The sequence below is a fragment of the Flavisolibacter nicotianae genome, assembly GCF_003628535.1.
GTDB lineage: Bacteria > Bacteroidota > Bacteroidia > Chitinophagales > Chitinophagaceae > Flavisolibacter > Flavisolibacter nicotianae.
In genome coordinates, this window is the sequence record NZ_RBCI01000005.1 from 1 (window position 1) to 230,686 (window position 230,686).

General features: G+C 49.3%; 212 protein-coding genes and 1 tRNA gene. 131 read left to right on the forward strand and 82 right to left on the reverse strand.

Annotated features, from left to right (window positions below; all coding sequences use genetic code 11):
• Positions 1–159: 159 nt before the first annotated feature.
• The 5 genes from D6024_RS14635 to kdsA form a co-directional block, all read right to left on the reverse strand.
• Positions 160–792, reverse strand: a complete 633-nt coding sequence (locus D6024_RS14635) for a Type 1 glutamine amidotransferase-like domain-containing protein (RefSeq protein WP_121355395.1) — start codon at positions 790–792, stop codon at positions 160–162.
• A gap of 157 nt (positions 793–949) precedes the next feature.
• Positions 950–1,618, reverse strand: coding sequence for a DUF4145 domain-containing protein (locus D6024_RS14640; protein WP_162944777.1), 669 nt, complete (start codon positions 1,616–1,618; stop codon positions 950–952).
• A 166-nt stretch (positions 1,619–1,784) separates the two neighbouring features.
• Positions 1,785–2,141 (reverse strand): helix-turn-helix domain-containing protein, encoded by a 357-nt coding sequence (locus D6024_RS14645; RefSeq protein WP_121355397.1) that lies wholly within the window; start codon positions 2,139–2,141, stop codon positions 1,785–1,787.
• Between the two features lie 5 nt (positions 2,142–2,146).
• Entirely contained in the window at positions 2,147–2,440 is a 294-nt protein-coding gene (locus D6024_RS14650) for a type II toxin-antitoxin system HigB family toxin (protein WP_121355676.1), read from the reverse strand.
• 187 nt (positions 2,441–2,627) lie between these two features.
• Positions 2,628–3,452: a 3-deoxy-8-phosphooctulonate synthase gene (gene kdsA / locus D6024_RS14655; protein ID WP_121355398.1), complete on the reverse strand. Its 825-nt coding sequence runs from the start codon at positions 3,450–3,452 to the stop codon at positions 2,628–2,630.
• A gap of 142 nt (positions 3,453–3,594) precedes the next feature.
• Here kdsA and D6024_RS14660 point away from each other — a divergent pair, with 142 nt between their 5' ends.
• Positions 3,595–4,560 (forward strand): NAD-dependent epimerase/dehydratase family protein, encoded by a 966-nt coding sequence (locus D6024_RS14660; protein WP_121355399.1) that lies wholly within the window; start codon positions 3,595–3,597, stop codon positions 4,558–4,560.
• Between the two features lie 216 nt (positions 4,561–4,776).
• Here the strand turns inward: D6024_RS14660 and D6024_RS14665 are convergent, their stop codons facing one another.
• Positions 4,777–6,447 carry a beta-N-acetylhexosaminidase gene (locus D6024_RS14665; RefSeq protein ID WP_121355400.1) on the reverse strand — a complete coding sequence of 557 codons (1,671 nt, stop codon included), beginning with the start codon at positions 6,445–6,447 and terminating at the stop codon, positions 4,777–4,779.
• A 5-nt stretch (positions 6,448–6,452) separates the two neighbouring features.
• A complete protein-coding gene (locus D6024_RS14670; RefSeq protein WP_121355401.1) occupies positions 6,453–8,342 on the reverse strand; it encodes a CocE/NonD family hydrolase in 1,890 nt (629 codons plus the stop codon).
• Between D6024_RS14670 and D6024_RS14675 the strand changes: the two genes are divergently transcribed.
• The 12 genes from D6024_RS14675 (at position 8,341) to D6024_RS14730 (ending at position 19,871) form a co-directional block, all read left to right on the forward strand.
• Positions 8,341–8,733 carry a hypothetical protein gene (locus tag D6024_RS14675; RefSeq protein ID WP_121355402.1) on the forward strand — a complete coding sequence of 131 codons (393 nt, stop codon included), beginning with the start codon at positions 8,341–8,343 and terminating at the stop codon, positions 8,731–8,733. The genes D6024_RS14670 and D6024_RS14675 overlap by 2 nt on opposite strands.
• A 274-nt stretch (positions 8,734–9,007) precedes the next feature.
• On the forward strand, positions 9,008–9,724 hold the full coding sequence (locus D6024_RS14680; protein ID WP_121355403.1) for a GNAT family N-acetyltransferase: 717 nt from the start codon (positions 9,008–9,010) through the stop codon (positions 9,722–9,724).
• A gap of 17 nt (positions 9,725–9,741) precedes the next feature.
• On the forward strand, positions 9,742–10,941 hold the full coding sequence (gene argG, locus D6024_RS14685) for an argininosuccinate synthase (protein WP_121355404.1): 1,200 nt from the start codon (positions 9,742–9,744) through the stop codon (positions 10,939–10,941).
• A 23-nt stretch (positions 10,942–10,964) separates the two neighbouring features.
• Positions 10,965–11,282 (forward strand): cupin domain-containing protein, encoded by a 318-nt coding sequence (locus D6024_RS14690; protein ID WP_240410045.1) that lies wholly within the window; start codon positions 10,965–10,967, stop codon positions 11,280–11,282.
• 2 nt (positions 11,283–11,284) lie between these two features.
• Entirely contained in the window at positions 11,285–12,262 is a 978-nt protein-coding gene (argC, locus tag D6024_RS14695; protein WP_121355406.1) for an N-acetyl-gamma-glutamyl-phosphate reductase, read from the forward strand.
• A 4-nt stretch (positions 12,263–12,266) separates the two neighbouring features.
• Positions 12,267–13,070, forward strand: coding sequence for a pyrroline-5-carboxylate reductase (gene proC, locus D6024_RS14700; RefSeq protein WP_121355407.1), 804 nt, complete (start codon positions 12,267–12,269; stop codon positions 13,068–13,070).
• Positions 13,071–13,360: 290 nt separating this feature from the next.
• Positions 13,361–14,530, forward strand: a complete 1,170-nt coding sequence (locus D6024_RS14705) for an aspartate aminotransferase family protein (RefSeq protein WP_121355408.1) — start codon at positions 13,361–13,363, stop codon at positions 14,528–14,530.
• Between the two features lie 83 nt (positions 14,531–14,613).
• Positions 14,614–15,570 (forward strand): N-acetylornithine carbamoyltransferase, encoded by a 957-nt coding sequence (locus D6024_RS14710; protein WP_121355409.1) that lies wholly within the window; start codon positions 14,614–14,616, stop codon positions 15,568–15,570.
• Between the two features lie 53 nt (positions 15,571–15,623).
• Entirely contained in the window at positions 15,624–16,793 is a 1,170-nt protein-coding gene (gene argB / locus D6024_RS14715) for an acetylglutamate kinase (protein WP_121355410.1), read from the forward strand.
• Positions 16,765–17,859, forward strand: a complete 1,095-nt coding sequence (locus tag D6024_RS14720) for a M20 family metallo-hydrolase (RefSeq protein WP_121355411.1) — start codon at positions 16,765–16,767, stop codon at positions 17,857–17,859. The genes argB and D6024_RS14720 overlap by 29 nt, the downstream gene beginning before the upstream one ends.
• Positions 17,856–19,160, forward strand: a complete 1,305-nt coding sequence (argH, locus tag D6024_RS14725) for an argininosuccinate lyase (protein ID WP_121355412.1) — start codon at positions 17,856–17,858, stop codon at positions 19,158–19,160. The genes D6024_RS14720 and argH overlap by 4 nt, the downstream gene beginning before the upstream one ends.
• A 12-nt stretch (positions 19,161–19,172) precedes the next feature.
• Positions 19,173–19,871 (forward strand): DUF92 domain-containing protein, encoded by a 699-nt coding sequence (locus D6024_RS14730; protein WP_121355413.1) that lies wholly within the window; start codon positions 19,173–19,175, stop codon positions 19,869–19,871.
• Between the two features lie 4 nt (positions 19,872–19,875).
• Here the strand turns inward: D6024_RS14730 and D6024_RS27440 are convergent, their stop codons facing one another.
• A complete protein-coding gene (locus tag D6024_RS27440; protein ID WP_262670722.1) occupies positions 19,876–20,004 on the reverse strand; it encodes a hypothetical protein in 129 nt (42 codons plus the stop codon).
• A 146-nt stretch (positions 20,005–20,150) separates the two neighbouring features.
• On the opposite strand from D6024_RS27440, the gene D6024_RS14740 reads away from it, so the two are divergent.
• The gene (locus D6024_RS14740; RefSeq protein WP_121355415.1) at positions 20,151–21,479 is read left to right on the forward strand and encodes an MATE family efflux transporter; all 1,329 of its coding nucleotides are present in this window, start codon (positions 20,151–20,153) and stop codon (positions 21,477–21,479) included.
• Here the strand turns inward: D6024_RS14740 and D6024_RS14745 are convergent.
• Entirely contained in the window at positions 21,451–21,951 is a 501-nt protein-coding gene (locus D6024_RS14745) for a GNAT family N-acetyltransferase (RefSeq protein WP_121355416.1), read from the reverse strand. The two genes, D6024_RS14740 and D6024_RS14745, sit on opposite strands and share 29 nt — an antisense overlap.
• A gap of 157 nt (positions 21,952–22,108) precedes the next feature.
• Between D6024_RS14745 and D6024_RS14750 the strand changes: the two genes are divergently transcribed.
• From D6024_RS14750 to D6024_RS14785, 8 genes are all read left to right on the forward strand, one after another.
• The gene (locus D6024_RS14750; RefSeq protein WP_121355677.1) at positions 22,109–22,522 is read left to right on the forward strand and encodes a VOC family protein; all 414 of its coding nucleotides are present in this window, start codon (positions 22,109–22,111) and stop codon (positions 22,520–22,522) included.
• A gap of 119 nt (positions 22,523–22,641) precedes the next feature.
• Positions 22,642–23,850 (forward strand): hypothetical protein, encoded by a 1,209-nt coding sequence (locus D6024_RS14755; protein ID WP_162944778.1) that lies wholly within the window; start codon positions 22,642–22,644, stop codon positions 23,848–23,850.
• A 189-nt stretch (positions 23,851–24,039) separates the two neighbouring features.
• Positions 24,040–24,858 (forward strand): purine-nucleoside phosphorylase, encoded by an 819-nt coding sequence (locus D6024_RS14760; protein WP_121355418.1) that lies wholly within the window; start codon positions 24,040–24,042, stop codon positions 24,856–24,858.
• A 9-nt stretch (positions 24,859–24,867) separates the two neighbouring features.
• Positions 24,868–26,943, forward strand: coding sequence for a putative porin (locus D6024_RS14765; RefSeq protein ID WP_121355419.1), 2,076 nt, complete (start codon positions 24,868–24,870; stop codon positions 26,941–26,943).
• A gap of 59 nt (positions 26,944–27,002) precedes the next feature.
• Entirely contained in the window at positions 27,003–27,389 is a 387-nt protein-coding gene (locus D6024_RS14770) for an HYC_CC_PP family protein (protein WP_162944779.1), read from the forward strand.
• A gap of 84 nt (positions 27,390–27,473) precedes the next feature.
• On the forward strand, positions 27,474–27,935 hold the full coding sequence (locus D6024_RS14775) for a heavy-metal-associated domain-containing protein (protein ID WP_205573290.1): 462 nt from the start codon (positions 27,474–27,476) through the stop codon (positions 27,933–27,935).
• Between the two features lie 18 nt (positions 27,936–27,953).
• Positions 27,954–28,496: a heavy-metal-associated domain-containing protein gene (locus D6024_RS14780; RefSeq protein ID WP_121355421.1), complete on the forward strand. Its 543-nt coding sequence runs from the start codon at positions 27,954–27,956 to the stop codon at positions 28,494–28,496.
• A gap of 77 nt (positions 28,497–28,573) precedes the next feature.
• Positions 28,574–29,422 carry a hypothetical protein gene (locus D6024_RS14785; protein WP_162944780.1) on the forward strand — a complete coding sequence of 283 codons (849 nt, stop codon included), beginning with the start codon at positions 28,574–28,576 and terminating at the stop codon, positions 29,420–29,422.
• Here the strand turns inward: D6024_RS14785 and D6024_RS14790 are convergent.
• A complete protein-coding gene (locus D6024_RS14790) occupies positions 29,408–30,166 on the reverse strand; it encodes a transporter (RefSeq protein WP_121355423.1) in 759 nt (252 codons plus the stop codon). The genes D6024_RS14785 and D6024_RS14790 overlap by 15 nt on opposite strands.
• 80 nt (positions 30,167–30,246) lie before the next feature.
• Positions 30,247–31,443, reverse strand: a complete 1,197-nt coding sequence (locus D6024_RS14795; RefSeq protein WP_121355424.1) for a hypothetical protein — start codon at positions 31,441–31,443, stop codon at positions 30,247–30,249.
• A 288-nt stretch (positions 31,444–31,731) separates the two neighbouring features.
• Here D6024_RS14795 and D6024_RS14800 point away from each other — a divergent pair, with 288 nt between their 5' ends.
• The gene (locus D6024_RS14800; RefSeq protein WP_121355425.1) at positions 31,732–32,715 is read left to right on the forward strand and encodes an MBL fold metallo-hydrolase; all 984 of its coding nucleotides are present in this window, start codon (positions 31,732–31,734) and stop codon (positions 32,713–32,715) included.
• A 56-nt stretch (positions 32,716–32,771) separates the two neighbouring features.
• On the opposite strand, the gene D6024_RS14805 is transcribed toward D6024_RS14800, so the two are convergent.
• The 3 genes from D6024_RS14805 to D6024_RS26750 form a co-directional block, all read right to left on the reverse strand.
• A complete protein-coding gene (locus D6024_RS14805) occupies positions 32,772–33,497 on the reverse strand; it encodes a pyridoxine 5'-phosphate synthase (protein ID WP_121355426.1) in 726 nt (241 codons plus the stop codon).
• A 173-nt stretch (positions 33,498–33,670) separates the two neighbouring features.
• On the reverse strand, positions 33,671–34,363 hold the full coding sequence (locus tag D6024_RS14810; protein ID WP_121355427.1) for a hypothetical protein: 693 nt from the start codon (positions 34,361–34,363) through the stop codon (positions 33,671–33,673).
• Between the two features lie 240 nt (positions 34,364–34,603).
• A complete protein-coding gene (locus tag D6024_RS26750; RefSeq protein WP_162944781.1) occupies positions 34,604–34,744 on the reverse strand; it encodes a hypothetical protein in 141 nt (46 codons plus the stop codon).
• A 204-nt stretch (positions 34,745–34,948) separates the two neighbouring features.
• Between D6024_RS26750 and D6024_RS14815 the strand changes: the two genes are divergently transcribed.
• The 12 genes from D6024_RS14815 to D6024_RS14870 all read left to right on the forward strand — a co-directional run bounded on the left by D6024_RS14815 (position 34,949) and on the right by D6024_RS14870 (position 48,890).
• On the forward strand, positions 34,949–35,410 hold the full coding sequence (locus D6024_RS14815) for a DUF4268 domain-containing protein (protein ID WP_121355428.1): 462 nt from the start codon (positions 34,949–34,951) through the stop codon (positions 35,408–35,410).
• A gap of 65 nt (positions 35,411–35,475) precedes the next feature.
• Positions 35,476–35,982, forward strand: a complete 507-nt coding sequence (locus tag D6024_RS14820; RefSeq protein ID WP_121355429.1) for a hypothetical protein — start codon at positions 35,476–35,478, stop codon at positions 35,980–35,982.
• 142 nt (positions 35,983–36,124) lie between these two features.
• Entirely contained in the window at positions 36,125–38,575 is a 2,451-nt protein-coding gene (locus D6024_RS14825) for a penicillin acylase family protein (protein WP_121355430.1), read from the forward strand.
• Positions 38,576–38,578: 3 nt separating this feature from the next.
• Positions 38,579–38,938 (forward strand): hypothetical protein, encoded by a 360-nt coding sequence (locus D6024_RS14830; protein WP_121355431.1) that lies wholly within the window; start codon positions 38,579–38,581, stop codon positions 38,936–38,938.
• A gap of 55 nt (positions 38,939–38,993) precedes the next feature.
• On the forward strand, positions 38,994–41,510 hold the full coding sequence (locus tag D6024_RS14835) for a DUF5686 and carboxypeptidase regulatory-like domain-containing protein (RefSeq protein WP_121355432.1): 2,517 nt from the start codon (positions 38,994–38,996) through the stop codon (positions 41,508–41,510).
• Positions 41,511–41,577: 67 nt separating this feature from the next.
• Positions 41,578–41,919, forward strand: a complete 342-nt coding sequence (locus tag D6024_RS14840) for a hypothetical protein (protein WP_121355433.1) — start codon at positions 41,578–41,580, stop codon at positions 41,917–41,919.
• Between the two features lie 110 nt (positions 41,920–42,029).
• Complete coding sequence (trhO, locus tag D6024_RS14845; protein ID WP_121355434.1) at positions 42,030–43,079, forward strand: oxygen-dependent tRNA uridine(34) hydroxylase TrhO; 1,050 nt, start codon at positions 42,030–42,032, stop codon at positions 43,077–43,079.
• 37 nt (positions 43,080–43,116) lie between these two features.
• The gene (locus D6024_RS14850; RefSeq protein ID WP_162944782.1) at positions 43,117–43,635 is read left to right on the forward strand and encodes a hypothetical protein; all 519 of its coding nucleotides are present in this window, start codon (positions 43,117–43,119) and stop codon (positions 43,633–43,635) included.
• 36 nt (positions 43,636–43,671) lie between these two features.
• A complete protein-coding gene (locus D6024_RS14855; RefSeq protein ID WP_121355436.1) occupies positions 43,672–46,035 on the forward strand; it encodes a TonB-dependent receptor in 2,364 nt (787 codons plus the stop codon).
• 43 nt (positions 46,036–46,078) lie between these two features.
• A complete protein-coding gene (locus tag D6024_RS14860; RefSeq protein WP_121355437.1) occupies positions 46,079–46,930 on the forward strand; it encodes a heme/hemin ABC transporter substrate-binding protein in 852 nt (283 codons plus the stop codon).
• 120 nt (positions 46,931–47,050) lie between these two features.
• A complete protein-coding gene (locus D6024_RS14865; RefSeq protein WP_121355438.1) occupies positions 47,051–48,121 on the forward strand; it encodes a FecCD family ABC transporter permease in 1,071 nt (356 codons plus the stop codon).
• Positions 48,114–48,890, forward strand: a complete 777-nt coding sequence (locus tag D6024_RS14870; protein ID WP_121355439.1) for a heme ABC transporter ATP-binding protein — start codon at positions 48,114–48,116, stop codon at positions 48,888–48,890. Before D6024_RS14865 ends, D6024_RS14870 begins: the two co-directional genes overlap by 8 nt.
• Here D6024_RS14870 and D6024_RS14875 read toward each other — a convergent pair.
• The 6 genes from D6024_RS14875 to D6024_RS14900 form a co-directional block, all read right to left on the reverse strand.
• Complete coding sequence (locus tag D6024_RS14875) at positions 48,887–49,150, reverse strand: hypothetical protein (protein ID WP_121355440.1); 264 nt, start codon at positions 49,148–49,150, stop codon at positions 48,887–48,889. The two genes, D6024_RS14870 and D6024_RS14875, sit on opposite strands and share 4 nt — an antisense overlap.
• Positions 49,151–49,398: 248 nt before the next feature.
• Positions 49,399–50,625 (reverse strand): ABC transporter permease, encoded by a 1,227-nt coding sequence (locus tag D6024_RS14880; protein WP_121355441.1) that lies wholly within the window; start codon positions 50,623–50,625, stop codon positions 49,399–49,401.
• Positions 50,622–51,383 (reverse strand): ABC transporter ATP-binding protein, encoded by a 762-nt coding sequence (locus D6024_RS14885; RefSeq protein ID WP_121355442.1) that lies wholly within the window; start codon positions 51,381–51,383, stop codon positions 50,622–50,624. The genes D6024_RS14880 and D6024_RS14885 overlap by 4 nt, the downstream gene beginning before the upstream one ends.
• A gap of 44 nt (positions 51,384–51,427) precedes the next feature.
• Complete coding sequence (locus D6024_RS14890) at positions 51,428–52,660, reverse strand: efflux RND transporter periplasmic adaptor subunit (protein WP_121355443.1); 1,233 nt, start codon at positions 52,658–52,660, stop codon at positions 51,428–51,430.
• Between the two features lie 15 nt (positions 52,661–52,675).
• Positions 52,676–54,010: a TolC family protein gene (locus D6024_RS14895; protein ID WP_121355444.1), complete on the reverse strand. Its 1,335-nt coding sequence runs from the start codon at positions 54,008–54,010 to the stop codon at positions 52,676–52,678.
• A 319-nt stretch (positions 54,011–54,329) separates the two neighbouring features.
• A complete protein-coding gene (locus D6024_RS14900) occupies positions 54,330–55,268 on the reverse strand; it encodes a phosphoribosylaminoimidazolesuccinocarboxamide synthase (protein ID WP_121355445.1) in 939 nt (312 codons plus the stop codon).
• A gap of 182 nt (positions 55,269–55,450) precedes the next feature.
• Here D6024_RS14900 and D6024_RS14905 point away from each other — a divergent pair, with 182 nt between their 5' ends.
• Both D6024_RS14905 and D6024_RS14910 read left to right on the forward strand, forming a co-directional pair.
• Complete coding sequence (locus tag D6024_RS14905; RefSeq protein WP_121355446.1) at positions 55,451–58,156, forward strand: TonB-dependent receptor; 2,706 nt, start codon at positions 55,451–55,453, stop codon at positions 58,154–58,156.
• 28 nt (positions 58,157–58,184) lie between these two features.
• Positions 58,185–59,450, forward strand: coding sequence for a fasciclin domain-containing protein (locus tag D6024_RS14910; RefSeq protein ID WP_162944783.1), 1,266 nt, complete (start codon positions 58,185–58,187; stop codon positions 59,448–59,450).
• A 70-nt stretch (positions 59,451–59,520) separates the two neighbouring features.
• Here the strand turns inward: D6024_RS14910 and D6024_RS14915 are convergent, their stop codons facing one another.
• From D6024_RS14915 to panC, 6 genes are all read right to left on the reverse strand, one after another.
• Positions 59,521–60,411 (reverse strand): Ppx/GppA phosphatase family protein, encoded by an 891-nt coding sequence (locus D6024_RS14915; RefSeq protein ID WP_121355448.1) that lies wholly within the window; start codon positions 60,409–60,411, stop codon positions 59,521–59,523.
• Positions 60,392–62,500: a polyphosphate kinase 1 gene (ppk1, locus tag D6024_RS14920; RefSeq protein WP_240410046.1), complete on the reverse strand. Its 2,109-nt coding sequence runs from the start codon at positions 62,498–62,500 to the stop codon at positions 60,392–60,394. The genes D6024_RS14915 and ppk1 overlap by 20 nt, the downstream gene beginning before the upstream one ends.
• Positions 62,501–62,614: 114 nt before the next feature.
• On the reverse strand, positions 62,615–63,091 hold the full coding sequence (rfaE2, locus tag D6024_RS14925; RefSeq protein ID WP_240410047.1) for a D-glycero-beta-D-manno-heptose 1-phosphate adenylyltransferase: 477 nt from the start codon (positions 63,089–63,091) through the stop codon (positions 62,615–62,617).
• On the reverse strand, positions 63,078–64,130 hold the full coding sequence (locus tag D6024_RS27285; protein WP_121355450.1) for a lysylphosphatidylglycerol synthase transmembrane domain-containing protein: 1,053 nt from the start codon (positions 64,128–64,130) through the stop codon (positions 63,078–63,080). The genes rfaE2 and D6024_RS27285 overlap by 14 nt, the downstream gene beginning before the upstream one ends.
• A 174-nt stretch (positions 64,131–64,304) precedes the next feature.
• Positions 64,305–64,649 carry an aspartate 1-decarboxylase gene (panD, locus tag D6024_RS14935; RefSeq protein WP_121355451.1) on the reverse strand — a complete coding sequence of 115 codons (345 nt, stop codon included), beginning with the start codon at positions 64,647–64,649 and terminating at the stop codon, positions 64,305–64,307.
• Between the two features lie 38 nt (positions 64,650–64,687).
• Entirely contained in the window at positions 64,688–65,530 is an 843-nt protein-coding gene (gene panC, locus D6024_RS14940) for a pantoate--beta-alanine ligase (protein WP_121355452.1), read from the reverse strand.
• Between the two features lie 87 nt (positions 65,531–65,617).
• Here panC and D6024_RS14945 point away from each other — a divergent pair, with 87 nt between their 5' ends.
• The 8 genes from D6024_RS14945 (at position 65,618) to D6024_RS14980 (ending at position 72,877) form a co-directional block, all read left to right on the forward strand.
• Positions 65,618–66,433, forward strand: a complete 816-nt coding sequence (locus tag D6024_RS14945; protein ID WP_121355453.1) for a glycogen/starch synthase — start codon at positions 65,618–65,620, stop codon at positions 66,431–66,433.
• A 30-nt stretch (positions 66,434–66,463) separates the two neighbouring features.
• A complete protein-coding gene (locus tag D6024_RS14950; RefSeq protein ID WP_121355454.1) occupies positions 66,464–67,876 on the forward strand; it encodes a DUF4270 family protein in 1,413 nt (470 codons plus the stop codon).
• Between the two features lie 82 nt (positions 67,877–67,958).
• Positions 67,959–69,212, forward strand: coding sequence for a methionine adenosyltransferase (metK, locus tag D6024_RS14955; protein ID WP_121355455.1), 1,254 nt, complete (start codon positions 67,959–67,961; stop codon positions 69,210–69,212).
• A gap of 86 nt (positions 69,213–69,298) precedes the next feature.
• A complete protein-coding gene (parS, locus tag D6024_RS14960; protein ID WP_121355456.1) occupies positions 69,299–69,763 on the forward strand; it encodes a type II RES/Xre toxin-antitoxin system antitoxin in 465 nt (154 codons plus the stop codon).
• A gap of 6 nt (positions 69,764–69,769) precedes the next feature.
• Positions 69,770–70,219: an RES family NAD+ phosphorylase gene (locus D6024_RS14965; protein WP_121355457.1), complete on the forward strand. Its 450-nt coding sequence runs from the start codon at positions 69,770–69,772 to the stop codon at positions 70,217–70,219.
• Between the two features lie 7 nt (positions 70,220–70,226).
• Positions 70,227–71,000: a 23S rRNA (guanosine(2251)-2'-O)-methyltransferase RlmB gene (gene rlmB / locus D6024_RS14970; RefSeq protein ID WP_121355679.1), complete on the forward strand. Its 774-nt coding sequence runs from the start codon at positions 70,227–70,229 to the stop codon at positions 70,998–71,000.
• Between the two features lie 9 nt (positions 71,001–71,009).
• Positions 71,010–71,870 carry a hydroxymethylglutaryl-CoA lyase gene (locus tag D6024_RS14975; RefSeq protein ID WP_121355458.1) on the forward strand — a complete coding sequence of 287 codons (861 nt, stop codon included), beginning with the start codon at positions 71,010–71,012 and terminating at the stop codon, positions 71,868–71,870.
• 8 nt (positions 71,871–71,878) lie between these two features.
• On the forward strand, positions 71,879–72,877 hold the full coding sequence (locus D6024_RS14980) for a GSCFA domain-containing protein (RefSeq protein WP_121355459.1): 999 nt from the start codon (positions 71,879–71,881) through the stop codon (positions 72,875–72,877).
• 50 nt (positions 72,878–72,927) lie between these two features.
• Here D6024_RS14980 and miaE read toward each other — a convergent pair whose 3' ends face one another.
• Entirely contained in the window at positions 72,928–73,551 is a 624-nt protein-coding gene (gene miaE / locus D6024_RS14985; RefSeq protein WP_205573291.1) for a tRNA-(ms[2]io[6]A)-hydroxylase, read from the reverse strand.
• Positions 73,552–73,700: 149 nt separating this feature from the next.
• On the opposite strand from miaE, the gene D6024_RS14990 reads away from it, so the two are divergent.
• Complete coding sequence (locus D6024_RS14990) at positions 73,701–74,879, forward strand: thiolase family protein (RefSeq protein WP_121355460.1); 1,179 nt, start codon at positions 73,701–73,703, stop codon at positions 74,877–74,879.
• Positions 74,880–75,033: 154 nt separating this feature from the next.
• Here D6024_RS14990 and D6024_RS14995 read toward each other — a convergent pair whose 3' ends face one another.
• Positions 75,034–75,300, reverse strand: coding sequence for a SemiSWEET family sugar transporter (locus tag D6024_RS14995; protein WP_121355461.1), 267 nt, complete (start codon positions 75,298–75,300; stop codon positions 75,034–75,036).
• A gap of 87 nt (positions 75,301–75,387) precedes the next feature.
• Here D6024_RS14995 and D6024_RS15000 point away from each other — a divergent pair, with 87 nt between their 5' ends.
• The 3 genes from D6024_RS15000 to D6024_RS15010 all read left to right on the forward strand — a co-directional run bounded on the left by D6024_RS15000 (position 75,388) and on the right by D6024_RS15010 (position 78,456).
• A complete protein-coding gene (locus D6024_RS15000; protein WP_121355462.1) occupies positions 75,388–75,795 on the forward strand; it encodes a lipoprotein in 408 nt (135 codons plus the stop codon).
• A 104-nt stretch (positions 75,796–75,899) separates the two neighbouring features.
• Positions 75,900–76,886 carry a pyruvate dehydrogenase complex E1 component subunit beta gene (locus tag D6024_RS15005; RefSeq protein WP_121355463.1) on the forward strand — a complete coding sequence of 329 codons (987 nt, stop codon included), beginning with the start codon at positions 75,900–75,902 and terminating at the stop codon, positions 76,884–76,886.
• 406 nt (positions 76,887–77,292) lie between these two features.
• Positions 77,293–78,456 carry a sigma-54-dependent transcriptional regulator gene (locus D6024_RS15010; protein WP_121355464.1) on the forward strand — a complete coding sequence of 388 codons (1,164 nt, stop codon included), beginning with the start codon at positions 77,293–77,295 and terminating at the stop codon, positions 78,454–78,456.
• Between the two features lie 94 nt (positions 78,457–78,550).
• Here the strand turns inward: D6024_RS15010 and D6024_RS15015 are convergent, their stop codons facing one another.
• Positions 78,551–79,432, reverse strand: coding sequence for a MerR family transcriptional regulator (locus D6024_RS15015; RefSeq protein WP_121355465.1), 882 nt, complete (start codon positions 79,430–79,432; stop codon positions 78,551–78,553).
• A gap of 107 nt (positions 79,433–79,539) precedes the next feature.
• Between D6024_RS15015 and lepB the strand changes: the two genes are divergently transcribed.
• The 3 genes from lepB (at position 79,540) to D6024_RS15030 (ending at position 82,182) form a co-directional block, all read left to right on the forward strand.
• Positions 79,540–81,069, forward strand: a complete 1,530-nt coding sequence (gene lepB / locus D6024_RS15020) for a signal peptidase I (RefSeq protein WP_121355466.1) — start codon at positions 79,540–79,542, stop codon at positions 81,067–81,069.
• Between the two features lie 54 nt (positions 81,070–81,123).
• Positions 81,124–81,609 (forward strand): cytidine deaminase, encoded by a 486-nt coding sequence (locus D6024_RS15025; RefSeq protein WP_121355467.1) that lies wholly within the window; start codon positions 81,124–81,126, stop codon positions 81,607–81,609.
• 132 nt (positions 81,610–81,741) lie between these two features.
• Positions 81,742–82,182, forward strand: a complete 441-nt coding sequence (locus D6024_RS15030; RefSeq protein WP_121355468.1) for a nuclear transport factor 2 family protein — start codon at positions 81,742–81,744, stop codon at positions 82,180–82,182.
• Between the two features lie 3 nt (positions 82,183–82,185).
• On the opposite strand, the gene purB is transcribed toward D6024_RS15030, so the two are convergent.
• Complete coding sequence (purB, locus tag D6024_RS15035; RefSeq protein WP_121355469.1) at positions 82,186–83,532, reverse strand: adenylosuccinate lyase; 1,347 nt, start codon at positions 83,530–83,532, stop codon at positions 82,186–82,188.
• Between the two features lie 88 nt (positions 83,533–83,620).
• Between purB and D6024_RS15040 the strand changes: the two genes are divergently transcribed.
• Positions 83,621–84,367: a menaquinone biosynthetic enzyme MqnA/MqnD family protein gene (locus tag D6024_RS15040; protein ID WP_240410048.1), complete on the forward strand. Its 747-nt coding sequence runs from the start codon at positions 83,621–83,623 to the stop codon at positions 84,365–84,367.
• Here the strand turns inward: D6024_RS15040 and D6024_RS15045 are convergent.
• Both D6024_RS15045 and D6024_RS15050 read right to left on the reverse strand, forming a co-directional pair.
• Positions 84,364–85,218 (reverse strand): alpha-1,2-fucosyltransferase, encoded by an 855-nt coding sequence (locus tag D6024_RS15045; protein ID WP_162944784.1) that lies wholly within the window; start codon positions 85,216–85,218, stop codon positions 84,364–84,366. The two genes, D6024_RS15040 and D6024_RS15045, sit on opposite strands and share 4 nt — an antisense overlap.
• A complete protein-coding gene (locus D6024_RS15050) occupies positions 85,215–85,991 on the reverse strand; it encodes an FkbM family methyltransferase (protein WP_162944785.1) in 777 nt (258 codons plus the stop codon). The genes D6024_RS15045 and D6024_RS15050 overlap by 4 nt, the downstream gene beginning before the upstream one ends.
• Positions 85,992–86,043: 52 nt before the next feature.
• On the opposite strand from D6024_RS15050, the gene D6024_RS15055 reads away from it, so the two are divergent.
• The 3 genes from D6024_RS15055 to fcl are packed head-to-tail and all read left to right on the forward strand — an operon-like array spanning position 86,044 to position 89,072.
• Positions 86,044–86,988 (forward strand): glycosyltransferase family 2 protein, encoded by a 945-nt coding sequence (locus tag D6024_RS15055; RefSeq protein WP_121355472.1) that lies wholly within the window; start codon positions 86,044–86,046, stop codon positions 86,986–86,988.
• Positions 86,989–87,021: 33 nt separating this feature from the next.
• Positions 87,022–88,137, forward strand: a complete 1,116-nt coding sequence (gene gmd, locus D6024_RS15060) for a GDP-mannose 4,6-dehydratase (RefSeq protein ID WP_121355473.1) — start codon at positions 87,022–87,024, stop codon at positions 88,135–88,137.
• Positions 88,137–89,072, forward strand: coding sequence for a GDP-L-fucose synthase (gene fcl, locus D6024_RS15065; RefSeq protein WP_121355474.1), 936 nt, complete (start codon positions 88,137–88,139; stop codon positions 89,070–89,072). The genes gmd and fcl overlap by 1 nt, the downstream gene beginning before the upstream one ends.
• On the opposite strand, the gene D6024_RS15070 is transcribed toward fcl, so the two are convergent.
• From D6024_RS15070 to D6024_RS15090, 5 genes are read right to left on the reverse strand one after another with little or no spacing between them, the layout of a single operon-like run.
• Positions 89,069–89,983 carry a glycosyltransferase family 2 protein gene (locus tag D6024_RS15070; RefSeq protein ID WP_121355475.1) on the reverse strand — a complete coding sequence of 305 codons (915 nt, stop codon included), beginning with the start codon at positions 89,981–89,983 and terminating at the stop codon, positions 89,069–89,071. The genes fcl and D6024_RS15070 overlap by 4 nt on opposite strands.
• Positions 89,980–91,170 carry a glycosyltransferase family 4 protein gene (locus D6024_RS15075; RefSeq protein WP_162944786.1) on the reverse strand — a complete coding sequence of 397 codons (1,191 nt, stop codon included), beginning with the start codon at positions 91,168–91,170 and terminating at the stop codon, positions 89,980–89,982. Before D6024_RS15075 ends, D6024_RS15070 begins: the two co-directional genes overlap by 4 nt.
• Positions 91,167–91,970 carry a glycosyltransferase family 2 protein gene (locus D6024_RS15080; RefSeq protein ID WP_121355477.1) on the reverse strand — a complete coding sequence of 268 codons (804 nt, stop codon included), beginning with the start codon at positions 91,968–91,970 and terminating at the stop codon, positions 91,167–91,169. Before D6024_RS15080 ends, D6024_RS15075 begins: the two co-directional genes overlap by 4 nt.
• Positions 91,970–93,100 carry a glycosyltransferase gene (locus tag D6024_RS15085; protein WP_121355478.1) on the reverse strand — a complete coding sequence of 377 codons (1,131 nt, stop codon included), beginning with the start codon at positions 93,098–93,100 and terminating at the stop codon, positions 91,970–91,972. Before D6024_RS15085 ends, D6024_RS15080 begins: the two co-directional genes overlap by 1 nt.
• Positions 93,067–95,586, reverse strand: coding sequence for a YfhO family protein (locus tag D6024_RS15090; protein WP_121355479.1), 2,520 nt, complete (start codon positions 95,584–95,586; stop codon positions 93,067–93,069). Before D6024_RS15090 ends, D6024_RS15085 begins: the two co-directional genes overlap by 34 nt.
• A gap of 51 nt (positions 95,587–95,637) precedes the next feature.
• Here D6024_RS15090 and D6024_RS15095 point away from each other — a divergent pair, with 51 nt between their 5' ends.
• Together D6024_RS15095 and D6024_RS15100 are read left to right on the forward strand one after the other, a co-directional pair.
• Positions 95,638–95,940: a hypothetical protein gene (locus tag D6024_RS15095; protein ID WP_121355480.1), complete on the forward strand. Its 303-nt coding sequence runs from the start codon at positions 95,638–95,640 to the stop codon at positions 95,938–95,940.
• Complete coding sequence (locus tag D6024_RS15100; protein ID WP_121355481.1) at positions 95,921–96,724, forward strand: queuosine precursor transporter; 804 nt, start codon at positions 95,921–95,923, stop codon at positions 96,722–96,724. Before D6024_RS15095 ends, D6024_RS15100 begins: the two co-directional genes overlap by 20 nt.
• A gap of 61 nt (positions 96,725–96,785) precedes the next feature.
• On the opposite strand, the gene D6024_RS15105 is transcribed toward D6024_RS15100, so the two are convergent.
• From D6024_RS15105 to D6024_RS15115, 3 genes are read right to left on the reverse strand one after another with little or no spacing between them, the layout of a single operon-like run.
• Positions 96,786–97,274, reverse strand: coding sequence for an NUDIX domain-containing protein (locus tag D6024_RS15105; RefSeq protein WP_121355482.1), 489 nt, complete (start codon positions 97,272–97,274; stop codon positions 96,786–96,788).
• 23 nt (positions 97,275–97,297) lie between these two features.
• Complete coding sequence (gene dapF / locus D6024_RS15110; protein ID WP_121355483.1) at positions 97,298–98,086, reverse strand: diaminopimelate epimerase; 789 nt, start codon at positions 98,084–98,086, stop codon at positions 97,298–97,300.
• A gap of 1 nt (position 98,087) precedes the next feature.
• Complete coding sequence (locus D6024_RS15115; protein WP_121355484.1) at positions 98,088–98,963, reverse strand: nucleoside phosphorylase; 876 nt, start codon at positions 98,961–98,963, stop codon at positions 98,088–98,090.
• Between the two features lie 177 nt (positions 98,964–99,140).
• Between D6024_RS15115 and D6024_RS15120 the strand changes: the two genes are divergently transcribed.
• The 3 genes from D6024_RS15120 (at position 99,141) to D6024_RS15130 (ending at position 100,093) form a co-directional block, all read left to right on the forward strand.
• Positions 99,141–99,211: transfer RNA gene (locus D6024_RS15120), tRNA-Cys, on the forward strand.
• A gap of 37 nt (positions 99,212–99,248) precedes the next feature.
• Positions 99,249–99,572, forward strand: coding sequence for a hypothetical protein (locus tag D6024_RS15125; protein WP_121355485.1), 324 nt, complete (start codon positions 99,249–99,251; stop codon positions 99,570–99,572).
• Positions 99,573–99,607: 35 nt separating this feature from the next.
• Positions 99,608–100,093, forward strand: coding sequence for an FKBP-type peptidyl-prolyl cis-trans isomerase (locus tag D6024_RS15130; protein ID WP_121355486.1), 486 nt, complete (start codon positions 99,608–99,610; stop codon positions 100,091–100,093).
• 303 nt (positions 100,094–100,396) lie between these two features.
• Here the strand turns inward: D6024_RS15130 and D6024_RS15135 are convergent, their stop codons facing one another.
• The 4 genes from D6024_RS15135 to D6024_RS15150 all read right to left on the reverse strand — a co-directional run bounded on the left by D6024_RS15135 (position 100,397) and on the right by D6024_RS15150 (position 103,220).
• Positions 100,397–100,783 (reverse strand): hypothetical protein, encoded by a 387-nt coding sequence (locus tag D6024_RS15135; RefSeq protein ID WP_121355487.1) that lies wholly within the window; start codon positions 100,781–100,783, stop codon positions 100,397–100,399.
• Between the two features lie 240 nt (positions 100,784–101,023).
• Positions 101,024–101,734, reverse strand: coding sequence for a pirin family protein (locus tag D6024_RS15140; protein WP_121355488.1), 711 nt, complete (start codon positions 101,732–101,734; stop codon positions 101,024–101,026).
• An 83-nt stretch (positions 101,735–101,817) separates the two neighbouring features.
• Positions 101,818–102,375, reverse strand: coding sequence for an NADPH-dependent FMN reductase (locus D6024_RS15145; RefSeq protein WP_121355489.1), 558 nt, complete (start codon positions 102,373–102,375; stop codon positions 101,818–101,820).
• A 68-nt stretch (positions 102,376–102,443) separates the two neighbouring features.
• Positions 102,444–103,220 (reverse strand): TerC family protein, encoded by a 777-nt coding sequence (locus tag D6024_RS15150; RefSeq protein WP_121355490.1) that lies wholly within the window; start codon positions 103,218–103,220, stop codon positions 102,444–102,446.
• 329 nt (positions 103,221–103,549) lie between these two features.
• Between D6024_RS15150 and fbp the strand changes: the two genes are divergently transcribed.
• The 5 genes from fbp (at position 103,550) to D6024_RS15175 (ending at position 106,948) form a co-directional block, all read left to right on the forward strand.
• Complete coding sequence (fbp, locus tag D6024_RS15155; RefSeq protein WP_121355491.1) at positions 103,550–104,578, forward strand: class 1 fructose-bisphosphatase; 1,029 nt, start codon at positions 103,550–103,552, stop codon at positions 104,576–104,578.
• A 65-nt stretch (positions 104,579–104,643) separates the two neighbouring features.
• Positions 104,644–105,411, forward strand: coding sequence for an ABC transporter ATP-binding protein (locus D6024_RS15160; RefSeq protein ID WP_121355492.1), 768 nt, complete (start codon positions 104,644–104,646; stop codon positions 105,409–105,411).
• A 4-nt stretch (positions 105,412–105,415) separates the two neighbouring features.
• The gene (locus tag D6024_RS15165; protein ID WP_121355493.1) at positions 105,416–105,853 is read left to right on the forward strand and encodes an FKBP-type peptidyl-prolyl cis-trans isomerase; all 438 of its coding nucleotides are present in this window, start codon (positions 105,416–105,418) and stop codon (positions 105,851–105,853) included.
• Positions 105,854–105,862: 9 nt separating this feature from the next.
• Positions 105,863–106,393 carry a YfiT family bacillithiol transferase gene (locus tag D6024_RS15170; RefSeq protein ID WP_121355494.1) on the forward strand — a complete coding sequence of 177 codons (531 nt, stop codon included), beginning with the start codon at positions 105,863–105,865 and terminating at the stop codon, positions 106,391–106,393.
• Between the two features lie 9 nt (positions 106,394–106,402).
• The gene (locus D6024_RS15175) at positions 106,403–106,948 is read left to right on the forward strand and encodes an NUDIX hydrolase (RefSeq protein ID WP_121355495.1); all 546 of its coding nucleotides are present in this window, start codon (positions 106,403–106,405) and stop codon (positions 106,946–106,948) included.
• On the opposite strand, the gene D6024_RS15180 is transcribed toward D6024_RS15175, so the two are convergent.
• The 7 genes from D6024_RS15180 to D6024_RS15210 all read right to left on the reverse strand — a co-directional run bounded on the left by D6024_RS15180 (position 106,912) and on the right by D6024_RS15210 (position 113,861).
• Positions 106,912–108,234 carry a bifunctional folylpolyglutamate synthase/dihydrofolate synthase gene (locus tag D6024_RS15180; protein WP_121355496.1) on the reverse strand — a complete coding sequence of 441 codons (1,323 nt, stop codon included), beginning with the start codon at positions 108,232–108,234 and terminating at the stop codon, positions 106,912–106,914. The genes D6024_RS15175 and D6024_RS15180 overlap by 37 nt on opposite strands.
• A gap of 28 nt (positions 108,235–108,262) precedes the next feature.
• Positions 108,263–109,123 carry a hypothetical protein gene (locus D6024_RS15185; RefSeq protein WP_121355497.1) on the reverse strand — a complete coding sequence of 287 codons (861 nt, stop codon included), beginning with the start codon at positions 109,121–109,123 and terminating at the stop codon, positions 108,263–108,265.
• Positions 109,124–109,327: 204 nt separating this feature from the next.
• Positions 109,328–110,479, reverse strand: coding sequence for an MFS transporter (locus D6024_RS15190; RefSeq protein WP_121355498.1), 1,152 nt, complete (start codon positions 110,477–110,479; stop codon positions 109,328–109,330).
• Positions 110,480–110,572: 93 nt separating this feature from the next.
• Positions 110,573–111,859: a radical SAM protein gene (locus tag D6024_RS15195; RefSeq protein ID WP_121355499.1), complete on the reverse strand. Its 1,287-nt coding sequence runs from the start codon at positions 111,857–111,859 to the stop codon at positions 110,573–110,575.
• Between the two features lie 65 nt (positions 111,860–111,924).
• Positions 111,925–112,569 carry a hypothetical protein gene (locus D6024_RS15200; protein ID WP_121355500.1) on the reverse strand — a complete coding sequence of 215 codons (645 nt, stop codon included), beginning with the start codon at positions 112,567–112,569 and terminating at the stop codon, positions 111,925–111,927.
• Position 112,570: 1 nt separating this feature from the next.
• Positions 112,571–113,617: an arginase family protein gene (locus D6024_RS15205; protein ID WP_121355501.1), complete on the reverse strand. Its 1,047-nt coding sequence runs from the start codon at positions 113,615–113,617 to the stop codon at positions 112,571–112,573.
• Positions 113,610–113,861 (reverse strand): hypothetical protein, encoded by a 252-nt coding sequence (locus tag D6024_RS15210; RefSeq protein WP_121355502.1) that lies wholly within the window; start codon positions 113,859–113,861, stop codon positions 113,610–113,612. Before D6024_RS15210 ends, D6024_RS15205 begins: the two co-directional genes overlap by 8 nt.
• 14 nt (positions 113,862–113,875) lie before the next feature.
• Between D6024_RS15210 and D6024_RS15215 the strand changes: the two genes are divergently transcribed.
• From D6024_RS15215 to D6024_RS15225, 3 genes are all read left to right on the forward strand, one after another.
• Positions 113,876–114,292 (forward strand): cytochrome c maturation protein CcmE domain-containing protein, encoded by a 417-nt coding sequence (locus D6024_RS15215; RefSeq protein WP_121355503.1) that lies wholly within the window; start codon positions 113,876–113,878, stop codon positions 114,290–114,292.
• A gap of 6 nt (positions 114,293–114,298) precedes the next feature.
• The gene (ccsA, locus tag D6024_RS15220) at positions 114,299–116,842 is read left to right on the forward strand and encodes a cytochrome c biogenesis protein CcsA (RefSeq protein ID WP_121355504.1); all 2,544 of its coding nucleotides are present in this window, start codon (positions 114,299–114,301) and stop codon (positions 116,840–116,842) included.
• A gap of 120 nt (positions 116,843–116,962) precedes the next feature.
• Positions 116,963–117,622 (forward strand): DUF4294 domain-containing protein, encoded by a 660-nt coding sequence (locus D6024_RS15225; protein ID WP_121355505.1) that lies wholly within the window; start codon positions 116,963–116,965, stop codon positions 117,620–117,622.
• Here the strand turns inward: D6024_RS15225 and D6024_RS15230 are convergent.
• The 7 genes from D6024_RS15230 to D6024_RS15260 all read right to left on the reverse strand — a co-directional run bounded on the left by D6024_RS15230 (position 117,619) and on the right by D6024_RS15260 (position 124,231).
• On the reverse strand, positions 117,619–118,131 hold the full coding sequence (locus D6024_RS15230) for a 5' nucleotidase, NT5C type (RefSeq protein WP_121355506.1): 513 nt from the start codon (positions 118,129–118,131) through the stop codon (positions 117,619–117,621). The two genes, D6024_RS15225 and D6024_RS15230, sit on opposite strands and share 4 nt — an antisense overlap.
• A 52-nt stretch (positions 118,132–118,183) precedes the next feature.
• Entirely contained in the window at positions 118,184–118,675 is a 492-nt protein-coding gene (locus D6024_RS15235; protein ID WP_121355507.1) for a methylated-DNA--[protein]-cysteine S-methyltransferase, read from the reverse strand.
• Positions 118,672–119,010: a tRNA-binding protein gene (locus D6024_RS15240; RefSeq protein ID WP_121355508.1), complete on the reverse strand. Its 339-nt coding sequence runs from the start codon at positions 119,008–119,010 to the stop codon at positions 118,672–118,674. The genes D6024_RS15235 and D6024_RS15240 overlap by 4 nt, the downstream gene beginning before the upstream one ends.
• A gap of 34 nt (positions 119,011–119,044) precedes the next feature.
• Entirely contained in the window at positions 119,045–119,911 is an 867-nt protein-coding gene (locus tag D6024_RS15245) for a transglutaminase family protein (RefSeq protein ID WP_121355509.1), read from the reverse strand.
• A 17-nt stretch (positions 119,912–119,928) separates the two neighbouring features.
• The gene (topA, locus tag D6024_RS15250; RefSeq protein WP_121355510.1) at positions 119,929–122,535 is read right to left on the reverse strand and encodes a type I DNA topoisomerase; all 2,607 of its coding nucleotides are present in this window, start codon (positions 122,533–122,535) and stop codon (positions 119,929–119,931) included.
• A gap of 202 nt (positions 122,536–122,737) precedes the next feature.
• A complete protein-coding gene (locus tag D6024_RS15255; protein WP_121355511.1) occupies positions 122,738–123,349 on the reverse strand; it encodes an SGNH/GDSL hydrolase family protein in 612 nt (203 codons plus the stop codon).
• Between the two features lie 39 nt (positions 123,350–123,388).
• A complete protein-coding gene (locus D6024_RS15260) occupies positions 123,389–124,231 on the reverse strand; it encodes an alpha/beta hydrolase (protein WP_162944787.1) in 843 nt (280 codons plus the stop codon).
• Positions 124,232–124,380: 149 nt separating this feature from the next.
• Between D6024_RS15260 and D6024_RS15265 the strand changes: the two genes are divergently transcribed.
• From D6024_RS15265 to D6024_RS15305, 9 genes are all read left to right on the forward strand, one after another.
• Positions 124,381–125,139, forward strand: coding sequence for a Rossmann-like and DUF2520 domain-containing protein (locus D6024_RS15265; protein WP_121355682.1), 759 nt, complete (start codon positions 124,381–124,383; stop codon positions 125,137–125,139).
• Between the two features lie 168 nt (positions 125,140–125,307).
• Complete coding sequence (locus tag D6024_RS15270; RefSeq protein ID WP_121355683.1) at positions 125,308–125,829, forward strand: KdsC family phosphatase; 522 nt, start codon at positions 125,308–125,310, stop codon at positions 125,827–125,829.
• 9 nt (positions 125,830–125,838) lie between these two features.
• Positions 125,839–126,756, forward strand: a complete 918-nt coding sequence (locus D6024_RS15275; RefSeq protein WP_121355513.1) for a geranylgeranylglycerol-phosphate geranylgeranyltransferase — start codon at positions 125,839–125,841, stop codon at positions 126,754–126,756.
• Positions 126,757–126,759: 3 nt separating this feature from the next.
• Positions 126,760–127,314 carry a Maf family nucleotide pyrophosphatase gene (locus tag D6024_RS15280; RefSeq protein WP_121355514.1) on the forward strand — a complete coding sequence of 185 codons (555 nt, stop codon included), beginning with the start codon at positions 126,760–126,762 and terminating at the stop codon, positions 127,312–127,314.
• 77 nt (positions 127,315–127,391) lie between these two features.
• A complete protein-coding gene (locus tag D6024_RS15285) occupies positions 127,392–128,747 on the forward strand; it encodes a DUF2851 family protein (RefSeq protein ID WP_240410050.1) in 1,356 nt (451 codons plus the stop codon).
• A gap of 142 nt (positions 128,748–128,889) precedes the next feature.
• Complete coding sequence (gene pdhA, locus D6024_RS15290; protein WP_121355515.1) at positions 128,890–129,885, forward strand: pyruvate dehydrogenase (acetyl-transferring) E1 component subunit alpha; 996 nt, start codon at positions 128,890–128,892, stop codon at positions 129,883–129,885.
• 24 nt (positions 129,886–129,909) lie between these two features.
• A complete protein-coding gene (locus D6024_RS15295) occupies positions 129,910–130,602 on the forward strand; it encodes a tetratricopeptide repeat protein (RefSeq protein WP_121355516.1) in 693 nt (230 codons plus the stop codon).
• Between the two features lie 92 nt (positions 130,603–130,694).
• Entirely contained in the window at positions 130,695–131,192 is a 498-nt protein-coding gene (gene ribH, locus D6024_RS15300) for a 6,7-dimethyl-8-ribityllumazine synthase (protein ID WP_121355517.1), read from the forward strand.
• The gene (locus tag D6024_RS15305; protein ID WP_121355518.1) at positions 131,192–131,908 is read left to right on the forward strand and encodes a (Fe-S)-binding protein; all 717 of its coding nucleotides are present in this window, start codon (positions 131,192–131,194) and stop codon (positions 131,906–131,908) included. Before ribH ends, D6024_RS15305 begins: the two co-directional genes overlap by 1 nt.
• An 84-nt stretch (positions 131,909–131,992) precedes the next feature.
• Here the strand turns inward: D6024_RS15305 and D6024_RS15310 are convergent, their stop codons facing one another.
• Positions 131,993–134,422 carry a bifunctional YncE family protein/alkaline phosphatase family protein gene (locus tag D6024_RS15310; RefSeq protein WP_121355519.1) on the reverse strand — a complete coding sequence of 810 codons (2,430 nt, stop codon included), beginning with the start codon at positions 134,420–134,422 and terminating at the stop codon, positions 131,993–131,995.
• A 169-nt stretch (positions 134,423–134,591) separates the two neighbouring features.
• Positions 134,592–135,851, reverse strand: a complete 1,260-nt coding sequence (locus D6024_RS15315) for an aspartate kinase (RefSeq protein WP_121355520.1) — start codon at positions 135,849–135,851, stop codon at positions 134,592–134,594.
• A gap of 252 nt (positions 135,852–136,103) precedes the next feature.
• On the opposite strand from D6024_RS15315, the gene D6024_RS15320 reads away from it, so the two are divergent.
• The 8 genes from D6024_RS15320 to D6024_RS15360 all read left to right on the forward strand — a co-directional run bounded on the left by D6024_RS15320 (position 136,104) and on the right by D6024_RS15360 (position 146,066).
• Complete coding sequence (locus D6024_RS15320; RefSeq protein WP_121355521.1) at positions 136,104–136,529, forward strand: single-stranded DNA-binding protein; 426 nt, start codon at positions 136,104–136,106, stop codon at positions 136,527–136,529.
• 981 nt (positions 136,530–137,510) lie between these two features.
• Positions 137,511–137,798 carry a hypothetical protein gene (locus tag D6024_RS15330; RefSeq protein WP_121355523.1) on the forward strand — a complete coding sequence of 96 codons (288 nt, stop codon included), beginning with the start codon at positions 137,511–137,513 and terminating at the stop codon, positions 137,796–137,798.
• 30 nt (positions 137,799–137,828) lie between these two features.
• Positions 137,829–138,140, forward strand: a complete 312-nt coding sequence (locus tag D6024_RS15335; protein WP_121355524.1) for a hypothetical protein — start codon at positions 137,829–137,831, stop codon at positions 138,138–138,140.
• 365 nt (positions 138,141–138,505) lie between these two features.
• Positions 138,506–139,912 (forward strand): Gfo/Idh/MocA family protein, encoded by a 1,407-nt coding sequence (locus tag D6024_RS15340; protein WP_121355525.1) that lies wholly within the window; start codon positions 138,506–138,508, stop codon positions 139,910–139,912.
• A gap of 182 nt (positions 139,913–140,094) precedes the next feature.
• Positions 140,095–141,405: an ethanolamine permease gene (gene eat / locus D6024_RS15345; RefSeq protein WP_240410051.1), complete on the forward strand. Its 1,311-nt coding sequence runs from the start codon at positions 140,095–140,097 to the stop codon at positions 141,403–141,405.
• Positions 141,406–141,443: 38 nt separating this feature from the next.
• Complete coding sequence (locus tag D6024_RS15350; protein WP_121355527.1) at positions 141,444–142,796, forward strand: glutamine synthetase family protein; 1,353 nt, start codon at positions 141,444–141,446, stop codon at positions 142,794–142,796.
• 11 nt (positions 142,797–142,807) lie between these two features.
• The gene (locus D6024_RS15355) at positions 142,808–143,956 is read left to right on the forward strand and encodes an iron-containing alcohol dehydrogenase (protein WP_121355528.1); all 1,149 of its coding nucleotides are present in this window, start codon (positions 142,808–142,810) and stop codon (positions 143,954–143,956) included.
• A gap of 19 nt (positions 143,957–143,975) precedes the next feature.
• Entirely contained in the window at positions 143,976–146,066 is a 2,091-nt protein-coding gene (locus tag D6024_RS15360; RefSeq protein WP_121355529.1) for an aldehyde dehydrogenase family protein, read from the forward strand.
• Positions 146,067–146,068: 2 nt separating this feature from the next.
• Here the strand turns inward: D6024_RS15360 and D6024_RS15365 are convergent, their stop codons facing one another.
• On the reverse strand, positions 146,069–146,848 hold the full coding sequence (locus D6024_RS15365; protein WP_205573292.1) for an NUDIX hydrolase: 780 nt from the start codon (positions 146,846–146,848) through the stop codon (positions 146,069–146,071).
• An 87-nt stretch (positions 146,849–146,935) separates the two neighbouring features.
• Between D6024_RS15365 and D6024_RS15370 the strand changes: the two genes are divergently transcribed.
• From D6024_RS15370 to D6024_RS15410, 8 genes are all read left to right on the forward strand, one after another.
• Complete coding sequence (locus D6024_RS15370; protein WP_121355686.1) at positions 146,936–149,317, forward strand: glycoside hydrolase family 3 C-terminal domain-containing protein; 2,382 nt, start codon at positions 146,936–146,938, stop codon at positions 149,315–149,317.
• Between the two features lie 90 nt (positions 149,318–149,407).
• Positions 149,408–150,328 carry a sugar phosphate isomerase/epimerase family protein gene (locus D6024_RS15375; RefSeq protein ID WP_121355530.1) on the forward strand — a complete coding sequence of 307 codons (921 nt, stop codon included), beginning with the start codon at positions 149,408–149,410 and terminating at the stop codon, positions 150,326–150,328.
• 177 nt (positions 150,329–150,505) lie between these two features.
• Positions 150,506–151,546, forward strand: coding sequence for a sensor histidine kinase (locus tag D6024_RS15380; protein WP_121355531.1), 1,041 nt, complete (start codon positions 150,506–150,508; stop codon positions 151,544–151,546).
• Positions 151,546–152,262, forward strand: coding sequence for a LytR/AlgR family response regulator transcription factor (locus D6024_RS15385; protein ID WP_121355532.1), 717 nt, complete (start codon positions 151,546–151,548; stop codon positions 152,260–152,262). Before D6024_RS15380 ends, D6024_RS15385 begins: the two co-directional genes overlap by 1 nt.
• 335 nt (positions 152,263–152,597) lie before the next feature.
• Entirely contained in the window at positions 152,598–153,719 is a 1,122-nt protein-coding gene (locus tag D6024_RS15395; protein WP_121355534.1) for a hypothetical protein, read from the forward strand.
• Positions 153,720–153,871: 152 nt separating this feature from the next.
• A complete protein-coding gene (locus D6024_RS15400) occupies positions 153,872–156,520 on the forward strand; it encodes a TonB-dependent receptor (protein WP_121355535.1) in 2,649 nt (882 codons plus the stop codon).
• A gap of 138 nt (positions 156,521–156,658) precedes the next feature.
• On the forward strand, positions 156,659–157,378 hold the full coding sequence (locus tag D6024_RS15405; protein WP_121355536.1) for an outer membrane lipoprotein-sorting protein: 720 nt from the start codon (positions 156,659–156,661) through the stop codon (positions 157,376–157,378).
• Positions 157,379–157,519: 141 nt separating this feature from the next.
• A complete protein-coding gene (locus D6024_RS15410; RefSeq protein ID WP_121355687.1) occupies positions 157,520–159,901 on the forward strand; it encodes a glycoside hydrolase family 3 protein in 2,382 nt (793 codons plus the stop codon).
• 522 nt (positions 159,902–160,423) lie between these two features.
• On the opposite strand, the gene D6024_RS15415 is transcribed toward D6024_RS15410, so the two are convergent.
• Complete coding sequence (locus tag D6024_RS15415; protein ID WP_121355537.1) at positions 160,424–160,669, reverse strand: hypothetical protein; 246 nt, start codon at positions 160,667–160,669, stop codon at positions 160,424–160,426.
• Positions 160,670–160,913: 244 nt separating this feature from the next.
• Between D6024_RS15415 and D6024_RS15420 the strand changes: the two genes are divergently transcribed.
• Positions 160,914–162,287 carry a vanadium-dependent haloperoxidase gene (locus D6024_RS15420; RefSeq protein WP_121355538.1) on the forward strand — a complete coding sequence of 458 codons (1,374 nt, stop codon included), beginning with the start codon at positions 160,914–160,916 and terminating at the stop codon, positions 162,285–162,287.
• Between the two features lie 450 nt (positions 162,288–162,737).
• Complete coding sequence (locus D6024_RS15425; protein ID WP_162944788.1) at positions 162,738–164,270, forward strand: hypothetical protein; 1,533 nt, start codon at positions 162,738–162,740, stop codon at positions 164,268–164,270.
• 198 nt (positions 164,271–164,468) lie between these two features.
• Here the strand turns inward: D6024_RS15425 and D6024_RS15430 are convergent, their stop codons facing one another.
• The 5 genes from D6024_RS15430 to D6024_RS15450 all read right to left on the reverse strand — a co-directional run bounded on the left by D6024_RS15430 (position 164,469) and on the right by D6024_RS15450 (position 169,561).
• Positions 164,469–165,638 (reverse strand): Gfo/Idh/MocA family protein, encoded by a 1,170-nt coding sequence (locus D6024_RS15430; RefSeq protein WP_121355540.1) that lies wholly within the window; start codon positions 165,636–165,638, stop codon positions 164,469–164,471.
• Positions 165,639–165,940: 302 nt separating this feature from the next.
• On the reverse strand, positions 165,941–166,162 hold the full coding sequence (locus D6024_RS15435) for a general stress protein (RefSeq protein WP_121355541.1): 222 nt from the start codon (positions 166,160–166,162) through the stop codon (positions 165,941–165,943).
• 459 nt (positions 166,163–166,621) lie between these two features.
• On the reverse strand, positions 166,622–167,302 hold the full coding sequence (locus D6024_RS15440; protein ID WP_121355542.1) for an ABC transporter ATP-binding protein: 681 nt from the start codon (positions 167,300–167,302) through the stop codon (positions 166,622–166,624).
• Between the two features lies 1 nt (position 167,303).
• On the reverse strand, positions 167,304–168,563 hold the full coding sequence (locus tag D6024_RS15445; RefSeq protein ID WP_121355543.1) for an ABC transporter permease: 1,260 nt from the start codon (positions 168,561–168,563) through the stop codon (positions 167,304–167,306).
• Positions 168,560–169,561, reverse strand: coding sequence for an efflux RND transporter periplasmic adaptor subunit (locus D6024_RS15450; RefSeq protein ID WP_240410052.1), 1,002 nt, complete (start codon positions 169,559–169,561; stop codon positions 168,560–168,562). The genes D6024_RS15445 and D6024_RS15450 overlap by 4 nt, the downstream gene beginning before the upstream one ends.
• 285 nt (positions 169,562–169,846) lie before the next feature.
• Between D6024_RS15450 and D6024_RS15455 the strand changes: the two genes are divergently transcribed.
• From D6024_RS15455 to D6024_RS15500, 11 genes are all read left to right on the forward strand, one after another.
• Complete coding sequence (locus D6024_RS15455) at positions 169,847–172,417, forward strand: cation-translocating P-type ATPase (protein WP_121355545.1); 2,571 nt, start codon at positions 169,847–169,849, stop codon at positions 172,415–172,417.
• A 192-nt stretch (positions 172,418–172,609) separates the two neighbouring features.
• Positions 172,610–173,434, forward strand: a complete 825-nt coding sequence (locus D6024_RS15460) for a universal stress protein (protein ID WP_121355546.1) — start codon at positions 172,610–172,612, stop codon at positions 173,432–173,434.
• Between the two features lie 9 nt (positions 173,435–173,443).
• Entirely contained in the window at positions 173,444–174,289 is an 846-nt protein-coding gene (locus D6024_RS15465; protein WP_121355547.1) for a universal stress protein, read from the forward strand.
• Between the two features lie 4 nt (positions 174,290–174,293).
• A complete protein-coding gene (locus tag D6024_RS15470) occupies positions 174,294–174,671 on the forward strand; it encodes a hypothetical protein (protein WP_121355548.1) in 378 nt (125 codons plus the stop codon).
• A gap of 61 nt (positions 174,672–174,732) precedes the next feature.
• Positions 174,733–175,614 (forward strand): CHAD domain-containing protein, encoded by an 882-nt coding sequence (locus tag D6024_RS15475; RefSeq protein ID WP_162944789.1) that lies wholly within the window; start codon positions 174,733–174,735, stop codon positions 175,612–175,614.
• Positions 175,611–175,748 (forward strand): preprotein translocase subunit YajC, encoded by a 138-nt coding sequence (locus D6024_RS26755; protein WP_162944790.1) that lies wholly within the window; start codon positions 175,611–175,613, stop codon positions 175,746–175,748. Before D6024_RS15475 ends, D6024_RS26755 begins: the two co-directional genes overlap by 4 nt.
• A gap of 135 nt (positions 175,749–175,883) precedes the next feature.
• A complete protein-coding gene (locus D6024_RS15480; protein ID WP_121355550.1) occupies positions 175,884–176,114 on the forward strand; it encodes a YgaP family membrane protein in 231 nt (76 codons plus the stop codon).
• Positions 176,115–176,157: 43 nt separating this feature from the next.
• A complete protein-coding gene (locus D6024_RS15485) occupies positions 176,158–176,553 on the forward strand; it encodes a hypothetical protein (RefSeq protein WP_121355551.1) in 396 nt (131 codons plus the stop codon).
• Positions 176,554–176,610: 57 nt separating this feature from the next.
• Positions 176,611–179,127: a cation-translocating P-type ATPase gene (locus tag D6024_RS15490; RefSeq protein ID WP_162944791.1), complete on the forward strand. Its 2,517-nt coding sequence runs from the start codon at positions 176,611–176,613 to the stop codon at positions 179,125–179,127.
• Positions 179,128–179,210: 83 nt separating this feature from the next.
• The gene (locus D6024_RS15495; protein WP_121355553.1) at positions 179,211–179,654 is read left to right on the forward strand and encodes an Hsp20/alpha crystallin family protein; all 444 of its coding nucleotides are present in this window, start codon (positions 179,211–179,213) and stop codon (positions 179,652–179,654) included.
• A 162-nt stretch (positions 179,655–179,816) separates the two neighbouring features.
• Positions 179,817–180,209, forward strand: coding sequence for a hypothetical protein (locus D6024_RS15500; protein WP_121355554.1), 393 nt, complete (start codon positions 179,817–179,819; stop codon positions 180,207–180,209).
• A 457-nt stretch (positions 180,210–180,666) separates the two neighbouring features.
• Here the strand turns inward: D6024_RS15500 and D6024_RS15505 are convergent, their stop codons facing one another.
• Positions 180,667–182,205 carry a sensor histidine kinase gene (locus D6024_RS15505; RefSeq protein WP_162944792.1) on the reverse strand — a complete coding sequence of 513 codons (1,539 nt, stop codon included), beginning with the start codon at positions 182,203–182,205 and terminating at the stop codon, positions 180,667–180,669.
• Between the two features lie 310 nt (positions 182,206–182,515).
• Here D6024_RS15505 and D6024_RS15510 point away from each other — a divergent pair, with 310 nt between their 5' ends.
• The 4 genes from D6024_RS15510 to D6024_RS15525 all read left to right on the forward strand — a co-directional run bounded on the left by D6024_RS15510 (position 182,516) and on the right by D6024_RS15525 (position 186,548).
• Entirely contained in the window at positions 182,516–183,571 is a 1,056-nt protein-coding gene (locus tag D6024_RS15510) for a response regulator (protein WP_121355688.1), read from the forward strand.
• A 118-nt stretch (positions 183,572–183,689) separates the two neighbouring features.
• Complete coding sequence (locus D6024_RS15515) at positions 183,690–184,517, forward strand: hypothetical protein (RefSeq protein WP_121355556.1); 828 nt, start codon at positions 183,690–183,692, stop codon at positions 184,515–184,517.
• A gap of 19 nt (positions 184,518–184,536) precedes the next feature.
• Complete coding sequence (locus tag D6024_RS15520; protein WP_121355557.1) at positions 184,537–186,135, forward strand: L,D-transpeptidase family protein; 1,599 nt, start codon at positions 184,537–184,539, stop codon at positions 186,133–186,135.
• 44 nt (positions 186,136–186,179) lie between these two features.
• Positions 186,180–186,548 (forward strand): GerW family sporulation protein, encoded by a 369-nt coding sequence (locus tag D6024_RS15525; protein ID WP_121355558.1) that lies wholly within the window; start codon positions 186,180–186,182, stop codon positions 186,546–186,548.
• Between the two features lie 9 nt (positions 186,549–186,557).
• Here the strand turns inward: D6024_RS15525 and D6024_RS15530 are convergent, their stop codons facing one another.
• Entirely contained in the window at positions 186,558–187,028 is a 471-nt protein-coding gene (locus D6024_RS15530) for a pyridoxamine 5'-phosphate oxidase family protein (RefSeq protein WP_121355559.1), read from the reverse strand.
• 469 nt (positions 187,029–187,497) lie between these two features.
• Here D6024_RS15530 and D6024_RS15540 point away from each other — a divergent pair, with 469 nt between their 5' ends.
• From D6024_RS15540 to D6024_RS15580, 9 genes are all read left to right on the forward strand, one after another.
• Positions 187,498–187,902 carry a hypothetical protein gene (locus D6024_RS15540; protein WP_121355561.1) on the forward strand — a complete coding sequence of 135 codons (405 nt, stop codon included), beginning with the start codon at positions 187,498–187,500 and terminating at the stop codon, positions 187,900–187,902.
• A 62-nt stretch (positions 187,903–187,964) separates the two neighbouring features.
• Positions 187,965–188,735: an MlaE family ABC transporter permease gene (locus D6024_RS15545; protein ID WP_121355562.1), complete on the forward strand. Its 771-nt coding sequence runs from the start codon at positions 187,965–187,967 to the stop codon at positions 188,733–188,735.
• Complete coding sequence (locus D6024_RS15550; protein ID WP_121355563.1) at positions 188,735–189,505, forward strand: ABC transporter ATP-binding protein; 771 nt, start codon at positions 188,735–188,737, stop codon at positions 189,503–189,505. The genes D6024_RS15545 and D6024_RS15550 overlap by 1 nt, the downstream gene beginning before the upstream one ends.
• Before the next feature lies 1 nt (position 189,506).
• Positions 189,507–190,508: an MlaD family protein gene (locus tag D6024_RS15555; protein WP_162944794.1), complete on the forward strand. Its 1,002-nt coding sequence runs from the start codon at positions 189,507–189,509 to the stop codon at positions 190,506–190,508.
• A gap of 253 nt (positions 190,509–190,761) precedes the next feature.
• Entirely contained in the window at positions 190,762–192,180 is a 1,419-nt protein-coding gene (locus tag D6024_RS15560) for an MBL fold metallo-hydrolase (protein WP_121355565.1), read from the forward strand.
• A 30-nt stretch (positions 192,181–192,210) separates the two neighbouring features.
• Positions 192,211–192,516: a rhodanese-like domain-containing protein gene (locus D6024_RS15565; RefSeq protein WP_121355566.1), complete on the forward strand. Its 306-nt coding sequence runs from the start codon at positions 192,211–192,213 to the stop codon at positions 192,514–192,516.
• Positions 192,517–192,653: 137 nt separating this feature from the next.
• Complete coding sequence (locus D6024_RS15570) at positions 192,654–193,847, forward strand: NAD(P)/FAD-dependent oxidoreductase (RefSeq protein ID WP_121355567.1); 1,194 nt, start codon at positions 192,654–192,656, stop codon at positions 193,845–193,847.
• Positions 193,848–194,105: 258 nt separating this feature from the next.
• Positions 194,106–194,768 carry an HAD family hydrolase gene (locus tag D6024_RS15575; protein ID WP_121355568.1) on the forward strand — a complete coding sequence of 221 codons (663 nt, stop codon included), beginning with the start codon at positions 194,106–194,108 and terminating at the stop codon, positions 194,766–194,768.
• Between the two features lie 165 nt (positions 194,769–194,933).
• Complete coding sequence (locus D6024_RS15580) at positions 194,934–196,751, forward strand: right-handed parallel beta-helix repeat-containing protein (RefSeq protein ID WP_121355569.1); 1,818 nt, start codon at positions 194,934–194,936, stop codon at positions 196,749–196,751.
• A gap of 1,504 nt (positions 196,752–198,255) precedes the next feature.
• On the opposite strand, the gene D6024_RS15590 is transcribed toward D6024_RS15580, so the two are convergent.
• The 5 genes from D6024_RS15590 to D6024_RS15610 all read right to left on the reverse strand — a co-directional run bounded on the left by D6024_RS15590 (position 198,256) and on the right by D6024_RS15610 (position 208,320).
• Positions 198,256–204,114 carry a S8 family serine peptidase gene (locus D6024_RS15590; protein WP_121355571.1) on the reverse strand — a complete coding sequence of 1,953 codons (5,859 nt, stop codon included), beginning with the start codon at positions 204,112–204,114 and terminating at the stop codon, positions 198,256–198,258.
• Between the two features lie 563 nt (positions 204,115–204,677).
• Positions 204,678–205,385 carry a 3-keto-disaccharide hydrolase gene (locus tag D6024_RS15595; protein ID WP_121355572.1) on the reverse strand — a complete coding sequence of 236 codons (708 nt, stop codon included), beginning with the start codon at positions 205,383–205,385 and terminating at the stop codon, positions 204,678–204,680.
• An 11-nt stretch (positions 205,386–205,396) separates the two neighbouring features.
• A complete protein-coding gene (locus tag D6024_RS15600) occupies positions 205,397–206,782 on the reverse strand; it encodes a Gfo/Idh/MocA family protein (RefSeq protein WP_121355573.1) in 1,386 nt (461 codons plus the stop codon).
• A gap of 54 nt (positions 206,783–206,836) precedes the next feature.
• Positions 206,837–207,970, reverse strand: a complete 1,134-nt coding sequence (locus tag D6024_RS15605; RefSeq protein ID WP_121355574.1) for an acyltransferase family protein — start codon at positions 207,968–207,970, stop codon at positions 206,837–206,839.
• A 2-nt stretch (positions 207,971–207,972) separates the two neighbouring features.
• Positions 207,973–208,320, reverse strand: coding sequence for a hypothetical protein (locus tag D6024_RS15610; protein WP_121355575.1), 348 nt, complete (start codon positions 208,318–208,320; stop codon positions 207,973–207,975).
• Positions 208,321–208,662: 342 nt separating this feature from the next.
• Between D6024_RS15610 and D6024_RS15615 the strand changes: the two genes are divergently transcribed.
• A complete protein-coding gene (locus tag D6024_RS15615) occupies positions 208,663–210,033 on the forward strand; it encodes a S41 family peptidase (RefSeq protein WP_121355576.1) in 1,371 nt (456 codons plus the stop codon).
• Between the two features lie 296 nt (positions 210,034–210,329).
• Here the strand turns inward: D6024_RS15615 and D6024_RS15620 are convergent, their stop codons facing one another.
• From D6024_RS15620 to D6024_RS15640, 5 genes are all read right to left on the reverse strand, one after another.
• Positions 210,330–210,647 (reverse strand): hypothetical protein, encoded by a 318-nt coding sequence (locus D6024_RS15620; RefSeq protein ID WP_121355577.1) that lies wholly within the window; start codon positions 210,645–210,647, stop codon positions 210,330–210,332.
• Positions 210,648–210,788: 141 nt separating this feature from the next.
• Positions 210,789–212,960: a cation:proton antiporter gene (locus D6024_RS15625; protein WP_121355578.1), complete on the reverse strand. Its 2,172-nt coding sequence runs from the start codon at positions 212,958–212,960 to the stop codon at positions 210,789–210,791.
• A 16-nt stretch (positions 212,961–212,976) separates the two neighbouring features.
• Positions 212,977–213,549, reverse strand: a complete 573-nt coding sequence (locus tag D6024_RS15630) for a hypothetical protein (protein ID WP_121355579.1) — start codon at positions 213,547–213,549, stop codon at positions 212,977–212,979.
• 132 nt (positions 213,550–213,681) lie between these two features.
• A complete protein-coding gene (locus D6024_RS15635) occupies positions 213,682–215,073 on the reverse strand; it encodes a HAMP domain-containing sensor histidine kinase (protein WP_121355580.1) in 1,392 nt (463 codons plus the stop codon).
• Between the two features lie 2 nt (positions 215,074–215,075).
• Complete coding sequence (locus tag D6024_RS15640) at positions 215,076–215,771, reverse strand: response regulator transcription factor (protein ID WP_121355689.1); 696 nt, start codon at positions 215,769–215,771, stop codon at positions 215,076–215,078.
• A 126-nt stretch (positions 215,772–215,897) separates the two neighbouring features.
• Here D6024_RS15640 and D6024_RS15645 point away from each other — a divergent pair, with 126 nt between their 5' ends.
• Positions 215,898–216,710, forward strand: coding sequence for a universal stress protein (locus D6024_RS15645; protein ID WP_121355581.1), 813 nt, complete (start codon positions 215,898–215,900; stop codon positions 216,708–216,710).
• A gap of 29 nt (positions 216,711–216,739) precedes the next feature.
• Positions 216,740–218,359 (forward strand): tetratricopeptide repeat protein, encoded by a 1,620-nt coding sequence (locus tag D6024_RS15650; RefSeq protein WP_162944795.1) that lies wholly within the window; start codon positions 216,740–216,742, stop codon positions 218,357–218,359.
• Positions 218,360–218,565: 206 nt separating this feature from the next.
• On the opposite strand, the gene D6024_RS15655 is transcribed toward D6024_RS15650, so the two are convergent.
• Together D6024_RS15655 and D6024_RS15660 are read right to left on the reverse strand one after the other, a co-directional pair.
• On the reverse strand, positions 218,566–219,093 hold the full coding sequence (locus D6024_RS15655; protein WP_121355583.1) for a hypothetical protein: 528 nt from the start codon (positions 219,091–219,093) through the stop codon (positions 218,566–218,568).
• Positions 219,094–219,698: 605 nt separating this feature from the next.
• Positions 219,699–220,235, reverse strand: coding sequence for a Cif family virulence factor (locus tag D6024_RS15660; protein ID WP_121355584.1), 537 nt, complete (start codon positions 220,233–220,235; stop codon positions 219,699–219,701).
• A 627-nt stretch (positions 220,236–220,862) separates the two neighbouring features.
• Between D6024_RS15660 and D6024_RS15670 the strand changes: the two genes are divergently transcribed.
• A complete protein-coding gene (locus tag D6024_RS15670; protein WP_121355586.1) occupies positions 220,863–221,780 on the forward strand; it encodes a glycoside hydrolase family 16 protein in 918 nt (305 codons plus the stop codon).
• A 131-nt stretch (positions 221,781–221,911) separates the two neighbouring features.
• Here D6024_RS15670 and D6024_RS15675 read toward each other — a convergent pair whose 3' ends face one another.
• A complete protein-coding gene (locus tag D6024_RS15675; protein WP_162944796.1) occupies positions 221,912–222,973 on the reverse strand; it encodes a BON domain-containing protein in 1,062 nt (353 codons plus the stop codon).
• Positions 222,974–223,536: 563 nt separating this feature from the next.
• On the opposite strand from D6024_RS15675, the gene D6024_RS15685 reads away from it, so the two are divergent.
• The 7 genes from D6024_RS15685 (at position 223,537) to D6024_RS15715 (ending at position 230,569) form a co-directional block, all read left to right on the forward strand.
• Positions 223,537–224,694, forward strand: coding sequence for a zinc-dependent alcohol dehydrogenase (locus D6024_RS15685; protein WP_121355589.1), 1,158 nt, complete (start codon positions 223,537–223,539; stop codon positions 224,692–224,694).
• A 439-nt stretch (positions 224,695–225,133) separates the two neighbouring features.
• A complete protein-coding gene (locus D6024_RS15690) occupies positions 225,134–225,970 on the forward strand; it encodes a DUF5602 domain-containing protein (protein WP_121355590.1) in 837 nt (278 codons plus the stop codon).
• Positions 225,971–226,252: 282 nt separating this feature from the next.
• Positions 226,253–226,603 carry a cupin domain-containing protein gene (locus D6024_RS15695; protein WP_205573293.1) on the forward strand — a complete coding sequence of 117 codons (351 nt, stop codon included), beginning with the start codon at positions 226,253–226,255 and terminating at the stop codon, positions 226,601–226,603.
• Positions 226,604–226,711: 108 nt separating this feature from the next.
• Positions 226,712–227,686 carry an ROK family protein gene (locus tag D6024_RS15700; RefSeq protein ID WP_121355591.1) on the forward strand — a complete coding sequence of 325 codons (975 nt, stop codon included), beginning with the start codon at positions 226,712–226,714 and terminating at the stop codon, positions 227,684–227,686.
• A gap of 97 nt (positions 227,687–227,783) precedes the next feature.
• Complete coding sequence (locus D6024_RS15705) at positions 227,784–228,821, forward strand: LacI family DNA-binding transcriptional regulator (RefSeq protein WP_121355592.1); 1,038 nt, start codon at positions 227,784–227,786, stop codon at positions 228,819–228,821.
• Positions 228,822–229,018: 197 nt separating this feature from the next.
• Positions 229,019–229,312, forward strand: a complete 294-nt coding sequence (locus tag D6024_RS15710) for a Gfo/Idh/MocA family oxidoreductase (RefSeq protein ID WP_121355593.1) — start codon at positions 229,019–229,021, stop codon at positions 229,310–229,312.
• 93 nt (positions 229,313–229,405) lie between these two features.
• Positions 229,406–230,569 carry an MFS transporter gene (locus D6024_RS15715; RefSeq protein ID WP_121355594.1) on the forward strand — a complete coding sequence of 388 codons (1,164 nt, stop codon included), beginning with the start codon at positions 229,406–229,408 and terminating at the stop codon, positions 230,567–230,569.
• Positions 230,570–230,686 lie beyond the last annotated feature (117 nt).

Below are 230,686 nucleotides of genomic sequence, written 5' to 3' on the forward strand. Positions count from 1 at the left end.
TTACGAGCAAAAGGAAAAACAGGAAAACAGGGACTGATTGCGGTATGCAATAAACTCCTGAAACAGGTCTTTGCCGTCATGAAAAACAACACTCTTTACCAACCCAACTACTGCTCGGCAAAACCCTGAAAATTTATTTGGTTTTTCGCACAGTTCATGTTAGCTGATGTTTTCAATTGCAATGATCTCTCCGTCTCTTAAGGCTTTAAACAATACTTTATTGTCTATGCAATACTGTATGGCTTTACCGGTATCTTCTGACTCAGGGTGGGCTGAATCATAATGCGGCAGAAACTCGTAATCAAAGAAACCAAGCCCTTCCCAGATAGTTTCTTGTATTCCTGGATACGGAAAGTCGGTAGGCGTATCTACTAAACGTGAAGTGCGGATGGATTTGGACAGCACACAGATGCCAGCACTGTAACCTGCATATAAAAAGTTGCTTTTCTGGGAGAGTTCTTTGATAATGACATCAAAGCCACTAAGGCGCATCGCCTGCCGCAGCACAAAGGTGTTGCCACCACTGACCCAAACACCTCCCAACGTGTTAAGTTTACTCCGCAATGCCTCTTCTTGATGAAAATAGTCTTTCAGATCTATTACTTCTGCATCAAAGCCCAACTGGTTTAACCGCTGGATTTCTTCAGTTTGGGTGACCCGCTTCCTTGCAGGATCTGCTGCCGTAAAATCCCGTGCATTAATGATATGCCCGATTTTGCGGTTGACGGGTATCATTGACTGTAACTTATCAATACAATTGCCAAACTTGTAAGATGATAAATAGCATTTCATAGAATGATCGGCTTTAGAGGTGAAATATCAGCTAACGTTGAGGGCTTTGCGTTCGTGTGGGCATTTATAGAACGTCAGCCTTGGATAAAGATATACAGCTCAATTGGAAATATTTGTTCAGCCTATGTTGGTTAGCCCACATGACGCAAAACCAATGTTATGTGGCGTTATTTCCTTTGTCTTTTAACTTCTTAAGTCGTTGTAGAAGATTGTCATACTGGTATACGGCTTTCAATATTTCTTTCGCAAACTCTAATGAGACTTCAATTTCTTCTTTCCCAATTTCGCTAAAAGTCTGAGCTTCTATGTGCGCAGCATCATTCCCTAAAAGCCTTAGTTCATTCATTCCATTCAATAACTCCTGAGGTATTAATATTTTCCCGCCCAAGTCTTGAAGCTTTTTAAAAAGATTGTTTCCAGTAGCCCCACGTTCGATGCATATTTCTTCAAGTGTCTTTCTAATCATGATAGCGGAAGCAATGAAACAAGAGTTTGAATGACATTTAATTGCTTCTTCAAATGCGTTCAAAACTTTTTCTGGAATATTTTCTTTGTCAAATGGTATCGTTTCACTCGGTGAAGTCAGTAAGATATTTCTATTGTCGTCCGAAATGAAGAACAAATGCCCTTGACATTTTTCATTAGGGCATTTTCTTATTCCTAAATAATTGACAGGGTATTCACCACTACTGCCTGCACGTCTCGTCCAAGTGTAGACATCTTGAAGTCCAACCTGTAAGAATGTGCCGTGGTGTCCACAGTGAGGACAACGTGTAGCAATATTTGTCGTTTTGTTACTTCCTATTTTGTCTAACGTTATTTTCATGATTGGTCTCCTTAAAATGCCACATAACGAACAGCGCTTTGTAAAGGTGGGGAACTTGGAAAACTTCAGCTTCACTTTTGCACTGGTGTTGATTATTGTTTTGCTGTTGAAAAGCAGCACGTCTGCCCCACTTCTACAAAGCGACCTGTTGGCTGAAGTGCGGTCGTCAATAGCTCTGAATGAGAACGTCAGTTGGGATGCCCAGTGCCTGATGCAGCTGGCGGATCATCTCCAAAGTTAGCTTCCGCTTTTTGCTGAGAATTTCACTGGCCCTGCTTTTCAGGCCGACCACCTTGGCCAGGTCACTTTGGCTATAACCCAGTTGCTCCATGCGGAATTTGATGGCCTCAATTGGATCAGGATAGCCGATGAGATAATGTTCCTGCTCGTACTTGTCGATCAGAATGCCCAACACCTCCAGTTCGTCTCCTTCCGGTGTGCCGGGCTTTGCATCAAAAATCACTTCCAGACGGTTCATGGCGGCTTGGTAGTCTTTTTTTGTTTTTATGGGTTTAATGTCCATTGTGTTTAGATTTTTGTTGCGTCAACCTTGTCATACTCGGCATGGGTGCCCACAAAACGGATCCACACCATCCCGTAAGAATAATTGATTTTCACGATTAGCCGGTAATGGTTGCCTTTGATATTGAACACGACCCGGTTGTCAGCTAAAAAAGAAGCACTGGGATAATCCCCTTTAATGTCGTTGGGTCCTTTCCAGCCTGCATCTTCTGCTTCCTGGTACCAGGCTTTAAGCTGCTGTTCGCAGTCAGGATGTTTCTCCCAAAAGTCGGGCAGTGTCTTTTTGGCTATTACTCGCAAATCGTCTTTTTGCCAAAGATAAAGAAAAGTTCCCAAAATGGGAAATTCATTTAGAACGGAGTCTCTTTGAGCATTTCAGCCAACAGTAGCATTAACGAATAATCCGAAACTAAACAATTTTCCTAATCAGTTGAGTTCCATCACTTGCCTGTTTCGTTTTATTTTTTTAGCAGTTTCGTTTATCCAACTAGCTTGCTACGGCTCTCCGCAATTTCACCAGTTTTGCCAGCAACTCCTCCAGTAAGTCCAACTTCAGCATATTGGCCCCATCACTCAGTGCGCAGGAAGGGTCGGGGTGGGTTTCAATAAATAAACCGTCAGCCCCCGTTGCAATCGCTGCCGAAGCAATCGTACCAATCATTTGCGGGTTGCCTCCCGTGACACCGGAAGTCTGGTTTGGCTGCTGCAGGCTGTGTGTGCAGTCCATTACCACGGGAACTCCTGTTTCCCGCATAATCGGTATGTTGCGATAATCCACCACCAGGTCCTGGTAGCCAAAGGTGGTGCCTCTTTCAGTCAGCATCACTTGATCGTTGCCCGTATTCCGGATCTTTTCCACGGCAAACTTCATCGAAGCGCCGCTAAGAAATTGCCCTTTCTTCACATTCACGATCTTGCCGGTTTCGCCGGCGGCAAGGAGCAGTTCGGTCTGGCGGCAAAGGAAGGCCGGTATTTGGAGGATATCCACAAAATTCGCGGCCATTGCCGCCTCCTGCTCGGAATGGATATCGGTCGTGCACGGAAGGGAAAAATGGCTGGCCACTTTTTGCAAAATTTCAAGACCTTTCTCGTCACCCACGCCGGTAAACGAGGTGGCGCTGGTGCGGTTGGCTTTCCGGTAGGAGGCCTTCAAAATATACGGAATGTCGTAGGTTTTGCAGAGGGCTGAAACTTTTTCTGCGACTTCAAATACCAGTTCCTCGCTTTCGACCACGCAGGGGCCGGCGATCAGGAAAAACGCATTTTTATCGTACTGCTGCTTGCTGAATAAATTTTCCAAAAACGCTGTCATGCCGCGAAGATATTCCGATGCCGGCAATAAAGAATGCGATCCGTGCCCAACCGTTCGCTGCCTGCGCCCCGCCAGGGCGAATCAACCCTGAGGATATTTGGCCTTTTTGATTACGTTTGCACCCTTTTAAGCAACGCTTGTTATGGTTAAAGAACGAATTCTTGTGATCGGTGCGTCGGGGCAGATCGGTGTGGAACTGACGCTAGCCCTTCGAAAAATTTACGGCGAAGCGAATGTGATCGCATCCGATCTCCGCGAACAAAATCCCCTGCTCCAGGGCACGGGGCCCTATGTGAGCCTCGATGTGATGAATAAGGAAATGCTCCATGTGCAGGTGATCCGGCAGGGAGTGACACAGATCTACCTGCTGGCCGCAATCCTTTCTGCAACCGGGGAGAAAAACCCTGGGCTTGCCTGGCACCTGAACATGCAAGGCCTTTTAAATGTGCTCGACATCGCCCGGGAAGAAAAGCTGCACAGGGTGTACTGGCCCAGCAGCATTGCGGTGTTCGGACCAACATCACCCAAAAGGGATTGCCCGCAAAAAACCATCATTGAACCCACGACCGTATACGGCATCAGCAAATATGCCGGGGAATTCTGGTGCAATTATTATTTCAACAAATTCGGTGTGGACGTGCGCAGCCTGCGCTACCCGGGTTTGATCTCGTATAAATCGGCGCCGGGTGGCGGCACCACGGATTACGCCGTCGAGATTTTTCACGAAGCCCTTGAAGAAAAACACTACAACTGCTTTCTGGAAAAAGATACCTACCTGCCCATGATGTACATGCCGGACGCCATCCGCGCCACCATCGAGCTGATGGAAGCGCCAAGCGAAAACATCAAAGAGCGAACATCGTATAACCTATCCGCCATCTCGTTTTCTCCCGAAGAAATTGCGGCCGAGATCAAAAAACACATACCGGAGTTTGGTATCACCTATGCGCCCGACTACCGGCAAACCATTGCCAACAGTTGGCCGCAAAGCATCGACGATTCGGTAGCACGGCAGGACTGGGGCTGGAAACACGAATACGACCTTGCCGCCATGACCAAAGACATGCTGGCTAACCTGGCCGTTGAGAAAAAAATGGAAGCCAGTTAGCATTGCATTCCCACAAATAAAAAAGGCACCTGTGAGAACAGGTGCCTTTTTTATTGAAAGCCGTTTCCGTCTTAGACCTATCCGCTGGCAACATCTATTGCTGCATCTGTACGACGGGAAAAGTAGAATGTTCGACTGCGTAAGACATCAATTGGAGAGAACCTGCGGTTTGACGTCTGACGTTTCCCGTTTCACAGCAGCGTAAGTGGGATTGTACTACATGATACTTTTCTTTTTGATCTCCGCTGCTTTCGGCTTGTTGAAATAATTCACCTTCCACAGGTCGTAACGCTGGTATTGCGTGGCCATCCGTTTTTGAAAATCTTCCCAGTTCCGGACTTCTTTGGGACTCCACAGCACTTCGGCAAGAGCGCTCATGCGGGGGAAAACCATGTATTCCACTTTGGCAGGGAAGCCAACATACTCCGTCCACAGGTTGGCCTGCGATCCCAGGACATATTTGCCTTCTTCTGCCGTCAATTCTTTCGGCACCGGCTCGTAGTTGTAAACGGCATCCAGCGGGTTGAAACCGCCAATGGTCAGCGAGTCGTCGTTTTTCACCTGTGCATGATCGAAGTAAACCGGGTTGCCGGGAGTCATGATCACATTGTGTTTTTGTTTCGCTGCTTCGATGCCGCCTTTCTCACCGCGCCAGCTCATAACCACTGCGTTCGGCGCCAGCCCGCCCTCGAGGATCTCGTCCCAGCCAATGAGGGTTCTGCCTTTGCTGTTTAAATATTTCTCCATGCGGGTGATGAAATAGGTTTGCAGTTCGTGCTCGTTTTTCAGGCCTTCCTGTTTGATCCTGGCCTGGCACAGCGGGCATTTTTGCCAGTTGGATTTCGGCGCTTCGTCTCCGCCGACGTGGATGTATTTCGACGGGAAAAGTGCCAGCACTTCATCCATCACGTTCTGCAAAAACAGGAAGGTGCTGTCTTTACCGGCGCAGAAAATGTCTTCAAATACGCCCCAGGTTTCCTGTACTTTTTTACCCCGTTTTTGCTTGCTGGCTTCCGAGGGATTTTTTCCCATATCGGTTTCCTTGTCCGGGAAGCAGCTTAGCCAGGGATAGGCGGCAATGGCGGCCGAGGAGTGCCCCGGCATTTCGATTTCCGGAACCACCGTGATATGCCTGTCCGCTGCGTATTGCACAACGTCCTTCACTTCGTTCTGCGTGTAAAAGCCACCGTAGCGCTGGTTGTCGTTGCCGGTACCGGGATGGTGACCAATGATCGTTCCGTCGCGCCAGGCTCCGACAGAAGTCAGTCGCGGGTATTTTTTGATCTCGATGCGCCATCCCTGGTCTTCGGTAAGGTGCCAGTGGAAATAGTTCATCTTGTGCAGGGCAAGGAAATCAATGTAGCGCTTTACGTACGAAGCGGGGAAGAAATGCCGGCCCACGTCGAGGTGCATGCCGCGGTAGGCAAAGCGGGGATAGTCGTTGATGGTGACAAATGGAATGGAAAAGCTTTTTGCCTGGGTTTTGACCGGCGGCAGCAACTGGATCAGAGTCTGGATGCCGGAGAACGTGCCGGCATACGTGTCGCCTTCGATCGTCACGCCGTTTTTCCCAACTGTCAAGGCATAGGCATCTTTTTCCGGTGCCTGGATGAATTTGCGGGTCGTGAGGCGGATGTAATTTTTTGTTTCCTGCCTGTCGACATCGAGCCTGAAACCGTAGGCCTGTTGCAGGTAGTCGTTGAACACCCTGGCCGTTTTACGGTCTTCTTCATCCCTGGCGGCAATGACGGTTTTTTTGGTGAGCATGAATTGTCCTTTCCCAATCTCCATGCTCACCGGCTGTGGAATGATATTGAGGGTTGCTGTTTTTTGCTGTGCAAAAGCCACTTGCGTAAGAGCGGCGAAAATGAAAATCACTTGTTTCATATCGATTATTTCAAAACGGGTAAAACAATGCAGGAAGGATACTGGCTGCTGTGGTAAATTTTAATATCGGCTTTTTGAAAATCCGCGGCCGATGCTTCGTAGATGTTGACGAATTTTTGCGGGTTGCGGTCGACCAGCGGGAACCAGGAGCTTTGTACCTGCACCATGATCCGGTGGCCTTTTTTAAACGTATGTGCCACATCGGGCAGGTAAAATTTCACTTCCTCCACCTTGCCCGGCGTGAAGGGAGAGGGGCTTTCAAAACTCTTCCGGAATTTTCCCCGCATGATCTCGCCACGTACCAGCATATGGTAACCGCTCATGGGGTAGGTCCCATTCGCCATTCCCGAAGATTTGTCTTCACCATATTTAAAATCGTCCGGAAAAACATCAACCAGCTTCACGACAAAATCGGCATCGGTTGTAGACAGGGCGGCAAACAAATCGGCATAGAGCGGACCGGCAAGGGTAACATCGTTGTCCAGCACCGGTGTTTGAAAAACCAGCACATCGGGGCGGCGGGAGGCGAACCGCTGGTCGTCGGTCATGTATTCGCGGGTGCGGCCCATGTGCACGTCTTCCGTGTAAGGCACGGGCTTCGCCGGATCGCTGGTGTATTGCGTGTACGCATTGCCTGCGCCTGGTTTGTTCCAGTTGAGAGCACCATTGGCCTGCAGGTAAAGGTTTTGCGCGGCAGAACCGGCAGGCGGCCATTGCGGCAATTGGTGCCAGTTGTTTTCACCCGTAAAGAACACGGTGGCTTCGGCGATCTTTTTTGCATCGCCTTTGTCTTTGAGGTTGGCGTTGAAAAAAGGTACTTCCACGTTGTTTTGGTACCATTCGGATGTTTTACTGCCGAAACGGACATTGCCCAAAATGCTGCCGTCGCCACGGCCGCCCCACTGCCCGTGAAACCAGGGACCCATGACGATCCGGTTGTTGTTTTTTGCTTTTGAATCGATGGCTTTATAAAGGTTCCAGGCACCAAAAAGATCTTCCGCATCAAAAAGGCCGCCGACCACCAGTGTGCTGGTCGATGCCGGGATGTTTTCAACGAAATTGCGGGTGTTGCGGGCTCGCCACCATTCATCGTATGTCGGATGGGAATAGAGGTCTTTCCAGAACCGGATACTGTCGCCGGCCAGGCGTGCAAAGTCATGCAGTGTGCCGGTGCGCAGATAAAAATCATAATTGTCGGCACCGGGAATGGGATAGCCGTCGGCGCTCCTGGTGGTAGGTGTTCGGCGTGGCTTTCCAAAACCCGAATAAAAAGCAAAAGCGTCCATCAGCATAAAAGCACCGTTGTGATGGAAGTCGTCGCCCTGGAACCAGTCGGTAACCGGTGCCTGCGGGCTTACGGCCTTGAGGGCGGGATGCCCGCTCAGGGCAGCCATCGTTGAATAAAAACCGGGATAGGAAATGCCAAAGACGCCGACACGGTTGTTGTTGCCGGGTACATTTTTTACCAGCCAGTCGATGGCATCGTAGGTGTCGCTGGCCTCGTCGAAATCAGTGCCCTTTTTAGCGGGATTGAACGGACGAACGTCTTCGAACTCGCCTTCGCTCATGTAGCGGCCGCGAACGTCCTGCACCACCATGATATAGTTTTCCCGGAGGTACAGCCGGTAGTAGGTGTTCCAGAACGCATCGGGGAAATTGGTTTCGCCATAAGGAGCCGCAGAGTAGGGCGTCCGGCGCATCAGGATCGGGTGCTTTTCCGTTGTGTCTTTCGGAATGTAGATGGCGGTGAATAATTTTTTACCGTCCCGCATCGGGATCATGCGTTCCCATTTGTAGTAGTTGTCGCGAACCCAGGCGCTGTCCAGGGTGTTGGTTTGTGCAAACGAAGTGAAAAAACTCAGTGAAAAAAGAAAGAGAAGTATTCGAGGTTTCATGGGGGTGAAGTTAAGCGGAATGAAATTAGGAACGATGGCTACCGCAATTGGAAAAAGGTTCATTGACAGGATCGATCTGACCCGTCGACTCAATTCGGTTCATACAAAAGATAGCAAAATCGGCGCCTGCCGGAAATGGGATATCCTGCATTGCTTCGGCGCAGATTCGTTGGTGAATATTTGGGCCGGGAAAGGTCTGCCCGGTTCTGGCGGAAGTGGATTCTTCTTTGCTGTCTTTACCCCACGGAAATCGAATTCCCGGCGCGATTGTATCAGGCCGGAGGGACATTCGTTATTGTTAACAAAAAATTCATGTAAAAGAAAACCGGCACGGTTCGGCTTTTTCGCCGGTTTTTTATCGTTTCCACAAGGAAAATACCCGGTTGGTTAACAATTTTTTTTGCCCTTATTCTGTCAAACCTTATACATTTGTACCTTATTTGTCAGCGGTGAATATTACCTCTCATACAAAACATTACATCTTTCACTCGTTTCATAGCACGGCTATGTTATCGGTATGTTTTGACTTATTCCGCTATCTTTCGAGACGACCCATTGTCTGATAGGACGAGCCCTTTACCATGGCCCCTATCAGTGAACACTCCCCGTAGAATTCTTGGTATAGGATTGGTAACCCAAACACTCAGATCAACTCTTTTACAATAGTGGACAATCAGAATATTATCATTAGGGTTGCGACACCCGACGATAAAGCGTTTGCAAAGACGATTACCGATGAGATGGAAGCGTCGGCCAAAGCCCGCGGAACCGGTATCGCCAAGCGTACCCCCGAATACGTCGCCCAGAAGATCGACGAAGGAAAAGCGGTCATTGCCGTCACGACTGGCGGCGAATGGGTTGGCTTTTGCTATATCGAAACATGGGAAGGCGAGTACGTTGCCAATTCCGGATTGATCGTTGCGCCGGCTTTCCGCAAAAGCGGTGTGGCCAAGTCGATCAAACAGCGCATCTTCCAGTTGAGCCGTGAAAAATATCCCGAGGCGAAAATCTTTGGGTTAACTACCGGCCTGGCTGTCATGAAGATCAACAGTGACCTGGGTTACGAACCGGTAACCTATTCCGAGCTGACACAGGACGAGAAGTTCTGGGCAGGCTGCAAAAGCTGCGTCAACTACGACATCCTGATGAGCAAGGAGCGCAAAAACTGTTTGTGCACGGCCATGCTTTTCGATCCCAAGGACCACTACGAGCCGCAGGAAACCAAGCAGCACTTTGAAGAAAAAAGTCCTGCATACGATCGACTGATGAAGATCAAACAATCCAAATTTTTGAAGCGTTTGAAGGGCACCGAAAAACCCAAACAGGAAGATCGCACGTTTAACCGCAAGCTGAAAATGGTTTTGTTTAACGTCCTTCACTAATCAAGCCAATAGAAAGAATGAAAAAAGTTGTTTTAGGATTCAGCGGTGGGTTGGATACATCCTACTGCGTTAAGTATTTGAGTGAAGAGAAAGGATACGAGGTTCACAGCATCATTGTCAACACCGGCGGCTTTACCGGCGAGGAGTTGAAAAGCATCGAGGCGCACGCCTACAAACTGGGTGTGAAAACGCACACAACGATCGATGCGGTAAAAAGTTACTACGACCGGGTCATCAAATACCTCATTTTTGGAAACGTCCTGAAAAATAACACCTACCCGTTAAGCGTCAGTGCCGAGCGCCTGGTACAGGCCCTGCACATTGCCGAACACGCAAAAGCGTTGAACGCCGATGCCGTAGCACACGGCAGCACGGGGGCGGGTAACGACCAGGTACGCTTCGATATGATCTTTCACATCATGGTTCCCGGCGTGGAGATCATTACGCCGATCCGTGACCTCCGCCTGAGCCGTGAAGAGGAAATTGCCTACCTGCAGCAGAAAGGGGTGGACATGAATTTTGCCAAAGCCATGTACTCCATCAACAAAGGGTTGTGGGGAACAAGCGTCGGCGGACGGGAAACACTCAACAGCAAAGGGCTACTCCCGGAAGAAGCCTGGCCGACACAGGTGACCAAAACAGGCAGTGAAGAAATAAAGTTGACCTTTGAAAAAGGTGAACTGAAAGCCGTCAATGGCAAGACCTTTGACCACCCGGCAGACGCCATTCAACATTTAAGTTCCATTGCCGGTCCATACGGCATCGGCAGGGACATCCATGTTGGCGACACCATCATCGGCATTAAAGGCCGCGTGGGTTTTGAAGCCGCTGCGCCGATGGTCATCATCAAAGCGCACCATGCGCTGGAAAAACACGTTCTTACCAAGTGGCAGCTTTCCTGGAAAGACCAGTTGGCGCAATTCTACGGCAACTGGCTGCACGAAGGACAGATCCTCGATCCTGTTATGCGCGACATGGAAGCGTTTTTCCAAAACTCGCAGGCCAATGTAACCGGCGACGTGTTTGTCCAACTGCATCCTCACTACTTCCAGGTGATCGGCATTGAATCGGGCTTCGATTTAATGAGCAGCAAGTTTGGTAAGTACGGCGAGATGAACACGGGCTGGACCGGCGACGATGTGCGCGGTTTCAGCAAGATTTTCGGCAATCAAACCTCCATTTATCACCAGGTAGCAGAAGCAGCGGGCAAATCATGAAACCGGTTTCCAAATATCACGCATTGAAACAGTATCAGTGGGGCAATGGTTGTGATGGTTGGAATTTGGTGGACGATCCTTCGCTGTCTGTCAAGCAGGAACACATGCCCGCCGGCACGGCGGAGACGCTGCATTATCATACGCAGGCACAACAATTCTTTTTTATTTTAAAAGGCAGGGCTCATTTCGAGATCGGGGAAGAAACGATCGTCGTGGAGCAGGGCCAGGGCCTGCACATTGCGGCCGGCCAAAGGCATCGTATCCTGAATCAAACCCTGGAAGGGCTGGAGTTTCTTCTGTGCTCACAGCCTTCAACACAAAATGACAGGGTAAATTTGTAGTCATGAAAAAAATCAAGGTTGGCATCGTTGGCGGGGCAGGTTATACGGGTGGCGAATTGATCCGTTTACTCATTCACCATCCGGATGTAGCTGTTTCGTTTATTCATAGTCGGAGCAATGCCGGTAACGTGGTTTCAAATGTTCACCAGGATTTAATTGGTGAAACGGAGCTGCAGTTTACCGGCGAATTGTCGCAGGAGATTGATGTCCTTTTTTTGTGTGTCGGGCACGGTGAAGCAAAGAAATTCCTTGCAGAAAATCAGGTTGATGAGAAGATAAAGGTGATCGATCTTTCACAGGATTTTCGATTGTCGCAAAGTTCGCAACATGCAGCGCGGCGCTTTGTTTATGGCCTGCCGGAACTCAACCGCGAGCAGATCAAAACCGCTTCCAACATCGCCAACCCGGGTTGTTTCGCCACCGGCATTCAACTGGGTTTGTTGCCCCTGGCAAAAGTGGGCTTGCTGGATGAGGTACACACCACCGGCATTACAGGCTCCACGGGAGCCGGACAAGGCCTTTCTCCTACGTCGCATTTCAGTTGGCGGGCCAACAATATCCAGGCCTACAAAACGCTTTCGCACCAGCACCTCAAGGAAATAGGCCAGTCGTTGCAAAAGGTAGGGGCGAAGGCTGCAGACATTCATTTCATTCCCTGGCGCGGCGATTTTTCAAGGGGAATCTTCGTGAGTTCCACCCTGACCTGCGAGTGGAAGCTGGAGGAACTGGTTGACCTGTACACCGAATTTTACGCAGGACATCCGTTTACCTTCCTGAGCCAAAAAGAGATTTATTTAAAGCAGGTGGTGAACACCAATAAATGTGTGATCCAGCTTGAAAAAGTGGGGACCAAACTGGTCGTGCACACGGCTATCGATAATTTGTTGAAAGGTGCGTCGGGGCAAGCGGTGCAGAACATGAACCTGCTGTTTGGACTGGAAGAAAAAGCCGGTCTTCATTTAAAATCAATTGCATTTTAATACGATGAAAGCAACGATTATCGGTGGTGGCAATATCGGGATGGCGCTGGCAGAAGGCCTGTTGCAGGCCGGCCGCTGCAAGGCCGGGGATATTACCATCACCAAACGTTCCGCAGCGTCCGCAGACAGCCTCAAAGCGCGGGGGTTTTCCGTCAGCTTCAACAATGCAGAAGCCGTGCAGGGTGCCGACGCGATCTTTATCTGTGTGTTACCGCAGCAACTGGATATTGCACTTTCGCAACTGGCCAGCAGCATTGACCTGGAAAAACAATTGGTGGTGTCGGTAGTGACCGGGGCCCATACACAGGTTTTCCGCGACAAACTGGGCGACCGCCTTCGCATTGTGCGGGCCATGCCCAATACGGCCATGAAAGTGCGGGCCAGCATGACCTGCCTGTCGGCGGTGAACGCAACACAGGACGATAAAAATATGGTGCAGGCGATCTTCGACACCGTTGGCCAGTGCATCTGGATTCCCGAAGACATGATGAGTGCGGCTACAGCGCTCTGCGCCTGCGGCATTGCGTTTTTCCTGCGCACCATCCGTGCGGCTTCGCAAGGCGGCGTGGAAATTGGTTTTCATGCGCATGATGCGCTGCGGATTGCGTCGCAAACCGCTTTTGGCGCTGCCAAACTGCTCATCGAAAACCGAACGCATCCCGAAGAAGAGATCGACAAGGTCACTTCGCCCAAGGGCTGCACCATTGCCGGATTGAACGAGATGGAACACCAAGGCCTGAGTTCTGCCTTTATCAAGGGAATTAAGCTCTCATCGAACATTGCAAACAATCTGTATAAGCAGGAGTAGTCAGTCGTAAGTGATCAGTCGTAAGTAAAAAGTTTTAAGGAAGAAAGCCATGCAGAACAAAAAAGATTTTAAAGGTTGGTTACTGGCGTATCAATCTACTTTTGAAAAAGCGTATTCCTTATTCTTATCAAATGATTTGCACTATCTCAATCCAACTGACTACAACCATTTGTATAGACGAATCAATGAAGGCAAAGCCATCTGGTATCATTGATACGAAAAGTAAAAATGCCAGCTGTTAAGTGAGAAAAATAAACCTTATTACTAAAAACGTACAACGTACAACCTATATGAAATTATTTGACGTTTATCCCATCAACAATATCAACATCGTCCGGGCACAGGGCAACACGGTTTGGGACGAGAAAGGAACGCCTTATCTCGACCTCTATGGCGGTCATGCGGTGATCTCCATCGGCCATACCAACCCGCATTGGGTCAAGCGAATCGAGGACCAGTTGCACAACATTGCTTTCTATTCCAACTCGGTGGAAATCCCCATTCAAAAAGAACTGGCGGAGAAACTGGGCAAGGTGAGTGGCAAAGACGACTACCAGTTGTTCCTCTGCAACAGCGGTGCGGAAGCCAATGAAAATGCGTTGAAACTGGCTTCATTTCATACGGGACGAAAAAAAGTGGTGGCGTTCAAAAAAGCCTTTCACGGACGGACCTCGCTGGCGGTGGCTGCTACCGATAACAAAACCATCGTGGCACCAGTGAACGAAACCGATAACATTGTCTTTCTTCCTTTCAACGACGAAGCGGCACTGACAGACTATTTTGCAACGTCGGGAAACGGCGTTGCTGCAGTGATCATTGAAGCGGTGCAGGGCGTTGGCGGCATTACGGTTGCCAGCAGCAGTTTTTTGCAGACCATCCGAACGCTTTGCGATCAGTATGGTGCTGTTTTCATTGCCGATGAAGTGCAGTGCGGTTATGGACGCAGCGGAAAGTTTTTCGCGGCCGACCAGGCCGGCGTGAATGCTGATGTGTACACCATGGCAAAAGGCATGGGTAATGGCTTCCCGATCGGCGGTATTTTGATTGCGCCGCACATTCAACCCAAACACGGTATGTTGGGTACTACCTTTGGCGGCAATCACCTGGCCTGCGCGGCAGCACTGGGCGTTTTGGAAGTCATCGAACAGGAAAACCTGATGCAGATGGCGGGCGAAAACGGCCGTTACCTGATGGACGAACTCAAAAAGATCGAAGACCTGCAAAATGTGCGGGGTTTCGGATTGATGATCGGATTTGACGTGCCGGAAAAGATCAAAGACCTCCGCAAAAACCTGCTGGCGAAGCAGCACATTTTTACCGGTGAGGCCAAACCGAATGTCATTCGTTTGTTGCCTGCGCTGAATATTACAAGAGAAGCAATCGATACGTTTTTGCAAGCCGTGAAGGACGAGATCCGTGCCTTGAAAGAAAGTCCGGCCGCCGTTACTTTGGCACAGTAGGATAACCGGACGCCGACCTGTGCGATGCAACAAAAGCGGATCAAAGCAATAGAGTTAAGTACCTAAAAAACGATACAATTAAATTGAAGCAGTTTATTTCCGTTCACGATGTGGCCAACATCAATGCCCTGGCAAAAAAGGCGTTGGCCTATAAAGCGGCCCCGTTTAAAGACAAAAATCTTGGTGCCAACAAACGCATCGGCTGCCTGTTCTTAAACCCCAGCATGCGCACCCGCCTGAGCACGCAGATCGCGGCGCAAAACCTCGGTATGGAAGCCATTGTTTTCAATGTGGGCTCGGAAGGATGGTCCTTGGAATTTGAAGAAGGCGCGATCATGAACGGAACAACGGTGGAGCATGTGAAAGATGCCGCGCCGGTCATGGGAAACTATTTCGATATTCTGGCCATTCGCACCTTCCCTTCCTTGAAAAACAGGGAAGAGGATTACAGCGAACAAACCATCAAACAATTTATCAAGTACGCCGGCATCCCGGTGGTGAGCCTCGAAAGCGCCACGCTGCACCCACTGCAAAGCCTGACGGATGTGATCACGATAAAAGAAACCTTCTGGGAAACCCGCAAGCCGAAAATTGTGCTGACCTGGGCGCCGCACGTCAAGCCGCTGCCGCAGTGCGTGGCCAACAGTTTTTCGCAATGGATCACGGCCTGGGGCGAAGCGGATTTCGTGGTGACCCATCCCGAAGGGTACGAATTGGACGAACAGTTTACAACAGGTGCAACGATCACCCATAACCAGGACGAGGCTCTGAAAGACGCCGATTTCGTTTACGTAAAAAACTGGAGCTCCTACAAAGATTATGGCCAGGTCCTCAGTAAAGACACAAGCTGGATGCTGACGAACGCAAAGCTGGCATTGACCAACAAGGCGAAAGTGATGCACTGCCTGCCGGTGCGCCGAAACGTGGAGTTGAGCGACGCAATTCTCGACGGTCCAAACAGCCTTGTCACGCAGGAAGCGTCGAACCGCGTGTGGGCGGCGCAGGCGGTGTTGTCGGAAATTCTTGCCCCCGTCCCCTAAAGGGGAGTCTTGCCAGATTTTCCTGGTGCAACCTACTTATCTAACTTGAGCTTATGGAAAATATGTTTTATGGTGCCAGTCCACTTATTTTTCACAGGGCAGAAGACCTTAGGAAAAATATGACCTCGGCTGAACGGATCATTTGGAAACATGTTCACATCAACGAGTGGAAGCTGAAGTTTAGAAGGCAACATCCAATATCGCATTACGTTGTTGATTTTTATTGTCATCAACTGAAATTGGTGGTCGAGATTGACGGTGGAATTCATGAAGAAGAGGATGTAAAGCGAAAAGATGAAGAAAGGGAGAAAGCATTAAGATCTTTGGGCCTTCGTGTGATACGATTTAAAAACGAAGAAGTTTATAAAAACAGCAAGTCTGTGTTGGAAAAGATTAATTCGGTTATTAGTGAGTTGCAGAGTTCCCCTTTAGGGGATAGGGGCAAATTGTTCGTGATAAAAATTGGCGGCAACATCATCGACGACGAGGAAAAGCTGGCTTCCTTCCTAACCGACTTTGCTCGCATTGATGCGCCTAAAATACTTGTCCACGGCGGTGGCAAGCTGGCTACAAAAATGGCAGCGCAGCTCAACATACCGCAGCAGATGGTAGAAGGACGGCGAATAACCGATTCCGAAACGCTCAAGATCGTCACCATGGTTTATGCCGGGTTGATCAATAAAAACATCGTAGCCCAGCTACAAGCTGCCGGCTGTAATGCGATTGGCCTTTCCGGGGCTGATGGCAACGCCATCCTGGCGCATAAACGCTTTGTGGGGGACCGTGATTATGGTTATGCAGGCGACATCGATGCAGTCAATGGCAACCTGTTGCAGGCCCTGCTGCAACAGGGACTTTCTCCCGTACTCGCACCGATCACCCACGACCAAAAAGGCCAGTTGTTAAACACCAACGCCGATACCATTGCACAGGAGACCGCCAAAACCTTAAGCAGTCTTTACGAGGTTCATTTGGTTTATTCTTTTGAGAAAAGTGGTGTATTACTGAATGCCGAGGACGAAGCCACGGTGATTCCTGTTATCAATCCAGAAAAATATCGCAACCTGAAGGAAAAGGGCCTTGTCTTTGCAGGTATGATCCCGAAGCTCGACAATGCCTTCTCTGCCGTCCAGAGCGGCGTGCGGAAAGTGCTGATTGGGAAAGCCGAAAATATAAACGAACTAATTTCAGGAAATGCCGGAACAAGCATTGTCAGTGATTAAAAGCCAGGAGCCTCTCCACCAGGAAGCAGTAAACGTACTGTCGGAACTGGTCAGGCTGCCTTCGTTCAGCAAGGATGAATGGCAAACGGCAAGTTATCTCACCAAGTTTTTGTTCGACAAAGGAGTGGAGGTAACACGGGTTGGCAACAATGTGCTGGCCCTGAACAAACACTTCGATGCGGCAAAGCCCACCATTCTTTTAAACTCCCACCACGATACGGTCAAGCCCAATTCGGCCTATACCAGAGATCCGTTTAGTCCACAGATTGAAGACGGCAAATTGTACGGGCTGGGTAGCAACGATGCCGGCGGTTGTCTCGTTTCCCTGTTGATGACATTCCTGCATTTTTTTCCCGAAGAAAACATGCCGTACAATCTTGCTTATGCGGCAACGGCCGAAGAGGAAATTTCGGGTGTCAACGGGATCCAAAACGCATTGCAATACTTACCCAAAATTGATTGTGCGATCGTTGGCGAACCGACACTGTTGCAAATGGCAGTGGCCGAACGAGGCTTGCTTGTGTTAGATGCAAAGGCGATCGGCAAAGCCGGTCATGCTGCCCGGAACGAAGGTGTAAATGCCATCTACAAAGCGATGATGGACATCGAATGGTTTTACTGCTACCAGTTTGAAAAGGTTTCGGAGCTGCTGGGACCCGTGAAGATGACCGTGACGTCTATTGAAACCGACAACAAGGCACACAACGTGGTGCCCGCCGAATGCCGGTTTCTAGTCGATGTGCGGGTGAATGAACTGTATTCCCCGGAAGAAGTGATCGGGTTGATTCAGGAAAACGTGCAGAGCGAAGTGAAAGCCCGCAGCACGCGGCTGCGGTCGTCCATGATTGCACTCGACCACCCGCTGGTAAAAGCAGGCCTGGCCATGGGTAAAACCTATTATGGCTCACCAACCAGTTCGGACAAAGCGCTAATGCCTTTCCCCGCTCTGAAGATGGGACCCGGCGACTCCGCACGAAGCCACACAGCCGATGAATTTATTTATGTTGATGAAATCCGTCAAGGCATCAGCGACTATATACAACTGTTAAATCAACTCCTCCGATGAAGCTCTGGCAGAAAGAAAGCACGTCCACTTCCGAACTGATCGAAAAATTTACCGTTGGCCGCGACAAAGAATTTGACCTTCTCCTGGCCAAATACGATGTGCAGGGTTCCATAGCGCATGTAACCATGCTGGGCGAAGTGGGATTGATGACAAAAGAAGAATCGGATACGGCCGTCGCCGCCTTGCAGGACATTGCAAAAGAAATCGACAAGGGACAGTTTTCGATTGCGGAAAACGTGGAGGATGTGCATTCCCAGGTTGAATTCCTGCTGACGGAGCGCATTGGTGACATTGGAAAAAAAATTCACAGTGGCCGGAGCCGCAACGACCAGGTGGCCGTCGACATCAAGCTCTACCTGCGGGCAGAAGCGCTTGCGATAAAAGACGAAGTCAAAGCGTTGTTTGACCTGCTGATCGGGCAAAGCGAAAAATACAAATCCGTGCTGCTGCCGGGCTACACGCATTTGCAGATTGCCATGCCATCCTCGTTTGGCTTATGGTTTGGCGCCTACGCGGAAAGCCTGGTCGATGACCTGGAAATGCTGGCGGCTGCTTACCAGGTTGCCAACAAAAACCCTTTGGGCAGCGGCGCCGGTTATGGATCCTCCTTCCCGCTCAACCGGACACGTACAACCGAAATCCTGGGCTTTGCTTCACCGAATTACAATTCGGTCTATGCACAAATGACCCGTGGAAAAACCGAGAAAGTCGTGGCCATGGGAATCAGTTGCGTAGCCGCCACGCTCAGCAAGCTTGCCATGGATTGCTGCCTGTACATGAACCAGAACTTCGGCTTTATTTCGTTTCCATCCGAACTCACGACCGGGAGCAGCATCATGCCGCACAAAAAAAACCCGGACGTGTTTGAACTGATCCGCGCCAAATGCAACCGCATTCAGGCAACACCGAACGAGCTCACGCTGCTGCTCAACAACCTGCCTTCGGGCTATCACCGCGATCTGCAGTTGACCAAGGAAATCCTGTTCCCGGCGATCGAAGAACTGAAGGCCTGCCTCCAGCTTTGCCGCCTGATGCTTTCCAATATTGAGGTGAAAGACAACATCCTGCAGGACGAGAAGTACAAATACCTTTTTACCGTGGAGGCAGTCAATGAACTGGTGAACCAGGGCATTCCTTTTCGCGAAGCCTATAAGCAGGTCGGGGAGCAGGTAGAGGAAGGCACATTCCGTTTCGATTTGAGCAAACCCTTGGCGCATACCCACGAAGGCAGTATCAGTCGTCTCTGCAACGAGGGAATACAGGCTTTGATGGAAGGTGTTCTCCGTAAATTCAATGCATAAAGAATCGCTGTTTTGCAGTATATCCTTGTTATCATCTTTCTTTTTGCCGGAGTAGTCGAAAGCATCCGTCACCGTAAACTGACGGTTGCCGGTGCCATTGCCGGAGGGGTTCTCGGTTTTGGTATTTTTATCGGTGCGGGTTGGACGGGCCTCGGCATGCTGGGCTTGTTTTTCCTGCTGGGCACCTTGGCCACATCCTGGAAGCGAAAGCAAAAAGCCGGTATCGGCATGATGCAGGAACAGGGTGGGCAGCGCAACGCGGGGCAGGTATTGGCCAACGGCGGCATGGCCGGGCTTCTCGGCTATTGCACGCTTTTCTTTCCGCAACAAAAAGACCTTTTTGCTTTCCTGGTTGCAGGCTGTTTTTCGTCGGCAATGGCCGATACCCTTTCGTCCGAATTGGGCACTCTTTACGGCAAAAAATTTTTCAATATCCTGACCCTGAAAAAAGATCAGCGGGGACTGGACGGCGTGGTTAGCCTCGAAGGTACCGGTCTTGGAATCTTGGGCAGTGTGATCATCGCCGTTGTTTACAGCCTTGGCTTTGGCTGGAGCAACCATTTTTTTTGGATCGTGTTGGCCGGAACGATCGGCAATCTTGCGGACTCCGTGCTCGGCGCTGCGCTGGAACGGAAAGGGCTGATCGGCAACGACGCGGTCAATGCGTTCAACACGCTGATCGCAGCATTGCTTGCTTTTCTTTTTTGGTGAATTGTTAAGCCGGGCTGTTAATCAACACATACAAGGTTAAGGCAAGCAGCGAAAGGAAAAGACAAACAAGAAAAAGCTGGCGAACATAGAATCGTAACCGGGTAGGCAGCGGATTTTTGATGGTTAGTTTCATCGTTGGATTTTTTGGATCTGGCTTTACAAAATACATTCCCCTTTTGTCGCATGCAACAGGAAGCAGGGACATTTTTTCGAAAATGAGGGAAATTACTTAGCCCCGGCTGTGATTCCGGTTGTCTATCTTCGTCCTTTTCTCCGGACATGCGCAAAGAAGCTTTTCAAACCATCCGCCTGGCGTTTCCGATCATCGTTGGCGAACTGGCGCAAATGTCGCTGCACATCATCGATTCGGCCATGGTGGGTGCCATCAGTTACAAGCAACTGGCCGCAACGGCTCTCGTCATCAACGGCATCAACATTCCATTTATTTTCGGGATCGGCATGACCATTGCCGTTTCGCAAATGGTGTCGATGGCCAATGGCAAAAACGATCCGAAAGCTGTTTCTCATTACCTGTTTAACGGCTTTGTATTGTGTGCGGCGACGGCTGTCTTCATTTCTCTTTTGCTGGTCCTCGGCCGCAATTTCCTGCACGACCTGGGACAGGATCCGGAAGTGGTGGCCCTGGCCATTCCGTTTTTAAAACTGATTGGTCTTTCCATAATTCCCATGCTGCTGTTCATGACCCTGAAACAGTTTGCCGACGGGCTGGAATACACCCGTACGGCCATGGTGCTTTCGCTGCTGGCACTGCCCGTCAATGTTTTTCTCAACTGGCTGCTGATCTATGGCAACTGGGGCTTTCCGCGGCTGGAATTGCTGGGGGCGGGTTGGGCCACGCTCATTACCCGTATCCTGCTGTTTTTTTCCATCCTGCTGCTGGTTTTAAAGCACCGCAACTTTCGGCGTTATATCGCAGTTCGCAAAACAGAGTGGGTGTTACGGAAAAAAACATTGCGTGACTTGCTTGGCATTGGTGTGCCGAGCAGCCTGCAGATCGGCATGGAAGCCGGTGCCTTTGCAGTAACCGGCATCTTGATTGGCACACTTGGTGCCGTGGCACAGGCGGCCCACCAGATTGCCCTGAGCTGTGCCTCCTTCACCTTCATGGTTTCGATGGGACTTTCGCAGGCAGGCTCCATCCGCACAAGCAATGCATTTGGACGGTCGGACTGGCCCCGGATCAACGTTATTGGAAAAACAACACTGCTCTCGGCGGTTTTGTACGGCGTGTTTTGCGCCGTTGCCTTTGTCCTTTTCCGCAAGGCACTTCCGGAGGTGTTTACAAAAAACAGTGAGGTGCAGGCAATGGCGGCCGTGCTTTTACTCATGGCCGGCATTTTCCAGATCTCCGACAGTACACAGGCTATCGGCGCCGGGCTGTTGCGGGGAATCAAAGATGTAAAAACGCCAACGGTCCTTATCGGGATCGCCTACTGGGTGGTGGGGATTCCGGCGGGCTATTATTTTGCCCATTTTTTAAAGATGGGTGCCACCGGTATGTGGCTTGGCCTCATCCTCGGGCTGACCTTTGCTTCCCTTTTCCTGCAGACCCGTTTTTTCAAAATGGTGAAGCGACAGGAGCGTTAGGCCGCAAAGAACCTTCCTGCCATTTTGCATGGCTCATCTCGAATTTGATTTCTCCCTTGCCGTGGGTGCCCGCTTCCTTCCAGCCCTGTTTGCGGTAAAAACTTTCGGCCCTCGTGCCGGGTGCGGTGCTCAACCAAACGGTATCGGTTGTTTGGCTGAAATACCAGTCGAGCATGGTGTCGTGCAGGGTTTTGCCTATACCCCTTTTTTCCCATTGCGGATGAATGAACAGGGCCCAGATATTGCGGTCCTGCAGGTCGGCGATGGCAAAACCGACGAGACGGCCGTCTGCTTCGCAAATCCAGCCTTTTCCACGGCGGGTGATATAGTCAAGGCAGTCTTCGTCCGTTACCAGCAAAGGGTTGGAGAGGACATTTTCCTTTACTGCGTTCCGAACGATCTGCATGCCAGCAATATCGGCTGGTACTGCTTCGCGGTAGTGCCATGTGGGAATAATAAGTGTCGTGGTCATGTCGGGTTTGCGAATGAATCATTAAAAATGACGAATGCGTAGTAGAGACGTTTCTCACTTGCCATTCATCACCCAATACTCAACGCCTCCGGCAAAAATGCAAAAAGGCAGCGGGTTTGAAAAGGCCTTCTTTTCTTTGCAGTCAAATTAAATGACGATGAATCAACAACTGGTACAGTTGACCCTCGTAGTGAACGACTACGATGACGCCATCGCTTATTACACGGAGGTACTGGGATTTGACCTCGTGGAAGACACGGCGATGAATGAAACCAAGAGGTGGGTGGTAGTAAAGCCAAAAGGCAAGGGCGGCTGTTCATTGCTGCTGGCCAGGGCCGCCAACGAAGAACAGGGAAAGGCCGTCGGCAACCAGACAGGCGGCCGGGTTTTTTTGTTTTTGCATACCGACAATTTTTTCAGGGATTACAAAACCTTGGTGGAAAAAGGCGTGGAGTTTGTCCGCGATCCGTCCGAAGAGTCCTACGGCACGGTGGCCGTCTTTAAAGACCTGTACGGCAACCTATGGGATTTTATCCAGCCGAAAAAGGCAAAAAGCAAAACCAATAACTAGGGAATTGTCCAAAGACGAAAATCGTTTTTGCCTTTTTCCTTTTGAATTTTGACTTTGCATTGCAACCCTTCCCGAAAAAACGCATCTTACCTTCTTATTCCTTTACCAAATCCTTTTGCATGAGCAACCATCCTCTTTTGCTGAAAGCTTTTCTCGACAAGATCAAAACGCTTTCTTTCTGGAGCCGCCTGTTTCACTGGGGCGATGTACGAAAAGACCTGGTAGATGCCGCCGCCGCACTGGCTTCGCTGCAAAACGACCTCGCCGCATCCGAGCAAAAACTGGCTGCAGCCAACCTGCAGGTGTCGGTTTTCCAGGAAGGTCGCCGCAACGGGGAAGCGCAGCTCCAGTCCATGCAGGCCGAACTGAGCACGCTGCGGGAACGCATCCTGAATGCACAGCACGAACTGCAGGCAACGAGAGAAGACAATATCCGCTTGAAAAAAGAGGACGAGTTTCGCCAGCAGAAATACTCCGAGGAAATTGTGTCGCTGCAGGAGATCCGGCAGCAATTGCTCGACGAAAGGGCGAAGGAGGTGGAAGAGCGGCACCAGGAAGAGCTGGACCGACTTTCGGCGCTAAAAGAAACCTGGGCTGCCCACCAAACCGATGTGCAGGGTAAGATGAAGGTCATTTGCCAGAAGCATACGCTGAACTATGTGGACAAGGCACCGTTCCGCGGGGAACCGGACAATGCTCTGCTGATTTGCGATGAATACGTGGTGTTCGATGCCAAGAGCCCGGCCGGTGAAGACCTGAAGAATTTCCCGCTTTACCTGAAGGCGCAGGCCGAAGCTGCCAAAAAATACGCAAAGCAGGAAGGCGTAAAGAAAGACGTTTTCCTGGTAGTGCCAACGAATACGCTCCCCGTTGTGAGCCAGTTCGTGTACAACATGGCCGATTACGATGTGTACGTCGTGTCGGTGGATGTGCTGGAGCCGCTGATCCTTTCGCTGTGCCGGATCGAAGACTATGAATTTGCGGAACAATTAAGCCCCGAAGAGCGGGACAATATCTGCCGCATCATCGGCAAGTTTGCGCACCTGTCGAAGCGACGAATCCAGATCGATTCGTTTTTTGCCCGCCAGTTTATTGAGCTGGCCTACAAATGCGAGAACAGTCTGCCGGCCGACATCCACGAAAAAGTGCTGGAGTTTGAAAAATCCGAAAAGCTCAATCCGCCGCAGGAAAAACGGTCGAAGTCCATCAGCACAAAAGAACTCGAATCGGAACACAGCAAGATCGAAACCGAAGTGAGTGCCAAAGGAATTGTCTTGCCAAACGACACAATTCCCGGATTACTGAATGGATTGACGTTGTACAAATAAGATCGTTCTTCTTCCTCTGCCTTTCTCCTTTTCCCCGTGCGTCTCCCGCAGCGAAATCTGCTGCCTGAAAAAGTCTTTTTGCGGGGATGCATCGGCAGACGAGTATGCGAACCTGTCTGCCATTTTTTACAATAAGATTGTGTTGCTGATAAAATTTCTGTAAAGCCAGAGGCGGCTATCTTTGCCGCGATGAATACGTACGACAAACTGGTAGAGGCTTCGCAGTTTCTGCAGCCGTTCAATGCCGCAGGTGCAAACATTGGTGTGGTATTGGGCAGCGGCCTGGGAAATTTTGTCCAGGAAATTGCGATCACCAAGGAAATTCCTTACGAAGAGATTCCGCACTTCCCTGTTTCGACGGTGGAAGGCCATCACGGCAAACTGATTTTCGGCACCATCGCCGGCAAGCCGGTGATCGCCATGGCGGGCCGCTTTCACTTCTACGAAGGCTATGCGCCGGAGGACGTCGTTTTCCCGATCCGCGTCATGAAATTTCTTGGCGTACAAACCCTGCTCGTGTCGAATGCTGCCGGTGGCGTGGGAGAAGGCATGCAGGTAGGCGACCTGATGATCATCACTGATCATATTTCCTTCGCCATTAAAAATCCCCTGTTGGGCGCCAACGACAACCGTCTCGGTCCGCGCTTTGCCGACATGAGCGAACCCTATAAAAAAGACCTCATTCAAAAAGCAAAAGACATCGCTCAGCGGCTCGGAATTCGCCTGAAAGAAGGCGTGTATTTTGGTGTGACCGGTCCGACCTTTGAGACAAGGGCTGAATACAAAATGATCCGCCTTCTTGGTGCTCACGCCGTTGGCATGAGCACGGTGCAGGAGGTGATCGCCGCCTCGCATGCCGGCATGAACGTCTTTGCTATGAGCGTGATCACCGATGTGGGTATCCGTGAGGAAGAAAACATCATCACCCACGACGAGGTGTTGCAGGCGGCCAAAGAAGCCGAACCGAAATTTTCTGCCGTTTTCCGCGAAATGATCGCCGCGCTTTAAACACTTGTTTTGAAAGGCACAATCCGTTATAGCTTTTTTGTATGGCTGTTGCTGGTATCAGGAACGCTCCTTGCACAGCGTCCGGCCATTCGCCTGCCCGGCGGTCTGCCCACGGGTGGCTTTCCCCGTTCGGGCAATACCGGTAACCGGAGCAGCGGCGACTCGTCGCAACGCGAAGGAGTGGAGCATCGCGATTACAGCGATGACAGCCTCGTTGTAAAAGTCTATCGTTTCAATACGGTGCGGCCGACCACCTTTGATACGTCGATCCGCGACTATTCCCTGCGGTTCCCGATCCCGGCCACGCATTATTACCTGGGCAACGACGGTTCGGCCACCAAATCTTTGTTGTTCGTCATGCCATCCACCACCGGCTGGGACCCAGGTTTCCATTCGCACGACGTGTACAAATTCAAACTCGAGAATGCCCGCTTTTACAACACGCCGCGGCCCTATACGGAATTAGGCTATATGCTGGCTACGGGCACGGAGCAGATGATTGAAGTGTTGCACACGCAAAACGTCAAACCAAACTGGAATGTCAGCTTCCAGTACCGCCTGCTCACCGCACCGGGCATTTTCCGCAACCAGCGAAACAACCATAGCAATATCCAGTTGGGATCGTGGTACCAGTCGACCAACCGGCGGTACAACAACTATTTTGTGTTTTTGCAAAACAGCATCAATGCCGGCGAAAGCGGTGGCCTTCGCACCGACAAAGACTACCTCGACGATCCGACCTATGCACGTCGCTTCACCATTCCGACCTTTCTTGGCGGAAGCCCGTCCCTGCGTGGCGGTGCATTCAACAACAGTTTTGTAACGGGCCGGCGGGAAAGAGAGAATCATTTCTACCTGCGCCAGCAGTACGATTTCGGACGAAAAGATTCGCTGGTGACCGATTCGACCGTCATCCCGCTTTTTTACCCGCGGGTCCGGTTTGAACACAGTTTCCGTTTTGCCACTTACAATTATTCGTATAAGGACGAACCGTCGTCGTCATCAGAAAATGCACCCGACTCGACCTACTACGACAGTTTGTACCGCATCAGGCTCACGCCAAACGACACCCTGAACCCGGTGGACTCTGTTTTTATCCAGGATCGCTGGCGGGAGATCAGTAATGACTTTTCCATTTACCAGTTTCCCGATGCCAACAACTTGCAGCAGTTTATCAAACTCGGGGCGGAACTGCAGTTGCTGAAAGGCTATTTTGCCAAAGGCGTGAAGTCCTACACCAACGTGATCGGCCACGGCGAGTACCGCAACCGCACCCGCAACCAGAAATGGGATATCAATGCCTTTGGGCGCCTGTACCTCGCCGGTCTCAATTTTGGCGATTACCATGCCTACGTCAGCCTGCAACGGTTGCTGAGCCAGCAACTGGGTTCCTTGCAACTTGGCTTTGAAAACATCAACCGGTCGCCTTCGTTTATCTATAACCAGCAAAGCTCGTTTTACCTCGACACGGCAAAGAATTTTTCGAAAGAAAATACCCTGCACTTTTTTGGCTCGTATTACCTGCCCAAGCTGGATGTGCAACTGCGCGGCGATTATTATGTCGTGAGCAATTTCCTTTACCTGAATGGCTACCGCAGCCTTCAGCAGGAGAATGCCCTGTTCAACGTGTTGCGGGTGAGCGGACTAAAAACATTCCGCATCGGCCGCCACTGGAACCTTTATTCCGAATTGTATGTGCAGCAAAAGGCCGGCGGTGCCGAGGTCAACCTGCCGCTGCTTTACACCCGCAACCAGCTGGCATTTGAAGGGCGGTTCTTTCGCAATCTGAACCTGTCGACCGGGCTCGAGATCCGGTACAACACGCCATACAAAATGGACATGTATTCGCCGGTGCTGGGGCAGTTCTTTTATCAGGATTCAACAACCATTTCCAACCGGCCGGAGATCCATGCCTTCCTGCACATGCGGGTGCGTACGTTCAAGGCATTCATACGCCTGGAAAACCTGAACACCGCCAACCTGAACGGCGGTTTCGCCTTCGACAGGCACAACCTGGCAGCAATTGGCTATCCGACACCAGGGATGGTTTTCCGTTTCGGCATCTATTGGGTATTTGTTAATTAACGTAGCACAGGCCGCACTAGTTTTTGCTTTCGTTCGTATGTCTCTATATTTGTTTTGAAATGAAAAAGCTGTTTGCTTCCATATTGTTGCCAATCTACTTTGTGGTCAGCACAGGTTTTGTCATTTCCTTTCATTATTGCATGGACGAATTGAAATCGTTCCAGCTGGGTGATGTCTCCCGCCACCGTTGCAGTGAATGCGGCATGCCGATCAAAGACAGCAAAGGCTGCTGCAAGGATGAAGTAAAGGTGGTGAAGATGCACGTGGACCAGGTGCTGGCCAAACTGGCCGGCGTGGATTTTTCTCTTCCGCACCTGCCTGTCACGACGTCCATATTTCTACTCATCCCTCCGGTCGGTGAACCACTGAACGCTGAGCCTGTCGCCCATGGGCCACCATTAAGTGAACAGGATACCTACCTGCAGAACCGTGTTTTTAGAATTTAGACGAAGCCCGTTTTGATCGATGCCTGGCAAACTCCTGTTTGCTATTTTCCCATTCGTTTATTTCCCATTCTAAAAACAAACAAAATGAAAATCCTGAATAGTTTCTTCTTCTTCCTTTTTATCCTGATCGCTACAGTTGCTTCTGCCCAGACAAAATCTGCAAGCTTTAAAGTTGCCGGTGAATGTGGTATGTGCAAAAAGAAAATCGAGAAAGCTGCAAAATCTGCCGGCGCTTCTTATGCCGTTTGGAATACCGACACCAAAATGCTAACGGTGAAATATGCCGGCACGGCCAACAAAACAAAAATCGAGGAAGCCATTGCCGGTGCCGGTTACGATACCCCGGATGTAAAAGCAACCGAGGACGCTTACAATAAACTCGATGAGTGCTGCCAGTACGAACGTGCAACCACTACCGCAAAAAGCTGCTGCGACAGCGAAGCCTGCACCAAGTCGGCATGCATGAAGGACGGCAAATGCGCCAAGGATGCGGCCTGCTGCAAAGAAGCCGGTTGCGATCAGAAAGAATGCTGCAAAAAAGCCTAAACTCAAAAACACGGTCAAATGAAAAAAATCATTTTCAGTTTGCTGATGGTTTGGGGAATCGCGGCAAACGCTCAATTCAGTAAAGCCTCTCTGCAGGCCAGCGGGCTTACCTGCTCGATGTGCTCGAAGGCTGTCAAAAATGCCCTGGAAAAAGTTTCCTTCGTTGAAAAGGTACAGGTAGACATCAAGAACCAGCAATACAACCTTTCGTTCAGGCCGAATACAACTGTCGATTTTGATGCCCTGGGCAAGGCAGTGGAAGATGCCGGTTTTTCCGTGGCGTCACTAAAGGTAACAGCCGCCGTGAACAGCGTGCAGGTAAAAAAGGACGAACACGTGCAAATCGGTGGTTCCAACTTCCATTTTCTCAACAGCAGCGGGCAAACGTTGAACGGTGATGTGACATTTTCGTTGGTGGACAAGGGTTTTGTTTCTGCCAAAGCGTTTAAAAACTACGCTGCGCTGAGCAAGATGACTTGTGTGCAAACCGGTCGTATGGCGAAGTGCTGCGCAAAAGAGGCCGGTGCGGAGTCGTCACGCATTTACCACGTCGTTATTTAATTTCATCGCCGGGGCAAGGAGAAGTGAAAGGGGTGTCTCCCGTTTCCACTTTTTTTTCCCCGGCTTTTTCTTTTCCAATGAAACAGATCCTTGTTGTCGGTTTCCTGCTGCTTGGCGGGACCGCGTTTTCACAGGAGCTTTACCCGTATAGTGAACCGGCTTCCAACATGCCGGCCCATTCCATTTCGCTCAAGAACACAGCGGTTTTTCACGGCGATATACATACCGCCAGAACCCTGCAACGCTACATGCCGGAAGTGATGTTTGGCCTCAGCAAGAAATGGATGCTCCATGCCGGCGTCAATGTATCGAACATGCACCAGCAGTCGTTGGTGTGGGAAGGAGCAAGGCTTTATGGTAAGTACCGTTTTTACTCGAACGACGAGGTGCACCGGCATTTTCGCATGGCGGTTTTTGGTGCTGCCACCTACAGCCGCAATCACCTCGACCACAACGAAATCAACCTGGCAATGGGAGAGCAGAGCGGTGTGCAGGGCGGGCTGATCGCCACACAGCTGTGGAACAAGTTTGCCCTTTCGGCCACAGCAGGCTGGAATGAAGTGCTCGACGACTTGCGAAGTGACAAGATCTACCGCGACCGCTATGCGTTCCAGGCGGTTAACTATTCGCTATCGGCCGGCTACTTGCTTCTGCCGTTCGAGTACAAAGATTACAACCAGACGAATGTCAATCTTTACGTGGAGCTTTTGGGTGGTCGGAACATCAACTTTCCGCTGGAAAAATATTATGTCGATCTCGCACCGTCCGTCCAGGCTATTTTCAACAGTACTGCCAAACTCAATGTTGGCTATCGGTTCCAACTGGGAAGCGATATTTACCGTTTGACCAAAAACAGTTTCATGATCAGTTTCGAATACATCTTCCTGGATGCGTTGAAAAAGAAAGCGCCGTCAGCGGAGCGGTAAGCGGAACGAGAAGCCCAGCGCCACATAGTTTTTTAACGGTGAATCGCCAAGGCCAAAGCCCCCCGACAGGTCGATCTTTGTTTCGGTAGACGGATGGTAAGCAATGCCGCCATCGATGTTGTGCTCCCATTCGTAGGTGTGTGCGCCGAAAGCTTCAATGTAGGCATACCACCGGTTACCGATATTGAAGCCGGGTGCAAACGTGTAAAAAAAAGCCGAAGCGCCTTCGAGATCTCTCTCCACACCCAGGTTGTAGCCCAGGGCGACCGTTTCAGACAAGGTGTTTTGCAAGGTTAGTCTTGTGGTATAGATCATGGTGGCAGTGCGGTAATCTTTGCTTGCCAGGAAGGGCAGACCGACATGGGCAATTACCGAAGTCTTGGGGCGAAGTCCTTTTTCTTCAAACAGCCGCACTTTGGTGCCGACTTCAACCGGTTCTAATTTCATCTGGCCTTTTTTGCCGGAAGCCTGTTGCGCCATCTCGGTGTAAGGGCTCAGTTCCAACCGCAATTCGAGGCGTTGGTTCAACCCGTATTTGGCCAATACCGTTGGGTGCACCCATTGCCGGATGCCCCCTTTGTAATTCATGGCGTTAAAACCAATCTCGCTTTGCAGGTAGCGGAGCGGCACGATAAACGGCGACTCCGTCTGGTCGGGCCGGTCGGTTTCAATTCGCTCCGTCTGCTGTGCAGAAACAAGAATACCGGGAAGGAGGAAGGTAAAAACAAGAAGGGGCTGTTTCATAAATTAGGTTGACTTCAATAAATATTTAGACAAGTCTAAAATTTAGTCAAAGATAAAACAGCATCGGTCTCCGGCAATAATTATTGTTCAAACAAGCCAAACGTGCCGCCCACCCAGGTTTTGTCCTTGTTGTAGCGGACGCCGATCATTTTGCCTTTGCTCAGGCGGCACAGGTTGTTGACGGCGATGGGCCGATCGGCACCACGAGGCCAGAAGTAAAATAGACGGATCTCGCATTTCGCCGGCTCGTCCGGCGTTTCGATGACGGCTGCATAGGGAACTTTTTTCTGGAGGATCCAGTTTTCCGGGTCTTTTATTTGGGCAATCGCTTCTTGTGTCACGTCGATAATGACGCCCTGGCCGGCAAAAGAAAAGAGCGGCTTGACCACGTAATTTTCAAGGTCGTCGGGTAAGGGATCTGCCTGGCTCAAAAACCGCGTGGCGGGAACGTTCGGATGGTCGATAAACGGCAGGGTGTATTTGCTCAGGCGGTAAAACCAGTTAGGGTGCGGCACCCAGGTAACATCGAAATCCTGGAACAGGATTTTGCCTTTTTCCTGCACCTCGGGCGATTGCTGTTGCAGGTCGTCGAAGATGAGGCGGTTGTAGATGCGTTCGATGCGGGTCTTTTTTCCATCCCGCAGGTAATAGAGATTTCGCCCTTCGGGGATCAGGTCTGTCAGGCAAACGGTTTTTACGCCGGTAAGATCTTCCGTTGCCCAAAAGTCAACCCGGGTTTTTTGTTTTTCCGGGAAGATCTCCAGCAACACAACGGCAGCCGGATCGCTGTCGCCGATCAAAATTTCTTTCAGTAACTGAATGTATTTTTCGCGGTTGTAGCCATTGAGAAAGATGCTAAACCCTTCGGGCCAGGGAAAATGGTTGTGTTGAATTTCCGGTTGGAGGATTTGCCAGGCAAAAAGCGTGGGAAAACCCTGCATTTCGATGAGTTGGGGTTCAAGCCCACCGGTTTCGTCAAAACAAACCCCAAAATCAAATGCAATGAATTGGGGCTGGTGTTCTTCGCCGGGAACAGCCAAATCGGGCGGGATCGCTTTGCTGCTTTGCCGGAAATAATCAGACGTGTTTACCCTGTCGATAATGCTTTCGCAGGCCGATACCATTTTTTGCACAAACTCCTTCGGCACAAAGACCGGTGTTTCCGCGATGCGAAAATCAAGGTGACCGGGGTAGAGGTTTTCCAGGTCGGTGAGGTAAGCCTTGTATTTGTCCTCGGTAAACTGCCGGTTGTATTGCTGCCGTAAGGAAGGGATCATCGGTTTTTACGGGTCAAGTTAAGCAATTAACCGTTTTGGTTTTGGACAGGCGGATCGATGTATTTGGACAGGGAAAAAAGCAGTCGTTGCCGGCTGTTGTTTCGTAACGATGCTGCGTCGGCAAGGAAATTTCCTATTGCATCGATGCGCAGCCGTGGCACTTTCAATTGAGACAGGGCAGTCTTCTTTTGGCAACAGGCTCAAGTTCCTTCAGCGCGCCGGAGCAATGTGAGCCGGTCGCGTGGTATGTTATTTGTGCCCGTGAATACGACAAGAAAATGCAATCTCATGGACAAAAGAATCGTAGACCGCAGGGAAATCTCAGCGACGGAAGAGCGCCATATCATCAACAATATATTTGCCATCGCACCCGGCGTCTGGCGAATGAAGGATGTATTTGTCAATGTGTATATAATCGAAAGCCAGGAACAGCCCGGCTGGGTTTTGGTAGACACGGGGATGAAATCGTCCTATGCCAAGATCAAGAATTTCATCGCTGAGGCGATGGAACCGGGTTCAGTTCCACAGGCCATTATCCTCACGCATGGCCACTTCGACCACAGGGGGGCGCTGCAACAGCTTTCCACAGAATGGCGGGTGCCCGTCTACTGCCACCACATGGAACTGCCATACCTCACGGCCAAGGCTTCCTATCCGCCACCCGACCCAACCGTTGGCGGCGGTATGATGGCATCCATGGCCTTTGTTTATCCAAGTGGTCCCATTGATGTGCAGGAATACCTGCGGGAACTTCCCGAAGACGGTACAGTTCCACACCTTCCCGACTGGCGTTGGATCCACACGCCGGGACATACGCCGGGCCATATCAGCCTGTTCCGGGAAAAGGATGGTGTGCTGGTGGCCGGCGATGCCGTGGTAACCACAAAGCAGGAATCTATTTTTTCGGTGATGTCGCAAAAGCGGGTGCTCAGCGGTCCGCCAAAATATTTTACACCCGACTGGGGCGCCGCGGCAAGGACGGTAAAAACGCTGGCAGCGCTCGAGCCCAACATCATTGCATCCGGTCACGGCAGTGCCATGTATGGCGACGAAGCAAGAAAGGCATTGCACAAAATGGCCCGTGAGTTCTGGCACATGGGGATGCCGGATAAGGGAAGGTATGTACGGGAGCCAGCGTTGTTCAACGACGAGGGGCCAACCTATGTTCCGCCGAAAATTCCCAATTATTTTTTCCTAAAAATACTGGCCGTAACGGCACTCGCCGTAGCAGGCTATGTCGTTTACCGGCGAAGCCGGAAACGTTGGCTGTAAAGAAGAAACATCATTTTGCCGGAAAACAAAAACAGCTCCTTTGTCCGGGGCTGTTTTTATTCGGCAAGCTGGCGTTTGTAAAGTTGAATGGCGTTTTCAAAACCCAGATAAATGGCATCACAGATGAGCGCATGACCAATGCTCACTTCATCAAGCCAGGGAATGTTTTGTTTGAAATATTTGAGGTTGTGCAAATCGAGGTCGTGACCGGCATTGAGTCCAAGCCCGGCTTCTTTTGCTTTTTTAGCGGCATCGACATACTTCACGATCACGCTGCCGCGGTTTCCGGTTGCGTATTGCCGTGCGTAGGACTCGGTATAAAGCTCTACGCGGTCGGTACCGGTTAACGCGGCGCCTTCGACCATTTTCGGGTCGGGATCAACAAAGATCGAAACGCGGATACCGGCCTGCTTAAACACCGAAATCATTTCTTTCAAATAGCTCTTGTGCCTGATCGTGTCCCAACCATGATCGGAGGTGATTTGTCCCAGCTCGTCGGGAACAAGTGTAACCTGGTGGGGCTTCACCTCCAGCACCAGGTCTACAAACGATTGTTCCCTTGAATTGCCTTCAATATTGAATTCGGTGGTAATTACTTTTTTGAGTGCCCGCACGTCGCTGTATCGGATATGCCGTTCATCGGGGCGGGGGTGGACCGTGATTCCGTCGGCACCGAAACGTTGTGCGTCAACGGCAGCTTTTACCACATCGGGATTGTTGCCGCCGCGACTGTTGCGCAGCGTCGCCAGTTTGTTGATATTGACAGAGAGCTTTGTTGGCATTGAAGCAAAGATAATTTTCGGTGGTGGGAAAATACAAAAAAACAAATCCCCTGCAAGAGGGGATCTGGTTGTGTTGTTGGATCAGGCGCTGACAGTGCGCTACGGGGTTTTTCACAGGGGACGTATAGTAGGGGTAAGGATTATGGGTAAAAAAGGATGGTGGTTGTCTTTGCTTAGTCGTGTTCCACTTCTGCTTCGCCGTGATGGCTGTTCAGGTTATTGAGTACAAGGTTATATAGATCGGTGTTTGATGTTGCGGAGAGAACGATGGTGTTATTCGTCAGTGAAGCTGCCGTAAATGCCGATTCCGGGATTCCTTTTGTGAGTTGGGAAAGGTCGATGCTATTGAGGGCCGAATATTTTTCTCCCTGTGCAACCGTGATGTTGTGTTTTTCCGCCTTCAGTTCCACGTTGCTGGCGACAATGAATTTCACAGGGTGGGAGACAGATCCGGCTGTCAGCGTGCCGTCCAGTTCCAATGCAGGCGAGTTGCCGCTCGGAACGAGGAAAGCCTTGAACTCGACTTCGTTATACGTGCCGGCCGGGATCGTGATGTTTCCGAGGAAAGAAGTGGCGGAAAAAAGGTCAACCTGCTGCGCTGCTCGTTGCTTGAATTCCACTTCACCGCTGTTGCTTTCGGCTTCAAATTTTAATTCGTTTGCCGATGCCGTGCCGGCCGTCCAGTTGATCGACGTCGCTGCAATGCGACCCGTTGCATCGGTTTTACCAACGAGAGCCGTACGGTTGATGGTGCGGAGCTGGTAGCCCACGGTTCCGGCATTTTCGGCATTCGTCGATTCTTTTTTGCAGCTGGTGAAAAGGGTGGCAGCAACGAGTACTGTGAGGAGTGGTGTGTGCATTTTCATAAGTCTATTTTTGAGTGTTGCAAATAGGTCAACAGCCGTTGAAAAAATGTAACCATCGGTCGCTTTTTTTTAAAGACGAAATGCCAAACTTGCAACGAGGTTTTAGGAATGGCATGTATGAATCGTTTTGAATTGGACTCGTTACTGTCCTGTAAAAGAAGAAAGCTTCCCGAAGGAAGCTTTCAATGCGTTGCAGTACAACACCACACACCATTCTCTACGCAACTGCAACAATATTTTTTAGGCGAGACTGTTTACCAGCACGTAAAAACTGACACCCCAGAATGCCAGGAATAAAAGGATCATCATAACGGTTGACAGGAAATGAAATTTTTCCTGCGTACTCTCTCTCTTCACCAGTCTTTCCAACGCTTGTTTCATACAATGTTCATTTGATTCGTTTATTCATATAGGAAATTGGTGCCAATTTTTAAAACAGGGGGAATTTGCTGAAACAGCTCTTCTGTATTTGCTTTGGTTGTGGAAGTGCAGCCACACCGGAATGTAGAACAACCACGGCTATGTTAAATTGCAGGGTGTATAACGGCGGAATCCTGTAACCCGGCCCTGGGTTACATTTGCGACATGTATTCGAAGCAGGAAGCCGCCCAACTGCGCCAGGCGTTTTGGACAACATTCGGACAGTACATGTCGCCGGTAGTTTCGGCAGAAGGAGAGAAGATCAATTGGGTCAATTACAAAACCGGAGAGAAGAATATTCAATTCCGCATGGCAGCCGATAACAAGAAGGCGACAATATCGATCGATCTTACACACAAGGACAGGGACATTCAGCAATTGTATTTTGAACAATTCGGCGAGCTGAAAAAATTTCTTCGCGACGCTACCGGCGAGGAATGGACCTGGCAGTTGCATGCATTGGATGAATTTGGCAAAAACATTTCGCGGATCTTTGTCGAAAAAGGCGGTGTTTCGATATTTCAAAAAAGCGACTGGCCGGAACTCATTTCTTTTTTTAAGCAGCGCATCATCGCCCTGGACGAATTCTGGTCGCAGGTAAAGTACAGCTTTGAAGGTTTACGCTAAGAATTAACAAGCCCTTGCTTTGCCGTTAGTCTTTGCACTTTATTTTTAGGAAACATTTACTTCTTATGAAAAATTGCTTTCTTCTGTTGTTTTTACTGCCGCTGTTTTCGCTGGCTCAAGACTGTAAGCTGAAAAAATCCGTCGACCCGTTTACGCATGAGACCAAGCTCTCTACCGGCTTTCAGAATTTTACCAATAACGGCCTGACGGTTTCCATTTCGGCTGATGCAACAGCCAAAGAGATCGACTTTTTTATCTGGATTAAAGGCGACAACAAATGCTTTGACGCTGAGTCGGTGGCCAACGTCACGTTTGAAGGTGAACGTTCAAAAACCATTTTGCGCAATGCCGGATCGATGAACTGCGATGGCGCTTTTCATTTTGTATTTAAAAACAGCGCGTCTACGCCAACCTGGCTTACCCGGATGGCAACGAAAAAGCTGGCCACTATTAAACTGGTTGGTACGGACAAAAAAGAAATGGTGATCGCATTTTCCGACGAGCAAAAAGTGCTGTTTCAATCCATGGCGGCCTGCATGACCACGGAAGGAAAAACGCTGCTGGTGCAATAATCTTTCCGCAGTAACCTTATAAGAAAAGTCTTCACGAGCTGAAGACTTTTTTCTTGCCCGGAACGATTGGTGGAAAATCCACCGGTATAGCTCTTTTTGCCTTTCCCCACATCTTGTTATCTTTCGCCCCTATTCCATGCTTATGCGAATTGTTGCTTTTCTGATCAGCACTGTCATTACCGGAACGTTGATTTTCGCCTTGAACAAGCGCTGGGGAACCGTTCCTGCCCTGGGCCGCTTTTTGAGCCCGCAATGCGGATTCTGGCAGGCAGGCGAAGCATCCGGCGAAGCGCTTGACGAAGATTTCCAGTTTGCCGAATTGAAAGGCAAGGTGTCTGTTTACCTCGACGAAAGGCTGGTGCCGCATGTTTTTGCAGATAAGGATGATGATGCTTATTTCGTGCAGGGATTTTTGCACGCCAAATACCGTCTCTGGCAAATGGATTTTCAAACCCGCTACGCCGCCGGCCGGCTGAGCGAAGTGCTGAGTGATCCGAGGCTGGTGAATGTGGACCGGCTGCAGCGCAGAATGGGCATGGTGTACGCCGCCGAGATCATGGTGAAGGAAATGGAAAAAGACCCGACCACCAAGGCCATGCTGGATGCCTATACGGCCGGCGTGAACCGGTATATTCAAACCGTTACGGAAGCGAGCCTGCCTTTCGAATTCAAATTACTGGGTTATAAACCCGAACCCTGGAGCAACCTGAAAATAGCACTGTTTATTAAACTGATGTCTGCCGACCTGGCCGGTCTTTCGTATGCCAAAGACCTGCAGTTTACCAACATGAAATCGGTTTTTTCCCTGCAGGATATGGACCTATTGTTTCCGCAGATTTCCGATTCTTCCAAACCCATCATCCCTGCAGGAACAGCGTTTGCACCACCGGCCGTGCAACCGGTGCCGCCGGCCAATCTTGACTCGCTGTACTATGGCAACGATACAACGGTTAACCCGGTGCAGGTGCCCAAGCCTGTCGACATCAAGGGCAGCAACAACTGGGCGGTAAGTGGGAGCAAAACAGCGAGCGGATCGCCGATCCTTTGCAACGACCCACACCTGCGACTTTCCCTTCCTTCCATTTGGTACGAAATGCAAATTCACACTCCCACGATGAATGCCTACGGAGCGACCTTTCCCAGCATCCCCGGTGTTGTGATTGGCTTTAACGATAACGTGGCCTTTGGCTTCACCAACGCCGGCCGGGACGTGATCGATTATTACCGGATCAGGTTCAGGGATGAGAGCCGCCGCGAATACTGGTACAATGGGCAATGGAAGGCTTGTCAAATGCGGGTGGAAGAAATTAAAAAGCGTGACGGTTCTACCGTAACGGACACGATTGCCTATACCGTATTCGGTCCCGTGCTTTACGATAAAACATTTACCAACGGCGATTCGACGATCACCACGGCACTGGCCATGCGATGGACGGCACACGATCCGTCCAACGAAGCGCTGACCTGGTACAAACTCGACCGCGCAAAAGATTACGCCGATTACGAAGAGGCGATCAAATTTTTTTCCGCACCGGGGCAAAACATGTTGTTTGCTTCCAAAAGCGGCGATATCGCCATCCGCCAGCAGGGCCGTTTCCCGCTGCGCTGGAAAGGACAGGGCGTTTACGTAATGCCCGGCGAAGACAGCACGTTCAACTGGCAGGGATGGATACCCCAGGAAGAAAATCCGCATGTTCTCAACCCGGCCCAGGGCTTTCTTCAAAGTGCCAATCAACGACCTGTGGATTCGACCTACCCGTATTTCATTCCCGGCGATTATTTTACGCCGCGTGGTGTTTCGGCCTACAATCACCTGGACACCATGCAACGGGTAACGCCGCAGGACATGATGAAGCTGCAATACGACGTCTATAGTTCAATGGCCGCCGATGCCGTGCCCTTCCTGTTGAAACACGTGGAAGAGAACTACCTGAACAGCGATGAACTTCGTTACATCCGTGATCTCAAAAACTGGGATTTCCGGGTCACGACAACCACCAGGGGAGCGACGATCTACCAGGCCTGGTTCGACAGCCTGGAGAAAGTGATCTGGTCCGATGAATTCGCCCAGGTGAAGAAAACCGTTGCTTACCCGGTTGAGCAAACGTTTTTTGAAATTCTTGCCAGGGACAGTGCCTTTCATTTTATTGACAACATCAATACGCCACAGGTGGAAACACTGAACCAACAGGTTACCACGGCTTTTAAAATGGCGGCCGAAGCGCTGGCAAAAGAAGAGGCGCAAAACGGGTTGGTATGGTGGAAACACAAAGGCAGCATGATTCAGCACCTGTTGCGGGATGCCGTTCCTGCCCTGGGCCGCTTGAATGTTGAGGCGCCCGGTTGGGGCAACGTACTCAACGCTTTTGGCAAAACGTCGGGACCAAGCTGGCGCATGATCGTTCACCTGACTCCCGAGACCGAAGCCTATGGCATTTACCCGGCAGGGCAAAGCGGCAACCCCGGTAGCAAATTCTACGACAACTTTATCGACGACTGGGTGGCCGGCAAATATTACCGCCTTTGGGTGATGAAGGAATCGGAGGCGGCAGACAAACGGATCATCGGCAAACTCACATTTACAAAAGCATAAGCTATGCGTTTTCTTCTTGCAACCCTGTTAACAGCTACGCTGAGTTTTATTGCAGGTCTTTATTTGCCCTGGTGGAGCATTGCCCTCGTGGCTTTTTTGGTGGCCCTGCTCATCAAGCAAACGATCGGGTGGGCATACCTGGCTGCCTTTACGGCTATTTTTATTTTGTGGGGCGGACTGGCAAGCCTGATCCATGTTCGCAACCAGGGCATTCTGTCGCGGAAAGTTGCACAGATCTTTCCGCTGAACGGAAACGCCTTTTACCTGATCCTGGTAACGGCCATGATTGGGGCACTGGTTGCAGGATTTGCCGCCATGAGCGGAAGCTCGTTGCGTCCGGCTGATGAAAAGCTGTTGAAATAAGGCGTTATTCCAGCAATGGTTTTTTCGACCACGACACGAAGCGTACATTCGTTCTATGCCAGTTTTATTGAAGCGGCTGATTCCTGCTGCTTTTCTTTTTTTGTTCTCCATTTCGTTGTATGCGGCGACGGTCACCGGCAACATTCGCGACAGTAAAGGCACGTTGTTGCCCTTTGCTTCGGTTACGGTAAAGGAAGTGTCGAAAGGCGCCATTGCCAACAGCCGAGGCTTTTACGCGTTAAACCTCGAAGCGGGTCAATACACCCTCGTTTGTCATCATGTGGGTTATCGCACGGTAGAAAAAAGCATTCGTGTTGGGGAAGAGGATATGCAGGTTGATTTTGAACTGTCCGTGCAGGAACTGTCGATGCCGGAGGTTGTCATCCGGCGTGGTGAAGATCCGGCCATTGCCATCATGCGGCAAACGATCAAAAAGCGGAACGACTACAACCGGCAGGTCGACTCATTTACCGTTGACGTTTACATCAAAGGTTTGGTCCGTTCCCGCGCTGTGCCGGACCGTTTACTGGGACAAAAAGTCGATAAGACTGAAATGCAGAAGCAGGGCATGGACTCCGCCGGCAAAGGCATTGTTTTTCTTTCCGAATCGTTGACAAAAGTGGCGTACAAGCAGCCTGGCAAGATCCGGATGGAAGTTGTTTCGTCGCGGCAGAGTGGGGGCGGCTTTGGATTCAGCGTTCCGTTCTTCGTGAATTTTTACACCAATAATGTTGATCTTTTTAATGGCGGTGTTTCACAGCGCGGATTTGTGTCGCCCCTGGCGGATGCCGCGTTCCATTATTACCGCTTTCGCTACGAAGGCAATTTTTTCGAAGACGGCCGGATGATCGACCGGATCAGGGTGACGCCGCGGCGTAAAAACGAACCGCTTTTTGAAGGGTTTCTGCAGATCGTCGACGAGGAATGGCGAATCCACAGCCTGGACCTGAACGCTACCAAACAATACGGGCTCGATCTGCTCGATACCGTGCGGATCATGCAGGTACATGCGCCGGTAACAGCCGGCATATGGCGGACGCAGAACCAGGTGGTTTCGTTTGCGGCAAACCTGTTTGGATTTGCAATGGCGGGTGATTTCCTGAATGTCTACAGCAATTACAATCTTGCCCCTGTCTTCGGTAAAACCTTTGCCAGTCGCATTTTGCTGAAGTATGATTCGGCGTTCAACAAGATGGATAGCAACGATTGGGCACGGCTTCGGCCGGTACCGCTGGAACTGGACGAAAAAAAGGACTTCCGGTTAAAAGACAGTCTCCAGGTTGCGGACCAGGATGCTGTGTACATGGAAGCAAATTTTGATTCGCTGCGCAAAGCCCAGAAGCCGTTCCGGCCATGGCAATTCGTAAAAAACGGCTATAGCCGGAACATTTACCGCACATCCACGTGGAAAACCTACACCATCGAACCGTTGCTGACAGGACTTCAATACAACACGGTAGAAGGTTTGTCGCTTTCCCTGCAGCAATCGTTCACCATTCGTCCAAAGCAGGGAAAAAATACTGTTGCAATCGGGTGGAACACACGGTATGGATTGACGAATTCGCACCTGAATTCGTTTGGCAGTGTCGCGTTCCGCGCAAAAGAAGAAACGGGTGTAAACCGGAGTCTTGCTTTCAGTGGAGGAAAGCGATTGCTGCAATTCAACAGGGATGAGCCGGTGGATGAATTGACCAACAGTGTTTCCACTTTGTTTTATCACAGGAATTACCTCAAAGTCTACGAAGCCTGGTTTGGGAAAGCAGATTACAACACGGCGTTTGAAAACGGCCTGCGGCTGCACCTGATTGCGAATTACGAACACCGCATCCCGGTAGAGAATACAACCGACTTCTCTTTTTTTTACAGGGAGCGGGTCTTCACGCCCAATCATCCTTATGAACTTGCGGCTATTCCGTTTATACCGCATTCGGCGATGGTGGCTTCCATTGTCCTGGCTTACCAGCCCGGCCAGTATTACATGGCCCTGCCCAACCGAAAGATTCCGATTACGTCCCGCTACCCGACTTTTGAACTGGGCTATGTCAGGGGATTTCCCCGTGTTTTCAACAGCACGGCCGATTTCGACCGGTGGACGTTCGCCGTTTTCGACGATGCAAACCTGAAGCTATGGGGAACATTTAAATACCGCGTCAGTGTGGGAGGGTTCCTGAACAAGCGGCGGGTTGGTATTCCTGACTTTGTGCATTTCAACGGCAACCAGACGATCGTCAACTTCAATTACCTGAATAGTTTCCAGTTGGCGCCTTACTACCGGTACAGCAATACCGAACGCTTTTATACGCTACTGCATGCAGAGCATCATTTCAATGGTTTTTTGACAAACAAGATCCCGGTGTTCAACAAACTCAAATGGAATCTTGTAGCCGGAACAAATACGTTTTATGCCAACCGTGAGTTTTATTACGTGGAATTGTTTGCGGGCCTGGAAAATATCTTTAAGATCTTCCGTGTTGACCTGGTGACGGCAACACAGGCGGAACCCGGTAATCGGTTTGGTGTGCGGGTAGGTCTGGGCGGCGTTATTGGAAACAGCATCAAAAGAAAGAGATGATCGCAAAAGATAAATCCCGATTCCTTACTTTTGCTGCACCTAGTTAACCAATTGTAAAGAAAATCTTATGGCATTCAGCACAACCATTCAGCCTACCGCGAAACCCGTAACCGTTCCTGCCAATCACCCGTCTTCTTCTATTTCTGATGCGCTTTTGAGCATGGTGCTTTTGTCCATGTACGGTGCACAGATGAGCAAAAAGACCGTACGCAAACTCAAGCGCAAATTTTTCATGACCTCCCTGAAGCTGAAGCTGAAGTCGTTTTTCTCCCCGCGTACAACCAGCGACCGCACTTTGCTTTATATCATCCTGGGCGTGGCATTGTTGGCCCTGTTGCTGATCGATCCGATCCTCGTCATTGCGCTGGCTGTCGTGATCCTGATCCTGATCCTTGCTGGTGTAATCTAGGCTGACGAAAATCAGTTTTTCTTCACACTTCCACAGCGTGGCGGTGGTTATCTTTGCGCCGTTTCAAGAAATTTTGTTCACCAGGCATGTGTCCTTAAAATTTCCAGATAATGGCCGTATTGCACAATCGTATTTCCCAAAAGGAATTAAAACAGCGTTTGCTCGAAGAGAAAGAGCCCCGCACCACCATTTCGTTTTACCACTATTTTCCGGTGGCCGATCCGCAGCAGTTCAGGGATGAATTGTACCGGAACCTGGAACAGTTGTCTGTTTTTGGCCGCATTTACGTAGCCCACGAAGGCATCAATGCGCAAATCTCCGTGCCGTCGTCCCGTTTCGAAGCGTTGAAGGCATTCCTCTATTCCATCGCACCGCTCAATGGCATCCGGTTAAACGTTGCCGTTGACGACGACGGCAAATCATTCTGGGTGCTGAAGGTGAAAGTGCGGGAAAAGATCGTGGCCGACGGGATCACCGATCCTGGTTTTGATATGCAAAACCGCGGCAAATATGTCAACGCGGAGCAGTTCAACGTGTTAACCGATGATCCCGATACGATCGTAGTGGACATGCGAAACCACTACGAATTTGAAGTGGGTCATTTTGAACAGGCCATCGAAGTTCCTTCCGATACCTTTAAGGAGCAGTTACCCATGGCAGCCGACATGCTTAAGGAAGCCAAAGACAAGAACATCATCATGTATTGCACCGGTGGTATCCGCTGCGAAAAGGCCAGCGCCTACATGCTGCACAAAGGGTTTAAAAATGTTTTCCACCTCGAAGGCGGCATCATCAACTACGCCAACCAGATCAAAGAGAAAGGCCTGCCTTCAAAATTTCACGGCAAAAATTTTGTCTTCGACAACCGCCTCGGCGAACGCATCACTGAAGAAATTATCGCCCGGTGTCACCAGTGTGGAAAGCCGGCCGATACGCATGTGAACTGCGCCAACGAAGGTTGCCACCTGCTTTTTATCCAGTGCGAGGAATGCCGGCAAAAATGGGAGGGTTGTTGCAGCAAAGACTGCCAGGATTTTATTCAATTGCCCGAAGAAGAGCAGAAAGAGCTGCGCAAGGGCATCGACAAAGGCCGGAACGTTTTTAACAAATCAAGGGCAAGGCTGCGGCCGAAACTGACCGATCTGCAAAGAGAAGAGTAGTAGGGAGAGTGGCGACTCCTTATCTTAGCGAAGATTTGTGAGACGACTGTTCGCCATACTGACGCTGTGTTGCCTGCTTTTCCTGATGGCAGGCTATCACCTGCTTTATCATTACCGTATTACAGAAGCAAAACTGGAAATGCGCCAGGCACTTCTTCGGGCCAATATTGAAGGCGTGTCGACATTGTCTTTCTCCCGCGCCGAACTGGCGTCGCTCGAATGGGAAGATGCCAACGAGTTTCGTTACCAGGGCGAAATGTATGACGTTTTGAACGTGGAGAAAAAAGGCGATTCTGTGCTGATCCGGTGCTTGTCGGATGAAAAAGAATCGGCTTTGCTAAAAGCATATACCGACACCCAAAAACAATCGTCGGGGAGTCCTTCCACGATACTCCTGAAAGTCCTTGGTTCCCCGTATTTGCCTTCCACAACTGCCACGATTTTTTCTTTCGAAAGCAGGCTGCAAAAGAACTCCACGCCTTTCCTTTTTTACCTGCCGCAAACCGATGGCACGATTGTAACGCCGCCACCGCAGGTTGCTTCGTTCCAGCATTAGAAAAAGGCAATCATTTTTTTACCAATTCATTTTCGCATGAAGCAAATTGTATTCGTGTCTGCTTTCGTGGCAGCATGTCTCTCTATACAGGCACAGGCAATCATTAAAGGCCGCGTCATTGATGCGGCCACCAACAGTCCGTTGGCAGGAGCGACCATTCTTTACGCCGGTACGAAAGCTGAAACCATGGCCAACGGCGCTTTTACGCTCGACTGCGGCAAAGGGTCAAGCGTGACGGCCAGCTATGTGGGCTATGCCAGCAAACAGGTTTCGTTGAAAAACTGTTACGACGATGTCCTGATCGCCCTTGAACCCTCTACGGGCAACCTCGAAAAGGTCGAGATCACCGCTACTTCCAACCAAAACAAAAGCCTGCTGTACCAGCCGCAATCCGTTACCAAGATCGGGGCCACCGAGATCAGGCGGGGGACAGGCTTGTTTTTGGATGATGCCATCAACAGCAACGTTCCGGGTGTAACCATGCAGCGCCGCACGGTCTCCGCCGGGCAACAATTCAACATCCGCGGCTACGGCAACGGTGTGAGAGGCACCAATGGTCCGCAGTCAAATTTCGACGGGCAGGGTTACAAAGTGTATCTCAACGGCATCCCGGTAACGGATGCCGAAGGGATCACGCTGATGGACGATATTGATTTCGGCTCCATCGGAAATGTGGAAGTGGTGAAAGGCCCGGCCGGCACGCTGTACGGTCCGGCCATTGCCGGGGTGGTTAGCCTTCGCACCGTTCGCCCGGCACCGGGCAAAACGTCCATAGGCCAGGAAACAACGATTGGCCGCTATGGCTTGCTGCGTTCGACCACGTCTTTCCAGATGGGAGGCGAACGATCATCTCTCCTGGTGAATTACGGCTACCAGGAATCGGATGGCTTTATGGCACATACGGCATCGGAAAAACGCTTTATGAATGCGGCCGGCGATATCCAGGTCAACGATAAACAGACGATCAATTTTTATGCAGGCCATGCCAACAGTTACGATGAAAGGGGGGGAGAACTGACCATTGCACAATACAGCAGCGGCGACTACAGCGGCAACCCGGCCTACATTAAAAATGGTGCCCATTCGCACGTCGCTTCTTTCCGTGGCGGGGTGGGGCATACTTACCGGTTCAACAATAACGTTTCCAACACGACAACCTTGTTTGGAACGGCACAGGCGACCGATGTCAGTTCGGCTGGCGGCTGGACCGATAAGAACCCGGTAAACTACGGTTTACGTTCCACCTTAGAAACCCGTTTTTCAGTTGGTTCTTCATCCACGCTGAGCGGCATTACCGGCGTGGAAACACAAACGCAGTATGCCGAAACACTGGGTTATCCCATGGGACCCAATCCGGCCGACCCGAACGGGCAAAACATCATCAACGGCATCCGCAGCAACCAGTATACCCGCAGCGGCGTGCTGGCTTATTTTACCGAATGGACGTTGGCCCTTCCGCATGACCTGTCTGTTACCGCCGGACTTGGCAACAGCGTGATGAAGATTGAACTGAACGACCGGGTTTACGCGGCTAACAAACCAACCTATTTTTTCAGGAAGTACGACAACATGCTGTCGCCGCATTTTGCCGTCAACAAGGTTTTCAGTAAAGAACTTTCGCTCTATGCCGCGTACAGCAAAGGGTATAAAGCACCAGTCAGCTCGTATTTCTTTATTCCCTATGCAACCAGCAACAACGCCGCCGTACCGGGAACGGGGATCGTCAACACCGGACTGGTACCCGAAAAAGGAACCCAATATGAAGTCGGTTCGAAAGGCTCGCTGCTGAACGATAAACTGAATTATCAACTGGCCGTCTTCCAGGCCCTTTTTGAAAGCAAAATGTCGGCTGTTGCTGTTTCCAATGGCGCTGTTACCTTGTATAGCTACATCGTGAACGCCGGTCGCCAAAATAACAGGGGCGTAGAAGTCTCCGTGGGTTATACAGTGCTGGACAACAGCACAGGCTTTTTCCGTACCATCCGCCCGTTTGGCAACCTGACCTATTCCGATTTCAAATACGAGAACTACGTGTTTCTTGGCAAGGATTATAACGGCAACAGGGTAGCCGGTATTCCAAAGTTTACCACGAACCTGGGTGTTGACCTGGGCTTGGCCTACGGACTTTACGCCAATGCAGTGTACACCTACAAAGACCCTGTATACATCACACTCGACCAGGCGAACCGGACCAGCAGCTACAATATCCTCAATGCTAAACTGGGTATCCGCAGAAGCCTTTCGCAGCATTTCGACCTGGATGCATTTGTTGGTGCCACCAACCTGACCGGGGTGCAGTACTACAACATGGTTTTTGTAAACCAGTTGCCAGATGCCTACCTGCCTGCACCACGTGATGCATTTTATTTTGGTGGACTGAACCTGAAATACAATTTTTAATTTTCAACGGGAAGCGACCGAAAGGTTGCTTCCATTCTACATTATGAAAAAACTTTTTCTGTTATTAACGGTAGCCGCCTTGCTGGCAGGCTGTCGCTTTGGGAACAAATCGAACACCGGCGGGAAAGACCGGATTGTCTGTGTGTCCAAACAGCTAACCGAACTGCTGTTCGCACTGCACCAGGGTGATAAAATAGTTGGCGTTGACCTGAGCAGCACCTACCCGGTGGAAGCAACACAACGAACAACCGTCGGCTATCATCGCCTGCTGAATGCAGAAGGAATTATTTCGCTGGACCCGTCCGTCGTCGTTCACCAGGGCGATGTGGCGCCGCCAAACGTGATGCCGCAATTGAAACAGGTGGGTATACCGGTGAAGGTTTATCCGGCAGCCAATTCCATCGACAGTACCAAAATTCTTCTTCGCCTGTTGGCCAAAGAGTTCGGGCAGGATACGACAGCGGACCGCCTGATTGGCCAGCTTGACCGCGACCTGGCTAAAGCCGATTCGGTAGTGAAAACCTATCCGACCAAACCACGGGTGCTGATCCTGCATTTCGGCCGCCAGCGAGACCAGTATTTTGTAATGGGAACCAGGGGCACGGCAAACGAAATGATCAAACTGGCCGGTGGTGTGAATGCCGCCGATACATCGTCGTTTCGCAACTTGAGTCCCGAAGCAATTTTAAAAACGCAACCCGATGTGATCCTCGCAACCGATTTTGGCTACGACCGTTTGGGCAGCAAGGAGAAATTTGCAGACCTTCCCGGCATCGCTTTAACGCCTGCCTACAAAAATGGAAAGATCTACCGCGTGGAAGAACACGATCTTGTTTATTTTGGTCCACGCAGCGGGGAAGTGATCCAAAAATTTGCGCAAATCATCCACCAGTAAGGGTGGGACGTAAGACGTCAAACGGTAAACGTGAAAAAGGGAATTCCTTTGTGTCGTTTACCACTGACAATTTTAGTTTCTGCGTTTCACGTTTCACTTTTTCACGTCTCACGTTTTCTGATGTCTATTTTTCAAAAAATACACTACCGCACTCTTTACATCGTCCTTGGGCTGGTGCTGCTTTTTTGTTTGCTTCTATCCGCTGGTGTGGGAGCGGTATACCTGTCATTTGGAGAGATCGTGGACTTTATCCGGCACAAAGCAGGCTACGACGCTGCTGCGGTCAATCCAATTCATGAAGGGTTGTTTTTCCAGATCCGTTTGCCGCGAACGGTTTTGTGCGTGCTGGTAGGCGCCGCGCTTTCGGTTTCCGGTGCCATGATGCAATCGCTTTTTCGCAACCCGATCGTGGAACCGGGGTTGATTGGCACTTCGGCCGGTTCGGCGCTTGGAGCTGCACTGATCATCGTGTTGGGCAAGGCAAGTCTTTTCGACAGCATCAGTTTTTTGGGCGATCTGCTGATGCCGTTTTGTGCTTTTCTCGGCGGGCTGGTGGCTACACTGCTGGTCTATTCTTTTTCAGCGTCGCTGAACAAAGTCAATATCTCTATCATGATCCTGGCCGGCATCGCTGTCAATGCCATTGCCAATGGCGCCACGGGTTTCCTCGCCTACATGGCCCGTGATCCGCAGGCACGCAGCATTACATTCTGGAACCTGGGCTCTTTGTCCGGCGCTAACTGGAAAATTGTTTTGATCGTCGCCGTTTCAACGTTCACCGGTTTGTTTCTAGCCCTGCGTTTTGCCAAGCCGTTAAACGCCCTGCAACTTGGCGAGTCGGAGGCCGGTTACCTGGGCGTGAATACAAAACGGATGAAGATCAGTGTCATACTGGTCAATACCTTATTGGTTTCGGTGGCAACATCCATGGTTGGAATCATCGCATTTGTCGGTTTGATTGTTCCGCATTTTTTGCGCCTGATGAAGGGTTCCGACAACCGCTACCTGATGATCGGTTCTGCCTTGCTGGGCGCCATAGTACTGATCGTGGCCGATCTTGTTTGCCGCGTGATCATTGCACCGGCCGAAATGCCGATCGGCATCGTTACGGCGTTTGTCGGCGCACCGGTTTTTTTGTGGTTGTTGACGAGAGCCAGGAGATCCGCTTCAAAAGGAGGTTTTTATGGTTAGGGGCGAAGGAATTTCATTTCGTGTAGGCAAGCAGGTTTTGCTCCGGCCGACTGACGTAGGATTTGCAAAAGGCAAATTTCATGTCATTATGGGCGCCAACGGTGCCGGCAAGTCCACGCTCCTCAAGCTTTTGTCGGGCGACCAGGAGCCCTCGGCCGGGAACGTTTTTTTAGCTGAAAAAAATCTCTCTTCTTACAGCAAAACAGAACTGGCGGTAAAAAGGGCCGTGCTTTCGCAGCATTATCATCTTGCCTTTCCCATCACTGTTAACGAAGTGGTGCTGATGGGCCGGTACCCGTTTTACGGAATCAATCCATCTGCAAACGATATCGCGATTTGCCGAAAAGCCATGGCGATGATGGAGGTGGAAAAATTCAGCGAGCGGGATTACACGACTCTCTCCGGCGGCGAAGCGCAAAAAGTGCAAATGAGCCGTGTGCTGTCGCAGATCTGGAACGAAGAAGGAAGCGATAACAAACTACTGTTTTTAGACGAGCCGGTATCGCACCTCGATGTGAAATACCAATACCAGTTGATGCGAATTGCAAAGGCATTTTGCGGGCAGCAAACAACGGTCATTGCCGTTTTGCACGACATCAACCTGGCCATTGCGTTTGCCGACAGGATCCTGTTTATGAAAGAAGGAGAGATCCGGCATGTGTTGGATGATGTTGCGCTGGTCACGCCGGCGATCATTGACGAAATCTTTGGCGTTTCATCAGCCATTATACACGATGAAAGGCATGCGAGGCCGATTGTTGTTTTTTAATCGGACAAACCCATAGCGGCTGCTTCGTTGATCTGGAAGTAGGTTTCGTTGCTTGCGGCACCCAGCTTTTCGCGGAGATAAAGTTCCAGGTTCTCGATCGAGTCGGCTTCCCATACACAGGTGGCCTTGTCCAGGGTTTGGTTGGGAAAAATGTTGAGCACCCGTTTGACGCCGGCTTCCGGAAGATTGGGAAGGTTTTTTTGCGCCGAGGCCCAAAAATCTTCGGGGTGGTGAATGGTATGGTTGGCAACAATGAACATGTGTGAAATTTTCAACCAATGTATAAAGCGTTCTGCGTTTTTGCAAGCATCGCGAAAGGGCATGCAACGGAATTGTGCATTGCCATCCCTTTCATTTAACTGTCGAAGATCAGTTTCTCCTCTTGTCAATGCAATGGTGAACGGCGTTTGGGCCAAATTGCTCTCAAGCCAAAACAATCGTTTGCAGACCAGCGACTACCAACTGAAATCCATTATCTGTAATCCGTTGCCCGTCATCAAACAACGCCTCACTCGTACCGCAAGGCTTCGATGGGATTCAGGCGGGAGGCTTTGAGTGCAGGATAATAGCCGAAAAACACACCGGTAATGGCACAGACACCGAAGGCCAGGAGCACGGACGATTCTGTCACCAGGGTAGGCCACGAAAGAAGCACCGTTACAAGACGAGCAGCGGTAACGCCCAGCGCAACGCCGATCATGCCACCAGTGATGCTGATCATGATCGCTTCCGTTAGAAATTGAAAAAGGATATCCCGTCCCCGTGCGCCAATGGACATGCGCAGGCCAATTTCTTTGATCCGCTCCGTGACAGAAACATACATGATGTTCATGATCCCAATGCCGCCCACCAGCAACGAAATGCCTGCTATGGCCGCGAGCAACACGGTCAGCAATTCGCTGGTCGAACTGATGGTACTGATCATTTCCGCCTGCGTACGGACCATGAAATCGTCTTCGTCCCTGCTTTGCAGTTTGTGTGCTTTTCGCAAGGCCGTGGTGATTTCATCGGTGGCAGGCGCCGAGCTGTTTTCATCTGTTGCCGACGCGTAAATAGTCTGGATATAATCAATGGCGAGGATGCGTTTTTGAACCGTCGTATAAGGAGCGAGGATGATGTCGTCCTGGTCTTGTCCAAACGAGTTGGATCCTTTTTCGGCTAGCACGCCGATGACCTTCAGCGGGATGTTGCGAAAACGAATCATTCGCCCCAATGGTTCGTCGCCTGCAGGAAAAAGGTTCTTCACAACGGTTCGACCCAGCAGGCAAATTTTGTCGGCGGTCTTGACATGAGTTTCCGAAAACACAATTCCTTTTTGCAGCTTCCAGTCACGGATGGCAAGGTAGGAGGGCGCCACACCCTGCAGGCTTGTGGGCCAGTTATTGGACGCGTTGATTGCCTGCCCGTTGGCCGTAACTGCCGGTGAGACGGCCGTGATGTGCGTAACCGATTTTTGAATGGCCTGTATGTCGGTGATTTTAAGTGTTTGCAAGCCCGCCGCGCCGACCATGGCACCTCCGCCGGCAGTTTGCCGGCTGTACGGCCGTATTGTGATCATGTTGGATCCCATGCCCGAAAGCTGGCTGCGGATACTTTGCTTGGAGCCCTGGCCAATGGCGACCATGGTAATCACAGCCGCCACCCCGATGATAATGCCCAACATCGTAATCAATGCCCGCAATTTGTTGCGAAGCAATGCCCTCCAGGCCAGGCGCAAAAGGTTGGCAATTGTCATGCGGTGGCGTTTTGATACTCGCCGTTTACAGGCAGGGAAGCAAGGGCTTCCGTTGCCAAACGGACGGTCTTGTTTTTTTCATCTTTGATAATGCTTCCATCCCGGAGAACAATGGTCCGGCTGGTGAAGGAGGCAATATCCGGTTCGTGGGTGACGCAAAGGATCGTGACACCCTGTTTGTTCAGGTCCTGCAGCAGCGCCATGATGCCATAGGATGTGCGGGTGTCGAGGTTGCCGGTGGGTTCATCAGCCAGGATCATCACCGGGTTGTTGATGAGGGCCCGTGCAATCGCGACCCGCTGCTGCTGGCCACCGGAAAGCTGGTTGGATAGATGGTGACTTCGGTCTTTCAGGTCAACAGCCCGCAGTACGTTCAAGGCCCGTTCATGCCTTTCCTTTGCCGGCACGTCGGCGTTGTAAAGCAGGGGCAGTTCCACATTTTCGAGTGCCGTTGTGCGGGCCAGCAGGTTATACGACTGGAACACGAAACCGATCTTGCGGTTGCGCAGCCTTGCCAGTTCGTTCCGCGAAAGATTTTTCACCGGAACACCGTCCAGCAGGTAGTCGCCACCGGTTGGCTGGTCCAGACAACCCAGGATGTTCAGCAATGTTGATTTACCGGAACCACTGGCGCCCATGATGGAGACAAATTCACCCGGCGTCACCGAAAAGCTAACACCCCGTAAAGCCCGTACCGTTTCCGCGCCGGTTTTAAACTCCCGTTTCAGGTTTTGTATTTCCACGATCATTGTTGCCATGCTGCAGGAATTTTGGGTTTGACCAACCGCTCATTCTTTTGCGCTCAACGTGGCTGGGCGCCGGCACCGGGTCGCTGGTTGGTTCGCCCCGGTCTTGTTGGCATAAACGGGCTTTTCGCCGTGGCCGAGGATTTTTTCTTTACTTCCTCGTAGCCCAGCACCACTTCATCGCCCGGGTTTAAGCCGGCGACAACCTGGACTTGCGTTTCGTCATCCAATCCCGTAAGAATGGCCTGGCGAATGAGCCGGTTGTTTTTTTTGAGCCAGACAAAATCCGTTTTGCTTGCGAAGCTGTCGTTTTGCGGAAAAAGTGTCTTCCTGGTGTTTGGGTTTTGTTCGACAATATATTTTTTGGCCAGCACAGAATCGGGGCGAAAGGCTTTTGCCTGCGCCGGCAGCAGGAGAACGTTGTTTAGTTCTTTGGTGTAAACGGTTATGCTGGCCGTCATCCCGGGTTTGAGCTTTAAATCCGGGTTGGGAGCTTCGATGATCGTGACGTAAGAAACGACGTTCGCCGATACGTAAGAGCGAAGGCGGATTTCTTTTACGGTACCGCTAAAGGTGTCTGTTGGAAAGGCGTCAACCGTAAAAAAGGCCCGTTGTCCTTTTCGCACACCACCGATATCGGCTTCGTCGATCGAAGCCTGTACCTGCATTTTGGTAAGGTCTTTTGCTATGCTGAAAAGTGTCGGTGTGCTAAGGCTTGCGGCTACCGTTTGGCCTTCACTCACGCTCCTGGAAAGTACGGTGCCCTGGATAGGCGAATAAATGTTGGTATAGGAAAGATTTTTCAGTGCCGAACGCAATTGCGCTTCGATACTGCTGACTGCTTGCGTGGCACTGCGGAATTGGTACAGTGCGGCTTCCTGCTCGGCCTTGCTGATGGCACCAACCTGGTATAAATGGTTTTGCCGTTCGTAGTTGCTTTTTTGGTAAACGACACTGGCTTTCGCCGACTGCAGGTTCGCCGTTATCTGCGCCACCTGGGCATTCAGCAGGGACTTGTCCAACTGTGCCAGCAGTTGGCCTTTTTTCACAGGCGAATTGAAATCGACATACACCTTCTGGATAATGCCGGAAACCTGTGTTCCCACCGCCACCGTATCCACGGGCTGCACCGTGCCGGTTGCCGTCACGGAATTGGTGACGTTGCCGTAGTAGGGATGCTCCGTCGTTAGTGCCAGTTCTTCTTTTTCCGGCCTGAATTTCCACCACCAGGCACCCAGTGCTATGACAGCAATGATAAAAATCCAGATGATCCATTTCCGTGTTTTCATGCTTGTTGTTTTACGTCAGAAGTTGATCGGCACTCCCGTATAGAACTGGTAGATCTTGTTGTACAGGATGGCCGTGTATTTTGCCTGGTTGAAGGTCTGTACCGATTGTATGTAGTTGTTTCGCTGCAGCAGCACTTCCACCATGTTGATTGCGCCATACCGGAGTTGTTCCTGCGTGATCCGGTAAATTTCTTCCGTTGCTTTTAACTGCTCTTTTGCCGTCCGGTATTGCGCCTGCGCATTTTGCAGGTTGAGATAGGCCTGTTCGACCTGTTGCGTCAATGTGATCCGCGTATTTTCCAAAGCCAGTTTGGCCTGTTCGATGGCGATATCGGCTTTGGCCAGGTTGGTTTTGTTTTGCCTGCGACTGAATAGGGGAATGCTTGCACCGATGCTGAATGTTTCGTAAAGATTTTTATTCAACTGCGAAAAATACTTGAACGACTGGAAATTTGAATACCCCGAAAACAAGCCTGCGCCCAGGTCAATGGCCGGCAGGCGACCCGCCTTTGCCAGATCGCGGTTCACCTGCGCCAGCGTCAGTCCCACTTCCTGGTTTTTTACTTCTGCCCGTGTATCAAGGGCCGCTTGTTGGGCCAGTGGCAGCGCAAGAATTGCTTCTTCCGGTTCAACCTGTGCCGGTGTTGCAATTTGCATTTCATAGGATGTGGGGAGTTGGAGAACCTGCTTCAGCGATAACAGGCTTAACCGGTAGGTGTTTTCCGCTTTGACAAGGTTGTAGCGGTCTGCAGCGATTTGCGATTCGAATTGAAGAAACTCTTTTCTTGAAATGCTGCCGGCATCATAACGCTCTTTTCCCTGTTTCAACTGGGTTTCCGATGTGGTTAGCAGCTCTTTAAAAACGGTGGTGTTTTCCTGTGCAAGGAGTACATCTAAAAAAGCCTGTGTTAGGCTGATGGTGATCTCGTTGGTGAGTTCTTCCACCGAGAGACGGGCCGATTGCACCAGCAGTTGGTTTGCTTTGATCGTGTTGTGAAGAAGACCACCATTGTAAAGAACAAAAGCTGAGTTGACACCGTAATTGCTGGAAAAACTTCCCTGTGCCTGCGTGCCGTTGATTGTAGTAGCGCTTTTTTGCCGCCGAACCCACGATTGCGAAAGAGAACCGGAAACACTGGGAAGGCGGTTGTTTTCCGCCTGGAGAAGGTCTTGCATGGCCAGGCTCGCCGCAAGCCGCCCGGTTTTAACCTGGAGATTGTTTTGCCGGGCATAGAGGATACACTCCTGCAGCGTCCATGCGTGCGGCGGCTCTGCGAGATTGCCGCTTTGGGAATGCGTGGCACTGCCAGCGAGGAACAGGCAAATGCTCAAAAGAAAGACCTTTTTCATTGCATGCGCAGGTCCTGTGACCTTCTTTTAAAGTTCGGTCGTGCCACAGGCGCAAAAGCTGACACCGGTCAGCAAATCACATGATCCGTATCGAGCAATGCCGGCGTGATTTTACCAACGATCTGTTGCCGGAAACAGGGCTTGCAAGGAAGGGAGAGTTATGGAGAAATGGCGTGAAGCGGAAACGGTTTTTTAGGTCGCCGCAACGGGGCTGCTTCCCTTGAGTGAAAGAAGTTTAAAGACAGCACCTTCTCCAATAGCGTATTAAAAAGTGCTGTCTTTGCTGTCGAAAGATGACCGGATCAAGAGTGTCGGTATTTTAGTGTGAATGTGGGTGCAGGTTATCCAGCGCTTCTACAATTCTTCCATACACTTCTTCTTCGTCAAGCGTCATCGGTTCAAAACGCTGGCCGGTGATCTTTTCGTATAGTTCGATGTATTTGTTCGAAATGGTTTCCACCCATTCGTCGCTCATCTCCGGAACCGTTTGTCCCTGCTTGCCCATGAATTCATTTTGGATCAGCCATTCACGGACGAATTCCTTGCTCAGTTGCTTTTGCTTTTCGCCGCGCTGCTGCCGTTCGCCGAATCCATCGGCATAGAAATAACGCGATGAATCGGGTGTATGAATTTCATCCATCAAAACGATCCGGCCGTTCCGTTTGCCGAATTCGTATTTGGTATCGGCAAGGATCAGTCCCTGCTTCAAAGCCATTTCGCGGCCGCGTTCAAAAAGCGCCAACGCATACTGTTTGATCTCCTTCCATTCGTCTTCCGTAGCCAGTGACTGGCGCAGGATCTCTTCTTCCGAAATGTCTTCGTCGTGTCCTGCTTCGGCCTTGGTGGACGGCGTGATGAGCGGCTGCGGGAACGGATCCGACTCCTTCAATCCATCGGGCATGAGCACACCGCAAAGAATGCGCTGGCCGCTTTCGTACGTACGCCATGCATGGCCGCACAAATTGCCGCGTACCACCACTTCGATCTTGAACGGCTGGCATTTGTGGCCGATGGACGAATTGGGTGTGGGAGAGGAGATGAGCCAGTTGGGGCAAAGATCTTTCGTTGCTTCGAGCATATACGCTGCGATGCTGTTCAGCACCTGTCCTTTGTAGGGAATGGTGCGGGGAAGGATCACATCGAACGCCGAAATGCGATCCGAAGCGATCATCACCAGTAACGTATTGTCGATGGTGTACACGTCGCGAACCTTACCCTGATAAAAATTTGTCTGGTTGGGAAAATCAAACCTTGCCATGTGTCGAAAATAAGACCATTGAAAATGGGGTGAACAAGAAAGTGAAACAAAGTTTCAACAAGTTCTTCAATCCCGTCGAAAATAATTTCAAGTGAACCGCCGTAATCTGTAATTTTCCGCGTGAGAAAGCTTGCCGCTGGACGTCGGTCCGCTGGCATGTATCCAAAGCTAAAAAAAACAATATGAGAAAAGGTCTGCGTTTGCTTGCTGCAGTATTGGCAGCATTTGTTTGCTCCCTTTCTGCCTGGGCACAAAACATCAGGGTTGCCGGGCAGGTCACATCGTCGCCTTCAGGCGAAAATGTGGGAGGGGTTTCGGTCCGGGTGAAGAATATGTCAATCGGCACTTCAACTGACTCGACCGGCCACTTCCAGGTAGCCGTTCCTTCCCTTCCGATCCGGCTGGTATTTTCATCCATAGGGTACGAAACTCAGGAAGTTGTCGTATCCTCTGCCGCTACTCCCATCACAGTAAGTTTTGTTCCTTCCAATATTATCGGGCAGGAGGTTGTGGTTTCGGCTTCGCGACTGCCACAACGGATTTTGGAAGCACCGGTTACCATTGAACGTGTGAGCGCAGCCACCATCCGCACGGCACCGGTTTCAAACTATTACGATATCGTTACAAACCTCAAAGGTGTTGATGCCGTGCTTTCTTCACTGACTTTCCGCACACCGACCACACGTGGTTTTTCCGGCAGCGGTAACCTTCGGTTCAACCAGATTGTTGACGGGATGGACAACCAGGCACCGGGATTAAATTTTTCCGTCGGCAGCGTGATCGGCTTAACCGAATTGGATGTGGAAAGCATGGAACTGCTTCCGGGTGCAACGTCCGCCCTTTATGGTCCCGGCGGAATGAACGGAACCCTTCTCATTAACAGCAAAAGTCCTTTCCGCTATCCCGGTCTTTCCCTCCAGGTGAAAACCGGTGCCATGCATTTCGACGACAAAGACCGCGATGTATCGGCCTATCATAACTATTCGTTGCGCTGGGCGCAAAAGGTGTCGGAAAAATTCGCCTACAAGATCGGGGGCGAATACATCCGCGCCAACGACTGGCTTGCCCGCGACTACCGCAACTACAAACGCTTCGGCACCACCGGCGAAATCACAGCCGGTACCCTGGCAACCGATCCCAATTATGACGGCGTAAACGTGTATGGCGATGAAACTTCAATCGACCTGCGCACCCGTGTGTTGAACAACATTGCGGTTGCGGTGCCTTTCCTGGCCGGCTACATCAACACATTGCCGGGAAGCATTCCGGTTTCCCGTACAGGTTATACCGAAAACGAAGTCGTTGATCCAAAGACCATCAATTTCAAGTTGAGCGGATCACTGAACTACAAGTTGGGCAAAGACATGGAAGCTATTTTTTCCGGTTATTGGGGAACGGGAAACACCGTGTACACCGGTAGCCAGCGCTATTCGTTAAAGGATTTGAAAGTGGGCCAGTACAAGCTGGAACTGAATGCCAAAAACTGGTTTGTTCGCGGCTATACAACACAGGAAAATGCCGGTGAGTCGCACAACCTTACAATTACCACGCAGCTTTTCAACGAAGCCTGGAAGCCCAGCACGACCTGGTACCAGGAATACGCCTTTGCTTACCTGAACGCCAAGCAGGCAGGCCGTCCTGATCTTGAAGCGCACAACCTGGCGCGGGCCACCGCCGACCAGGGCCGCCCAGTGGCAGGTTCGCCGGAATTCAAGCGCATTTTCGATTCGGTTCGCAAAGTGCCCATCCCGCGTGGTGGCCTGTTTCTCGACCGCAGCGATCTGTGGATGGCTGAAGGACAGTACAATTTCAGCAATGTTATCAAGTTCGCCGAAGTTTTGGTGGGCGGTAACTGGAAGCAATATGTGCTGAACAGCGAGGGGACCCTCTTCGCCGATACCAAAGGATCGCCGATCAAGATCAATGAATTTGGTAGTTATATCCAGGTTGGCCGCGAGGTAATCAAAGACCGGCTGAAGCTGACCGCCTCGGGCCGTTACGACAAGAATGAGAATTTCAAGGGACGGTTTACACCACGCTTTACAGCGGTTGTCAAACCGGCGACAGACCAAAATATTCGCCTTTCTTACCAGACCGCTTACCGCTTCCCCAGCACCCAGCAGCAATGGATTGACCTGGATGTGGGTACGGGCCGTTTGCTTGGCGCTAACAGGGCCCTGTATGAAAAATATGACCTGATCAACAACCCGGGTTACACGTCGAATATATTTACCAACCCGGCACAGGCAGAGCGTGTGCCTTACGTCGAAATAAAACCGGAAGCGGTGACGTCGTATGAATTCGGTTACAAAGGCCTGTTTGCAAAAAAGCTTTTGATCGATATTTATTATTATACCAGCAACTTCAAAGATTTCATCACACGCCGTGATGTGGTGCAGTTCCCTGGCGGCACGCCGGGTGCAACATTCAGTGGCTATTCGCTGGTCGCCAATTCACCCGAAAAAGTGGAAACGCACGGTGGCGGCGGCAGCATCGAATATGTGCTGCCCAAAAACTTCGTGGTTTCCGGAAGCCTGACGTCTGATGTGATCAAAAATGTGCCGGCAGGTTTCCGCGCCTTTTTCAATTCACCGAAATGGCGTTCGATGCTCACGTTGTCGAACACCGGTTTTGGTCCAAACAAAAAGTTCGGTGCCAATGTGAGCTGGCGCTGGCAGGATGGCTTTTTCTATGAGAATGATTTTACGCAGGGAGATCTGCCTGCTTTCCACACCCTGGATGCGGCCATCAACTACAAGTCGCCGAAGCTGAAGTCGATCATCAAACTGGGAGCCACCAACCTGTTGAACCAGTACTATCGCACAGCGGTCGGTAACCCAAGCATTGGCGGATTATACTACCTGAGCTTTGCTTACAATGTGCTTTAATCAACATTTTCCCGGAAAAACAACAATCATGAAATCGAACATCAATAAATACATTTTTTTTCCACTGCTGGCAGGCGCCGCTCTTTTTGCTTCGTGCAACAAAGACGTTGAAGAAGCACAACCCGTTACTGTTACGCCTGGATCGGGCCAATCCATTGCTGCCGTTATTAACAGTGATGCCAGCTTTACCATTTTAAAAGCTGCGATTGCACGTGCCGCCACCAGTTCGGCAACACCGAGCCTGGGCGCCTTGCTGTCGGACTCCACAGCCGTGTACACCGTGTTTGCGCCGACCGATGCGGCCTTTCAGCAAAGCTTTGCATTGCTCGGCATTCCCCAGGCTGTTGGCATCAATGCCTTCAGTCCCGGACAACTGGACTCTATTCTACGTTACCACGTCGTTGGGGGACAAAAGTTGATGAGCAGTATGCTGCCATCGGCGTATCCGAATCCAAACCTGCAATTGCCTACTTTGCTCGAACTGGCCAAACCGTCGGCGGCTATTCCTCCGGGTTTGCGCATGCCGGTCTTTCCCTCTAAAATCAACGGTGCCTGGGTAAACAACATTCCGCTCACCGGAGTGGATATACAGGCCTCGAATGGTGTTATACACAAGACCGGGCTTGTTGTTGCACCACCATCAACTGTTTTATGGAGCCGGATTGCAACCGATCCGAACCTGACTTACCTGAAAGCGGCGATCGACAGGGCCGATACAGGTGTGCCGGCCGATTCAACATTGCGTGCAGCTTTCTTAAACCCTGCTGCAAATTTCACTCTCTTTGCACCGACCAACCTGGCCTTTCAACAACTGCTGACAGTACAAATCACACAGGCTTTGATGGCAATGAATGTTCCGCAGGCCCAGGCGCAGGCACAAGCGCAAGCACTGGCCTCTACACCAGCTGTTTTTGCAAACCCCGCACTGGCAACTGTGCTGACTCCCACATTGGTCAAAGGGCTGATTGCGTATCATTTGTTGGGCACTAACCCGGTTGTTTCTTCGACGAAAGTCATTGTGAACGGACTTCGTGTCTTTTCAGCGAATATTCCAACAACGGCGACAAACGTAAAGACCTACCTGAACGGTACAACGCAAACGTATTTGCATCCGGGAGTCATCATCCAGGCAATGTTAGGCGCCACCGGCGTCACGGCTGCAACCGTAAAAGGCGTGGCCAACGCGACAGCGTCAAACGTCCAGATCAACCCAATGCCGGGAACCGGCACCAGCGATCAGCACTATGTTAACGGTGTGCTACACGTGATCGACCAGGTGCTGCGTCCGCAATAAAGAGTTTAGTTTTGTTTCGCATAAAAAAAGCCATTCGGTATCGAATGGCTTTTTTTATGTGTGATAACCGTTATTTCGTGCCGGTTTTCACCCGGTCATATAAGAGGTGAATTAAGCCATCTGCCAGACCAATCTTGGGAACAAAAATCTCGTCCGCATCGGCCCAATTCATCACGTTGATGTAAATAAGCAGGGCTGGAACAATCACGTCGGCGCGGTCTTCGCGAAGGTGATAAACCGATATCCGTTGTTGTACGGAAAGTGCACTGAATTCCTTGTAATAATTCCGCAGCAGTTCCAGCGAAAGCGGCTTTCCTTCTTTTCGTTTGGACAGCGAAAAAACTTTGTTGATGTTGCCGCCCGAGCCGATGGCGGTAATGTGATGATAGCCGCGTAATTTTTCACGTATGAAGTTGCGCATTTCCGCCCAATATTCCTGGGTTACCTGGTTTTTGAGCAGGCGGATGGTCCCGATGTTGAACGAACGCTGGGTGACAAGTTTACCGTCGCTGAAAAACGTTAACTCCGTGCTGCCACCGCCGACATCGATGTACAAATACGACTCGTAGGTGTTGAGGTTATCGGCAAAGTGATTCTCGTAAATGTAGGTCGCTTCCTCTTCCCCCGATATAACGCTGATGGAAATGCCCGTTTCGTCTTTCACCCGGCCAAGAATCTCGGCCGCATTCCCGGCATCCCGCATGGCGGAGGTCGCGGCGGTGATCAGGTGTTCCACTTCGTACACATCCAGGAGATTTTTATAGGCTTTGATGGTGGTTACAAATTTGTTGGCTTTTTCCTCCGAAATATTCCCGGTATCGAAAACATCGAAACCAAGACGCAGGGGTACCCGCACCAGCGACAGTTTTACAAATTCGGGAACGCCTTTCGGTGTTTGAATGACATCGTTGATCAGGAGACGGGCGGCGTTACTACCGATATCAATGGCTGCTAACTTCAAGGGGCTGTTCGATTTTGTTGCGTAAATAAAAATAGGTTTCGTACTGCGAACGGATGCGTGGTTCGTCGTCCTCCGGCGTTACATAATTATTGGCGAGACTGTTATCCAGCACCCGTGCCTTTACATTGTCGTGTAGCTGAATGGTCAGTATATCTTTCAGTTCCTTTTGAATTACGGGGTCCAGGATCGGGCAGGAGGCTTCGACACGGTGATCCAGGTTTCGGATCATCCAGTCGGCCGACGAAATGAACATCCGTTCCTGTCCGCCATTCTGAAAGATCCAGACCCTAGCGTGCTCGAGGTATTCGTCCACAATGCTGAGTGCCTTGACCTGTTTGACATATTTTTCGTTTTGCGTCAGCATGCAAAAAATACCCCGGACAATCAGCTTGATCTCCACCCCCGATTTGGCGGCCGTATACAATTCGTCGATGATCTCGACATCGGAAAGAGAATTCATTTTGGCACAGATCGAAGCCGGTATTCCTTTTTGTGCATTCTTTATTTCCGTATGGATCATTTTAATGATCTCCTTGCGGGCAAAGAGAGGGGACGGGAGGAGGGTGGTGCAGGCTTTTAAAAAATGTGTGCCTGTTTTGTGGTGTTCTATATAGCTGAAGATCCTGTTGGCATCGGTCATGATGGCTTTGTTGGATGTCAGCAGGCAATGATCCGCGTATACTTTGGCCGTGTCCTCGTTCAGGTTGCCCGTGCTGATAAAGCCATACTGCACGATCGTATCGCCAACCCGCTTGCGGATGATGCAAAGTTTGGCGTGCACCTTCATGTTGGGAATTCCGGTCAGTACTTTCACGCCTTCTTCTTCCAGCGTTTTTTTCCAGGCCAGGTTGGCTTCTTCGTCAAAACGGGCTTTTAGTTCCAACATCACCGTTACCTGTTTGCCGTTGCGAACGGCATTGATCAGCGCATTGACCACTTTCGACTGTTTGGCCATGCGGTAGGCCGTGATCTTAATGGTTGTTACATCCGGATCGATTGCCGCTTCCCGCAACAAGTCAATGACCGGGTTGAACGAATGATAAGGAAAGTGGAGCATCAGGTCCTGCTGCATCACCACGTCCGATACCCGTCGTTCTTCCAGCATCGGGTGATGGAAAGGCTTGCGCCGCGTTGCTGTTGCTTTGAAAACACCCCGCGGAAAATCCATGAACTCGCGGAAATTGTGAATGCGTCCGCCGGGAATGATGTTGTCGCGTTTGGAAAGATTCAGTTTGCGGATCAAAAACTCCAACAGTCCCGGGTCCATTTCCTTGTCGTAAACAAAGCGTACCGGTTTTCCTTTACGCCGGTTCTTCAGGCCTTTTTCAATTTTTTCCATCAACGAGGTCGACACGTCATTATCCAGGTCGATCTCGGCATCTTTCGTCACCTTGAAAACACTTGCATGGTACTGGTCGTATCCGAAATAAACGAAGGTTTCCGGCAAATTGAAGCGGATGACATCCTCGAGTAAAATGATGTGTTGCTCTCCATCCGGAGAAGGGAGCAGCAGGAAACGGCTCATCACACGAGTCGGCACCTCGATGATGGAATACATGCGTTTGAGAGCACTTTCCTTCCGCCACATCACCACGCCAAGGTAGATGGATTTGTCGCGGAGATAGGGGAGTTCCGGGATGGTTTCGATCATCAGCGGAATGATATTGGGGCTGACTTCTTCGTCGTAATAATTGGTTACAAAATCCTGCTGCTCGGGGTTGAGGTCTTTTTCGGTAACCAGGAAAATCTTTTCTTCCCGCATTTCTTCCAGGATCAGTTCCCATATCCGGTTGAATTCGCTTTGCTGGTTCAGGACCGTCATCTGGATTTCTTCGAGGATTTGCTCGGGATGGGTTTCCAAATGCATCTTGGCTTTATTGCCGAACTGGATCATGCGTTTAAGTGTTGCCACGCGAACCCGGAAAAATTCATCCAGGTTGTTGGAAAAAATGCCGAGAAAACGGATGCGTTCGCGGAGTGGAACGGTGGGGTCGGCGGCTTCCTGTAAAACACGTGCATTGAACGAGAGCCAACTGATGTCCCGTTGTATGCCCTTTATTTTTTGATTCGACATATGGTTATCCATCATATCAATAAATATACCTAAACCCACCTTATTCCGCAAGAAGCGTGTTCACGGTAAAGCGCAGTTGCACGCCGGGTGCCAGCACCAGCGCAATGAACCCGGTGTGCTATGGATGTCTTACCTGTTCCCATTTGCCGGCGGGCTTTGCATTTTTTCAATGATGGACGTCGTGGAAAATCCCTGTACAATGGGATTGATGATCACTTTGCCGCCGCGTTCCAGCACTTCTTTTGCACCGGCAATATCTTCTACTTTGTAGTCACCGCCTTTCACCAGTACATCGGGTTGCAGGGCAACAATAAGGTCGCGGGGTGTTGGTTCGGAAAAAATAACGACGGCATCGACCACGCCAAGGGCAGAGAGAACGGTGGCTCTAGCCTGTTCGTCATTCACAGGCCGGCTTTCACCTTTCAGTTGCCTGACGGAAGAATCGGAGTTGAGAGCGACGACCAGCACATCGGCATGTTGTGCCGCTTCGGTCAGTGACGCAATGTGGCCGGCATGAAGAATATCGAAGCAGCCGTTGGTGACAGCAATTGTCTTTCCCTGCCTGTGCCATTCTGCAGCTTTTTGTCGGAGGTCAGAGAGGGGCAATATCTTGGTCTGTAAGTTTTGTGCGGGTCTCACTGGGTCGTTTGTTTTTGTTGTGGTAAGAAAACAGGGCGCTGAAAAGTATGCCGGCAACGACAATGATGACCGTTTGCACGGTCCAGAGCAGCCACCCAAGTGCATTGCCGATCGTTGCTTCATCCAGCCCATAGAGGCCAATCAATTTCGAGACGAGCAGCGGGTAGGCGCCGATACCGCCCGGCGTAATGACCATTCCCACGCTGCCGATGGCCAGGGTAGTCAGGCCTCCGCCAATTCCAAGGTGTGCCGTTTCCTGTAGGGCATAAATGCCGATGGTCGTACTACCCAGGTACATCAGCCAGATCAGTAGGGTGTGAAATAAAAACCAGCCTTTGTTTTTAATAAAGCGAATGCTTTGCAGGCCATGAAGAATGCCTTTCACCACGGTCTTAATTTTTCCGACAGCATCGATGTGGCCAAAGCGTTTGAGAACGATATAAAAAACAAGCAGAAAGATGATAAAGCCGCCAACGTAGAGTGCCATTTTTGTACCAGACGTGTGGCCAGCTTTGTCGCGGAAAAAATCGCCGAACAACGAAGTAACGTAGTCGCCGATGATATGTCCCTGGAAATAAAGTGCGGTAATAAAAGCAACAACCAGGCAAACAACATCAACGGCTCGTTCCATGACAATCGTTCCAACCAGCCGATCGGCCCGCACTTTTTCATACCGGGCAAGCAGCGTGCATTTTACCACTTCGCCCAAACGCGGCACACCGGCATTAACAAGGTAGCCGATCATAACGGCAGCAAATGTATTGAAGCGGCTCGGATGGTATCCCAATGGCTCCATGAGGATGCGCCAGCGCATGGCCCTGCTGTAATGACTTAAGATGAGCATGCCGCAGACAGGAAGAATCAGCCAGAGGCGGGCACGATGCAGGGAGCTTTTAATCTGTAACCATTGTTCATAATTGATCTTCCGTACAGAAAGCCAAACAAATAAAACGCCAAGCCCGAGAAAAAAAACATACTGTAGTATGGTAACAATGGGTTTCTTCATGCCAAGTGAAGATAGGAAGGGAATATCGAACAGGTGAACAAGGAATGAAGAATGTTAAAGTAACCGCCCCTGTTCATCCTCTTCTTCGAAATGCGGTCTGCCCGGTAGCGGAAACAGCATGAGCCGAAGACACTTCATTCGTGACTATCTCCTTGTTCGACTGTTCTTCGGTTTTTACAGCCTGTTCCCTTCTTTGGGGAAAACAATCCAGGGCTTGAAGGTTTTCGCCTCTTCAAAAGGAAGGGAGCAGTAGGAAATGATTACAACAACATCGCCGGTCATTCCTTTGCGTGCTGCGGGGCCGTTGAGGCAACAAACACCGGAGCCCCGCTTGCCTTTAATCAGGTAGGTGTCCAGGCGTTCGCCATTGTTGACATTGACGACCGTCACTTTCTCGTTCTCGATAAAGTTGGCCGCATCCATCAGGTCTTCGTCCAATGTTAAGCTACCCACATAGTGAAGGTTGGCTTCGGTGATTACAGCGCGGTGGACCTTCGACTTTAAAACAGAAATGTTCATACTGGCCGCAAAGTTAGATGATGATGGTAAAGTGTTTGTTAATTCACCGGCAGGTTGTCGATGAGGCGAATGTCTCCCAAAAAGGCAGCCACCAATGCCACTGCAGGTTTCGCTCTATCATTAACGGGGAGCAGGGTTTGTGTATCAACAATTTCAAAATAGTCAACCACGAATCCTTTTTCCGTCAGGCTTCGCATCGCCTCCTGTTTGATGACTTCAATCGGTTTTGAAGGGAGAGCCTCCTTGCTTTTGCGCAGCTCTTCAAACAGTGCCGGCGCCAGGGCCCGTTGGCTTTGCGACAAACGGAGGTTGCGGCTGCTCATGGCCAGCCCGTCTTTTTCGCGGACGGTCGGGGAGATGCGGAGGGTGACCTGTTCGTTGCGGCCGGTAAGAGACAGCAGTTTTTGAATTACCTGGCATTGTTGAAAGTCTTTTTGTCCCAGGTAGAGAAAAGTCGGGTTGACGATTTCCAGCAACCGATCGACAACCTGGCAAACGCCCTGGAAGTGGCCCGGCCGGTAATGCCCTTCGAGCACCGTTTCCAGTGTTCCCAAGTCATAGACGCCGGCCTTGTAACCGGGCGGATAAATCTCTTCAACAGAGGGAAGGAACAGAACATCGCAGCCGTGGGAAACCAAAAGATCAATATCTTTTTCGAGGGTGACCGGGTATTTTTTAAAATCGTCGGGGTTATTGAATTGTGTCGGATTGACAAAAATGCTGCAAATGCTGAGCTGTGCCTCTTTTTTTGCCTGGTCCAGCAGCGATATGTGCCCGTTATGCAAAGCCCCCATCGTCGGAAAAAAACCAATCGTCGTGCCGTTCTTTTTTTGATCTGAAAGGAATTGGTTCAGCGCCTTCGCTTCTTTGAAAAGGATCATGCCGGAGGTTTAAGATCGTGTCGGTGTTACATGACAAAAATAATTGCTTACCTTTGCCAACTTTAAGTTTTATCTAAATCGCGTACAATGTCAGCAAAGAAAAGGATTTTATTTATTGCCAACGAAATGTCACCTTACCTTGAGTTGACTGAATTTTCTGAAGTAGTAAATAAGCTGGCCATCAAAGCGAACGAAGGTGGTTTTGAAGTTCGCTGCATCATGCCGCGTTTTGGTGCGATCAACGAACGCCGCCACCGCCTGCACGAGGTAGTGCGTCTTTCGGGTATCAATATTTCCATCGACAACGAAGATTTTCCCTTACAGATTAAAGTGGCGTCGTTGCCGAATGCCCGCTTGCAGGTTTATTTCCTTGACAACGAAGACCTTTTTAAACGCAAGTCGATCTTTACCGACGAGAGCGAAACCTGGTTTGACGATAACGGTCTGCGTACGGTGTTTTTCTGCAAAGGCGCTCTGGAGACGGTCAAAAAGTTTGGCTGGCCCCCGGACATCATTCATTGCAGCGGCTGGATGACTGGATTGATTCCAATGTACCTGAAAACGGTGTACAAAAAGGAGCCGGTATTTTCGCACAGTAAAGTCATCTATACGCTTGGACAAACAACATTTAAAGAAAAGCTGGAAAGCGATTTTATTAAAAAGGCGCAGATCAGCACCGCGTTGAAAGACAAAGACTTTGAACCGTTCAAAGAGTCCAATAACCTTGCTTTGATGCGGATTGGTGCCACGTATGCCGATGCGATCACATTTGGAACAGATACGCCGGATAAGAAGCTGGTGGACGAGTTCTCAAAAGTGAAAGGAAAGAAGACATTGCCCTACAACGCGGAAAGTGATTTAACAGACTATTTACAACTCTATGGCGATCTTGCGAGCAAGTAAAATATTTTACTCACAGGTTAATTTTTCGATGTGAAGCTCAAAGGTTTGTCTGCTCTTCTCACGCTTGGTTTAATTGTTTTTTTCTTCTCCTGCACCAAATTAAATGAGCCCACACAACTCGGCGATGGTTTGATCCCGGCGGTTGACAATGTCAATACGTTTGATACGACTCTCACCGTTTTTGCCGACTACCATCTCTCAGCCGATTCTATCCGGAATCTGATTTCGGATCAAATGGCGCTTGGCCGCATCGACGACCCGGTGTTTGGTTCTACCACGGCCGACATGTTTTTTAACCTGAGCAGCCCGGTGTACAGCGCATCGCCGTTTACCAACAAAGACTCCGTAATCGCTATCGACTCCGTTGTGCTGTCGCTTGCGTATACCGGTGCATACGGTGATACGTCTGCAGCCAGCCAGTTAAATGTGGAAGTTTCCGAAATCCAGCCGGGTACAGATTTCAACGATACAACACTTTACCGTTACGATCATCCGGGTTTTAACACCGGTACTGTTTTCGGAACCAAATCATTTAACCTGGCAAGCCTGAAAGACAGTATCACGCTGATCCGCAGAACCGACACATCGAAAGTGGCTAACGTGTTACGCATCCGTCTTGATAATACCCTGGGTTCACGCCTGGCCCAATTTGACACAACCAGCAACGCTCCGTATAAAAGTGATTCGCTTTTCAGGGCTGCCTTTCGCGGATTGGCTGTCAAAACGACGAGCGCCAGCAATCCGGGAGCCCTGGCTTATTTTAACCTGTCCAGCGCTGCGGGTACAGGACTGACCGTATACTTCCGCAAGAAGAACGGCGGTGTCGACACCGCGTCGGCTACATTCGTTCATAGCACCTATAGCCAGGCCAATTCGGTTCGTCGCACGGCTGCCGGTGAGTTCCTGGCCAACCTGAATAAGACATCACCACAAAAGCTTTATATCCAGTCTTCGCCTTCGGGTTCGTATGTTTCGGTGAACGTGCCAGGTTTACAGGCATTTCCCAATAAGGTGATCCATTATGCCGAATTGGTAGCTTACCGCATCCCTTCCGCATCTGATGCAGTTTTTACCACGCCCAGGACGTTGCTACTCGATCACAAAGGCACCACCGATACGGCGCACCTGTTTGACAACGATGTGCAGATTACTTCGACCGGGTCGGTTGATCTGAGCCTGTTTGGCGGTTACCTGCGATCGGATAACAGCTATCGCTTCAACATCACCCGCTATGTACAGGGGATTGCAACCCGGAAAGAGCCCAATGATACCATGCGGATTTACGCCCCGTTGCGGAGTTATCTCTTTTCGAAATCCGTGGGACAGGAACTCGCTGTTCCGGCCATTAGCAATATCGCCAAAGGCCGCGTTGTGCTGGCTGGGGATAGTTATCCTGATCCGGCTTTACGCTTGCGTTTGCACATCATTTATTCCAACCTTTGATAAATGGCGGGTGTCGTTATATTTGCACCCGATTTAAAAAATTCCTGGGGAAAGTCAACCCCCAAACCTAAAAAATAGTTGCATGCCTTATTTATTTACGTCTGAAAGTGTATCCGAAGGTCATCCCGATAAAGTTGCCGACCAGATTTCCGATGCGCTCATCGATCATTTTTTAGCTTTTGACCCGGAATCAAAAGTTGCCTGCGAAACATTGGTAACAACCGGACAGGTGGTTCTGGCCGGCGAGGTCAAGTCAAAAGCTTACCTGGATGTGCAGGAAATTGCCCGCCAGGTGATTCGCCGGATTGGTTACACCAAAAGCGAATACATGTTTGAAGCCAACTCCTGTGGCGTGCTTTCTGCCATTCACGAGCAGTCGGCCGATATTAACCAGGGTGTTGACAGGAAGAAAAAAGAGGAGCAAGGCGCTGGCGACCAGGGAATGATGTTTGGCTATGCTACGGCCGAGACAGAAGACTATATGCCGCTGGCACTTGACCTGGCGCACAAGTTGCTGCAGGAACTGGCTGCCCTGCGTCGCGAAAACAAGCAGATCAAATACCTGCGTCCGGATGCAAAAAGCCAGGTAACGCTTGAGTACGATGACAATAACCGTCCTGTCCGCATCGATGCTATTGTGATTTCTACACAACACGACGATTTCGATACCGAAGCGAAAATGCAGGAGAAGATCCAAAAAGACGTGATCAATATTTTGATTCCCCGTGTGAAATCAAAATATAAGAAGTATGCTAAACTGTTCAACGGCGGCATTAAATACCACATCAACCCAACGGGAAAGTTTGTGATTGGAGGTCCGCACGGTGATACCGGTTTAACCGGCCGTAAGATTATTGTTGACACCTACGGCGGAAAAGGCGCCCACGGTGGCGGAGCATTCAGCGGTAAAGATCCTTCCAAAGTTGACCGCTCAGCAGCCTATGCTACGCGTCACATTGCTAAAAACCTGGTTGCTGCCGGTGTTTGCGACGAGGTGCTGGTACAGGTTTCCTACGCTATCGGTGTTGCCCAGCCAATGGGTATTTATGTAAATACGCACGGCACCGCCAAAGTGGACATGACCGACGGTGAAATTGCCAGCGTGGTAGAAAGCGTGTTCGATATGCGTCCTTACTTTATCGAGCAGCGCCTGAAACTGCGCACACCGATCTACAGCGAAACCGCAGCCTACGGCCACATGGGCCGCAAGCCGGAAGTCGTGACCAAAGAGTTTACGTCACCCGATGGCAAAACAGTAAAAAAGAAGGTAGAATTGTTTACCTGGGAAAAACTGGATTATGTACCGAAAGTGAAAAAAGCATTCGGATTGAAATAAAAAAAAGGAGGCTGTATTTTCAGCCTCTTTTTTTGCCCCTGTCGGGAAAGTAAAAAAATGTACTTAACTTAGTAAAAAATTAAACTATGCAGGCGAAGGAAGCGGCCGTGGTGTATCAAACCCTCAATCCTCTTACAAAGGTTGCATCCAAAAAGGCCAAGGTCATCCCCGTTTATCAATGGAATTCGTTTGAGAAGATTGATGCCATCAAGGAAGGCGTGTCGAAGGAAGAACTGGAGAACCTGAAAAATGGTGCGGAACTGGATTACGATACGATGGCAAAGCTGTTGAATGTGACTAAAACAACACTCCACAGCAAGAAAGGCAAAGCAAAGTTTGACCAATATATCAGTGAGCGGATTTTTCTGATCGCCGATCTTTATTCATATGGCTACGAGGTTTTTGGCAACCGGCAAAAGTTCAACAATTGGATGAAGACGGAAAACGCGGCGCTGGCCGGCATTACACCGTTAAGCCTGGTTGATACCCTGTATGGAATTGAAGAAGTCAAACATTTGATTGGCCGGATTGCTTACGGCGTTTACAGCTGATAGAAGATGGAGGTTTATCATTTGGGCACGACGATGTATGCCCGGCAATTGACAGGAGAGGGGGCAAAGTTGTTTGGCGGACGGTGGAATGTGATCGGGTGTCCCTGCATCTATACCGCAGGATCTAAGGCGCTGTGTGCGTTGGAATATGCGGCCAATGTTTTGTTGGAACAAATGCCCGAAGATTTATCGTTTACGACCTACGAAATTCCCGACGGGAGCTGGGAAAATTTTCAAACCAAAGATTTACCTACGGGCTGGGCAAGTTCACCGGCATCATTGCATGTTAAAGAATGGGGTACCCGGCATCTGCAAAATCACCTGGCCCTTCGGCTTCCTTCCATTGTCATCCCGTCAGAATTTAATTACATCCTGAACCCGCTTCACCCCGATTTTAAAAAAGTACGCATAAAAGAAGTAGAGCCTTTTACTTTTGACAGGCGAATCAAAAAATAATCAGCCGTTGAAAAATTTTCGATCACAAAGCAGGCCTAAAAAAAGTTCACTGGTCATTGGGAAGAAGGCCGTTCTGGAAGCCATCAAAACCGGCAAGGCACTCGAACGGATCTACTTGCAAAACAACCTTGGCGGAAAAGAACTAACTGAGATCTCCAACCTGGCTACGCAAAACCAGATTCCAGTTAATAAAGTGCCGGCGGTAAAGCTGGACAGCTTCAACGTTCCCCATCATGAAGGCTGCGTGGCCATGCTATCACGGATTCACTACCAGGACCTGCAGGATGTGATCTCGTTCGTGGTGGAAAAAGGAGAGACACCGCTGTTTCTAATCCTTGACGGCATCACCGATATCCGCAACATTGGTGGCATTGCCCGTACAGCGCTGTGCACCGGTGTGCAGGCCATCATTATACCCGACAAAGGTGTGGGCATGCTGAACGAAGACGCGATCCTGACATCGGCAGGTGCGCTGGAAAAACTGGCCGTTTGCCGGGTCAACAGTTTACTGAAAGCCGTGGATGAATTGCACCTGAACGGCATTAAAGTACTGGCAAGTGAAATGACAGCGAAGAAAGCCGTCTTTGAACTTGATTTAACAGAGCCGGCGGCCATTATCATGGGCAGCGAGGAAAAGGGCATTTATCCTGCACTGATGAAAGCAAGCGACGAGAAATTCAAGATACCCATGGCGAATGACTTTGAATCACTCAACGTTTCGGTCGCAACCGGGATGATCCTGTATGAAGTGATGAAGCAACGCCTGTTCAACAAAGCGTAAACTGGCCGTATGGAAACGAATCCTGTTCAGCTTGTCGAATGTCCCCGTGATGCCATGCAAGGCTGGCCACACCTGATCCCCACACAACAAAAAATTGACTACATCAATGCGTTGTTGGACGTCGGTTTTCACACCATTGATTTTGGTTCTTTTGTTTCTCCCAAAGCCATTCCGCAGATGGCTGATACAAAAGAAGTCTTGAAAGGACTGAACTGGCAGCAGACCATTTCCAAACTGTTGGCCATAGTGGTCAATGTGCGTGGCGCGGAAGAAGCCGTTCAATATGATGAAATCACGTATCTCGGTTTTCCTTTTTCTATCTCCGAAACGTTTCAGCAGCTGAATACCAACAGTTCCATCGCCGAAAGCCTGCAGCGGGTAGAAGAAATCCAAAACCGCTGTGTACAAAAAGGAAAGCAGTTGGTGATTTACCTGAGCATGGGCTTTGGAAATCCGTACGGCGATGAATACAGTGCGGACGTGCTGCTGCGTTGGGCCGGGGAAATGATAAAGCGGGACATTCAGATTCTGTCTTTGGCAGATACGGTTGGTGTGGCTACCCCAGGGCAGATTGCCTTTGCATTGAACACGCTCATTCCTAAATACCCGCAAACGACGATCGGTGTTCATTTGCACTCAACCCTGGAAAACTGGCGGGAGAAACTGGATGCTGCGGTTGGTGCAGGCTGCAGGCGCATCGACGGTGCGTTGAAAGGTATTGGTGGTTGTCCCATGGCCGGCAATGCGCTTGTCGGGAATATGAATACAGAGCTGATCATCTCATCCCTCGAAGAAAAAAAATTGCTGGAGGGACTAAATAAAGTAGCCTTGCAAAAGTGCCTGCAACTTGCTTCCTCTATCTTTTTATAATTCGTGTCATGAAGTTTCGTTTTGAATTCGACATAAAAAGGCTGCCAGAGCCCATTACACACCGGCACAGGTTACTGCTGATCGGCTCGTGTTTTACAGAGAATATTGGCGAGAAGCTTGACCGGTACAAATTCACGACACTGCAAAATCCTAATGGGATTTTGTTCAACCCGGTGAGTGTGGCCGAAGCGTTGACAGATTATATCGAGGAAAAAGAAACAACGAAAGAGGACCTGTTTTACCTGAATGAAGCCTGGCACAGCTGGAAGCACCACAGCCGGTTTTCTGGTTTTACGGAAGAGGAGGCACTGCAAAAGATCAATGCGTCAACTAAAACAGCGCACCGTTTTTTGAAAGAAGCGGATTACCTGGTGATCACGTTGGGATCTTCATGGATTTATACGCTGACCGAAAAAGCAGAAAATGCAAAACTTGGTGCCGTGGCGGCCAATAACCACAAGGCGCCGGCCGATTGGTTTTATCGAAGGCTGATGACTGCGGAAGAAGTGCTCCGTGTACTAGACAACGTGATTCACCGTCTTTTCCTTTTCAATCCAAAACTGAAGATCATTTTCACCATCAGTCCCGTGCGGCATTTGCGGGAAGGGGTTGTGGAAAATAACCGCAGCAAGGCGGTGCTGGTCAGCGCCGTTCATCACCTGGTGGATAAGTTCGACAAGCTGTTTTATTTTCCCGCTTACGAACTGGTGATCGATGACCTCCGCGATTATCGTTTTTTTGCAGAAGACCTGGTCCACCCTAACTATTTTGCAACGCAGTACGTATGGGAGAAACTCGTTGATTCTTGTATGGATGAAAAAACGAAGGAATTAATGGAAGAAATCCATTCGATCAACCTGGCTTTTCGACACAAGCCCTTCAATCCGGCTTCGGAACAACATAAAAAGTTTCTCTGGAGTTATTATCAAAAAACAAAAGATATGCAGGAAAAATATTCTTACCTAAACCTGCAAAAAGAGCTGGATTTTTTTCTGCAGAGCGATTAGTCGCTTTTCATCTGATTATTGTCTAAAACCATTAACGATTTACTTTGCGGCTAGTGCATCCGGTCGCCTCTTGTTTCCAGTGTTTTCATGATCTCCGATTCGTGGGCCAGCCATTCCTGCCAGCGCCTGCGCACTTTTTCTTTATCGATATAGGTTTCGGCCAGTTCAATGAACAAGGTGTAATGCCCGGCCTCGCTTTCCATAAAGCGACGGTAAAATTTGCGCAGGTAGGCGTCGTCCAGCCCTTCGCTCAGTCGCTTGAAACGTTCACAACTCCTGGCTTCGATCATGGCCATCATCAGGAGTTGATCGAGGAACCGGCCTTCTTCCGAACCGCCTTTCTGGCAAAACTGGATGAGGGCATTTACGTACTCATCGCGCCGTTGTTTACCCAACGACCAGCCACGTTTTTTCAGTTCGGCCAGCACCAGCCGGAAGTGTCCCCATTCTTCGGTAACGATCGGTGCCAGCGCATTCACCAGTTCTTCTTTTTGGCTATAGCGTTGGATGATGGAGATACAGGACGTAGCAGCTTTTTGCTCGCAGTAGGCGTGGTCAATCAAAACGTCTTCCAACGAAATTTGTGCAAGGTTGATCCAGCGCGGATCCGTGGGAAGTTGCAAACCAAGAATGGCCTTCGTGTCAGTTGAGATGTTGGCGTCAAACTCGCTCATGCTGCAAAAATAATTTGTGTGAATGATGAATGACAGATCAAAAGCGATCATTCGAGCCCAGGTAAACCTTTAATTCGCTATTGAACCCATCTGAAACCATTTTCCAGCACTCCTAACATGCGTTACATTTGCTTCGCTAAAAATGCTATATGAATAAAACAGTTTATATCGTTTCTGCCGTACGTACGCCGATGGGCTCTTTCGGCGGTGTTCTGAAAGATGTTCCTGCTCCGCAACTCGGAGCCACCGCCATTAAAGCGGCGCTGGAAAAAGCAGGCGTTCATCCCGACATGGTGGATGAGGCGCTGATGGGCTGTGTGATGCAAGCCAACCTGGGACAGGCACCTTCCCGCCAGGCCGCAAAAGCTGCCGGCCTACCGGATAAGGTCATTTGCACCACGGTGAACAAAGTTTGTGCAAGCGGGATGAAAGCCATCATGCAGGGAGCACAAAGCATTTTGCTGGGCGACGCAGAGATCGTGGTGGCAGGCGGTATGGAAAATATGAGTGCTGTTCCTTTTTATGTCCCCGCCCTTCGCTGGGGCAACAAGTACGGTGAAACGGCTTTGGTGGACGGCTTGCAAAAAGACGGGCTGACCGATTGCTACGGAAATTTTGCCATGGGCTGCGCCGCTGATATCTGTGCCGCAGAAAACAAGATCAGTCGCGAAGAACAGGATGCCTTTGCCATTGAAAGTTACAAACGCAGCCAGGCAGCCTGGGACGAAGGCCGCTTTAAGGAAGAAGTTGTGCCGGTGGTGATCTCTTCCAAAAAAGGCGAAGTGGTGGTGGACCGTGATGAAGAGCCCTGGAACGTAAAGTTTGATAAAATTGCCAGCCTGAAACCGGCATTCGGAAAAGAAGGAACCGTAACCGCAGCCAACGCCAGCACTATGAATGACGGAGCGGCTGCCGTGGTTTTAATGAGCAAGGAAAAGGCGGATGAACTGGGCATAAAGCCAATTGCTGTGATTCGCAGCTATGCCGATGCCGAACAGGAGCCAACCTGGTTTACCACAACGCCGAGTATTGCTGTCCCGAAAGCGGTAAAAAAAGCCGGGCTGGAAATGAGCGACCTCGATTACGTGGAGCTGAACGAAGCGTTCAGCGTGGTGGGTATTGTCAACACAAAAGATATGCACCTTGATCCTGCAAAGGTCAATGTGAACGGCGGTGCCGTTTCGTTGGGACACCCGCTTGGCTGCAGCGGCGCCAGGATCATTGTCACGTTGATCCATGTACTGAAACAAAAAGGTGGCAGGATCGGAGCGGCCGGTATTTGCAACGGCGGTGGCGGTGCCAGTGCGATGGTCATCGAACTGGTATGAGTCAGCGAGCAGTACATTGCATGTAGCAAGTAGTCGTCAAGTGTCAACAATCTTTTCGACAAAAACCTCCTGGCATGCAGGAGGTTTTTAAGTTTGAGAAACGACTGTACAAAATGACTCCTCGCTACTGACTTTTCAGGACTCGCTATTTGCCCTATTTGCCTTTCCGGCTGTATTTGAAGCGAAGAACTAGCATTGTAATGTTCAACAACAAGGAAAATGAATTGGTGAGAATAATGGGCATATCCTCTTTAAGGATTCCATAGACAACCCAGGTTGCCACACCGGTCATCAGCACAAACAACATGAGCTTTGAAATTTCTTCCGCTTTTTTTTCCCGGATGGTTTTTATGAGTTGCGGCAGGAGAGAGGAAGACGTACAGATGCCTGCAAACAAACCAATCACTTGAGTCCAATTCATGGATTGGTTTGGTTGCAAAGTATCTGCCACCGCCCTGTATCGGCGAAAATGTCTATTTTGCCCACTCAAACCAACCAAAAACGAATCATGAGAAAAATCCTGCTCTATGCGCTTGCAGCATTTGTACTGACATCCTGTGCAGACCTAAACAAAAAGAAATCCAAAGGCGAAGACGAAACCGAAGAGACGTCGGCAATTAAAAAGCCATTGAAAGACGATGAACCGGAAGAAGACACGAAAACCGGTGACCGAACCGACAGCGTTGAAAAAAGGAAGACGGCCAGCTACGCCGCCGGTTGGGCTCCTTCAGAAAAAGACACGTTTATGAGCACTTGTGTTAGCCAGGCAAAGTCCGGAATGGGCGAAGTCGGTGCTAAAAACTACTGTTCCTGCATGCTGGATAAGATAGAGAAACTATATCCCAATGCAGCCGACGCCGGCAAATTAGACCAGGCGAAAATGACTGACCTGGCTAAAGAATGTCTGGGACAATAAACCTTTTTTATACGGTAGACGGCCCTGCGAAAACAGGGCCGTTTCATTTTTAGGTAAATTGATGGTTGTCTGCTATTTTTGCCCACCTTTCAATTCCAAAATACATGAGACAAATCACTTTCCGGGAGGCCTTGCGTGAAGCCATGAGCGAAGAAATGCGCAGGGATGAATCTGTTTTCTTAATGGGTGAAGAAGTAGCCGAGTACAATGGTGCGTACAAGGTAAGCCAGGGTATGCTGGCAGAGTTCGGACCCAAGCGTGTCATCGATACGCCGATTGCCGAACTGGGCTTTGCAGCCATTGGAGTAGGTGCGGCACAGAACGGCCTTCGCCCGGTAGTGGAATTCATGACCTGGAACTTTGCCGTGCTGGCGCTGGACCAGATTCTCAATACGGCTTCAAAGATGCTGGCGATGAGCGGTGGGCAAATTACCTGTCCGATCGTGTTCCGCGGTCCTAACGGATCTGCCGGCCAGTTGGGTGCGCAGCACTCTACCGCATTTGAGGCGCTGTATGCTAACATCCCGGGGTTGAAAGTCGTGTCAGTGAGCAATCCCTACGATGCCAAAGGCTTGTTGAAACAGGCCATCCGCTACGAAGAAGATCCCGTGGTTTTCATGGAAAGTGAACTGATGTACGGCGACAAAGGCGAAGTTCCGGAAGAAGAATATTATATCCCGCTTGGAAAAGCGGATGTAAAAAGGCAGGGAAATGATGTGACGATCGTTTCTTTCAATAAAATGATGAAAGTCGCTTTGGGCGCTGCTGCCGAACTGGAGAAGGAAAATATCAGCGCTGAAGTTATCGACCTGCGCAGTATCCGTCCGCTAGACTGGATGACCGTTCTCGAAAGTGTAAAAAAGACCAATCGCCTCGTGATCATTGAAGAGGAGTGGCCTTACGCTTCGGTTTCCTCCGAACTGTCATATCGCATTCAGAAAGAAGGTTTCGACTATCTCGATGCGCCAATTCGCCGGATGACGGCCGCCGATGCCCCGCTGCACTATGCGCCCAACCTGGTTGCGGCTGCTTTGCCCGATGTGCCCCGGACAGTCAAACTGGTAAAGGAAGTTTTATATCTTAAAAAATAATTTTGGCCAACCTGGGGTGGCCATACCCCAAACGGGGTATTTTTTGAAAAAGTTGTGTTCAAAAGACACAACTTTTTCATTTTCAAGCAAAAAGGTAAAAAATAATTTTCCGCAAATGTTTTGATATTTGAAATAAGACTTGCATCTTTGTCTCGGTTTTTCATAGGATATTGGATTTTACACGAGGCTGGATTTCTATCCGGCCTTTATTTTTTTCTACAGGTTTCCACTTATTGACTAGACGGGACAGTTTACGGCAAGCGGTTGGCAACGGAACACCACCGGTTGCAAACTGGCTGACCTCCAAATATTACTTCTTGCGAAATCAAAATACTATCTCTTTACTTCCTCACGTCAACTGCTTACTGCCAACTTTTGTTTTACTTTGCGCTCCTAATTTCTACCCATGGCCACGCTCCTGATTATTGATGATGAAAAAGCGATTCGCAAAACACTGACGGAAATTCTTTCGTTTGAGGGTTACAAGATTGAAGAAGCGGCTGATGGCGAAGAAGGCCTGCGCAAGTTCAAGGAGAAAACCTTTGACGCTGTTCTTTGTGATATCAAGATGCCGAAGATCGACGGGCTGGAGTTCCTGCAAAAAGCAGTGGAAAGCAATCCCGATGTTCCCATTATCATCATCTCTGGTCATGGCAACATCGAAACCGCCGTGGAAGCCGTTAAAAAAGGGGCGTACGATTTTATCCAAAAGCCACCGGATCTGAACCGCCTGCTCATTACCATCCGCAACGCGATGGAGCGCAACACGCTGGTCAGCGAAACAAAGCGTCTGAAACGGAAAGCCCTGAAAGTGCAGGAAATGATCGGCGAATCAGAGCCCATCCGCCAGATCAAGGAGACCATTGAAAAAGTTGCTCCAACAGAGGCGAGAGTATTAATTACCGGTGAAAACGGGGTAGGGAAGGAACTGGTTGCCCGCTGGCTGCACGAAAAGAGCAGCCGTGCTGATAGTCCACTGGTAGAAGTGAATTGTGCAGCCATTCCCAGCGAGTTGATCGAAAGCGAACTGTTTGGCCACGAAAAGGGTTCTTTCACTTCAGCCATTAAACAGCGCATTGGAAAATTTGAACAGGCAAATGGCGGAACCTTGTTTCTCGACGAGATCGGTGATATGAGTCTTTCCGCACAGGCTAAAGTGCTGCGAGCTTTGCAGGAAGGGAAAATCACCCGGGTAGGCGCGGACAAGGATATCAACGTAGATGTGCGGGTTATTGCGGCGACTAACAAAGACCTGCTAAAGGAAGTAGAGGAGAAGAACTTCCGGCTGGACCTGTACCACCGTCTGAGCGTGATCCTCGTGCACGTGCCTTCGCTGAACGAACGGCGGGAGGACATTCCACTGCTCGTTGAAAGTTTCCTCGATGAAATTTGCGAAGATTATGGCGTGGCTCGGAAAGAGATTGCCCCGGATGCGCAGAAAGCGCTGCAGGACTACAACTGGACCGGCAACATCCGGGAACTGCGCAACGTGGTGGAACGGCTGGTTATTCTCTCCGGGAAAGCCATCACGCTTGACGACGTGAAGGCATATGTCTTGCCCAAAAAATAAATGTAATCATCCTCATTGGATGAATCTGGCATTACGAGAAGCTCGTGAACAATTCCCGAACACGAGGCTTAGCCAGTTTGTCTTTAGCGTGTACTCACGCTTTTCCCTTTTCCGCAAAGACGTAAATTTCGTCGTCTCTTCGCAACAACCGGAAGTTGACAAAACTTCGCTGGCTTTGCTGTAGGCTTTTACCAGATGCCACAATGATTTTATCCGGGAACGATTTTCGAAGCAATTCAAAATAGTCGTCCAGGCTTACTCCGGTGAAGTTGGTGATGAGGTGAAGATAAAGGTAGCGGACACCCGGAACGTTCGCCGCCTCGCGGAGGTCTTCCAGTTTGCTGTTGGAGCCAAGATAAAGGACCCGCCAGCCATTTTTCCGAAGGAGATAATTAATGAACAGGAGTGGCAACTCGTGAAATTCATTTTCCGGGCAGAACAAAACAAGTTCAGGGTCCCCGTTTTGCATTGCCGAAAGTGTTTCTGTCTCGCTGATGACCCGGTTTTGAATGAGATATGAAGAAAAATGCTCCTGTGCCGGAATCACTTTACTGGTATCCCACAAAAGACCGATGCGTACCAGGTAGGGATAACAGACTTCGGTAACCAGTTTTTCAAACCCGATCTTCGCCTGCAGTTCATTCAGGATAGAAAGAAACGCTGATTCATCAAAATCGATCGCCGCTTTCAGCAAGTGCTGTATCGCCGTTGGATAGTTGTTTTTATCAACCGGGATGTTCTCTACCTCGGTTATAACCTCGGCGTCCGACAGGGAAGCGATCTTCGATATCTTCCAGCCATTGTGATAAAGAAATGAAATGCAAAGCAGTTTTTTCAGGTCGTCATTTGTATAAAAACGCAGGTTGCTTTCCTTGCGCGGAGCCTTAAAGAAATCGTACCGCAATTCCCAGATACGAAGCGTATGCGATTTGATACCGGTAAGAAGTTCGATCTGCCTGATGCTGAAACTTTGCATAAATCGTTAAGAAAAGTTAAGCCGCTCCCTGAACACAAAAACTTTTTATACATTTCCACGGCTAACTTGGTTAAAGTAATAAATTTGTCCGTTTTAAAAATACACGAATGCCGCTTTCACACGTTCTGACTGTCTACCTCATTTCTTTCCTGCTCGTTTTTCTTCCTTCGTTCGGCTTGGCAAAGATGTTTCAAAAAGCGGGTGTTGCAACGTGGAAGGCATATATTCCTTTTTACAATACATGGGTGATGCAGGAACTTGCAAAGCGTCCCAGGCACTGGGTTTTCTGGCAGTTTATTCCAGTGGTCGGCTGGTTTATTACACCGGGTATTTACATTGAATGGGTAAAACTGTTCGGCCGCTTTTCCCTGGGCGATCATACGCTGGCAGCGCTCTTTGCTCCCTTCTATTTTCCCTATCTCGGTTATAACGATAAGGTGCGCTATATCGGACCCGAAGGCGTGAGACGGTATGTAAAACCCGCCTGGCGGGAATGGGTGGACGCTGCGATCTTTGCAGTGGTGGCTGCCACGCTGATCCGTACGTTTGTTTTTGAAGCCTACACCATTCCTTCGGGCTCTATGGAAAAGACCTTGCTGATCAACGATTTTCTTTTTGTCAGCAAGTTCAGTTATGGTCCACGCATTCCCAACACGCCATTATCCGTTCCGTTTGTACACAATTACCTTCCCGGCACAAATAAGAAATCCTATACTACGTTGGTTCATTTGCCGTACATCCGCTGGTGGTCGTCACCGGTGGAAAGGGGCGACGTCGTGGTGTTCAATTTCCCGGCCGGCGATACGGTGATAAATTTGCCGGATTTTCAGTCGGCACAGCCGTATTATGATGTGATTCGTATAATGGGCAACGGCAACTCCGATATCGGCCGCAATTTCATTATGCAGCATCCGGAGCAATATCCACTGGCGGTTCACCCGGCCGATAAATCGGACAACTATATCAAGCGATGTACAGGTGTAGCCGGTGATACGGTGGAAGTGCGCAGCAACACGGTATTCGTTAACGGGAAGATGGAGCCCAACCCGCCCAAGTCCCTGATCAAATACACCGTGATCACCAACGGGCAAACCCTGGATGCCATCTCCATGAAGGAGCAGTACGATATCGACCAGGAAAAAGGCGAGTTTGAGCAAACGGCCAAGCCATTCGAGTACAACATTGTGCTGACCGAACAGGCACGGCAGGATTTTCTGAAACAGGGATACAAGGTGATCCCCAATCCGAATGTACCGGGCAATTCACCAGTTTTTCCGTATGACAAAGTGCACAACTGGACGAGGGATAACTATGGTCCTATCTGGATCCCCCGGAAAGGTGGTGTGCTGCCACTGACAGCAGAAACGTACCCGGTTTATGAAAGAGCGATCCGTGTTTATGAACACAACGACTTATTGGAAAAAGATGGTAAGTTCTACCTCAACGGGAAAGAAGCCACATCATATACCTTCAAGATGGATTATTACTGGATGATGGGTGATAACAGGCAAGGATCACAGGATAGCCGTTTCTGGGGTTTTGTGCCGGAAGACAGGGTGGTAGGAAAAGCTTGGTTGATCTGGTTCAGCTACGACAGCGGCCCACGCTGGAAACGACTGTTTCATATCGTAAAATAAACTACCTTTAAGCGCCCCGCAAAAACGGGGCATTTTTGTCTCCAATACTGAAACATGAAAGAAAACAAATTTGAGTTTAACTACAAAGTGTACGATAACATATCCGAACTTCCCGAAGAACAGCAATGGCTGCTCAACGAGGCAAGAGAGGTAACGTCCAATGCTTATGCACCGTATTCCAATTTCCAGGTAGGGGCTGTGGCCAAAATGGCCAATGGCGAAATCGTCGCCGGCAGCAACCAGGAGAATGCGTCGTTCCCTGTTGGTCTTTGTGCGGAAAGGGTTTTGCTGGCTTCCATTTCATCTCTTTTCCCGCGGGTGCCCATTGAGACCATTGCAATCAGTTACAAAAGCGACCACCAGAAAAGCGATCATCCGATTTCGCCTTGTGGCATTTGCCGGCAATCATTGCAGGAGTTTGAGAGCCGCGTTAACCACCCGGTTCAGTTGATCCTTGGCGGAATGGAAGGACCGGTATATGTGATTGACAGTGCCAGCCGACTTTTGCCTCTGGCATTTACCAGCCAGGAGCTGCGATAGTGATCAGGCGCTCAATTTCCATGCTTAAATAGTACTTTATTATGAATCGCTTCAATTGAAGCGATTCTTTTTTTATGCTGCTAAACGGATAAGCGGTTTAGATAGCAATTGCTGAAATGCTATCTTGCCTATATGAAAAAAGGATTGTTTTTCTTGCTGCTTTCTATTTGGATCGGAAATGCGCATGCGCAGCAAGCCGAAGATTCGATCAAGGCTGTCATCAACCAATTATTCGCGGCTATGAAAAACAGTGATGCGAACAGCCTTCAACGATGCTTTGCCGACAGTGCAATTTTGCAAACCATCACCGCCAGTGGAAAGATACGGAACGAGGACGTGGCTGAATTTGCAAAGCAGGTCGCAACATTACCCAAAGATTCGGCCGACGAACGTATCGTCTTTGAGACAATAAAAGTTGATGATGCCCTGGCGGTGGCCTGGACGCCTTACCAGTTTTATTACGCCGGGAAATTCAGCCATTGCGGTGTGGACTCCTTCCAACTGGTGAGGGTGAACGGTGTTTGGAAAATCCAGTACCTCATCGACACCCGCCGCCGCAAAGGCTGTTTGTGACCGTTAGTACTCGGGATGAATGCCTGTATAATTGTGCGGGGAGATGGCTTTTAATTCTTTTTTCAGGGCAGCCGAAATCTCTAGACCGTCGATGAATTGGTGAATGGTTGTTTTGGTGATGGCTTTTTTGCCTCTCGTCAGGTCCTTCAGTGCTTCATACGGATTGGGATACGCTTCCCGGCGTAAAATGGTTTGAATGGCTTCTGCCACAACAGCCCAGTTTTCATCCAGGTCTGCATAAATCTTCTCGCTGTTCAGCACCAGCTTGCCCAGCCCCTTTTCGATCGACCGGAAGGCAATAGCCATGTGTGCCATGGGTACGCCAATGTTTCGCAATACAGTGGAGTCTGTAAGGTCGCGTTGCAGGCGAGAAACAGGCAGCTTGGCCGAGAGGTGCTCCAGCAATGCATTGGCAACGCCAAGGTTCCCTTCGGCATTCTCAAAATCGATCGGATTTACCTTGTGTGGCATCGCCGAAGAACCAACTTCACCCTCCCTGGTTTTTTGCTTGAAATAGTCCATCGAGATATAAGTCCAGACGTCGCGGCAAAAATCCACCAGGATGTTGTTGGTGCGCTTCATCGCATCGAAGGAGGCGGCCAGATTATCGTAGTGTTCAATCTGCGTGGTGAACTGCAGGCGCTGGAGGCCGAGCACGTCTTCAACGAATTCATTGGCCAACTGGATCCAGTCGCGTTTAGGATAGGCAATGTAGTGTGCATTAAAATTGCCGGTGGCCCCACCGAATTTGGCACTTACCGGGATGAAAAGGATTTGCTCGACGGCATTTTCGATCCGCTCGACAAACACCATCAGCTCTTTTCCCAATCGCGTCGGACTTGCCGGTTGCCCGTGTGTGCGGGCCAGCATCGGAATCTCTTTCCATTCTTTTGCAAGCAGCCTGATTTCGCGGTTCAGGTTCAGCAGGGAGGGCAGGTATTCGAACTCCAACGCATGCTTCCACGAAAGGGGAATGGCTGTATTATTGATATCTTGCGAGGTCAGGCCAAAGTGTACCCATTCCAGGGCCTTTTCTTCACCGACAGCACGGAGACGTTCTTTAATAAAATACTCCACGGCTTTTACATCGTGATTGGTTGTTTTTTCGATGGCCTTGATTTGCTGCGCATCTTCGAGGGAAAAATTCTCTTTAATGGCATGCAATTCGGCTGTCGTGGCGTCCGGAAGTTGAAACAACTTTTTCTGGGCAAGAAAAAGCAGGTATTCAACCTCCACCAATACCCGGTATTTCATCAGGGCATACTCCGAAAAATATTCATCGAGGTGCTGTACCTGGCTGCGATAGCGGCCGTCGATGGCCGAAATGGCCGTGAGGGAACATAGATCCATAGTTGCTAATTGGGAGCGGATAATCCTGCCAACTGTTTCGTATTCGGGCTTTATCCGCGGTTATCTTTGCGCATCAAAATTAGCGGATTTGAAGAAGATAAGAGTGGCAGCCGTAAGCTATTTAAACACCAAGCCCCTGTTGTACGGTATTCGCCGGCACGACGTTCTGAACGAAATCGAACTGATTGAAGACTACCCGGCCAAAATTGCCCAGATGCTGATCGACGATCAGGTCGATGTTGGTTTGATACCTGTTGCCGCAACAACAAAGCTGGCCTCCTGGCATGTTGTCGGTGATGTGTGTATCGGTGCGGAGGGAGCGGTGGCTTCCGTTTGCATTTTCAGCCAGGTTCCGATGGAAGAAATCGAAACGGTTTTACTCGATTACCAATCCCGCACATCGGTAAACCTTGCCCGCATCCTGCTTAAGGAATACTGGAAAAAAAACGTGGTACTTGTTAATGCATCCGGTGAAGATTACCGAGCGCACATTTGCGGCACAACGGCAGGCGTTGTGATCGGTGACAGGGCACTGGAACAGCGGCAGCGTTCGGCTTACATTTACGATCTCGGCGAAGCCTGGAAAGAGCATACCGGCTTGCCTTTCGTGTTTGCTGCCTGGATTGCCAACAAAAAATTGCCGGCAGAATTCGAACAAAAGTTCAACGAGGCAAACAGGCAGGGTTTGTCGCATATCACAGATGCGGCAAAAGAAAATCCTTTTCCGGCCTACGACCTCCTAAACTATTACACAAAGTGCATCAGTTATGAACTGACGGAAGAAAAGAAAAAAGGTATGGCGCTTTTCCTGGAGAAGCTGAAAGCGATCATTTAACCTTTTATCCAGGTTTCGGGCAAAAGGTCCTTCGTGTCTTTGGGGCCTTCGTTAAACCAGTTCTTTGGTGCAATTACCGTTTTGTCAGTGTTGTTATTTAGCCAGGCGGCCCACCAGCTAAAGCTGCTGTTGGCAATGATGTTGTGACGGCAGTTTTGCATCAGGTAAAGATCCTCAAAATGATTGCTGGTAATCGTTCCCGAAATAATTCTGACATCTGGCTGTGCCAGTTCCTTGCTCGCGGTAACCGGGTTGTCTGAAAAAAGATAAAACCGTGCGGCCGGGAATTTTTCTCTCATTAAACCAATAGCACCGGCATAATAGTTTGCAGGCAGAATACCGTGATATTTAAGGATCTTATCGTCCAGGTAATCCCCTCTGCGAATGTGAATTGAAATACTGTTCTCTTTATTCAATTCGGCCGCCAAAACCTTTATCGAATCGTTTACCAGGTGTGAAACATCAAAATCCTTTCGAAGCTGGTTTTGGATGGAACGAAAATATTTCTCCGACTGGAAAAACCCTTGCAGGTAAACATCCTTTCCCAGGCGAAAAAATGCGGGGTCGAAATGGAAATGGGGTTCTTTGTAGAAGGACTTGAAGGCATGCGGCAATAGCCTTTGTTTCACACGTTGAAATGTATTCGCAGCTTTTCTTTTTTTGATTTCTTCACCCGAAGCATACGCAAGCGGAATGTTGAATTTTGCCAGGTCAAACTTTCGAAAAGTGTCGCCGGCTATCCCGGCAACATCCAATTTCAGCTCAACACCCCGCTTTTCCGCGAGGGCTCTTGCAGCAGCATATTGGAAAAGCTGGTTGCCCAATCCGCCAACAATTCTAATGATGATCACCGGTAACAGAAAATATTTAATTGAACATCGAATGCACCGCCGGTAGATTGATTGACAAAGGGAGATTCAAGGGAGTCGGCTGCCATTTTAATGTAAACTTTGTATGTGCCCTTTACGATCTGCAGCAACCGGGCAAGTTTCTCGCTTTCTTCTACCTTTCCATGGTATTCAACAAAAAGCTGATTCACGTTGGCCAAATATGGCTCGCAATCTGCCATCACGTCTACTTCTGCGCCCTCAATGTCTATTTTGAGGAAATCAACCTTGTTTGCCTTCAAGACGTCGGCCAGACGCTCGGCCTGTACTTTCACGCTTTTTCTTCCGTAATCCTTTTCCGCAATCTTACTTCCCTGTGAACCATCCGAGGCAAACGTCAATGTATCGTTATGAATCCAGACAGCTTTTTGCCGGCACTCCACACCGGTTAAATTATTTTGCGCTACGTTTTTTTGGAGAAGCTGAAAATTGTCAGCATCCGGTTCGTATGCGAGGATGGTTGCTACAGGGTAAAGCTTTTTCAGGTAAAGCACACTTAGGCCAATGTTGGATCCGCAGTCAATTACAAACGGATCTGGTTTCGTGCTTTTGAACCTGTAAATTTCTTCTTCAAAAAGTTCCTGGTAGGTGTGGCGGAGTTCGTAAGGCCTCTTGTAACTAATTTGCTGATCGTTGAGTCGAATGGTTTTGATTGACTGGTCTTCTTCGTGTTTGAGAATTTTTTCCTGAAGCCACGAAAGGCGGGCAAATCGGCTTTGCCTTTTCTTTCTGAGCAATGTTCCCCGGACTCCGTTAAGTATATTTGTGATTCGAACGGCCATTTCTAGTATGATTCATTTTGTTAGCATCTGTATTCCAGCGTACCGTCAACCAGATTTATTGGAACGATGCCTGGCTTCTATTGCAAGACAAACGTACAAGCAGGTGGAAGTGCTCGTTTCCGACGACACTCCCGATGATGCCGTAAAGATAGTCATTGACAGGTTTACAGATCATCTTTCAATCAGGTATCAACACAATGCAAAACCCCTGGGTGCTCCCGCTAACTGGAATGCCGCTTTGCAAATGGCAAAAGGGGATTTTGTGTTGTTGTTGCACCACGACGATGAATTGGCTGACCAGGACAGCCTGGCCGTTTTTCTCCGGCCTTTTTTTGACGATCCTTCTGTGGATTTTGTATTTGGGCGGAACCCGACCATCAATCGTCTGTCGGGCACAAGGGCATTTTCCGCTACTTATTTTGCCCGTTATTATTCCGATCCCGAACGACTGATCACAGGGAACACCATCGGTGCGCCGAGCAATGTTATGCTTCGGTCTTCTGCGCTTGAGTGGTACAATCCGACCTATAAATGGATTGTCGACATCGAAATGTACATTCGACTGTTCCGTAAGAAAAGAAAGTTTTATTACGTGGACAAAGAACTGGTTCGAATCGGGATTCATGAAGGTCAGATATCCAACGAGTGTGTTGATAATTACGATGTCCTTTTATATGAAAACATTTCATTTGCAGCAGACAGGGCCTTTCGGGTTCGCTCACTAAGGCTTTTTGATTTTTATTGGCGCCTGTTGCGCAACGCAGGCATTCAATCCGTACAGCAACTGTCCCGGCTGCAACTCGCAGATAAAGACATTCCCCCTTTTGTACGGCGGATAATCCGCTTTCAACATAAGATACCCAAACAAATCCTTCGGCTGGGTTTTGTTTCCAAATCATTTATGGCAGTCGATTATGCCTTCCAGCGGCTGACTTCCCGGGTCAACCGGTAGGGCGAAACGGCTACATTTGTTTAAACGTTAGCCATGAACAAGGTTGCTTTGATTACCGGTGTTACCGGGCAGGACGGAGCCTATCTTGCCGATTTTTTACTAAACAAAGGTTACGTCGTACACGGCATCAAGCGCCGTTCCTCGCTGATTAACACGGACCGCATCGATCATATTTACCAGGATCCGCACGAAAAAAATCTCCGGTTTATCCTCCATTACGGCGATCTGACGGACAGCACCAATATCATCCGCATCATCCAGCAGGTGCAGCCCGATGAAATTTATAACCTCGGAGCCATGAGCCATGTGCAGGTGAGTTTTGAAGAACCGGAATATGCGGCAAACGCTGATGGATTGGGTGCGTTGCGAATCCTGGAAGCCATGCGGATTTTAGGACTTGAAAGCCAAACAAAATTCTACCAGGCATCCACCTCGGAGCTTTACGGCCTGGTGCAGGAAGTTCCCCAAAGGGAAACAACGCCGTTTTATCCCCGCAGCCCGTACGGTGTTGCCAAACTCTATGGCTACTGGATTACGGTAAACTACCGCGAAGCCTATGGCATGTTTGCCTGCAACGGCATTCTGTTTAACCACGAAAGCCCGCTCAGGGGAGAAACGTTCGTGACCCGTAAGATCACGAGAGGCGTGGCCCAAATTGTTTTGGGTTTGAAAAAGAAACTTTGGCTGGGTAACCTCGATGCCCAACGCGACTGGGGCCATGCCAGGGACTACATCGAAGCGATGTGGCTGATGCTGCAACAGGAGCAGCCTGATGACTTCGTGATTGCAACAGGTATGACCACACCGGTGCGGGAATTTTCCCGCATGGCCTTTTCGCATGCCGGCATCGAAATTGATTTCCGGGATGAAGGCATCGGCGAAAAAGGCTATGTTGTAGACATTTCGAATCCCGATGCAAAGGTTGAAAAAGGAGATGTTGTTATTGAAGTGGACGAACGTTATTTTCGCCCCACTGAAGTTGACGTGTTGATTGGCGATCCCTCCAAAGCAAAAGCCCTGCTCGGCTGGGAACCGCGATACACGGTCGACGACATAGCGAAAGAAATGATAGAGGCAGATATTGCCCATTTCAGGCAACAGATTCTTTTGCAAAGCGCCGGATTCCGTACACTGAACAATTTTGAATAATGGAAAAGAACAGTAAAATATATGTCGCCGGACACCGTGGAATGGTTGGATCGGCTATCGTACGCAAATTAAGAGCAGAAGGTTTTGAATCAATTGTTACGCGATCGTCGGCAGAACTGGACTTGCGCAACCAGCAGGCGGTTGCTGATTTTTTTGAAGCAGAAAAGCCAGATTATGTCATTCTAGCCGCAGCCAAGGTGGGTGGCATTCATGCCAACAACGTATACCGGGCCGATTTTCTGTACGACAATTTGATGATTGAGTCGAATATCATTCATTCGGCCTATGTCAACGATGTACGCAAGCTTCTTTTTCTTGGCAGCTCCTGCATCTATCCCAAGCTGGCACCGCAGCCGATCAGGGAAGACCATCTCCTGACAGGCCTGTTGGAACAAACCAATGAACCCTATGCCATTGCCAAAATTGCGGGTATAAAGTTGTGCGAAGCATACCGCGACCAGTACGGCTGCAATTTCATATCGGCAATGCCAACCAATCTTTATGGACAGGGGGATAATTACCATCTTGAGAATTCACATGTCCTTCCGGCACTTTTACGCAAGTTTGACACCGCGGTGAAAGAAGGTGCGGAAGAAGTGGAAGTATGGGGAACCGGCACGCCGTTGCGGGAATTTATGTACGTAGATGACCTGGCAGATGCCTGTTTCTTTTTAATGGAACAATACGACGAAAGAGGTTTTGTTAATGTGGGCACAGGGGAAGAGGTGACGATCAAAGAGCTGGCTGAGACGGTAGCGGAAGTAACGGGCTTTCAGGGGAAGATCGTCTTCAATTCGAACAAGCCGGATGGTACACCACGAAAGCTAATGGATTCTTCTCGGTTGCATTCCCTGGGCTGGAGGCATCGAATATCTTTGAAAGAAGGTTTGCAAAAAGCATATGGGCATTTCCAACAAGAACAGGTGCCGGCCTAATACCAAAGGCGTGCGCTGACTGATTTCAAACGATGAAGAGCATCGGACGATATTGGCCGGCGCTTTTCTTTTTTAGAAATGGCTCCAATCTCTTTCCATCCTTTCAGAAAACCTTTCAGATCAAAACCGATTTTTCGTAAATACTCCATCGACCACATGAGTGCGGTGGAATAAAAATATTTTTTCGGCAGGTAACGCCAGGCCACCTTGGTTTTATTCACCCACATCTCTCTGATCTTTTCTGCTTTGGGCTTTCGTCCGAGAGGCGATTCCTTGTGAAGCATGACAACGGCATCACTGAACACGATGCTGTAGCCGGCGTCCAGGAGACGGTAGCTTAAATCGTATTCTTCCATGCCATAAAAAAAGTCGGTCGGGTAATTGCCAACCTTTTCCAAGGCCTCTCGTCGGATGGCATGTGCACCGCCGGCGTAATAATATGTCTCAAAAAACGCCTTGTCTTTGTATTGGTCAAATTGCTTGTGCGGTAGGGCATTTTTCTGCATTTCCAGTGTATCGTAATACAAGACTTTGAACGAAACGATCGCTTTTGGACGGCTCGTGTCTTTTTTCTCAAATTCTTCCAGCAGGCGGATCAATGCATCCTTGTTTTGCAGCACGGCATCATCATCCAGCATGATCAGGATCGGAGCGGAGCTTTTGTCGATAGCGAAATTCCGACCCCTCGCGACACCGAGATTTTCACCGGCGTTGTAATACCGGAACGGTAAGTGGCGGTTATCTGCAATGTACCTTTCCACCACAGAATAATCGGCCGTGGACGCATTGTTCACGAGTATGACTTCCTCCAGCAATTCACCGGCTTTTTCCATGGAAGCGATGTTTTGCAACAATTCCAATGTGTCGTCCGGGCGGTTGTACGTGATGATGATAAAAGCGATGGGTTTCAAGCGTCAATCAGTTTTTTGTATGCCTCGCCAAACTGGCGAAGCGTAAAATTAGCCTGTGCATAGGCAATGTTGTTCGCACTGATGGTGCGAAGCAGGTCTTTGTTTTTTTGCAGTTCCAAAATCCATCGCGTTGCTTCCTGGATAATCGTCTCTTCGTCTGTCACCGTTGAAAATAAAAAACCGTTCATCCCGGGCTGCACATGGACAGGGACGTCACCGACCGGTGTGGCCAGTATGGCTGCCCCGTAGGCCATGCCTTCGATCACTGCAAGAGGGAATCCTTCCGTAGAAGAAGTAATCAAAAGGACATTGCTACGCCGGTAAAGACCATGTAATTTTTCTTTCTCTTTGATGTTGCCCGCAAAATCAATAAAGGCGGTTTCAGCGGAGCGGAGTGCTTTAAAGTCATCGCCGGCCAGTATAAAGGAAATGGAAGGATCCTGCTCCTGAACCCGTTTTGCAATGGCTGTCACGAGGTGGGGACGCTTTTCCGGCGTTGCCCGACCGCTGTAAAAAACACGAACGGAGGAAAGATCTTTCTCGTCTACACTGATGGTGTCGAAGTCGGACGCATTCGGGATGTACCGAATTCTTTCGGCAAGATTCCCAGGAACGCCAAACCGTTTGTATAATTCGATATGCTCTCTGATTTTAACCTGGCTGATCATCACCGTTTGGGAAATGAACGGAAGAAAGGGCAAACGGATATAGGAAAAGGTATTGAGAGAATGGATTAATTCAATTTGCTTGATTTCTTGATTAATCCATGGCGACAGTTTATACCCAAAATTGCATTGCCCGTTAAACACCACCGTTTTTCCTTTTTGCCGGTTGATGTACCCGCTGATGATGCCGCGGAAAATAATGTTGACTGGGTAAAGCCATTTGTTGTCGGTATACCGTGAAATGTCCCTGATAGCGCACCCGGCTTTTTGAAAAGCGGACAGAAAGGTCTCATTGTGCGACTTTCGTGTGAAATACACAATACAGTCGGGTGATGCTGTTGTCTGCACCACTAAAGCATGAATCTTCTCCGCACCGCCTGTGTGATAAAACGGGAAAAAATAAAAGACCCGATACTCCTTCTGCAGCGGCCTTCTTGCCGCGATAAGGCGGCCCAGCAAAATGAGCGGGAACATGAGCAGGTCTTCAAGCCCTCGTTTCAAAACTAACAACCTGTACTTCATTTCGAAAAATGGGATTTGAGCTGCTTGCCGGCTGCTTTCAACAGGTCCAGGCATGCATGAACGAAAACGACAGATTCAAATTTGCCAAAATGTCGTTGTTTCACCTGCGCCGCCAGAAAACGAAATTTCACTTTTGCCAGGCGTAAAAAAAGATTTATCTTCTTAAAACGTGTAGCGGACGTAGGCAGGATGCGGTGCAGCAGCAGCGGTTCCGGTAATTTTTCAATTTGCAAACCCTTGGCCAATAGCCGCAGCCAAACATCGTAATCCTCGGAATATTTTTGGTTTTCGCGGTAGGGGTATCGTTTAAAAATGTCTGCGTTCGCCATCACTGTCGGATGCGCAAGGCAGTTGTTGAGCGGCAGGTATTTTTTGATTTCTTTAAAGGTAATGTTGCTTTTGTCGGCCTGCCAGTCCGGTAGCGGATTGCCGCTTGCATCAATCAGGTTCACTCGGGTAGCAAGAACTGCAACATTTTTTTGCCTTAAATGCTGAACCTGTTTTTCCAGGCGTTGCGGCAACGCAATATCATCAGCATCCATTCGGGCAATGTATTTGCCTTTGGCCTCACTGACTGCATAATTCAGCGAATAGATCAGTCCCTTATTTTTTTCGTTTTTGAGATAACGTATCCGGGGATCGCTGTATGACAAAATGATCTGTTCTGAACTGTCTGTCGACCCGTCATTGATTAAAAGAAGCTCAAAGTCCGTAAAGCTTTGTGCAAGGATGCTGTCGATCGCTTCATTTAAGTAGGTTTCACCATTGTAAACGGGCAATATAACAGAGACTTCCGGCATCAGATCGTTTGTAAAAATTGAAATGCTTTCGCTGCAATATTATTCCAATCGTGGTGGCTAAAAAAATCGGGTGGTGTCGGCTGGGGATTTTGCAAAGCGTGCACTATCGCATCGGCAAACGCATTCCAGTTTTTGTCCGGCGCTGTAAATAATTTGCCGTTTGCACCGTGAATCCCTTCAGTCATCTGTTGAAAGCAGACGACGTTCAAATGGTGGTTCAGGGCGTCAATCGATTTGGTTTGTACGCCGCCTCCGGTCGCAACAGGGTTGACAAAAACATCCGCCGCTGCAAAATATGTCTCCATATCATCCACAGCACCTGCATACAAAAGCTTTTCTCCCTGTAAAGACCGCAAATAGGCAAAAGACGACCGTTCGATCCGGCCGCATACCAGGACTTTGTATGTCAGGACAGTTTGGTTTAACCGTGGCAAAACCTGCTGAACCAGGTTTGTAAGGGCCTCTGCGTTCGGTGCGTAGTCGAGTGTGCCGGCAAAAAGCAACAGGTTTGTTGAGATGGGAATCTTGTGCCTTTCACAGATCAGCACTCTTGCCGCCCGCTTGTCCACTACTGGCTGCGGCAGCACGCCGTAAGGGACGACAAAGGTCTTTTTGGCGTTCAGCCCAAAATGCTGGATGGCATAGCGGCGGTCTTTTTCGGTTTTGAACAGGACGGCATCGGCCTTTCGGAGAGTCCATTTTTCAAAGAGGTAGAGAAGACGCCACCACCGTTTGTTCAATAGCCTGAACCGTATCGATTCGATATTATGCGAATGAATGATCCATTTTACCGGCAAAATCAAGTGGCAAAGAAATCCGGCGATGCCATAATAAGGAAATTCCAGGACCAGGTGGGTTGTGCGGAGCCTTTTTGCTTTTCGCAAGATTTTCAGCCAGCAAAGTGGTTGTAGAAACTGCGTTTTAGATACAGGTAGAGAATTGTCGATGGCAAAACTTGCCGGCGAGGGTTGATTGTTCCGCGAACAGAGACAAGTCAAGGGTGCGTGCTTGGCCAGGTGTTCCATAAAAAAAAACACCCCTTTTTGCCCGCCAAAAAGGGGTGGCAACACCTTGTACCAAACCACGCTAAGAAAATTTAGGCGGGTTGTGTGTTGTTGTGTTTGCGCCATTCAAAAAAGATTGCTGCCGCGATCAAAAGCAGGAGCACGATCTGGAATACCGTCGTCAGTTTTCGGCCGAGCAGGTAATCCTGCGGCTCGAATTTGAAGACGATCTTGTGTGCGCCAGCCGGGACCTGCAAACCACGCAGCACGTAATTCACTTTCGCAATGGGTGTTTGCTTGCCGTCAATGAATGCTTTCCACCCGGCATCGTAATACACCTCGCTGAAAACGGCAAACTGTTCTTCGTTACTGTTGAAGGTATACTCAACGACGTCGTTGTCGTTTTTGTCCAGCGTAATGCTGCCTTGCGCAGTCCAGTTGCCGTTTCCTTTCACGTTGCTGCGGAAAGATTGCTGGATAACGGCCGTGTCTTTCGGCTGGAGGGTGGCAAGAGCCGCCATTTCTTCCTTTGCATCTTTCACAACTTTGAGCGATCGTACCAACCATGCGGCTCCCAAAGCACCTTTGTTCGGCAGGGCAAACTTGGTTTGACCGTTCTGCGGATCCTTGCCGATGATATACTTGGTGTTGAGCATGTTCAGCGCCGGAAGCGAAATAGAGTCGAGTCCTGTCGGGCTGCTTTGTAAAACACCGGAGATCGTCTGTAGCTCTTTTGAAAGTTCATTTTCGATCAACTCCTGGTAAATGCGAAGCTTGGCCGGGTGATATCCGCCAACGGCATTGAAATGATAGGATGTGAAGTTCTCGTTAAAGGGATTATACAGGTTAAAGACACGGAAATAAGACTTGTCGGCCAGGATTTGCTGGTCAAAATTATTGGCTGCAAAACCGGCTTCGTTTTCCGAGGGTTCCATGTAACTCTCCTGGTTAAGATATTTACTGTCCACCGGCAGCAAATCGATCAACGCCACAACTGCCAGGATCAGCCCAAGCACCAACGGTTTTATGATTTTCCGAACGGCAAGGTAAAGCGCACCTGCACCCAGCAGGCAAAAGCCGATGGTGCGCAGGATGTCGGAAAGGAAAAGCGATTTCCGGTCCGCGATCATGCCGTCATAAAACGTACGGACAGCTTCGGATAATTGCGGTTGGTTAGCCGAAGCCACTTGTTTCAGAAGCTCCTGGTCCTGCATGCTTTTGTAATCGAACGAAAGGTAGCACAGAAAGAAAATTGCCAGTACCACACCCACGGCAATCAGTCCTTTTTTAAAATAAGGCATAAACGGGTGTGCTTCTTTTTCGGTTGCCACTTTGTCCACAGCCAGTGTAGCCAGCAGGGGCAAAAGCAACTGCGGGATCACGAGGATCATCGACGGCGCCCTGAATTTGTTGTACAGCGGCAGGAAATGGTAAAGCAGGTTGTTGAAGCCAAGAAAATATTTACCCCAGCTCATGAAGATTGACAACACGACAGCCGCAAGGATCCACCATTTGTACCGGTTGTCGAGCACAAAGAATCCAATGATGGCTAAAAAGCAAATGAGTGCACCGACATAGGGGGGACCCGACGTGCCGCCAATGCCACCCCAGTAAAAAGAAAGGGGCAGCTGCTGCTGTAATTGTTGTGGCAGCGTACGCAAAGCTTCCACTGCTTTCGATTCTTCGCTGCTCACTTCTTCTTTGTCGCTGCTGCCGCCAAAGGCCCGTGGCACCATCATGACGATGGGCTCTGCTTTGCCAAGGCTGTAATCAAATGCATAGTCTTTGGTAAGACCGTTTTCGGCGTCGCCGGCATGTTTTTCCGTCAGTTCGCCCGAGCCGCCACGGATGGTTCGCTTTTGGTATTCAAGCGTAGCCAGGAAGGTAACGGCGTTGATCAATAAACCCACAACACCCGCAACCAGGGTAAAGCTGAGGGCTTTTGTGAGGTGACTGAACTCCTTTGCTTTCACCCAACGGATGATGTAGGCAATGGTCATAATTCCAGCCACGAGGAAGAAGTAGTAATCGATTTGCGGGTGGTTAATGGCAATCATGGTCGCCGTCATCAGTCCCGTCAGCGCCGCACCAAGCCAATAGTTGCGCCGCTCGTAAATGATCAGGATGCATCCGAGCAAGGCAGCCATGTAAGCTATCGACCACATTTTGGTTTCGTGGCCAACGCCGATGATCACCGCGTTATAAGTGGCATAGGCAAAAGCCAGCGAACCAAATATGCCGATGTAGGGATTAATGCGCAAGACGCAACAGAGAAAATAAAAGCAAATGCAGGCCAAAAAGAAAAACTGGATGGGCTTCGGCAAACCAAGCGTGAGGACGGCATGCATGTACCAGGGCAGGACATTGTTGGCCGGCATACCGATCTGGAAAGCGGGCATGCCACTGAAAAGTGACTTGGTCCAAAGCGGGTATTCTCCATGTGCCTCTTTGTATGTCTGCGATTGGTGAATGGCTCCTTTCCAGTGCGTCACATCGTTTTGGTTCAACACTTTTCCCTCCAGCGCAGGCTGACAGTAAAGTGCAGCAACAACCAGGAACACAACCAGAGCGATGAGGTGGGGAAGGAGTTTGGCAAAGAGGCCTTTCTTCATAACGGCTTGTTTAAACGCGACAAAATAAGTCCATTTGACCTAATATTGTTCATGCGCTGGCTGTTATTTTTAACCCGACTGGCTTTCATCTGCAATCTCTTTTTTCTCCTGGCGGTCTCCCTGCAACTTTCCCGCTGGTTTCAAAACCAGGATGCCGAAGCGCTGGTGATCATCATTGGCTATTTCATGGCGGCACTTGTCAATCCGGTGGCGAACATTTGTGTATTGTTCCTGTTTTTGCAAAACAGGATAAAATTAGCCGCAGTGCCGCGGTGGCTTTTGTTTTCCAATGGAGTTTTCTTAATTCTGCAAATCATTTATTTAATCAACCTCAATGGTACACAGCATCCTTAAGGACAAACCAACCAAACTGTTTTTGGGTCTTTCGGCATTTTTTGTGGCCAATGCGCTCATCGCGGAGTCGATTGGTACCAAGATCTTTTCACTCGAAAAATTATTTGGAATCCATCCATCCAATTTCACCTTGTTTGGCCAAAGCGGGCTTGCCTTTAACCTGACCTGTGGTGTTTTGCTTTGGCCGCTGGAATTTGTGATGACCGACATTGTGAATGAATATTATGGACCGAAAGCGGTGCGGCGGATCTCGTTAACAGCGGTGGCACTGATCTCCTATGCCTTCATCATGTACTTTGTTGCGATTGGCGTGCCGCCTGCCGATTTCTGGATCAGCAGTGGAACGCAAAACGGCATCGCAAACATGCAAACCTCGTTCAACGCCATTTTCGGCCAGGGGATGCGCATTATTATCGGTAGTCTGGTGGCATTTTTGGTTAGCCAGCTCGTGGATGTTTTCATCTTCCACAAAATCAAGCGGATGACCGGCGACAAGCGGATCTGGTTGCGTGCAACGGGTTCTACGCTGGTGTCGCAACTGATCGACAGTTATATAGTCTTGTTCATTGCCTTCACCGGGGTCTTTAGCTGGCAAATGATCCTTGCCATTGGTATCATGAATTATTGCTACAAGTTTACGATGGCGCTTTTGCTCACGCCGGTCATTGTGTTTGTCGAAAAACGAATCGAAAATTATGTTGGCCACGAAACGGCCGTTAAAATGAAGCGGTCCGCCATGGGGCAGGAGGAGCCGGAAACGACGGCGATCCCTGTGGCTGGATAAGCAATACGCAGCCCAAAATTTGGTCCGGATGCAAGGAAAAGTTGCCTGTCCGTATTCAGATTTAGCGACGGGCCAGTAGCAATGCAGGATCTGACTCTTTAATCATTTTTGCGACGATCTTGTCAATGGGCAGAGTCACGGTATCTTCAGAGAAATCTTCCCAGTCGATAAAACGGAAACTTTCAATTTCCTGCCGTTCGTTGTAGATGGTTAGTTGAGCTTCGTCGAAATGAAAGGCTTTGTCGCGAAGCGGTACGCCGATTTCTTCCAGCGGCTGAACAAGGTAGTAGATGGAAACGATCTGCTGGCCTTTGCGGAAAGCAGACTCCTGGAAATAATCTGTCGTATAAAGGTGTTCACCCACTTCAACCCGGAGGTTCATTTCTTCGATGAACTCTCGCCGGAGACAATCGCGGGTGCCTTCGCCAAACTCCAGGCCACCACCTGGGAATTTGGTAAAATAATCGCCCCTAATATATTCATCACTGACAAGCACCTGTTTTTGTTCGTTGATCAGGAGGCCGTAAACACGTAGCGTGATAATGCTCATGGATGGAAAACATTTTGCGGGCTTCAGCCTTCTTTTACATCAATTTCGCCTTCAAATACTTTGATGGCAGGACCAATCAGCCAGATATTCCGGTAGCTGTCGTCGACACGGTCGAATTCCACGCTCAGGTCGCCCCCTTTTGTTTTTACATCGACCCGGTTGTACCCGTTTTCGTTGTGAAAGCAAACCAGTGCGGCCGCCGTCACACCTGTACCGCAGGAATAGGTTTCATCCTCCACACCGCGTTCGTAGGTACGAACAATGATCTTGTCCGGTTCAACGGTTTGCTGCACAAAATTGACGTTGATCCCCTGTTTTTTAAAGGCATCGCTGTACCGCACCTGGCGGCCTCTCTCCACCACGTCCATGTGCAGCACATCATCCACCAGGTCTACATAATGCGGTGAGCCGGTGTTTAAAATGTATTTGCCGTGATCGAAGCGAACAGAGTCCACGTCGTTCATTTTGAGCGATACGGTTCCGTCGATTTCGACGCTGGCTTCGTGCACACCATCGATGGCCAAAAATCGGTAATCGCGTTTCAGGATGCCACGGTCGGCGGCAAACTTTACGAGGCAGCGGCCACCGTTTCCGCACATGCTGCTTTCCGCGCCATCGGAGTTGTAGTACTTCATTTCAAAATCGTACTGCGGATGTGCGTTCAGCAGCATCAGCCCGTCGGCACCAATGCCAAAGCGCCGGTGACACAGAAAGGCCACCTGTTTTTTGGACAGTGAAAATTCGTTATTGCGGTTGTCGAGGATGACAAAATCGTTGCCCGTTCCCTGGTATTTAAAAAAATGGATTCGCATATTAAGAGGCGCTGATAGTTTCCAATGTTTTTTGAATCAAGCGATCAATCGTTGAAGCCGCATCGGAGGAAAAGTCTTTGGCAATTCGGTTGGCCACAATGGCACTGAGCGACAGGCAGTGGTGCCCCAACAATTTGCCGAGCCCGTAAATGGCCGATGTTTCCATTTCGAAGTTGGTGATGCGGTAGGGGCCGAAATTGAATTGCGTCAACCGGTCGATCAGTTCGGGGTTGCGGATGCCGAGGCGCAGCACCCGACCCTGCGGCCCGTAAAAGCCGGGGCAGGTAACCGTGATACCCTGGTGAAAACCATCGACGAAATTTTTCAGCAGGTGGCCACTTGCCAGGCTGATATAGGGATGACTGATCTGTGCATGCAACTGGGTTTGTGTGATGAAGGATTGCAGCAATTGTGATTCGCCTTCGTTGTGTTCGAGCCGGTAATAGTTCAACAGGTTATCCAGGCCAAGTCCGTGGGTGGAAGCCACGAAACTGTCTACCGGTATATCGGCCTGCAATGAGCCGGAAGTTCCCACGCGGATGATGTCAAGAGCGGTCAGGGTGGGTTTGACCTGGCGGGTGCCGAAATCAATGTTGACAAGGGCGTCCAATTCGTTGAGCACGATGTCGATATTATCCGGACCAATACCGGTGGAGACCACAGAGATCCGCTTGTTGCCGACGCGGCCTGTATGCGTAACAAACTCGCGGTGCTGGCATTTTGTCTCGATCGAATCGAAATACCGGGAAACCTGGGACACGCGGTCCGGATCGCCGACGGTTATAATGGTTTGCGCCAGTTCTTCGGGTCTTAGATCCAAATGATAAATAGCGCCACGGCTGTTGATGATCAACTCAGATTCTGCGATTCGTTGCATGAAACAGAAAAAATTATAAGCTGTAAAGATCGCTACAATTTGTTTGATAAAAATACCTATTTTCGCACCCGCTCATTCCAATACGCAAAACGACAAACGTGAAAAATGAAAGGCAAGAGAAGTGTGATTGATCACGAACTCCTGTTTCACTTTTGGCGTTTCGCGTCTCACATGCAAGGTACCGTGGCCGAGTGGCTAGGCAGAGCTCTGCAAAAGCTCCTACAGCAGTTCGAATCTGCTCGGTACCTCTTATCCCGTTCCGCCTAAGCGGGCGGGATTTTTTTTATGCTGACGCCGGAAGAAGAAAAATTTGTCCAGTACTGGCAGGAGCAACGGCAACACAAGCGGCAATTTTTGCGAAAATTTTCGATTGTCCTGCCTGTTGTGTCCCTGTTGGCTATTGTGTTTTTTGTCAACTTTTTAAGTGGCTGGTACGACAAGGCCGACAAGGAATTGCGCAGGCATTCGTCGCTGATCATCGTGATCCTGGTGGCTGTGATCGCCATCGTGGTATTTGTAGCGATCTTTTCGGTGCGGCATAAATGGGAACAAAACGAAGCTGATTATGCAGACCTGCTGAAAAAAAAGGGTGATCAGCCGGTTTCTTAAACGATAAAACGCAGTAACCCCATAAATAAAAATCTATGAAAAAAATCCTGTTTGGTTTTTTCCTTGTCAGTGTTTTTTCCGGCTGTCTGAAAGCCGACGAGACGAATAACACGAATTGTACGTACAACGAATGTGGAGTCGTGGCGCCGACTTCTGAAATCCAGGCAGTGAAAGACTATCTTTCGGCCAACAGTATAACGGCAACGCAACATTGCAGTGGCCTTTTTTATAAGGTTGATGATCCCGGCACCGGTGCCGCGCCAACCGCCTGCAGCAACGTGGCCTTCTCTTACGAAGGCAAGCTGACCAACGGTAGTACGTTCGATAAGTCGACACAGCCTGTTGTATTTAATCTTTCGCAACTGATCCGCGGATTCCAGATCGGTATGATGCAGGTGAAAGCCGGGGGGCATCTCCACCTGTATGTTCCACCAACGCTGGGATACGGGGCCAATTCGTCGGGCAGCATTCCGCCCAATTCTGTCCTGATTTTCGACGTGACACTCGTTGGTGTACAATAAGCAAACTGAATTTGACCTTTTTAAAAATGCTCCACCGGAGCATTTTTTATTTTATTGAAGAAGATGACTCTTTACTGGTGTGGGATGTATACCGAAGCCCTTATCGGTCGCACACTATCGCCGGCAAAGAGCGTTCCGAGTGAAGATGGTGATGGGTTGGCATCATTGCTGAAGAATAAAAATAGCTTTGGCTCCAACCGATTTTTGTTGCGGTCCTTCCGTGTGGTGAAAGCGCTTTGCCTGCATGTATGTTGGGTTTGTGTGATCGCCGAGCGGCGGCTTGTACACAAGGTACACGGCCTCTTACTGGTATTCCCGTTCAAAACGCCTGAATTCTTCTTTCAGGTCGCCGTAAATGACCCGGAAGGTTTTCATTTCTTCCCGCAGGTTGCCGTGGTTGTCCATCTTAATGCTTTCGAGACCCATACCGGACAATTCCCTGACAAATCCTGCCAATTGCCGCTCACTGATGTTTAGTTTGTGTTTGAGTTCGTCGATGACTTCTTTTTCACGAATAAACTGGTTTTGAAAATGTTCGACCTGCGTCCTGGCAACGAGGTCCGAGTTCTTGGCAACCATATCTTCCAGGTGTCGTTCGAAAATAGTGATCTCTTCTTTCGAGAAATTCAACTCTGCAATCCAAAGCCGGTATTCCAGGTGCAATTTCGGAATGGTAATGGTGGGAATCATAGTCGCTGATTTTGATTCAAAAGAACACCATCGACTCCCGGAAGAACGTGACAGTTGTCTGCGTACAGCCTGATCTTTCTCACGTTTTTGGCATCGCAATTCTTTAGCAAACAGATTCGAGGCAGAGATCAACGCTACCATTTTAGCCTAGTGAAAGTGATTAAAAGAAAGATCCGGAAATTCACTTGCCACTGAGGTTCGCAGGGCGAAAAATGCAGTCTTTGCAATGCTGTAATTGGATTAGAGGGGCACGTCCATCAACAGGATTTCTGAATCTGTGTTTGCTCTTATAGAAATCCTGTTTTCCTCCGTGATGCCTAGTCCATCCCTGCGGTTAAGAACAATGTCGTTGATCGTTACATCCCCTTCGAGTACAAATGCATAAACGCCGTTACCGTCTTTTTTACACGCATACTCAAGTGCCAGGCCCTTTTCCATCTTGCCGAGGCTAAACCAGGCATCCTGGTGGATCTGGACTCCGCCGTCCGGCGAACCGATCGGCGAAACAACCGTGAGCAACCGGTTGTTTTTTTCGTCGGCGCCAAACGTTTTCTGGTCATAGCGCGGTTCTACGTTCCGCTTGTTTGGGAAGACCCAGATTTGCAGAAACCTGACTGGTTGGTCGCTGTTCTTATTTTTTTCCGAATGCACAATTCCTGTCCCGGCACTCATGGCCTGTACATCGCCCTGGCGAATGATGGCCGTGTTGCCCATGCTGTCGCTATGTTCAAGATCACCCTCCAGCGGAATGGAAACAATTTCCATGTTATCGTGCGGGTGTTTGCCAAATCCCATTCCCGGTGCTACCGTGTCATCGTTCAAAACCCGCAGGGCACCAAAATGAACCCGTGCAGGGTCGTGGTAGCCGGCAAAACTGAAGGTATGCCAGCTTTCCAGCCAGCCGTGGCCGGCATGACCGCGGGTGGCTGCTTTATGTAAAATTGTTTTCATGATCGCTGCTTATATAGTAAGACCGCCCAGGTTTTCAAAACCTGTGCGGTCTGTTCAACCGAAGAAGAAAGATTGACGCAATCCTAGGCAGGCACTTTTTCTTCTACCAGTTTTTCCGCCAGCCAGAGGTATTCGTGTACAAAGGTGTCGATGCTTTTCTCAAACGAAGGGTCGGTCAGCGTGCCGTCGGCCGCAAATTTTTTATCCACCTGCGGTGTAATGAGCATGTAAGGGGAGGGGATGCCAAACAGCGCCATGGTAAATTGCTGTAACTGCATGGCTGCCCGCATGCCTCCCAACGCTCCCGGCGAAGCTGTTACGAGACCGAAGACCTTGTGGTGTTGCTTGGGAAAATGGTCGAACAGATTTTGCATCGCAGGTGAATAGCTCCCATTGTATTCCGGCGTTACCAGGACAAACGCGTCAGCCGAAAACAGGCGATGAGCCAGGCCCTTGAACTGTTCCGGCGTTTCTTCTACCGACGCAAAGACTTTTTGCAACAAGGGAAGGGGATAGCTGCGCACTTCCAGCAATCCAATTTCATGCTCCGTCCTTTGCTGAAATAAACGGTATAAATGCAAAGCCACCCTGTGGGTCACGCTGTTTGTTCTTGGACTTCCGGATACGATCTCTATTCTCATGTACACAATTTTTATTCAATGTTCAAACGTCAAATAGCAGGCCGGATTCTTCTCGTGTCAATCTGGCGCTAAAGCGACTCGTTGTTTAGGTCAATCGGTGGATGATTTTTGCGAAGCCGCATATTAATCATTTCAACAATCAGGCTAAATGCGATGGCCGTGTAGATATAACTTTTGTTAATGTGCTGGTGAAAGCCTTCTGCCATGAGCATCACGCCAATCATGATCAAAAAAGCAAGGGCCAGTATCTGCAGGGTGGGGTGCTTGTTGATGAACCGGCTGATTATCCCGGAAAACAGGATCATAATGGTCATGGAAATAATCACCGCGGTAATCATTACCCAGACTTCATCCACCAACCCGATCGCAGTTAGGATACTGTCGAATGAAAAAACGGCATCCACCATCACGATCTGCAGGATGACGGCGCCGAAAACAGCAGAAGCGGCTTTGGCTTTGGCTTCCTGCGGCTTTGCTTTTTCGAGCTTGTGGTGAATTTCGAGGGTGCTTTTAAACACCAGGAAAATGCCGCCGGCAATCAGGATCAGATCCTTCCAGCTAATGCCAAGCGGCTTGTCATCTTCCACGATAAACGGGATTGAAAAAATGGGGTTGGTCAGACGAATGATCCAGCTGATTGCAAGGAGCAAAAAAATCCGGAACACCATTGCCAGCAACAGGCCGATCAGCCTTGCGCGGGGCTGTTGCGCTGCCGGCAGCTTGTTTGTGACAATAGAAATGAAAATGATGTTGTCGACGCCCAGGATGATTTCCAGAACCGTCAGTGTCAAAAGGGCTGTGATAGTGCCAGGGTTTGTCAGGTTGATCTCCAGTAAGTTTATCATCTTTTCTTTCGTTTCGTAACAAATGCTTTTATTTCATGGCCGGTCTTGCTTACTTCAATCAAACACCATACAAATGTTTCGGTTCAATCGGCGGTCACCGGTACAAAAGCTGCCGGGGAATTTTTTGCCATCGTAACGGTGCAAAGTGTTTGGCGAATCTGCTTTAAAAATACTTGCAAACCACATTCATTTTTATCTAACTACAAACCTGTACTCTTCCCGGTTTGTTTTTGAGAGGCAATTTTTTCAAAACTGCTTTTATCAGGCTTCGGTAAAAAATGAAATAGCGCCCCAGCCGTTATTTTTGTCCTCTTCTAAACGAATGCTATATGAATGTAAACAGGACAGTCCTTACCCTCGACGAATTTACCATCCAGTCGCTACGACAGTTTCCGCATGCCACCGGTGAATTGAGTACGCTGTTGCGTGACATCGGACTCGCAGCCAAACGCGTCAACGTGGAGGTGAACAAAGCCGGCCTCGTGGATATTCTTGGCGATGCCGGCACCATGAACGTGCAGGGCGAGGAAGTGAAAAAACTCGACCTGTTTGCCAACAACCAATTCATGGGCGTGTTGCAGCGTGGGATCAGTTGTGCGGGCATTGCGTCGGAAGAACTGGACGATTTTGTGGCGTTTGACGACGAGATGAGTAAAAACTCCAAGTACGTTTGCCTGTTTGATCCGCTGGATGGAAGCGGCAACATCGATGTGAACGTTTCTATCGGGACCATCTTTGGTATTTACCGCCGCAAATCGCCGCGGGGAACCCTGGCGGCAAAAGAAGACTTCCTGCAACGCGGTCTCGAACAGGTGGCCGCCGGCTATATCGTTTACGGGTCATCCACGATGTTCGTTTATGCAACCCGCCGTGGCGTGAATGGTTTTACACTCGATCCCTCTGTTGGCGAGTTTTGCCTCAGTCATCCAAACATTAAAATACCGGATTCGGGAAATTTTTATTCGGTGAACCACGGCAATTTTTTCCAGTACGAGGACGGTGTGAAAGAATACATTGCCCGCTGCCAAAACAAAACTCCCGAAAACGGCGGTCCCTATACCCAGCGCTATATTGGCAGCATGGTAGCCGACGTGCACCGCAACCTGATTAAAGGCGGCATCTTCATGTACCCGCTCACAAAGGATAAGCCCCAGGGAAAACTCCGGCTGTTGTATGAGTGCAACCCGTTTGCCTTCATCGTGGAAGTGGCCGGTGGAAAAGCCACGGACGGCCACCAGCGTATCCTCGAGATTGTTCCGACCGAACTGCACCAGCGAAGTGCTTTTTTTGTCGGCAGTAAAAACATGATGGCAGAACTCGAGGAATGCCTGACAGGCGGGAAGCAAGTCGCCGGTTAGTCGCTTGGCCGGAAAAGTTTTCCAGTTGCTTTTTTTACAGGAGATTTGCACGCAAAACAAGAAAAATGGCCGAGGCGAAGGCGATCATTTCCGTTAATGACCTGGTGAAATTCTATGGCAGCTTCCAGGCGGTAAAAGGAATTTCGTTTGATGTTTACGAAGGAGAGATTTTTGGTTTGCTGGGCCCGAATGGTGCCGGCAAGTCCACCACGCTGGAAATTATCGAAACCCTCCGGGAAAAAAGCAGCGGCACCATCCGGGTAAACGGGTACGACCTGGATGCCGAACCCAATGAGATCAAAAAAATCATCGGTGTCCAATTGCAGACCAGCGGATTTTATCCCAACCTGAACCTAGTGCAGTTGATTGACCTTTTTGCCGGCCTTTACAACAGGAAGGTGGATGCATTGTCGCTGCTCGACCGTGTCAATCTGCGGGACAAGGCAAAGGCGAAAGTAAAAGAGTTGAGCGGTGGGCAGAAGCAACGGTTTTCCATTGCCACGACGCTGATCAACGACCCGAAGATCATTTTCCTCGACGAACCCACGACCGGCCTTGATCCCCAGGCCCGACGAAATTTGTGGGACCTGGTCCGGGACATTCGCGGGAAAGGCACGACGGTGATCATTACCACGCATTACATGGACGAAGCCGAATACCTTTGCGACCGTGTGGCTATCATCGACAGTGGCAGGATCGTTGCTCTCAGTTCGCCCGATGGGCTGATTGACGAACTGGTTGCCACGGGCTTCGAACGGCCCAAGGAAGTCAAGCAGGCCAATCTTGAAGACGTTTTTATTCACCTAACAGGACATTCACTCCGAGAAAATTAATACGATGAGCTTATTCGACAAACTCCAAAATTCCCGCAACGAAAAGATCCAGAAACAAAAGGACGAAGGTGCCGCCTTCATGGCAGAGAACCGCACAAAAGAAGGTGTGGTGGAGCTGCCCAATGGCATTCAATACCAGGTGCTGAAAGAAGGCAGCGGGCCCAAACCGTCGCCCAATAGCAACATCAAAGCGCACTACCGTGGCGCCCTGCTGGATGGCAAGGAATTCGACAGTTCGTTCAAACGAAACCAGCCTTTCACGGCAAGGCTGACACAACTCATTAAAGGCTGGCAGGACGTGTTGCCGATGATGCCGGTCGGAAGCATGTGGCGGCTTTGGATACCGTCCAACCTGGCCTACGGCGACAACGGTGCCGGTGGCAGCATCCCCGGGGGTGCAACGCTTGTGTTCGACATCGAGCTTTTGGAAATACTCAGTTAAACCAACAACATGCAGGAAGACCTTCGCTACCCTGTTGGGACCTACGAACCCAAACCGTATTCGGACGAGCTGAAAGAGACGTGGCTGGCCGATATCCGTTTTCTGCCGCAGGCCATTGAAAATGCCGTCAGCAACCTTTCGGAAGAACAGCTTCACACGCCATACCGCGAGGGCGGATGGACCGTGCACCAGGTGGTGCATCACGTGGCGGATAGTCACATGAACGCATATTGCCGGTTCAAGCTGGGATATACGGAAGAAAATCCGACCATCCGTCCATACGATGAAAATCGCTGGGCCCAAACCAGCGATGTGCAAATCCTCCCGGTAAATATTTCCATTACGTTGCTGTATGCCCTGCACAGCCGCTGGTGTACTTTCCTGGAAAGTTTTACCAACAGGGATTACGAGCGGACGGTCTATCATCCCGAACACAAAAAAGAATTCACCTTGTGGGGCTTGCTGGGCATGTATGCCTGGCATTGCCGCCATCATGTCGCTCACATTACTTCATTGCGGGAGCGAAAGGGCTGGAATTAATTTCGACATATGAAATGGAAAGTTTTAGAATCGACCTACCTATTTAATGAACCCTGGCTTACCGTACGAAAAGACAAATGCCTGACACCCGGGGGAAAGATCGTCTCATCGTTTTACGTGAATGAATATCCCGACTGGGCCAATGCGTTTTGCCTGACAAAAGACGGCCGCGTGGTGATGGTGCGGCAGTACCGGCATGGCCTGGGCGAAGAAGGCATTGAACTGCCGGGCGGCGTGGTGGAAGAAGGCGAAAGTCTCGAGGAAGGAGTGAAGCGTGAATTACTCGAAGAAACCGGCTACCGGTTTGAAAACCTGGAATACCTGGGAAAGATCTCTGCGAACCCTTCCACCACCAATAACCTGATGCACATGTTTTTGGCAACAGGAGGTGAGAAGGTAGCCGAGCAAAGCCTGGACGAAGCCGAGGAAGTGGAAGTGGTGTATTATACGCTTGACGAAATCAAGCAATTGCTAAAGGAGCACCGGATCATGCAAAGCCTCCATGTCAACTGCATCTTTTACGCACTGGCCCGCCTGGGCGAGTTGAGATATTGAGACTTGTCCACTTCGGCCACGAGGAAGATACTTCCGCACACCAGTATAAGATCGTCTTGTCCCGCCTTTCGAAGTGCGGCCTGCAGGGCCGTGTTTACATCCACATAGCTGTCACCTTTCAACTGGCAGGTCGCTGCAATTTGGGCAAGTACTCCCGACGGTAACGCTCTTGGAATGTGCGCCTGCGTGAAATAGTAGGTCGCATCGGTGGGAAGCAGGCGCAATACGTCGTCCGCTTCTTTGTCTTTTACAATGCCGATGACGATGTGCAGTTGCCGAAAAAGGGTCTGCTCCAGGTGGGCCATCATTTGACCGATGCCCTGCGGGTTGTGGGCCACTTCCAGAACAACCGTCGGGTGCTGGCCGATCACTTCCCACCGGCCTCCAAGGCCAGTCGTCCCCCTGACGTTTTGCAAAGCCTTCTGAACGGAGGCCGCTGGTAAATTCCAGTCTCTTTCGCTCAGCACGCCAACTGCCGTCAGCACGGTTCGGACGTTTCGTACCTGGTAAATGCCCGGCAAATCAGTTTGGATTGTGCAAATAGTATTCGTTTGATCCGACAGTTCGATTGATAAAGCAAACGGATGCAATTTCCAGGACCGGATCGAAAATCGATCTTCGGCCCAGTAAATAGGCGCATTTTTTTCAGCAGCGATCCGTTGGAAAACAGGCTTGGTTTCCGGCAGGGTTTCACCGATGACCACCGGTATGTTCGGTTTGATGATCCCCGCTTTTTCGCCGGCGATGGCAGACAGTGTGTTGCCCAGCAGGTTCATATGGTCCCAACCGATGTTGGTGATGACCGACAATTCCGGGGTTATGATATTGGTGCTGTCCAGCCGTCCGCCCAGGCCAACCTCAATGATCGCGATGTCAACCTGCTGCTCGGCAAAAAACTGCATGGCCATGGCGACCGTGATCTCGAAAAAAGACGGCTCGATGGTCTCGATTTGTGGCTTCAATCTTTCCACAAATGTGGTTACATACGCTTCCGGGATCATGTCGCCGTTTAGCCGGATGCGTTCGCGGAAGTCGTAGAGATGCGGCGAGGTGTAAAGCCCGGTTTTGTATCCCGCGGTTTGAAAGATGGCGGCCAGCATATGACTGACCGAACCCTTTCCATTGGTGCCGGCAACGTGGATTGTTTTAAATTTTTGCTCCGGGTTTCCCAGGTGATCGCAAAGCGCCTGGATATTGGTCAGGTCTTTCTTGAAAGCAGCACTGCCCATGCGGCTGAACATGGGCAGTTTCTGGAAAATATAATCAAGTGTGTCGCGGTAATTCATCCGGCAGCAAAAGTATTGCGGCCTTTGGTTATTTCACGCTAAATGAAAAACTCAATTTCTGTTTAAAGCCACCGTCATATTGCGGGAATTTGATCTGCCGGGCTCTTGTTAGGGCAATGGTGTATTGCTTACTAGAACGGGGCAAGCTCGACCCACTTACCTGATAGTTGGCAGAGACCAATCGTCCATTTGGGTCCACGTCAATATCAAGAACGATTGTTCCGCCTTCGTTGAAATCATCTTCAAAGCTTTGAGCTGGTATGTTAACCACCCGCACACCAAGGCGGCGAGGTGTGTAGTTTTTTCCATTGGGATTTCCGCCGATGCTTCCCTGGTCGCCGGGGCCTCCGCCCTGTCCTTCTCCTGTTCCTGGATGATAGGTATCAGCGCCGTTGCCACCATTTCCATTGCCGCCACGCACCTGTCCCATTACGGCTCTTGGACGGGGCGGTGCAGGTGTTGGAGTGACATTGGCCGTTGTAGGCGTTGTTTTCTCCACCTTGGTCTCTTCGTTGATCTTTGTCGCTTCCGGCTTCGTGGCTCTTGGCTTGTAAACCGGCGGCGCTTCCCGCTCGTCGTCTTCTTCCACATCTTTTACGGGCTCGCTGGATGCCTGCGTTGCCTGCTGTACCGGTGTGTAGGCAACCTGTTGCGCCGGTGCCGGCTCGCCGGGCAGTTGCGGCTGGTCATTACCCGAGCCCACGTCGCTACTGCCAAGATTGATCTCGATATATTCTTCCTTGGGTGCAGGCGGCACCACGGGTTCGTAAAATTTGACAAGGAAAACCAGCAGTAGGATTGCACCGGCAATGCCTGCCGTATACAGCGAAGCCTGGATGTTCTTTTGCCTTTCAAAATCCGCGGTGGGCATGGTAATAGCGTTGCTCATACGAATAGACTCTTGCACGTTTCGACAATAAAACGCAGCGGAAATTAAAAAATTATCAATGGACGAAAGGGAAATCCCGGCCTTTTTAACATTCTACAGGCATCAGCGGAAAATTTTTTGGCTGTTCGTCCAGCTGAACCTGCGTTGCCGTCTTCGGTGGAAACGTTGGTAGTAGTGCAGGTTTGCTTACCTCCCGTCCCGGGTTCATTTCCGGTTTCGTAATGCCAGTAGCCCCAGCAGCGGTCCCGGCGCCAGGATCCAGAGGGCTTTTTCATTCATAACGGAAAACAGTTCCTTCAGCAGTTGGATGCTGGCAATGGTGATGGCAAAACCGATACAGGTGACAACGGTGAGTGCCGTGCCCTTGACCTTTTCGCCGGCCGCTCCCGCAACCAGGGCCGAAAATTGCGGCGAGTCCGGGATTACCACAAAACCCCAAAGCAGCACGAAAGAATAGAAAACCACAGGGCCAGCAAGGAAGGCCAACGGTGCCACAAGGCAGCAGCAAAAGGAAAGGAGCAAGGCCATGACTGCAACTGTTCTGCTTCCACGGCGCAACGATAGCCAGCCACCTGCTACACAGCCGATGCTGCCGATTCCGATGCTTGCAAAGCTCCACCCGAAAGGATGGCTGGGCAGGTGATGAAAGCCCTGGTAGGCGGAGAAGAGTGCCGGCAGGATGGCCCAAAACGCATACAACTCCCACATGTGGCCAAAATAGCCGAAGGCCGCGGACCGAAACGCCGGGTAACGGAATACGGTAAAGGCCGCTGCAAAATCCGGTTTCGAAAGAAGTGCGGGTTTTTTTGTCGGTGGCAAAAAGAAAAACACCACGAAGCCACCAGTTGCTGCAAGAAGCGACGAGGTAACGACAACTGTTTTCCAGTTTAAACCGCCGAGTTGCGAACGGACAAGGTGCGGAAAGGCCGTGCCCAGGACAAGTGCGCCAACCAGCCATCCGAGTGCTTTGCCAAGTTTTTTGGGGAATACATCTGCGGCGATTTTCATTCCGACCGGGTAGATACCTGCCAGGAAAAAACCGGTCGCAAACCGAAGCAGGGAAATGGCCGGTGGAAATTTGAAAATGAAAACGATGGCGCCGTTTGCCGCCGCTGCAAGAAGGGCCGAAAAGAAAAATACTGCTTTTGCCGGGTATCGGTCGGCAATGGTGAAAAGCGAAAAAACCAGTGTGCCCGCAATAAAACCAAATTGAACGAAAGTCGTCATGCCGGCGCTGCCACTTCCCGGTGCTATTTTATCGGCAATGGCATTGCCGGCAAACCAGACCGACGTTCCGGCAAATTGCGAAAAGACCAGGAGCAGTAAGGATCGGTTGTCCGAAGAGGAAGCAGGCATGAAAAGAGTTTACGCGTTTACAAGTTTACGTGTTCACGAGTGATTTGTTGGATCAAACCTGTCAATGTGTAAACGTGTAAACCTGTGACCCGATCAGTGTGCAAAATCGCTTTCATAATTGCCCCTGATGCGTTCGATCGGCGGGTTGAAATACCCGAATTTCAAATGTGGGAACTCTTCTTTCAGCAATTCCATCAGCTGCTTGATACCGAGAAGTTCTCCTGACTGGTGCACGCCGACTTTGCCAAGGTACCAGTCCGGGTCGATGTTGAAATTGCGCCATTGGATCATGCGGAGGTCCGTATCGATAATCAGTTTCCGCAGAGCCTCGTATTCTTCCACACTGTCGGTAAGGCCGGGGAAAACGAAATAGTTGATGGATGTCCAGCCGCCGAATTCCCGCACCACCTTCAGGCTTTCGATGATGTCTTCAAATTCGTAATTGTTGGGCCGGTAGTAGGGCATGTATAATTCTCTTCTTGCGGAGTTGGTGCTGACGCGGATGGAATTCAGACCGGCCTCACACAGGGCCCTGACGGCAACCGGGTCGGAGCCGTTTGTATTGATGTTGATACTGCCTTTTTGCGTGTGCTTACGGATTTCAAGGATGGCTTCCCGGATAGTCTTCCACATCAGCAGTGGTTCGCCTTCGCATCCCTGGCCAAAGCTTACGATTGGATAAGGCGCAGACTCGAGGTGCGGTACGGTATACTCAACGATTTCTTCCGCGGTTGGTTTAAAGGTTAAGCGGTCCTGCGTCGAAACGATTGCTTCGTCTTCGGGTTGAAACGAGATACAGCCCACGCAATTGGCATTACAGGCCGGCGACGAAGGGATCGGGCATTCCCATCGTCCCATAAAATAGTTCCGGGCTGCGGGGCATTGATAGGTCAAGGCGCAATTGCTGGCCAGGTGCTCCACCAACCGGTTATGCGGATAGGCTTTGCGTAAAGCTGCAACGCCCTGTTTCACTTTTTTATCGTCAAAGCCTTCGCACTCCTGGCGGATATCCTGCTCGATACGGACTACCGGCACATAAAATTTGTCATCGTCCCAGCCAACGGCAGTGTAGCAGAAGAGGGGAAGCGTGGGAGCATTGGGCTCGCTTTCGTAAGCGGCAAGGTAAAATGCTGTATGAGCCGGCGGAATAAAAGCAGCAACGGCCCAGCCCTTTTCGCAAAGTCGCATCTCGCCGGTCTTTACGTCGATGCCGATTCCTTTTCTGCCGGGCAATTCGTACAACTGCCCGCCTTCCGGCAGTTCAATCCATTCGTCTTCCGGCACAGGCATGGCATCCCAGCCGGACCGGCCAACCACGTAAAGGGAAGTGTCTTCAAAAATATTTCCCTTGCCATCAGAATAGAGAATGAATGGACTCATGCTGGTAAAATTGAGGCGGCAAAGTTCGTTCTTTGAAGCCGCATTACAACAACCCCATAAAGGTTTTAACGATTGGCTTCGCTTTCCGTTGCGCCTTCCTTGTCGGCCAGGGATGGTTGCCGTTCGATTTGCTCCTTGCAAAACGCATTCATCTTTACCAGTTCCAGTTCAGAAAGGTCCTGCAGCACCTGGTATTGCAGGTATTTTTTCCCCTTGTGAAAAAGGGTGATGAAGTCGTGCCGAACTACGACACTTTCCAGCGCCGGCCAGGGTACCAGGTGGTCGCGGTAACTGCCGGGAATACGAACGCCATTTTCGGCCAGCGTAATGATCGTGTCTTTGAAGATCCGCTTTTCGGAAAAGAACAGCAACAGGGTTAAAAAGGCCCAGATAAACAGGCTAATGTAGTCGATGCTTTTGCCGATGCGCAGCATCAGGAAACCAAAAGAAAAAAATGTAATGCTCTGCAGCAGGCGCAGGGCCGCATTGTGCTTCGCCGAAGGATCAAACCGGGAGCGGAAAAACGCATAGTACAGCGACATTGCCCCTACCAGTAAAAACGGCAGGGTGGGAACCAGGCTGCGGCTTTCCAGGTAATGGTACAGGTCAAACGACTTGATCAGCAGGAAAAAACCCAGGATGGCATGCACCAGCCCCGTGTTTCGACGCCGCCGGTCCATTCCCTCGATCTTAACTGTCACCGTGTACATCTCACGAAGGATTTGAAGCAACCATCAGGTTGCACAATTTAAACAAAACCCGTGCACCGACATTGGCATCCCAACCGTTTTCGCTGGTGCTCACCTCACTCAGGTCGAACCCAATGATTTGCTTGCCGCTCTTCACGATTTTGTCGAACAGGTAAAAAACCTGCTCGGTCTCAAAACCACCCTGTACCGGCGTGCCTGTATTGGGGCAAAGCTTGGGATCAAGACCGTCGATGTCGAAAGAGATATAGACTTTGTCGGGCAACTGGTTAATGACTTCTTCGACGATCTGCCGGAACGACTCGCCTTCGTACTGGCGAACCCGGATTTCCTGGTCAAAATAGGTGCGAACACGGTCACTGTTGTCCTTTATAAACTGGTGTTCGCCAAGCGAGTAGTCGCGGATGCCCAGTTGTACCAGCTTTTTCAATTGCGGTACTTCCTTCAGCGCATTGTACATGATGCTGGCATGCGAGTAGCTAAATCCTTCGTATGCATCCCGCAGGTCGCAGTGCGCATCGATCTGGATAATGCCAAATTCACCATACTTCTCGGCAATGGCTTTCATATAGCCAAGCGGCGTACTGTGGTCTCCTCCCAGTAATCCCAACAGCTTTCCGCTGTCGAGGATGGCTTTCGATTGCTGGTACACCCAGTTATTCAGGTAAGCGCTTCCTTCATTCACTTCCTTCAGTGTGCGGCACATAAACTGGTTATCGCCGACAACCTCGCCTTTGGAAATATAGTCGATATACAATTCCGCTTCTTTGCGCAGGTAGTCACTTTTCAGCAGAACCTTTTTGTCCGGTTCACGCATGAAAAAGCCCTGTTTCCAGCCTTCCGGATAGGCGGGATCGAACAGGTCAACCTGCAGGGAGGCGGTCATTAACTGTTCTGCCGAGCGGGCCGTGCCAGAACCGAAGCTCACGGTCACTTCCCAGGGAACGGGTAAAATAACCAGGCGGGCTTCGTCTTCCTCGAAGGGAAGCCCGAATATATTGTTGTTGGGATTGCCGGCACCATTGGGATCGAATGTAGAAAGGTCAACCATGTCTGATTTTTAAAAGGGGCACAAAGGTAAAGGGCGGTGGGGAATTGCTGAAACGTGATTCGCCGAATGGGAACGACAGGTGTTCCAGCCAACAGTTTGCAGCGCCGTGCCGTTTTAAGACAGGGAATTCCGTCTCCCTTTCGCCCTTTCCGTTTTGAATATGTGAAAACTTTGTTGGCATGAGGAAAATCAAATCAGCGCTACCTTCGGCAGGACGAAATTGTGCTACATTTGCGAAAGCCATCCGCTGAAATTTTTATGAAAAAACTTCATCTCGTTCTTTTGGGTTTAGTGGTTGCCGGCATCATTGCCATGTCGTTTTTTATTAAAGACCTGACCACACAGGAAACCTTTCATACAGCACAAAACAAAAAAGACAAGTATGTTGTTGTTAAAGCAAAGCTGGACAAGTCGGCACCCATCGAATACGATGCGGTGAAAAATCCCAACCTGACGGTTTTTTACGCTTTCGACAACGATGGCCAGCGCCGCAAGGTTGTTTACTCCAATGCCAAGATCACCGATATGGAACGTTCGGAAGGCCTGGACCTGAACGGCTACATGCGGGATGGTTATTTTGAGTGCAACAAGATCCAGACGAAATGTCCTTCCAAGTATAAGGACGATATGAAGCAGGCGCAGAAGAACCTGTCCAACACAACCTCTCAATATTAAGATCGGATGAATTACATCGGTGAGCATTTGCTGCCAGGGCAACTTGGCCATTTATTTATACTTCTTTCGCTGGTCAGTTCGTTGGGTGCGACGGTCGCGTATTTTTTTCATGTGCAGACCAAATCGCCGGAACAAAGCCTCGCCTGGCGCAAACTGGCCCGTCTCTTTTTTTTGACAGAAGTGATTTCTGTCTTTTTCATTTTTGGCATTCTCTACTACATCATCAGCCATCACTATTTCGAATACAAATATGCCTGGCAGCACAGCAGCAAATCGCTCGAGCCCAAATATCTCCTGAGTTGTTTTTGGGAAGGGCAGGAAGGAAGTTTTTTGCTGTGGAGCATCTGGCACTGTGTTTTAGGCTTGCTCGTTATCTGGAAAGAAAAGCAGTGGGAAGGACCGGTGATGGCCGTGCTCAGTTTTGCGCAATTCCTGCTGGCAACGATGTTGGTCGGCTTCACCTTCATCAAGGTTGGTTCCAACCCGTTTGTCCTTCTCCGCAATTCCGGCGTTCTGGACAATGCGCCTGTTTTTCATGATATGGCCGGCGCCTTCCGCCAGGACTATCTTTCCCTGATCACCGATGGCAATGACCTCAACCCGCTGTTGCAGAATTACTGGATGGTGATTCACCCACCGGTTTTATTTCTGGGTTTTGCGTCGACGATCATTCCCTTCGCATTTGCCTTTGGTGGACTCTGGACAAAAAAATATAGCGAATGGACCAAAGCGGCCCTGCCCTGGGCGCTTTTCTCCGCTGCTGTTTTGGGAACGGGTATCATGATGGGGGCCGCCTGGGCTTATGAAAGCCTGAACTTCGGTGGCTACTGGGCCTGGGATCCGGTAGAAAATGCGTCGCTGGTACCCTGGCTTGTCCTGGTAGCCGGCGTGCACACGCTGGTGATTTACCGTCATACCGGCAATTCGCTCCGGTCTACATTTTTGTTTTTCCTCCTGTCGTTCCTGCTGGTTCTTTACTCGACCTACCTCACACGCAGCGGCGACCTGCAGGATACCTCCGTGCATGCTTTTACCGGCGAGGGAATTACCAAGTGGCACCTGCGGTTTTTGCTGCTCCTGTTCATGGTGCCGGCGGCCGGGCTTTTTATCCGCCGCTACAAACAAATACCGTTTATTGCCAAAGAAGAAGAAGCTTCGTCTCGGGAATTCTGGATGTTCATAGGCTCTGTGGTGCTCTTTCTTTCCGCTTTGCTGATCATTGCCATGACCTCGATCCCGGTCTTCAACAAGCTTGCATCCCTGTTTACCAGCAAGCAGTTGTTTACGCCGATCGCGGTGGGAGAGGACGCTGCTTACTCGTATAACCGTATCCAGATTTTTGTCGCGATCATCATTGGCCTGCTTACCGGAACCGGTCTTTATTTTAAATACCGGAGTACGGGAAAGGCTTTTTTACAACGGCTTTTGATTCCGGCGCTGGTTGGAGTGATTGCCGGGGCAGTCGTTGTGTATTTCGGCGATATCAATTACCGCGATAAGACGGCCGGCTTCCAGGTGGCCATCTGGTTTGGTGTTGTTGCAGCCGTGTTTTCCCTGGTTGCCAATGCCGGTTATATCTGGACCGGGTTTAAGGGAAGCCTGAAAAAAGCCGGTGGTGCCATCAGCCACGTGGGATTCGCGATGCTGCTAGTGGGGATCCTCATTTCTTCATCCAAGAAAGAAGTGCTTTCGTACAACACGTCGGGCATCTTTATGGACTTCGGGAAAGAAAGCAAAGAAAAATCCGGTGAAAATCTCACGCTGATCAAAGGTGTCAAAACCGACATGGGCAAATTCTGGGTGACCTACGAAAAAGACAGTGTGCACCCGCAAAAGCCGCTTTGGTTTTACAATTTGAAATTCCAGCGCAAAGACGGCAAGGAAAATTTTGTGCTATCGCCGAATGCGTTTGTCAACTACAAAAACCAGCAGGGCCTGATGGCCAATCCGGACGCCAAGCACTATTGGACCTACGACATATTCACCTATATCACCTCGTTACCCGATCCCAATAAATCGAAAGACACAACAACGTTCAGGACCATCGATACAAAAATTGGCGACACGGTCTTTTATTCCAAAGGTTTTGTTGTGGTGGAAGACGTGGCTTCTTTCCGCAACATTCCCAACGTGCCGCTTGGAGCCAACGACAGCGCTTCCGTTGCCACGCTGAAAATCTTTGCCAAGACCGGTTCCGTTTATAATGGCCGTCCCATCCTGATCAACAAAGACGGCAATGCATTTCCGCAAACCGATACGCTGACGGCAGAAAACCTCCTTGTGCAGTTGCAAAACGTAAATGGCAGGAAAATCCAGTTGGGCCTGAGGGAAAGCGAATCGCTGATGCAATACGTGACGCTGAAAGCCTACAAATTTCCCTTTATAAACCTCGTTTGGGCCGGTACGATCATAACGGTCATCGGGTTTTTAATCAGCATGGTCTACCGCCGCCAGCAGGGCCGCCCGGGTGGGCTGCCGAAAAAACCGGCCCGTCGCGAAGAAACCAGCGCGGAAGCCCGAGGCGATAAAAAGCCGGCAATCACGGGCTAAAACCATTGCAGATTCCCTCCAGTATCGGGGAAACAGCCCAGGTTTTTCTGTTTTTGCAAACAGCTTCTTAAAGTAAAAATTTGTCTATTGAAGTAGTTGCTACGTGGCTTATTTTTAACTATGCGCTGCTTGTTCACCTTCCTTTTCCTCTGCCTGTTCGGTGCCGGCTCTGTGCAGGCGCAGGAGAGTACCACATCGGGTAAATGGGGGGCACACGACACCATCCTGGTGAAGGCCATCATCATCGACGGCGAAAGCTATCCTTACAGCGAAATGGAGCCGGTGTACATCACCAATGGCTCGTACGAAAAGATGGTGAAGCAACTGGCCGCGTACAACCGTTTGCGCAATGCCGTTTATGTTACCTATCCCTATGCCCGCGTAGCCGGTGCAACCATCAACGACATCAATGCCCGCATGATCGGTATCGAGGCGAAAAGCGAACGCAAATCCATTATCAAGAGCAAGGAAAAAGAATTGCGCCAGCAGTTTACGGAGCCGCTTACCAATCTTTCGGTGTACCAGGGAAAGGTGTTAATGAAACTTGTACACCGGCAAACCGGTAATAATTGCTACGAAATCATCAAGGAATACAAAGGCGGACTGCAGGCCCGTTTTTACCAGACGGTGGCTTTCTTTTTTGGTTCCAGTCTCAAACAGGATTATGACTGGCAACACGACGTTATCGACAACCAGATCGAATCCATCGTGCGGGAGATAGATGCCACCTGGTACGACAATCCCTACAAACCCGGTATCCGGCCGGTGGGAAACCGCTAGTCATCACTTTCACGCTGTTTTATTGCTTCTTTCTCGAGGAAGGGCAAGGTCGCTTTCCAATCGGGAAATGCTGCCGAGCCGAAGTGAATGTGCAGGCCCTGAAACCGGTTGGCGCCATTGAGTGTTCTGTCATCCACGAGGTAATCGCCAATGCACAAATCTTTGCGGTGCGTTAGAATGAGACGTCGTACCGCTTTTTCGCCGAAATGATTCTCGATCCAGATTCGCTTCCCGACAAATGAGGCAGGCAGGTACCACATTGGAGACGAGAGAAAATAAATGTCGTAGAGATGGAACAACCGGTCTACCGAAGCCAGTGCGCCTTCAATGGATGCAAGGTTTTCGAAAATGGTCGGGTTGCATTGGCACAGTTCCAGCACCCGTTGTTTGTGAACATCGTGTTGCCTGCGCAGGCCCGGGTCGTTAATTCCCGGGCTGAGGTTTTCCATTGCCTCGTCGAAGTTGGCTAACACACCGTCAATGTCGAGATAGAGAATTTTCTTTGTCATGTTTACTGATGCATTTTTCCGGTCCAGCTAACCGGAGAAGCGGTTTGCTTTGTCAAAACCCCATTCCCAGCTGCTGCACGCCTGAGTGATAACGAGCTTCGTGCTCGAGCAGCCATTTTTTTCGCCACAAACCTCCGGCATAACCAGTGAGCGATTGGTTGGAGCCGATGACGCGGTGGCAGGGTACAATGATCGCCAGGTTGTTTCGGCCGTTGGCAGAAGCCACCGCCCGGATGGCCTTGCGGTCGCCGTACTGGTCGGCCAGCTGCTGGTAGCTGATGGTTGCGCCGAATGGTATGCGGCAAAGCAGTTCCCATACCTTTTGCTGAAAAGCCGTGCCTTCCTGTTGAAGCGGCAGCGAAAAGATTTGCCTTTTACCGGAAAAATAGTCGTCCATTTGTTGCTTGCAGGAATCGAGCAGCGGATGCTCGTCCGGTCGCCCTGCTTCTGCTTCCCAAAACAAAACGGCTGTAACCTTTTCGTCGGTACACTGGATTTTCAATTGGCCAAGCGGCGATTGGGTATAAGAAGTATAGGTCGTCATCCGATTTTCAGTCCGTTTGAGACGGGCATTTTAGGTTCCAGTAAAACAACTGCGTTGCTTTCGTCATAGATGCCCAGCACCAGGCATTCGCTTTGAAAACCGGCAATGTTTTTTGGGGGGAAATTGACAATGGCAATGACCTGTTCGCCTTTCAGCTTGTCCACCGAATAATGGTGCGTGATCTGGGCCGAGGATTGCCGGATACCCAGCGGTCCGAAATCGATGGTTAGCCTGTAAGCCGGCTTTTTAGCCCTCGGGAAAGGGGTAGCATCCAGGATGGTTCCTACGCGAATGTCAATCTTTTCAAAATCGTTCCAGTCAATCAGCGTTTCCATTTTGCCAATATAGGAAATCTGCCTGTGAGGGTAATCAGTCCAGCAAATCGGAGATTTTCAGCAGTTCTTCCTTTTTGTAAACGTCTTTTTCGGTGTCGAAACATTTGGCCGTTTCTTCCAGCAGGTACTGGATGACTTTTTTATTGGAAAGAGGTTTGAAATAGGAGGGGACAGGCGGCACGGAAATCCGTTTGAAATAACTTTCGATGTCCTTGTGTGTAAAAACCATCCCGCTGGAAGGATCGATGTAGAATTCAATTTTCGAATAATGATCCTTCGTTTCAGTCTCGCCATACCCGGGTTTGAAAAAGGCCAGCACAAACTGTTTGGGGATATTAATTGCCTTTACCGGTATGTCGAGCAGTTCGCAAAGGATCAGGTAAAGAATGCCGCAGCTCAACTGGTTGCCCCGCTTGGCTTCCATGACCTTTTGGATAAAAAAGTCGTTGCTTTCTGTATAGTTGATCTCGGTTCCTTTTAGTCCATAATAGCTGTACAGGATTCCAGTCACAATGCGGATTTGTTCCAGCGGTGTGAGGTAGGCATTCAGCTCCAGCCAGATGTTGCGCCGGATTTTTTCCACCTCCAGCAGAACAGGCGAGGTGCTTAAATCGGGAAATTGAAATTTTGAAACCAGCAGCGAACCAACCAGCATATCGTGGTGGCCGGAAAGGCTCCACTGCCGGAAATCTTCGCAAAGGTCATTGTAATGAAGACGGTGAATGATGGTTTCGATGCGCTCCTGCATCTGCTCATCGGGGCTGGTTTCCCACAGGTGCTCCAGGTTGGGGATAATGGGTTTTCCATAACCCAGCAGCTTACCCGATACGGCACTAAACACCTCGTTGTCCGGGTCGTCGAGCAATTTGAACAGCGCCTCTATTTCATTCGATTCTTTCATTCACAATCGGGTTGGAATTATGTTTTCTTTCCTTTGGATGCCGTTTTCCTGGCGGCGGTTTTCTTGGTGGCAGCTTTCTTTGCCGGGGCTTTTTTTGCCGCTGCTTTTTTAGCGAACGCTCCGGGAACCTGGTCTTCCACCATTTTCTTTACTTCGTCTAAAGATAGGCTGGCTGCCTCTTCAGCATTGTACTTTTCGCCAGTTTCTTTTCTACCTAATTTCAACATTTTCTTGCCAAAACGGACAAACGGACCCCAGCGGCCATTTTCGATACTGATCTTTTCGGCCGGCCATTGCTGGATGTAACGGTTGGACTCCTTGTCCAGTTTTTTTTCAATCAGCTCATTGATGTCGTGCTGGGACAGGTTGTCGAAATTGTAGGCTTTGGGCACGTTGATAAACAAATCGCCCCACTTGATAAAGGGACCAAAACGGCCTTTGCCCTTTGTTACCGGCTGTCCTTTGTATTCGGCAATGGGTGCGTCCACCCGCTGTTTTTCCTTAATCAGTTCTGTCGCCCTGTCCAGGTCAACGGTCATTGGGTCTTCGCCGCGGGGAATGGAAACGAAACTTTCGCCCCATTTTACATAGGGGCCAAAACGGCCGTTGTTCACCGCCACTTCCAGGCCTTCATATTCGCCCAGCGTTTTGGGCAATTCGAACAGCGCCAGGGCATCATCCAATGCAATGGTTTCAATGCTTTGCGATGGTTTCAATTTGGCATAGCGAGGCTTTTCCTCACCATCGGTGGTCCCGATCTGTATCATCGGACCGTATTTGCCCATGCGGGCAATCACCGGTTTGCCGGATTGCGGATCGGTACCCACTTCGCGTTCACCGCTGATTCGCTGTGCCGTTTCGATGGTTTCTTCCACATCTTTTTTAAAGGGATTATAGAAGTCATCGATCATTTTATTCCAGCGCATTTTGCCCTGGGCCACTTCGTCAAACTCGTCCTCGATACGGGCGGTGAAGCTGTAATCCATGATGTCGTCGAAGTGAAGCTTCAAAAAGTCGGTGACGACCAAACCCAGGTCGGTCGGGAAAAGTTTTCCTTTTTCGGCGCCGGTGTTTTCGGATTCCACTTTTTTGGTGATGGTGTCGTTGGCCAGTCGAAACACGTTGTAGTTCCGTTGGATCCCTTCTTTATCCCGCTTTTCCACATAGCCTCTTTTGAGGATCGTCGAAATAGTCGGTGCATAGGTCGATGGACGGCCAATGCCCAGCTCTTCTAATTTTTTTACCAGGGAAGCTTCCGTGTAACGGGGCTGGGGCCGGGTGAAGCGTTCGACAGCTTTCATTTCTTTAAAATCAAGCACCTGCCCCGGACGCAACGGGGGGAGAATGGCGTCCTGCCCTGAGCCCGCCGAAGCGTCACCGTCCACGTCCTCATCGTCCACATCTTCGCGGTAGACTTTCAAAAACCCTTCAAACTTCAGCACTTCGCCTTCGGCCGTGAGTTCTGCATTGTTGGTGGAAACGCCGATTTTTGCAATGGTCTTTTCCAGTTCCGCATCGGCCATCTGCGAAGCCATTGTCCTTTTCCAAATCAGTTCGTACAGGCGGCGGGTATCCGGGTCGCTCACGGTTGTATTGTTCATATACGTCGGGCGGATAGCTTCGTGGGCTTCCTGCGCCGACGCACTTTTGGTTTTAAACTGGCGGCCTTTGTGGTACCGTTCGCCGTACGACTGCGTGATGGCGGACTTTATATCGTCCATCGCTGTCTGGCTCAGGTTCACACTGTCCGTACGCATATAGGTGATATGCCCGTTTTCGTAAAGCTTTTGCGCCAGCAGCATGGTGCGGCTCACGCCGTAACCCAGCTTGCGGCTTGCTTCCTGCTGCAGGGTTGAGGTGATAAAGGGGGCAGAGGGGGAGCGGCGGGTAGGCTTTACCTGTACATCTTTTACTTTATAGGTAGCGCCGATGCATTCCTTTAAAAACTGCTCGGCGTCTTCCGCTTTTGAAAAGCGGGTGCCTTCGGCTTTGAAGGAAACAGAGCGATTGTTGGCATCCGGCGCATTGAAAATGGCTTCCACCTTGTAAGCACTTTGGGCAGCAAAGGCATTGATCTCCCGCTCCCTTTCGGCAATCAGCCGAACAGCCACGCTTTGTACCCGGCCGGCACTGAGGTTGTTTTTTACACTCACCTTGCGCCACAAGACCGGGCTGAGTTCAAACCCCACGATCCTGTCCAGCACACGGCGTGCCTGCTGTGCATTGACCAGGTTCATATCCACCGTACGGGGATGGTCAACAGCTTTCTTGATCGCAGGCTTCGTGATCTCGTGGAAAACAATTCGCTTGGTCTTTTCCGGGTCCAGTCCGAGTACTTCGCAAAGGTGCCAGCTAATGGCTTCTCCTTCGCGGTCCTCATCCGTTGCCAGCCAGACTTCCTTGCTCCGCTTGGCAATACTTTTTAATTCGCTCACCACTTTTTGCTTTTCATCCGGAACAATATAAGTGGGACGATAGTTGTTGCGTATATCAATGCCCATGTCGTCTTTCTTCAGGTCACGAATGTGACCGAAGCAGCTTTTCACTTCGAAATCAGGGCCTAAGATTTTTTCAATGGTCTTTGCTTTGGCTGGCGACTCTACGATCAACAGATTCTTCGGCATACCTCAAATTTAGGGTCGGGAGTAGGCCCCCCGAACATGCAAGTATAAGGCAAAATCAATTTACGGGTGGATGCGCTGTGCGAATCTTTGCTAAAAATTTTAGTGGATGAGAAAAACCGCCAGGAGATTTCCAGGTTAAAAACTTCGACCTGTATTGAAAACTTCGGTCGGATTCGTTCGTTTGCGGTCTACCGGAACGTCTCTATTTTTTTACCAGTTTGGCAAAGGCTTCGGCCAGTTTTTTAGCCCATTTGCCATAGGCTTTTGCCGACGGATGTAAACCATCCTCTGCCACAAGGCTTTCCGGATCTTTTGCAGCTGCCGTGCTTTCGTTGATATCGATGTAAGGGATTTTGTACTGAATGGACAGGGCCTTGTTGAGCTTATTGTATTCGTCGATTTCCTTGCTGATTTTGTCCACTTCTTTTGACCGTGCAAACGGGGTCGTGCTGTAATCCGGGATCGAAAGAATGAAAAGGTGTTCCTTTTTCCCGCCCGCCAGGTCTAGCGCTTTCTTTAACAGGGTTTCAAACTGTTCCTTATACAGAATAATATCTTGTCCGCGGTATTGGTTGTTCACACCTGTGAGCAGGGTAACGAAATCATACTTCGGCGAAAACGAATAGTGGGAAACCGCGTTGTCCAGTTCTTCCGCGGTCCAGCCGGTTTTAGCAATGATCTCAGGTGCGGTAAACTCAAAGCCCTGTTTGCGCAACAGCTGAACGGTCTGGTAAGGAAAGCTGTTTTGCAGTTCGACCGATTCGCCAATTGTATAGGAGTCGCCAAGGGCCAGGTAAGTGTAATGTTTTTGCATTGCTTACTATTTCGTTTCGAAGTATCGAATGACAGTGGTTTACAGGAACGCCATGATGGTTTCAATCGTCGAGGCATCCTTATAAATTCTGCGGTGCCCCAGTCCATCCGAGATCACAAACCTGAAATTCGGATATCCTTTTTTTATGATCGGTTCCACATCGCTGTAAGGCGTTTGTAAATCCTGTTTGTCCTGAAGAAACAAAACCTGTGCCCTGATATGGGCAGCTGCCCTTGCCACCGAATACCAGGAAAGCGGTTTGCCGTTGGCTTCCTCGATCAGTTTTTCAAACTCGCTTTTGACCTCCCCGTCAAGCCGCACAAGGGAAAAGAATTGCTTTGTGGCCGTGACGGATTCCGTTGCCGGTGCAATAAATACCACTTTCCAGCTTTCGTCATGCGGCGTTTCTTCCAGGGCGAGGCTGAGCGCCAGCCCGCCATACGAATGAGAGACGAACGAGGTGATGGGGCCATAGGTCGCCAGGATGTGTAGGATAAAGTTTTTGTAATCGACAGCATTGATGATTTTGCCGCCGCTTTTCCCGTGGGCCGGCGCATCAAATGCCAGCACTTCATAGCCTTTCTTCAGAAGCGGGCCAACGTATTTATCGAAATTGACCACACTTGATTCAAATCCGTGGAGGATGAGAACTTTTTTTTGTTGGGGATGGTTCCAGCGATAGCCCACGATCTTAACGCCCTGGAACACGAAATGTATCACTTCGGCTTTCTGAAAAACGGGCGGCAATTCTTTGGAGACTCTTGTGGGAGGAGTGGTGAAGAGTTCCAGCGCTTTTTGGGCAGCCTTGCGTTTTGAAATTTTGCTCAACAGGGCCAACTGCGTTCGTACATAACCAATCGTGATTTGTTTGACCAATCCCATTTGCGACTTGTTTGATTTCCGAAGTTCGCGGTTTTCGGCTAACCGGCCTACAGGCAGCAAGGCGAATGTTGCCCCTCTTGCGCCGTGTGAAAGACGGTGCTTTGAATTACCTTCGATTCACAAACTGCAAAATCGAACAGCTTACGGTTATGGATATTGTGATCATTGGCACAGGCAATACGGCAACGGTATTGGGACGCAAACTCCGGGGCGCCGGGCATCGCATTGTCCAGGTCTTTGGGCGTGACAGCAAAGCAGCCAGTGAACTGGCGTACGAACTGGATACGGAGTCGACCAACTACTGGAATGTGGTCAACCGCCATGCAGACCTTTATATCCTGGCTGTTTCGGACATTGCCGTCGAAGAGGTTTTTCACGAATTGCAACTGGCCGGTAAAACGGTGGTGCATACGGCCGCTTCGGTTTCCCTGGATGTTTTGAAAGGGAAATCGGACCATTACGGTGTGCTGTACCCGCTGCAAAGCCTGAAGAAAGAAGTGCGTCATCTTCCGGAAATTCCCATCATCATCGATGCAAGCGACCGGTACACGTTGGAACTGCTCGATGTGCTGGCCCATACTGTTTCGGACAGGGTATTCGTTGCCGGCGACGAAATGCGCCTGAAGCTTCACCTAGCAGCCGTAATGGTGAATAATTTCACCAATCACTTGTATACACTGGTAGAAAGATATTGTAAAGAGGAGGGACTGGATTTCTACCTTTTGCTCCCGCTGATCAAAGAAACAGCGGCGCGGCTGGATGAGATTTCGCCATCACAGACTCAAACGGGACCGGCTGTTCGAAACGACACCGTGACTATTGAAAAACACCTGGCGCTGCTGCAGAACTACCCGCAGCTACGGCGGCTGTACGAACAATTCACGGAAAGCATCCGGCAAAGCCGGTAGGAAAGAAATTGGGATATTGGATATTGGGATATTTGTTGAAAGGGACCTGTAAACGATCAAGCAAGAATTTGTCCCTTGCAGCACGTGATTGAAACCTTTTTGGTGTTTGCGGATTGACTTTTGGCTTCCTCCGGTATTTTCGCCACCATTATTTGCACACTCAAGCTTATGAATGTTCTTGAACTTTTTAAAGGGATCACCACTTTTGTTTTTGATGTTGACGGCGTGCTGACCGATGGCACGGTCTTGCTGCTGGAGAACGGCCTGCAGGCTAGACAAATGCATGTCAAAGATGGCCTCGCCCTGCAGATGGCCCTTCGCAACGGCTACAGGGTCTTCATTATTTCAGGGGGGTCTTCCGAACCGGTCATCCGGCGATTGCAATACCTGGGAGTGGAAGAAATTCACCTGGGCCTGAAGGATAAACTGAAATTCTTCGAAACCATCCGGGAGCAGCTTGGTCTCAACTGGAACGAAATTCTTTATATGGGCGACGACCTGCCGGATATCCCGGTGTTGGAGAAAGCCGGACTGTCGTGCTGCCCGAAAGACGCAGTGGCGGAGGTGAAAATGGTTTCGAAATTCATCTCGTCGGTTAAAGGCGGCAAGGGCTGCGTGCGGGAAGTAATTGAAAAAGTGCTGAAGCTAAACGGGCATTGGCACTACACAATCGAAGTTTCATCACGTTAAGCTGTCTGCATGAATCTAGTCAATGCTTTTTTGAGGCTGATCCGGTGGCCAAACCTTGTCTTCATTGTGCTGACACAGGCGCTGTTTTATTTTTGCATTTATTACCCGCTTTACCATGGGCACGATTTCCGGCGGCTTATCCTCCTTGTTTTGGCCTCGGTTTTCATTGCGGCTGCCGGTTATATTATCAACGACTATTTTGACTTGAACATCGACCAGGTAAACAAGCCTGACCGGAATGTCATTGGCCGGATTATCAACAGGCGATGGGCCATTTTCTGGCACTTGCTGCTCAGTTTCCTCGGACTTTTGCTTACAGCTTTTGCTGTAGGGCGGGCATATTGGTATATTATCCTGGCCAATCTTGTTTGCGTTTTGCTATTGTGGCTATATTCCACATCGTTCAAGCGTCAGTTGCTGATCGGGAACGTGGTGATCTCGCTGCTGACGGCCTGGACCATCCTCGTCCTGTTTTTTGCGTTTTCCTCGCCGAGCAATGCATTCAATACCGCCGACCCGGTTTCGGTGAAATTTTTCCGCCTTGCCTTTTTGTATGCCGGTTTTGCCTTCATCATTTCCTTGATCCGGGAGGCGATCAAAGACATGGAAGACATCAAAGGCGATTCGCGGTATGGCTGCAAAACCCTTCCCATCGTTGCCGGCATTCGCACAACAAAGGTTTACACTGCCATCTGGATCAGCGTATTGGTAGGAACGCTGGTTATCCTCCAGTTTTATGTGTTGCAGTTCGGCTGGTGGCCGTCGGTGGTTTACAGTCTTCTACTGGTGATCCTGCCGCTGCTTTACATCCTCCAGAAACTTCGGAAAGCTTACCGTAACCGCGACTTTGCTTTTTTGAGCAACGCCACCAAATGGGTCATGTTCACCGGAATTTTATCGATGATTTTTTTCCTTTTTTATTTTTAAACCATGGCAACGATCATTTTAGCCTCGCAGTCGCCCCGCAGGAAACAATTGCTGGAATGGGCCGAAGTGGATTTTGAAATTCTGGTCGTGCCCACGGAAGAAACCTACCCGGAAGGGCTCACGCCGAATGAAGTGGCGATTCACATTGCGCGGCAAAAGGCCGCAGCCGTGCGTAGCCAATCCGACAAGACCATCCTCGCTGCCGACACCATCGTTGTGCTGGGAGAGGAGATCATTGGCAAGCCGAAAGACCGCGAGGATGCTTTGGCGATCCTCCAAAAACTGAGCGGTCAGCACCACAAGGTCATCACAGGCGTTGTGATTACGAACGGTGAAAAAGAAATTGATTTTGCCGACGTGACGGATGTTGAATTTCATGCTCTCTCATTCGAGCAACTGGCGTTTTACGTGGACAAATACAAGCCATACGACAAAGCCGGTGCCTATGCCATCCAGGAGTGGATCGGTGTCGTCGGCATCAAAACGATCAGCGGCGATTTTTACAATGTCATGGGATTGCCTGTAAGCAGGGTGGTCCAGGCACTCGAAGACTTTTAAATAAAATCAGGGAACGAACAGGTCAATCTTCACCGGGGCTTTTACATATGTAATATTCTTTTTATTTTATCGTGGCAATGAAAAAAGAAAAGACAAAGGCCGCCACGAGTCTTCCGCTTCCCTTCACAGACATGGGGGGCGAACGGTTGCTTCAATTCATCTGGCAGTTTGGTTATTTCAACGGCGCCAATCTTACCACCAGCGAAGGCGAAGCGATTTCCATTCTTTTCCCGGGTACACAGAACAAAAACAGCGGCCCCGATTTTACCGGTGCCAAAATCAGGATCGGGGAAACGACGTTTTTCGGTAACGTGGAGGTGCACATGAAAACCTCCGACTGGGAAAAACATGGTCACCAGGCCGACAGGCAGTACACCAATGTCATTTTGCACGTTGTATTTCAGCACGATAAAACCCTGGATCATGCGATTCCGGTGCTGGAACTGGAGCCGAGGATATCGACACTTTTGCTTGAACGGTACAATGCCCTGCTGAACGCCGACAACTTTGTTCCCTGCGGAAATTCCATCGCTACCGTCAGCGACTTGGTTTGGGTCTCGTGGAAAGAACGCCTGCTGGCAGAGCGGCTGCAACGCAAGGCCGGCCATATTTTGCACCTGCTCGAGGAAAGCAATATGCATTGGGAAGAAACTTTTTGGTGGCTGCTGGCCCGTAACTTCGGAATGAAAGTCAACAGCGATGCCTTTGAAGCGGTTGCCCGGTCGCTTTCGTTAGGTGTGCTGGCCAAACACCGATCATCCATTCACCAGGTTGAAGCCCTGCTTTTTGGCCAGGCCGGCTTGCTGAACGAAGAATTCTCTGACAGCTATCCGCAACTGCTCCGGCGGGAGTACCAGTTTTTACAGAAAAAGCTTTCCCTCGTCCCGGTTCCGCTGGCCCTGCAATTTTTGCGGATGCGGCCCGGAGCGTTTCCAACCATCCGGCTTGCGCAGCTCGCAACCCTTGTTCACCAATCCACGCACCTTTTCTCCCGTGTTGTCGAAGCAGAAAACTTGTCTGCGATCCGGGAAATATTCCAGGTTACCGCCAACGATTTCTGGCATTACCACTATACTTTTCACCAGGCATCGTCCTTTAAAAAGAAGAGCCTTGGCGCCGAAACCGTCGACACGATTTTAATCAATGCCATGATTCCCATATTGTATGCTTTTGGGCTTTACCACAAAGAGGAGCGACACAAAGAAAAAGCGCTCCGGTGGCTGGAAGAACTGGCGCCGGAAAAGAACGCCATCACCGGAGGCTTTGCCGGCCTGCGGATAAAGGCGGCTTCTGCATTCGAATCGCAGGCTCTGATCGAGCTGAAAAACGAATACTGTTCCCACCGCAAATGCCTTTCCTGTGCCATCGGTATCAACCTATTAAAACGGGAGACGGTCACCGGGGACGCTGTTTCCCCGGTCGCCGCGAGGTAATGAATTACGGTCAAAATCCAGCCGCAAAACCCACACGACGCCGCAAGGGGCCAATTCAAGGATTCATTTAACGCCAACGCCAAAACTCGGGCGATCCAACTATATATCGTTTCCCTTATTTTTGCCACTCAAATTTTTTAGCTTGGCTACAAAATACACCAAAGAGACCTACCTGTACTGGTACGAGTTAATGCAACTCATCCGCCAGTTCGAACTGATGGCTGAAGAGAAATACAAAATGGAAGGCAAAATCCGCGGCTTTTTCCATGCTTATGTCGGGCAGGAAGCTATCGCTGCCGGATGTATGACCGCCACCAAACCCGACGATGCATTTATTACGGCTTACCGCGACCACGGGTTGGCGATTGCCAAAGGTGTTTCGGTAAACTCCTGCATGGCCGAACTGTATGGCAAGGCCACGGGTTGCGCCAAAGGAAAGGGCGGAAGCATGCACTTTTTTGGTAAGGATGTGAAATTTTTTGGTGGTCATGGGATCGTGGGAGCGCAAATCGGTACCGGTGCCGGTATCGCCTTCGCCGAGCAGTACAAGGGCACAGACAATGTGTGCCTGACCTTTTTTGGTGATGGAGCTGCCCGCCAGGGGATACTGCACGAAACGTTTAACATGGCCATGACGTGGAAACTGCCGGTAATCTTCATCTGCGAGAACAACCACTACGCAATGGGAACATCGGTACAGCGAACCTCAAATATCATCGACATTTATAAGCTGGCCGACGCCTACGAAATGCCGGCCGATACCATCGATGGCATGAGTGCCGAAGCCGTGCACGAAGGTGTGTCGAGAGCGGTAAAAAGAGCCCGTGAAGGCGATGGTCCAACCCTGTTGGAGATCAAAACCTACCGTTACAAAGGCCACTCCATCTCTGACCCGCAGAAATACCGGACCAAAGAGGAAGTAGAAGAATACAAGCAAAAAGACCCGATCCAGGCCCTGCTGTCGACGATCTACGACAACAAGTTCGCAACCGAAGACGAAATCAGGGCAATTAACGAAAGAGTGGATGCTGCTGTAACAGAAAGTGTGAAATTTGCCGAGGAAAGTCCATGGCCAGACGACAGCGAGGTGCTGAAAGACATATATGTTGACCAGAACTATCCATTTATAACCGACTAAAACAACCTAGTAAAACACATCTCAATGGCAGAAGTAAAAAGTGCACGTCCGCATACCACAGAAAGTGATGCAGTCATCGAACGTGCAAAAGATTTTTGGGGCCGCTTTGGCAAAACCATTTCGATTGCGTTAGGCGCAATCATCCTGGTGGTTGGTGGTTTCCTCGCTTATAAGAATTTCATTGTTGGTCCCAAAGAGAAAAAAGCAGCCGACGCCATCTTTCGTGCTCAGGAATATTACGGCCAGGATTCGCTGGACAAAGCCCTGAACGGTGATGGCCAGTATGCCGGTTTTGAAAAAATCATCAGCCAGTATGGCGGAACCAAAGCCGGTGAGCTGGCAAAGTTTTATGCCGGCGCGATTTACCTGAAAAAAGGAAGCTTTGACAAAGCCGTACGCTACCTGAAAGATTTCAGCACCGAGGCACCTCAGATCAAGGCCAGAGCGGCCAAACTTTTGGGCGATGCCTATGCCGAGCAGGGCAAAGGCAAAGACGCCATCGAACAGTACAAGAATGCAGCAAAAACGTTTGAAGAAGACGATGTAGCGGCTTCTGAAGCACTTTTCCTGGCCGGCTACCTGGCCGACAAAGTGCTCAATGATAAAAATCAGGCAATTGAGCTGTATAAAGAAGTGAAAACAAAATACGCTCAGACGCAGTGGGGTTTCGAAGCGGAAAAGTACTTGGCACAAAACGGCGTTTATAACGTAGAATAAATCAGTTAAGCAGTTCACTGTATTACGGGTTCACAAGTTGGCGGACAACTCCTCGTAAACCAGTGGATGTGCGAGCTGCAAACTTTATACGAATGGCAGATGTTGCAAACAGCAAATTGCTAGAACAGATCGAGGGCATCCGGGAAATCAAGGATGCCCTTGTTGTTTTGGTGAAAACAGAGTGGAACAGTGAGATTGTTGATGAACTTGAAAATGGCTGCAAGCGGATTTTTGATCAATACCAAATCGACAACCGCACGATCGTGGTACCCGGGGCAGTCGAAATTCCGTTTGCCGTTCAACAGTGCTGGACCCACAACAATGCCCCAACCGCGTTTATTGCACTTGGCTGTGTGGTGCGTGGCGGCACACCGCATTTCGAGTACGTGTGCCAGGCCGTAACCAGCGGGGTGACCGAGTTGAACCTGAACATGCAGGTACCGGTCATTTTTGGCGTGCTGACGGTCGACAACATGGAGCAGGCCCGGGAACGGATTGGCGGCGTGCACGGCCACAAGGGCGAGGAAGCGGCAATCACTGCCCTGAAGATGATGGCGCTTAATCAACGTTTAAAAGAAGGCGGCTACTGATGGAAATTCAGCTTTTTGTTCCCTGTTTTGTCGACCAGCTTTTTCCTCAGTCGGCATTTAACATGGTGCGCATCCTGGAAAAAGCCGGGTGCGAAGTACAGTACAATCCCAAACAAACCTGTTGCGGACAACCGGCTTTCAACGCCGGTTTTTGGGACGAAGCCAAAGCGGTTTGTACAAAATTTCTCAAAGATTTTAGTGGCGCTGAATACATTGTTGCGCCCAGTGCCAGTTGCGTAGGATTTGTACGGAATTATTATCAAAAACTGTTTGAAGGTTCTTCGTACCAAAATGACGTCAATGCTGTTGCCGGCCATATTTTCGAATTTTCGGAATTCCTTGTCAACAAGCTCGGGCAAACGAAATTTGGCGCGGAGCTAAACGGTAAGGCAACTTACCATGATTCCTGCGCAGGATTGCGGGAGTGCCGGATCAAAAACGAGCCCCGCAAACTGTTGCAAAATGTAAAAGGTCTCGAGTTGGTCGAGATGGAAGATGTGGAAACCTGCTGTGGATTTGGCGGAACTTTCGCTGTAAAGTTTGAGCCGATCTCTGTGGCCATGGCCGAGCAAAAAGTGGAGCATGCATTGGCGACAGGAGCCAGTTACCTGATTTCGACAGATCTCTCATGCCTGATGCATTTGCAGGGTTACATCGATGCCAAACAATATGACCTGCGGACCATGCACATTGCAGATGTACTTGTGTCATCCTGATTCGTGACAGGATAGAGCGACTACCTGATAAAAAAGCCTCCATCCTTTATACTGATGGAGGCTTTTTCGTTGGGAACCCTTCTGTTAATCATCGTCATCCTTTTCTTCCTTCACTTTCAGAAAGGCGGCCCGCTTTGGAGCAGGAAACGGAACATGATCACCTTTGATTCCGTGCCAGAGCACCCGGTTGAATTCCAGGTCCGGAACCGCGTCTTCCTTGGCCAGGTTAAACAGCTCGGAACGGCGCTGCCATTCATTCATAGCAATATTTTTATCACCAAGATCTACCCGGTTAGGCAGGGCCTTAAAAGGAGAGAGGTCGGCCTTGGTCGAGAACGAACGCCACATCGGCGTAGCCGCGGCGTCGTACTGCGACATAGGCGGCAAGCCAAGAATCAATTCGATGGTGCGTACCATGGATGTGGTTGAATACATCGTATGGTCTACGAATCCCCGCTTTACAAATCCACCGGCGACATAGGCAGTCGTGCGGTGCGCATCCACGTGGTCGGCGCCATTTTGCGCATCATCTTCAACAATGAAAATGGCTGTTTCTTTCCAAATGGGTGAACGACTCAGGTATTCCACGAACATGCCGACGGCCAGGTCGTTGTCGGCCACGTGGGCAAACGGCGTTGGCCTGTTTTTCGCCAGGCCCTCCGTGTGATCGTTGATGAAACGAAGCGTATTCAATTGCGGTACTTTGTTGATCGCCAGCATGGAATCAAAATCCCTGCGCCACTGGTTAAAGCGGGTAGTATCCCGCACTTTTTGGTCCCAGCTTGTATAGAATGGGCAAAAATGATCCTTCAGCACCGGGATGTTTGGCTGGTAGTCATCGGCAAACTCGCCATACGTACGGTAACTGACACCGGCACGCTTACAGAAATCCCACAAAAAACCGCCCTTGTTGTTGGCGATTTCCCGGTTGCCTTCCGCATCGTAATGCCCTCCGCGACCACCGTAGGAGGTGGGCCAGGTTTTCTCCAGGTAATCCGTGGCATAACCGCCCAGGCTCCAGTTGTGCCCGTCGGCACTCACTTCGGCATTGCAATAAAAATTGTCCAGCAAAACAAACTGCCTTGCCAGGGCATGCTGGTTGGGAGTTATGTTCTCGCCGAAAAATGTCAAGGAGGGATCACCGTTACCTTCCTTCATGTCGCCCAGCACCTGGTCGTACGTACGGTTTTCCTTGATGATATAAAAGACGTATTTGATGGGGCTTTTTTCTCCTTTTGTCGAGGGGATGGGATTGCCTTTTTCCACCAGTGCTGTCGTTTCTGATTTCTTGTTATAGGGCGTATTCTGGTATACCTGGCGTGAATATGCAGCCAGTGTTTGGGCAGCCGGCATGGGTATAATGCTCAGACTTCCCCTGAATAATCCACCGATATACTGCACCTTGGCAGGCTTGGTGGTGTCGCCTCCCTGGTAAATCACTTTTTGGCTCGATGCAACCGGTGTTGGGCCATAGGGATTTGCCAGCGAGGAAAGGCCTTTCCCGTTGGTGACGTAAATCGTTTTGCCGATAACTTTCACATTTGTCGGATACCAACCTGTTGGGATAAAGCCCTTCGACTGGCTGGCGCCGGGTTTTGTTACATCAAAAACGGCCAGGCAGTTGTTGTCGGCGTTGGCAATGAAAAGCGTTTTCCCATCTTCGCTCAGGGCAAGGCCATTGGCTGTTGAACCGGGAGGCGCATCGGGGTAAAGAGCTGAATTCAACACTTCCACGACTGCAGTCTTTTTGGTGTCAATCACCGATACGCTATTGTCGTTGGCATTGGCCACGAAGAGCCAGGCGCCGTTGCGGGACAAAAGCAACTCATTTGGGTTGTCGCCCACTTTAATGGAGTCAATAAACGCTTGTTTCTGCGTATCGAAAATCTTGACCTGGTCACAGCCCCAGCAACTGACATAGAGCTTTTTTTTGTCGGGTGAAAGCAGGCAGGTGTATCCTTCGCCACCAATGGGAAGCGATTTGATAAGCGCTTTTGATTTTGTGTCGAACACGTAGAGGCTATCACTTTCCTTGGTGACCGTGTAGAGCAGGTTCCGGCTGTCGTCCACGTCAATTCCCGCAGGGGAGATGAGCCGCGGAAGTTTGGGGCCAAGCAGGAAAGAATCCGTCAACTTCAGTTTCCCATTTGCAAACGCATACCGGTTGATCCGGTTGTCGTTACCGCCGGAGGCATAAAGGGCTTTGTCGTTGGCTGCAAATTTCAATCCGTACCAACTTTTGCTGATCGGCATGCTGTCGATGACTTTGCCTTTCGCTACATCGATGATCTGGATCGACTGGTCGCTGTAACCGTTGTTGGTTACTGCCAGGAAATTTTTGGATGCCGAAACAGCGATATTCAACGGCAGGTCACCCAGCGTAATACTCTTGCCGGCCGGCGACAACCGCCACCCGTTGGAAAGTAAAACCTGTCCCGACGTCTTGCCGGGAGTTTGCGCTTCGGTGGCTGCGTAAACAAAAAGAAATGCGAGACCGAGGAAACATTTTTTCATGACGAAAAGTTTCAGTGTGTGATGAAAGGGTAAGATATGGTATGTTGACTCTTTAATAAAGTTGCTGGTTTATGAATGGTGAATGATCAATGGTGAAAAAAGAGAATTTCTGATTGCTCTATTCATTACTGCCACGAACGTCCATCATTTGCCAGCTGGCGTTAAATCGTCAGGCTTTTGTGGCGAGCAGCATTTGTACGGTTTCCGGTGTTTGCTGCTGCAAGACGATCTCGAAGCCAGCGGTCAGCTTCTCCACCAGTTCTTTTGTATAATGGCGGATGGTCAGAAGCGTCAGGTTTTTCATCACGCTAACCTCAAATTTTTCGCTTGCTTTCAGGGCAAACGCTTCCACTTTATCGCTGCGATCATCCAGCACACACAGAAGGCTGATGGCCGCATTCTGTGTCAGGTTGGGTTTCAGTTTCAGGTCGGTTAAGATACGGTAGGCCTCTGCCGTCAACCCTTCACTGACAAATGAAAAGTCTTTCGCCGTCAGTTGAGCCAGCACCTGGTCGGCTTTGTACACAATGATGGGCGGCAGGTTGGCAACTTGCCGGCTATGGATGCAGGTGCCTTCTTCATCGGGATGAAGGAATGATTTGACATAAAGCGGGATGCCTTTGTTTTGCAGTGGCTTAATGGTTTTGGGGTGAATCACCTGCGCCCCATAAAACGCCATTTCAATCACTTCGCGGTAATTCAATTCACGGATCCATTGCGCTTCGCTGTAGATCTTGGGATCGGCATTCATAACGCCCTGAACATCCTTCCAGATCGTTTGGCTTTCGGCATTGAGCAGGTTGGCAAAAACAGCGGCCGAATAATCGCTTCCTTCTCGCCCCAGCGTGGTGCTTTCGTTTTCGTCGGTTGCACCGATAAAACCCTGCGTGAGGACAATGTTGAAACCGGAAAAAAGCGGTTCCACCTGTTCTTTTACTTTTTGCGCTGTAATAGTCCAGTCGATGCGTGCATCGCGGAAATTATCGTCGGTCCGGAAAATGTCGCGGACGTCGAGCCAGTCATTTTTGACGCCGGCAGTCGTGAGGTAGTGGCTGACGATGGAGGAGGAGAGAAGTTCGCCGACACAAACGATCTGGTCATAATAGTAATCGAAACTTTGCACCGGCCTGTCATGAAGCAGCCATTCGATTTCCGTGTAAAAATCCGTAAGCTGGGAGAGCGGCTGGCCAAGGAGCTGGGCAGAAACCTCATTGTGGCTTTCTTTTACGGCAGAAAACAAGTCCAAAGCCTCGTCTTTTTTCCCTTCGTAAAATGCAGTCACAACTTTTTCCAGGGCGTTGGTGGTTTTACCCATCGCCGACACCACCACCAGGATTTTTTCACCACGGTATTGCCGGAGAATCTTACCCACATTTCTGATCCGTTCTGCCGTGCTGACCGAAGCACCTCCAAACTTGAAAACTTTCATGCCGGCGAAGATAGAAGAAGTTTGGAGTTTAGGGATTGCGGTTCGTGGTTTTGATAGCGTCTTTTGTGCATCGGCATTCGCCTTTTCCAACGGTATGGGACCCAAGCCTGGGTGCTTAAAAGACTCACAAAAAAAAGGAAAATGAAAGGCGTTTTTTGTGCTAAAAATTTTAGAAAAGGGTGGCCATTTTTGAGCAAACTATGCTATAATAGCTGTATCTTGGGCGCATTATTAGACTAAATTTCGAGCACTATGATTAAAATGCAAATTATCGGCAATCTGGGTAAAGATTGCGTCGTTAACACTGTTAACGGTAAAAATGTGATCAACTTCACAGTGGCCCACACTGAAAAGTACAGGGACAGCCAGGGCAACAACCAGGAAAAAACAACCTGGGTTGATTGTGCTTACTGGACCGACCGCACTGCCATTGCACCCTATCTGCAAAAAGGTACGCAGGTGTTTGTGGAAGGCGCTCCCGAGGTACGTTCATTTACCCGTAACGACGGCACTGCCGGCGCCTCGCTTTCACTGCGGGTACGGGATATCCAACTGTTAGGCCGCCGTGGGGAAGGTAGCGGACTCGGAGGCAACGAATCTGCAGGCCGTCCACAGGAGGCGCAGCAGTCTTCTCCGGCCGGAATTGGATCTGATGTAGCGGACGATCTGCCGTTCTAATAACGAAAAGAAGTTACAGAAGAATGCCCCGAAGCCGGGGCATTTTTGTTTTTGCTCCACTTTTAAATACGTAGATCTACGATTGTGATTTACGGTTGTTTACGACAGTTAGGCGTAATAACCATGGGGCTGAAATAGGGAAAATCTGCCCTTGTTACGGGTGACGGGTGTTTGTACATTTGTTTTAGAAGTTGATTGATCGTTGTATCAATGCCATCCAATCCTGTTGAAAACCGATTTATCCAAAAGAAAACCGTCTAATAAGTTTTTGAAATTGTCCAATTCCTGAAAAGCCAAACTGTAAAATTCAGTATCAGTCAACTTCTTCTTTTTCGTTCCAGGCCTCGTTGTAAAATCACCTCGTTCAATGTAAAACCAACCCAATTTGAAATCGGCACCAGGCCGGTACTAGTTCTTTCGCTACCCTTCCCATTGAAAGCCGTTTCACTGATCTTGTGAAAACTAATTCGCACAGGTCAGTTGCCTGACTATGTGAGAAAGCCAGTGTGTTAATGCCTTGTATCCTGTTGAGCAATCAGCAAATGCGGTGATCCTTCTCGTTAAGTCGAAGTAATGGACCTGTTCTGGCCCGGTAAGGTTAAGCTCGCTTTTAGATTTCGGATCTCGGTTTGATACGGATTATTTGGCTCTTGGACCTTTTGGTGTCTATTATTATTGTCCGCCGGGAATCGATGTTGTTCACAGGCAACCACCATCATCCTTTCTCTCTTTTTCATCTTCTCTTTTGACCCCCTTTCCGCTTTGCCGGCTGAAGCAGTCATAATCTTTTGCGCCTCGTCGTGTCTTGAATGCGTGAAAAAGTTAATGTAACTCAGCGTTATCATTTTTCAAATTTTTAGCATCATTTCATTGGAAAAGGTGTGAAATGGCACGAAAATTATCCTTCCGATAAAGGAAATTAGGCAACGATAAAAGGTTTAAGGATAGAAGATATTCCACTCATTCCGATAAACACACTTCATGAACCAGAAAATCACCACCGTAGAGATCCTTGTCCCCTATAAACAGTCTGGTGGCGTTATTCGTCAGCATAACGTTGCTTTCGATGTTTGTAAAGAAGATGATCATTATAGTCTGAAGCCCTGCCTGTCTGAAAGTGAGCGGCAGGTGGCGAATATCCCTCACGAGTTGAAGTTTACCCTGCAAAATGGCCAGCCTGTTTCCCTTCGGGGTAAAATGGATGGAAATTTTCACATCATCCGTGATGTGGTCGCTTTGCTGAAAGAGCAGGAGATTTCTCTTGACTGAAGGAAAGCTGCCTGAAAAATTCTTCGCAAAATGGGTTACGTTTCGAATTTGCAGGTATTAATAGTATTATTTAAAACCTCAAAAACGAAAACCATGAAGAAGTTATTTCTGGTATTGGCTACCGCTGCTACGTTTGCAGCTTGCAGCAACAGCGCAAACACACCGGCAGACAGGAAAGATTCAATGGACTCTGTAGCCAGCGAGCAGAAAGATAAAATCGACTCTGCTGCTGATGTACGGAAAGACAAGATTGACTCTTCAGCTGATGCCATGAAAAATACGGTCGAGAAAAAAGATTCAGCTGTTAAGGCGAACATTGATTCGGCCAAGAAACACAAATAGAAAGGATTTTTGCTTTCGTCAGGGCTTTACACACTGTAAAGCCTTTTTTTATTCCGGGAATCGGCAGATCGATTGAATGTAAATCGGGAAAGTTTGTTGGCGCCATATTCTTTCCGGCTTACGAGCTGTCCCATCCTGCCATGTCCTGTTTTTCTGGTCTATCTCAAATCCTGTTGAAACCTTCGGTGTATATCTATTCCTTCCGCTTTTACTCAACGTGCCAGTCCGAAACGTTGTATAGCAGCTTTGCTTACTTGTCATGCTGATCGTTAAAAAAAACGCATTATCTTCCTGCATCAAGGGTAAAGGCCTACGTCGGTCCGTACTGGTTCATTTTACCTGCTTGCTTATTGAAAATTAAATCCATGCAACAAGACAAACAACCATCCCGCCGGAAATTCCTAAAGAATTTGGGCGGTTCCACACTCGCATTAGCCGCAACACCTCTGGCCGGTCTGGCTGCCGAAGAAAAAATTGAAGAACGCATCATTGCCAGCGAAAAGAAAATTACCGCCAACGACAGGATTCGCCTTGGTGCCATCGGTATGGGCATCATGGGCTATAATGATGTGAACACCGCCCTGAAGGTACCGGGGGTGGAATTGATCGCTGCTTGTGATCTTTACCAGGGGCGGCTTACACATGCAAAAGAGCTTTATGGTCAAAACATTTTTACCACACAGGACTACCGGGCACTCCTTGACCGGAAAGACATCGATGCCGTGATTGTAGCAACCAGCGATAACTGGCATGCACGCATTGCGGAGGAAGCCTTGAGAAAGGGCAAAGCCGTTTACTGCGAAAAGCCCATGGTTCACAGGATCAGGGAAGGTGCAGGCCTGGTAGCCGCACAAAAAAGCACGGGAAAGCCGTTGCAGGTTGGCAGCCAGCGGGTGAGCAGCGTCGTGTATGCAAAAGCCCGGGAATTGTACCAGGCCGGCGAAATTGGGAAGCTAAATATGATTGAGGCTTCGTTTGACCGGCAAAGTGCGCTGGGTGCCTGGCAATACACCATGCCAACGGATGGCTCTCCTGCCACGGTGGACTGGGATCGCTACATTGCCGGCACGCAAAAAACTCCCTACGATCCGAAAAAGTTTTTCTGGTGGCGGAATTACCGCGATTTCGGTACCGGTGTGGCAGGCGACCTGTTTGTGCACCTTCTTTCCGGCGTTCATGTCATCACCGGTTCCAAAGGCCCTAAAAAAATATTTTCATCCGGGCAATTTTCGTACTGGAAAGATGGACGCGATGTGCCCGACGTCATGACGGCTATTATGGAATACCCGGAAACGGCCGACCATCCGCCGTTCCAACTGGTGTTGCGTGTCAATTTTATCAGTGGCGACGGCGACCGTGGCTCGGTAAAGCTGGTAGGAGAAGAAGGCGTGATGGAGATCGGCGGCAATGATCTTACAGTGCGCCACAGCCTCATGCCCAAAGCGCCGGGAATCGGTGGCTGGGATGCGCTGGGAACCTATCCCGCGGCCATGCAGGAAACCTTAAAAAAACAATACAACGAACGGTGGAGTGAAGCGGATCAGAAAGCGCTCAAAAAGGAAGATGTTGTCTACAAGGCGCCGCGTGGCTACAACGAGCACCTGGACCACTTTACGAACTTTTTTGAAAGTGTACGAACCGGCAAGCCGGTGGTTGAAGATGCGGTTTTTGGCTTTCGGGCAGCTGCACCCTGCCTGGCCTGCAACGACAGTTATTTCGAGAAGAAAATCATTCATTGGGACCCGGTGGAAATGAAAATTCTATCCGTTTAAACGATCGGTAGAAACAACAAAAAGGCAGGGTTCTGGAAGTCGTCGTTGGTTACTTGTCAAAGACAATAAACGTACAATGCAGGTCAACGTTTTATCGTTCAATGAATATCCGGATAAAAGTGGTGAAAGCGTTTTTACTTACAGACCAGAAGTGCTTAACTTGGGTAGCATAACTTTTTCATTTGCAACCACAGCATCCAGCGGGATTAAAACGGACACTCACGCCAACAATGCTATGGGGTCTTGGCGTAGGCTACGTGATTTCGGGTATGTATTTCGGTTGGAACCTTGGTTTGGAGAAAGGCGGAACCGGCGGCATGGCAGTCGCCACACTTTGCATTATCCTCCTCTATGTTTGTTTTACCTTCAGTTTTACAGAGCTGGCTTGTGCCATTCCCAAGGCGGGTGGTGCGTTTGATTACGCAAAAAAAGCGTTTGGCGATGACCTTGGTTTTTTAACAGGCATGGCGCAAAACATTGAATTTATTTTTGCGCCGCCTGCCATTGCCTTTGCAATCGGTGCTTATTTCAACCTGTTTTTTCCGCAATTTCCCGTGCTGGCCATTGCCATTTTTGCCTACGTGGGTTTTACAATCCTGAACGTAATTGGTATAAAAGCCGCCGCCACCTTCGAACTGGTCATCACGATCCTGGCTGTTGGCGAATTGCTCCTGTTTGCCGGCATCACGATGCCTTCTGTGCGGTTTGCAAATTTGCAGCGGGAAGCTTTTTTAAATGGCTGGCAGGGCGTGATGGCTGCGCTGCCTTTCGCAATCTGGTTTTTCCTCGGGATCGAAGGCGTGGCCAATGTAGCCGAAGAAACGGTTCACCCGCAGCGAACAATCATCAAAGGGTTTGGTTCGGCCATCCTAACCTTGGTTGTTTTGTGCCTGCTGACCTTCATCAGCGCCGTTGGTGTTGCCGGGTGGCGACAGGTTGTGTACAAAGACGACGGCACCGTTTCCGACTCGCCGCTGCCGCTTGCCCTGGGACAGGTTGTCGGATCGGGGCATCTTTTTTACCACCTTCTTGTTATGGTTGGATTGTTTGGCTTGATTGCGTCCTTTCACGGCATCATCCTGGCCGCGGGACGCTCGAGCTTTGAATTTGGCCGGGTGCGCTTTGCACCGGCCTTTCTTGGGAAAATTCATCCAACATTTCGCACACCTTCCAACGCTCTCGTGGCAAACATGTTGATTGGCATTGTGGCATTGCTGACCGGGAAAACCGCCGAGATCATTACCCTTTCCGTTTTTGGCGCATTGACCCTGTATATCCTGTCAATGCTTTCGCTCCTGCGGTTGCGGAAGAGGGAACCCAATTTGCCAAGGCCGTTCAGCGTCCCATTTTACCCGGTATTGCCGGTCGTGGCATTGGTCATTTCTCTTGTTTCGTTTGTGGCAATGGCCGTTTTTAACTGGCTGCTGGCGGTGATCTATTTCCTGCTGATCGGCGTTTGCTATGCTTTTTTCAAACTTTTTCATCGTGAATAAAAAAGGATAATGTGTAAATTATCCTCACTAATCAGGATATGGAGACAAATAAAATCATCCAGTATGTCAGGGAGCATCCGGCGGGAAAAGTGAAGATTGCGTTTACCGACATCGACGGCGTATTGCGGGGAAAATATATCTCGACGGAAAAGTTCCTTTCGGTTTGCGAGGGGAGCACGGGATTTTGCGATGTGATCTTCGGTTGGGATGCTGCCGACGTAGCGTATGACAATGGTCGCTTTACAGGTTGGCATACCGGCTATCCCGATACACCCGCTCGAATTGATCTGGACACCTTTCGCAAAATCCCCTGGGAGGAAGACATTCCATTTTTTCTTGGCGATTTCATAGATAAGCAGGGAAAACCATCCTCCGTTTGTCCGCGGCAATTGGTAAAAAAACTGGTACGCGATGCGGAAGAATTAGGCTTTACCGCTTGTTTCTCGCAGGAATTTGAGTGGTTCAATTTTTCAGAAACGCCACAGTCGGCGACGGAGAAAAATTTTAAAAACCTTTCGCCGCTGACGCCGGGAATGTTTGGTTATTCCATCTTGCGCAGTTCGTTGAACAACCCGTTTTTCACCGACCTGTTCCAACTCCTGAAAAACTTTGATGTTCCGCTCGAGGGACTGCACACCGAAACCGGGCCGGGTGTACTGGAAGCGGCAATTTTATATTCCGGCATCCTGGAGGCGGCCGACCGTGCCGTGTTGTTTAAAACGGCAGTGAAAGAGATCGCTTATCGTCACGGCATACTGGCCACGTTCATGGCCAAGATCAGCGAAACTCTTCCCGGTTGTGGCGGACACATTCACCAGAGCCTGTGGCACAAAGACAGGAATGCTTTTTATGACGAAAAAGATGCGAACGGCATCAGCACCGCGATGCGACAATACATTGCAGGCCAGTTGTTCTGCCTGCCGCATATCCTGCCCCTGTTTGCACCCACCATCAACAGTTACAAACGCCTGGTGGAAGGTGCATGGGCCCCGACAACGCTAACCTGGGGTTTCGATAACCGCACGGTTGCCTTGCGTGTATTGCCGGGAAATAAAAAAGCCTGCAGGCTGGAAACAAGAGTCGTTGGTGCCGATGTAAATCCTTACCTGGCCATGGCCGGTTGCCTGGGGGCAGGATTGTACGGCATCAAAAATGGCCTGGACTTAAAACAACCGGCCACCAGCGGCAACGGCTATCTTGATTTTTCGAACGGGACACTACCAGCGACCTTGGAAGAAGCAACGGCGAAAATGAAAGCATCGACGATTGCAAAAGAGATATTCGGGGAGGGATTTGCAGCGCATTTTGTGCAAACACGGGAATGGGAGTGGCGGCAACACCTGAAGGCGGTGACAGACTGGGAATACAAGCGCTATTTTGAGATCATTTAAACAAACGCTTCATGACATTTGATACCGTTTACCAGTATAATTTTCCGACGACCATCCGTTTCGGTGCCGGTGCCAGCAATGAACTGGGCGATTACCTGCAAAAAAATAATTTACAACGTCCCCTGATCGTTACCGACCCGGTGGTCGTGCAACTTCCGTTTTTTAAAAAGATTGTTTCTGACCTGCAACGGAAGGCCATTTCGGTGGAGGTGTTTTCGGACCTGCATAAAAACCCGGTGAAATCGGATGTGTACAAAGGCACCAGTGCGTACGATGCAGCAAACCGTGATTCGATGATCGGTATCGGGGGTGGTGTGGCACTGGACGTGGCCCGTGCCATTTGCCTTCGGATCAATCATCGCGAAGACCTTTTTATCTACGATGACCTGGTGGGTGGCGACGTGTATGTGACAAACGATGTTCCGCATTTTATTACCATTCCAACCACAGCCGGCACCGGTAGCGAAGTGGGGCGAAGTGCCATCATTGCCGACGATGAAACGCATCAAAAGAAAATTCTTTTTTCGCCAAAATTGTTGGCGAAAATCGTATTTGCCGACCCGCAGCTGACAATGGATTTGCCGCCATCCGTTACTGCCGCAACCGGGATGGATGCGCTGACACACAACATGGAGGCTTTCCTGGCGAAAATGCCCCATCCGATGTGTGAAGGCATAGCGCTGGAGGGAATGCATTTAATTGGCAATTCCTTGACGAAGGCGGTCAACGCGCCGGACCTGGAGGCACGAAGCAAAATGTTGATGGCTTCACTGATGGGGGCTGTGGCGTTTCAAAAAGGACTTGGCGTGGTTCATTCGCTGGCACACCCGCTTTCGGCATTGCTGGACACACACCATGGCCTGGCCAATGCGGTCAATATCCCTTACGGAATGACGTTCAACATCGAAGGATTTGAAGACAGGTTTCGCCGTATGGCAAGAGCGCTTGACCTGAAAGACGAAAGTGGCGAGGCCGTTGTCCGTTATTTGTTCGACCTGAATGCGGAGATCGGCATTCCGCACAAACTTCGCGATATTGGCGTAAAGCCGGAACATGTTGAAACGCTGTCTGACTTAGCTTACGCCGATTTTGCCCATCCCAATAATCCCAAGCCCGTTACAAGAGAAAACTTCAGGCAACTGTATACCGAAGCCCTGTAACCAGTCAACAGCATGATCCATGAAACAGCCGAAGAAAAAGATTGGCATCAGCTTTTCCCGCACCAGTTTCCGGTACTACTGGGATTGGTTTACAACGGACGATTTGGGGGACGATCTGGAACTCGTGGAGTTATCGTTCGAAAAAAACAATACCGAAGACATCGCGGCCTGCGACGGCTTTGTCTTGACCGGCGGCATTGACATCCATCCCTCTTTTTATGGCGGGCAACTGGCCTATCCGCACTCACCGGGAGCATTTGAAATCCAACGTGACCTTTTCGAGAAAAAAATTTATGACTTCTCCCAACTGCACCTTCTTCCACTGTTGGGCATCTGCCGCGGATTGCAACTGGTGAATGTGTTGAACGGCGGCAAACTCATCCAGGATTTTGGGAAAAACAATTTTATCCACAAAAAAGATTCGGAGGTTGACAAGGTTCACGCCGTGCGGATTGTCTCCGGCAGTTTGCTGGAAACGATTGCCGGTGAATCCCTGCACGAGACCAACAGTGCACATCACCAGGCGGCCGATCCAGACGCCGTCGGCCAGGGCTTGCAGGTCAATTGCTATTCCGAAAGCGACGGCCTGATTGAAGGCCTGGAATGGTCCGATAAAACAAACAAGGCATTTCTTCTTTGCGTACAATGGCATCCCGAACGAATGGACAATAAAGAAGCGCATCCCTTGTCGCAGCGAATCAAAGAGCGGTTTATCCAGGAAGTAAAAAAGACAAACATGAAAAAACTGGCCGTCATTAACCCTGCAACCGAAGAATTGATTACGGAACTGATCGAAGACACGAAGGAAACAGTTGCCGCTAAATTTCATCTCCTGCAAAATGGACAGCAAGTGTGGCGGCAGACAAACGTACCAGACCGGGTTGCCATCCTGCGAACATTCGCTAAACTGCTGCAGCAGAAAAGCGAAGAACTGTCTCTTATATTGACTTCGGAAATGGGCAAGCCGCTGCAGCAGGCACGCAATGAAATCAACGGTGCCTGTACCCGCATCAACTGGCTCGCCGGCAATGCAGAAAAATATTTGGCAGATGAATTGATGACCGACGAAAACGGCCTGCAGGAAAAAATTGTTTATGAGCCTCTCGGTGTGATCTGTAATATTTCCGCCTGGAATTATCCATACCTCGTCGGGGTGAATGTTTTTGTTCCCGCTCTTCTTGCAGGGAATGCGGTTTTGTACAAGCCTTCCGAATACGCCACTCTAACGGGTTTGCAGATTGAAAAGCTGCTAATGGAAGCCGGCGTTCCGGCGGATGTTTTCCAGGTGGCTATCGGCAGGGGGGATGTTGGCGGTTTTCTGCTCGATCTTCCGTTTGATGGCTACTTCTTTACGGGGTCGCACAAAACCGGCCAATACATTTACGAACGGGTGGCACCGAAAATGGTGCCCTGCCAGTGCGAATTGGGTGGGAAAGATCCGCTGTACGTTGCAGACGATGTTGACGATCTTAACGCTGTTGCTGCAGCCACTGCCGACGGTGCATTTTACAACAATGGCCAAAGCTGTTGTGCGGTGGAGCGATTGTACGTTCACGAAAAAATTTACGATGCGTTTGTTGATGCCTTTGTGCGGGAAGTAAAAGCGTATAAAAAAGGTTTGCCCACCGACGATGGCGTGTATATCGGTCCACTGAGCAGGGGAGAGCAGGTTGCTTTTCTCCGTGAGCAAATCAATGATGCGGTTTCCAGGGGTGCACTGATTCTGACGGGTGGTAAGCCGGCGGAAGGCAAAGGCTATTATTTTGAGCCGACCGTGCTGGCGAATGTCAACCACGGGATGCAGGTGATGAAAGACGAATCATTTGGACCGCTTATTGGAATCATGAAGGTTGCCAGCGATGAAGACGCGGTTCGGTTGATGAATGACACCGACTACGGTTTGACGGCATCTGTGTACAGCAGCAGCCAGCAACGGGCTGAAAAGATCCTGGCGCAACTCAACACAGGAACTGCTTATTGGAACTGCTGCGACCGGGTAAGCGCCGCCCTGCCCTGGAGCGGCAGAAAACAGTCCGGATTTGGTAGTACCTTATCGCATGCCGGGCTGCGTGCTTTTGTACGTCCCAAAGCTTATCATTTGCGAAAATGAGTTTACCACTCCTTGTTCAACCCTTCTTGCAGGGCTTTGAAATATTTCTTTTTGTTGAAGGAATAGAGATAAGGCGCCCGGTGCGAACCACCGCTGAACTGTTTTTCTTTCCGGTCGAGAATGCCATAACTTAAGATCTTCCGCTGGAAGTTGGAGCGATCGAGTTTTTTCCCAAGGATGGTCTCGTAAATCAACTGCAGGTCTTTCAACGGGAACTCTTTGGGCAGCAGGTTTAACCCGATCGGTTGAAAGTTCAGGTGAAGGCGTAGGGATTCGAGTCCTTTTTCGATGATCTGCTTATGATCGAGGATCAGGTTGCGCAACTCCAGCACATTGTGCCAGTCGCATTCGCTGGAATACTCGTCGGGTACAGGGTTTACTTTTTCGAATTCGACAAGCGCATAATAGCCGATTGTCACAAAGCGCTGCATGATCCAGTGCGAGTCGGGATCTTCCACCCCGGCCTCTTCCAGCCATCGCCGTGCATGTTTTTGCTCGGTGCGTTTTACATCGCCAAAAAGGTGAAACTGCCGGAGAAAAATGCCTGTCAATTGCGTCCGCTCCTGCAGCACCCGGCTTGCCGCCTCTTCCACGTTTTCATCCTGGTAAATAAAACCACCCGGCAAGGCCCATTTCGGATCGTGTTTGCCTTTTAACAAAAGCACTTTCAGTTCCCCTGCATGAAAGCCGAAAATGACACAATCAACTGACACCGAGGGAAGAAACAATTCCGCTCCACCGAAAAGCATATCGCCCAAAACATTTTTTTTCTGTACATCCATCGGTTGCAACTAAAAAAGAAATAGTGAGAATAAAAAATGTGATTTATATTGTGTCATATTGACAAAATAACAAAAAGAATGCTTGCAATGAAAAAAAGTTGTTTGCTTGCTACAACCGCCGCTTCAGTTTTCTTCTTCACAACGAACGTATTTGCACAGGAAACAAACGCACCGAAACTGGGTGTTGCACCGATCAAGGATGTGATCAGGGCCATGACCCTTGAAGAAAAAGCCAAGCTGGTTGTAGGCCGTGGATTTAGCCTGCCCGGCGCCAATGCCGGTGGACCAACCGTGGGGCAAACACAGGATAAAGTGGCCGGGGCAGCCGGCACCACCTATGCCATTCCGCGGCTGGGTATACCGTCAATCGTCGTCTCGGACGGACCGGCAGGAGTGCGGATCGACAGTGTTCGCAAAGACCACCCGGGAAAAACGTATTACGCGACGGCCTGGCCGGTCGGAACATTGCTGGCTTCCACCTGGGATACGGCCCTGGTAAAAAAAGTCGGAACGGCCTTCGGTCATGAAGTAAAGGAGTATGGAATCGATATCTTGTTGGCGCCGGCGCTGAACATCCACCGGAACCCGCTGGGCGGACGCAATTTTGAATACTTTTCCGAAGACCCGCTTGTTGCTGGGTCGATGACGGCAGCAGTTGTGAACGGGGTGGAGTCAAACGGTGTGGGTACTTCCATCAAGCATTTTGCGGGGAACGAGCAGGAAACCAACCGCAATACCGTCAACACCATCATGAGCGAAAGGGCGATGCGGGAAATCTACCTCAAGGGGTTCGAGATTGCCGTCAAGCGTTCGCAGCCCTGGACGGTCATGAGTTCCTACAACTACATCAACGGAAAATACACCTCCGAAAATCCGGACTTGCTCAAAACCATCCTTCGCGACGAATGGGGCTTTAAAGGTTTTGTCATGACCGACTGGTTTGGCGGCAAAGATCCCGTCGGGCAAATGAAAGCCGGCAATGACCTGCTGATGCCCGGTACCGCAGCGCAGTCAAAAGCGATCATGGATGCCGTAAATGCCGGGCAGTTACAGGAAAGTGTTTTGGATCAAAACATTGAAAAAATCCTGAACATTATTTTGCTGTCTCCGTCTTTCAAAGGCTACCATTATTCTGACCAGCCCGACCTCAAACGCGACGCACAAATATCCCGCGAGGCGGCTGCCGAAGGTATGGTGCTGCTGAAAAATGAAAAGCAGGCACTGCCCATTGATAAGAATAAAAAAACGGTGGCTCTTTTTGGAATCAATGGTTATGAACTGATTGCCGGCGGCACAGGAAGCGGTGATGTGAACAAGGCTTATAAAATTGCGTTGGCCGCTGGCCTGGCCGCAGCGGGTTACTCCATAGACGGCGACCTGAAAACAGTATACACGGGCTATATCGCCGGTGAGATTGCCAAACGTCCGAAAAAGAGTTTTTTCCAGGAATTTATGAATCCTACACCGCCGTTAGCCGAGTTTCCAATTGCACAGGACCTGGTGGCTGCCAAAGCCGCAGCGGCAGATGTGGCGATTATTTCGATTGGCCGGAATGCCGGCGAAGGACGGGATCGCAAGGTGGCCAATGATTACGAACTGACCGATGTCGAGAAGGCAATGATCCAAACCGTCGCCGATGCGTTTCATGCGAAAGGGAAAAAAGTGGTGGTGGTATTAAACATAGGAGGCGTGATCGACGTAGCACAGTGGCGCGACAATGCTGACGCGATTTTGCTGGCCTGGCAGCCAGGCCTGGAAGGCGGCAATGCAATGGCAGACGTGTTGAGCGGGAAGGTCACACCATCGGGCAAACTGGCGACAACCTTCGCTGCAACGTACAATGATGTGCCGTCGGCAAAAACCTTTCCGGGCAAAGAATTCCCTGAAAAAGCCACAACAGGTATGATGGGCATGAAAGCGGTTCCCGCAGAAGTGACCTATGAAGAAGGCGTGTATGTCGGGTATCGTTATTTCAACACCTTTGGCGTAAAACCAGCCTATGAATTTGGTTATGGATTGTCGTATACAACATTTCGTTATAGCGGCCTACAGCTTAGCACACCGACCTTCAACGGAAAGCTGACCGCAACGGTTACGGTCACCAACAGCGGTAAGGTTGCCGGAAAAGAAGTGGTGCAGCTCTACATCAGTGCGCCTGCAAACAAAATGGACAAGCCTTCGGAAGAACTGAAGGGATTTGCCAAAACCGCGTTGCTGCAACCGGGACAGTCGCAGAAAATCAGCTTTACGATCAGTGCGGCGGATTTAGCTTCATTTGATACGAACACCTCTTCGTGGGTGGCGGAAGCCGGTAAATATGCGGTCAAAATCGGTGCGTCCTCACTGGATATCCGGCAGACGACAACCTTCAGCCTGCCAAAAGAGATCAACGTTGAAAAAGTGCATAAAGTGCTGGTGCCGGAAGTGTCGATCCCTGAATTGAAAGCCGCAGCACGGCCAGCCTTTTAAGCGAACCAATTTTCTTCATTTGAAATCTTGCAGGAAGGGAATCCAAATGCCTGTATTTCTGTGGACCAATAAACCATAAATTTTTCATCGATGCTTAACAGACGAAGATTCATCCAGCAAACCGGCATGGCCTCCCTGGGAGGACTGATGCTGTCGAAACTGCCTTCATCGTTTTTGCCCGCGGCCCTGCCCGAACCGGGTGTGCAGTTGTACACGTTTTTTAACGTGATCGACAACGATGTAAAAGGTACTTTGGAGCAAATTGCAGCCACAGGCTATAAAAACATTGAATCTGCGTTCAGCCGCAAGGGCGGATATTATGGCTTTAAACCAAAAGAGTTTTCTTCCCTTCTGAAAGACATGGGCATGACCTGGAAGTCGCACCATGTGCTCGGCGCACCGTTCAAATTGCCGGCAAATGCAAAGCTTCCTGTTGGTCCGGATGGCAAGCCAATCACCATTCCGCCGATGAAAAACCTGCGGGACAATTACCAGGAGGTGATCGACGAAGTGGCTGAAGGAGGTGTTACCTATCTTGTTTGCGCCAGCACGCCAATGGAAACACTGGCCGAAATCAAGGCCTCGATCGCTGTGCTAAACAAGGCGGCGGAAGCCGCTAAAAAAGCCGGGATACAATTTGCGTATCACAACCACGACCGCGAATTCAATACGGTGGAAGGCGTGGTTCCGTATGAACTCTTTCTTTCCGAAACCGACAAAGACCTGGTAAAGATGGAGTTGGATGTAGCCTGGTCCATCAAGGGTGGAGCAAACCCGGTAGCCTTGTTTGCGAAACACTCGGGCCGTTTCCCGCTATGGCACGTGAAAGACCTGGATGCCGATCGGAAAATAGTATTACCAGTTGGGAAGGGTACTATCGATTACAAGCCTATCTTTATGGCTGCCGCTGTTGCGGGCCTGAAAAATTATTTTGTCGAACACGATATGCCAGCCGATCCGTTTGCCAGTATCAAAGAAAGCATGGCTTACCTTAAAACGGTCACGGGATAATCGCACCGATTTTTCTTTAAACTCCCTCCAATCAATGAACAAAGCCCTTGCAGTCACTGCAGGGGCTTGTTTTTGAAAAATATAGTGTCATTGCCATGCGAGTGGTTTGGTAGACACAAAGCCGTTTTTTGTCGCATACACAATTGCCGCGAAAACTTTTTTCGGAGATTTGGTGACATGAGCAGCCGATGGTCAACAAGGAAAGTCGTAACCGTAAGCATCCACGTGCTTGTTTGGATCCTGTTTTTTTCCTATCCCCACCTGTTGCGACCGATATTCAACAACAATGCGCCGGCCAGCCAGCAAAAGCTAAGCGGGATTTATTACCTTTTTTTCCTGAACAACCTGCTGCGGATGATTCTTTTTTATTTCAATGCCTATTTTCTTGTTCCGAAGCTGGCTTACCAGAAAAAAATCCTGGCTTATCTTCTTTCACTGGTGGTGGCACTGGCAATTTTATTTGCCGGCGACCGGCTCTTTTTTTCCTTGTTTATCACAAACGGCGCATACCATGTCTGGAATTTTTTCGTGTTTAACCTTCCCTTCTTTTTCTTTATCGTCATAGTCAGCACAGCCTACCGGGTGCTTTGGGATCGTATGGAAGAAAACCGGTTGCGAAAGGAGAGGGAGACGGAAAATCTGAAAACGGAATTGTCCTTTCTACGGTCGCAGGTCAGCCCGCACTTTATGTTCAATGTGCTGAATAACATGGTGGCGCTGGCCCGCAAAAAATCAGACGACCTGGAACCGTCACTGATCAAGCTTTCGCAACTGCTTCGCTACATGCTTTACGAAACCGGGGAGGACAAGGTGCTGTTGGAAAAAGAGGTGGAATACCTGCAAAGTTATATCGACCTGCAGAAGCAGCGGTTCGGAAAAAATGTCGCCATTCATACCTGTTTCAGCATCTTGGAAAAGGGACACACCATCGAACCGATGCTATTGATTCCTTTCGTGGAAAATGCGTTTAAGCACGGCACCGGCCTGCTGACCGATGCCACGATTGAGGTAAAGTTGGCGGTAAAAGACGGCGTTCTTTTTTTTGAGGTTCGAAACCGGTACAACGGGGAACTTGCTGAAACAAAAGATAAAACCTCCGGCATTGGTCTCAACAATGTGCGGCGGCGATTGGAATTAATGTACAACCAAAATCATACGCTATCCTTTGCAAAGGAAAATGGATGGTTTTTAGTATCGCTTCACTTAAATCTTCACTAATGCTACGCTGTATCGCGATCGACGATGAAGAACTGGCGTTGGAACTGCTGGAGGACAATATTCGAAAAGTGCCCTACCTGCAACTTGTGGCCAGCTGCAGCAACCCGTTAGAAGCCATCCGGGTCATGCAGGACCAGCCGGTAGACCTGGTGTTTCTCGACATCCAAATGCCGGGTCTGACCGGCCTTCAGTTCATTCAAAGCAGCCCCTTGCAAAATTGCATGTTTATCCTTGTTACCGCCTACGAAAAATATGCGCTGGAAGGCTACAATCTTGCCGTCGTCGACTACCTGGTGAAGCCGGTGGAACTCGATCGCTTTATCAAGGCCTGCAACAAGGCACTGGACTTACACCAACTGCGAACAAAAAGCAAAACAACAGGAGAGGCGTCCGTGCAGGACTATTTTTTTGTGAACGTGGAATACAGCCTGGTCAAAATCCAAAAATCCGACATCATCTGGATTGAAGGATTGAAAGACTACCTGAAAATACATCTTAAAAATTCCGCGAAACCTGTCATTACACGCATGAGCATAAAAGCCATTGAAGAGCAATTGCCACCGACGCAGTTTGTGCGCATTCACAAATCATACATGGCTGCTGTTGCTGCCATTACGTCCATTCGCAAAGGCAGCGTTTTTTTGGGCGAACAGGAATTGCCCTTGAGCGATAATTATCGCGACGCACTCTTTAAGGTGATCGGGAGAGCGGGGTAATACCTATTTGCAATCGCCAACCGGCAACCGGGAAAGCCCATGTCTGCAAGGTCTTGCCGCAAACTCTAATCCAGGGTGATCAGTAGGGAAACCGTACAAGTCATTGCGTACAACACTTCCGGCGCCATTTCCGGCCATGCAGCGATCGTTTAACATCCCGGGCCGCCTTCCGTCAAACTTCATTTTTTTCCTTTCCGGATTTGCTGTAGCTTTTAGAACAAATGAGGTGGGCAAACGCTATACGGTTTGTTTTGCTGGCCTGCATCGCAGGCACATTCGGCAATAACCTACATGCCCAGACAGGTCAATGCACATTTAAAAAGCCTTTTTTCCTCATGCATTTTGGAAGCGGCAATGTTCGTGATGTGAACGCCACCACGCTTGCTCTGTACGATCGTGTTTCTTCTTCCTGTCCCTCCGATGGTCATTACACATTTACAGCGTACACCAGTGATTGTTTCAACGGCGACTGGCATACGCTTACCGAAGACCATACACCCGGCGATGTGGATGGAAACATGCTGTTGGTCAATTCGGCCTACAACGATGGATTGTTTTTCATTACCCAGGTAGCTGGGTTTAAGGGAGCAACAATCTACCAGTTTGGCGCCTGGCTGATGAATGTTTGTAAACCAAGCGACAAATGCCCTTACCCGTTGCTGCCCAATTTAACCATCCGGCTGCAAACACGGTCGGGTAAGACCGTTGCCCAGTTTGTCACCGGCGACCTGCCCAGAACGGACGAACCGCGTTGGATACAGCACCGTGCCACGTTTACCATGCCGGCAAACGAAACAGAGTTGATCCTTTCGATGGTCAATACGGCTCCGGGTGGTTGCGGCAACGATTTTGCCCTGGATGATATCACCTTCCAGGAATGCGTAAAAACGCCACCGCCCAAACCGGTCGTCGTCGCGAAAGTCCCGCCAGTTGCTAAAAAGGAACCGCCGGTTGTCAAGAAAAAAGTTGACAAGCCGGCTCCGATTCAAACACCTGTCAGAAAAGAAAGCAAGATTGTAACCGTTGCTAAAAATGTCACGGTCGTACCAGAAAGCGAAAAACCTGTCGTCCGGCCGCAACCTGCTTCATTCGTCCCGGCACCACTGGTGTTGAAACAACGGACAAATACATTGGTCCGCCAGATTGAAACGGCTGCAGGCGAACTCCTGATCGACCTCTACGACAACGGTGAAATTGATGGCGATACCGTGAGCATTTATCATAACAATGTGTTGGTTTTGGCAGAGCAGCGGCTGTCGCAAAAGCCCATCCGCCTGCGCATCCAGGTCGACAAGGATCAGCCTCACCACGAACTCGTGATGGTGGCAAACAACCTCGGCTCCATTCCTCCCAATACCTCTCTGATGATCGTTACGACCAAGGAAAAGCGCTACCAGGTTTATATTTCTTCTACAGAACAACAAAATGCCAAGGTTGTCATCGACCTGAAAGAATAAGCGTCACCATTCTCCAAAGCATAGTCTTTCGGTTTGGATAAAATGTCCCTGCGGCTGTTTTTCGTCGCGGCATTTGCGGTACTCGTCTCTTTTCCACCGGTTGCGGCAGGTAGTAGAATTATTTTTACAATGACAAATCCCAAAATCGGTTTATGAAAAAGTTAGTTACGTTGCTCGTTGTGTTTTCTCTGACCCTTGGCCTGGCAGCACAGACTCCTGCCGGCGGTGGCCGCCAGGCGCCGCCTAGTATTGGCCGCATTTACGGTAAACTGGTGGACAGTACCGGTAAGGGAATTGCCGACGCATCTGTAGTTGTGCTGCAAAGCAAGATGGACACGGCAACCAAGAAAATGAAGGATGTGCTGTTGAAAGGTGTCAGCACGCAAGGCAATGGCGACTTCAACCTGGAAGGTCTTCCCATCTTCGGCCCGCTGAAACTAAGCATCAGCGGCGTGGGCTTTTTGCCCCTGACCCAGAAGGTACAATTTGAAATGAAAATGCCGGCAGGCGGCGGTGCGGCTCCCCGTTCGCAGCAAGGTGGCATGCCCGACCTGAGTGCGATGGCAGGCGCCTTCGAAAAAGACCTGGGAAAAATCACGCTTCAGACAGATTCGAAAAGTCTGCAGGGAGTGGTTATTACGGCAACCAGCTCGCGGCTTAAAATGGACATTGATAAAAAAGTTTTTAACGTTGGACAGAATATCGTAAGTGCCGGCGGTACCGCGGTAGATGTAATGAAAAATGTACCCTCGGTGAATGTGGATATTGATGGCAACGTCACGCTTCGGAATGCGGCACCGCAGATCTACATCGACGGACGGCCAACGACGCTGACACTTGACCAGATCCCGGCCGATGCCATTGAAAGTGTGGAAGTGATCACAAATCCTTCTGCAAAATACGATGCTTCGGGTGGGAATGCAGGTATTTTGAATATCGTACTGAAGAAAAATAAACGCAGTGGTTACAACGGCACCATAAACGCCGGAGTTGATAAAAGAGGCGGTGTGAACGGCGGGGCAAGCCTGAGCGTTCGTTCCAACAAGGTCAACTTTTCACTAGCCGGTTTTGGCAACCAGATGCGCAACCGCAGCACCAGCACGACCGATATCCGCAGCCTGCTTTCTTCGCCTAATTTGCTGGTGAACCAGGACGGCCGCACCAACATGAAAGGTGGCTTCCTGTTTGGCCGCGCCGGCCTCGACTATTTTGTAACGAACCGCACCACGCTGTCGGCTGGCTTCATTCGTGTACACGGCGAATTCAATCCCGGCGATGTGTTGCGCACCGATAGCTCGCTGGCGAACGGTCAGTACCTGAGCTACAGTGAGCGGACTACAACCAACCATCGCGAATTCAATGCGCACGGATTTACCGGGGGCTTCAAATACAACTTTCCCAAGAAAGGCGAGGAGTGGACCGGTGATGTCAATATTTTCTCTGGTAAGAACGGAAGCAGTTCCTACTATAACACCAATGTTTATACAGCGCAGGGTGGAGCACAAAAAGGCAACATTCAACAGCAGATCCTGGGTAGCGGTACCAACAAGTTTACTACGTTGCAAACGGATTATGTCAACCCAATTGGTACTTCGGGCAAGATCGAAGCCGGCGCACGGGTACAGCTGCGCGACCTGACCAATAAACAGGGCAACTATTATCTCAACCAAGGAACCGGCGAATTCGTGCTCGTGCCGTCGTCGACCACGAACTATAAAAACAAGGATAATGTGTACGCGGCCTATATTTCCTTTACGAACGCAATTAAAAACTTTGGCTACCAGCTTGGGCTGCGCGGCGAAAGTTCGGATTACCAGGGTGAGTTGACCGACTCCAAGCAAACATTCACTAACAAATACCCGTTGAGTCTCTTTCCTTCAATTTTCTTAAGCCAGAAGCTGAAAGACAAGCAGGAACTGCAATTGAGCTATACACGCCGGATTAACCGGCCGTTCTTTATGCAGATCATTCCCTTTATCGATTCAACCGACCAGTTGAACTGGAGCCGGGGTAATGCAGGGTTGAAACCGGAGTTTACCAATTCCCTGGAAGCGTCTTATACAAAAACGTATAAAAACAACAATACCTTCCTGGCATCGGTTTATTACAAGTACTCCACTGACCTGATCACCCGTTTTCTCGATACCATTTCGGTGAACGGGAACGAAAAGCGTCCCATCAGCACTTACATCAACGCCAATTCAAGCCGCTCTGTTGGCTTTGAGTTGACGACCCAGAACACGCTGACCAAATGGTGGGATATGAATGCAAACCTGAACGTTTACAATTCGAAGATCAACACGGAAAATATCAGCAGCGGTTCGTCGCAGGATCCGCTGTGGAGCTATTTTGCCAAGATGAATTCCAACTTCAAGCTGCCGAAAAAGTTCAAGGTGCAGATTTCGGGAACCTACCAGTCCAAAACCAATTTGCCGGTGAACCAGGGCGGTGGATTTGGTCCCGGCGGCGGCGGTCCTTTCGGTGGCGGCGCTCAAAGCGCAGCCCAGGGCTACATCAAGTCGAATTATGGTGTGGACATCGCCCTGCAAAAAAGTTTCCTGAAGAACGATGCGGCCTCCCTGACGTTTAATGTGAGCGATGTTTTCCGCACCCGTCGTTTCGACCGTTACGCCGAGAGCACCTTCTTTATCCAGAACAGCCATCGCCTTAACGATGTGCCGATGTTCCGCCTGAACTTCTCGTACCGTTTCGGGCAAATGGATCTATCGCTGTTCAAACGCAAAAACATGAAAGGCGAGCAGGAAGGATCGCAAGGTGCCATGCAGGGAATGGGACAGTAAGTGATTATGATTTGTAACCTATAGCATCCGGGCGGCTTTACCTTTCACAGGTTTTGCTGCCCTTTTTTTAACTGTCATTTGGAAAGCCGGAAGTCGTTAACTTGATATAGTTTATTTACCACCATTAAAAACAGAAATATGAAATTCATTCAGCATTGTTTGCTTTTGTTCGCAGTAATTTCTTCTTCCCTCGCAGTACATGCACAGACGGCAGACGAGGTGATCGCCAAACACCTTGAAGCCATAGGTGGAAAGGAAAAGCTGGGCGCCATTACATCGGTAAAAATGACCAATACCAACACGGTCATGGGAAATGAGGCGCCGGCGACCGTACTCATTTTGAATGGCAAAGGATTCCGCAGCGAGGCCGAGGTGATGGGGTCAAAAATGATCCAGGTCTTTACCGACAAAGGTGGCTGGATGGTCAATCCCATGATGGGGAGCAGCGACCCGCAGGAATTGCCGGCCGAACAGGCCAAAGCTGGACAGGCACAGATCTTTGCCGTACCGCTTCTGAATTATGCGGCCAACGGCGCAAAGGCCGAATACGTTGGCCAGGAAAAGCTGGGTGCAATCAATGCCTACAAGCTTAAACTGATCGACAAGAATGGCGAGGAAGTCACCTTCTTTTTCGATCCTGCCACGTATTATTTAATTCAAACGGTGCGTTCGGCAGAAATGATGGGACAAAAAGTGGAAGTCACCACAACCTTCTCCGATTTTAAAAAGACCGATTTCGGCTGGGTAGTTCCGCAAACCACGGAGATCAACATGGGGCAATTTGCCATTACGTCGAAGCTGAAAAATATAGAAGTGAATGTGCCGGTTGATGCGGCAGTCTTCGAAATCAAGAAATAAACTTTCCTGTTGCTTCGGGAGCCTCTGTGGTGCCTGTTAAATATAGGAGGCCACTTCCCGAACAACAAAAGCACAGCAATCAATTCGCAGGAAAAATGGCTTCCTGAATCGGAAGTGCTCAAACCAATCAAAAGCCTGTTTATGAACCAGCCTTTTTTATCGTTCGTTCAACGCAGTTTTTTCCCGGTTGTACTTGGGTGTATTTTATCGCCGGTGCTGGCACAGAATACGCCACGTTGGAAACAATCGTCCTATGGAGCGATCAACATTGTATCGAATCCAGGTGGCGCCACCCTCGGGTATTCGCCAGCGTCCGGTGTTAAAATCCTGACCATTGGGGGCCTTGCTTTTAAAGACCTCAACAAAAATGGAAAATTGGATGCGTATGAAGACTGGCGTCTGCCGGTTGAAGCAAGGGCCAAAGACCTTGCAGGTAAATTGTCGGTAGAGCAAATTGCGGGGCTGATGCTATACAGTGCCCACCAGGCTATTCCGGCAGCACCGCGTGGCTTTGGTGCGGCAACCTACGGCGGCAAGCCCTTCCCGGAAAGCGGTGCCCTGGCTTCGGACCTGACCGATCAGCAGAAGAAGTTTTTGGCCGAAGACAATCTTCGCCATGTGCTGGTTACCCGTGTGCAAAGCCCGGAAGTGGCAGCGCAATGGAACAATAACCTGCAGGCCTTTGTGGAAGGACTTGGGTTGGGTATTCCCGCCAACAATAGTTCGGACCCACGGCACAGTGCTGTTGCCAGTACGGAATACAATGCAGGCGCTGGCGGAGCCATTTCGATGTGGCCGGAATCATTGGGAATGGCCGCGACATTCGATCCTTCGCTTGTGCGGCAATTTGGCCGGATTGCCGCCCGTGAATACCGTGCACTGGGCATCGCCACGGCGCTTTCGCCACAGGTCGATCTTGCAACGGAGCCTCGTTGGAGCCGTTTCAACGGAACTTTTGGAGAAGATCCGCAATTGGCAACCGAAATGGCAAAAGCCTATATCGACGGTTTTCAAACGTCAACTGCGAAAGACGAAATTTCGAATGGCTGGGGCTATACCAGCGTAAACGCCATGGTAAAGCACTGGCCTGGCGGCGGCCCGGAAGAGGGCGGGAGAGATGCCCACTTTGCCTACGGCAAATTTGCCGTTTATCCCGGCAATAATTTTCAAACCCAGTTGACTCCATTTGTGGACGGCGCTTTTAAACTGGAAGGAAAAACCAAACGGGCGGCGGCTGTCATGCCGTATTATACGATCTCCTTCAACCAGGATAAGGTAAATGACGAAAATGTCGGCAACGGCTACAGCAAATACATTGTGACAGATCTGTTGCGAAACAAATATGGTTATGATGGCGTCGTCTGTACGGATTGGCTGGTGACGGCCGATGAGGGAAAGACACCTGACGTGTTTGCGGGCAAGTCCTGGGGGGTAGAGAAACTGTCGGTTGCCGAACGGCACTACAAGGTTCTCATGGCCGGTGTGGACCAGTTTGGCGGCAATAATGCAGCGGGTCCCGTATTGGAAGCCTATTCCATGGGTGTAAAAGAACACGGCGAACAATGGATGCGCCGGCGGTTTGAGCAATCTGCTGTCCGACTGTTGCGCAATATCTTCCAGGTAGGATTGTTTGAAAATCCTTACCTCGATCCCGAAGAATCAAAGAAAACCGTTGGTCAGCCGGAATTCATGAAGGCCGGCTATGAAGCGCAATTGCGTTCGATCGTGCTGCTGAAAAACAAAGGCGGTATACTGCCACTGAAGAAAGGGACGACGGTTTATATCCCGAAACGAGTGACGCCGGCTGGCCGCGACTGGTTTGGTAATGTCACACCTGAAAAAATAGATTACCCGGTATCGATAGAACTGGTAAAAAAATATTTTTCCGTAACGGACGATCCCACAAAAGCCGACGTGGCCATTGTTTTTGTAAAAGGTCCGGCCGGCGGCGTTGGCTACAGCAAGGAAGACAAGGAGAAAGGCGGTAGCGGCTATGTACCGATCAGTTTACAATATGGTCCCTACACGGCCGAAACAGCCCGGCAGCAAAGTCTCGCCGCAGGCGATCCTGTTGTGGACCCAACCAACACCAACCGGTCGTACAAAGGCAAGACCATCACTGCCGCCAACTACACGGACCTGAAAACGATTCTCGACACGAAAACGGCAATGGCCGGTAAGCCGGTAATCGTGTCACTGGCGCTTTCCAACCCGGCTGTTATGGCTGAATTTGAAAAAGAAGTCCAGGGAATCCTAGCCTCCTTCGGCGTACAGGACCAGGCGTTGCTCGACCTTGTTTCCGGTGCAGTTGTTCCATCAGGCTTGTTGCCCTTGCAGATGCCTGCCAATATGCAGACCGTAGAAGCGCAACAGGAAGATGTTCCCCTTGACATGCAACCTCACATAGACAGCGAAGGTCACAGCTATGATTTTGCCTATGGACTGAACTGGAAGGGAGTGATCAACGACAGCCTCACGGCGAAATACAAAAGGCCGGCAAAGGCAAAAAAGTCTGCGATCTAGAGAGGAGTGAAACGGTTTCAAAAGCGCAGTCAAAGACGGCGCTTTTTTATTTTCAATGATGCGATCAATGACAACCGGTACTACAGAGGTATATTTTGTTTTGATACAAAAGCTTTTTTCAGATAGGTCAGACAAATAACAATCACCAATAGCGAAAACCGTTCCCTCGGTACAATTTGTGGAGTTGCTATCCCACACATAAAACTTTGTGGAAAAGGTGGTTGTGCTCAAAACTGGTGATAAGAGTCGTAAAATAAGTTTCTCCAAAGACAACAGGTTTCAGAAAAGGTGGAATTGCTATTCTTCTACATGGCCCTACACCGGCGCGGCATGATTTATTTATGCCATATAACGTTATTAAGAAAGGTTGTGTTGGAAGGTTCAAAGGAAAATTCTTCAATTTGACCGTATCACTATGATATGCAAAATTCAATCTAAGATCATCTGAACAGGCAGCAGCTCAAATCCGGATGCAATGCGTCGGGAAAGGGAGAGAAGTGTATAGTTGGGGAGCAGAAAGGATCATCCTAACTGTTCATCGGGATCCGACAGATCCGGTATTCGAATGCTGATTGAAAATGCGTTTCCGGTGACGGCAGTCGAATAGTTGAACAATGTACCTGTGCTCATTTGTTGTTCAATGAGCTGATCGGCAAAGTCTTTCAGAAGGCAGAAGATGAACGGGCAGGAGTTGATTTTTGGTAACGGGACTGGTTTTGGTTGCAATAAGTAAAATTCCTTAGAAAGAATTTGGAATTGTTCGGCCAAGCCTTACATTTGTTCAGGTAAAACTAACTGTACCTCAACGTCCATTAGAGAGATTCCAATATCTTCTTTTTAAAACAAAGGTGAAAGATCAACGCTATCGTTGTTTGTAACGGAGCAGCTTACTTTAATCCGCCCACTAAAACTTACCAGACACCACTATCTTCAGAAATACCCTGTCGAATATCCTGCGACGTCAACCGGATTGTTTCCTGTTTTTAATTTTTTATTGTTTAAATCCGTAAGTATGCTGAAGAAATCTGCTGGCCTTTATGCCATCACACTAGCTGCAATGGCCCTTGTTTTTTCGGGCTGTCAAAAGCAAGACCTTGGAAGTCCACAAGTACCTGCATCCGTCAATGGCGACATTTCTACCGCCAAAGGAATCAAGAAGAATTTTTCGAGTGAAGTCGCCGCCAAATGGTTTGACAATGAGCTGTTGCTCATTAAGTCAACGGCTGGGTTTACGCCCCCTGTTGCATCGCGGGCATTGGGCTACACGGGTGTTGCTTTGTACGAAAGCATCGTGGAGAGCATGCCGGAATACGCCAGCCTGAAGTCAAAACTGGGCTATACCTATACGCTGCCATCTTACAGTCCAAGTGTAAAGGTTTTCTGGCCGGCTGTGGCCAATGCAGCGCTTTACGAAATCGAAAAAAGCCTGTTCTCCAAAACATCCGCTGCTAATTTTTCCGCAATGGAAAAGCTGTACAGTGATTTTCATTCACAATTTGCGACCGAAGTCTATAAAGAAGACCTGGATGCTTCCGAAGCGTACGGAAAGGCCGTTGCCAAGGTAATCTTCAATTGGAGCAATACCGACGGCATTCAGCGTTCGTTAATCAATTATACCCCCGACCAGTATACACCGCCAACAAATGAAGGTGCATGGGTTCCAACCGCGCCGGCATTCGCCCAGCCTTTGTTGCCTTTCTGGGGTGATAACAGGCCCTTCCTTGCCAAAAACGTTGATGATGCCTGCATCCCGTCACCATTGACGTTTGCGTATTCCACAGCTCCTTCGTCTGTGTTCTATCAAATGGCCAATGAAGTTTACCAGACGGTCACACATCTAACGCCGGCACAAAGGGAAATTGCGCTGTACTGGAATGATGGCGCAGGCAGCATTACACCTCCTGGCCATAACATCAATATTGTGACGCAGCTCATCCGAAGCAACAACCTGACCCTTGAAGATGCTGCTATTGTTTATGCCAAAGCCGGGATGACGGTTGCCGACGCATTTATTTCCTGCTGGAAAGGAAAATACAGATACAGCATTTTGCGGCCGATCACCTTTATCCGGCAAAATATTGACGATAGTTGGACTTCACTAATTCCCACGCCGCCGTTCCCGACCTACGCATCGGGCCATGCAACAGTATCGGGTGCAACTGCGGCTTTGTTAACCGCAATCTTTGGCGACAAGTACACATTTACGGATCATACCAACGACGGACAGTTTTCGCCACGACAATTCAGCAGCTTTGATGCAGTAGCAGATGAAGCCGCAATGTCCCGTTTGTATGGCGGAATTCACTATCGTTTGGACAATGAAATCGGTTTACAAAAAGGCAAAATGGTTGGTAAGAATTTTGCAGATTTGAAACTAAAGAAATAACCACGGCAATGCCGATACGTTGAGTGCAGCAGCTATGCCGCGATGATCGGTAAAATCCCCTTCAAAGCGGGGCCGTATGAAAAAAATAAAATCAGTTTTTTCCGAAGAAAAAGTTTGACCTTTTGTGTTTTTAAAATATAAGTTCTAAATTTAATGTACATTCAATCCAAATCCCTCGAACAATCCCTCCAAGATCGAATAACCAGGACAGACCGTAATTCCCAATCATCCTAGAATTTCCCATTCCTGAGCTTGAACGTTGATAAATAGATTTCGGCAACGCGCAAAATGTCGTGCTGATTTATGAAAATCAAAATCTACCTACCTGTTTATAGCATTCGATATTCGACCCTGCATTCGCTTTGCAGCGGCCCGTCTCCACCGGATTAATTATCTCCCGGATTTACCTCATATCATACAAACGTTTTTAAAGTTTTAAATTTAAATGAAATGACCTCTACAAACGCCTCACCCATGCATGCATCTTATTTGAATGCATCACTGCTATTAAAAAAAGGAAGAAAAATTTTCCTTCTACTTCTTTCTGTTTTAAGTATTTCCTCACTCACTTACGCACAACAATGTACGTTCGTCTCAAAGATTATCGCTTCTTCTGTCATGGTTCCCATGGCCGGTCACACGGATGGAACATTGGCAATTGAGGTTGTCGATGGTGTTGGACCGTTTACGTACACTGTTCACGACATGCAGATGAACGTAATCCAGCCGCCGACAGTTGTTGCAACCGCACCTTTCGTTGTCAAAAACCTGGCACCGGGTTATTATTGGATCGACATTGTTGATTCAAGAGGATGTAAAAGCTTCGTCGATGGCGATCTGCAAACAATGCCCTGCACATTTGTATCCAAATATTCAAATGTGGTAGTGCCAAAACCGGGATTTAGCAATGGTTCTTTTACGGTGACAGTAGTGGATGGCACCGCACCATTCCATGTTACTGTATATGATGGCGCCATGAATTTGATTCCAGGCTACGAAAATCTAACATTTAATTCTTCACCTTTTACGATTTCGGGCCTTCCGAACAAGTATTATTGGGTTGGAATTGTCGATTCAAAAGGTTGCTATTCGTTTGTTGACGTTGACCTGCAGTGCTACACCAACTGTACACCGACCAAGATCTGTACATACACACAGGGTTATTATGGCAATCCCGGCGGCCAAAATTCACACACAAAATTGATTGATGCAATTTTGACGGCGAATGGTGGTTCTGTTATGGTCGGCCGTCCTGGGCATTCTGTGAAAGCAATAACTTCACAACAAATCCTGGACTTCCTGCCTGGTGGTGGGCCGAGTAAAGTTTTAGCTGCTATCAATGGGACTTTGGGAACTGCTCCTTATACCGGAACATCAACCAACACTTTATTGTCACAAACTCTGACACTGACTTTGAACCTGGGCATTTCAGGCACACAATTGGGCGGTATTTCACTGTCCGGCCTTGTTAGCCCGGCTGTCATTAGTGCTGTCGTTGCTGCCGGTTATCCCAATACGGCCGCCGGTTTACTGTCCTTTGCAAATGATGCACTGGCAGGTGGCAACCTTCATGGCGTCACACTGAGTGCGATCAGCGATGCTGCAACTGCCATTAACGAATACTTCGACGAATGCCGTTTGTATGCAGGACCTCAGGCAATAGTTGCAGTTTCTCCAAAGAGCGATGGAGAAAAGGATCAAAATGCTGAAGCCAAAATCGGCATCACTGTTTCGGCCAGCCCGAACCCCTTCCAAAGCACACTCCATTTTGTAATTGAATCCAAAGTTTCCGGTAGTGCGGAACTGGGCCTTTACAACTTGTCGGGTGCAAAAGTGGCAGTGCCTTTCAGTGGGTACATCTCTGCCGGCAGAAGCCAAACAGTTGACTACACTGTGCCTTCTACGTTGCGTGGTGGTTTGATGTACATGATGCGGGTCGGTGATAAAATGACCAGCGGCAAACTGGTTTCCGCTTCTCACTAATCCATCTGGAAATCAATCAAATTAAAAGAACCCCATTTGGGGTTCTTTTTTTATCTACCTTTTATAAAATGGTTTGTTCGCCAATAAACTAAAGCTTTGCTGCAAAAAATCCCCGCCAATGTTTAATTGCTGATGGTAATAAACAGTTTTGCAAGTCCAAACCAGCCCTTAAAAGTGATGGGATGATACCGACTGTGACTATTGCACATTTGCTAGGACATACGGCGTCCATTTCTCGCTGCTTTGGTTGCTATTTACCACGCTATCGATAAAGGCCATGCCCCGGATACCTTCGGTGATCGACGGAAATTCAATCACGCTGCCGTCAACTGACGTGTTATTTAGTTTGGCAGAAAGTGTCAGGATGAAATTGCGGTAAATATTTCCAAACGCTTCCAGGTAGCCTTCCGGGTGCCCGCCAGGTGTACGGCTGTTGTGTTTGGCAATGTCAGTCAGAAAACCCGTGCCGGCACGGTAAACTTCTGTCGGCTTGTCCAGCCATTTCAGCAGGAGCGTGTTGGGTTCCTGCTGGTGCCATTCCAGGCCACCGTTTTCGCCATACACTTTAATGGTAAGATTATTCTCCTCACCGGCAGCAACCTGCGTTGCGGCCAGTACGCCTCTTGCCCCGTTATTGAACTGCAAAAGAACACTGCCATCATCGTCGAGCTGGCGTCCTTCCACCATTGTATTCAGATCGGCGCAAACCTGCGTTACCTGCAGACCGCTGATGTATTCGGCCAAGTTAAATGCATGGGTTCCGATATCACCCATTACGGCACTTTTACCACCTTTCTTTGGGTCCGTTCTCCAGGCAGCGCCCTGGTTGCCTTCACGCTCCAGAAGCTTGCTTAGCCATCCCTGGCGGTATTCTACGAACACTTTTTTGATCTTGCCCAGTGAACCGTTTTTGATCATCTCGCGGGCCTGCTTAACCATTGGGTAGCCCGTATACGTATGCGTCAGGCAAAGCAGACGGCCTGTTTCGGCCAGTTTTTCTTTCAACTGAAGTGCTTCTTCCAGTGTAAGGGTGATGGGTTTTTCTACCACCACGTGAAACCCTTTGTCCAATGCCATCATCGCCGGGGCAAAGTGGGCAAAATTGGGTGTGACAATGGTTACAAAATCCATGCGTTCTCCCTCCGGAAGCTGGCTTTCTTTTTCCAGCATTTCCTCGTAGTTTGTGTAAATCCGTTCTTCCGGCAGGAACAGGGAGCGGCCGCTATCAATCGCTATGTCTTTGTTGATACTTAACGATCCGCAAACCAGTTCAACCAATCCATCCATATTGGCGGCAATGCGGTGGATAGCCCCAATAAAGGCATCTTTGCCCCCGCCGATCATACCCATTCGTAATTTTCTATTCATAAAAAACAATATTTTGCTAAATATAAAAGATTCTGCTTTTTATAAACCCGTCAATAACGGCCTAGTTTGACGAAGTGGAAAATCTTTTTTGATTATTGTGCCGAATCGCAGCCGCTGTTAATCGGAAGTATCTGGGAATTTTTTGCTTTGGCTGCGGAAAGAAATCTGGTTATATCTGAAGGAAGGAAATAAATGTTTTTTAGAAATGGCATCGGTAAGTGCTCTCGAAAACTTTCGCCTTTCACGAACATTAAAAAGGCTCCTTGTAAAAGGAGCCTCGGTCTGCATCAGTTTGCAATACCTTACAAAATATCGTCACGCCCATCGTTTTCCGTCCTGTTCAGGCGTCTGTGCCCGGAAGCAGTGCCGCTTTTGCGACCCGTTTCCCTTGCTTCATCCTTGCTTCGCTCATGCGCCACACCCTTTTGTGACCCTGTGTTTCCCCCTTGTGAGGAAAGCTGGCGCTCCGGCTTCATGATCGCAAACCCACGTCTGGATTTTTCACTTGTTTGCTGTTTTTCCATCCTGCTACTTGTTTATAAGGTGATACGTATTACAAATTGTGTATTGGCTTCACAATCATGCAATTGTTATACCTCATAGCAGATTTGGTAGTTTGTTTTCGAAAGGAAGAAAAATGGGGAGAATTTGGTCCTGTCTGTCAATATGCCTGATGGCTGCCTAAAGTACTTAGCGTTCTACTACCCGATTATTCTAAAGATAGGAAAACCGTCTTAAAAATTTCTGAAAATTAATAAGCAAATTCAACACTGGCTTGCGTTTTCGCAACTGGAAGAAGTCATATTGGTCAGAACCTCTTCTGTTCCAAAACGAGAAAGAAAATTATGTTCTATCTTTTTGTTATAAAACTTCCACATTCGCTGGCCAGAGGAAAGCGGTCATAAAATCGAAACTGATTCCTGTCGTTCTTGCATTTTGAACCTATTGAACACAATTCCTGCCCCCGCGGCTTAAAACGACGTTTATTGTTTCTTGATGCGACCGTCTTCCATTTCGATTGTCCTTTTTGTGTGGGAAGCAAATTCCGGGTCATGGGTTACAATCAAAAGCGTTTGCCCGAATTTTCCGGAAAGCGTATTGAAAATGTCAAACACAATCTGGCTGTTTTTTTTGTCAAGGTTACCCGTCGGTTCATCGCCCATGATAATGTGCGGGTCGTTGATCAGGGCACGGGCAATTGCAACGCGTTGCTTTTCTCCGCCGGATAGCTTGTTGGGAAGTTTGTTTTCCAAATGAACGATATCCAATGCCGTGAGCCATTTACGGGCATTCTGTTCCACCTGCATTTCAGTCAAACGGTTTAGCTTCAGGCCGGGCAGCATTACGTTTCGCAAAACGGTAAACTCGTTCAGGAGATAGTGAAACTGGAAAACAAACCCGATCTTTTCGTTCCGGATTTCTGCCAGCCTGGCCGCCTTTTTCCCGGTAACCAGTTCATTGTCGATCAGCAGCTCTCCTTCGTAATCGGTATCCATCGTGGAGAGAATATAAAGCAGGGTCGATTTCCCGCATCCCGATTTCCCAACGACGGATACAAATTCTCCTTTGTTTACAGTAAAACTAATATCCGTCAGCACTTGCGTGTTGAGTTGTTCGTGAAACGATTTGCTGATGTGCCTTGCTTCCAGTATCGGTGTCTCCATACTATTTGCCTCTGATAATGACAACCGGGTCAATCCGTCCGGCCTTTGCAGCCGGGAAATAACCCGCCAGGTAAGTGGTTAGCAACGAAAAAAGAATCCCGATCATGTAATAAACCGGGTTGTAATTCACCGGGTAGGTTTTGATCGTCGGAAGGGCAGCCGTATTGAAAGGAATATTGTCGATGATGACCGACAGGCCATAGCCAAATAGCAAACCGGCCAGGCCGCCGAAAAATCCTATACTCAACGCAATCAGCATAAAGATTTGTTTGACGTCGCGGCCCGAAAATCCCGTTGCTTTCAGGATGGCGATCGTATCCATTTTTTCATAGATCATCATGTTGAGAATATTGTAAATACCAAATCCCGCCACGATCAATAACGTAATTCCTACCACGTAGGAGATAAGAGTGCGGATCGAGGTGCCGGTTTCAAATTGCGCATTTGCAGTCTGGATGTCTTCGGCCTGGATCCCAAAAAGATGGCGGTATTCTTTCGCCACGGCGGGGGCTATCGCAATATCGTTCAGGCGCACCTGAACTTCGGTTAAATAATTGGCCGGTTTGCCCAGCAGCTTTTGCGCCGTCGCGATGGAGGTAAAAGCAATCACTTTGTCAAGGTCATTGATGCCGGACTGGTAAAAGGCTACAACTTTTAACGGAAAGGTTTCACCTGTCGGCATGGTCACATAAACCATGTCGCCGATATCAACGGCAAGTTTATCTGCCAGTGCTTTACCGGGTACAATGCTGTTAGGGATAATGCCCAGGTTTTCCGCGACGCCTTTTGTAATGTAATCGAAAAAATGAAACAGGCTGTTTTCGGATTGCACATCAATCCCGTTAATCGTCGCTGCAATGCGGGTATTGCCTTCGTTGAAGAAAGCCGGGGTATTGATCTTTTGTGAAATGCCTTGTACCCTTGAATCGGCCCGTAAGGTGCGCAGGATGGCGCTGCTGTTATACAGCTCCTCGCGGCTGTTGGCAGTCTTGATGGAAGAAATAAAATGATGCGCTCCTTTGTATTGCGGGACCAGCGTGATGGGTTGATTGGGATTTTGCTGGATCTCGTTGAACAATCGTACATGTGGCGTACGGTTGATGATCAAATTATCCAAAAGCTTGTTTAAGCCGGTCATAAAGCTTAACAGTGTAATGAACATCGTGATGCTGAAAGTCACGCCAATGGCTGCTACCAGTGTCTGCTTCAGGCGGGCCAGCAGCAATGCTTTGGCGATGTCGAAGCTTAGTTTTTTTTTCATTGCTCCGGTTTTTGAATGATGTCATCTTTGCCGATTCCCTGGAGCACCTCCGCTTTTTGATAGTCTTTTAGTCCCACTGCCACTTTACGTTTTTCGCCGCCCTTCAACAACACATAGCTGTCGTCAATTAAATAATCTCTTGGAATGGTGATCGCATTTTCTCGGCTGTTGATCAGGATATTGGCTTCTGCAGTCAGGTTGGGATAAAGGGAAGGAGGGGATTTCGTAAAAGCCGCTTCAATCGTCACGGATCGCGAACGTTCGTTCATGATCGGCTCAATCTTCGTAACGATACCATCGAAAGCTTGTCCTTTGTAACTGTCCATGCTCACCAGCACTTTTTGGCCGGGTTTTATTTTCGCGATATCGTATTCATCCACCTGCAGTTCCAGTATAAAATCTTCGCTATTTCCAATTACGGCGATCGGCACTTGCGGACTCACCACTTCACCCACTTCTTTGTCAAAGCTGTAAACCGTTCCGTCCTGTTTTGCCCGAACGATGTAATCACCGGCAACGGTTGAACTGATTTGCAAATTCTTTCTAGACTGTTTTTCGTTCAGGGTCAACTGCTGCTTCAACTGGCGGTAGCGCAGGCGGGCCGTTTGGTAGGCCGTCGCCGAATTCTTTACAGCAAGCTGGCGTTGCTCCAGATCGTTGCGGGTGCCAATGCCGCTATTCCAAAGTTTTGCCTGGCGGTCGAGTAGCAGGGAATCGTTTTGCAACTTTGTTTTCGCCAAATCAATGTTAGCCTCCGCTTCCTGCAGTTTGTCCAGGTTGGCCTGAACCGTGGAATATTGTGCCGAAATGCCTGCGGCCTCCCGGCTGAGTTGCGACGTTTCATTCACCAGCGACACCAGCGGGTCACCTTTATGAACCATTGTACCTTCGGTGACATGCACCTGCCGTATGATGCCGGGCACGGGAGAAAAGGCTTCATACTGGTTTTTACTTTTTACTTTCCCCGAAGCGTAAACAGATTCAGTGATCGTTTGCACAACCGGCCTGGTAGTTTCGTGTTTTTGCCTGCAGGAAAAGAAGAAAAGCAGGCAGAAAGACCAACGGAACAATTTCATTCTTCAAATATAGAAAGTGGGCCAGTCAAACGGAACTGACAAAGCTCATTGCCGGAGATGAAACCTGTTGGCCCAATTCACGAACCAGGCTTCGTTTGTCCATGCAAGATTGTTTGGTTTACGGTCCCATTCAGGTTGGAAATTCGGCCTATCCCGTCCGGCATTTGACATTTCGCTAAATTTCAGATCAGAAACACGAAAAAAGCGATGAACTGGTATTCACTCGACAGGGAAGAAGTTTTCCGGAAAACCGGTTCCTCCACCGAAGGGCTTTCCGACCGTGAAGCTGCACAGAAACTGGCGGAATTCGGACCCAACCAGCTTATTGAAAAAAAGAAAACGCCAGCCTGGCTTCTTTTTGTCAACCAGTTCAAAGACCTGATGATCGTGATCCTGGTCGTAGCGGCCGTGATTTCGGGTATTGTGGGCGACAGTGCCGATACGGTAATCATTCTCGTCATCGTTTTTCTCAACGCGATAGTTGGTTTTGTGCAGGAATACAGGGCGGAAAAAGCAATGGACGCCCTGAAAAAAATGGCGGCCCAGCACAGTCTTGTATTACGCAATGGCCAGGTTCACACCCTGGATGCCGCCGTACTGGTCCCGGGTGATGTGGTGTTGCTCGAAGCCGGAAACACGGTGCCGGCCGACCTGCGCCTGACCGAGGGGCAAAGCCTGAAAATTATGGAAGCTTCACTGACGGGGGAATCGCTTTCGATAGATAAAACCGTGGAGGCCATCCCTGCCGGAGACTTGCCCCTGGGCGACCAGGTAAACATGGCGTTTAAAAACACGCAGGTCACCAATGGCCGTGGCAAGGGAGTGGTCATTGCCATAGGAATGGAAACGGAGATCGGTCGGATTGCTTCGATGCTACAGGAAAAAGTAAGCCCGACGCCTTTGCAGCAGCGGCTGAACGATTTCGGCAAAAAACTTTCTTACCTCATTCTTCTGATCTGTGTCGTGTTATTTGTTGTGGGGCTGCTTCGCGGCGAGGAGCCGGTACGCATGCTGCTGGTGTCCATTTCGCTTGCGGTAGCGGCTATACCCGAAGCCCTTCCTGCACTCATCACGATTGCACTTTCGCGAGGAGCTGCAAGGCTGGTGAAAAAGAACGTGCTGATACGCAAACTCACGGCTGTTGAAACCTTGGGTTCCGTCACTTACATCTGTACGGACAAGACGGGCACACTGACCGAAAATCGCATGACGGTTGTGCAGGTCAACCCGGCCGAAACGGAAATGCCTCCGCCAGCCACTGATTCTATGCTCGAGCTGAGCATGGCACTCAACCACACCGTCATTTGGCAGGAGGATGACTGGCTGGGCGACCCGACAGAAATTGCCATGGTGCTGGCTATTCAAAAAAAATATTCCCCTGCGCTTTACGAATCGGTGCAGCAAAATTTTGAACGGGTTGGTGAGCTGCCTTTCGACTCTATCCGCAAGTGCATGACCACGATTCACCGGTACGGAGACCGGTACCTGGTGATCACAAAAGGTGCAGCGGAATCCATCGTCAGCCGGTTACAGGAAGAAAACGAAACGCCTCTTGAGGAAGCAGGCCGGTTGGCTTCGCAAGGCCTGCGGGTGCTGGCGTTTGGCTACCGGCTATTGCCGACGTTGCCGGAGGAACTAACAGAAGAGTCCATCGAAAAAGATCTCGCTTTTGCAGGTCTTGTTGGAATGATCGATCCGCCGCGGGAAGAAATCAGGACGGCCATTGCCGAATGCAAAACCGCAGGCATTCAGCCCGTGATGATTACCGGCGACCACCGGGAAACGGCGGCGGCAATTGCCCGAGAGATTGGACTGTTGACCAAAGGCGGGTTGGTGGTTACCGGCGCTGAACTGGCCGCGATGGACGAAGAAGAACTGGCATCGAACGTGGAAAAAATCCGGGTTTATGCACGGGTGTCGCCGGAGCAAAAATTGTCGATCGTGAAAGCCTTGCAGCAAAAAGGCCATTTCGTTGCGATGACCGGGGATGGTGTGAACGATGCGCCGTCGCTGAAGCGGGCCAACATCGGCATCGCCATGGGAATCACGGGAACTGACGTAACAAAAGAAGTAGCCGACATGATTCTCCTGGACGACAATTTTGCGACCATCGTTCGGGCCGTTCGCGAAGGGCGACGCATTTACGACAACATCCGGCGGTTTGTTAAATACATCATGACCTGCAACAGCGCCGAGATCTGGACCATTTTCCTGGCGCCGTTCCTGGGCCTGCCCATCCCGCTTTTACCCATTCATATTCTTTGGATCAATTTGGTGACTGATGGCTTGCCGGGGCTTGCGCTTTCGGCCGAAAAGGCGGAAGAAAAAATCATGGAAAGGCAACCCAGGAAACCCGATGAAAGCCTGTTTGCCGAAGGCATCGGTTACCATATTGCGTGGATGGGATTATTGATGGCTTTTTTGACGCTGGGCACACAGGCCTGGGCCATTCACGCCGGCGATGCCCACTGGCAAACGATGGTCTTTACGGTGCTCACCTTTGTGCAACTGGCGCAGGTTTTTTCCATTCGCAGCGACGACAATTTCATCTACAAAAAAGGCTTTTTCAGTAATCCCTTTTTGACTGGCGCCATCCTGCTGACCGTTGTCCTGCAACTGGCAGTGATTTATCTTCCGGTTGCCAACCGCCTGTTCCGCACAGAGCCACTCAGTCTGAGCGAACTGTCCGTTTGTACAGGCGTTGCCGTCGTTGTGTTTCATGTGGCGGAGTTATCGAAATGGTTCAGGAAAAAATGGAAAAACCGTCAAAAAAAATAGTACGTTCATTTATTGCTTTCAACGTTTTGCGACCCGCCAGTTTTGATAAATACCTACCGCTGATTTTCGTTTTTGCTATCGCTCTTCGACCTGCCCAGCCCTTGACTTGCTGCAGTGATGAAAGTCAGCAGGCCGCGTAACCACCATCATAGGCATGGCTATAGGGTGGCGGTAGGTTTACAAAAACGTTTTATGGAAAAGATCATTGTCGTGATCAATTCACATAAACCTAATGTTGCTTCCATTGAATTTGCCTGCCGCATGGCCCAATTAACAGGGTCGAAGCTCACCGGACTTTTTATTGAAAACATTTATTTTGAATACAGGCCTGCCGGCGGCAATGCCGGTTTGGGAATTGACGCGCCGGTGCAAAAAAAAGAAACCGTTCTTGCTGCCGGCACCGGTGCTGCCATCCAGCAGTTCACGGATATCTGTCACAGGAACAGCCTCCAGCCGGATGTATACGTGGACAAAGGCGAGCCGATCCAGGAAATCATTTTCGAAAGTCGCTATTCCGACCTCCTCATCGTCGATCCTGCAATTAATTTTTACAACCTGCAGGAGAATTTGCCCACCCATCTTGTGAAAGAAGTGCTATCTGGTGCGGAATGTCCCGTGCTTCTGTCGCCGGAGGTTTTTCACCGGATCGATGAAGTCGTTTTTTGTTTCGATGGAAGTGCGTCGGCTGTATTCGCGCTGAAACAGTTTACATACCTGATGCCCCAGTTGCATGACAGGAAAGCCGTTTTACTGGAGATCAACTCCGGCAAGCAATACGAGGACGAAAATTACCACAAAGTGCTGCACTGGCTTCGCGGACATTATGCCTTTGCGACCAACCTGCGGCGACCCGGCCAGTCGCAGGACGGGTTGTTTGACTACCTATTCAGGAAGCAAAACTGCATTGTCGTGCTGGGCGCCTATGGCCGTGGTCTTTTGTCGCGTTTCTTTCGAAAAAGCACGGCCGATAGGCTGATCCGCACAATTGATCTGCCCCTGTTTATCACACATCATTAAAAGCATACCATGAAAAAGTTTATCGCTGTTTTCGACGGACTGAGTTTTAAGGAATCAACGCTGCAGTACGCTGTTTCGCTGGCCAAAGGTGGCAACGTACACCTGGTTGGCGTTTTCCTCGAAGATTTTACACGCCATAGTTATAGCTTCCGCCAACTGGCTACCTACGAAGGAGAAGACAAGGAAGCTTACCTGCATAGACTCAATGAAAAAGATGAAGAGCAACGGGAAGAAAGCATTCAAAAATTTCAACAGGCCTGCGAGACGGCCGAACTGAATTTTTCCGTTCATCGCGACAGGAACATCGCTTTGCAGGAACTGCTTGAAGAATCCATTTACGCTGACCTGCTCATTATCAATTCCGGTGAAACCATAAGCCGCTTTCACGAGGGACCTCCGTCACGCTTTATTCGCGATCTGCTCGTTGACGTGCAATGCCCTGTGTTGCTGGTACCGGAGTCCTATCATTATTTCAACCGCATTGTGCTGCTTTACGATGGCGAACCGTCGTCGGTGTACGCAGCCAAAGCGTTCAGCTACGTTTTTGACAGCTATAACTATTATGAAACCGTGGTGCTGACAGTAAAAACAGAAGACAACCCGATCCAGGTACCCAATAATCGGCTGGTTAAGGAATTTGCCCGCCGGCATTATCCAAAGGCAGAGTACGTGGTGATCAAAGGTGAGCCTGAGGAAGAGATTGTTTTTTACCTGCAACGCGAAAAGAAAAGCCCGCTGATTGTGCTTGGCGCCTACCAACGCGGCCGTCTTTCACGGCTATTCCGGGCCAGTATGGCAGACCGTTTGCTGAAACATGTGAAAGCACCGCTTTTTATTGCACACAACAAATCCTGAAGCCATGTTCCTTCATATCCATGATCAATTAATCTTAAGCGAAGTACAGGAGCGGTTCACCGAATGTTTTCCTTCGCTGAAACTGGAATTTTATTCGGAACAACACAAGCGATTTGAACCGACAGAAAAGGCGTTTCAACTAAACAACCGGCTGCGTGTTGGCGATGTGCGCAGCAATCACCAGAACGGCGCCCTGGAAATCAAATCCTGGTACACGGTTGCCCGTGTGGAAAAAGAACTCAGCGAAAGTTATGGTTTGAATGCCCAGGTTTTCCGTTGCAATAAAGACGGTCGTTGGGTGCAAACCTCGCTGAGCGACTCGCTGACCCTGGCGGAGCAAAGCGAGTTTAGCTACAATGAAAAACTGAACGAAGGCCGATAGCTAGCCGTTTCCTTCAGTGCAGAATTTTAATGTTACAATCGGTGCGGATAGCATTAGAAACGTGAAACAACACAACGTCATACATACCCTGCAAAAGCGGTATCACAACCTGAACCGGTACCGCCCCGATGTACTGGAAGAATTCGACGTGGAAGCGATCCACCGGTTCCGGCTCGAAATTAAAAAACTGCGTGCCTTCTTGCGCCTGTTGAATGGGAGCGGCGAGCAACAGAAAGGTCTCCGGATAGGGAGAAAACTTCGTGACTTTTACCATGCTGCAGGGAATGTTCGTTGCCTGCAATTGCAAAAAGAAATGGTGTTGCAGTGGTGCCGGCAGTTCCATTACGCGGAACCTTTGGCCTACCTGGCCATTCTTCACCAAAAGGAAGAAGAAGCAAAAATTCTTGTCCGTGAAGAGGGGCAGCTTCTTTCCCTAGAAAAAGAAGAGAGCCGCGTGCTGAAAGCTGCCCACCACGGGTTTGATGACCGGTTGGAGCAAGCCTTCGTGGCCCTGAAAAAAGCAGCGCTGGTGCAGTTTCTTTCAGCGTTTGAGCTGAACGATGAAACACTCCACTCCATTCGGAAAGTGCTGAAAGACCTTCTTTACGTATGGAACTGGATTGGGCCTTTTATCGAAGAGGCCTTCGATCCAAAACATTTTAACCGGGATGCCTGCATCAAATTGACAGACCGCCTGGGCGATTTCCAGGATCTTTGCATTGCGATGACATTTTTGACAACGGACTATCTTGATGCGGTTCCGAACCGGCAAGAAAAGACGGTCTTGCAGCGATTGCATACATATTGCGTCGGGCGCAAAGCGGACGTAAAAAAAGAAAGTATTTTTCTGCTGCAACCGTTGCGTAGTAGCCTGCTCTGTTCTGACCGGCTGCCGGCCGTTGTTTCAACTTCTTCTTTTCAACTCTTAAACAATTCGTTATGAAAGACATTCGCCGTAGGGAAGGAATGCCGGCATGGATGCCAAAGAGGAAGAGCCATTTTTGGTTGCTGACCCTGGTGATGCTTGCCGTTTTGTTTGTCGTTTTTTACTTCTTCCTGCGCAACAAAGCGCATTGACTTCTTCCTGCTCAATCATTCGCTACACTACTGACAATTTTCATAGAGGTAGATGACTGCTGTCACCCCGGAGGCAGGCTGCCAGGGATAGTTTTGTGAGGTGTATTGGCTTTTCTTCCCACAAAAACCCAGAGAATGAAACAGAACATGAATGTCATTGAGCGAATTGTGCGGTTGTTCATTGCCGCCCTGTTTGGGTTTTTCCTGCTGGTGACTCATCTCGCGGTGGGGTGGGCGGTAGGGTGCCTGGCGATTGTATTCTTTTTATCCGCAACGGCAATCCTGGGCATGTGCCCTTTCTACCGGTTTACCGGCATGGACAACGTTTCGCAAAAAAAGTCAAGCCCCTCTGCCGGAACGTCTTAACAAAGTACCCTTTGAGATATTCTTAACGATCAAAAATGCAGCTATGAAGTTGAACATCACAAAGGACACCTCAACCAGGGAGATCAAAAAGCAGTTTGAAGAGGTTTTCCCGAACCTGAAACTTCAATTCATGTGCGAAGAGCCATCACTCGCCGAACTTGCCGTTGCGGGCAGGAATTTACGTCCTTCCCATCAGCGGGACCAGCCGTGCTGCCAGGTAAGGGAAGGCGTGTTTACCTTTACACCTGCACTAACAGTGGCGGAATTCAGGAAACGCATGAAAAAAGAATTTGGCCTTGGTATTCGTTTGTTCCGGAGCGAGGGTAACCTGCGGATTGAAATCGATGGAAACAGCCAGCTTAGCCTTGTCAGGCAAAATGCCATTGCCAGGGCAGCCAGCAAGCCTCCACGGTTTAACATCAACAGCCTTTTCCTGTAAAGTACATTCCCGGTTCAGCCGCCGCTTTTCGACTCTCTCAGGTGTAAATTGAATGCCGTGTCAGGAAAACCTTTTACCACATCGATCAGTGGTCTTTCGGAATCTGCGGCGCAACAGCGGCTGCTTCAATTCGGAAAAAATGTTCTACGCCTGAACGAGACCAAGCGACTGCTCTGGATACTGCGCGACGTGGTAATGGAACCCATGTTCCTGTTGCTGGCTGTAGCCTGCCTGTTTTATTTCCTGTTGGGTGAAATGTCCGAAGGCTTTATGATGGTTGCAGCCCTAATTTTCGTATCGGCTATTTCGGTTTACCAGGAAGTAAAAAGCGCCAATGCGCTGGCTGCGCTCAAAGAATTAACCGAGCCCAATGCGACGGTCATCAGGGACGGCGAAAAAAAAGAAATCCCCTTACAGGACGTCGTACCCGGCGATTGTATTGTTGTGGAGGAAGGGGACAAGGTGCCGGCCGATGCAAAGGTTATCCAATTGAACGACCTGAGTGTAAACGAAGCCATTCTTACGGGTGAGCCGTTTCCGGTTGAAAAAGACACGGTGGATAACAACCTGCTTTACCAGGGTACCGTCGTCAATTCGGGACGCTGCCTTGCTGAAGTAGTGGCGACGGGCAGCAATACAGAATTGGGCAAGCTTGGAAAGTCCATTTCTACTTATGCCGAAACCAAAACAGCCCTGCAGCGGCAGGTCGACCTTTTTGTGCGGCGGCTGGCCGGTTTTGGAATCATTGCTTTTTTCCTGATATTTTCCATCAACTACTGGCATGGCAACAGTTTTATCGCCAGTTTCCTCTATGGGCTTACACTGGCCATGTCGGCGATTCCTGAAGAAGTTCCAGTTGCGTTTTCGTCATTTATGGCCCTTGGGGCGCATGCCATTTCCAAACTTGGTGTCATTACACGCCAACCACAGGTGGTCGAAAACCTGGGTGCGGTCAATGTGATCTGCCTCGACAAAACAGGTACCATTACCGTCAACAAAATGACCGTAGACACGGTTTTTCATTTTCCATCAGCAAGCCTGTCGAACCGCGATCACCTCACAGCAGAGGCAGCCGACGTTCTACTGTATGCCGGCCTTGCCAGCGAGCGATCGCCGTTTGATTCGATGGAGAAAGCCATTGTGGAAGCATATGCAGCCACAGGACAGGCATTGCCGCAATGGCCGATGGTAAAAGAATATCCTTTGCAGGGACACCCGCCGATGATGACACATGTGTATCAAACCGGATCGGGCGTTTTGGCTACTGCAAAGGGTGGCATGGAAAGATTGGTGGCGGTGTGCAAACTGGCGGCCGCTCAAAAAGAAAGTGTGATGCAGGAAGCACAACACATGGCGGCCAAAGGTCACCGCGTATTAGGCGTTGCGATGGCGAGAATCAACAGCAATACCTTTCCGGTACACCAGGATGATTTCCCCTGGACCTTTATCGGGTTGCTTTCGTTGAACGATCCGCCCAAGGTTTACGTTCGCGACGTGTTGCAGGAATTATATGGTGCAGGGATCACAATTAAATTGCTGACAGGCGATCATTTGCAAACGGCTGTTTCCGTGGCGGATACAATTGGCATGGACAAGGGCAAAACGGTTTTTACAGGCGACCAGGTGCTGGATGCAGGCGAAGAATCGCTGGAGACCATGGTTGTCGAATCCAATCTTTTCACCCGTATGTTTCCCGAAGCCAAATTGCGGGTCATCAAAGCGCTACAAAAAAAAGGCGACATTGTTGCCATGACCGGCGACGGTGTGAATGACGGTCCCGCATTAAAAGCCTCGGACATAGGAATAGCCCTGGGCAAGGAAGGAACCGAAGTGGCGCGGCAGTCGGCCGACTTGATCCTCACCGACGATGACCTGCGAAAAATAACCACGGCGATCCGGCAGGGACGAAAAATTTTCAGCAACTTTAAAAAGGCGGTGCGATACATCGTGTCGATCCACATCCCCATTATCCTTGTTGCCGCGCTTCCGGTATTGTTCGGTTGGAAATATCCCAACATTTTTACCCCCATTCACGTGATCTTCCTGGAACTGATTATGGGTCCGACCTGTTCGATCTTTTTTGAAAGGGAGCCAGCGGAAGCTAATATAATGCATGTGCCGCCGCGAAAAAGAGATGCCTGGTTGTTCGAAAAATCTGAATTGCTTATCAGCATTATCCAGGGGCTGGCAATCGCGTTTGGCGTTCTCCTGTTGTTTTATTCATATGCCGGGGAAGGGAATCAACTCACGGAAGTGCGGACGGTTGTTTTTACCACGCTTATTCTAAGCAATATTATTCTGACATATGTTAACCGGTCGTTTGAGCAAACGTTGGCAACAACCGTTAAGTATAAAAATAGCCTCGCATTACCCGTGTTCCTGCTGTCGCTGCTTTTCCTTTTTTTGCTACACTTTGTTCCACCGGTACAGCAGTTGTTTGGTTTGTCTCCCATCACGGTCACAACATTTTTCGTTTGTTTATTCACCGCACTTGTTTGCACAGGTTGGCTTGAATTGTACAAAGCTGGCCGGTACCGGTTGCGCAGCCGCCCTGACCACAAACATGCCTTCTGATGATAACGGTTCTCGGAACCGGCATGCCGGAAAAAATAGCTTTGCCCTGTTAACATTATTCAATCACCTGAAAAAAGATTTGTATGGCTACCAGATCACTGACAAGACCCGCGCTGATGCCCAACGTATTTGAAGATTTCTTCAGGCCGATGAGCCAATGGTTCGACGACAGCCGGAACATGAACAGGATTGCAAATGTTCCTGCCGTCAACATTAAAGAAGACAACGACAAATACATGGTCAGCCTTGCGGCGCCGGGACTCAAAAAAGAGGATTTTAAAATCAACGTTGAAGAAAACGTATTGACAATTTCTTCCGAAAAAGAAGAAAGCAAGGAACAGAAAGAAGACAACTACAGCCGTCGCGAGTATAGTTATTCCTCTTTCACCCGCAGCTTCTCGCTGCCGGATGATGTAAAGCAGGAAGCAATCGATGCCCGCTACGAAAACGGTGAATTAAGGCTAACGCTGCCCCGTAAAGAGGAGGCCAAAAAAGCCATGCTTTCCAAAAAAATCGATGTGAAATAAACGTCCTGGCTTCTCTTTCTGTTTGCAACCCTGCTGCTTCGTCAGCAGGGTTCTTTGCGGTTTCGCTTCTTTGGTCCTGCAATAAAGTTCGGAATGACAACTCGACGTTGCATCCGGGTTTTGTTCTTATCCATTGGTTTCAGGTTGCTAACGAAGGACGCTATGAATAAGTATTTTTCCCCGGACCAGTTCCCGCATCCATTTTTTCGCGAGGCCGAAAGCTGGCAGCAGACGCTGACTTTCCAAAGGGACGAACTCCTGTATTTTCAAAACAGGCTGGGCGAGGTAATTAATGCCAGCTCCAATCCAAATTCGTTGCTCGTGGCGGAGCAATTCCAGGAAGAATTTTTGGAACAGGAGAGGATCATTGACTTTATGACGAGCGAACTAAATAACCAGCTTCAGTTGCTGCAAAAATCAGTTGATAGGGGAAGTGGCATTTCTGCCGCGGCTGAAGAAGGTCAGCTGAACCTGCGGCGTGAATTTGCGAAGGCAGAAGAATTGTTTACGCATTCGAAAGCCAATTTTATGGTTTACATCCAAAGCATATTTTAACGGGTGGGCGGTTTATCTTTAATGGGCCCGATGACGACAAACAGGCATTTAGCTGAAATTGATCATGCAAAGATGTTGTCCGTTAACCGTAACTTCGGTTTGTCTAATTCTAAGAAGGCAACGCAGAAAAAGACCAGGCTGCTTTACGGAATCAGTCCCTGCTTTTTCGCCAACGCAAACAACCAAATGCACATCAATGCCAACGGTCCGGATTAGATAAGGATAGAAAACAAAGGTGACTTTGAAAACTATCCGTTACAGTATGGCAGGTTTGGAAAACAACCTGCCATATTCTTTTTCCGGAGAACTGTTCCTTTAAAAAGATTGGTTTGATACCCGTATCGGCGGCAAAAACGAGTGTTGTGGCAATAAGGAGTAGGATATTATTTGTAATTATTTCCAATTGTCCCGCTGGATGGCTATCCGGCTACCAGGTCCTTGTGGGACAAGGAAAGGTTTATTTGGCGGATGGGAACGAGATGCTTACGGTGGTTCCTTTGTCCAGTTCACTTTCAATTTGAACGGATCCCTTTAACAGGGTCAGGTACTGTTTTACGATGTTTAATCCGAGACCGGTTCCCTGGATATTCTGCGCATTTCTGCCCCTGAAAAAGGTTTGAAAAAGATGATCCTGGTCGGCTTTGCTGATACCGATGCCCTGGTCCTGCACGACAATGCGTACACTGTTATTCTTGTGGCTTGCTTTCACGACGATCTGCTTGTTTTCGCCCGAAAATTTAAGTGCGTTGTTCAACAGGTTGAGGAGGATGTTGCGTACAATTTGTTTGTCGGATGTGATTAGGTTAGGGCCGGTAAAGGAAACGAGAATTTGCTGGCCACTCTTTTTGATCAATTCCAGCTCTTCCACGACGCCGGAAAGGAGGACGTGAAGATCAAAGGATTTCAGGTTAACGCCGGTCTTGCCTTCTTCCAGTTTACCAAGGGTCAGGAAATCTTCCAGCAGGTCGTTGAGGTGCTGTATCGCTTCTTTGATCTTGCCGGTGTGTTTCAGCCGGTAGGCGTGCTGTTCCGTCGTTGTGTATCGTTCCAACAAGTAAATGGACGAAAGGATAGTGCTCAACGGTGTGCGGAATTCGTGTGAAGCCATCGAGACAAAGCGGCTTTTCATGTCATTGAGATGATGTTCCTTTTCCAACGCGTCTTTCAGGATGGTTTCCGATGTTTTCAGCTTCACGAGACTGTCCGACAGGTTTCTGCGCAGTTGGCTTTCTTCCGAAATATCTATCGCCCATCCCCCCACATAAACAACGTTGTTTGTTTCAATTGGAAATTTGATCACCTGGTAAATACGTTCCGCACCGTCTGGCGTGATGGCATTTTCAATGGTTTTATACGGCTGTTTTAATTTGTAAACAATGGTCGCGTTTTCCCTGATGGAAGCTGCCATCGGTTGCGGAAATACCTCGCCCAATGGTTGCTCAATGGCCGCTTGTGTCAGATGAAAGGTTCGGCTGCAGGCCGGGTTCAGGTATTTGATCAATCCATTTTTATCCATGATCCACGAGAGGATGGGGCTGTTTTCCATAAAGGTTTCAAACAGGCCCTGCTTCCTGTAGGGTAGTCCAGCGGCGGGGTCCACGGCTTTCTGTTTGTCTTGTTTGTTTGCCCTGTTGAAAAGAAAGATATAGCCGGGTTTATCACCTGCCGTGTTTCGGATGGCCGAGGCCGACACCTGTAGCGGAAGGAACCCGGAATCTTTTGTTTTAAACTGTATGGTTGCTTTCCACTGGTCGCCGTGGAGAAAGGTTTTTCGGAGGCTTGTTCTTGCTTCGGCTGGCCAAAGAAATTTGAGCAGAGAACGTGGTTTTTTACCGAGGATCATTGCCGCAGGATACCCCAGCGTTCGTTCGGCTGCATCGTTCCAATAACGAACAACATACGCTGCATCTGTTGCGATCACCGGCTGGTCCAGGGTATCGAACAGCGAATGAAGATAAACGGTTTCGTTTCCGAATGTAGTTGTCGCGTCGACCATGGGTGCAAAGACGGTTTTTTTTGCCCACAATACAACTGAGTTTCGTGCCCGGTTTATTTGACTTTGATCACCTCTGTCTTTCGTTCAAGGATGTTTTGCAAAGAGGGGTGCGAAAAGCGATTTTGGATTCAATTTCTCGCTGCCGCTGTAAATATGTCCTTCTGATTTTCATCATCTCCATTTTTGATCATTGTCATCTTTCACGGGTGGCAAATCGGTAGTTTTGGTATGCTCTGTTTTATCCAGAAAGTACCCGTCAAACAAGCAATTGCCGTCCTTTTCGGAGATTCTTATTCAGACAACCATGCATATGAAAAAAATTCTTGTCATTGAGGATAATAAAGACATTCTGGAAAACACGACCGAAATCCTGGAACTTTCCCACTACCATGTTTTCGCCGCCGCCAACGGAAAAGAAGGAATTGAAAAAGCGCTTGCCAGCAAACCCGATCTTATTCTGTGCGATATTATGATGCCCGAACTGGATGGCTACGGTGTATTGCACATGGTGCAGCACAATCCCGAACTGCAAAATACACCCTTTATTTTTCTAACGGCTAAAACAGAGAGGGAAGAAATCAGGCGGGGCATGTCACTTGGCGCCGACGACTATATAACTAAGCCTTTCGATCCTACGGACTTGCTGAATGCCATTGAGGGAAGGCTGAAAAAGGCGGAGACAATCCGCCAACAGTTCCAAAGCGTCGGGGAAGACGTCGGTGCTAAAGCCTCGAAAGCGCCAGGCGAAAAAGTGTTGCAGGGCCTTCTGGAAGGGAGGGATGTTGACCTGTTCAAAAAAAAGCAGCGCATCTACAATGAAGGCAATCATCCGATCCGGCTTTATTACCTGAAAAAAGGAAAGGTGAAAATTTACAAGACGAACGAGGACGGCAAAGAATTCATCCTGCACATTGTGAACAGCGGTGAGTTTTTCGGCTATATCGCTTTGCTCGAAAATACCGTGTACCGGGAAAACGCCGAGGTGCTGGAAGAGTCGGAGGTGATCGCCATACTGAAAAGCGAGTTTGAAGAGTTGATCCATTCGAATAATGAGGTTTCCCGTCGGTTTATCAAAATACTGGCAAGTGATGTAGCCGAACGGGAAGAACAGTTGATTCGCATTGCGTACAATTCGTTGCGGAAAAAAGTGGCGGATGCCCTCGTATCTGTTTGCCGTAAATCGCTGGATCCGCACAACAATTGCCTGATCTCGCTCAGCCGCGAAAATCTTGCTGCCGTTGCCGGAACAGCAACAGAGTCTCTCATTCGGACGCTGGCGGATTTTAAAGCGGAAAAATTAATCGATGTGATAGAGGGAAAAATAAAGGTCCTGTACATGGAAAAATTGGAACACCTGGCCAATTAGGGCTGACGCAAACCGTTTACCAGCTTTGCTATTCTGCTGATGAAGATCAATCTCTTTCCTAGCGATTGTCATTGCTCTCCGCTTCGGGATCGAGTAGCTTGAAAGCAAATTCTGGGATATGAAAAAAGTACTCTTTGTTGTTGACGGAAACAACTTTTCCAACAGCGCTTTTGAATTTGTTCGCAGGCTAAATGAGATTCAGCCAGTCCTTGCAACCGGAGTCTTTGTTCCCCAGCTGGATTACGCAAATTTGTGGAGCTATGCTGCCGCAGCCGGTTCCGGCGCCGTTTATGTACCATTGCTGGAGGAGGAGGAAAATGAAGAAGTGGCAAAAAATATTCAGCTCTTCGAGGAACGTTGCCGCCACAACAATATCCGTTACCGCGTACACAAGGATTTTTATGAATTTGCCCTCCCCGAATTAAAAAAAGAGTCACGCTTTGCCGATGTGATGGTGCTCAGCGGCGAATTGTTTTACAAGCAGATCGTCGGCGCTAACCAATACGATTATATGCAAACGGCCTTGCACGAGTCGGAATGCCCGGCGTTGATCGTGCCGGAAAAAATGGAGTTTCCCAACAACAATATCCTTGCCTACGACGGTAGCTGCGAATCGGTTTATGCCATCAAGCAGTTTGCTTATCTCTTCCCTGAACTCGCTGCCAACAAGACACTCCTCGTTTACGTGGAAGGGAACGAGGGCGCTGATTTTCCTTCACGGGAATCGATCGTCGAACTGGCCACACAGCATTTTCCCGACCTGACGTTTTACAAAATGGATGCGAACCCGAAAAAATACTTTACCTCCTGGATTTCCGATCAGAAAAATTCAATGCTGGTCAGCGGGTCCTTTGGTCGCTCAACCTTATCGCAGGCATTCAGGAAAAGCTTTGTGGCTGACATAATCAAGAATCACCAGGTACCGGTATTCATTGCCCACCGTTAGGATTTACAGAACGTTTTTGATGGATAGGAAATTATTTCGCAGCAGTTGTCAGTGCCGCATCGGAGGTTTGCTTTTTTCTCTCCTTCTTTTTCTATCGTGCTTCGGACAGCAGGTAAGTACACAGGAGCTGGAAAAATACAGATCCTGGCCACGCTATGCTTTGCTGGTGCGCTTTTATACCGCTAGCAACCGGCAATTGGCTTGGCTTGGAAAACCTGCGTTGCAAAACAGTTTGCGCCAAATACTGCAAACTGCTTCCGCACTGGGACTGGATGAAACGGATTATCAGCCAGCCTTTTTTCAAACAGGCACTGATCACAGGCCGCTGAAAACCCGCACCGACTCTGTTGAAACAGACCTGCGGTTTACAGATGCGGCGCTTCATTTTTTTTCAGATGTAAAAAATGGTAACCGTCCACCTGCTTTTCGGTACGACGGATTGCGCTATGCGCCTGGAACGGAAAAGCTGGCGGAAGAACTTGGATTAGCCGTTGCAAACGCCAGCCTGTCAAACTTCATGGCATCCATCCAGCCAGTGCAACCTGCTTACACCAACGCACTCATGCAACTGGCAACGTTTCAGCAGGCGGCTGCAGCAGATGGCTTCAACGATGCCAAAGTGATTTCTACAAAAGTCGACAGCACCAATCGCTCCTTGTTACGGCGATTGGTACAACTCGGCATCACGGAAAATGGTATGTCGTCGGCAACGAAAATGGAAGTAAGTCAGAACTTAAAGCTTGCCCAGCGCCAGTTCGATCTCCAGGAAGACGGCAAGATCGGGAGTGCTACGCTTGCTGCCTTGAATGTGCCGCTTAGGCAGCGGATACAAGCGCTCCGGATTTTTATCAACACCTTGCGGTGGCTGGATCAACTGGAAAAAAGCGGGCCTGTGTTGGTGCTCAACCTGGCTGCAACGCGTTTTTTCCTGTATGAAAACGGAAAAATCCTGTTTGAATCAAAGGTCATTGCAGGAAAGAAGTCTACGCCGTCGCCGACGCTGACAAGCACAATCACAGAAGTGATCCTTTATCCGTATTGGATGGTGCCGTCGAAAATTGCAACAAAAGAAATGCTGCCGCGGATAAGGCGGAATATCGGTTACCTTGAAGAAGGCAACTACCAGGTTTTAAACAGGAGCGGACATGCGGTGAATCCCTATTCCATCAACTGGTGGGCATTGAGCCGCGGTTATTTTCCATACGTCATTCGCCAATCGACGGGTTGTGATAATGCGTTGGGCATTGTAAAATTCAACTTCTCCAACCCGTTTACGGTCTACCTGCATGATACCCCAACGAAAACACTTTTTTCTTCCGACAGGCGGTATTACAGCCACGGTTGTATGCGGATAGAAAAACCCATTGAACTGGCCCGCTACCTCCTGGGCTTTAACCGCATCGCGATTGATACCTTAACGGCAAAAGGTTGCCTGGAGCACCAGTCGCCTCTGCCCGTGCCTGTGCAGAAACGACTGCCGCTCGTGGTTCTTTACAGCACGGTATGGTATACGGCCAATGGTGATCTCCGTTTTTACGAAGATGTGTATGGTAAGTTAAACGACCGGTTAACGGCGGAAGCATTGGTGGGAAACAACCAGTTCGCCGTCGGTTGGTAAATGGTCAGCGTTAAACATGATTTTACACCTTTTAAAAATTAGCCATGGCAAACGAAAATCTGGTCGAACGTCTTTCATCTGATTTGGGACAGGCCGCAACGGTCCGAAACGTATTTGGCGAGCCCATTCAAGCCGGCGACAAAACCATTATTCCAGTTGCGAAAATCGCCTACGGTTTCGGCGGCGGTCACGGGCATGGCCCGGGGAAAAGGCGTGGTGTCGAACTGCAGGATACAGGCGACCAACCAGAAGGTGCTGGCGGTGGTGGTGGCCTGCACGCTTGTGCAAAAGGTGTTTTTGAAATTACGCCAGCGGGTACCCGTTTTATTCCTGCAGGTTCGTTTAGAAGTTTGTTAGCAGGAATGATCATTGGTATGCTGGTCCGTCATTTCGTTTTTCCGCGAATGCGCTGATTACTTCTTTTATCCCGGGAAGGTCGGGGCATAAACAAAAGATTCGAAACGGCCTGATTTTTCCAGCACATCGATTCGGAAAACAACGCCGTCAATCTCGTTTTCATCACCGGGATGAAAAGGCCAGTTTGCTCCCAGGTGTGATTTAACACTGGAGACGAAGGGAAGGTACCGGTTCGAGAGCAGTTGCAAAGCGTTGTGTCGTTCCACAATCTCTGTTACCTCCACATACACGCCTTGTACAATCACACTTCGCCAGTTGCCGTTCCCCATGTCATCTGTTTGAAAACACACACGTGGATTTTTACGCATCATGGCCGTTTTCTTTCCCTGGAGTGTGTAGCTGTAAAGGCCTTTGTCATCGTACACAAAGTTGATGGGAATAACATAGGTTTCACCATCTGCGTGGCAGCCAAGACGGCCAATGATGTTTTTTCGTAAAACGTCCTCGATCTGGTCGGCAGGTAGAATTTTTAACATGACGCGGTTATTGAGTTGAAAATAGTCTCTTCAACCAGCTTGTGGCTATGACTGGCGATAGTTTCCTCTATGATAACCGTCACGTTCCTGTTTGCCTGATAAACGTTAAACGCGAAATCAGATCGCGTCAAGAAATTGTGTTTCCAGATTGGCCTACCCGGCATTTGCAACCCTCCAAACGAAACGCACCTTTTTGACCGGAAACTGCTCTTCTGAAAGTGATTAAAAACAAGTTCTTTTCTAACGGCAGTCATGGTCCGCACCTGGAAAAGAGAGTAGTTTTAAGGTAGCAGTAAAAAAAGACAACCATGCTACAGTCTATTCTTTCGGCGAATTCCCTGCTTTGCCGGTATGCTGCCTGGCTTACGGTACTGGTGCTTGTTGTTCTTGCTGCAACAGCATTCAGGAATCTTCTTGTTGCCATCTTACTGAAGGTTTATGAAATTCTCGTTCAAAAAAATGCAATGCCATGAAAATCGTGATTTATGAAACAACGACTGTAAACGATATTCAGCAACGCTTCAGCACGGCTTACCCATTCCTTTCAATCCGGTTTTGCAATACGCCACACGGTATCGGCGAAGAATCACGAAAAACAAATTGGTACAAAGGCGAAATGCGCCTGCGGGATTTAACAACGAAATCGTTGGACAATGCCGTGTCGATCGAGCCTTCCGTTACGACAGGTGCCGTGGAGCAGGCCTTTGAAACGGCTTTCGGCCTGCATGCCCAAATTTTCCGGAAAGAAGGAGAGCGGTGGGTTCAGACAGCAGGCACCGATGCCCTGACTCTCGACGAACAAAATGAAATCGGCCGGGTAGCGGCAGAGGAACAACAAGGTGCAGGCTGGGGCGACAGGGCCAAGCGGTTGTGACCACGAATGATGAATCGCCGCCCGGTTCCTGCCTGCGAAACAGATTGACAAATCATGCGGTCATGAATACCAGCGAGAATACAAAAGCTTTTTTTACCGAAACCGGGGCAATTTCCTCGTTTGCCGCCCGGTTTTTCAAGCAGGTTTACAAGCCCCGGTTCGAACTCAATGAATTTATCCGGCAGTGCTATGTCATCGGTTACCAGTCGCTGCCGCTGATTGGGCTGACTGGTTTTATCATGGGTCTTGTTCTGACTATCCAGTTGCGGCCTTCGCTTACGGAATATGGTGTGGAGGCACAACTTCCGTCCATGATTTCCGTTGCCGTGTTTCGGGAACTGGGACCTGTTATCACAGCGCTGATTTTTGCCGGGAAAATCGGGAGCAGCATCGGTGCCGAACTCGGATCGATGCGGGTGACGGAACAAATCGACGCCATGGAGGTCTCCGGCACAAACCCGTTCAAATACCTGGTGGTGACGCGGGTGCTTGCCACAACATTGATGCTGCCGATACTGGTTTTACTGGCCGACGCCATTGCCTTGTATGGTTCTTACCTGGGAGTGAATATCCGTGGCAATACCAGTTTCTCGCTTTTTTATACACAGGTGACCGGTATTCTTGAATTTGGTGACGTCTTGCCCGCTTTCATCAAAACCTTTTTTTTCGGCTTTGCCATTGGGGTGATCGGTTGCTACAAGGGGTATCATTCCCGTAAAGGAACCGAAGGTGTGGGCCGGTCAGCCAACATGGCTGTTGTGATTTCTTCGGTTACGGTATTTGTGATCGATCTGGTGGCCGTGCAGGTCACCGATATTTTAAATCTGAACTGATGTTACCGGAACCCATTCCCGTCGTTAAAGCAAAAGCAACGGCAGAGCCGGTGATCGCCATTCACGAACTGGCCAAGTCGTTTGGCGACAATCAGGTGCTGGCTCATTTCGATCTCGTTTTAAACCAGGGTGAAAACCTCGTTGTTTTGGGTAAATCGGGTTCGGGAAAATCTGTTTTGATCAAGTGTATCATCCGTCTCCTCGAACCGGACAGCGGAAGCATACAGGTATTGGGGGAAAACATCGTCGACCTGAATGAAGAAGCCCTCGATCGCCTCCGGGTAAAGATCGGGTTCTTGTTCCAGGGAAATGCCCTCTATGATTCAATGACCGTGCGGCAGAATCTTGAATTCCCGCTGCGACGCCACTGGATGAATGTTAGCCAGGGCGAGGTCGATGGCCTTGTGATGGAGGCCCTGGATAATGTTGGATTGGAAGAGACGCTGGACATGATGCCCGAAGAATTATCGGGCGGAATGCGCAAACGAATTGCGCTGGCAAGAACACTGATTCTCAAACCGGATATTATCCTTTATGATGAACCGACAACCGGCCTCGATCCAATTACGGGGAAAGAGATCAGTGAACTGATGATTGAAGTTCAACACAAGTACAAAACGTCTTCGCTCATTATTTCACACGACATGAAATGCATCCGGCGAACGGCAGACCGGATCATCGTATTGCTCGACGGCCGCTGTTATGCAGAGGGCACATATGCTGAACTCGAACGTTCATCCGACCCGCAGGTTAAAAATTTTTTTGAATAAAATGGCAAACAAGAAAGTCGATACCACAAAGCTCGGTGTGTTTATGATTGCAGGCGTTGGATTCCTGGTGATGCTGCTATACGTGATTGGTAAAAACCAAAACCTGTTCGGAAAAACCTTTGCATTTCGGGCTCAATTCGAAAATGTTCACGGCCTGATGCCGGGGAACAACGTTCGTTTTGCGGGCATCGATGCCGGCAGTGTAAAAACGGTGGAGGTCCTGGACGACACGATTATCGAAGTGACGCTGCTGGTGAAAACCAAGATGAAAAAATTTATTCACCGTAACGCAAAAATCAGTATCGCAACGGATGGATTGATCGGTAACATGGTCGTCAATATCGAGCCGTCCAAACTTCCGGCTCCAGAAGTGGAAGAAGGCGATGTGTTACAGGGCGTAAAAGGGCTTAATACAGATGAAATGCTGAAAGTGCTTAACCAGACAAACAACGATATTGCTTCGATCGCCACGGAGATCAAACATACGGTCATGCGCATCAATAAAAGCAAGGCTCTGTGGGAAGTACTGGAAGACGAATCGCTGCCTGCCAACGTCCGGCAATCGCTTCAACGGCTAAAGGCGGCAACTGTTTCCATTAACCATATTTTAGCCGATGTGTCGGTCGTGGTGAACGATGTGCGGGATGGCAAAGGAACCATCGGTAAACTGGTACGTGATTCGTCGATCGCACTCGCCGCAACGGAAGCGGTAGATAAAATAAAAAACATCGGGGTGGCCGCTGATTCGCTTTCATCCCGGATCAACGGATTTGTGGCAGGTATTACCTCTGATGTCAACGAGGGCAAAGGAACCATTCATACGTTATTGAAAGATGAAACGATGGCGCAACAACTGCGCAATGGCGTCGGCGATATCGAGCACGATGCCCGTGCGTTGAAAGAAGTCATGGAAGCTTTAAAGCAAAGCTTTCTTTTCCGCGGGTATTTCCGCAGGCAGGAAAAGCAAAAACGGGAACGGTCCGGGAAAGGCGGGAAATATTAGGCAGGTACCTGCATTCCCTGCGGATTGGTCATAGACGATGCCTTTGTCGATCAGTTGACAAAATCGTTATTTCTTTTTGGCTTTTAATAGCACACCACTACATTTTGGTAAGTCAAATGCAGTGTACATGGCGCCAGCTTTTTCGGCGATATTTTCCATTCAACACAATGTTGAAATCCTGTTTTCACACGTGATAAATGTCACTCTTTTTCCTTCTTGAAATTGTCAATTTTACGCCATAAAATGCTGGAGTATGAAAATTGAACAAATCTATACAGGTTGCCTGGCACAAGGCGCTTATTATATCGAAAGCAACGGCGAAGCTGTGGTGATTGATCCATTACGGGAGGTGCAACCCTATCTTGAAAAGGCAGCCCGCAACGGTGCGAAAATCCGTTACATATTTGAAACGCATTTTCATGCTGACTTTGTTTCCGGTCACCTGGACCTTGCACGGCAAACGGGAGCTACGATTGTGTACGGACCGACAGCAAAACCGGCCTTCGAAGCCCATATAGCAGCCGATGGTGAAGAAATCAAACTCGGAGCGGTTTCGTTTCAGGTGCTTCACACACCGGGGCATACAATGGAAAGTGCGTGCTATCTTTTGCGGGACGAAAAAGGAAAGGACATTGCACTTTTCAGCGGCGATACCTTATTCATTGGAGACGTGGGGCGACCAGACCTGGCCCAAAAGGTTATCGCAGACCTGACGCCGGAAATCCTTGCCGGTCATCTTTATGATTCACTTCGAAACAAGATCATGCCGCTGGCCGACGACATTATCGTTTATCCGGCACACGGCGCCGGAAGCGCCTGTGGAAAAAAGATGAGCAAGGAAACAACGGACACCTTGGGTCACCAGAAAAAGACCAATTATGCGCTACGCACCGGGATGGGGAAAGAGGCGTTTATCAGGGAAGTGCTGACCGGTCTGACTGCGCCGCCACAATATTTCCCGTTGAACGTCTTGTTGAATATCCAGGGCTACGATAGCATCAATGCGGTGGTAAAGCGTGGTACTCAGCCGTTGAGCGTTGAAGCTTTTGAAACAGCCGCGAACGAAACAGGTGCAATGGTTCTTGATACAAGAGAGGCGCAACAATTTGCCAAAGGATTCATTCCAAATTCGATTAACATTGGCGTTGATGGCAATTTTGCACCCTGGGTGGGTACACTGGTATCCGACATCAAACAACCTATTCTGCTTGTAGCCGACGAAGGTCGTGCAGAAGAAATTGTCACCCGCCTGGCAAGGGTGGGGTACGACAATGCCATCGGTTTTTTAAAAGGAGGTTTCAATGCCTGGAAGGCTGCCGGAAAAGAGGTCGATCAAATTGAATCGATTACCGCCGAAGAACTGGCTGGCCGTATGGAAAAATCTCCTTTGCAGATCCTTGACGTGCGGCGTAAGAGCGAATACGACAGTGAACATCTTGTGGAAGCCGACAATGCGCCGTTGGATTACATCAACGAAAGCATGCTGAAAGTAAAGAAGAACGGGCAGGTGTATGTTCATTGTGCCGGAGGTTACCGCTCCATGATTTTTGCTTCGATCTTGCGGGCCAGGGGCTACCGGAACATCATCGATATCAAAGGCGGATTTAAGGCGTTGAAAGAGTTAGGCCGTTTTCATACAACAGCTTTCGTTCCGTCTGCTACAGAATTGTAGGCAGCCGGTTTTCATTCTTAAAAAATTGACATGGGATTTTTCCAAAATATCTTCAAAAATACATCCGGTGATCTGCGGCAATTGATCGATCAGGGCGCCGTCATTATTGATGTTCGCACACCAGCGGAATACAACAGTGGCCACATCAAAACGTCGAAGAATTTTCCGTTGAACGAATTAAAGCAAAAAGTGGACGAACTGAGAAGCTACCAAAAACCTCTCATCATTGTTTGTCAAAGCGGGATGCGTAGCGGAACGGCAAAATCATTTTTGGAAGGCAGGGGCCTGCAGGCGATCAATGGCGGTTCGTGGTCGGCGCTGAACAATATCGTTTAGTAGGTTCGCCTGTAAGCAGGATTGAAACGCGCAGCGGGAACCTGCAACCAGATTTTGTTTAAAAATTTGTTTTGGTTGTGACATTGGTCACTATTATTTGCAAAGGCTTGGAGTAGCTTCGATAAAAAGCCAATTTTATGCAACACCACCAAATTGTCATCGTTGGAGGCGGCAATGCAGGTATTTCGGTTGCTGCCCAACTTCTCCGCCGCAACAAACACCTGGACATCGCGATAATCGACCCCGCCAGTGAGCACTATTACCAGCCCGCTTGGACCCTGGTTGGTGCCGGTGCTTTTGATATTTATAAAACTGTCCGGAACGAAGCCAGTGTCATTCCGAAAGGAGCCAGTTGGATCCAGCAACGGGTTGAAAGTTTCGATCCTGCAAACAATGCGGTCATCCTAAAAGATAAAACCACTGTCCGTTACGATACTCTCGTGGTGGCTCCGGGTATTCAACTCAACTGGGACGATGTGAAGGGGCTGAAAGAGTCGTTGGGGAAGAATGGAGTCTGCTCCAATTATAGTTTTCAAACTGCGCCCTATACCTTTGAATGCATTAAACATTTGAAAAGCGGTAAGGCGATTTTCCACAACCCGCACACACCGGTGAAATGCGGCGGGGCGCCACACAAGATCATGTACCTGGCGGCCGATTATTTCCGCCGGCATGGTTTGCTCGATACCATCAAAATCGAATACTGGAGCGGCGGGACGAAGTTATTCGGTGTTCCAAAGTATGAAAAGACCCTTTTAAAAGTGGTGGAAAAAGACCACATTGATCTTCATTTTTTTGTAAAGCTCACAGAGATTGATGGCGAAAATAAAAAGGCCAGGTTTGTTGGATTCGGTGAGGAGAATAAGGGTGAAGAATATGTTGTGGATTTTGATATGATCCATGTAACACCGCCGCAAAGTGCGCCTGATTTTATCCGTCAAAGTGTGCTTGCCAACGAAGCCGGCTGGGTTGATGTGGACAAATACACCTTGCAACATACCCGCTATGCAAACATTTTCTCGCTCGGTGATGCGTCCAGTCTGCCGACGTCAAAAACGGGTGCGGCAATTCGTAAACAGGCACCGGTTCTTGTCAAAAACCTGTTGGCATTTATGGAGGGAAAACCACTGGAAGCATCTTACAATGGCTATACATCCTGCCCGGTCGTAACCGGTTATGGTAAGCTGGTATTGGCCGAATTTGATTACAGCAACAAACCGGTGGAAACCTTTCCTTTCGATCAAAGCAAAGAGCGATGGAGCATGTACCAGTTGAAGCGCCGGGTACTTCCCTGGTTGTATTGGCACAAGATCCTGCCGGGAAAAATGTAACGTTCATTTTTTTATTAAGTTATTTAGCGTCGCTAGCGAGCTTGCACAGTTGCAGGCTCGTTTTTTATTGATGCCATTGACCCATATCGAAAGCGGGTACATTTTAACGCTTTTAACAAGCAGCGTCCATTCAACAACACCGTCGAATACGTATTTTTAGTCGTCGGCAGGTGAATTGCGTTTACCATTCGGTGGTTTATGTACAGCCGATTGATTATGAAACAGGGGCCGTGACCAAAATTTGAAATAGAATAAGAAATGAAAATGCAATTAATTGACGGGCTGATTTTTGATCTTGACGGGACTTTGTGGGACGCGTCCAGCGCCTGTAGCCAGGCATGGAATGCAGCGTTCCGCCAGTTAGGCCACGAGTCATGCCGGTTTGATGAACCAACGATTCGTTCTTTTTCTGGCATGCGAATCGAATCGATTTTTAATCACCATCTTTCTTTTCTGACTGCTGAAGCGCAGCATGAACTGCTTGCACTATATAAAATAAAGGAAATGGAATTCCTGCATCAATACGGTGGTCGCTTATATCCGCAGGTCAAAGAGATCCTCCCGGTTCTGAAAAAGCATTACCCACTTTTTATCGTAAGCAATTGCCTGTCCGGGTACATCGAAAATTTTGTTTCCTTTTCCGGTTTGGAGGCCCTGTTTACAGATTTTGAATCGTCTGGAAATTCGGGCCTGCCGAAGGCTGAGAATATCCGCCTGGTCAGAGAACGCAACGGGTTGCAACATCCTGTTTATATCGGTGACACAAAATGGGACCAGGATGCAGCCCAAAAAGCAGGTGTGACGTTTGTTTATGCTGCTTATGGTTTTGGCGACGTAAAAAGCAGCGAATGGCAACTCTCCGGTTTCGACGACTTACTAAATCTGCTGCCGGGGATTGCGCCGGCACGGCCGGTTGTGTAAGCAATTTTGGACGAGGAGAAGCCATGCCTGCATTCTTGTTGTTTCGACTCAATATTCTGGGAGGACAAAGGATTTGATGCGCCTATTTCACTTTCATTCTGCTTCTGCGGGATTTTTTTATAGGTTTAATCGGCAGATCGTTTTGGTTTGCAAACATTGATTCTGATGCAAAAAAAAATCGTACGGGGAAAAAAGTTGCTGCTGGCGCTTGCATTACTCACATTGGCGCTGGCGGGTATTTGCTTTATGAAAGCAGGCTTCCGCGTTGAGCACAAACAGGCGGGAAACGTTTATTACATCCATGCTGACACGCCTCTGCAAGCAGTGAATGCATTGCGCCTGCAGGCTGGCGACAGTGTGCTGTTCCAGCGTGGCGGCAAATGGAAAGGAGCCGTTACCATCAGGCAATCCGGCCTGGCGGGTCGGCCAATTTATGTGGGTGCTTACGGAACGGGTTCCAAACCTGTGATCACAACGCGGACAGCTTTTCCTGATTGGAAAAATCCGTCGCGCTGGCGCAAAATCGCCCCGACCACCTGGGCCTACACCTACCGTTCGCCGACCAATAAAAGTTACCGGGTATGGCTCGATGGCATCGAGTACCAGCGGGCAAAAGACAGTAACGCTATCAGCAGCACAAGGCGATTCTCCTACCTTTCGGATTTTATGATCCTCTATGTCTATGCGCCGTCCAACCCTGCGACGTATTATAAGGCGATCGACTATCCGAGTGATGAAACCGGAACCCTTAATCTCTTTGGTGTAAGCCACCTTGTGTTGGAAAACCTGGATATCCAGGGAAGCTCCGGCGGGTCGATCGATTTGTCGGTGGTAGATGATATTGTTATCCGGAATTGCAGCATAGGCTTGGATGCAGGCCACTGCGGCATACGCGGTTTTACCAGGGCCGACAATGTGACCATCTCCAATTGCGAGATCAGTTCCGGTGACAAAGTGCAGGATTATTTTCTGTATCAAAATGGAATCCAGGACGGTATTGCGATGTACACAGGCTGCCACAACTGGCTGATCGACGGAAATTACATCCACGACTGGGGGCACAGCGATATAGAGCTTTCCGATATCAGCGATCAGGCCAATGATACGGTTCCGCCGGTGGCTGCCCTGCTGAATGGCCGTACGGTTTCCAATATCGATATCCGGCGAAATCTTTGTAAAGCCGCCAATGTTGACTATTGCCGCGGCCTTGGACTCGACAGTCGACGCTGGCACCGGACTGAGAATATAGTTGTCCATTACAATTGGTTCGACAGCCTGCCTGTTCGCAACCAGGTGGAGTGCAATGGTGCCGAGTTTTCGTACAACCTGGTTTCCAATATCCGGAATTCGCCGTTGCCGGAACTGTGGTATGGTGTAGGGCAGGGGATCATGATCACACCCTATGGGTATACCGGTGCGCAGGATATGAAAATCGTTGGGAATACGATCGTCAATTGCGACGAGGCAGGCATTACGCTCAGTTCTGCCGACGATCCGCACTATGGCCAGGTCAGGGGTAATCTCATTGCCAATAACATCCTTGCTAACAACGGTAGAGTTGGAACGAATGCCATGAAATACGTACAACTGGCAATTGAGCCAACAAAAGGAAAAAACATTGGCGGAAATATTTACCGCAATAACCTCCTTTATAGCGCAAACTCCGAAGCTGTTTTTCACGACATCCGTGTGGAAGGAAAATCCGCCTATATGACCGTTGACCGCCTGAATGCGTATGGACGCAGCATTTACGGCGATGTGGCCGACGGAAATCGTTTTGGTGACCCGATGTTCGAATCACCCGTTGATTTTCGTTTGCGTCTTTCATCGCCGGCAATCGGGACAGGGTTTTCGTTCGGGAAATTGTACAATAAGGCTCTGGCACCGCCAAGTTCGTGGCCCAATGGCGTGCGGGTTGGGCTGCAGGCTGCAAAATGGAATATCGGCGCTTTTGTGCTACATGCCGGTTCCGAACCCTTATAACCCAAGTAAATGAATGTTGTTAGTAAGTCTTTTTTATAAGGGGGACAGGCCAATTATTCAAAAAATAAAAGGGCCCCTGTAGAAACAGGAGCCCTAAACTATATTCTTTAAACTCTATTAGTAAGTTACAAACATTCTGCCGATCCTTAAAGTTAAAATAATGAAACGGCCAATTTTGCACTGCTCTTTGGGTACGACCCAAAAAATTGCCTGTTGGAAACGGTCGACCCGTTTTGAGTAGCGGAAAATGGTCCGGTGTGTTAATCAATAGCGGCTGGTTTTTTAACGTTTCTTAACAAAGGACTGAACGGCGTGTACAACAAAAATTGGCCCTTGTTGAGAAATTTTTTTCACACATATACGTCAGGGTGAATTGTCTGCCCGAAGAAGTGGTTTACAATGCCTGTCTTTTCTCCATATAACCAGTGACGGAAACTCGCTCCATGGGTGCTGCTCTCTGTTACCAAATGGTTGTGCGCTGCCGCCTTCCTTTCTTTTAATTGCGGGTTTATTATTCTTGACCTATTCCGTTAATCTCCGCTTTCCCGGGGCGTTTCCTTAGTTCATGCGCATAAAATCCTGCTTTTTGTTCGGGCAGCGTCAATCAGCAATGTTCGCATGGCTTACTGGTAACAAATTGCTTTCGCGGTGCAAAGCGTATAGCCGTCAAAAAATGACTGATGACAGAATATTGCAGGTAACAAAGCAGGGATTTCCTTCGCGGCAATTGATTTATCCTAACGGCGTTTTGGGCGTGTATGCCAATGGGGTTTTGATTGTTCGATGACGGTTGCACTGGAATAGCATGTACTGTAAAAGCGAAAATGAAACCTTTACAAATGTTTTTGTCTCAGTACTTGCAAATATGAATTTCTCCAGCTAATCTTGTCCTGGTTTTTCATAGGATATTGGATTTAAAACGAGGCTGCATTTCTATGCGGCCTTTTTATTTACATCGGAAAAATACGGTCGCCAATGCATGATTTACGATGCCCGATCACGTTGATATACGATAAAAATCGGGTGATTTTTCTCTTGCCGAGGACGCTTAATTGCAATAGGTTTGATGCAGAAGTTGATTGATTACGCAATCAAAAATCCAATCCTGCGAAAATTGCCAGTTTATCCTTGAAAACCGTCCGGTAGACCTTTTTACCAAAGAAATCCAAACACATTCGAAGAAAAACCAACTGTAAAATTCAGTATCAGTCAACTTCTTTCTTTCCCCTTCTTTTTTCCGGATCACACTTTCCTTCGTTTGCTTAATCTCTAGCAAAGCACAATTAATCTCCTTGTGTAAGGTCAACAATTTTATAAACTGCATCCTTTCATTTTGATGTATACGGTGGTTGTATGAATGTCAAAAAGTTTCTGACTGACTGCCTCAATACAGCACTAGTGTGCAGGGTATATAAAAATGAATTTCCCTGATGTGTCTGCCATTTCAAACAAAAAAAGGCAGGCATAGTCAAAGTTGACCCTGCCTGCCTTTTATAGAATTGTTTTACAACTTGGTGAAACGCATCGTGTGGTAGCCGGTCTTTGTTTTTACCCTGGCAAGGTAAATTCCCACCGGTAGCGACGAAACATTCAGTTCTATCAATTGGTCGCCGATTCTCTTGGACGACATTTTCCCGTAGGTTTTGCCGGCTGCATCGAAAATGATGACTTCATTTGTCGCGTCGATCGTCGAAGGCAGTTGCAGGCTTACCCTGCCGTGCGCAGGATTGGGGTAAACCAAAGTCGTGGTTTGTTTTGTCAGTGTATCCCGTATCGCACCCGGACTGACACCGGTTGTGGTGGCAGCGCATTTCTGCGCACTGGAGTCTACGTCACTCGTTATTGCCGTTTTATGGTCCGAGTCCATCGACCGCACCAGCCAGTACATTTTTTGGCCACTGAACAAGACGTAAACGTAGTACGTACCGGGTTCGAAAACTTCCGGCAGATTATTGTCGAAAGTGCCACCGGCATCGATAGTGAGGTAGTTGTCGGGACCTTTCGGAATATAGACCGGTGTTGGATTCTTGTTGACGTATGAATATGTTGCCTGGTAGCGATAGCCATACGGTGCGTAGGCGGCAATTTCACTTGCTGTAAGAGCTCTTACACACTCACGCTGGATGACGATTTTCTTCGCATTTTTACTGAAAGGATCCACATAAAGCCGGCCTGTGTCGAGAAAAGCGACATAATAATTTCCATAGAGCAATTTTGGTACGGACGGGTAGATGACATAAACACCCGGGGCACCGGTATAATTGGGTTTCAGCGAATAGTTGATCCCCGTAATCAATCCTTGCGGATCGTTGTATTGCAGCCCCCTGATGGTTGATGAGTAGAATGATTGAGCGGGTGCCGGTGAGTTTTCGTAAATAAACTTCCAGTCGGCATCTACAGTTACCGGTGCCGGTAAAATAGTCACGTCACCCATTCCGTAAGACACGTCGTAATTCGGATCGATGAAAGCGCCAGGTATGAGCTTCTGCATACCGACGGACAGGCCGGTAATCATATTGGTGGCAAACTGGCCGCCAAGAGCGCCATTCTGCAAGACCAGGTCATCGCCATCGATGACGACGGCCGCATTGCCATTGTTCATTGGCGACAATCCGCCGTTGTTATTTACCAAAGGTTGCAATTGGCCGTTGATCAAAGCCTGCAGTTGGCCGTTGACCATCGTATAGCTCTGCCCATTGACCGATGCCTGCAACTGGCCGTTAATGATCGTATAACTGTCCAGCGCCTGTAGGACACCGTTCACAACCGCTTCCAGTTGCCCGTTTACGAGGGGTTGCAACTGGCCGTTCACAACTGCCTGCAACTGGCTGTTGGTGAAGAGTACAAATGTGAGTTGGCCATTGATCACTGCCATCAACTGGCCGTTGACCATCGCAACCAACTGGCCGTTGACAACCGAAAGCAATTGCCCGTTGATAACTGGTTGTAGCTGGCCGTTCACCATAGCCAGGATTTGCCCGTTTTGTACCACGACGTAAGAAGCGACTGCCAGCTGCCCATTTACGACTGCAAGAATTTGCCCGTTAACGACAGATTGTAACTGGCCGTTCACAACCGCTTCCAGTTGGCCGTTTACGAGTGGCATCAACTGGCCGTTTACAACGCTTTGAAGCTGGCCATTGACAAGGGCGATCAATTGGCCGCTTACGATAGCCTGGAGCTGGCCATTCACCAACGACATGGGTAACTGGCCGTTGATCACAGCTTGCAACTGCCCGTTTTGGAAGCTCAGGTCTATTCGTACGTTCTCCCCATTTACAACCGCCAGTATCTGCCCGTTTGTAATGCTCATCCAGGTACCATTAATGATGGCCAGTAATTGCCCGTTGTGCATGACCATGTCCTGTGCCGGAACATACGAACCATTGACCAGCGCAAGCAGCGTACCGCTTACAATGGCCTGGAGCTGCCCGTTCACCATCGAAAGCAGTTGGCCGTTTACAAGCGGCAGCAGGCTTCCGTTGGGCAGTGCTGCGTGTGCATTGCCATTGGCCAGGGCATTGGCGCCAACAAGGCCCCTCGCTTTGTTGTCTGGTGGCGTGTTAACCAGGTAAATGCTTGCCGGGTTTGTGCTGTAATTTACCAGGGATTGTGCCGGCAAATCAACAAGGAAACGTTCATTCTTCGTTTGATCAACGGAAATCGTACCCGTCAGGGGCACCATCTGCCCGTTTTGAATAAAGTACTTCCGTGCATTCCTTACCGACTGGAAACTGGCCATGATGCTCATATTGTTCAGCACAGCAGTATTTGCAGCCGAAAGCGGCAGCGAAACGCCGTTCAAAACGACCAATGTATTGCCAGCCAGGTTTGTTTTGTAAGCTTTGTCAATGTCATTGAGCAGTGTACTTACGACCGCTGTTGTGCCAAAGTCATAATCGTATCTTATTCCACCAACATATTCACCGTAGGTGACTGTCTGGCTGCGCGGCGTGATCTTCACCTGCAACTTTTGAATCGTCAGTGTGCCGGACAGGAAGGTGAAATAATACTTTTTCAAAATGGCAGCGTCCAAAGTTTTGTTGGGATCCAGCGGGACGGTGCGATAAGGCGTAATGCTGTAATTGGCAACACCACTCGTCGGTGTAGCGAGTGTACTGAAACCCAGGTTGGTGCCGTCAAGTTTTAAGTCGGACAGTGTAACACCGGATTTTTCCAACGGAACACCATCAACCAGAATGGTCGCGGTAAAGGCTGGCAAGGCTTCTCCGAATTTCTTGGTTTTATTATCGGCGATAACCGTCACATTTTGGCGGGTGCTAAAGAAAAACAGCGATTCCGATAAGCCGCCATCAAGACCGCTGACGCTTTTCGCCGAGTTGAATAACTGGATCGGGGGATCATCGCTGATCGAACCCGAAATGGTGGTCGTCAATTCTTCGGTGTTGACGAAGGCGGTGGGAAGTTCTGTTCCCCGCAGGTAAATCTTTGTTTTTGCATTGAGATATTTTCCTTTGACCCGCAACTGGAAAGGCGCCGTATTGGAAGGTGTTAGGCCTGCCGGCGGGATCAGGGAGAGGAGAATGGGGCGAGCATTGGCGATCGTCAGCATCGCTCCGTCTGCCTGCACGGCACCATAACCGCTCTTGAAATCAAAACCTGCTTCGTGGAGATCCCTGGCTGTCGATGTCAACGCATCCCTGACTTCGGCCGGGGTAATCACTGGCTGTAGGTTGAATTTCCGCTTGCCCTCAATGAAAAGCGCTGCAGCCGCAGCCACGTGCGGGGCAGCTGCCGATGTGCCGAAGAAATTGGGATAGGGGTCGCCATCTATGTTTGTTGCCGGGTCTGAATTCAGGGTCACGGTTGTGTTGACACCGTTCGGGCCGATCAGGTCTGGTTTCTGGCGAACAGCGCCATTGACCTCGGTGCCGCCGCGGGAAGAGAACGAGGCGACGCTTGGATAATCAGGAACAATGTTGTTCACATTGCCATACAACATCGCACCAACGGTCATGGCGTTTTGCGCATTACCCTGTCCAACAATGGTGGAAGCGCCGGGATAATTATAAATCGTTGCCTCACCCCTGAACACGACGTATTTAAATTTGACGTTGGCCGTTCCGCCATCACGGACAACCAGCAGGCTGGCGTCGGTTTCTTCGTTTGCGGTAAAAGGCAGTACTTCAAACGGGTCGCCAGTGAGGTTGTTGCGGTTAAAGCCAAAATAACTGCCATCCGGTTTCACCAGGTAAATATCCAGATCAACCGTGGCACCGGTGTTGCCTCCAAGCGAATAAAAGGGGTTGTCCCATTGCAGCACGATGGTGTAAGCGCCTTTTTTTAGATGAATTTTCTGTTGGATAGTACCGCCAAAATTGTGCGCTGTGCCTGAAATGCCGGTCGGAAGTGTCGCACCGGTTAACGGGGTAAAAGTGGCTTCAAACGATTTAGAACCAAAATTTCCGGCTGCAGTAAAATACGTTACTCCATTGTTGGCGACAACGTTGTTCACCGCCTGGGCCACGAATCCGTCTCTCATAAAGGGCTCGGTGATGTAAGTGATATCGTCAACAATCACTTTGCAGTTATACGGTGGAAGCGCTATTTGCTGAATGCCTTGTGCCAAATCCAGGGGGCTGATGCAGCCCGTCCGGAACACCTGTTTTGCCTGCGGCGCTACGTCGTAGACAACCTGCGCCATGGCCCGTCCCTCGTCGGAACGGAGACCGGGAAATTCTCTTGCTACAACAAGGTCGGATGGGACGTCGCCCTGCTGGCGGTCATTTTCCGCCCCGCCACGGGTGTCGTAGCTATCTGAAAGAATGCCGACCGTGACACCGTTTCCTTCAATACCAAAGCGGGACCGCACGGCGTTCGATTTCATCGTCGTGTCGCCAAGCGTGGTGACCTGGCCACTGTTGCTTAACGGTTCAAACAAGGGCCTTACATAATCGATATCCGTCCGGCCGTTTAGCGACGTCAGGTTGGCAATTGGAAAATAACCTGTCAGCACCAGGTTGTCCGGCGCACTGGAAACAAGATCGAAGCCAAGGCTTTGGAGGAAGGTCAGCAGCGCTGCATCATTGGGCGTTATGGCAATGACTTCGATCAGCACTTTGTCTGTCGTCTCGTCAATGCGGAAAATATCAGTCGACAAGGAGGAGCCCTGGCTGGTATTGTCGCTCAGGATCGTTAGTTCTGACCCGATCTTTTCGTAAACCTTGCCATTGTTTGGTGGCGGGTAATAAGGATCGATAACGGATGTTACGAAAGAAGATGGTACATAGCTGACACGAACACCATTGCCGATCAAAATTTTGGTCTTGCTCCACAGGGCTCCGAAAAAAGCTGTGTACGAATCCGTACTGTTGCTGGAGCCAATGACAATGCTTCCTTTGGGAGCGTAAATGGTGCCGGCCCAGGAAGATGAAATGCCCACCGAACGTGCCGTGTCTTTTATGCGAAAGGCATTGCCACCAGGGACTGTACTTCCTTTACCATGAATCTCGGTGTAGATACGGGAGGCGAGCGGAAAGTTGCCATTGGCGTCGGCACCGGCATTGTTGATGGTGACTTCCATCGGGCCCAGGTCCACATCCTCGTGGATGTAAATGCGGTAATTGTCGGTTGAATTGGCTGGAATGACAAAATTGAATTTGTTTTTACCTGTTGTTTTAATGGATTTGAAAACATAGACACCCGGCGTGTTAAACGTGATCGTGTTCTTGCCGCTGAGCGACAAATCGCGGTAGTTGCCCGGGTTTAAGTTGGTCGTGGTGGTGACGTTCTTGGTTCCGTAGGCCTGAAACTTATTAGTATCCGGCAGCAATGGGAGTGTTGGCATGTCGAGACTTGCTTTGAAAACCGGTGCTCCTCTAACAGGAGCCGGACCGGAATAGGTATACGGCTGCTGGATATAGACCGGCCCCTGCACCGTGTTGCCGGCCGACGTTGCAACAAATGCAGTTCCTCTTGCCTGCAAAATGCCGCCCGCCTGGGGACTGGTTGTTCCGATCTGGTTGTTGCCGGAACCCACAGTGATGACCCTGAACGACACACCGGCATTGTTCCGGGCCGCCAGGTTGCCCCCGATAGTGTTACCAGAAGTCACGGAAATCCGGTTGCCGCTGTAGATGCCTGATGTAATGGTATTTCCCGTACCGATACCCACATAAAAATTGCTGCCGACCAGGCCTCCGCTGAGAACGGCCTTGTCGAAGACACGCACACCGAAATTGATTGAGTCGGCCATGCTGGTGTGATTTCCCTCGGCGTAAATGAGGTATTGGTTAATCGACGTCTTTCCGGAAACGGGCGGTGGCAGCGTCTGCGCATAAAGCAAAGAAGCGGATGTCAGGAGCAGAAAAGCCGTGATAAATGCATGCAGGTTTCGATGCATAGCGTGTGGTATTTGAAATGAGGAGATGGCTTTGTTTTGACGGGTGCGGAGACTGGGTTGAGTGAAGTTCCGTTGCCATTCGTTTAAAGAAAGTACAGACGGCAGAAGGTTTACTCCTCTATTTCATATGGAAAGCGCGGTGACGTTTTGGGAGGATAACAGGGATTGAAATGGCTTCGTCTAAAGTAAGGATTTTTTTCAGACAAGCCTTGCGTAAATATGATTGAAAGCCCAAAGGCCTTTGGATACCCTTAAAAAGAACAGGCAATTTGGAAGATCTGTACGAAAGCGAAAACGAAAAATTGACTATGCTGCAATGTCAATCTTTCGTGAAGTTTACGCGAAATGATTTGTTCGTGTAGAGAAGAAAATCGAAAGAGCTGCGGTTAGTTATTTGCCGAACGATGTATTTGTTGCTGCGGATCAAAAGAAAAATCCGCCTGTTTTTCACAAAAGGGGAGGATGGACTTGTTTAGATTAAGACTAGCCTCTCAGGAAAAAAACAGGCGAATTGAAAGAGATTGAAATCTAGTTATTTCGTTCTGAAAATTCAGAAGAATGGTCTACAGTTCTTTGATTCGGATGTTCCTGAACCAGGCTTCGCTGCCATGATCCTGCAAGGCAATATGGCCTTTTTTCGACTGGCCGTAACCCGGCGCATCTTTCCATTTGCCGGCCGCTTTCTTTTGCTTCCATTCGTCTGTCCACAATTGGTAGTCCACCACCTTTTTGCCATTTAGCCAATGCTCGACATGACCATGATTAACCAGGATTCGTGCGTGGTTCCATTCGCCAACAGGTTTGGCGGCCATTTCGGAAGCCGTATCCATGGCGTAGTTGGCAGCCGTCTTTTGCCACGACTCCAATTTTTGCGGAAAGTGCAGGTCGTCAATGATCTGGTATTCCGGTCCGCTTAAATAAGCGGCAGGATATTGTTCCATCACCATGTAAAGTATACCGCTGTTTCCTTGCGGTGAAATTTTCCAGTCGAGTTCGAGGTCAAAATTTTCGAACTCTTGCAGGGTGATCAAGTCAGCCCGTTTGCTGCTATTATCTGCCGATTGCCCCTTGCAATACAAGGTGCCCTCTTTTACCGACCAGGAGTCGGCCGGTTTATTTTGATATGTTCGCCAGCCGTTTAGTGTTTTCCCGTCAAACAACTGCTTCCAGCCATCCTGTTCGCGGGTTTTTGAAAGCTGGTTGTCCGATGCCTGTTGCGACGAAGCGCAACTGCAAAAAAGCACAAGAAAAAAAATCAGGTGTTGTCTCATGAAAAAAAATATTACGTGTTTACAAGTTTCAGGTTAACAGGGTCCCATTCAATGATCCGGTTTTTAAAATAGCTGTCGTTGCAGAGCAAGGCCGGCGCTGCGGCACGGTAACCGAACAGCGAATTTTCAGTCACCTTGCCCTGGTTTCGGATTGCCGTTACCCAGTTGTAAAAATGGTCGAAGTGAGCACCTTTGTAGCCGGCTTGTGCGGTGTATTCCATTTTTTCCGGTGGCAGCATGGCCTTGCGGTCATAAATGAATTCTTTCCCCTGCGTACCATTGGCTTTTGTTTTTGCCAGCGGATCGTTGGCATCAGCTGTGGGGGCATTCCGGTAGAGAGTTACCTTGTCCCATTCCACCGTCATCGATCCTTCGCTGCCCACCATGCGCAGGTAATTGGTTCCTCCTGTGCCATCCACAAAATTCACCCGGAGTGAAAGGTTGAAAGCCGGATGGGCGGCCGTTTCCGGGTAGTCGAACATGCCAAGCATGATGTCCGGAACTTCGCGTCCGTCTTTCCAGTAACGAAGTCCGCCGGTGGCCATCACTTTATTCGGTCCCATGGAGCCGGTAATCATGTGCAGGCTGGAAAAAAGGTGCACAAACAAATCCCCCGATACGCCTGTGCCGTAGTCGCGGTAGTTGCGCCAGCGGAAAAAGCGGGTTGCATCAAACGGCCGTTTAGTCGTGTTGGCAAGGAAGGCATCCCATCCAACGGTTTGCGGTGATGCATCGGCCGGAATCGGGTATTGCCAGGCGCCGGACGGTGACATGCGGGCCCAAAAGCCTTCGGCATAATTCAGCTTGCCGATGGCGCCATCCCTGAGCAGTTCCCTGGCTTTTTCGTTTCCCAGCGAACTCAATCCCTGGCTTCCCACCTGGAACACAACGCCGTTTTTTGTTTGTGCCGCAACAACAGCAGCACCTTCGGAAATATCATGTACCATTGGTTTTTCGCAATAGACATGTTTGCCTTTGTTCATGGCAGCTACCGAAATGTCTTTGTGCCAGTGGTCGGGTGTGGCAATGATCGCCGCATCAATGTCTTTGCGGTCCAGGATTTCACGGAAATCGCGGGTGGTGTCGATAGAAGCACCCCAACGGCTTTTGGCATCAGCAAGCCTGCCGTCGTACAGGTCACAGACGGCCATCAGTTTTACACCGGGAACCGTGATGGCTGTATTTGTATCGGCTGTTCCCATTCCTCCGGCACCGATCAGTGCGATCTGCAGGTGGTCATTGGCCGAAAATTTTTGCGAACGCTGCAGAAATTCCGTTATGTTCCGTTGCTGGTCCCTGGCTGTCACAATAGAGGGAAACAGGGTGGCGCCAACCACGCCCCGGGTAAGTTTGGTTAAAAACGATCGTCGCGAATTCTGGTTGTGATTGTTTGGCATGGCTAACTGTATTTGAAAAAGGGGAAATCGGTTTCTGGCATTGTCTGCCGGTGATTACACTTTGATATAGATTTTTCGCTTGTTCAGCCACAGGCCGATGCTCCAACAAAACAGCATGTAGCTGAGCGCAAAAAGCAAGGAACCCACGGCACCCGGTGCGATCACCTGGAAGAGAACTTTATTCACCCAGCCAAATAAGGATTGTTTACCCACGGGGATCATAAAGAGTACAGTTACCAGAAGCTCCGACAGCAGATAGATAAACAGCGGGTTTTTTCCAAAAACGACAAAGAAATTTGTCCACCAGCGATTCTGTACCTGTTTGATTTCGATGATATAGAGAAGGCCGGAGATTAAAAAAAGGTCAATGCCGGAGGTCAGCAAAACAAAAGGCGGCGTCCACAGCTTTTTATTGATCGGGAAGACCATGTTCCACCAAAGCGCTACGAAAATGGCCAGCGCCCCGGTGAGCATCAGTTTCGACAGCGTTTCATAATTTTTGCCATGCGCCTGAATGAATCGGCCAGCCGTGTACCCGGCAATTACATTGACAACGGCTGGCAAGGTGCTGAGCCAGCCTTCGGGGTCGAAAGGCACACCTTCGCCGTGGTACAGGTGCCTGGTGCCCATCAGAAAGGTATCGAAATAAAGGCCCGCGTTACCCAGGAGACTGTAAGGTTGCGTAGGGTCACCGAATAAAACGAGCAGGAGCCAGTAGCCGAGTAATAGCGCTATGCTGACAATTGCCACCACCCGTTTGGACAGGTAATGAATGAACAGCGAAGCAAAAAAATAACAAAAGGCAATGCGTTGCAATACACCCATGATTCGTGTGTTGGCAATGGGCGCTGCCACGATATGGTGACTGGCGTCAAAACCAAAAAACGGGAACCAGTACATCAGGTAACCAAGCAGGAAAATCAGGACGGTGCGCCGCACGATTTTTTTCAAAAAAGCACCGGAACCCAGCGACCTGTATTTGTCGAGGGAAAAACTCATGGCGTTTCCAACAGCGAATAAAAACGAGGGAAAGACAAGATCGGTCGGCGTGAAGCCATGCCACCTGGCATGTTCCAGCGGTGCAAATGGTTCCGCTCCGCTTCCCGGCGTGTTCACAATGATCATAAAGCAAATGGTCATGCCGCGGAAGACATCGAGTGAAAGAAAACGGGGTGCAGGTTGCCGCATGGTCATTGGTTTGATTGATTCTGTGGTGAAGAATTGTCGATCTGCGATGCGATGAGCGACTTTCCATCAGGGGTAAAAATAGCGTAACCGGTCCTGTTTTGAAGGGCGCCTGTGGAGTCTGTGTAGATGAACTGCAAGGTGTACCGGATGGGGCGCTTCACCAGCGTGTCCGTCCACACCGGCAAGGTGTCTTCGCTGAAAGCCGTAATATCAAAGTTGCGTGCCCGGGCCGGCAGTTTGCTCCGAATAGCGTCTTTGGTAATGATCTGTCGTTTGTCTTTGTCGAACCTGTCGCTTTCGCAACCGGTGATTACCAGCACAAGAAACAGCAGGAGTAGAGTATACCTCATAAGTGGAGATCGATTTCAGTTGGTGATGGATTTTTTCTTTTCAATCACAAGCGTTTTAAAATTAGGGGTTACGCCGCACTTTTCCAGCAGGAAATCCTTTCAGTCGAAATAAAATCACAGTGGTACCGTTGAAATTTTTCCTTTACCATGAACCGGGATAGCCTTTCATCACGTTGAGGCAGTTGGAGGGAAACCGCAATTTGCTTCCGCTGAGTGGCCATTTCAACTGTCAGCACCGTACGGCCCACACGATCATATTCATTTGTTTAGTGGTTGTTAAAAGCCTGGTTGTGAGCAATTTCATACCCTCGTTGCCCGTTATCAACCCTTTACACATCACCTATGCAAATTCAACGCTCCATTCCCGTTTTTCTTGCGTTGGCAATCTTGTTTGCGGCCTGTAAAAAAGAGGACGCGATTACCAACAACCTCAACCCGTCGCCAACCGGCACGACCAGCGATGCCGACCGGTGGAAGGATTCAACACTGACGGTAACCAAAGACCTTTACCTCTGGTACGACAAGATACCTGCAACATTCAATGCCCGTTCCTATGCCGATCCGGCGGCCATCATGACAGCGATCCGGCAATATTCAGTCGAACCGGGATTCACCGACCCGGTGGACCGCTGGAGCTTTGCCATGAGTCAACAGGAGTGGGACAATTTAAGTTCAGGCGTTTCAGCCGACTTCGGGCTGAATGTCTTCTTCCTGCAGGAAGGCGATCTCCGCGTGAGGGCCGTTGAAAAAAGCTCACCTGCAGGGCTGGCCGGTGTGCGCCGCGGCTGGCGCATCACCAAGATCAATGGCAGCAACAACATCACAACGTCGAATGCCAATTTCATAGTGCAGAATGTTTACCAAAGCAATGCGACTTCGTTCACGTTTCAAAAGCCTGACGGAACCAGCGTTAATCTTTCCCTTAACGCCGCGAGCTACCAGGAAAATCCCGTGGTGCTTGACTCCGTCTACACGGTCGGAGGGAAGAAGATCGGCTATTTTGCCTTCGGCTCCTTTCTTGGCGATACCTCGAAAATGTACAGCGAGTTTGACCGCATTTTCAACCGATTCAGCCGCGAAAACGTACAGGATGTTGTGATGGACCTACGCTACAATGGCGGTGGCTATGTGACGGCGGCCGAAAAGCTGGCCGATTATCTTGCACCGACTTCGGCGAACGGCGATGTTATGTTGACGCAAAAATTCAACGACAAATATTCTGCATACAACAGCACGGACTATGTCAGCAAAAAAGGTTCGCTAAACCTGAGCCGTCTACTGTTTATTGTAAGTAACAGTACGGCTTCGGCCAGCGAACTCCTGATCAATAGTTTAAAGCCTTATACAGACGTCGTGCTGCTGGGTGCCAGCAAAACCCATGGAAAACCGGTTGGCTTTTTCCCGGTACCGGAAGGGTCCTGGTATATTTTCCCTGTTTCATTCGCCACTGTCAATAAAAATGGAACAGGAAATTATTACGGCGGCTTGTCGCTGAATCACCAGGTGGCCGACGGGCTTGACAAAGACTGGGGCGACCTGTCCGAGACCTCGTTGGCAAGCGCCGTGAATTATATCACAACCGGTGCGTTCCGTTTAGCCGTTGCGGGAAAACCGTCGGTCTCTGCTCCGCAAAATGCAGACGTTCTCTCCGGCAATAAAGCCCTCGATGCACCCAATTTCAAAGGGGCGATTGATACAAGAGGAGTAAAATAACGTTTGTCGATTCAAAATATGTAAGGTCCTGCAAATGCAGGACCTTTTGTTTCGTCGCATTGCATAGGGAAATATGATGACTGCCACCCTTTCTCTATCAATGAATAATTCCCGTTTCGGTGCGATAGGAGGTTATCGTGTTATAGAGGTAATGGGATATTTTCTGCCACCAATCTTTCACAGTCCCGGTATCACACATCCTGCTATCATGCCGCCAAAAGAAAAACAGTATGGCCGATCGCCTGTGCATGAATACCAATAGGAAATGACAATTCTGAAATTGTTTGCGCCATACTTTACGCCGAAGGCTGATGCACCTTGTTTTTAACCGTGGCGTTTTGCTGTTTCCGTGTATCGATACATCTTCCTAATACATTCACAAGGATTTCATCATCAATACTGCCGCTCCAGCAGCGTACAACTTTGATGAACGTAATTTTTTTCGGTGGATGGTTGCTTGCACTGCCTTCCCAACTCACGAGGTGAGCCGTATAGATTCCTTCGCCTTCCTGATCGATCCGGAAGCAGGCTTTTCCGTCTTTGTACGATATGGTTATTTCAAATGTCACGTAAATGCTTTTGAACAGGCGACTGATGAAGGCAAAATTGGCCATATCGGCTTTTGAACCCAAGTCTTCGGGGAAATTCTAATCCGATTTTAATGCAGCACCGGCGCGGGTTTGCTTGCGCCGATAGCCGGAAAGGGCAAAAAACGTGAGGCGGAAAAACATCGCCAAACAGGCGGGCGGGGTGCCTCATTTCTTCGCCTGTTTCTTTTTCAGCCACTGCAATAAACTCTTTGTTTTGGTAACGGCCGTGACTTTGTCGGAGATAGCTTCGGCCAGCGTGCCGTCAATGTATTGCACGTCGTCCATCTGCATGCCTCTTTCCACCTGTTGTGGATAGAGAAGAATGAAACTGTTATCGGTAAAATAGGTGGAAAGGTAATACGGCAGTTTCTCTGACTCCGGCTGGTACGATACATGCCCTTTGCGGGAAGAGACAATCACCAGCAAATCGTTTTTTTTCACTTCGCGGCAAAAGACAAGGAAGTCATCCCAGTGATTAAATGCATTATAGCTAAACTTTGCTTCGGCCTGCTGTTCCTGCTGCTGGTGGCGGAGTTCCTGCAGCGTTTCTTCGCTGGCGAAAAAATCGATGCTGGCAGCCGTTTCCCTTGCAATGGTGGCCAGTTTTCGAAACCAGTGGCCAAAACCCGGTTCTAGTTCGGCATTCGCCGTTACAACCACCACCATTCGTTTCAGCGTGTTGAAGGGCTGCACAGCCTTGTAAATAAAAACCGTTTCGGCCGTGTGTTTTAAAATGCGTTCGGCAATCGGACCAAGGAAATTTTTTGGATTGGCTTTGTGATGAAGACCGATGATCAAGTCTGTAATGCTTTGCTCTTTCAAGGTGTAGATGATACCGTTGCTGATACTCACGTCGAAACGGATCACGGGCATGATCACCTGGTCGGTTGCGGCAGCATGACCGACCGCCTTGTCGAGCATTTTCTGCGCCATTGCTTTTGTCTTGCTTTCATTGCCTTCGTCGCTGACGACATTGAGTGCATAGATAGGGATCGCACTTTGGCGCGGCTTCAGCATCAGGCTGAAATCAATCAACTCGTTGACCGTTTCGGGGTAGGCAAGTGAAACCAGTATCCGTTCTGTTGTACTTTGTTCCGGCGATCCCTCCGCTTCTTGCTGCAGGGCCATTTCACGGGCTGTTTTTTCCACGACGAACGAACTGATGGTACAGGTAATCAGGATCATGATGATCGTTCCGTTCAGCACATCTTCGTTCAGCAGGCGTATGGGTTCGCCGGCTGGTGTTTCGCCAATGATGATGTTATATCCTACCAGCACAATAGCCAGCGTAGCGCCAACCCTTGATGTACTCAGGCCGAAGATCATACTCCTGTCAAGCGAAGAAAGCCTGAATGTTTTTTGCGTCAGGTAGGCTGCAATGTATTTGGACAAAACACCCAAAAGCGTCATGGCGACCGCTACTTTTAAGGCTCCAAGACCTTTGAACAAAACTTTAAAGTCGATGAGCATGCCCACGCTAATGAGGAAGAAGGGAATAAAGAAGGCGTTGCCCACAAACTCGATCCTGTTCATCAGTGCCGATGCCCGTGGAATAAAGCGGTTGAGAGCCAGCCCGGCCAGGAAAGCTCCGATGATGTGTTCCAGCCCGGCCAGTTCCGCAAGAAAGGCACCGAGGAAGACCATGGCCAGCACAAAAATGTATTGGGCTACCGGTTCTTCGAAGTTTTTAAAAAACCAGCGTGCCACAAGCGGAAACAACAGGAAAACAATGCAGCCAAACACGATGGAAGAAATCGCGAGACGGATCCAAAATGCTGTTGAAATATCGCCTCTCGCCATTCCTGTTATTCCGGCGAGTACCAACAGCGCAAAAATGTCGGTGATGATGGTGCCGCCGATTGTCAGCGTCACGGCACGAAGCCGTGTCAATCCGTATTTGCTGGCGATCGGGTAGGCGAGCAGGGTATGCGAGGCAAACATACAGGCGAGCAACAAGGCTGTTGGCCAGCTAAAATCCAATAAATAGTGCACGGTAACACTGCCAAGCAGCATGGGCGTGAAGAACGTAAACAAACCAAAGGTGAAACTGGTCAGCCGGTTTTTCCTGAATTCTTCCATGTCGATTTCAAGGCCCGCCGTGAACATGATGTAAAGCAATCCAACTGTCCCAAACAATACAATGCTGCTGTCGCGAAGCAGCAGGTTAAAGCCGTAAGGACCGATGATCATGCCTGCAAGGATCAGCCCGATGATATGGGGTACCCTGATTTTATTAAGCAGGATAGGCGCAAACAAAATGATGAACAGGACCAGCGAAAAGATGATCACCGGGTTGGTCAGGGGCAGGGAAAAATCCAGGTCGCTCAACAAATACATTCTTTCCTCCTTTTGCTTACTGTTTTTCCAGTTTCATTCCATACACGATCTTGCATTCCTTTCCCCGTGCAATTTCCCGCTGCCCCTCCATGTGCGTTTCGTCGGTCATGTGCAGGCGCACGGTTATCTTGCTGGGTGTTGCGGCACCGGTGGAAGGTTTGCTTTCCTCCAGTTCAATGGCATTGCCGGTGTTCGTTCCGTTGTAGACCCGTACGAGTTTTTGGTCGGCCGTCGCTTTTACCACGAGTGCATTTGATTCGTAAGAAAAATACCATTGCTCGTTTTTGGTATCGCCAACTGCAGAACCTGCACAAGTAGTCTCTTCGCAGGTCATTTGTACATTCCAGTTGCCAGGCAAAGCGTTGTTGATGCGTTGAGCGGTATCCTGCCGCTGGGTGCTGTCCATGTGTTGGTCGCGGATGTTGAGCGCTTCTTCCCAGGCCTGGAGCTTTTTTTCTTTAAGAAGAAGCTCCTGTTCCTTTTGCTGCAGCAGCGTTTCTTTTTGTTGAAGAGATTCCTCTTTTTGATGCTGGTTGCAGGCGGAAAGGACACCTGCATAGACAAAAACAAAAACGAAAATCTGTTTCATAGCTTTTCTTTTTCCCGGTCCGGGAGCATTGATAACCTTCTGAGACAAAACCGTTATAGCCTCATTGGCTTTTGTTCCACCTTCTACTTCAATACACCTGCGAGTGCAGCGAAAAAGGCCCGTCGAACGATGCTAAAACGATTTCAGGCTTTTCGCGGACGGCAACACCAGCACAAAGGTTGTGCCTTCACCCGGCTTGCTGTGAATGTCGATGTTGCCTTTGTGAATTTTAATGATCCTATAAGCGAGCGGAAGCCCTAACCCAAATCCTCCCGTGGTCCGCGACTCTTCCACACGATAAAACGGCTGAAAGATGCGTTCCATTTCCGACTCCTCAATCCCGGGTCCGTTGTCGGCAATAGAAATAAAAATTTGGTGATCTGCAATGCGGAGGGTGATGGCCGCCTGGTGGTCTGTCGAAAACTTACAGGCATTGATCACAATATTTTTGATTGCTGTCGAGAGCAGAGCTTCGTTGCCAAAAACAAGAAGGTTGTCTTCCTGCTCGGGCATTTCGCTGAAATCAACTTTGATATTATAGGTTGGATTGCTCTTGGCAACCGCACCGGGAATATTCAGAATGACTTCATCGATACGTACCAGGTCGATTTCGATTCCGCCCACATCGCCTGAAGCCTTGGCAAATTCGAGTAAAGTTTGTGTTAACTTGTTCAGCTGCTGCACGTCCTGGTAAATGGAAAGCATCACCCGCTTGTAGTCTTCGGCGGCCCTTTCGCGCTGCAAGGATACTTCGAGTTGGCTGGAAATTGCCGTAAGCGGCGTCGACAACTCGTGCGATGCGTTGGCAATAAAGCGGCGTTGCATCTCAAAGCTTTCCTGCAGGCGGTTCAGAAGATCATTCAATGTTTGCGATAGCTGGTTCCATTCGTCTTTCGATTTGCCGGCATCGATGCGCCGGGCAAGGTTTTGTGCCGATATCTCTGCTACATCTTCCGAAATGCGGCGGATTGGCTGTAAAAGACCGCGGGAAAAAAAATACCCGGCTACAAGGATCAGAAAGTTGCCGATCAGAAAACTGATCAGCAAAATGTTCAAAAGGTTGTTCAACTGTTTTACACCTTCTTCATCTTCGCCGGCTACCAGGACAACAAGTCGGAGTGGTTCGTTGGTGTAATAATAGGAGGCTACTTGTTTTTCGCCCTGGCGAAAAAAGGTTTGGCCGGCCTTGCGTGTTGCCTCCAGGTCGTCGGGTGTCACGTCCATGGTGTCGTTTGGCCTGTCGCTATAACGGTAGATCTCTCTGTTTCGTTCATCATAGGCTTGCACGGACTTGTCCAGCAAGGCGATTGTTGTCGATGAATCTATTCGCTGAACGAGAGCTTTGTCGAAAATTTCCCGCTGGCTGAGTAGCCGTGCGGTGGTAATGGCCCTGTTCGTAAGCCGGGTGCGAAGGTTAGTGATTCTCGCCTCGTAGGAAAAATAATAAATGACGATGCATACCAGGCTTAGGATGACAAATGCAAGCGCAGAAAAAAGGAGCGTGATGCGAAACCGAACCGGCATTGCTATGAATTGTCTTTTAAAATATATCCCATACCGACCTGCGTGTAAATCAGTTTCTGGTCGAAATTCTTATCGACCTTGTTGCGAACATAATTAATGTAGACATCAATGACGTTGGTGTTTGTGTCAAAATCGATGTCCCAGACATTGATGGCAATGTCGCTCCGGGACACCACGCGGTTTTTGTTTCGCAACAGGTATTCCAGCAGTTGGAATTCTTTTGCCGTGAGATTTATGGCGGTCTCGCCCCGCCTGACTTCTTTGCTGTCCACGTTCATCTCGAGATCAGACGCTTTCAATATGGTTCCAACGGGGACCTGCTGGTGCAGGCTTCGTTTTAGCAGAACCCTGATTTTCATTAGCAGTTCCCGGAATTCAAAGGGTTTGACAATGTAGTCGTCTGCACCGGCGTCGTAACCTTCAATTTTATCGCCGAGGGCACCCAGCGCTGTTAGCATGATCACAGGAACCTGTGTGTTTTGGCGGCGGATTTTTTCGCAAAGCTCATATCCATTCATGCCCGGCAAATTGATATCGAGTACAACCAGGTTATACGGCTGCTGTTGAAACATCTTCCATCCGATCGCACCGTTGTAGGCCACATCAGCATCATAGCCCGCTTCTGTCAGGCCCAGTCGTAAGGCGTCGGCAATTTTCTGCTCGTCTTCTATCAACAGGATTTTCCGTTCTTCCGTCATTGCCGGCAAGTTACCAAACTTCGCTTGCCCGGGGATTCCGTTTGCGTTCGGGCCGGTCATTTCTAATTCATTTCTAATGCCAGATTAATGCCGGCTTAATGTGTGGGAACTAGGTTCGTTGTCCCGATGGATACGATTTTAAAGAGTTTTAAAACGGTTCTGGTGCCGGTAGATTTTTCCGTTAATACAGAGGTTGCCATAGCAAAAACACTCGCCCTAGTAGAGCGGGATACTGCTACCATCCACCTGTTGCATGTGTTGAAACCAAGCCCGTTTTACGCCGGCAAAGCGGTTTACAGGGAGAGGAAGCGGAAACTGGAAGAATGGCGGCGGTCCATTGAGGAATGTGCAGGCCTTACTGTTCGATGCGAATTGCTGCAGGGACATTCGGTTCAGCGTTCAATCCGCAAATCTGCAGAAAGCCTGCGACCTGATGCGATCGTTATCGGGCAAACAGCCATGCATACGGGATTGTCCTTTGCCCGGACCATGATGCCAATGGCGCTGGCGCAGGCCACGGGTATACCCGTGCTGACTGTAAAACCTGGTGCGCTGCATAACAAAACAAGAACGGTGGTTGTACCGGTAACAGATGCCTTTCCGGAAAGCAAACTCCAGGCGCTGGAAGTGCTTTGCAGGCACGGCCGTCCAAATATCCACCTGATTACACTGGTGAATGGGAAAAACGGCCCGTCTGATTTTTCGGCTGCTGCACTGGTGCACATGTTTCAATGGCTCAAAATGCGGCTACACTGTCCCGTGGAATATGCGGTTGTGCGTGGCAGAAACAAAGCAAAGGCGTTTTTGCAGTACGCAGAAAAGATAAATGCAGATGTTTTGCTGGTGCATCCCGAAAAAGAAACATGGATCGGCTGGTGGAACCGGCACACTTCCGATGTGTTGCCAGTAGGCTCGAAAGTGCAGGTGCTTGCCGTTTAAGTAGAATTATAAAATCATAAAGTATGACCATGAAAACAGTCTTATTCTTTTTTTCTTCTATTTCCGTATCCCTTGCCGCAGTGGCGCAATCGGTAGAGCAGGGAAAACAACAGTTGTATTATGAACGGTACCAATCGGCTGAGCAAACGTTCCGCCAGGCGGTACAGCAAAATCCTTCCGATGCGGAAGCGTTGTATGGATTGGTACAGGCAAACCTTCTTCAAAACAAATCCGAAGCGGCGATGACGGCGTTGTCGAATGCCCCCGGGTCGCTGAAAGAAGAACCGCTTTACCAGGTTGCTTCCGGTGCCGTGCTGCTGCAGCAAGGCAAAGCAACAGAGGCTGCCGCGGTTTTTGAAAAGGCGCTGAGTGAGACGAAAGAAAAAAATCCGGCTGTTCTTTCAGCTATTGCTGAAGCTCATATCCGATCGACAGTTGGCGATGCAAATTATGCCGTGACCTTGCTGAATAAGGCGATCAAACGGGAAAAGCATGATGCAGCATTGTACACGCTTTTGGGTGACGCCTACCGTAAGTTGCATAATGGTACTGAAGCCTATAAGGCATATCAGAAAGCCATTGAAGAAAACGGTCAATATGCCGCCGCTTACCATCGGCTTGGCAATATTTTTCTTTCGCAAAAAAATGTACCGCTCTACACGGAATATTTTACGAAAGCGATTAATGCTGATGCTGCCTATGCGCCTTCCATTTACCGTCTTTATGCCCACGAATTTTATCGTGATCCGGCAAAGGCATTGGCCTATTACCAGGAATATCTTTCCAAATCAGATAGAAGCGAAAAAGCATTATATGAACTGGCTGATCTTTTTTATCTCACGAAAAAATATGATTCTGCCATTCAGAAGGCAAACGAAATTTTGAGTAATGAGGGAACAAAAGCGCAGCCACGGCTTTATAAGCTCATTGCCTACAGTTTTGCCGGAAAGGCGGATACGGCCAGTGCGCTTACCAGCATGCAAACCTATTTTGACAAGGGAGCTGACAGCACGATCATCGGTCGCGATTACCTGACGATGGGAGATTTTTACGCCGCTTCGAAAGGAAAGGATTCATTGGCTATGGTTTATTATGCCAAAGGCGTCGACGATGAAAAAGATTCAATCGTACGCTATGCTTACTACAAAAAACTTGCTGGTTACGCCGGTGAAAACAAAGACTATGCAGCACAGGCGAAGTGGCTGGAAAAATATTATACGGGAAATTCAAAGGCCAACAACCTCGATTTGTTTACCTGGGGTTTGGCGCACATCCGTGCAGAACAATATTCGGCAGCCGATTCGGTATTTAGCACCTATGTAGCAAAGTACCCGGATCAAAGCTATGGCTACTATTGGCAGGCAAAAAGCAAAGCGCTGCAAGATTCTGGAATGAAAGAAGGCCTGGCCGTACCTGCCTACGAAAAATTGGTTGCCATTTTGGAAAAAGATTCAACCGATGCAAACTACAAGCGCTGGATAGTGGAGGCCTACGGTTATCTTGCCGCCTACAAGACCAATACGGAAAAAAATTATGGCGAAGCGGTTGACTATTTTGAAAAGGTACTGGCGGTTGATCCGTCAAACGCTGACGCCAAAAAGTATATCACCCTGCTGGAAAAAAATATAGCAGACAAAGGCAGTAAATAAAGCGTCGTTTTTTCATAGGTTTTTGTGTTGCGGGCCTCCGGTTAGGAGGCCCGTTTTTTTACGATCGGCCGGCGTTCTAAACAATATTGGACTAAATGTCGACTGATACCTGATACAATTTCACAAAGTCGTAATCGCTTTTATGGTCAAGTGCTTTCGTAAAAAGCAATGGTCGGACTTATCATCGTAGCATTTTTAAAATAATGTTATACCGGAATTTCGATTGCGGCAGGCATGTCCTGATGCATGGACAGCTGGTGCCGGTTTGCCTTTTTATGTGTAATCAATGAAACGAGTGTGGTGATCGTCATGACAGCGGTTGGGATGATGCCAATTGGGGTGAATACAAACGTTGGAAGTGTTGTAAGAACGATAAGGCCTGCGGAAAGCAATAATTGCCTATTGAAACGTTTATTTCCTGTGACATGCCGGCGGCATTGAAGCAGTAAGCGGTAGGCCTGGTAACCGACTACAAAGCCAAAAAGCTGGAGCGAATAATAGTAAAAATTGAACACGCCGTTATCCTGGAAGCTGATGGTGGCTCGATACGCATTTTGAATCAGGTGCAGTAACATGCAGGCTGCCAGGAAGAGCGGGCCCCAGTACAAAACGGAAACCAGGAGCCTGCGGGTGTGCCGGCCATCGGTTTTCCAGGCACGGGAAACAATGATAGTTGCAATAACAGATAACAATACGGCGATCGGACCGCCAAAAAGTTCAAAAAATTTATTCATGCAACAAAATACCAGTTAGTTGTTTTTGGTTGCCTGCCCATTGGGATCAATTGTTGATTTTTGAAAATGAATTGTCAGTGTTGATATAAACTGTTTGGCGGACCTGGCTTTTTAGAATCCAATGCTGCCGAAAATGCAAAACATTCAAACATTAGATTAAAACCGGGGCAGAAACCCTGGATTCGATAACCGCAGACTGACTGAAATTTAATAGCGGGACGAGAGAATGTAGGATAAAAGAAAAGCACCGGAACAATAGATAAAGAAGCCGAAGCTCATTTACTTACTAACCCGATGCCTTTCGGAAAAGATTGCTTTTTCTGGTTAAAGAAACATCAACCCTTTCTGCTATCGAAAGTACAAATTCTTTGCAGCCAATTCCAAATTTTTATCTCGTTATTTTGCGCCTTTTTGTTCACAAGAGCTATTGGATTGATTATGAAAGTTATTGATCTGAAAAGTTATAGTTATGCACGTTGCTTGCCAGTTAATAATCTTAGCGACGAAAAGCAAAGCTGCCAGAACGAACAAGGATGCATTTATTGCTTCATATGCCGTATGCGAAAATAACAATGCCCGCTCAAGCGGGCATTGTCGAGTGAAGATTATTTTTTCTCGGGTTCGTCCCTTGCTGCCATTTGGTGAAATTCATACACCTTTCCTTCCTTGTTAAAGAACCAAACTTCATTAAGGTGCATTTTGGTAACTGTACCGTCTTTATGCGTGTCTGTCTCCATGCCCCAGATGGTGACGGTTTCGCTTTCCGGGTGGTCAGGACTTTTTAGTGTGGTACAGGCAGCCACCGTGCTGACAACCGATGCCATGTTGTTCCTGGAATCTTTGGCCATTTTAATGAAATTATCCCGTCCTTTTACCAATGTGCCATCGGGGAAAGTGGCAACGATATCATCCGCAAAAAGAGAAATAGAATTGTCGAGGGTGTTATCGTCAAAATCCTTCCAGGCACGCAACACTTTTTGCGCATATGCCATATTGCCGATACTCAGGTTGCGGGCATCAATCTTGTACGGCTCATCAGTGCTGCTGGTTTTTGTTTGTTTTACATTGGCGTTTTGGGCGTTGGAGGTGGATGCAAGAAGAGCAAAAACTGCGAAGATCGCGACGTGGGTTACGCGTTTCATTGTGTGAATTTTAAAATGGTGAAACAATGTGTAAGAACTGTATTGGCAGGATTCGGCAGTCTTGTATAGGGGAGTAGGTAGAAAGGTAAATAAGTTTCAACAAATGGCCGGAAAATGCTTTGCAGCAATTCAAAAGGCAGATCATTTCTTTCCTTGGAATCGATTGGAGGCAAAATCATTCATTTGTTGCCTGCGATATTTCGGATAAATAAGACAGGCTTGACTAGCCGGCCGCCTGGCGAAATCAGACCGTATCGGGTAAGCAGCAGTAGGCGCGGGTTTCGAAAATAAAAAGACCCCTGTAGAAACAGGGGTCGCAACCAAAACTAACTGCTTATGAGAAAAATTGTTACTGCTATCGTGAAGAACAAAGATACGACTGTTGCACAAAAAAAATTGTTACCGACTCGTTACGAAATTGGTAAATCGAGTTGACTAATATCTACAGGCATGTAGGTGTTGTTTATGGTCAAGGGTAAAATCGATTCCCCTTGTCCATCCTGACTGCTTCTGCTTTAAACGCTGCCATTTCCGATATGTAAAAATGGGCAAAGAAGTGGATTTTACCTATACCGATCTCTGGCAATCTTTTGTACATTGAGATATTCTTCATGCTAAAACTTTATTATGCCTGCTATGCTTGCTTGTACCAAACCTTGCTTTGGCCTGCTTTTACTGTCTTTCCTGCTGTCGTGCGAAAAACAGCAGCCTGCAACGACGAGTGTAAAAACGGATGCTGCCCCGACCGGCCGGCCGGTTAGTGGTTCCACAACCGTAAATGCGATTTGCGATTACGATTATAACGAAACAGCGCTACTAAACGCTGGCTGGACAAAAACCTTTGAGGATAATTTCGATGCCGGGCTTTCCAAATGGAACATTTGGACGGGTGGTGCCTACAACAACGAACTTCAGTATTACCAGGCTGCAAATCTTCAGGTTTTCAATGGAAACCTGGTGATAACGGCAAAAAAGGAAACTGTAACCGGAGCAACAACGCCAGGCGATTCGACGCCTAAAACCTTTAATTATACATCTGGCCGTGTGGAGTGTGCCAGTAATGTTTCGGCCAGTTTGCAATCACCAAAAGTAAGAATGGTTGCCCGCATTAAGCTGCCGGCAGGGTATGGTATGTGGCCGGCTTTTTGGAGCTATGGCGATCCCTGGCCAACACAAGGCGAAATTGATTTTCTGGAGGCCCGCGGACAAGAGCCGACAAAATACCAGACGAATTATTTTTATGGCAAAGTGGCCAATCGCAACCTTGTTCGTAACCAGGTTGGTTATCTCACTGCAAATGGCGACTTAACGGCCTGCTACCATGTATACGAAATGGTGTGGGAACAAAATACGCTGAGCTCTTACCTGGACGGTGCATTGGTCGAAGTGAAGAGCGGCGGCTATATACCTGATCTTTTCGGAAAAACCGAGCGCATTACACTGAACCTTGCCGTTGGTGGGAATTTCTTTTCCAGTTTCGATCCCTCGAAAATTGTGACAGGCGCTATGTACATCGACTATGTTCGGGTTTATACAGCGCAATGAAAGTGTACATGCAATTGCACGCATTCCATCGATGCTTAAAAATTGAATGGAAACATATCAATAAGAAAAGCGCCGTCACAAGAGAGGCGCTTTTCCTGTTTAAAATGATCTTTTCAGATTTTCGTGTCGCTTTATTTAGGATTATTCCGCTCGTTTTGCGTGTTGCGAATAATTTCATTCGTTGTCCCGGATTCTTTACCGATGCCACCGGTAGCACCCGTGTTCCCCGTGTATTCATGCGACGTGAGACTGGAACCATGATCCACCCGCAGGCGGTTTTCGACATTGCGGACGCCGGAAATTGACTCTACAAGGTCTTCCGCCCGTCTTTTTTCTTCGCGGCTATGCACTGTACCGCTCAGGATCACGGCATCGCTGTCCATCTGAATACGAATGTTGCTGGCATCCACCATATCGTCATCGGTCAGCCTGTCGCAAATGTCTTCACGTATCCTTTCTTCTGAACGACGATAATCGCTAGGTCCCTTTCCCCTATGGCCGCCGGAATAGTCTCTTCCCCTGTCTCGGTTGTTGTCATCATCGTTAAACCAGGAAGAAACCTTGTCTTTTGTCCGGTCCCACCAGTTGTTTCGATCCTGCCCGGAATTGTGGTGTTCGTTACCATAACGGTTACGCTCCCAGTCGCGGCTATAATCGTTGTTCATATTCCCATAGTTGTTACCGTAACGCTGGTTGTCGTAATCCTGGCGATATCCAAAATTGCCGGTGTTGACGTTTCCGCGGCCCCAGTCCTGCCGGCCATAATCGCTTCCCCAGTTTCCCTCACCACTTTGCCCGAATTGTCTGCGACTCCAGTCGTCGCTTCTGCCAGCCTGGTTTCCCTGCATATTGCCAAAATACTGGCGCCTGTTCATGTCCGACTGGCCGGAGTAGTTTCCCGCGTTGCCAAAACGTCCGCTGTTTTCATTTCGGTAACCATAATTTCCTGCTGTTCCGTACTGCGTGTCTTCGTAATCGCGGTTGAACCGGCCCCGGTTGTCATCGTTGTCGGGGAGATAGTTTACCCGGTTGGGATTATCGTAACTTTCATTTCCCATCCCGTGTGCGGAGTCTCCACTATATCCAACATCTCCGTACTGGTCATTCGTATTTCTGTTCTGCTGATTGTTGTCTGTATTTTCATATCCACGTTGCGACCAGTCGCTTCCCTGGTTTGAGCGTCTTCTTTCCATTTCCCAATCCTGGTGTGACTGATGGGACTGATTTCTCTGTTGAAAATTTTTGTCTGCCATAGTATTTGATTTTAATGATTAAGGGATACGATTAGCAAGCATAAAGTACCATAAAAACTATGCCTTTCATGCAAAAAAGGCAATGCATTTTTCATTGAAAACTCCGTTGTATTTCTCACTTCCTGAATGGATGTTTTTAAGCGAAACAAGCCAGATGATCAGGGTTCAACCAAAACAATTTCAGGTTCAACGCTTGACACGAATAACCCCGGCTACAGGAAAGATGAGGTGAAAAAAGATAGCGTTTTTTTTATCCAATTGCCAATGGATAAGACGATTGTTTTACATCCTGTTTTATCCACACAAAGAGTGGCACCTGCATTGTTCAAGTCGGGGCATATTGTTTGAACGAACCTGTTGAGATTGTTTCAGCAGTTTGCCGAAGAGGTTTGTATGACTTTTCATGGTACCAGATTTGTTAGATCTTATTTTCAAAAATTACATAATCTGTCGTGCACGCAGGTTATTGTTTTTTACATTTTTCTTTTTTAAATCAAATTGAAATGAAAGCAGCCGTGTTTCACAAGATTGGCGATATATCTGTCGACAATGTAGATGATCCAAAGATTGAACAAGACGAAGACGTGATTGTAAAAGTAACGTCGACCGCAATTTGCGGATCCGACCTGCATATCTATGATGGTTTTTTCCCGCAGGCAAAGGACCAGGTAATGGGACATGAGTTTATGGGCATCGTGGAAGAAATTGGAAAAGGTGTAACCAAACTGAAGAAAGGCGACAGAATCGTCGTGCCGTTTCCAATTGCCTGTGGCCACTGTTTTTTTTGCAACCACGATTTGCCGGGGCACTGCGAAAACTCCAACCCGGAGTTTTATGGACCGGAAGGTGACATGACAAAAGGGAAAGGTGGCGGCTTGTTTGGTTATACCGATTTATATGGCGGTTACCAGGGCGGACAGGCAGAGTACGTTCGTGTTCCCTATGCCAACTTCGGCCCCCGTATGGTTCCCGATGGTGTGGACGACGAGCAGGTTCTGTTTCTTACCGATATTTTTCCAACCGGGTGGACGGCTATCGACTGGGCCGGTGTGAAAGGTGGCGAAACGGTTGTCATTTTTGGTTCGGGCCCCGTTGGCCTGATGGCACAGAAGGCCGCCTGGATTCGTGGGGCTGCACGGGTAATTGCAGTGGATATTGAGCAATACAGGCTCGACCGCGCAGTGAAGGTTAACAACGTGGAAGTGCTGAATGGCGAGGACGAGGACCTGATCAAAAAGATCTACGAAATGACAAGCGGCAGAGGTGCCGATGTTTGCGTCGATGCAGTAGGGGTGGAAGCCAGCCGCTCTTTTGGTGAAAAACTAAAGGCCGTTGCTCACCTCGAAAAAGGAACCGTGAAAGTGATGGAAAATTGCTTTAAGGCTGTGCGGCGCGGCGGGCAGGTTTCGGTTGTTGGTGTGTATGGCAATCCGTACGATAATTTTCCTGTGCATACAATTTTCGACAAGGGGCTGCATGTACACATGGGACAGGCACCGGTGCAGAAATACATCGATGAACTTTTCCGGTTAACGCTCGATGGCAAGGTCATCCTTAATGATATTATTTCGCATCGCCTTCCATTGACAGAAGCAAGCCATGCCTACGATATTTTCAAAAAGAAAAAAGAAGATTGTGTCAAAGTGGTAATGAAACCCTGAGACGAGATAATTCAGGAAAAATAAAAGAGGAGCGCCGGAACTGTGGCGCTCCTCTTTTATTTTTCAACCGGCTTAATCAAGTAGCTTTTCCTGGTTTGGAAAATGGTCAGGTCTATATCAATAGTTGCGCAGGAATCGATTACTGATTGCCGTTTGCGGAGGTTTGTCAGGCAGAATTTCTTTGGGATCACGTCTCCTTTACCTGCCTGTTATTGGAATATTTTTACGAGAAAAACATATTGCCAAAAATTCTACATAGATTTAAAAATGATTTCGAACTTTTTGTAGCAACTCCTTTATTCAGAATTAACCATTTTTTTCCTTCACGCATAATCGACACTTGTACCCATTGATCACACGATCCCGTGTGCACAGATTAGTTGCGAAAATGAAGACAATTTAAAAGGGGATCATTTTTTAACCCATAAAACAATTGTCTATGACAAAGCAAACTGCACTTTCGTCAATTCTCTTTTTCACGACTGTCTTGTTTCTGGTTTCGTGCCAAAAAGAAATGAAAATCTCTGCGTCAGGCGAAGATGCCGCCGTCGGCGCGGCACGGGTAGGAGATCAGATAAAGAAAAGCACGTACTATGGACCGTCAGTCGCATTGGGTAACGGCTCGGCCCGAGTTGTCTATTCCATGAACCATGCAGGAAAGCCCAAAGAACTGGGCGTGGAAATCACAGAAGCTGCTTTACAGAGTCTACCGGCTGCTTCGGCAGAAATCCCTGCCTATAGTTACGTTTTGGATCTACCCATGGAGGCGACACAGGCGACTCCATACAAACATGTTTACCTGGATTGGAATCCGACAGGGCACGAACCGGAGATGTTTTACGGTGTTCCGCATTTCGATTTTCATTTTTACATGACCAGTTCTGCTGAAAGGGAGGCCATTCCACCCTATACGCCTGCCACGGCAGCACAGTTTGACAATTATCCTCCTGCCGGGTATTTGCCTGCGACTTATGTTCCATCTCCGGGTGGCGTACCCCAAATGGGAAAACATTGGATCGATCCTGCTTCACCCGAATTCAACGGTCATCCGTTTACCTACACGTTTATTTACGGCACGTACAACGGTCATGTGACTTTTATGGAGCCAATGATTACCCTGAGTACATTGTTAACCAAAACCAGCTATCGTTTGCCTGTGCCGCAGCCAGATTTGTATGCTGCTTCAGGCATGTATTATCCAAAAGAATACACGATTTATTACGACAATGCTGGTCAAAAGTCTTATGTCAGCCTGACCGATTTTAAACAGCGCTGATTGCTTTGACATCGGATTTCTAAAACTGCCTTTCCTGCTCTGAAACGGCACCGGAAGGCAGTTTTTTTATTTGCCCACCTGGATGTGCGGATTACCGGCATTGAAATGAAGAAACAGTTGATGGACGGCTTCTGCGAACGAATGTTCACGTGACAACTTTCGTTTCGGAAATTTGCTTTTGCTTTGGCTTTTGTGCGATTTATTTTTACGCCTTTTATTTACCCGATGAGAAATCTGTTCAAACTCGGATTTTTATTTTCCGCTTTATTTATTTACACAGCAATGATGGCACAACAAAAACAACCCAGCCGGAAAGATCTCTTGAATGCAATGGTAAACCAGCGTGTCGCGGTGGTCGAGATCAAAGAAGTGACAATGCCAGCGGGCCAGGCGGCGCCAAGGCATCTTCATCCCTGTCCTGTTGTCGGCTATGTCGTGTCAGGAAATGTACTGTTCCAGGTTGAAGGGGAAGAAAGCCGTATCCTGAAAGAAGGTGATGCGTTCTTCGAGCCAAAAGATAAAACGATCCTTCATTTTGATAACGCGTCGAAAGAAAAGCCATTGATCTTTGTTGCGTTTTACCTCAAGGAGACAAACGAGGAGAATATCAGGTTGCTTAACGGCGAGCACTAATCAAAAAGATTGCAAATTTCTGCTCAGCCGTGGACATTTCCTGTCTGATGATCTGAAAGAAAATCTTTCCGGCTACGGCTTACCCTGTTTCTGTTTATTTTTATCGCCATGACTACAATTGCCAATCAGCAATACGCCATCGGCGTGGATATCGGCGGCACGTCAACAAAATCCGGTATCGTTAATCATCGCGGCGAGATCGTGTCCTACGGGGCAGCTGTTGTTACCGGCAAGTTTGCTACGCCGGAAGCGTTTGTTGATGAACTGTATACAGCTTTGGCTCCTGCCATACAGCAGGTCGGGTTGGAAACGATCAAAGGGATAGGTGTTGGTGCACCCAATGGAAATTACTACACGGGTACCGTGGACTATGCGCCCAACCTGCCCTGGCGAAGCGTTGTTCCTTTTGCCAGGCTTGTGTCGGAAAAGTTTGGTTGTCCCTGCGCCCTGACCAACGATGCCAATGCAACCGCTTTGGGCGAAATGATGTACGGTGTGGCGACCGGCATGAAGGACTTTATCACTATTACCCTGGGCACAGGCGTGGGCAGTGGTATTGTTGCCAACGGTCATGTGCTTTACGGACATGACGGATTTGCAGGTGAACTTGGACACACGATCATACGTCCAGGCGGACGGAAGCACTGGGCAACGAACCTCTGTGGCTCGCTGGAAGCCTATTGCTCGGCAACGGGTATCGTGTTGACGGCCAAAGAATTTCTTTCGCAACGCAGCGATGAAAGTGTATTGCGTCATTACAACCTGGACGAATTGACCTCTAAGCAGGTTTATGAAGCAGCAGTCAAGGGCGATGCACTGGCACAGGAGGTTTATCGCTACACCGGCCAAATATTGGGCGAGGCGCTGGCCAATTTTGTGATGTTTTCGTCGCCGGAGGCGATCGTGTTATTCGGCGGCGTGATTAAAGCGGGAGACCTGATCATGCAACCGACCAAGGAACACATGGAAAAAAATCTCCTGCCCATTTTTCAAAACAAAGTAAAACTGGTGTTTAGCGATTTAAACGAAGCCGATGCGGCCATACTCGGTGCCAGTGCCCTGGTATGGGAAATGAAGGCATAAGAATCAGGATGCAGCCAGTGGGTATGAATGATGTGCTCCAATTCAGGACAATCACTTACTAAAAACAAAAAAACGTTCAATCAGACGGTTTCTTGCGATGGAAAAAAGGGTTTCTTTAAAAGATGTTGCGAAAGAAGTGGGTGTGTCTACGGCCCTTGTTTCCTATGTACTTAACAACAAAAAGGAGGGAAGGATCCGGAAAGAAGTGGCGCAGAAAATCCGGGAAGTTGCCCACAAGCTGAACTATCGTCCCAACCAAATTGCCAAGAGCCTGAAGACGCGGAAAACCTACACCATCGGATTGGTGGTTGCCGATATTGCCAATGCTTTTTTTTCCACTCTGGCAAGAATTATCGAGGACGAAGCGGAAAAAAACCGGTACACTGTCATCTTTGGCAGTTCGGATGAAATGGCCGAACGGTCGCAAAAACTGCTCGATGTTTTGCTGGATCGGCAGGTAGACGGCGTTATTCTTGCCGCCGCTGAAAAAACGGAGCCGCAGATCCGGCAATTGCAGGAGCGGGGAATTCCGTTTGTGCTGGTCGACCGTTATTTTCCAAGCCTGGATGTGAATTACGTCGGGGTAAAGAATTTTGAAGCGGCCTACCAGTGCGCTGTCCATCTTCTTGAAAGCGGCCGGCGCCGGATTGGGATCGTTGGTTTTAAAACAACCCTCATCCATCTCGAGGACCGCAAGAAAGGTTTTTTGAAAGGGCTGAAAGATCATGGTGTAAGCGTCAAAAAAGAGCAGATAAAAGAAGTTGCTCTCGATGCATCGAAAGAAGAGGTGGAGGCAGCTATTCAGCAGCTTCTAGCCGAACCCAACCCGGTTGATGCTTTGTTTTTCGCGTCCAATAAGCTCTCCACGTTTGGTCTGATTTATATCAATACGCTTCCGCTGCAGGTACCGGAAGACCTGGCGATTTGCAGTTTCGACCAGTCGGATGCAACGGAGCTTTTTTATTCACGACTGACCTATGTGCGGCAGCCGCTGCACGAAATGGGCCGGCAGGCCATCGAGTTGTTGCTCCAGGCCATCAATGACGGTGGCGCCGTCAGGCAAATTCACCTGGACGCTGAACTGGTAATTGGTCAGTCAACCACACCCTGCAAGTCTGTAGCAAAGAAAAATTGATTCCGGTTTCAGCTATTCTATCTTGTTTGTTTTCAATCTAATACAACGTATCTGGACAACAACCAGGTCATTTGTGGCTCGCCCAATTCACTTTTTAACAGTCAAACACTGCCATTTTTCAGCGAAAAGTTTTTACTTTGTTTAATCGATTAAACAATTCGGCGAAAGGTCGACGAATTCACCATAAATAATTTTTTATGCACAACGATAAAAACGCCGCCCTGATTGAGTGCGGCAAGACGGAACAAAGCTTCCTGGTGTCATCCATGCAAACCGGTACGCCACTTAAGGTGACCAAAGCCTGTTTCCTGGAGGAAAGCGCCAGGGCAGTGGCGGCAAAACATTTTCCACAACTGGAGATCGCGGAGAACTTCACCGATATTTTGCAGGATGAAAAGATTGGCCTCGTGTTGGTTTCCTCACCCTCCGGTCGGCACTGGCAACTTGTGGGTGCAGCGTTGAAGGCCAATAAACAAGTGCAGATTGTTTAGCGGCTATTTTGGTAGTACGTTTGGTGCTTTGTGCCCAGGCGGACCGGTTGTTTTCTGCATCACGATTTGACGAATGTTTAAAAAAGGGGCATCATGTCTGAAATGATTTTATCGCTTAACCGTACGAGAAGAGTTTACCGGATCGCGGTAAGTACGTTATTCTTTTTGCAAGGGCTTTGTTTTGCCACCTGGGCTTCACGTATTCCCAGTATCCAGCAGCAGTTGGCAATATCTGATTCCATGCTGGGGGTAATTCTTTTTGCCATCCCGGTGGGATCCATTCTTTCACTGCTGTTTTCGGGTGGCCTGGTGGCGCGGTTCGGTAGTAAAAAAGTTGCGACAAATGCCCTGCTCAGTTACGGGTTGTTTCTCCCGGTCATCGGCTTTGCCCAATCGCCGGTACTATTGATCGGGGCTCTTGTTCTTTTTGGCATGGCCGGTAATGTGGCAAACATTGCCATCAACACACAGGCCGTGCATGTGGAAGCCAAGTATGGTAAGAACATCATGGCTTCTTTTCATGGTTTGTGGAGCCTGGCCGGTTTTGTCGCCGCAGGCATCGGTGCCTATATGATCGGTCACGGCATTGTGCCGCTCACCCATTTCATCATGGCCTCTACGGCCATTGTGGCCGGACTGGCTATCACGTTTCAATACCTTTTACCCGATGAAGCAAAAGGCGCTGTGAGTTCCCGTTTTTTTGTGAAACCGGATAAGGCACTGTTGCGATTGGGCGTTCTTGCTTTCTGCTGCATGATTTGTGAAGGAGCGATGTTTGACTGGAGTGGGATTTATTTTCAAAACGTGGTTAAGGCAAATAAAGACTGGGTCGGTGCCGGGTACACAGCATTTATGTGTGCCATGGCAACAGGACGTTTTTTGGCCGACTGGGTTTCCAATCGTCTGAAATTCCAGCGCACGATTTTCCTGAGTGGCCTTTTGATCGCCACCGGGTTAACGGTTGCCGTAAGTCTTCCTTATGTGGCAACGGCCATCCTGGGCTTTGTACTGGTTGGCTTTGGTGTGTCGTCTGTTATTCCACTTGTGTACAGTGAAGCAGGCAAATCAAAAACCATTGCACCGGGCATGGCGTTGACAGCTGTATCCAGTATTGGCTTCCTTGGCTTTTTGATTGGCCCCCCGGTCATCGGTGTCATCGCCGGCGCATTCAGCCTCCGAGCTTCTTTTACGCTGATCGCTTTTATGGGTTTGTTGGTGGCCTTTGTGATCCGTAAATCAAGTCTTGCAACATCATAGCGCAATCCTGCACAAAGGAAGCGTGCACGAATCAATTCACAATTTGATAACAGGAAAACGATTGTTAAAACGCAACAGCGGCACTCAATTTGGTTAAACGTTTAAACGATATGACGT

What these genes read in the sequence shown, in the direction of transcription:
- lepB (WP_121355466.1), top strand. Translation starts at nt 79,540, where the DNA reads ATGCCGCTTTCACACGTTCTGACTGTCTACCTCATTTCTTTCCTGCTC.
- D6024_RS15165 (WP_121355493.1), top strand. Translation starts at nt 105,416, where the DNA reads ATGAGCTTATTCGACAAACTCCAAAATTCCCGCAACGAAAAGATCCAG.
- D6024_RS15360 (WP_121355529.1), top strand. Translation starts at nt 143,976, where the DNA reads ATGAAACAGCCGAAGAAAAAGATTGGCATCAGCTTTTCCCGCACCAGT.
- D6024_RS15660 (WP_121355584.1), bottom strand. Translation starts at nt 220,235, where the DNA reads ATGAAACGCGTAACCCACGTCGCGATCTTCGCAGTTTTTGCTCTTCTT.
- D6024_RS14825 (WP_121355430.1), top strand. Translation starts at nt 36,125, where the DNA reads ATGCGAATTGTTGCTTTTCTGATCAGCACTGTCATTACCGGAACGTTG.
- D6024_RS15655 (WP_121355583.1), bottom strand. Translation starts at nt 219,093, where the DNA reads ATGAATAAATTTTTTGAACTTTTTGGCGGTCCGATCGCCGTATTGTTA.
- D6024_RS15460 (WP_121355546.1), top strand. Translation starts at nt 172,610, where the DNA reads ATGGAAAAGATCATTGTCGTGATCAATTCACATAAACCTAATGTTGCT.
- panC (WP_121355452.1), bottom strand. Translation starts at nt 65,530, where the DNA reads ATGATCCTTTTCAAAGAAGCGAAGGCGCTGAACCAATTCCTTTCAGAT.
- D6024_RS15320 (WP_121355521.1), top strand. Translation starts at nt 136,104, where the DNA reads ATGATTAAAATGCAAATTATCGGCAATCTGGGTAAAGATTGCGTCGTT.
- D6024_RS15170 (WP_121355494.1), top strand. Translation starts at nt 105,863, where the DNA reads ATGCAGGAAGACCTTCGCTACCCTGTTGGGACCTACGAACCCAAACCG.
- D6024_RS15210 (WP_121355502.1), bottom strand. Translation starts at nt 113,861, where the DNA reads ATGGCTTTCGCAAATGTAGCACAATTTCGTCCTGCCGAAGGTAGCGCT.
- D6024_RS15175 (WP_121355495.1), top strand. Translation starts at nt 106,403, where the DNA reads ATGAAATGGAAAGTTTTAGAATCGACCTACCTATTTAATGAACCCTGG.
- D6024_RS14995 (WP_121355461.1), bottom strand. Translation starts at nt 75,300, where the DNA reads ATGAATTGGACTCAAGTGATTGGTTTGTTTGCAGGCATCTGTACGTCT.
- D6024_RS15705 (WP_121355592.1), top strand. Translation starts at nt 227,784, where the DNA reads ATGGAAAAAAGGGTTTCTTTAAAAGATGTTGCGAAAGAAGTGGGTGTG.
- D6024_RS15085 (WP_121355478.1), bottom strand. Translation starts at nt 93,100, where the DNA reads ATGGCGCAAACACAACAACACACAACCCGCCTAAATTTTCTTAGCGTG.
- D6024_RS15505 (WP_162944792.1), bottom strand. Translation starts at nt 182,205, where the DNA reads ATGGTCGACGCGACAACTACATTCGGAAACGAAACCGTTTATCTTCAT.
- D6024_RS14820 (WP_121355429.1), top strand. Translation starts at nt 35,476, where the DNA reads ATGAAAAATTGCTTTCTTCTGTTGTTTTTACTGCCGCTGTTTTCGCTG.
- D6024_RS14665 (WP_121355400.1), bottom strand. Translation starts at nt 6,447, where the DNA reads ATGAAACAAGTGATTTTCATTTTCGCCGCTCTTACGCAAGTGGCTTTT.
- D6024_RS15445 (WP_121355543.1), bottom strand. Translation starts at nt 168,563, where the DNA reads ATGAAAAAAAAACTAAGCTTCGACATCGCCAAAGCATTGCTGCTGGCC.
- D6024_RS15225 (WP_121355505.1), top strand. Translation starts at nt 116,963, where the DNA reads ATGCGCTGCTTGTTCACCTTCCTTTTCCTCTGCCTGTTCGGTGCCGGC.
- D6024_RS15015 (WP_121355465.1), bottom strand. Translation starts at nt 79,432, where the DNA reads ATGCAAAGTTTCAGCATCAGGCAGATCGAACTTCTTACCGGTATCAAA.
- D6024_RS15555 (WP_162944794.1), top strand. Translation starts at nt 189,507, where the DNA reads ATGGCAAACAAGAAAGTCGATACCACAAAGCTCGGTGTGTTTATGATT.
- D6024_RS15095 (WP_121355480.1), top strand. Translation starts at nt 95,638, where the DNA reads ATGCGCTGGCTGTTATTTTTAACCCGACTGGCTTTCATCTGCAATCTC.
- D6024_RS15235 (WP_121355507.1), bottom strand. Translation starts at nt 118,675, where the DNA reads ATGACGACCTATACTTCTTATACCCAATCGCCGCTTGGCCAATTGAAA.
- D6024_RS15280 (WP_121355514.1), top strand. Translation starts at nt 126,760, where the DNA reads ATGGCAACGATCATTTTAGCCTCGCAGTCGCCCCGCAGGAAACAATTG.
- D6024_RS15395 (WP_121355534.1), top strand. Translation starts at nt 152,598, where the DNA reads ATGCATTTTGGAAGCGGCAATGTTCGTGATGTGAACGCCACCACGCTT.
- D6024_RS14945 (WP_121355453.1), top strand. Translation starts at nt 65,618, where the DNA reads ATGTCAGCAAAGAAAAGGATTTTATTTATTGCCAACGAAATGTCACCT.
- fcl (WP_121355474.1), top strand. Translation starts at nt 88,137, where the DNA reads ATGGAAAAGAACAGTAAAATATATGTCGCCGGACACCGTGGAATGGTT.
- D6024_RS14980 (WP_121355459.1), top strand. Translation starts at nt 71,879, where the DNA reads ATGAAGTTTCGTTTTGAATTCGACATAAAAAGGCTGCCAGAGCCCATT.
- D6024_RS14795 (WP_121355424.1), bottom strand. Translation starts at nt 31,443, where the DNA reads ATGATCCCTTCCTTACGGCAGCAATACAACCGGCAGTTTACCGAGGAC.
- D6024_RS14890 (WP_121355443.1), bottom strand. Translation starts at nt 52,660, where the DNA reads ATGAAAACACGGAAATGGATCATCTGGATTTTTATCATTGCTGTCATA.
- D6024_RS15365 (WP_205573292.1), bottom strand. Translation starts at nt 146,848, where the DNA reads ATGGATGTACAGAAAAAAAATGTTTTGGGCGATATGCTTTTCGGTGGA.
- D6024_RS15185 (WP_121355497.1), bottom strand. Translation starts at nt 109,123, where the DNA reads ATGAGCAACGCTATTACCATGCCCACCGCGGATTTTGAAAGGCAAAAG.
- D6024_RS14875 (WP_121355440.1), bottom strand. Translation starts at nt 49,150, where the DNA reads ATGTTCATTGTTGCCAACCATACCATTCACCACCCCGAAGATTTTTGG.
- D6024_RS15255 (WP_121355511.1), bottom strand. Translation starts at nt 123,349, where the DNA reads ATGCAAAAACATTACACTTACCTGGCCCTTGGCGACTCCTATACAATT.
- D6024_RS15135 (WP_121355487.1), bottom strand. Translation starts at nt 100,783, where the DNA reads ATGATTCCCACCATTACCATTCCGAAATTGCACCTGGAATACCGGCTT.
- D6024_RS15075 (WP_162944786.1), bottom strand. Translation starts at nt 91,170, where the DNA reads ATGAAGTACAGGTTGTTAGTTTTGAAACGAGGGCTTGAAGACCTGCTC.
- D6024_RS15145 (WP_121355489.1), bottom strand. Translation starts at nt 102,375, where the DNA reads ATGAGAATAGAGATCGTATCCGGAAGTCCAAGAACAAACAGCGTGACC.
- D6024_RS14640 (WP_162944777.1), bottom strand. Translation starts at nt 1,618, where the DNA reads ATGAAAATAACGTTAGACAAAATAGGAAGTAACAAAACGACAAATATT.
- D6024_RS14745 (WP_121355416.1), bottom strand. Translation starts at nt 21,951, where the DNA reads ATGACCACGACACTTATTATTCCCACATGGCACTACCGCGAAGCAGTA.
- D6024_RS15005 (WP_121355463.1), top strand. Translation starts at nt 75,900, where the DNA reads ATGAGACAAATCACTTTCCGGGAGGCCTTGCGTGAAGCCATGAGCGAA.
- D6024_RS15240 (WP_121355508.1), bottom strand. Translation starts at nt 119,010, where the DNA reads ATGGAAACGCTGATTGACTGGAACGATTTTGAAAAGATTGACATTCGC.
- D6024_RS15350 (WP_121355527.1), top strand. Translation starts at nt 141,444, where the DNA reads ATGGAGACAAATAAAATCATCCAGTATGTCAGGGAGCATCCGGCGGGA.
- D6024_RS15080 (WP_121355477.1), bottom strand. Translation starts at nt 91,970, where the DNA reads ATGCCGGAAGTCTCTGTTATATTGCCCGTTTACAATGGTGAAACCTAC.
- purB (WP_121355469.1), bottom strand. Translation starts at nt 83,532, where the DNA reads ATGGATCTATGTTCCCTCACGGCCATTTCGGCCATCGACGGCCGCTAT.
- D6024_RS27440 (WP_262670722.1), bottom strand. Translation starts at nt 20,004, where the DNA reads ATGAAACTAACCATCAAAAATCCGCTGCCTACCCGGTTACGATTCTAT.
- D6024_RS15695 (WP_205573293.1), top strand. Translation starts at nt 226,253, where the DNA reads ATGATGGCACAACAAAAACAACCCAGCCGGAAAGATCTCTTGAATGCA.
- D6024_RS15590 (WP_121355571.1), bottom strand. Translation starts at nt 204,114, where the DNA reads ATGCATCGAAACCTGCATGCATTTATCACGGCTTTTCTGCTCCTGACA.
- D6024_RS15455 (WP_121355545.1), top strand. Translation starts at nt 169,847, where the DNA reads ATGAACTGGTATTCACTCGACAGGGAAGAAGTTTTCCGGAAAACCGGT.
- D6024_RS14775 (WP_205573290.1), top strand. Translation starts at nt 27,474, where the DNA reads ATGAAAATCCTGAATAGTTTCTTCTTCTTCCTTTTTATCCTGATCGCT.
- D6024_RS15440 (WP_121355542.1), bottom strand. Translation starts at nt 167,302, where the DNA reads ATGGAGACACCGATACTGGAAGCAAGGCACATCAGCAAATCGTTTCAC.
- D6024_RS15485 (WP_121355551.1), top strand. Translation starts at nt 176,158, where the DNA reads ATGAAGTTGAACATCACAAAGGACACCTCAACCAGGGAGATCAAAAAG.
- D6024_RS15205 (WP_121355501.1), bottom strand. Translation starts at nt 113,617, where the DNA reads ATGGTTGACCTTTCTACATTCGATCCCAATGGTGCCGGCAATCCCAAC.
- argC (WP_121355406.1), top strand. Translation starts at nt 11,285, where the DNA reads ATGAAAAAAATCAAGGTTGGCATCGTTGGCGGGGCAGGTTATACGGGT.
- D6024_RS15635 (WP_121355580.1), bottom strand. Translation starts at nt 215,073, where the DNA reads ATGCCGGTTCGGTTTCGCATCACGCTCCTTTTTTCTGCGCTTGCATTT.
- D6024_RS14855 (WP_121355436.1), top strand. Translation starts at nt 43,672, where the DNA reads ATGAAGCAAATTGTATTCGTGTCTGCTTTCGTGGCAGCATGTCTCTCT.
- D6024_RS15275 (WP_121355513.1), top strand. Translation starts at nt 125,839, where the DNA reads ATGAATCTAGTCAATGCTTTTTTGAGGCTGATCCGGTGGCCAAACCTT.
- D6024_RS14740 (WP_121355415.1), top strand. Translation starts at nt 20,151, where the DNA reads ATGCGCAAAGAAGCTTTTCAAACCATCCGCCTGGCGTTTCCGATCATC.
- D6024_RS26755 (WP_162944790.1), top strand. Translation starts at nt 175,611, where the DNA reads ATGAAAGACATTCGCCGTAGGGAAGGAATGCCGGCATGGATGCCAAAG.
- D6024_RS15150 (WP_121355490.1), bottom strand. Translation starts at nt 103,220, where the DNA reads ATGATAAACTTACTGGAGATCAACCTGACAAACCCTGGCACTATCACA.
- D6024_RS14835 (WP_121355432.1), top strand. Translation starts at nt 38,994, where the DNA reads ATGCCAGTTTTATTGAAGCGGCTGATTCCTGCTGCTTTTCTTTTTTTG.
- D6024_RS14910 (WP_162944783.1), top strand. Translation starts at nt 58,185, where the DNA reads ATGAAATCGAACATCAATAAATACATTTTTTTTCCACTGCTGGCAGGC.
- D6024_RS15690 (WP_121355590.1), top strand. Translation starts at nt 225,134, where the DNA reads ATGACAAAGCAAACTGCACTTTCGTCAATTCTCTTTTTCACGACTGTC.
- D6024_RS15500 (WP_121355554.1), top strand. Translation starts at nt 179,817, where the DNA reads ATGAATAAGTATTTTTCCCCGGACCAGTTCCCGCATCCATTTTTTCGC.
- D6024_RS14900 (WP_121355445.1), bottom strand. Translation starts at nt 55,268, where the DNA reads ATGGCAAGGTTTGATTTTCCCAACCAGACAAATTTTTATCAGGGTAAG.
- D6024_RS14760 (WP_121355418.1), top strand. Translation starts at nt 24,040, where the DNA reads ATGAATACGTACGACAAACTGGTAGAGGCTTCGCAGTTTCTGCAGCCG.
- D6024_RS15260 (WP_162944787.1), bottom strand. Translation starts at nt 124,231, where the DNA reads ATGGGATTGGTCAAACAAATCACGATTGGTTATGTACGAACGCAGTTG.
- D6024_RS14670 (WP_121355401.1), bottom strand. Translation starts at nt 8,342, where the DNA reads ATGAAACCTCGAATACTTCTCTTTCTTTTTTCACTGAGTTTTTTCACT.
- D6024_RS14705 (WP_121355408.1), top strand. Translation starts at nt 13,361, where the DNA reads ATGAAATTATTTGACGTTTATCCCATCAACAATATCAACATCGTCCGG.
- dapF (WP_121355483.1), bottom strand. Translation starts at nt 98,086, where the DNA reads ATGCGAATCCATTTTTTTAAATACCAGGGAACGGGCAACGATTTTGTC.
- parS (WP_121355456.1), top strand. Translation starts at nt 69,299, where the DNA reads ATGCAGGCGAAGGAAGCGGCCGTGGTGTATCAAACCCTCAATCCTCTT.
- D6024_RS15330 (WP_121355523.1), top strand. Translation starts at nt 137,511, where the DNA reads ATGAACCAGAAAATCACCACCGTAGAGATCCTTGTCCCCTATAAACAG.
- D6024_RS15715 (WP_121355594.1), top strand. Translation starts at nt 229,406, where the DNA reads ATGTCTGAAATGATTTTATCGCTTAACCGTACGAGAAGAGTTTACCGG.
- D6024_RS15470 (WP_121355548.1), top strand. Translation starts at nt 174,294, where the DNA reads ATGTTCCTTCATATCCATGATCAATTAATCTTAAGCGAAGTACAGGAG.
- D6024_RS15540 (WP_121355561.1), top strand. Translation starts at nt 187,498, where the DNA reads ATGAAAATCGTGATTTATGAAACAACGACTGTAAACGATATTCAGCAA.
- D6024_RS14975 (WP_121355458.1), top strand. Translation starts at nt 71,010, where the DNA reads ATGGAAACGAATCCTGTTCAGCTTGTCGAATGTCCCCGTGATGCCATG.
- D6024_RS14860 (WP_121355437.1), top strand. Translation starts at nt 46,079, where the DNA reads ATGAAAAAACTTTTTCTGTTATTAACGGTAGCCGCCTTGCTGGCAGGC.
- ribH (WP_121355517.1), top strand. Translation starts at nt 130,695, where the DNA reads ATGGCAGATGTTGCAAACAGCAAATTGCTAGAACAGATCGAGGGCATC.
- D6024_RS15405 (WP_121355536.1), top strand. Translation starts at nt 156,659, where the DNA reads ATGAAATTCATTCAGCATTGTTTGCTTTTGTTCGCAGTAATTTCTTCT.
- D6024_RS15515 (WP_121355556.1), top strand. Translation starts at nt 183,690, where the DNA reads ATGAAAAAAGTACTCTTTGTTGTTGACGGAAACAACTTTTCCAACAGC.
- D6024_RS15305 (WP_121355518.1), top strand. Translation starts at nt 131,192, where the DNA reads ATGGAAATTCAGCTTTTTGTTCCCTGTTTTGTCGACCAGCTTTTTCCT.
- D6024_RS15355 (WP_121355528.1), top strand. Translation starts at nt 142,808, where the DNA reads ATGACATTTGATACCGTTTACCAGTATAATTTTCCGACGACCATCCGT.
- D6024_RS15615 (WP_121355576.1), top strand. Translation starts at nt 208,663, where the DNA reads ATGCAAATTCAACGCTCCATTCCCGTTTTTCTTGCGTTGGCAATCTTG.
- D6024_RS15100 (WP_121355481.1), top strand. Translation starts at nt 95,921, where the DNA reads ATGGTACACAGCATCCTTAAGGACAAACCAACCAAACTGTTTTTGGGT.
- D6024_RS15245 (WP_121355509.1), bottom strand. Translation starts at nt 119,911, where the DNA reads ATGAAAGAATCGAATGAAATAGAGGCGCTGTTCAAATTGCTCGACGAC.
- D6024_RS15000 (WP_121355462.1), top strand. Translation starts at nt 75,388, where the DNA reads ATGAGAAAAATCCTGCTCTATGCGCTTGCAGCATTTGTACTGACATCC.
- D6024_RS14785 (WP_162944780.1), top strand. Translation starts at nt 28,574, where the DNA reads ATGAAACAGATCCTTGTTGTCGGTTTCCTGCTGCTTGGCGGGACCGCG.
- D6024_RS15340 (WP_121355525.1), top strand. Translation starts at nt 138,506, where the DNA reads ATGCAACAAGACAAACAACCATCCCGCCGGAAATTCCTAAAGAATTTG.
- D6024_RS15520 (WP_121355557.1), top strand. Translation starts at nt 184,537, where the DNA reads ATGGATAGGAAATTATTTCGCAGCAGTTGTCAGTGCCGCATCGGAGGT.
- D6024_RS14870 (WP_121355439.1), top strand. Translation starts at nt 48,114, where the DNA reads ATGGTTAGGGGCGAAGGAATTTCATTTCGTGTAGGCAAGCAGGTTTTG.
- D6024_RS14990 (WP_121355460.1), top strand. Translation starts at nt 73,701, where the DNA reads ATGAATAAAACAGTTTATATCGTTTCTGCCGTACGTACGCCGATGGGC.
- proC (WP_121355407.1), top strand. Translation starts at nt 12,267, where the DNA reads ATGAAAGCAACGATTATCGGTGGTGGCAATATCGGGATGGCGCTGGCA.
- D6024_RS15295 (WP_121355516.1), top strand. Translation starts at nt 129,910, where the DNA reads ATGGCAGAAGTAAAAAGTGCACGTCCGCATACCACAGAAAGTGATGCA.
- D6024_RS14865 (WP_121355438.1), top strand. Translation starts at nt 47,051, where the DNA reads ATGTCTATTTTTCAAAAAATACACTACCGCACTCTTTACATCGTCCTT.
- fbp (WP_121355491.1), top strand. Translation starts at nt 103,550, where the DNA reads ATGAATGTAAACAGGACAGTCCTTACCCTCGACGAATTTACCATCCAG.
- topA (WP_121355510.1), bottom strand. Translation starts at nt 122,535, where the DNA reads ATGCCGAAGAATCTGTTGATCGTAGAGTCGCCAGCCAAAGCAAAGACC.
- D6024_RS15285 (WP_240410050.1), top strand. Translation starts at nt 127,392, where the DNA reads ATGAAAAAAGAAAAGACAAAGGCCGCCACGAGTCTTCCGCTTCCCTTC.
- D6024_RS15335 (WP_121355524.1), top strand. Translation starts at nt 137,829, where the DNA reads ATGGGTTACGTTTCGAATTTGCAGGTATTAATAGTATTATTTAAAACC.
- D6024_RS15430 (WP_121355540.1), bottom strand. Translation starts at nt 165,638, where the DNA reads ATGAATAGAAAATTACGAATGGGTATGATCGGCGGGGGCAAAGATGCC.
- D6024_RS15215 (WP_121355503.1), top strand. Translation starts at nt 113,876, where the DNA reads ATGAAAAAACTTCATCTCGTTCTTTTGGGTTTAGTGGTTGCCGGCATC.
- D6024_RS14830 (WP_121355431.1), top strand. Translation starts at nt 38,579, where the DNA reads ATGCGTTTTCTTCTTGCAACCCTGTTAACAGCTACGCTGAGTTTTATT.
- D6024_RS14790 (WP_121355423.1), bottom strand. Translation starts at nt 30,166, where the DNA reads ATGAAACAGCCCCTTCTTGTTTTTACCTTCCTCCTTCCCGGTATTCTT.
- D6024_RS15620 (WP_121355577.1), bottom strand. Translation starts at nt 210,647, where the DNA reads ATGGCCAATTTTGCCTTCATCAGTCGCCTGTTCAAAAGCATTTACGTG.
- kdsA (WP_121355398.1), bottom strand. Translation starts at nt 3,452, where the DNA reads ATGACAGCGTTTTTGGAAAATTTATTCAGCAAGCAGCAGTACGATAAA.
- D6024_RS15605 (WP_121355574.1), bottom strand. Translation starts at nt 207,970, where the DNA reads ATGCGGCAACCTGCACCCCGTTTTCTTTCACTCGATGTCTTCCGCGGC.
- D6024_RS15565 (WP_121355566.1), top strand. Translation starts at nt 192,211, where the DNA reads ATGGGATTTTTCCAAAATATCTTCAAAAATACATCCGGTGATCTGCGG.
- D6024_RS14885 (WP_121355442.1), bottom strand. Translation starts at nt 51,383, where the DNA reads ATGGCAACAATGATCGTGGAAATACAAAACCTGAAACGGGAGTTTAAA.
- D6024_RS15190 (WP_121355498.1), bottom strand. Translation starts at nt 110,479, where the DNA reads ATGCCTGCTTCCTCTTCGGACAACCGATCCTTACTGCTCCTGGTCTTT.
- D6024_RS15435 (WP_121355541.1), bottom strand. Translation starts at nt 166,162, where the DNA reads ATGGAAAAACAGCAAACAAGTGAAAAATCCAGACGTGGGTTTGCGATC.
- D6024_RS14675 (WP_121355402.1), top strand. Translation starts at nt 8,341, where the DNA reads ATGGGGGTGAAGTTAAGCGGAATGAAATTAGGAACGATGGCTACCGCA.
- D6024_RS14895 (WP_121355444.1), bottom strand. Translation starts at nt 54,010, where the DNA reads ATGAAAAAGGTCTTTCTTTTGAGCATTTGCCTGTTCCTCGCTGGCAGT.
- D6024_RS15400 (WP_121355535.1), top strand. Translation starts at nt 153,872, where the DNA reads ATGAAAAAGTTAGTTACGTTGCTCGTTGTGTTTTCTCTGACCCTTGGC.
- D6024_RS14750 (WP_121355677.1), top strand. Translation starts at nt 22,109, where the DNA reads ATGAATCAACAACTGGTACAGTTGACCCTCGTAGTGAACGACTACGAT.
- D6024_RS15410 (WP_121355687.1), top strand. Translation starts at nt 157,520, where the DNA reads ATGAACCAGCCTTTTTTATCGTTCGTTCAACGCAGTTTTTTCCCGGTT.
- D6024_RS15055 (WP_121355472.1), top strand. Translation starts at nt 86,044, where the DNA reads ATGATTCATTTTGTTAGCATCTGTATTCCAGCGTACCGTCAACCAGAT.
- D6024_RS14905 (WP_121355446.1), top strand. Translation starts at nt 55,451, where the DNA reads ATGAGAAAAGGTCTGCGTTTGCTTGCTGCAGTATTGGCAGCATTTGTT.
- D6024_RS15230 (WP_121355506.1), bottom strand. Translation starts at nt 118,131, where the DNA reads ATGACAAAGAAAATTCTCTATCTCGACATTGACGGTGTGTTAGCCAAC.
- D6024_RS15480 (WP_121355550.1), top strand. Translation starts at nt 175,884, where the DNA reads ATGAAACAGAACATGAATGTCATTGAGCGAATTGTGCGGTTGTTCATT.
- D6024_RS14965 (WP_121355457.1), top strand. Translation starts at nt 69,770, where the DNA reads ATGGAGGTTTATCATTTGGGCACGACGATGTATGCCCGGCAATTGACA.
- D6024_RS15310 (WP_121355519.1), bottom strand. Translation starts at nt 134,422, where the DNA reads ATGAAAAAATGTTTCCTCGGTCTCGCATTTCTTTTTGTTTACGCAGCC.
- D6024_RS15495 (WP_121355553.1), top strand. Translation starts at nt 179,211, where the DNA reads ATGGCTACCAGATCACTGACAAGACCCGCGCTGATGCCCAACGTATTT.
- D6024_RS15650 (WP_162944795.1), top strand. Translation starts at nt 216,740, where the DNA reads ATGAAAACAGTCTTATTCTTTTTTTCTTCTATTTCCGTATCCCTTGCC.
- D6024_RS15160 (WP_121355492.1), top strand. Translation starts at nt 104,644, where the DNA reads ATGGCCGAGGCGAAGGCGATCATTTCCGTTAATGACCTGGTGAAATTC.
- D6024_RS15560 (WP_121355565.1), top strand. Translation starts at nt 190,762, where the DNA reads ATGAAAATTGAACAAATCTATACAGGTTGCCTGGCACAAGGCGCTTAT.
- D6024_RS14755 (WP_162944778.1), top strand. Translation starts at nt 22,642, where the DNA reads ATGAGCAACCATCCTCTTTTGCTGAAAGCTTTTCTCGACAAGATCAAA.
- D6024_RS15575 (WP_121355568.1), top strand. Translation starts at nt 194,106, where the DNA reads ATGAAAATGCAATTAATTGACGGGCTGATTTTTGATCTTGACGGGACT.
- D6024_RS15315 (WP_121355520.1), bottom strand. Translation starts at nt 135,851, where the DNA reads ATGAAAGTTTTCAAGTTTGGAGGTGCTTCGGTCAGCACGGCAGAACGG.
- D6024_RS15580 (WP_121355569.1), top strand. Translation starts at nt 194,934, where the DNA reads ATGCAAAAAAAAATCGTACGGGGAAAAAAGTTGCTGCTGGCGCTTGCA.
- D6024_RS14805 (WP_121355426.1), bottom strand. Translation starts at nt 33,497, where the DNA reads ATGCCAACAAAGCTCTCTGTCAATATCAACAAACTGGCGACGCTGCGC.
- D6024_RS15670 (WP_121355586.1), top strand. Translation starts at nt 220,863, where the DNA reads ATGCCTGCTATGCTTGCTTGTACCAAACCTTGCTTTGGCCTGCTTTTA.
- D6024_RS15195 (WP_121355499.1), bottom strand. Translation starts at nt 111,859, where the DNA reads ATGAGTCCATTCATTCTCTATTCTGATGGCAAGGGAAATATTTTTGAA.
- D6024_RS27285 (WP_121355450.1), bottom strand. Translation starts at nt 64,130, where the DNA reads ATGAAGAAACCCATTGTTACCATACTACAGTATGTTTTTTTTCTCGGG.
- D6024_RS15200 (WP_121355500.1), bottom strand. Translation starts at nt 112,569, where the DNA reads ATGTACACGGTGACAGTTAAGATCGAGGGAATGGACCGGCGGCGTCGA.
- D6024_RS15525 (WP_121355558.1), top strand. Translation starts at nt 186,180, where the DNA reads ATGGCAAACGAAAATCTGGTCGAACGTCTTTCATCTGATTTGGGACAG.
- metK (WP_121355455.1), top strand. Translation starts at nt 67,959, where the DNA reads ATGCCTTATTTATTTACGTCTGAAAGTGTATCCGAAGGTCATCCCGAT.
- D6024_RS15700 (WP_121355591.1), top strand. Translation starts at nt 226,712, where the DNA reads ATGACTACAATTGCCAATCAGCAATACGCCATCGGCGTGGATATCGGC.
- argG (WP_121355404.1), top strand. Translation starts at nt 9,742, where the DNA reads ATGAAAAAAGTTGTTTTAGGATTCAGCGGTGGGTTGGATACATCCTAC.
- ccsA (WP_121355504.1), top strand. Translation starts at nt 114,299, where the DNA reads ATGAATTACATCGGTGAGCATTTGCTGCCAGGGCAACTTGGCCATTTA.
- D6024_RS15600 (WP_121355573.1), bottom strand. Translation starts at nt 206,782, where the DNA reads ATGCCAAACAATCACAACCAGAATTCGCGACGATCGTTTTTAACCAAA.
- D6024_RS14635 (WP_121355395.1), bottom strand. Translation starts at nt 792, where the DNA reads ATGAAATGCTATTTATCATCTTACAAGTTTGGCAATTGTATTGATAAG.
- D6024_RS15375 (WP_121355530.1), top strand. Translation starts at nt 149,408, where the DNA reads ATGCTTAACAGACGAAGATTCATCCAGCAAACCGGCATGGCCTCCCTG.
- D6024_RS15115 (WP_121355484.1), bottom strand. Translation starts at nt 98,963, where the DNA reads ATGCAACGAATCGCAGAATCTGAGTTGATCATCAACAGCCGTGGCGCT.
- D6024_RS15595 (WP_121355572.1), bottom strand. Translation starts at nt 205,385, where the DNA reads ATGAGACAACACCTGATTTTTTTTCTTGTGCTTTTTTGCAGTTGCGCT.
- panD (WP_121355451.1), bottom strand. Translation starts at nt 64,649, where the DNA reads ATGAACATTTCTGTTTTAAAGTCGAAGGTCCACCGCGCTGTAATCACC.
- D6024_RS14800 (WP_121355425.1), top strand. Translation starts at nt 31,732, where the DNA reads ATGGACAAAAGAATCGTAGACCGCAGGGAAATCTCAGCGACGGAAGAG.
- D6024_RS15090 (WP_121355479.1), bottom strand. Translation starts at nt 95,586, where the DNA reads ATGAAGAAAGGCCTCTTTGCCAAACTCCTTCCCCACCTCATCGCTCTG.
- D6024_RS15420 (WP_121355538.1), top strand. Translation starts at nt 160,914, where the DNA reads ATGCTGAAGAAATCTGCTGGCCTTTATGCCATCACACTAGCTGCAATG.
- D6024_RS15710 (WP_121355593.1), top strand. Translation starts at nt 229,019, where the DNA reads ATGCACAACGATAAAAACGCCGCCCTGATTGAGTGCGGCAAGACGGAA.
- D6024_RS15125 (WP_121355485.1), top strand. Translation starts at nt 99,249, where the DNA reads ATGCTGACGCCGGAAGAAGAAAAATTTGTCCAGTACTGGCAGGAGCAA.
- D6024_RS15105 (WP_121355482.1), bottom strand. Translation starts at nt 97,274, where the DNA reads ATGAGCATTATCACGCTACGTGTTTACGGCCTCCTGATCAACGAACAA.
- D6024_RS15130 (WP_121355486.1), top strand. Translation starts at nt 99,608, where the DNA reads ATGAAAAAAATCCTGTTTGGTTTTTTCCTTGTCAGTGTTTTTTCCGGC.
- D6024_RS15425 (WP_162944788.1), top strand. Translation starts at nt 162,738, where the DNA reads ATGACCTCTACAAACGCCTCACCCATGCATGCATCTTATTTGAATGCA.
- D6024_RS14770 (WP_162944779.1), top strand. Translation starts at nt 27,003, where the DNA reads ATGAAAAAGCTGTTTGCTTCCATATTGTTGCCAATCTACTTTGTGGTC.
- D6024_RS26750 (WP_162944781.1), bottom strand. Translation starts at nt 34,744, where the DNA reads ATGAAACAAGCGTTGGAAAGACTGGTGAAGAGAGAGAGTACGCAGGAA.
- argB (WP_121355410.1), top strand. Translation starts at nt 15,624, where the DNA reads ATGGAAAATATGTTTTATGGTGCCAGTCCACTTATTTTTCACAGGGCA.
- D6024_RS14720 (WP_121355411.1), top strand. Translation starts at nt 16,765, where the DNA reads ATGCCGGAACAAGCATTGTCAGTGATTAAAAGCCAGGAGCCTCTCCAC.
- D6024_RS15570 (WP_121355567.1), top strand. Translation starts at nt 192,654, where the DNA reads ATGCAACACCACCAAATTGTCATCGTTGGAGGCGGCAATGCAGGTATT.
- miaE (WP_205573291.1), bottom strand. Translation starts at nt 73,551, where the DNA reads ATGAGCGAGTTTGACGCCAACATCTCAACTGACACGAAGGCCATTCTT.
- D6024_RS15510 (WP_121355688.1), top strand. Translation starts at nt 182,516, where the DNA reads ATGAAAAAAATTCTTGTCATTGAGGATAATAAAGACATTCTGGAAAAC.
- gmd (WP_121355473.1), top strand. Translation starts at nt 87,022, where the DNA reads ATGAACAAGGTTGCTTTGATTACCGGTGTTACCGGGCAGGACGGAGCC.
- D6024_RS15640 (WP_121355689.1), bottom strand. Translation starts at nt 215,771, where the DNA reads ATGACGGAAGAACGGAAAATCCTGTTGATAGAAGACGAGCAGAAAATT.
- D6024_RS15380 (WP_121355531.1), top strand. Translation starts at nt 150,506, where the DNA reads ATGAGCAGCCGATGGTCAACAAGGAAAGTCGTAACCGTAAGCATCCAC.
- D6024_RS15550 (WP_121355563.1), top strand. Translation starts at nt 188,735, where the DNA reads ATGTTACCGGAACCCATTCCCGTCGTTAAAGCAAAAGCAACGGCAGAG.
- D6024_RS15645 (WP_121355581.1), top strand. Translation starts at nt 215,898, where the DNA reads ATGGATACGATTTTAAAGAGTTTTAAAACGGTTCTGGTGCCGGTAGAT.
- D6024_RS15545 (WP_121355562.1), top strand. Translation starts at nt 187,965, where the DNA reads ATGAATACCAGCGAGAATACAAAAGCTTTTTTTACCGAAACCGGGGCA.
- D6024_RS15385 (WP_121355532.1), top strand. Translation starts at nt 151,546, where the DNA reads ATGCTACGCTGTATCGCGATCGACGATGAAGAACTGGCGTTGGAACTG.
- D6024_RS14810 (WP_121355427.1), bottom strand. Translation starts at nt 34,363, where the DNA reads ATGAAAATGCACACACCACTCCTCACAGTACTCGTTGCTGCCACCCTT.
- D6024_RS14840 (WP_121355433.1), top strand. Translation starts at nt 41,578, where the DNA reads ATGGCATTCAGCACAACCATTCAGCCTACCGCGAAACCCGTAACCGTT.
- D6024_RS14645 (WP_121355397.1), bottom strand. Translation starts at nt 2,141, where the DNA reads ATGGACATTAAACCCATAAAAACAAAAAAAGACTACCAAGCCGCCATG.
- D6024_RS14660 (WP_121355399.1), top strand. Translation starts at nt 3,595, where the DNA reads ATGGTTAAAGAACGAATTCTTGTGATCGGTGCGTCGGGGCAGATCGGT.
- D6024_RS14780 (WP_121355421.1), top strand. Translation starts at nt 27,954, where the DNA reads ATGAAAAAAATCATTTTCAGTTTGCTGATGGTTTGGGGAATCGCGGCA.
- D6024_RS15140 (WP_121355488.1), bottom strand. Translation starts at nt 101,734, where the DNA reads ATGAAAACAATTTTACATAAAGCAGCCACCCGCGGTCATGCCGGCCAC.
- D6024_RS15465 (WP_121355547.1), top strand. Translation starts at nt 173,444, where the DNA reads ATGAAAAAGTTTATCGCTGTTTTCGACGGACTGAGTTTTAAGGAATCA.
- D6024_RS15625 (WP_121355578.1), bottom strand. Translation starts at nt 212,960, where the DNA reads ATGTATTTGTTGAGCGACCTGGATTTTTCCCTGCCCCTGACCAACCCG.
- D6024_RS15675 (WP_162944796.1), bottom strand. Translation starts at nt 222,973, where the DNA reads ATGGAAAGAAGACGCTCAAACCAGGGAAGCGACTGGTCGCAACGTGGA.
- D6024_RS15370 (WP_121355686.1), top strand. Translation starts at nt 146,936, where the DNA reads ATGAAAAAAAGTTGTTTGCTTGCTACAACCGCCGCTTCAGTTTTCTTC.
- ppk1 (WP_240410046.1), bottom strand. Translation starts at nt 62,500, where the DNA reads ATGATGGATAACCATATGTCGAATCAAAAAATAAAGGGCATACAACGG.
- trhO (WP_121355434.1), top strand. Translation starts at nt 42,030, where the DNA reads ATGGCCGTATTGCACAATCGTATTTCCCAAAAGGAATTAAAACAGCGT.
- D6024_RS14880 (WP_121355441.1), bottom strand. Translation starts at nt 50,625, where the DNA reads ATGACAATTGCCAACCTTTTGCGCCTGGCCTGGAGGGCATTGCTTCGC.
- D6024_RS15025 (WP_121355467.1), top strand. Translation starts at nt 81,124, where the DNA reads ATGAAAGAAAACAAATTTGAGTTTAACTACAAAGTGTACGATAACATA.
- D6024_RS15010 (WP_121355464.1), top strand. Translation starts at nt 77,293, where the DNA reads ATGGCCACGCTCCTGATTATTGATGATGAAAAAGCGATTCGCAAAACA.
- D6024_RS15265 (WP_121355682.1), top strand. Translation starts at nt 124,381, where the DNA reads ATGGATATTGTGATCATTGGCACAGGCAATACGGCAACGGTATTGGGA.
- D6024_RS15180 (WP_121355496.1), bottom strand. Translation starts at nt 108,234, where the DNA reads ATGAATTACCGCGACACACTTGATTATATTTTCCAGAAACTGCCCATG.
- D6024_RS14815 (WP_121355428.1), top strand. Translation starts at nt 34,949, where the DNA reads ATGTATTCGAAGCAGGAAGCCGCCCAACTGCGCCAGGCGTTTTGGACA.
- argH (WP_121355412.1), top strand. Translation starts at nt 17,856, where the DNA reads ATGAAGCTCTGGCAGAAAGAAAGCACGTCCACTTCCGAACTGATCGAA.
- D6024_RS15030 (WP_121355468.1), top strand. Translation starts at nt 81,742, where the DNA reads ATGAAAAAAGGATTGTTTTTCTTGCTGCTTTCTATTTGGATCGGAAAT.
- D6024_RS15530 (WP_121355559.1), bottom strand. Translation starts at nt 187,028, where the DNA reads ATGTTAAAAATTCTACCTGCCGACCAGATCGAGGACGTTTTACGAAAA.
- D6024_RS15630 (WP_121355579.1), bottom strand. Translation starts at nt 213,549, where the DNA reads ATGAAACAGATTTTCGTTTTTGTTTTTGTCTATGCAGGTGTCCTTTCC.
- D6024_RS15270 (WP_121355683.1), top strand. Translation starts at nt 125,308, where the DNA reads ATGAATGTTCTTGAACTTTTTAAAGGGATCACCACTTTTGTTTTTGAT.
- D6024_RS15610 (WP_121355575.1), bottom strand. Translation starts at nt 208,320, where the DNA reads ATGAGGTATACTCTACTCCTGCTGTTTCTTGTGCTGGTAATCACCGGT.
- D6024_RS15685 (WP_121355589.1), top strand. Translation starts at nt 223,537, where the DNA reads ATGAAAGCAGCCGTGTTTCACAAGATTGGCGATATATCTGTCGACAAT.